Origin of the sequence: Mesobacterium pallidum (genome assembly GCF_019966535.1) — a bacterium.
GTDB lineage: Bacteria > Pseudomonadota > Alphaproteobacteria > Rhodobacterales > Rhodobacteraceae > Mesobacterium > Mesobacterium pallidum.
The window spans coordinates 112253-278175 of record NZ_JAIMID010000006.1 but is presented as its reverse complement, the minus strand read 5'-3'; the positions used below and the strand labels follow the sequence as shown (position 1 = coordinate 278175).

Sequence of the window (165923 nt, the reverse complement as noted above, 5' to 3'; positions counted from 1 at the left end):
TCGTTTGCGACGTCGCTATGCACGTGTCTTAGGGCCTCACAGCGAAATCCGGCAGGCGGTAGCAACCGGGTGGTTACCCTTGACGCTGCAAGACAGTCGCATTGCCGCGCGCGGCGCCGGTTCGCCCTGGATGGGCTTTGACCCTATCGCGACGCGCCCATCAGCGAGGAAGGGCCTTCTTTCGTAGTCGCTTTCGCCCGATCTTGGCGGTGGCCGGAACCCGACGTTGCCGGCCACGGATGCCTTTGCTGCCAAAGCCTTCGCAGAAGCCGCTGCAGCCGCCTGGTCGAAACTCAATTGGGCGGAGCTGGAAAAAGGAGGACGCTGCGGTCCGGCGCATCCTGTATGCACTCAATGCGCTCAAGGTGCCGGATGCATAGCCCGCCGCATGCCATTTAGCGCCGTTGGCGCGCGATGCTGCCGACCTGAAGATCCGTATGCTGTCCAAGCTGAACGCCGAGGCCGTTGTCAGAGGTGATGGCCCGCATGTCGCCTCTGCTTCTGCTCGGCCCACCGGGGCGCAAAAAGAGGCGCCGGGCTGGTCTGCTCGGCGTGCACCTGGGAGTTCCGACCGCGATCATCGACGCGACCAGAAAGCCGGCCTCATTCGCGGTGAGCGGTTCCCGGCGCGGTTGGTCGAGCGCCGCGCCCGGTCTGGAGATTCAATCTGCCATGGCGTCCCGGGTCGCCAACCGGGTCAGCGCGATGGACGTGATCAAGAAGGCTGGGCCACGATAGTCTATCAGTGGGCGATCCTTCGAACCGGCCAAAGACCTTTTGCCCCTGCCGAAGAGGTCCATGGCGCAAAACCGGGCGTGCCCCTCCCTCTGAGTGAACCTCAACATGTCCCGGATCATCCGGGATCTGACGGCCAACCGCCTGCACAGGCTTTCGCAGCCGCTCCCAAGCCGCTGCCCGCCATCGGCGCTGTCCGCAATGTCGCCAGAGCACCTGACGAGGCTTTGCTGTCGCCCCGGCTGCATCATGGGTAATGACAGGGGACACGGGGTCGAACCGGGCCGACGGATTCTCGGGGTCGCGCCGAACCTGCCGGATCCAGCGGTGCAGCGTCGAAAAGCCGATCCCGACATCTGTGGCCACCGGCTTGCGCGGCAGCGCGCCGGGCAAAGACACGCGCACCGCATTTGCGCGAAGTTCCCCGGATGGAAGTGATGCCATCCGCGTCTCCCGTGCGGCAGGATACGGGGTCAAAGGCACGGCACGAAACCGGGACAGGTCCACTATCAAATCGCATGGAAAACGCGAAAAAACAGGGGAACCTGTTCTGCATGTCTCCTGTGGGTCTGACATGTTTTCGCCTGCTTTCCGGTTTGGCATCCTTGCCTTGTTGAGCCGATGAACCTCTTCTCCCTCGAAAACCGCGAGCGCAACGCGGACACCCGGCGCGTCTATGCCCTGTTCGAACTCGCCCACACCGCCGTCGATTTCGCCGCCGGGCTGATGTTCACACTGGGCTCCGTCCTTTTCTTCTGGCCGCAGACCGAAACCGCCGCCATCTGGCTCTTCACCCTCGGGTCGGTCTGCTTCATGGCCAAGCCCACGATCCGGCTCGCCCGAGAGGTGAAACTCTGGCGCATGGGCCAGATCGAGACCTTGGCGGACCGCGAAGAGGCGTGACCCTTTCCCCCGCCAAGGCTTTGCGGTAAGGCACCCTTCGATTGACACGACAATTGGCGGACGGGCGATGAAATTCACGCTGAGCTGGCTGAAAGAGCATCTCGACACCACGGCTTCGGTCGATGAGATCACCGAAGCGCTGACCGATCTCGGTCTCGAAGTGGAGGGGGTCGAGGACCCCGCCGCCCGCCTCAAGGGCTTTACGCTGGCAAAGGTTGTCCATGCCGAACAGCACCCCGATGCTGACCGGCTGCGGGTCTGCCGGGTGCAGACGGACGAGGGCGAAAAGCAGATCGTCTGCGGCGCGCCCAACGCGCGCGAAGGCATCACCGTCGTGCTCTGCAAGCCCGGCGATTACGTGCCCGGCATCGACGTCACGCTGAGCGTCGGCAACATCCGCGGCGTGGAATCGCACGGCATGATGGCCTCAGAGCGCGAGCTGGAGCTGAGCGACGAGCACAACGGCATCATCGAGCTGCCCTCGGGCGAGGTCGGGGACCTGTTCGTGGACTGGCTGGCCGCCAATGACCCGGCCAAGGTCGACCCGGTGATCGAGATCGCGATCACCCCGAACCGCCCCGATGCGCTGGGCGTGCGCGGCATTGCGCTGGACCTCGCGGCGCGGGGCCTTGGCACGATGAAACCGGCGAAAACAGCCGAGATCCAAGGCAGCTATCCCTGCCCGCAGAACGTGGTGATCGACGAGAGCGCGGCAAAGGACGGCTGCGAGGTCTTCGCCGGCCGGCTGATCAAGGGCGTGAAAAACGGCCCCAGCCCCGAGTGGCTTCAGACCAAGCTGCGCGCGATCGGCCTGCGACCGATTTCGGCGCTGGTCGATGTGACCAATTTCTTCACCTATGACCGCAACCGCCCGCTGCACGTCTTTGACGCCGACAAGGTCAAGGGCGATCTGCGGGTGCACCGGGCCGAGGGGGGCGAAAGCTTCACCGGGCTCGATGAAAAGGTCTACACCCTCGCCCCCGGCATGGTCGTCATCTCGGACGACAACGGCGTGGAATCGGTCGGCGGGATCATGGGCGGGCTCGACACCGGCTGCACCAACGAGACGGTGAACGTCTTCCTCGAGGCGGCCGTCTGGGACAACGTGCAGATCGCCACGACCGGGCGCGGGCTCAAGATCAACTCGGACGCGCGGTATCGCAACGAGCGCGGGATCGACCCGGCCTACAACATGCAAGCGCTGGACGATGCCACGCAGATGATCCTCGATCTCTGCGGCGGGGAGCCGTCGGAGGTGGTCGTCGCGGGCACCGTGCCGGATGTCAGCCGCGCCTACCGGCTCGACACCGACCGGGTGCAAAGCCTTGTCGGCATGGACATTCCTGCCGAGACGCAGCGCGCCACGCTCACGGTGCTGGGCTTCGTGATGGAGGGCGACATGGCCCATGTCCCGTCTTGGCGCCCCGACGTTCTGGGCGAGGCGGACCTGGTCGAGGAGGTCGCCCGCATCGCCTCGCTGACGAAACTCGAGGGCAAGCCGATGGCGCGCGCGCAGGCCGGCGTGCCGCAGCCGATCCTGTCGCCGATGCAAAAGCGCGAGCAGATCGCGCGGCGCACGGCGGCGGCGCTGGGCTACAACGAATGCGTGACCTACAGCTTCGTCGATGCCAAGTCGGCCGCGCTGTTCTCGGGCGGCACGGATGCGACCATGCTCGCCAACCCGATCTCGTCGGAGATGAGCCATATGCGCCCTGACCTGCTGGCGGGTCTCTTGCAGGCCGCCGCCCGCAACCAGGCGCGCGGCTTCAATGACATGGCGCTGTTCGAGCATGGCCCGGTCTGGGCGGGCGGTGAGCCCGAGGACCAGGGGCTGCAGATCGCCGGCCTGCTGGTCGGCCGCACCGGCCCCAAGGACGTGCATGGCGCGGCCCGCGCGGTCGATGTCTTCGACGCCAAGGCGGATGCCGAGGCGGTGCTGTCGGCCATCGGCGCGCCGGCCAAGGTGCAGATCCTGCGGGATGGTGCGGACTGGTGGCACCCGGGCCGTCACGGCCGCATCTGCCTTGGCCCCAAGAAGATGCTGGCCGTCTTCGGTGAACTGCACCCCAAGGTGCTGCGCGAGATGGACGTGAAGGGGCCGGCGGTCGCCTTCACCATCTGGCCGGCCGAGATCCCGCTGCCGCGCAGCGCCTCGCCCACGCGCCCCGCGCTGGCGATCAGCGATCTGCAGGCGGTCGAGCGGGATTTCGCGTTTGTGGTCGATGCCAGGGTCGAGGCGCTGACGCTGGTCAATGCGGCGGCCGGGGCCGACAAGGGGCTGATCGAAAGCGTGCGCGTCTTCGACGAGTTCGTCGGCGGATCGCTGGGCGAGGGCCGCAAGTCGATCGCCATCACCGTCCGCCTGCAGCCGCAGGACGCGACGCTGAAGGAAAAGGACATCGAGGCCGTTGCGGCGAAGATCGTCGAAAAGGTCTCCAAGGCCACCGGCGGCGAGCTGCGCGGCTGAGTGCGGTCCAATGGGGCGCGTCCGTGCGCTCCTGTTCAGACATCGGAAAGGCGGCGCCCCACCCGGGCGTCGCCTTTTGCGTCAGGGCTGGTCCAGCACCTCGTGCAGCGCGTGGATGCCGGGCATGGTGATGAACCCCGGCAGGCTGCGGATGGCGAAGATCCAGTCGCGGATCGCGGGATAGGGGTCGAGCGCGATCCCGCCATCGGGGGCCAGCGCGGCATAGGGAAAGCAGGCGATATCCGCGATGGTCGGATGCGGCGCGGCGAGGAAACTTTGCCCGGCGATCTGCCGCTCGGCCAGAGCCGTCTCGAGCTGGCGCAGCACCTGTTTCGCCCCCGCCCGCGCGGCGTCGATGTCGAGCGGTTTGCGCAGCATGTCGTGCAGGCGCGCCTCGCCCACCGTTGCGGTCAGCCGGTCGGCAAAGGCGAGCCAGCCGAGCACGCGGGCGAGCGTCTCGGGCTCGTCTGTGGGCAGCCAGCGGCCCGTGGGATCCTGCGTTGCCGCCAGCCAGCCGAGGATGGCCGAGGATTGGGTCAGCACGCTTTCCCCGGTCTCAAGAACAGGCAACGTGCCCGCCGGGTTCAGCGCGAGGAACGCGGGCGCCAGATGCGCCCGGCCGGGGTAGAAATCGACTGCCTGAACGTCCAGCGGGACCTCCAGCAGCGCCGCCAGCAGCCGCACCTTGTAGCAATTGCCCGACAGCGCGTAATCGTAGAGCGTCGCCATCAGAGCGCCTCCAATGTCGCGCCATAGGTCGCGCCGCGCGCCTTCAGCCAGCGCCGGTAGGCGACCGAGGTGAGGTCGGCGCGGGTCGGCACCTCCATCCGCGGGTCGAGTGGCAAGAGGCGCGGCACCTGGTTCTCGAGGATCGACCGGTCCTGCAGGAAGATCGTCTGCTGAAACTGGATCAGCGCTTCCTGCGGGGTCTCGTCGTCGAAGAGCGACATCCAGGGCCAGACATCGCAGAGCTCAGGCCCCAGGGGTTGGACGAAGATCGCGATCACGTCCCATTCGCCGGGCCGCGGCGGGCAGGTCTTGTACAGGACCGACACCATGGGGGCGGGGACGCGGTACATGTAGTCGGTCTCGATCCCGCCGGCGGCGGATTTGGCGGCTTGCGGCTGGTAGAAGCGGACCTTGGTGGCCCAGACCTCGGCGTCGCCCTCGGTGATCTCCACCTCGTAGCGGTAGACTTCGGTATGCGGCTCGGACCCCAGGATGCCGGTGTGGACAAAGGGAAAATGCGCGATGTCGAGAAAGTTCTCGACCGCCCGCAGGGGCGAGCAGGCGACGCGCACCGCGCCGCAGGGCACGGGGCGACGGCCGCTCTGATCGGCCTCGGGGAGGGCGAAGAGGTCGCGATCGGGTGTGCCGGGGCAAAGCCAGATGTGGTCGTAGCGGGTCTGGCATCGGCAGGGCGTGCCGTCCGGGCGGGTGGCCTGCCAGCCATCCGCCGTGCGGGTGACGTAGAAGGTCGCGCCCAGCAGCGTGGTGTCGAAGGCGTCCGGCGCGGTCACCTCCATCGCGACGCAGTACCAGTCGTTCAGCGTGACGGCGGGCAGGGCGGTGAGGTCGGTCATGCGGTCTGCCATTCCTCGACCTCGCGGCGCAGCGCTTCGGCGGCGCGGGACAGGGCGATGCGGTCGGTCGTGGACGTCTTAGGCGGCGTGGCGAGGTGCAGGACGGTCGTCCTGTCGTCCCAGGCCTGAAGCGCGGCGGCGGCGATGCCGAAGGGCACCAGGCCGTCCGCATCGGGCGTGCCGCCGAGATGCGCGCGCAGGGTGGCGAGGGGCACCTCGACATGCAGGCTGCGCAGGCCAAGGCGCGGGATCTCGGCGGGTGGATGCGCCGGGTCCCCGCCGACCCAGACGAAGCCGCCGGCCTCGATGCAGGGCGACGTGGGCACGCAGATCGACGCGGGGGGCACCAGGTCCGGATGGGCGGGGATGGCGGTGCAGGCACCGTCCGCCCCGTAGTGCCAGCCGTGGTAGAGGCAGGCCAGCTGTTCGCCCCGGACAAAGCCGTGCGACAGCCGCATGCCGCGGTGCGGGCAGCGGTTGTCCCAGGCGTGCACGGCGCCGCCGGCGCTGTGCCAGATCGCCAGCTCCTGCCCGCATACAAAACTGCGCATGACGCCGCCGCGGCGCAGGCCGGTGGCGGTCGAGACGGGGATCCAGTCGGTCATCGTCAGAACCTCCGCCCGAGGGCCGACATGGCCGCGGCGAAACCGGCGGGGGAGAGGGCGACCCGCTCGATCCCCTCCACCTGCACCTGGGCAGGGCCCAGCAGGCAGGCGACATGCAGCGCGTCGAGCAGGGGCGCCGGGCCCTTAACGGTCAGCGTGACGCGGCTCTCCGTCACCTCGGTCAGCCGCCCGGACAGCGACAGGCGCCGGGCGCGGTGCAGGATCCAGCCCGCAACATCCGCGCCGTCCAGGCGGCCGGTCAGGATCATCCGTTCTTGGCGGATCCCGGTGCCCGCAAGGGTGTCACATGCAAGGTCGATCGTCTTACCCTCCGGTCGGTTTCCGGCACATGCTGCGGCAGACGCGCGGGGAATGCACGCATCTGTCGCATGGGTCATCCTGCGGACGCGACGTGATGCCCGGAAAATGGCCGCCCTGGACTGTTTTCAAACTGCCTGATTTCACGGCGCGACGCCCAATTTCCGGGAGGTCGGCCCGTCCGGCCCCAGCCCCGCCCCCTGCGCGCCGGACGCCACGATTGCCGGAGACCCGACGCCCGGGCTTTCCATGGTCCGCCGCGCCTTCGCGGCCCACAAAGACCGCGCAGGACCAGACATGACCCGACACACCCCGACCGAAAGCCGCGCCCATGGGTTTTGACACCGTCATCCGCGGCGCGCGCGTCGTCACCTCGGGCGTCGTGTCGACCTGCGATATCGGCATCACCGCAGGCAGGATCGCTGCGCTGGGCACAGGCCTTGACGCGCCCGAGATCATCGACGCCACCGGTCTCATCGCCATGCCGGGCGGGATCGACAGCCACGTGCATGTCTCCCAGCCCTCCGGCCCCGGCGTCGAGATGGCGGACGATTTCGCCAGTGCCACCCGGGCTGCTGCCTGCGGCGGCAACACCTGCGTCATGCCCTTCTGCCTGCCCGAAGACGGCCAGACCCTGCGCGAGGCGGTCGCGGCCTACCTCGCCAAAGCCGAGGGGCAGTGCCTCACCGACGTCTCCTTCCACCTGATCGTGAAATCCGTGGACCCGGTGACACTGGGCCAGGACCTGCCGGCGCTGATCGCGCAGGGTATGACCAGTTTCAAGGTGTTCATGACCTACCAGGGGATGCGGCTGACCGATGCCGAGATCCTGCAGGTCATGGCCGTGGCGCGCGAGCAGGGCGCGCTGACGCTGGTTCATGCGGAGAACGAGGACGCCATCGAGTTCCTGCGCGACAAGGCGGAACGCGACGGGCGCATCCAGCCCGTCCACCACGCCCGCACCCGCCCCATCCCGGTCGAGCGCGAGGCGACCCACCGCGCCACGACGCTGGCCGAGGTCGCGGATGTGCCGGTCATGATCGTCCATGTCTCGAACGGCGCCGCGCTGGAAGAGATCGAGCGCGCCCAGGCCCGCGGCGTGCGCGTCTTTGCCGAGACCTGCCCGCAATACATCACGCTGACCGCCGATGACCTCGACCGTGCGGGGTTCGAGGGGGCGAAATGGGTCTGCTCGCCTCCGCCCCGCGACACGGGCGAGCAGGCGGCCATCTGGGCGGGGCTGGAACGCGGCGCCTTCGACGTCTTCTCGTCCGATCATTGCCCGTTCCGCTTTGCCGATCCGGCGGGCAAGGATGCGCCCGGGGCGCGGGCGTCCTTCCGTAACATTCCGAACGGCATTCCGGGGGTCGAGACGCGGCTGCCGATCCTGTTTTCCGAAGGGGTCAGCAAGGGCCGCATCAGCCTCGAGACCTTTGCCGCGCTGACCGCGACCAACCATGCGCGGATCTACGGCCTTGAAAGCAAGGGGTCGATCGCGGTCGGCAAGGATGCGGACATCGTGTTGTGGGACCCGACGCTGACCCGCCCGATCACCCAGGACGCCCTGCACCACGGGTCGGACTACACGCCCTGGGAGGGGTTCGAGGTCACCGGCTGGCCTGTCCGCACCATCCTGCGCGGCCAGACCGTCATGCTCGATGGCGACCCGGTCGGCACGGCCACCGGCCAGCACATCGCCCGCGCCAAGCCGGGGGTCACGCCATGAGATATGCGCCAGTGGACGGGCGCCGCATCGGCATGCTGACGCCCTCGTCGAACACCGTGCTCGAGCCCTATACCTCGGCCATGTTCGCGCCTTTCGGGCAGGAGGCCAGCGCGCATTTCGGCCGCTTCCGCGTGGTCGAGATCTCCATGTCCGAGGCCTCGCAATCGCAATTCACGCTCGAGCCGATCCTCGAGGCGGCCGAACGGCTGGCCGAGGCGCAGCCGCATCTGATCGCCTGGAACGGCACATCGGCCAGCTGGTTGGGGCTGGAAAAGGACCGCGCCCTCTGCGCCGCGATCACCGAGCGGACGGGGGTGCCCGCGACCTCGACGATCCTGGCCTATGACGCGCTGCTGCGGAAGATGGGGGTCAAGCGGCTGGGGGTCGTCACGCCCTATATCGAAGACATCGAAGCCCGCATGATCGCCAATTACGCCACCCAGGGCATCGAGGTGGTCAGCGCCGCGCGCCTTGATGACAAGGGCAATTACAGCTTTGCCACCTACCCGCCGGACCAGGTCGGCGCGATGGTCCGAGAGGTGGCAAAGGCCAAGCCCGACGCCATCGCCATCGTCTGCACCAACTTCCGCGGCGCGCCCGTCGCCGCGCAGATCGAGGCGGACACCGGCATCCCCGTGCTTGATTCCGTGTCGATCACGGCGGCGCATTGCCTGGCCGAGGTCGGGCTGGACCCGGCCCGCGTCACCGGCTGGGGCAGCGTCTTTGCCCGCGTCGCGGGCTGATGGGCTAACCCCCCGTCGCCTCGGCCACACAGGCCGAGATTTCCTGTATCAGCACCTTGGACACGGTGGTGCAGATCCGCGGCAGGCTGCGTTTGACGCTTACGGCCAGGCCGATGGACTGGCTGCGCACCTGCGCGTCCGAGATCGGGATCGCGACCAGCGTGCCCGCCTTCAGCTCGGCCGACGCATCGAGCTGCGAGGTCAGGGCCAGGTGCGTGCCCGCCCCGACCATCTGCTTGAGCAGTTGCAGCGAGTTCGTGACCACCGGCGGGCGGGCATCGGCGAACAGCCAGGTGTGCCGCGCCTCGAGCATCCGGCGGATCGCCAGCGCGCGGCTTTGCACGACCAGCGGGTAGGCGCGTACCTCCTTGATCTGGATGGAGTCTTTCTGCGCCACCGGGTGATCCGGCGCGCAGACGCAGACCAGCGGCAGATCGGCCGACCACAGCATGTGCAGGTCGCGCCCGGGCCGCAGGTTGAACCCCAGCGCGAGGTCGGCCATGCCGTCGTTCACCGCTGCGACCGCGTCGTCGGGGGTCATGATCTCGACCTCCATCTGCACGCGGGGATAGTCGCGGGCGATCGCGTCCAGCGCGCGGGGCAGGGGGCCGTTGGCAAGGCTGTCCATCGTCGCCAGCCGCACGAGGCCAAGGTCGACCCCCGCCATCTGCTTGACGTCCGACAGGATCGCGTTCTCGTCCGCGCGCCAGCGCCGCGACAGCACGATGAACATCTCGCCCGCCGCCGTCACCTCCATCCCCGTGCTCTGCCGGTCGAACAGCTGCACGTCCAGCCGGTCTTCGAGCAGCTTGATCTGACGGTCGATGGCCGAGGCCGAGATGCCGGTCGCGCGCGACGCGGCCTGGATCGACCCGTTCTCGGCCACCGCCTCGAGATACAGAAGAACGCGGGGAACAAGGTGCAGGGACATTGTCGGGCCCATCCTAATTTTTCGAATGGAGTGTGGAGTTTTATGTGATGGATTACAATGGGCCGAATCTCCTAACGTCGGTGTCAGCAACTAACGGACATCGACATGACACCCGCGATCAACACGCTGAACTCGGTTCGGCGCGAACAGGCTCTTGCGGCCCTGGCGCCCCTCGTCGAACGCTCCCCCTGGGTGGCGGAGGCGGCGGTGGACCAACGCCCCTTCGCCTCGGACGAGGCGGTCGCCGAGGCGCTGGTCGAGGTGATCCTGGCCGCCACGCCCGAACAGCGCCTGGCCATGTTCAACGTTCACCCCGAATTGTCGGGCAGCGAGGCGGCCGAGGGCCGGATGACCGCCGAAAGCACCTCGGAACAGGGCCGGCTGGGCCTGATCGGCCTGCCCCAGGCCGAGGCGCAGCGGCTGAAAGAGCTGAACGCCGCCTACCGCGCCCGCTTTGGCCATCCGTTCATCATCGCCCTGCACCGGGTGCCCGACCGCGCGGCCCTGTTCGAGACCTTCGAACGCCGCCTGGCCGCCACCCAGCTCGAAGAGCACACCTCAACGCTGGCCGAGATCGCATCGGTGATCCGGTCGCGCTGCCGCAACGCCTTTGGCGCGGCATCCGAAACCACCCTCTAAGCCACTCATATCAAACACGATCCCAGGAGAGACCAACATGAAACGCCAGATCTTCGCCCTTGCCACCTCTGTCCTCGCGCTGACGGCTGCCGCGCAGGCCGATACCATCCGCGTCGCGGGCAACTTTGCCACCGACCATTCCTCGTCCGTCGCGATGGAGATCTTCGCCGACAAGCTGACCGAGGTGTCGGGCGGCGAGTTCGAGGTCAACCTCTTCCCCGCCCGACAGCTGGGCGGCGCGGCCGAGAACGTGCAGGCCGTCAAGCTGGGCGCGGTCGAGATCATCTGGGTCGGCACCGCCTACCTGACCCGCACCGTCCCCGAGCTGGAAATCGTCGGCCTGCCGTTCCAGTTCGAGACCCGCGAAGCCGCGTTCAAGGTCGTCGACGGCCCGGTCGGTGACGCGCTGGACGAAAAGCTCGCCGCGCAGGACATCATGTCGCTGGGCTACATGGAGCTGGGCTTCCGCCAGATGACCAACTCGGTCCGTCCCATCGAGACACTCGAGGACATCGCCGGCCTCAAGATCCGCCTGCAGCCGAACGAGGCGCACCTTGCCACCTTCCGCGCGCTGGGCGCCAACCCGCTGGCGATGGACGTGAACGAGCTCTACTCCGCGCTCGAGCAGAAAGTGATCGACGGGCAGGAAAACCCCTTCTCGATCATCCAGGTCGCGGGCTACCCCGAGGTGCAGGAATACGTTTCGAATACCGGGCATTTCTTTGACTTCATCTCGGTCGTGGCGAACAAGAAATGGTTCGATGGCCTGAGCGAAGAGCAGCAGGGCTGGGTGACCGAGGCGATGGACACCGCCGTGGCCGAGCAGCGCAAGCTGGCCGCCGAACAGGATGGCGCCGCGCTGGCCAAGATCATCGAGATGGGCATGACCTACACCGAAGTTTCGCCGGAGCTGGCCGCCGACCTGCGCGAAACCGTGGCCGGTGTCGCCGCCGAGACCAAGGCGCGGCTCGACCCGGCGCTGGTGGAACTGCTCGACGCCGAAGTGGCGGCGATGTCGAACTGATCCGTCCATGAAGACGATCGTTCCCGCGATCCTCGCGCGCGCCGACACAGGCGCGCGCGTTGTCGCGATCATCGCCGCCGCGATCATGGTCTGCGTGGTGACCGCCCAGGTGGTCATGCGCTACGGCTTCAACGCCTCCTTCGACTGGGCCGACGAGGTCTCGCGCCTGGCGTTCGTGACCACGATCTTCGTCGCCATCCCTCTGGGCATCCGCGACGGCACCCATGTGGGCATCGACCTGCTTGTCGACCGCCTGCCGGTGCTGCCGCGCCGCTTGGTCAAGCGCTTCACCAGCGCGCTGGCCGGGGTGATGCTGCTGATCGTCACCTGGGCCACCTTCCAGGTCGCCGGCGCCACCTGGTCCGAGCGGATGGGCGCGATCAACGTCACCTCTGCCGTCTTCTTCTTTCCCGTCATCGCCGGGGTGCTGCATTCGGCGCTGCACCTTCTGCACATGGCGGCCGATCCGGACACGCAATTGCCATGAGCCTCGCCGTCATCGTCTGTTTCTTCGTCCTGGCGGCCCTTGGCATGCCGCTGGCCTTTTCCCTGGGCAGCGCGGCCATGTTCGGGCTGTGGCTGGCGGATTTCGACCCGTCCATCATGCCGAGCCGCATGATGAACGCGGTCAATTCCTTCCCGCTGATGTCCATTCCGCTGTTCATGATCGCCGGAGAGCTGATGCTGAAGGGCGGGATCATGGATCGGCTCGTGGACTTCGCCAACGCCTTCATCGGGCGGATGCGCGGCGGGCTGGCGCAGGTGTCGATCATCGCGGGCGCCGGGCTTGCCTCGGTCTCGGGCGCCGCTGTCGCCGATGCCTCGGCGCTCAGCTCCACCCTCGTGCCTTCGCTGAAAAAGCAGTACGGGCTGGGCTTTTCCTCGGGCGTCGTCGCGGCGGCCGCCAACCTTGGCCCGATCATCCCGCCCTCCGGGGCGATGATCGTCTATGCCTTCATGGCCGGGTCCACCGTGTCGGTCGGCGGGCTGTTCATGGCCGGCGTGGTGCCGGGGCTGATCCTGTTCCTCGCGCTGATGGCGATCTGCTGGTTCATCTCTTGGAAGCGCGACTACCCGCTGGCCGGGGACGGCTTCAGCCTGGCGAACGCCCTGCGCGAGACGCGGCGGTCGGTCATCGTCTTCATGATGCCGGTCGTGGTCATCGGCGGCATCGTCATCGGCGCCTTCACCCCGACCGAGGGCGCGGCCATCGGCGTGGTCTACGCGCTGGTCATCGGGTTCTTCATCACCCGCAAGCTGAGGCTCTCGGACCTGCCCGAGGTGCTGCTGACCGCCGCCAAGACCACCGCCATGGTCGGCGCGATGATCGCCTTTGCCTCGACGGTCACATTCCTCTTCACCATCGACCTCTTGCCGATGAAACTGGCCGGCACGATCAAGGGGATCACCGACAGCCCGCTGATCTTTCTCTGCCTCGTGGCGGTGATGATGCTGGTGGTGGGCATGTTCCTGGAATCGAACGCCGCCAACATCATGCTGGTGCCGCTGTTCCACCCGATCGCACTGCAATTCGGGATCGACCCGCTGCATTTCGGGTTCCTCTTCGTGCTGAACCTGGTGATCGGGATGCTGACGCCGCCGGTGGGGGTGATCCTCTTCGTGGTCTGCGGGATCACGGGGGTGAAGATGACCGAGCTGGTGCGCGAAAGCTGGCCCTTCATCGCGGCGATGTACGCGGTGTTGCTGCTGTGCATGCTGTTTCCGGGCGTGGTGACGGCGCTGCCGCGTGCGATGGGCTATTGATGCGGATCCTGCTGATCAATCCGAACACCTCGCAGGTCTTGACCGACAAGCTGGACCGCGCCGCCCGCGCGGTCCTGCCGCCGGATGTGGAGCTGGTCTCGGTCACGGCCGAGGAGGGCTTTCCCTACATCTCCTCCCGCGCCGAGGCGGCCTGTGCCGGGGTCGGCGTGCTGGACGTGCTGGCGCGGCGGGGCGCGGAGGTCGATGCCGCCGTGATCGCCGCCTTCGGAGACCCGGGGCTTCTGCCCGCGCGCGAGGCGTTCGACCTGCCGGTCACGGGCATGACCGAGGCGTCGATGCTCTCGGCCTGCATGCTGGGGCAACGGTTTGCCTTCGTGACCTTCACGCCCCGGATGGCGCCCTGGTACAACGAGCAGGTGCGGCAGGCGGAGCTGTCGGCCCGCTTTGCCGGGACCTTCACGCCCGATGTGCCGCTGGGCAATATCGGCGAGATCGACAGCGACTTGCGCGGGCCATTGGTGGCGGAATGCCACCGGGCGGTGGCGGCGGGGGCCGACGTGCTGATCCTGTCCGGCGCGCCCCTGGCCGGGATGGCGCCGAGCCTGCGCACAGAGGTCGATGCCGTGCTGATCGACCCCGTTCAGGCGGCAGTGTTGCAGGCTGCTGCGCTGGTCCGATTGGCTCCGCTGGGGGCGTCGGGGGGCAGCTACCGGCGACCGCCGGGTAAGCCCTCGACCGGGTTGCCGGCGGCATTGGCCAAGCATATTGCACGAGACGAATAGCTCGTTAGCGATTTCGGAGCGGAGCCGTGCAACGTCGGGCCGCGGTGCGGCGATCCAACCGATGTGGGGGGCACTTTATCCCGGCCAAATCCGAAAGACCTGCGAAGGAAGCGCTCAGCCTCACGAAATCGCCGGACCGTCCCGCCATAGGCGGGCCAAAATAACTCGGCGCACCTTTGGTGCGACGGGCGGCCCGTCATGTCGGAGACATGCCTCCGGCATGATGCGCGGCGGCCTGCGGCCTTGATTCCGCGCGGGTGCGCATTGGAAGTGATGCGCCTCTCGGACGAAAGCGCGGCTAATCTCCCCGCATCAACCGCATCAACACCGGGTCCACCCCCGTCATCTCCACGCCCGACGCCCGCGCATAGCTCCCGGCCGTCGCCTTCGGCAGCCCCAACCGCACCAGCATCTCGGCCATGCAGACCGCCGCCCCGACCGGAGAGATCACCGGCACCGGCACCTGGGGCTGAATACGCCGCGCCATGCCCTCCATCGACCCCGCGCCCAACACGATGGCATCGGCCCGGTCCTCGGTCACTGCCGCCTGCGCCAGCGCCACGGCCGTGGCATCGGCGCGGGGCTGGTCCTCGGTCAGCTCGGTTCCCGTCAGGCCGATGTCGCGGATCGACACGACGCGCGCCGCAAGGCCCGTCGCGGCCACCGTCTCTTCGGTCATGCGGCGGGCCGGATCGCCGATGGACAGGATCGCCATGCTCTGCCCGACCAGCGACGCGGCGGCGAGCCCCGCCTCTCCGGTCGCGATCAGCGGCACAGGGCAGAGCTCCTTGGCCGCCGCCGTGACCGCAGGCACGATGAAGGCGCCGACGATCACCGCGTCATGGCCGTCGTAATTCTGTGCGAGCGCTGTCAGCAGCGCGTGCCCGGCCACCGCCGCTTCGCCCCGGGTCGAGATATAGGCCGACCCGAAGGGTGCCGAGCAGACGTCGATCACCGTTCCCGCCGCGGCGATGCGGCGGGCCTCGGTGGCCATCACCTCGGCCATCGCCTGGGAGGTGTTCGGGTTGATGAAGAGGATCCGCATGGCTCAGCCCGCCGCCAGCGCCGGGTTCGCCTGAACGGCGGCAAAGATCTCGGCCGGGGTGGCGCACCAGACGCCGTCCATCGCGGCGATCTGGGCCAGCGCCTCGGCCACCGGGCGCAGGCGCCAAGGCTGGCCGGTGATGAAGCTGTGCAGCACCACGCTCATGACGACCGGGTGCCTGGACAGGCTGAGCTCCGCCGCCTCGTCCCGCAGCATGGCGGCAAAGCTGCGCGCATCGGCCTGGCGGCCCACCATGGTCGTGCTGTCGTTCAATTCGGCGGCGTAGGGTATGGCGAGCATCCGGCCCGCGCCCGTGTCCAGCCACACCGGCTGGTCGTCGAGCCGCAGGTCGAGCAGGTAGCGATAGCCCGCCCCCGCAAGGCTGGCCAGCGAGGTCGGCGTATGCACCAGCCAGGGCGAAGACCAACCGCCGGGCGCCGCGCCTTCCTCTGCCGTGATCCGTCCGGCGACCTTGGCGACGTAAGCGGCCTCCGTGCCTGCGGGCAGGTCCGTCAGGCTGTCGGAGTTCGACAGCCCATGCCCCACGATCTCGGCCCCCACGGCGCGGGCGGCAACCAGCACCTCGGGCGCCTCGTCGTAGAGGTTGGTGTTCAGCAGAACGGCAGGCCGGATGCCGATGCCCGCCAGCCGGTCGAACAGGCGAAACGCGCCCGCCCGGTTGCCGTAGTCGCGCCAGGCCGCGTTGACGAGGTCGGGCGCGGCGCCGCGCGGCAGGATGTCTTCGGTCATGCCCTCATCGGGCCGGTAGCTCTCGACCCCCACCGCGACCCAGAGTGCTATGCGCGCGCCGTTCGGCCATGTGCCTTCGGGCCGGGTCGGCAGGGCCGAATAGCTCCACGGTAACGTCATGCGAGCCCCTTTCGCAGCTTGCGGGTCATGCCGACGTCGCGCGCCACGGCGCGGTCGTGCATGGCGCGGTAGACCGGCAGCAGGTCCGCGACCTCGTCGGCGGCGCGGCGCAGCACGGGGGCGAGGCCGGTGAAGACCTCGCGCGCCTCGGCCAACAGCGCTGTCTCGTCCACCGAGGTCACCTGGCCGCCCTCGGCTACCACGCGGCCCGCGACCATGGTCAGGCGGACCGAGCTGCCGGTTTCGACATGCACCAGTTGGCGCACCACGTCGTTCATCGGCAGAAAGGCGAGTGTCGACAGGTCGACCAGCACGAGGTCCGCCGGCGCGCCGGGCGCCAGCGTGCCCAGCCCCGGCCGCCGCATCGCGTGACCGCCGCCAACCGTTGCAGCGCGCAGCACCTCGCGGGCCGAGGGCCAGAGGTCCGGGTCGTCGCCCGACAGCGTGTGGATCATGCCGGCCGTCTTCATCACTGACCACATGTTGATGGCGTCATCGGCAATCGCCTCGTCCACCCCCAGGGCGACCGGGATACCTCGGTCCAGCATCTCGCGCAGGGGCATCACGCCAGAACCGAGCCGCAGGTTGCTGATCGGGTTGTGGGCCACGTTGGCGCCGGTTTCAGCGATGAGGTCGAGGTCGACCTCGTCCACCCAGATCGCGTGGATGACCTGCATCCGTTCGCTGAGGAGCCCGAGGTCATGGGTGTAGCGCACCAGCGACCGGCCGCCGAATTTCTCGTATCCCAGCACCCGTTGCAGGCGGGTTTCCAGCATATGGGCAAAGACCGGCAGGTCATGGGCGCGGCTGATCCGGTCGAGCGCGGCGAAGTAATCCATGCTGACCCGCTGCGGGGCGGAACAAGAGACGGCGGCGCCGATCCGGCCACCCGCGGCGCCGTGCCAGCGCGTGACGAGGTGGTCGTAAAGCGCCAGCAGGTCGGTGGCGGTCAGCTTGGGGCGGCGGGCCAGTTTAACCTGCATCGCCTCAGGCGCGAGCCGGTCGAGAAAGGGCAGCTTCTCGAGCTCGGACAGTTCCGGCTCGTCCAGCGCCAGCGTGGCGCGGATGCCGCTGTCGGCATAGGCCTGGGCGACGGAGTCGATGATCTCGGGCGTGGGTTCGGGGACGAAGAAGCAATCGTCCATCACCGCTGTCGTGCCGAGGCGCAGCATCTCGATGCAGCCTAGCATGGTGCGCAGGTAGGCCTGCCGGGGCGTGGGGCGCAGGGTTTCCAGCGCCGGGCTTTCGTAAAGCATGAAGAGCTCGAGCGGCAGGCAGGGCAGCCGGCCCTTCATATGGTTCACGGAAGAATGGAAATGCGCGTTGACGAGGCCGGGCATCAGCAGGTCGCCCTTGCCGTCGATGACCGTGGCGCCATCGGGGACCGGGGCGCCCGGCGCCGTCATGCGACCATCGAGGACCAGCAGGTCGGTGGCCGAACTCATGCCCTCTGGCGCGTCGAGATCCAGCAGGTGGACGTTGCGGAAGAGGGTCGCGGTCATGCCGGTCCTCCGATCAGCGCGGCGAGGGCGGGGGAGAGGCCGATGCTGCCGTCGATGGGGCGGGGTTTTTGCTGTCCGGTGTCGCCCGCGGCGATGCGGCCCAGACACAGCGCCAGCGCCGCCGCGCCGTCGTGGACGGGCAGGGCGGCTAGCGGCGCGATCCGTTCGGCCATGCCGACCACCGCCGCGCCGAGGATGATCACCGATCCGGCCCCGGCGACGGCGAGCCGCGCGACGGCCTCAAGCACCGCCGCGTCGCGGGCTTTCGCATCGAGGTAATCGGCGCGGGTGGCGAAATCGACCACCTCCCACGCCGCGGGCGTGCAGCCGTAGCCGGAGAGTAGGCGGGCGTAGAGCGGTTGGCTCGATGCGCCGAAGATCACCACGCCGACGGGGTCGGTCGCGGCGGTCAATGAGGCCTCGGTCAGGCCCACGACGGGGACGGGCAGCAGCTCCGACAATGCCCGCAGGGCAGAGTCGAAGGAGATTGCGAGGATCACGCCATCCACCCCGCCCGCATGTTCGGCTGCGAGGTCCAGCGCGGCGTGGCAGGCGATGAGGTTCTCGGCCTCGGTCGTCACGATCCGCGCGCCGAACCGGCCGGTGACGCCGTCGATCTGCACCTCCGGGGCGAGGCGGCGCAGCTCGGCCACCACCGCCTCGGTCACCTCTTCGGACGTGTTGGGATTGATCGCCAGCAGGCGCATCACAGCAGCCCCGGAAAGATCGCGATCAGCGCGACCACGGCGAGGATGCAGCAGAGGAACGGCAGCACGCCCAGGATCACCGTGCCGACCTGTCCCCGCCCGCGCACGCTTTGCGTGACGTAGAGGTTCATGCCGACCGGCGGGGTGATCAGTGCCAGTTCGCACATCATGACAAGGAAGATGCCGAACCATACGCTGTCGTAGCCCAGATGCGTGACCACCGGCAGCACCACCGGGATCGTCGCGATCATCATCGCCAGCGCGTCGAGGAAGCAGCCGAGGATGAGGTAGAGCGCGACCAGCAGCATCAGCATCACCACCGGCCCCACCTCGAGCCCCGAGACGAAAGCCGAGACCTGCCCGGGCACACCCAGCACGCCGAGGATGAAGTTGAGGTAGAAGGCCGCGACCAGGATCAGCAGCGTCATGGCGGTGGTGGTGACGGTCGACAGCATGGCTTCGCGCATCATGGACCAGGTGAGCGAGCGGTAGCTGGCCGTCAGCACCAGCGCGCCGATGACGCCGACGCCCGCCGCCTCGGTCGGGGTGGCAAAGCCAAGGTAGATCGAGCCCATGACCAGCACGAAGATGGCGAGCGGCGGCAAGAGGTCGCCCAGCCGCTTGCGGCGCTCGGGCCAGGGGGCCATGCGCTCAGGTCTCCCGGCCACGGCGGGGTTCAGCAGGCTGGCGACGATGATCACGCCCATGAAGGCCAGCGCCAGCACGATACCGGGCAGGATGCCCGCCAGGAACAGCGCCCCGATCGAGGTGTTGGTGATCGCGCCGTAGATGATGAGGTTGATCGAAGGCGGGATCAGGATGCCCAACGTCGCGCCCGAGGCGACGCTGCCGGCCACCCAGGCCTCGGAATAATTCTGTCGGCGGAAGGTCGGAAAGGCCACCGTGCCGATGGTCGCCGCCGTTGCCACCGACGAGCCCGAGATGGCGGCAAAGACCGTCGAGGCGGCGATGTTGGTGTGCAGCAGGCCCCCGGGCAGGGGCCGCGTCCAGTCGGCCAGCGCGCGGTACATGCGTTCGGTCACGCCGCCACGCACCAGGATCTCTCCCATCAGGACAAACAGCGGGATGGCGACCAGCAGGAAGTTGTTCAGCGTCCCCCACATCATCGTGCCGAAGGGCCGCAGCATCGCGTCGCCAAAGAACAGCCAGGCCCCGGTCAGCGCGACGGTGAAGAGCGCGGTGGCGATGTGCTGGCCGATGAACAGCAGGAACAGCAGCAACGCAAAGCCGATGGCGGCGCCTTCAATGCCCAGCATGGCCGGCCCCTTCCGTTTGATCGACGTAATGGCCGACTTCCTCGTCGACGGTGGGCGGGCCGTAGAGCGATTCGACCGCCGCCGGGTCGCGGCGCAGCAGGATCAGCCCGTGCAGCGTGGTCAGGCAGGCAACCAGCGCAAAGATCGCGGTGCCCGCGACCCAGACCGCCTGCGGCACCCACAGCGGGGTCTGCAGCGGCGTATTGGTCACGGCGCCGAAGCGGATGGTTTCCGACAGCTCGCCCCAGGCATGCCAGGTCATGAAGATCCCCAGCGCCGCGATGCTGGCCTGCGCCAGCACGTGCAGCCCGGCCCGGACCCGCGCCGGGAAGAGCCGCAGGAAGATGTCGATCCTCGGGTGGCCGCGATTGAGCAGCGTCAGCGACAGGCCAAGCGAGCCGACGAAGGCCAGCACGTAGCCGCCCAGTTCGTCCGTGCCCTGGATTGAGGCGCCGAAGACGTCCCGCCCGACGATATCGACAAAGATCAGAACCGCGAGGATCGTGACCGCCGCGCCCGCGACAAGCGCGAGCGCGAGGGCCAGACCCCGGGCCAGCCCGAGGACCTGTGTCATGCGCCGTTACTCGAGCGTGATGGTCAGGCCGCGCGCGGCGCCGACGGTCGAGTTCCAGAGTTCGACGCAGCCCTCGTAGGACGCCTCGCAGCGCGCGCCCCATTCGGGCAGGATCTTGGTGGCCGCGATCTCGCCGACCTTGGCCTTGTCCGCGTCGGTCACGGGCACCAGCGTCATGTCATAGGACGTGTAGATCCCCTCGGGGCATTCGGCGCCGGTCGAACAGCCCTGCGCGGTGCCGTTGGTGGTGATCGCCAGTTCCCACAACGCGGTCTCGAGGTCGGCCATGACCGTCTCGAAGGCTTCGCGCGTGTCGGCGTCGAGGCCGTTCAGCCAGTCGAGGTTGACCATATGCGCCTGCACCGAGCCCGAGACCGACAGCGGGTAGAGGTGCGTCGTGACTTCCGGCCACTTGCCGGTGTTGGACGAGGTCGGCGAGGTCACGCCGCAGGAGGCGACGCCGCGTTGCAGGGCCGGGTAGACCTCGGGGAACGACAGGGTGACGGGAGTCGCGCCCAGCTCTTCCAGCAGGGTCGACATCGAGGCGGTGAAGGACCGCACCTTGAGCCCGTCGAGATCGGCGAGCGAGGTCATGTCGGCGCTGCACAGGAACACCTGCGGGCCGAAGGGCCAGATCGCCATGGCCTTGGCGCCGAACTTCTCGCCCAGCCGCGCGTTGAAGGCATCGCGGTAGGCGTCCACGGCGGCCTTGAGGTCGGTCATGTCGGTCGAGACGCCAATGAGGTCGATGCCTTCAAGGAACGGGTCGTCCTTGGCCGCGCTGCCGACCTGCACGGTGGCCAGATCGAACGCGCCCGAGCCGACGAGGCGCAGCGCATCGGCGAGGTTCACGCCCAGTACCTGGAATTCGTTGCGGGTGACCTCGAACCCGGCTTCGCCGGCGGCCTCGATCGCGGCGATCTCGGCGGGGTATTGCGCGGCGCTTTCCTGGCTTTGCGTCAGCCAGCGCAGCGATTGCGCATCGGCGGTGGTGGCCAGCATCAGGCCGACGGCGGCGGCCAGCGACAGGGCGGATAGGCGGGGCATGGGGGACACTCCTCTGGGTCTGCGTCAATGGGTCCGGGCGCCCACCCCGATGATGTCGAAGCAGGCACTTGCCCCGTCAGCGGAGGCATTAATTGTTAACAATTCAAATTTATTTTGCGCACAATTTTCGCGCTTTGTCCGGGTATTTCCGGGCAGAATCGGAAAATTTCCAAAAGATAACAGATGGTTGCTGATCTTTGGGCAGGGATCGCCGCCGGGGAAGGTGCCATTGCACGCCGCGGCGCCCATGCCTAAGATTCACGCAGCACGCACCCGGAGCCAGCCAGATGGCGCGACTGAACGCAGCAGAAACGCAAGTCTACGACCGAATCCGCAGCGCCATCGGCGACCGGCAGTTGCTGCCCGGCCAGCGCCTGCGCGAGGTCGAGCTGTGCCGGATCTTCGACACGACGCGCGGGACCATCCGCAAGGTGCTGGCGCGGCTGGCCTTCGACGGGCTGGTCGATCACCAGCCGAACCGCGGCGCCTCGGTCGCGCAGCCGACGGTCAAGGATGCCGCCGACCTGTTCGTCGCGCGCCATTGCATCGAGCGGGCCATCGCCCGCGAGGCCGCTGCCCGGATCGACGACGCCTCGGCGGCACATCTGCGCGCGCATATCGACAAGGAGCGCGCCGCGCATGACGCCGGCGACCGCCAGCGCATGATCGCCCTCTCGGGGGAATTCCACCTGCTGCTGGCGCAGATCTCGGGCAACACGGTCCTGCGCCGCTACCTCGCCGACCTGGTGGCGCGGGAATCGCTGATCATCCAGCTGTACGAAAAGCCCGACCAGGGCAGTTGCTCACACGGCGAACATGCCGGGATCGTCGAGGCCCTGCTGGCCGGGAACGAGGCTGCCCTGGATGCGGTCATCGCCGCGCATATCGACGGGATCGCGTCGAGCCTGGATCTCGAGCCGGTGCATCCCGCCCGGCCGAGCCTCGAGGAGGTCTTCGGCAGCCGGTGACGCCCCCGGGGTGACGCGGGTCCTACGCGGCGCCGGGCTGCCCGCCCAGCGTCGCCAGGTAGGCGCGCGCCTCGCCTTCGCCCTCGAGTTTGATCCTGGTGCCGTCCACTGCCCGGCCGTGCATCACGACGCGATGTCACGAGAGCGGATCAGCAGGTGCAGCGGCCCCCTGGAGCCGCGATACCGGATGTTCACGGCCAGCGTCTTCTGGCGGCAGGATAGGGTGCTGAAGTGGTGCACGGTCCAGACGGGGCCAACCTGCCGCAGGAGGCTTTCGACGACCCCGGTCGTCTGTCGGAGCACCGTGCCGAAGAGCCCGGGGTTCCGCCTGTTCAGGGCTGAATCGATCCACGGGATCAATAGCGGGACGCCCTTCACCCTTCATCGAAAGCCAGGTCTGGATGGCGGCATCGCCATAGGTCAGTTGCCGGCCACGCCTGCTTGTCGGTACGGCTTCCCAGCTTATACCGGGGTCGAACCGGATCGTCAGCGAGCCCCGACGCTTGAGCGCTTCGTCAAGGCTGGCCAGTTTCTGGTCCTGTAGGTCGGGGGTGCCGGGCTACTCATGCATCCCCGGCTACCGCACTGGATTCACGAAATGAATCCCTTGCACGATTTGTGCAATAGGGCCGCGTCTACCTACAGTGCTCTCCTTGAAAGGCCACTCAGGGCCAGACCTGCCACGCCGATCTATCCGCGGCTCATGAGGGTTCCTTCTACCGCAAACGTCATGGCGTCAAAGCCTGCTCACCGGGGTGAAAGACCCGCGCCGGATCGCAACCACCATGACCGATGCAGTGATCTGCATCGCGGCGACCCGGGGCAACCATCGTCACGCCAGATTAACCGGAAAAGTGTTCCGGAGGCGGGGCGTCCCATTATGTGGCTGCAAGTTTCTGAGAGTTTGATGCTGGCTGGGGTGGTAGGATTCGAACCTACGGTACGCGGTACCAAAAACCGTTGCCTTACCACTTGGCTACACCCCAACGTGGGCGGCTATGTAGAATCCTCCTGCGCGCTCCGCAAGACCTGAAATCACGAATCCGGGACGAATCTTGCCGAAGGTCGCGCGGCGCTCATTCCGTGGGGGCGTCGCGGGCCAGCAGGTCTTCGACGTCGTCCTTGCGTTCCTGGTCCACGATCGCCTCGAGCTCGTGCTCGGCCTGGGCCTGCACGTCCATGGCGTGATCGGGCCGGGCGGGCAGGGGGGCGACCGGCGCGGGTGCCGTGTCCTCGAGCCCCGCGCCGCCGGCGCCGATCAGGCGCAGGGTGGGCTCGGGCATGGCGATTCCGGCCTCGGTCAGCGCGGACATGCACAGCCGGATCGCCTCGCCCCGGGCTGCCACCAGAGAGGTCTGCGTCTGGTCGATCCAGCCGATCAGCCGCAGCGTGACCGTGCTGTCGCCCACCCCGTCGATCCAGGCGTCGGGCGCGGGGGTCGCGAGGGTGAAGGGCAGGGCCGTCAGCGTCTGCTGCGCCACCTGCACGGCGCGTTTCAGGTCACTGTCGGGCGCGAGGCCCAGGTCGAAGAGGAACCGCCGCTCGGCGTTGCGGGAGTAGTTGACGATGCGGCTCTTGAACACGGTCGCGTTGGGTATGCGGATGTGGTTGCCGTCATAGCTCAGCAGGATCGTCGCGCGGCTGGTCAGGCGGATCACCTTGCCCTCGTCGCCGTTGATCTCGACCGCGTCGTTGGGCCGGAAGGGCTGGCGCACCGACAGCAGCACCGAGGCGATGAAGTTCTCGACCGTGTCGCGCACGGCGAAACCGATGGCAAGGCCGACGATCCCCGCCGCGCCAAGGATGGTCGACAAGAGCGCCGTGGCGTTCAGCACGTCAAGCGCGATGACCAGCCCCGCGATGCCGAAGACCAGCCGCACCACCTGCCGGTAGATGTCGGCGATGAAGGCATTGGGGGCGAGCCGTTCCCAGGGCTGGCGCATGCGGGCCAGCAGCAGCCCGATCAGCAGCACCAGCAGGAAGACCGCCGCGGCGATGGCCAGCAGCGGCAGGGCGATGACCAGCTGCGTGGCCCGGGTCCGGAACCGCTCGAGCGCCGGGTTCAGGCGGCGCACCACGTCCGCCGTCTCGACCACCTCGTTCTCGATCGCCACGACGCCCTGCACCCGGGCCACCAGCTCGTTCAGCCGCTGGGCCGAGGCGGTGTCGAGCGTGGTGCCGCGCAGCGTCACGATGCCCGAACTGACCGAGACGGTGATGTCCTCGTAGCCGTCGAGCTCGTGCAGGATGTCGCGGATGCGCACCGCGATGGCGGCGTCCTGCTGGGCGCTGTCCGCGACCTCGATCGTGCCTTGCGGCTGGTTCTGCGCGGAAACGGCGGGGGCCAGCAGGGCGCCGGCAAGCATGAGGTAAAGGAGTAGGCGGCGCATGGGTCTGAATTCAATTGGATATTCCGGCATGTTACTGCATCCTTCCGATGCGGCAAGGAAATAGGGGATACCGATGACCGATTACGACCAGCTGATCGACGCCGAGACCTGGGCCTTCATCCGCAAGACCGACAGCTGCTACCCGCCCGATGCGGTCGGCCTCGACATCGCCGGGCAGCGGCGGGTCTACGACGCCATGTGCCGTGCCTTCTTTGCCGGCTATCCCGACGGGCTGTCGGTGCGCGACCTTGCCGTTGGCGGCGTGCCTTGCCGGCTCTACGCGCGCGGCGCGCCCGAGGCGACGGTGGTCTATTTCCATGGCGGGGGCTTCGTGGTCGGCGGGCTCGACAGCCACGACGACGTCTGCGCCGAGATCTGCGACCGCACCGGGCTGCGAGTGCTGGCGGTCGACTACCGACTGGTGCCCGAGCATCCGCACCCGGCGCCTTTCGACGATAGCCTGGCCGCGACCCGGGCGGCGGCCGCGCTTTGGCCCGGCACGCTGCTGCTGGCGGGCGACAGCGCGGGGGGCAACTTGGCTGCCGCCGTGGCCCATGCGGCACGGGCCGGGGGGCCACGGATCGACGGGGTGGTGCTGATCTACCCGGGGCTGGGTGGCGAGATGACCCGGGGCTCGTATCTCGACCATGCCGAGGCGCCGATGCTGACGACCCGCGACGTGGCCTTCTACGCGCAGGTCAAGGGGGCCACGCGCGACGATGATCCCACCCACGCGCCGCTGCGCGACACCGACTTCTCGAACCTGCCGCCGACACGGATCTGGGTCGCCGAATGCGACCCGCTGGCCGATGACGGCACAGCCTACCTTGCCCGGTTGCAGGCGGCGGGCGTCCCCGCAAGGCTGACCGTCTCGCGGGGCCTCGTGCATGGCCACCTGCGCGCGCGCCACAGCGTCACCCGCGCCCGCGCGGCCTTTGACGAGGTGATCGCGGGGCTGGTCGAACTGGCCGCCTGACACCCGCGCGGTTTCCCCACGGACGCTTTCGGACCCTGTCCGGCTTGCGCGGTTTCCCCATCCCCTGGCCGCGTCACCTGGTTTCGATGTGATCCACAGTGCGGCGTGAAATCCCGATATTGTCCGCCCCGCGCCCCAGTGCTGCCCGAATTCACCGCCATACCTGACCGCCAAGGAAATAGCAGAGGTGCTGGTATGGACCGTCTGACGGAAATGGAAGCCTTTGCCACCGTGGTGGACCAGGGCGGCTTTACGGACGCGGCAAAGAAGATGGGGATATCGAAATCCGCTGTCTCGAAACACGTGTCCTCGCTGGAAGCCCGCCTTGGCGCGCGGCTTCTGAACCGGACGACGCGCCGCGTCAGCCCGACCGAGATCGGCCTGGCCTACTACGACCGGGCCCGACGTGTGCTGAACGACGCGGGCGAAGCGGATGCGCTGGTCACCTCGATGCAATCCGCGCCCTCGGGCCTGTTGCGCATCTCGGTCGCCACCGATTTCGGCGTGAACCACCTGAGCCCGGTGCTGGGAACCTTCCTGGCCGAGTTCCCGGATATCACCGTGAACATGGTGCTCAACAACCGCTTCGTCGAGCTGATCTCGGAAGGCTTCGACATGGCCATCCGCATCGGAGAGCTCGAGGACAGCACCCTGCGCGCCCGCAAGCTGACCGAAACGACCAAGCGCATGATCGCCTCGCCGGGCTATTTGCAGAAATTCGGCCGCCCGTCCAAGATCGACGACCTCAATGACCACAAGCTGCTGCACTATTCCAGCCAGTCCTCGGGCAACGTCTGGAAAGTCACCGCGCCCTCGGGCGAAAAGCGCCAGATCCGCACGGCCGGCTGGCTTAGCGTCAACGACGGCCAGAGCCTGCTGAACGCCTGCACCGCCGGCCTTGGCATCGCCTACCTGCCCAGCTTCCTTTATTCCGAGGCGATGGAGCGGGGCGAGGTCGTGGACGTGATCCCGGACCTGCCGGTCGAGACCCAGGGCATCTACGCGGTCTACCCGCCGGGCCGGTTCACCCAGCCCAAGGTCCGCGCCTTCATCGATTTCCTCGTGCACGAATTTGGGGACAAAGGGCCCGCGGACTGGTAAGCCCGGGCATTCTTGCAAAGAGGACAGGCCCTGCGCTTTGGCGCGGGGCCCTTTTCCGTTCACATGCCGGCAACCATGTAGATGACGCCGCCCAGCACCCCGATAAAGGCATAGCCGGCCACCACGTAGACCCCGTCGCGCAGCATGAGGCCGATGGTCAGCAGCGACACGGCAAAGGCGCCGGTCGAGGTGACCATGGGCAGCAGTTCGAGGAAGGGCCAGGTGATCACGATGAGACAGATCACCAGGATCGACAGGTAACGCGACGGGCCGTGCACCAGCGCGCGCAGCCGTTTGCCCGAGTGCCGGTCGACAAAGCGGGCGGGCCGGTCGAGCCAGTCCAGCGCCTTCTGCATGTGTTTCGACGCGATCTCGCGCCGCATCAGCACATCGGGCAGCCAGAGGTGATCGCGCCCCGCCAGCCATTGCAGCGAGATCATCAGGATGATCGCTGCGCCGATGGTCGGCGTGCCCGGGATGCCCGACAGGGGCGAGACCAGCAGCAGCGCGGGCACCAGCAGCGCCGGGGCAAAGGACCGTTCGCCCACGTGCTGGATGATCTCGCGCAACCCGGTCCGCTCGCCCTCCGAAGCGCTGCGCACCCTCTCAAGCAGGTCCTTGAGGCTGGTCGGGTCGGCCGCTGCGGTCATGGGCGTGGTCCTTCGGGTCAGCTCTCTGCGGCGAGGATGGATGCCAGGCCGCTGCGGAAATCGGGATAGGTCAACTGGTATCCTAACGCCTCCTTGATGCGACTGTTCCGCACCCGCTTGCTTTCGCCGTAAAAACTTCGGGCCATGGGCGTGAGGTCTGCGGTCTCGAAATCCTCGGCGGGCGGCAGGGGCAGGCCCAGCAGGTCGGCCGCATGGGCGATGACATCCTGTGGCGGGGCCGGGTCGTCGTCGCAGACGTTGTAGATCGCACCGGGCTGCGGGGCCTGCATCGACAGGGCCAGCGCGCGGGCCAGGTCGTCCACGTGGATGCGCGAAAACACCTGGCCGGGCTTGATCAGCCGGCGCGCCGTGCCGTTCTTCAGCTTGGCAAAGGGGCCGCGGCCGGGGCCGTAGATGCCGGGCAGGCGGAAGATGTGCAGCGGCAGGCCGGGGATCACGGCCCAGGCAGCCTCGGCCTCGGCTCGGGCCGCGCCGCGCTTGCTGGCGGGGGCGAGCGGCGTGTCCTCGTCCACCCAGCCGCCGTCGTGGTCGCCATAGACCGCCGTGGTGGAAAGGTAGCCGACCCAGGCCAGCCGCGCCGCGCGGCCTGCGATCTCGTCTTGCAGTTCAGCCAGCACCGGGTCGCCCTCCGGCCCGGGCGCCGCGCCGGCCAGCACGTGCGTCGCGCGATCCAGCCAGGGCGTGATGTCGTCGCCGGGCCACAGCACCGGGGTCGCGCCCATGGCCGCGATGGCGTCCATGCGATCGGGGCTGCGGGTGGTGCCGATGACCGTCCAGCCCTGCGGGACGAGCTGGCGGGAAAGGGCGGCGGCGCTGTAGCCATGCCCGAAGATGAGAAGCGTTCCTGTCATGGCGCGAAAGTGGCGCGGCGGGCCAGGGGTTTCAAGTCTTGCCGTCGCAGGCCCGGCCCCGCAGGATCGCACCATGACCGATCCCGACCTCAAGGCCGCCTATGCGCTGGCCAGCCCCGACGACAGCCGCCGGCTCTATGCCGGCTGGGCCGAGACCTATGACCGCAGCTTCGCCGAGGCGACCGGCTACCGCCTGCCCGAGGAAGTCGCCTCCGCCTTTGCCGGGGCGGGCGGGCAGGGGCCGGTCCTTGACCTGGGCGCCGGGACGGGGCTTTGCGGCGCAGCGCTGGCGCGGCTGGGCATCGGTCCGCTGGACGCGACGGACCTCTCACCCGAGATGCTGCGCGTCGCGGCGGCCAAGGGCATCTACCGCAGCTGCTTCGCCGGCGACATGCTGGCGCGGCTGCCGGTGGCCGATGGCGCCTATGCCGGCGTCACCTGCGCGGGCACCTTCACCACCGGCCACGTCGGCCCCGAAGCGCTGGACGAGGTGATCCGAACCATGGCGCCGGGCGCGCTGGCCGTGCTGTCGATCAAGGCGACGCACTGGGACGTCGCGGGCTTCGGCGCCGGATTTTCCCGGCTCTCGGACCGGATCACGGGGCTGCACAGCCTGGAACGGCGCATTTTCGCGCCGGGGTCTGCGGGCGAGCACGCGGATGATCTCTCGCGCTTGGCGGTATTCCGCCGCGCATAGGCGCCGCCTTGCCGAGCCGACACGAGGGGGCTGGGCAGGTCCGTTGCCGCTTTCTAAACCGGGATTAACCATAGCTGTCCCCGGACCCCCGCGATGACTCGCCTGCTGCTTGCCTGCTTTCTTGCCGTTTCCCTGCCGCTCGCGGCTTGTTCTACCGCCCCGCGCACCGAAGTGGCGCCCGTGCCCGACGCGATCCCGTTCTTCCCGAACGAGACGCCCGAGCTGCGCGCGCTGATCAACCAGTACGCGGACGCATACGAGGTGCCCCGCACGCTGGTGCACCGGGTGGTGAAACGCGAAAGCACGCATAACCCGGCCGCGCGCAACGGGCCCTACTGGGGCCTGATGCAGATCCTGCCGGCCACGGCGCGCTCGATGGGCTTCCAGGGCCAGCCCTCGGACCTGCTGGATGCCGAGACGAACCTGACCTACGCGGTGAAATACCTGCGCGGCGCCTGGATGGTCTCGGACGGCGACGAGGCGACGGCGGTGCAATGGTATGCCCGCGGCTACTACTACGAGGCCAAGCGGCGCGGCCTGCTCGAGGAAACCGGCCTCCGCTGACTGCCCTGCCGTCGCGCCCCTGGCTCCGGTTCGGGACGCCTCCGGCGGGAGTATTTCAGGAAAAGTGAAAGCAGGGGCGCCGCGCCCCATCTTCATTGTTTTCCAAATACCTTGGGGGAGGCGCGGCACGCGCCGGGGGCAAGGCCCCCCTTTGGCGCCAGCTTTGCTGGTGCCTGCCGGCGGCGCAGCCGCCGGCCCCGGTCGGATCGCAATGCGATCCGAAACCACGCAGGCCCGTCAGCTCGCGTAAGTCGACCCTTCCTCGTCCAGGATCGCCTTCAACTCGCTCAGGTGCCGCTCGGTCTGACCGGGGTAGCTTTCGATCTCGTCCGCGGTTCGCGCGGCCACGGCGGGCGGCAGGAACCGCAGCGGCTGGCCGGTCTGCAGGGCGCGGATATAGGTCTCGGCCGCGCGCTCGAAGTAGTAGAGCCGGTTGAAGGTCTCGGCCACGTCGCGGCCAAAGATCATCACCCCGTGGTTGCCCATGATCAGCACGAATTTCTTCGGGTCGGTGAGCAGGGCTGCGCAGCGCTCGCCCTCTTCCTCGAAAGCCAGCCCGCCGTAATGGGTGTCGATCACCTGCCGGTCGTGGAACATGGCCGAGTTCTGGTCGATCGGCGGCAGGTGGGAATTTTCCAGGCTCGCCAGCACGGTGGCAAAGATCGAATGGACATGCATGGCGCAGCGGTGCTGCGGGCAGTGCCGGTGGATCGCGCCGTGCAGCGCCCAGGCGGTCGGATCGGGCGCGTCGGGCCGGTCCATCGCGCGGGGATCATTCGCATCGAGCAACAGCAGCGACGACGCGGTGATGCGCCGGAAATGCACCTGGTTGGGGTTCATCAGGAATTGCGTCCCCTCCGGGTTCACCGCCAGAGAGAAATGGTTCGCCACCGCCTCGTGCATCCCCAACCGCTCGGTCCAGCGGAAGGCGGCGGCCAGGTCGACCCGCTCGGGCCAATGGTCGAGGTTGCGGCGCATCTCGGTGACGGTCATCTCGGGGTCTCCTGCTGATCCTGTGTCTGCAACATGCGCGTGACGCGGCGCAAACACCACCCCCGGCCTGCGCGGCCCCTCTTGATCCCGCCCGCGGCTTGGGCATAGATGCCCCATGTTGACCGTCGACCCCCAGATGCCGATCCGCACGCCCGACACGCCGGGCCCCGAGTATTTCGACGATGCCGAAAAGGCCGTCGCCCGGCTCGAGGAGCTCTACCGCATCGGCACCACGTTCCTGCGCGACAACTTCCTGCGCGCCATGGCCGAGGGCGACCCCGAGGCACGCTATAGGGCCTTCTATCCCGAGATCCGGCTGCAGATGACGTCCTACAGCAAGGTCGACAGCCGGCTGAGTTTCGGCCACGCGGCCGCGCCCGGGATCTACACGACGAGCGTCACGCGGCCGGATCTTTTCCGCAACTACCTGCGCCAGCAGATCGGGCTGATCCTGTCGAACCACGGCACGCCCGTGCGCATCGGCCTGTCGGACACGCCGATCCCGGTGCATTTCGCGGTCGCCGCCGATGGCAGCGTCACCGTCCCGCAAGAGGGCGCGGCCAGCTTTACCCTGCGCGATGTCTTCGACGTGCCGGACCTGTCGAACACCAATGACGACATCGTCAACGGCACCTACCAGCCCGGGGCCGACGGCGCCGTGCCGCTGGCGCCCTTCACCGCGCAGCGGGTGGATTATTCGCTGGCGCGGCTGTCGCATTACACCGCGACCGACCCCGAGCATTTCCAGAACTTCGTGCTGTTCACCAACTACCAGTTCTACGTCTCGGAATTCGAGGCCTATGCCCGCGCGATGCTGGCCGATCCGACCAGCGGCTACACCAGCTTTGTCGCCACCGGCAATGCCGAGATCACGACGCCCGACGCGGTGCTGCCGCAATCGCCGCGCCAGCCGCAGATGCCGACCTATCACCTCAAGCGCGCCGATGGCGGCGGCATCACGCTGGTCAACATCGGCGTCGGCCCGTCCAACGCCAAGACCGCGACCGACCATATCGCCGTGCTGCGGCCCCATGCCTGGCTGATGGTCGGGCACTGTGCCGGCCTTCGCAATTCCCAGTCCCTGGGCGACTTCGTCCTGGCCCATGCCTACCTGCGCGAGGACAAGGTGCTGGACGACGACCTGCCGATCTGGGTGCCGATCCCGGCCCTGGCCGAGATCCAGATCGCGCTGGAAACCGCCGTCGCCGCCGAGACGCAGCTGGAAGGCTATGACCTCAAGCGGGTGATGCGGACGGGCACCGTGGCCTCGGTCGACAACCGCAACTGGGAACTGGTCGACCAGCGTGGCCATGTGCAGCGCCTGTCGCAGTCGCGGGCCGTCGCGCTTGACATGGAAAGCGCGACGATTGCCGCCAACGGCTTCCGCTTCCGCGTGCCCTATGGCACGCTGCTTTGCGTCAGCGACAAGCCCCTGCACGGAGAGCTGAAGCTGCCCGGCATGGCGTCCGACTTCTACAAGACCCAGGTGTCGCGCCACCTGATGATAGGGATTCGCGCGATGGAGGCCCTGCGCAAGACCCCGCTCGAGCGGATTCACAGCCGGAAATTGCGGTCTTTCGAGGAAACGGCCTTCCTCTGACCCTGAAATTCGCGGAAAACCCAAGAAAATAGGCCGATTCGGGCCGTTTTGGCCTTGCCTGACGCCCCTAAACGTTGTGTTGATACACAACATTCGGTAAGAATCCCGCAGATGGGGCCCAAGTCACGGGCAGTGGAAGGAGCATAAAAATGGCGAACAAACCCATGACCAAGACGCAGCTTGTGGCCGCGTTGGCAGAGACGATGGACAGCGACAAGAAAACCGCTTCGGCGGCGCTGGACGCCATCACCGACATCATCACCAAGGAAGTGTCCGGCGGCGGTGCCGTGACCCTGCCCGGCGTCGGCAAGATCTACTGCCGCGAGCGCCCGGAGCGCATGGTGCGCAACCCCGCCACCGGCGAGCAGTTCAAGAAAGAAGCCGACAAGGTCGTCAAGATGACCATCGCCAAGGCGCTGAAGGACAGCGTCAACGGCTGATCCGGCTTCGGACGGTATTCGGAAAAGGGGTCGCGCCGGCTGGCGCGGCCCCTTTTTCGTGGCGCGACGGCGGGGTGCAAAAAAGGTTAACGGCGGGCGGAACCTTATCGCGCGCGCGGTGTTGGAGATGAGAACGGGGCAACAAAGGCCCCCGGCGCGTCGCCCCGGAAGCGAAGGCGCCGACCGACATGCCCCTCCCTGTCTGTCCCCGGGGCCATGTCGCATGCGACCGCGGGCGGCATCCCTGTCCCTCCCGCCCGCGGTCGCCCTCTCACCCCGCGAGCGCCCGGATGGTCAGACGGATCCCTGCATGTCCGAGCGGATCTTGTCGACCTCGGCGCGGAACCGTTCGGCGCCTTTCGAGCTGGTCTTGTCCGTCCAGGTCGAGAACGCCTCGAGCAGCGGCAGGAAACGGTCGCGGTCCTCCTGGCTCCACCCGGTCAGGAAATCGCCCATCACCAGGAACTTGTAGCGGCGGGCGGCCTCGACAATGGCCTGTCCCCGCGGCGTCAGGCTGATGACTGAGCGGCGGGCGTCCTGCTGGCTGACCTGGCGCAGGACGAGGTCCTTGCCGATCAGCTCGGTGACCAGGCGCGAGGCGCGCGACGGGTCGATCATGAGCCGCGCCGCGATGGTGGCGACCATGGTTTCCTGCCCGTCCTCGTCGCCGTATTCATTGGCCGGGGCCCAGATCGCGATCAGCACGTCCAGCTGCGCAAGATCGATCAGGTCGCCCAGCCCAAGCTCGCGGATCGCCGCGGCCCCAAGCTCGCGCTTGGTGTAGCGCCGACGCCACCGCTGGATGACGGCGTCGATGGCCAACGCAGATTCGATCGCGTCACTGTCGATCCCGACCCGGGACAGGAATCCACGCATTTCTTGGTCACGTTGCGGCATGTCGGCTCCCTTGAAGATGAATGGGTATGACCGCAAATCGCGGCATTTGTCAAATGCATGATCTTGACATGTAATTGGTCCTGGACCATGTTGTCCAGAACACCCGACTTTCCCCGGGCAATCCGCGTAGTCTGTCCAGTTTTCGGACGCGGATCGCCATCTATTCGACCGGACCTGATATCGTGAAAGACACTGCCCCTACCGCCGTAGAGACTTCCGGCGGCGACGACCTCCATGAGACCCGCGTGCGCCTGACCTTGATGTCCGCCGCGGGTGTCCTTTTCCTGGCCTCGCTCGGTCAGACTTCGGTCTCGACCGCGCTGCCGATCATCGTCGGGCAGCTGGGCGGCCTGGACCACATCACCTGGGTGATCACCGCCTACCTGCTGGCCGCCACCGTGGGCGCGCCGGTCTTCGGCAAGCTCGGCGATCTTTTCGGCCGCCGGGTGGTGCTGCAGGGCGGGATCCTGCTGTTCCTGGCCGGCGCGCTGCTGTCGGCGCTGGCCCATGACATGTGGATTCTCGTGGCTGGCCGCTTCGTGCAGGGTCTCGGCGGGGGCGGGCTGATCGTCGTGTCCATGGCCGCCGTCGCCGACGTGCTGCCGGCGCGGCAACGGGGCAAGGCGCAGGGCGTGCTGGGCGCGGTCTTTGGCGTCTCGACCGTCATCGGCCCGCTGCTGGGCGGCTTCATCGTGCAACACGCGGCCTGGCAGTGGATCTTCTGGTTCAACTTCCCGATCGGCCTTGCCGCCTTCCTCGTCCTCAGCTGGGCGATGGAGCGGACGGCCCGCACCACGCGCCCCTCGATCGACGTGCTGGGCGCCGTCATGCTGACGACCACGCTGTCGCTGGCGGTGCTGATCGCCTCGACCGGGGGCGTCAGCCTTGCCTGGACCAGCCCGACCCTGCTGGCGATGGCGGCGGGCCTGGTGCTGAGCTTTGCGGGTTTCATCCTGGCCGAACGTCGCGCGACCGAGCCGGTGCTGCCGCTGCCGCTGTTCCGCATCAACAATTTCGTCGTGTCGAACCTGGTCGGGCTGATCGTCGGCGGGGCGATGTTCGGCACCATCACTTTCGTTCCGATGTTCATGCAGGTGGTCAAGGGCGTGGACCCGGCGACCTCTGGCTTGTTCCTGATGCCGATGATGCTGGGCCTGATCGTCACCTCGAACATGGCCGGGCGCTACATGGCGCGCACCGGGCGCTACCGCATCCTGCCGATCTTTTCGACCCTGATCCTGGGCGTCGGCATGGCGCTGATGGCCACCGTGGGCCCGCATACGCCGAACGGGCTGATCGCGCTTTATGTCTTCATGGCCGGCGTCGGCATCGGCCCGGTGATGAGCGTGTCGGTCACCGCGATCCAGAACGCCGTGCCGCGCAATACCGTGGGCGTGGGCACCGCCAGTGCCAACATGTTCCGCCTGATCGGCGGATCGGTCGGCACGGCCGTCTTCGGCGCGCTGTTCTCGGCCGGGCTGGCCGCGCGGCTGACCTCGCTGGGGATCGAGACGCTGTCGGGCGGCGGCCGGTTGACCGGAGCGGCGCTTGCGGGCCTGTCGGACGCCGAGCGCGAGCTGGTCACGCAGGCCATCGCGGGCGCGCTGCACCCGGTCTTCTGGTGGGCGGCCCTGCTGGGTCTCCTGGGCAGCGCCGCGGGCCTCATGATGCAGGAACGGCCCCTCGACGGCGGCTTTGGCGAGGCGACGCCCGCCGAGTGATCCGCGCAGGGCGCGCCGGCCATGCGGCCGCGCGCAGGCCAGGACATGCAAAGGGCCCCGGCAGAAATGCCGGGGCCCTTGTCGGTCCGGGTGCTTGGTTTTGCGCCGATTACTTCACGATGACCTCGTCCTTGACGAAGAGGTTCGCCCAGGCGCGGTCGATCAGATCGGGCGTCATCTGGTAGGGGATGCCCTCGAAATCGCAGATCGACCGGATCTGGTCGATCAGGAACACCGGCTGGTAGTTGGCGTAGATGTTCTTGATCGTCGGGTATTTCTTTTCCAGCAGGTGGATCAGCGACGGCTCGTCCAGCGGCACCTTCTTGGCGCGCGCCACCAGCGCGAAGATCTTGAGGAAGTCCGACTGGTTCGGCCCGTCCACCTTGATCTTGAAGAAGATCCGGCGCAGGGCGGCCTGGTCGAAGATCTCGTTCGGGTGGAAGTTGGTGGAAAAGATCACCAGCGTGTCGAAGGGCACCTCGAATTTCTCGCCCGATTGCAGGGCGAGGATGTCCTTGGATTCCTCGAGCGGGACGATCCAGCGGTTGATCAGCGCCTGCGGCGGCTCTTCCTGGCGGCCAAGGTCGTCGACGATGAAGATGCCGCCGGTCGATTTCAGCTGCAACGGCGCCTGGTAGGTCCGCGCATTGGCGTTGTAGACGAGGTCCAGCATGTCGAGCCGCAATTCGCCCCCGGTGATCACCGTGGGCCGGTCGCAGCGCACATAGCGGGTGTCAAAGGTGCGGCGGCGGCGCAGGGCGTTGGGGTCGTCTTCCTCGACCTCGGCGGCGGAATGCACGATCGGGTCGTAAACGGTGATGACCTGGCCGGCATATTCGATGGCGCGGGGCACGTAGACCTTGTCGCCCATCGCGTCACGGATGCCGTTGGAAATCGACGATTTCCCGTTGCCCGGCGGCCCGTACATCAGGATCGAGCGGCCCGCGCCCACGGCCGGCCCCAGCTGGTCCAGCAGCGTGTCGGGCAGGACGAGATGGCCCATCGCCTCGGTCAGCTGCTGGCGGGTGATGGTGATGTTGCGGATCGACTGGCGCTTGACCTGTTCGCGGTACTTGTTCAGCGGCACCGGCATGGCGCCGAAATATTCCGACTGCGACAGCGCATCGAGAGAGCGCGCCTTGCCGCTGTCGGTCAGCTGGTAGCCCATCTCGTTGCCGTTGTTGGCGTTCAGCGTGCCCGTCGCCTCGAGCAGCAGTTGGCCGCGGGCGATGTCCACAAGCTCCTGCACCACGGGCACCGGCAGGCACACGGCCTTGGAGATGTCGCTGACCGTGTCGACGTTCTTGCGGTACATCGTCTTGAGCAGGATGTCCCGCATCATGACGATGGGCAGCAGCATCTCTTCGATGCTCTTGGGCGGCGGCGGGGGTTGCACGCCCGACGGGGGAGGGGTGGTCTGCATGTTCATCTGTCTGGCCTGCCTTCACACTGTCGAATGGGCGTCGTGCTATTCTTGGTTGCGGCCCCGGGAACGGGGCGCATCCACGACAGGGTGGCAGTCGCATCTTGTTTTTTGATGAAACAATTGCGGCAATTTCGAGGCTTTGCCGCCGGTCCGTCTACGCCCCGAAAAAGAGCGCGAGGCAGAGGTAGATCGCCAGCGTGCCGCCCAATGGAAAGCCCATGGGGAAATCGCGCTTGCGGGTCCAGCTTTCCCAGCCTGGCGCCAGCCTGGGGCCAATGCCGGTGACCCTGGCCGCGCGGTGCGTGACAAAGGCGCCCAGCAGGCAGGCGGCGAACAGGATCATGACAAAGAACACGTCCGGCGGCGCGATGTAGGGCGCGGCGGCGGCGATGAACTTGCTGTCCCCGGCGCCCATGACCCCGGCCGCGTTCAGCACGAAGGTGACGGCCAGCGTGGCGACCATCGTCACCAGCCGCCAGCCGTAGGTGTCGAGCGGCATCAGGACCGGCCCCAGCAGCACGAAGACCCCGGCCAGGGCCAGGACCATCGTGTTGCGGATCTTCATCGCCGACAGGTCGGACCAGGCGACATGCAGGCAGATCGCCCAGACGAAGGGGGCGAACACCAGCGCGGCGGTCGCCGAGAGGGCAAGGTCCAGGTTCAAGTCCACGCGTCAGGCTCCCTGCGGACCGGGCGCCGTCACGCCTCGAGCGCGTCGAGCGCGCGCTGGGCTTCCTCGAAATACTGCGGATGGGTCTCGAGCGCCTCGCGCAGCATGCCCTTGCCCGTCTCGATGTCGCCCTGCTTGATCGCCGACAAGGCGGCGGTGTGCAGCAGTTGCGCCCGTTCGACCTGGGTCATCGGCACGACGGGAAGGGTATAGTTGCGCTGCGCCGCGCGGGCGAGAACCAGGTTGTTCTTGGCAGTGAACAGGCTTTCGTCGTTGCGGATCGCGTCCGAGAACAGCCGCTCGGCCTCGGCGTAGTCGCCGCGGGTCAGCATGGAAAAGCCCCAGTTGTTCATGACACCGGCGGGCTTGGTCGTCAGGCCCAGCGCGATCTCGTAAAAGCTGTCGGACTTGTCCCATTCCTTGTTGGCATCGGCGATCATCGCCTCGAGCCGGTAGCGTTCGAAGGTCTCATGCGTCGGCGGGATCGCGTCCAGCACCTGCTCGGCCTCGTCCCACTTGCCGGCGCGGATCAGCGCATCGGCCAGCTCGACATTGTCGCTGGGCAGCGCCTCTTCATGCTCGGACACCTTGCGCCAGGCGATCACGCCCTCGGTGTTGCGCTTGGCGCGGATCAGCGAGGTGGCAAGGCCCCGGCTCAGGTCGATCCGTTCGGGGTATTGCGCGCTGGCGCGCTGGAAATAGGCGACCGCCTCGTTGGGGTCGGCCGAGGTCAGCATGACCTCGTTCAGGTTGGTCTCGTCGATGACGTTCACGTCCTGGAGCTTGCGGTCCACGGCATTGCCGTTCGTGTCACCGCAGGCGCTGAGAACCAGTGCGCTGCCCAGGCACAGGGAAACGAAAATGGAGTGGCGCATTTGCTGCGTCCTTTTGCTGCTCTGCCTCGTTCACGGTGTTCGGCTGATCAGGTATTCGCCCGACCCACGCCTCACCAGCTTATATTCATTGTCACTCTGGTCATCGTAATCCGGATTTCCAGATTTTTCGAGGGCCAGGCGAAGATTGTCGCGGATTGCGTCACTTTCGCCATTGTCGAGCGCATAGGCCTTCTGGAAGATCTGCGCCGCCTCGGCGGTCTTGCCCCGTTCCATCAGGACCACGCCGAGGTTGTTCCAGAGCTCGGGCCAGGTCTGCTCCTGCTTGAGCGCCTCGCGGAACAGGTTCTCGGCCTGGTTCAGCCGGCCCAGGGCCAGGTCGGCCGTGCCCATGGAGCTCAGCACTTCGGGCGTCAGCCCGTGCACGGCCGCGGCGCGCTGGAACGCCTCGAGCGCCAGTTCGTGTTCGCCCGCGGCCATCAGGCGGTGGCCGACGACAAGGCCGTCGACAGCCTCGCCCCGCGGGTCGATGTCGGGCGCATAGGGCGACCCGTCGGAACGGCCGGGGCCGCCCGCGTTTCCGCAGGCGGCCAGAAAGATCAAGCTTGCAAATGCGAGAGCGCGGCGGGCGCGCATGATGCACTCCTTACGGTCCACCCATGTTCTGGATGCCGACGACCGAGGGACCCACGAGGATGATCAACAGCGGCGGCACCGTGAACATCATAGTGGTCAGCGTCATCTTTGTCGGCAGCTTGTTTGCCTTTTCTTCGGCGCGCATGACCCTTTTGTCACGCATTTCGGAGGCATAGACCCGCAGCGCTTCCGAAACCGAGGTGCCGAAGGTCTGCGACTGCACCAGCACCGTCACGAAGGACGCCACGTCCTGCACCCCGGCGCGTTCGGCCATGTCGTTCAGCACCTGCGCCTTGTCCTTGCCGGCCTTCATCTCGAGGCTCACCAGCTCGAATTCCTCGGCCAGGGCAGGGAAGGAGGCATAAAGCTCCTTGCCGACGCGGATGATCGACTGGTCCATGGACTGGCCGGCCTCGATGCAGACCAGCATCATGTCGAGCGCGTCCGGGAAGCCGTCCTGGATCTGTTCCTTGCGCTCTTCCACGCGGCGGGTGATCCAGTACTTGGGGAACATGTAGCCGGCCGCACCGGGGCCCACGACCCACATGATCATCTGCTGGGTGGTCGGGTTGGGGCCCAGGAAGAACAGGTAGTAGATCACGCCGCCGATCAGGCCCAGGATCCCCAGCATGAACTGCGCGAAGTAGTAGTAGCGCACAGCGTCCTTGGTCCGGTAGCCGGCCTGCAGGAGCTTGAGCCGCACTTCGCCCAGCTCTTCCTCGGTCTTGGGTTCGAGGAAGGTCGAGTACTTGTCGAGCGTCTTGTTCTTCTTGCCCTTGTGGCGCAGCTTGGGCCCGGCGGCATCCTGCGACGCCTTGGCATTCGCGCGCTCTTCGAGCTTGCGAAGCGGGTCGTTGTTGCGCGCCATCATGATCGGCACGAACAGCAGGATGACGAACAGTCCGATCACGCCCATCGCGATCGCCGGTCCCATGGGGCCCAGCTGTTGGACCAGCATGTCCTTGATGATGTCCAGCATGACGTGGCCCTCCTCAGACCTTGATGTTCACGAGCATGCGCATGACGAAGAGGTTGACCACCAGGAAGGCACCCACGACGAAACAGGCGGGGATGAACCAGGGGTGATCGAGCACGTCATCGTAGTAATGCGGGTCGAGCAGGTTGATGGCGATCAGCGCGAAGATGGGGAAGCCCGACAGGAACTTGCCCGACCATTGCGCCTCGGCGGTGATGGCTTTCACACGGCGGAACAGGCGGAAGCGGGCGCGGATCACGCGGGCGAGGCCCATCAGGATCTCGGCCAGGTTACCGCCCGATTGCTGCTGGATGGTCACGGCCACGGCAAGGAACCGCAAATCCTGCATGTCGAGCCGTTCGGCCATGTGCTTGAGCGCCTCGCCCACGTCGCGGCCATAGGCGGATTCGTCGGCGATCACGCCGAACTCGGTCGCCAGCGGGTCCTTGATTTCCTTGGACACGATCGAGATGGCCGAGCTGAACGGGTGACCGACGCGCAAGCTGCGCACCATGAGTTCCACCGCGTCGGGCAGCTGTTCCTCGATCAGGGCCAGGCGCTTGGCGGCCTTGTGGTTGATCCACATGTAGACCCCGCCCACGCCCATGCCCAGCGAGGCCACGGCGCGCACAGGCAGGCCGGTTTCCGTGCCCACCGTCAGCCCGATGAAGGCAAAGGCCGACACGCCCATCATGATCATGATGATCTGGTTCGGGGTAAAGGCGATGGCCGCCTTCTGTGCCTTTGTGGCCAGCAGCGAATAGATCGGGATGCCCCGCGACTTCATGTGCTGGTCCATCTCCTTGCGGAGTTTTTCCAGCACCTCGTCGCGGCGGTTGCCCTTCTCGATCATCTCGAGACGTCGGTTGACCTTGTTGTTGCCGCTGATCGACTTGCCGAAGGCGACAAGGTAGAGGCCTTCGACCAGCACCAGCACGCCGATGAAGATCAGGCCGAAGATGATCGGTTCTGCACCCAGGGACATACTCTTTACTCCGCTGCGATGGGGTCGAAGATGGCCGGCGGCAGGTCGTAACCCCACATCCGGAACCGTTCGGAAAAGTGCGACCGCACCCCCGTGGCCGTGAAATGGCCGATGATCTTGTTCTCGGGCGTGAGGCCGACGCGCTGGAAGCGGAAGATCTCCTGCATCGAGATCACGTCGCCTTCCATCCCCGTCACCTCGGTGATCGAGGTCATGCGGCGCGAGCCGTCCTGCAGGCGGCTGGCCTGCACGATCAGGTTCACGGCCGAAGAGATCTGCGACCGCACGGCTTTCAGCGGCATTTCCACCCCGGCCATGGCGATCATGTTCTCGAGACGGCTGATGCCGTCGCGCGGGTTGTTGGCGTGGATCGTGGTCATCGACCCGTCGTGGCCCGTGTTCATGGCCTGAAGCATGTCGATCACTTCCTCGCCGCGCGTCTCGCCGACGATGATCCGGTCAGGACGCATCCGCAGCGCGTTCTTGAGACAGTCGCGGGGCGAAACCTCGCCCTTGCCTTCCACGTTCGGCGGGCGGCTTTCCATCCGGCCGACATGGATCTGCTGGAGCTGGAGTTCCGCCGTATCCTCGATGGTCAGGATGCGTTCCGAGTTGTCGATGAAGGACGACAGCGCGTTGAGCGTGGTCGTCTTGCCCGAACCCGTACCGCCCGAGACGATGACGTTGAGACGCGTGGCGACGGCGGCCTGAAGGTAGGCTGCCATCTCTTCGGTAAAGGCGCCGAACCTGACCAGGTCGTCGATGCCCAGCTTGTCCTTCTTGAACTTACGAATCGACACGAGGCTGCCGTCGACGGCGATCGGCGGCACCATGGCGTTGAAACGCGAGCCGTCCTGAAGACGGGCGTCGACATAGGGGTTGGATTCATCGACCCGCCGGCCCACGGCCGACACGATCTTGTCGATGATCCGCATCAGGTGGCGTTCGTCCTTGAACGTTACGTCCGACAGCGACAGCTTGCCCGCCTTTTCCACAAAGATCTGGTGCGGGCCGTTGACCAGGATATCCGAGATGCTCTCGTCCTTCAGCAGCGGCTCGAGCGGGCCAAGGCCCTTGACCTCGTCGTAGAGTTCCTGGTTCAGCTGCTGCCGGTCCTCGCGGTTCAGCACGATGCCGCGTTCCTGCAGGCTTTCGCTGGCGATCGCGTTGATCTCGGACTTCAGGTCCTGCTCGGTCGCATGTTCCAGCGCGCCAAGGTTGAGGTTGTCCAGCAGGGCGCGGTGCAGCTCGAGCTTGATCTCGCCCATCCGCTCCTTGCGCTTCTTTTCCTTGTCCGAGGCCGCGACATTGGCCGCCACCTGCGGCGCGTCGGCGCGCCGGATGCGCTTTGGCTCGGCCGCCTCGACCGACACGGTCTTGGTCGCCGGGGCAGGGGCCGCGTCGACCGGTTTCAGCTTGGGGCCGGCGGCCTTGACCGGAGCGCCCGGCTTGTCGCCCTTTTTGTACTTGGAAAACATCGCACCTACCTATGTGTTCAGGCGGCTTCCGCTTCGTCCTGACCGATGGCGATCAGCGAAGCTGCCAGTTTCATGATTTCCTTGCGGAGCGGATTCTTGGCGGCCGTGTTGGCCAGCGGGACACCGTGGTCGCAGGATTGCGGGACCGGCTTGCCGCCGTCGGGCAGCATCACGTCCAGCGAGATGCCCAGGCTCTCGGCCATCCGCTTGACCCGGCTTTTGCCGTTCAGGTCGGTGAATTTCGGCGAATGGTTCAGCAGGAAACGCATCTTCTCGAAGGGCAGGCCCTCGCCCTGCAGCGCCTGCTTGAGGCGCAGCGTGTTCTGCGCCGAGCGCATGTCGAGCTGGATCATCGCGAAATAGACATGCGAGGCGGTCAGCACGGATTCGGACCAGTGCACCATCGTCTTGGGCATGTCGACCACGACGAAATCGTAATGGCGCGAGGCGACGGCAAGGATCTTTTCCACGTCCTCGGGGCCGATCAGGTCCAGCGGCACCAGGTCGCTGGGCGAGGTCAGCACCTGCATCTTGTCCTCGAAGGGCAGCAGCGCCTGGCCGAAGGCCTCGTCGTCCATCGACTCGGTGTCGTTCAGCAGCTCGAGAACCGCGTCGCGGCGCGGCAGGTCGAGATAGGTGCCGACCGAGCCCTGCTGCAGGTCGAGATCCAGCAGGCAGACCCGCGGGGTGTTCTTCTTGTCGGCATTCGCCAGCTCCCACGCGAGGTTGACCGCGAAGGTGGTCGCGCCGACGCCGCCCGCAAGGCCCTGCACGGCGATGATGACGCCCTGGCGCTCGGCCCCGGTGCTGAGCGCGTTGGCATTGCGCGGCCCGGAGGCGGCGGCCATGACGGCGGGCTGCACGGGCTCTTCGGCACGCAGGCGCTCGATGGTCTGGCGCACCTCGTTCTCGGGCAGCGGGTAGGGGATGAACTCGTCGGCGCCGCTGCGCAGCATGGTGTGCAGGCCGGCTGGCGACACGCCCTCGGCGATCAGGATGACCTTGATCCCGCGCGCCTTGGCGCTGCGGATCACGCTCATCACCATGTCGATCTCGTCCTCGTCCTCGCGGTCGACCGCGATGGCGACGACCTCGAGGGTTTCGGCCTCGGGCTGGCCGAAGAAGGCCAGGCTTTCGTTGAACCCCAGATCGCCCCAGGCCTCGCCCAGCGCGTCTTCCATGTCCTCGATGAGCAGGTCGAAGTTCTGGACATCCCGCGAAATCGTGCAGGCGACGATCGGGCTGGGTTCGGAATGCATCACGGGCGTACTCGACATGGTCTCGGGTCCTGTATCTGGTCGTTCCGGGACGTGCGGCCGAGGAATGAACGATGTGCCACCCATGACCCCGCGCCCCGCGGGAAACACGCACCGATTCCGGACTGCGTGCCTAGTCCGATGAAACAATCTTTGCTGGGAAAATCGGGCAGGATTTGGGCCGGAATACTGTAATTGTGCGGTATCCGCAGACGTTCCGGCCCGATCGGCGGGATTGGACACGGTGCGGGGGGCCTCTCACGGTTACGTGTTGCGCCACCGGAAACGAAAAGGGCCGGCACCCTTGCAGGCGCCGGCCCCGGGAAACAATTCCCGCTGGACTTGTGTCAGTTGTCGCCGCCGCCAACCACCGAGGTCGGCGCCACGGCGCTGGCCACGTAATCGCGGTAGACGATCTGGGCGTACTTGCCGTCCAGCACCGTGGGATGGTTCTGGATGAACCCCGAGACCTCGGTCACGGTGCGCCGGTTGCGGCGCTCGCGGCCCTGCGTCACGATCAGCGGCTGCGTTTCGCCGTAGGAAACCACCGCCTCGAGCCGGCCGCGGTCGATGCCCTGGTGGACCAGGTAGTTGACCACGGTCTGCGCCCGCTTGAGGCCCAGCGACTTGTTGTAGGCGTTCGAGCCCACAAGGTCGGTGTGGCCGTAGACCCGGAACGTCACCTCGGGGAACTGGCGGATCCAGGCCGCCTGCCGCTGCAGCACCAGCTGCGCGGTCCCGTCCAGCGCCGCGCTGTCGAAGGCGAAGGTCACGGTCGTGTCCGTTTCGCTGGCAAAGCGGTTGGCCAGGTCGATGCGGTAGCCCTGGGCCCCCGTCATCACCAGGGTGTTGTTCATGGTGGCGTTGCCGAAATCGCCGGTGTCGATCAGGCTGCCCGCCTCACGGTTGAAGGCCGTGTAGATCGGGTCGCCGCTGGTGCAGGCCGAGAGGGCCAGAGCAGCGGCTGCCGTTGCCGTCAAGGTTTTCATATGTGCCCTCATCGGTATGTCCTCGCTCGCTCTCTGTCTCAGTCCATCACGTAGCCGTAGGAACCGTTGAAGTCCTGACGGGCCACTTCACCCGCAGCGCCCGTGGTGGGGCGGCGCGACTTGGTCGAGCCTTCGACCTTGCCACGCAGGAACAGCTCGTTTTCCGTCGGCGGCTTGACGCGGTCGGTCGGCAGGGCCAGCGCCTCGCCCCGGGTCGGGGTGACGAGATGCGGCGTGATGATGATCACCAGCTCGGACTGGTCGCGCTGGTACTCGGCGCTGCGGAAGAGCGCGCCCAGCACGGGGATGTCGCCCAGCCACGGCACCTGGCCGTTCACGTCGCGGAAGTCGTCCTGCAGCAGGCCGGCGATCGCAAAGCTCTCGCCGTCGCGCATTTCCACGGTCGTGGAGGTTTCGCGCCGGGTGAAGGCGTCGATGCGGAAGGTGCCGTTGTCGAAGCCGTTGGCCGAGTCGAGCGCCGAGACCGAGGCCTGGAGTTCGAGGTTGATGACGTCGCCGTCCACGACCCGCGGGATGAAGTTCATCTCGATCCCGAAGGGCTTGTAGACCACCGTGACCGCGCCGCCGTCCTGACTGACCGGGACGGGGTATTCGCCGCCGGCGAGGAACTTGGCCTCCTGCCCCGACAGGGCGGTGAGGTTGGGTTCGGCCAGGGTGCGGACCATGCCCTTGCTTTCCAGCGCCTCGAGCATCACGGCCACCTGCACGGCGCCCGCGTTGAAGCCCAGTGCCAGCGCGCCCTGCGAGGTCGCGTCGCCGGCCAGGCCGCCGCCGAGAACCCCGGCGTTCGAGCTGGCCGCGGTGCCGGTGCCGGCCTGGACGCCCAGGTCGCCGTTCAGCACGCTGCCACCCAGCGCAAGCGAGGTGCCCAGCGACTTGGACACGGTGCGCCGCATCTCGGCAAAGCGGACCTTCAGCATCACCTGCTGCGTGCCGCCGACCACCATCAGGTTCGACACCCGCTCGGGCGCATAGCGCTCGGCCAGGTCCAGCGCGCGTTGCAGGCGCTGCGAGGACGACACGACGCCCGATAGCACGATGCCGTCGTTCGCGGTGCGCACCTCGATCTTCTCGCCCGGGAGGATCTGCTGCAGGCGTTCCTTGAACTCGGTCACGTCGGCCGCCACGCGGACGGTCACGTTGGTGATCAGGTTGCCCGTGTCATCCAGGATGGTCAGCGTCGTCAGGCCCGGCGACTTGCCCAGCACGTAGATCGTACGGCTCGACAGCGACGAGATGTCGGCGATCGAGGGGTTGGCGATGCTGAGTTCAGCGAACGGCGTGTCGCTTTCCACGACAACGGCCCGGTTCATCGGAACGCTGAGGGTTGAGTTGGTGCCCTTGCGCAATTCGCGCACCGACTGAGCGGTCGCCGTGGTCGCCACGGCAGATGCACCAAGCGTCAGGCCGACAAGCGCGGCCTTTATAACATGCTTCATTTTCATTGTGACCTGCCCTTTCGATCACGCCTCGGTTGCGGATCTTTTGTCCGCATGTGCCGCGACTGTGCGGCACCTTTGCTTTTATTGCAAGAATCAATGGCTTCCCGATCAATCCTTATGTGGACATGTGGCAACAGGTGCCCGCGGCCGGGAAAGCCACGGGCGCGCGGATCTCTCCGCACGCCCGCAATATCTTGTGTTCGCCTGTCGGCTGTACGCCTCAGTTCGTGCAGGGGATCGGCAGCTCGACCACTTCGGCGCCGCGGCGCGTGCGGATCGTGCAGACCTTTTCGATCGGCGCCTCTTCCTGCGGGGCCGCGATCTGGATGCCCAGGAGGTTGTTCTGGTCGATGGTGATCGTCTCGGCCGAGGTCGTTTCGTCGGTGGCGCCGCGCAGCGACAGCGACAGCCGTCCCGAGCCCTGGGCCTGTTGCAGGCGGGCGACCTGTTCGCGGGTGCCGGCCACGGTCACCGTGCGCGGGATCTGGGTCTGGGTGATGTCCTGGTCGACGGTCTGGTCGATGGCGATCACGCGGATGCCCTGTTCGATCAGCATGGTCAGGTCACTGGCCCGGCGGCCCTCGGGGCGGCCCGTCCAGTAGACGTCGACCCGGTCACCGGGGCGCAGGAAGCCCGACACGCCGGTCTGGACGTTCACGTTGATGGCAAAGGCGTATTCGCCGGCCTGCAGGCGCGACACGATGCCGGCGTCACGGCCCGGCTCGGTCACCTTGACCTGCATGATCGGCTCACCCTTTTCCATCGCGCGGATCACGGTGCGCAGCTCGTCGCCGGCAAAGAGCTCCTCGGCATCCTGGAAGGTGCCCTCGGGTATGGCCGAGGCCGGCCACTTGATGCGCGCGACGTCCGCCTTTTCAAGCGGTTCGCCGTAGCGCATCGGGCGCTTGGTGACGAAGACGTCGACGGTTTCGATCTGCGTGCCGCTGTTCTTGCGCGCCTCGTCCAGCTGCGACTTGATCGATTGGCTGTACTCGATGAACATGTAGGTCCCGAAGCCGGCAATACCGAGGCCGAGGATCAGGACGAGTCCGAAAATGAGCCGCATGTCGGTTCCTTTCACTCACTGGGCCGGTCCGAATCGCGAGGGTCCGGGCGGCGCTGGTTTCTCATTGCGCAACAATCTGCTCTTTGATTGTGGCAATATGGTGGAGTTCGGTGGGAGCTTTTCTGGCGCCGTGGTGAACGACGAAAGGCCGGTCCATTCTGGACCGGCCTTTCGTCTGTGTGGCAGCAGGGACCCCCGGGGCGGGGATCAGTCGAAGTCGTCTTGTCCGTCGACAGCCACGGCCGCAGAGTCGATCAGGTCTTGTGCCGAGCTTTCGAGGCCGGCGAAACCGATCGCGCTGAGGCCGACAACGGCCGCTGTGATCACCACCCAGTCCACGGTAACGGCGCCGTCTTCTTCGTCTCGATGCCGTTTGAGCAAGTGCAACATGGGCAAACTCCTGGTCTGGAGAGAGTTGGGCTATGTCTGGTACCAGTCCGACCGGACACCGTTCAGCACTGCCAAATCGGGTCCGGTCGGCTACTTGGGATCGTCAGGTTGTCAGACGACCAGACGCTCAGAAGTCGTCTTCACCGTCGACGGCCACGGCGGCTGCGTCGATCAGGTCTTGCGCCGAGCTCTCGATGGTCGAGTAGGCTGCGATGGCCAGGCCCACGACGGCTGCGGTCAGAACGACCCAGTCAACCGTGACGGCGCCGTCTTCTTCGTTGCGGAATTTTGCGATGATTTGCTTCAGCATGATGAACCTCGTTGTGCTGGTAGATTGGGGAGCGGCTTAGTCCGGTGCGGCGGGCCGGCTCCCCCGAAAGTCAGGAGAACCTGACGGGTGTCTTAGAAGTCGTCTTCGCCGTCGACGGCCACTGCGGCCGCGTCGATCAGGTCGTTGGCCGAGCTCTCGATGGTCGAGTAGGCTGCGATGGCCAGGCCCACCACGGCTGCGGTCAGAACGACCCAGTCAACCGTGACAGCGCCGTCTTCGTCGTTGCGGAAGTTCTTGAAGAATTTGATCATGGTTTCAGTCTCCGTAGGATCTCAGTCTTGGTCAGTGTCTCAACCGGTTGGGTCTCTCCAGAACTGCCTCTCAACTCAGTCCCGGCCCTCATCGGCATGTGAAGTAATTAGCCAGCGGATTGGGGCACAACTTTGACCGGATTGGCGCCATTTTCGCGTGCTTTGCGGGCGCTGGTGTGCCATGAGTCAAAGCATTGAAAATAAAAGAATAAAAATTCAAGTCCGGGATCCTATCAGCTGGTTTCGGCGTGGTGCGGCCGCCACGGAGGGCAATATCTGCACGCCAGGCGGGCTGTTCCGGGCGCATTTTCGTGTAGACTCGGGCCAATCGAGCAGAAAATCGAACCGGGACACCCGGCAAGGCAGGTCAGACATGAGACTCAAGGCAAGCGGCGCGCCGGGTCTGCGCGCGATTCTGGCGGGGATGGCGGTGGCGCTGGTGGCTTCGGGAAGCCCGTTGGCGGCCGAGTCGCCCGCCCCCTTTCCCGAGTTCGAGGCCAAGCGGGTCAAGCCGCCCAAGGCCGGCACGCGCAAGCGCATCACCGTGCAGATCGAACCGCAGGCGCCGGCGCCCATTCCCGCGGCGGCGGCGGCCCTGGCGCCGAATGCGCCGGTGGCCACACCGACCGGGCGCTATGCCTGGTTCTGGGACGAGGTCTCGCCCGCGCTCGCGGCGAAAAGCCCGGGACGTCTGGAAAGCGCGCTGCAGTTCCTTGGCAAGCCGCCGGCGGGCAAGGGCGTCGCAGCGCCGCGGCTCGACGACATGCGCCGCATCGTCGAGGCCCAGGGGATCGAGATCCTGAAGGCCACGGTGGGGACAGAGGTGTCGCCTGCGCTGGTTCTGGCCGTGATGGCGGTGGAAAGCGGCGGCCGCGTGGATGCGGTCAGCGGGGCCGGGGCACAGGGGCTGATGCAGCTGATGCCGGCCACGGCCGAGCGCTTCGGCGTCAGCGACAGCCTGGACGGGCCGCAGAACATTCGCGGCGGGGTGGCGTTTCTCGAGCTGCTGTTGCAGAAATTCGACCGGGATCCGATCCTTGTGCTCGCCGGCTACAATGCGGGCGAGAACGCGGTGGGCAATCACGACGGCGTGCCGCCCTACGCGGAAACCCGCGATTACGTCCCCAAGGTGCTGGCGGCCTACGGCGTCGCCCGGGCCCTCTGCGTGACCCCGCCCGAGATCCTGAGCGACGGCTGCGTCTTCCAGTTCCGCTAGGCGGAGCGCCCGCCAAAGAAGATTATTCTGACGAATAATCTTCGTCCGCCCGCGATCCGTTCGGGGCGGGCGAAGGCGCAAGATCCTTCGTCAGAAGGATCTTGCGCAGGTCTCAGACGATGGTCGCCTCGGTCGCGGCGCGCATCTCCTCTTCGCTGACGCCATCGGCCAGCTCGACGATCTTCAGGCCCCCCTCGACCACGTCCAGCACGCCGAGGTTGCTGATGATGCGATTCACGACACCCGTGCCGGTCAGCGGCAGGGTGCAGGCTTTCAGCACCTTGGACTCGCCGTGCTTGTTCTGGTGGTCCATCACCACGATGACCTTGCCGACACCGGCCACCAGGTCCATCGCGCCGCCCATGCCCTTGACCAGCTTGCCGGGGATCATCCAGTTCGCGAGGTCGCCGTTCTCGGCCACTTCCATTGCGCCCAGGATCGCCGCGGCGATCTTGCCGCCCCGGATCATGCCAAAGCTCATGGAACTATCGAAATAGGACGTGCGCGACAGCTCGGTGATCGTCTGCTTGCCCGCGTTGATCAGGTCCGGGTCTTCCTCGCCCTCGAAGGGGAAGGGGCCCATGCCCAGCATGCCGTTTTCGGACTGCAACGTGATGTCCTTGTCGCCCACGTAGTTGGCGACCAGCGTCGGGATGCCGATCCCGAGGTTCACGTACATGCCGTCTTCAAGCTCTTCCGCCGCGCGTGCGGCCATCTGGTTGCGATCCCAGGGCATCAGGCTTCCTCCCGTTTCATCTGGTCGCCGCGCGGGCATGAATACCGGTTTCCACTTTTCATTGCGCGGCCTCCCGCTTGCGCACGGTGCGCTGTTCGATCCGTTTCTCGTGCTCGCCCTGGATGATCCGGTGCACGTAGATGCCCGGCAGGTGGATGTGGTCGGGGTCGAGCGAGCCGCGGGGCACGATTTCCTCGACCTCGACGATGCAGACCTTGCCGCACATTGCCGCCGGCGGGTTGAAGTTGCGCGCGGTCTTGCGGAACACGAGGTTGCCGGTGTCGTCGGCCTTCCAGGCCTTGACGATGCTGAGGTCGGCAAAGATCCCTTCCTCGAGGATGTAATCCTCGCCGCGGAACTGCTTGACCTCCTTGCCCTCGGCGATCTGCGTGCCGACGCCGGTCTTGGTATAGAAACCCGGGATGCCCGCGCCGCCGGCGCGCATGCGCTCGGCCAGCGTGCCCTGCGGGTTGAACTCGAGCTCCAGCTCGCCCGACAGGTACTGGCGCATGAACTCGGCATTCTCGCCCACGTAGGACGACATCATCTTCCTGATCTGCCGGGTTTCGAGCAGTTTTCCCAGGCCGAACCCGTCGACGCCGGCATTGTTCGATGCAACCGTGAGGTCCTTGACGCCGCTTTCGACCAGCGCGTCGATCAAGAGCTCGGGGATGCCGCAAAGGCCGAACCCCCCGGCCGCGATCAGCATCCCGTCGAAGACCACGCCCTCCAAGGCTTCGGCAGCGCTGCCGTAGACTTTCTTCATGAATCATTCTCCCAGTGTTCGACCGGGATAAGACGCCGCAGCGCAGCACATGTCAACGTGGGCAAAACCCGTAGGCGGCAAATTCTGCGAACCGATTCGCGATTGTCGTATCTGCCGCCCCCGGGGGCCTGTCAGATGATGCGGACCTGCGCGCCGATCGGCGTGATGTCGAAGAGCTGCGCGATCATCTCGTTGTAAAGACCGATGCAGCCGTCCGAGGACCGGCGGCCGATCTTGCGGGTGTCATGGGTGCCGTGGATGATGTAGGCGGGCCAGCCAAGGTACATCGCATGGGTGCCCAGCGGGTTCTCTGGGCCGGGGCCGATGGGCTTCCAGTCGGGGTAGCGTTCCAGCTGGCTGGCGGTCGGCGTCCACGAGGGGCCGACCTTCTTGCGCACCACCTCGGTGTAGCCGCGCTTTGTCAGCTCGTCCGTGCGCGGGACCGAGGTCGGGAAGACCCGGTAGTCACGGCCGCCTTCGCCCCAGAAATGCAGCGCGCGCGACGTGGTGTCGGCCAGGATCGACACCTGCTCGACCGAGTCGAAATGGTCGCGCCAGTCCTGGTTGGAAAAGCTCGAGATGTTGTGTCGGTTGAACTCTTCTTCCTGGAACACCTCCTGCGCATGCAGCAGGGCAGGAGAGGCGACAAAGGCGCTCGTGGCGGCCAGCAGGCCGCGACGCGTGAGGCGGGACATGAGGGGATATCCTGTTCGATGGCGGTTTCCCGGGCACACAATCAGGACGCCCGATGAATTGGAAATCACGTATGCTTGAAACGCGATGCATGTGCCATGCGGGCCGCAGACCTGCGCGGAATGGCGCCATGCGCCGCCCGGCCGGGCGACGCATTTGCCGGTTATTTCCTGCCCGCGGACTTCTTTGCCGGCGTCTTCTTGGCGGCGGCCTTCTTGGGCGCGGCTTTCTTCTTGCCGCCCTTGGCGCCGGCCTTTTCCTTGATCAGCGCAAGCGCCTGTTCCATCGTGATCTTGTCCGCCTCCACGTCCTTGGGCAGGGTCGCATTGACCTTCTCCCATTTCACGTAGGGGCCGTAGCGGCCTTCCATCACGGCGATGGCGCCGCCATCGGGGTGATCGCCCAGCTCGCGCAGCGGCTTGGCGGCCGACCCGCGGCCCCGGCCGGGGTTGGCGCGCTTCTGTGCCAAGAGCTCGACCGCGTGGTTCATCCCGATCTCGAAGACTTCCTGGAACTCCTTGAGGTTGACGTAAGTAGGTTTGGCCTCGTCATCTTTCTGGTGCATGATGTAGGGCCCGAACCGGCCGAGGTTGGCGGTGATCATCCCGCCCTCGGGATGCTCGCCCACCTCGCGCGGCATGGTCAGCAGGGTCAGCGCCTTGTCGAGGTCGATATCCTTGGGGTCCCAGCCCGGCAGGAACTGCCCGCCCTTCTTGGGCAGCGAGGCGCGCGGCGGCTTCTTGTTCTCGGGCGTCGGCTCTCCGCGCTGGACGTAGGGGCCGAAGCGGCCGGCCTTGAGCCAGATCTCGTCGCCCTCATCCTCGCCCAGCAGCTTTTCCTCGCCATCCGCGCCCTCGCCGGCGATGGGCCGGGTATAGGTGCATTCGGGGTAATTGCCACAGCCGACAAAGCCGCCGGTGCGCGAGGTCTTGAGGTGCAGCTGGCCCTGGCCGCACTTGGGGCAGATCCGCGGGTCGCTGCCATCCTCGCGCGGCGGGTAAAGCTGCGGCGCCAGCGCGTCGTCAAGCACGTCCAGCACCTCGGTGATGCGCAGCTCGGAGGTCTCGGAGATGGCGGCGTGGAAGTCGCGCCAGAACTTGGCCAGCAACTCCTTGTAGTCCATCTCGCCCGCGCTCACCTCGTCCAGTTCGTTCTCGAGCTCGGCGGTGAAATCGTATTCCACGTAGCGCTTGAAGAAGTTCAGCAGGAAGATCGTGACGATGCGGCCCTTGTCCTCGGGGAACAGGCGGTTCTGTTCCTTGCGGACATATTCGCGGTCCTGGATCGTGCCGATCACGCTGGCATAGGTCGAGGGGCGGCCGATGCCCAGCTCTTCCATCTTCTTGACCAGCGTCGCCTCGGTGTAGCGCGGGGGCGGCTGGGTGTGGCTTTGCAGCGCCAGCACGGCGCCGTTGTCCGACAGCACCGCGACACCGTTCTTCTGCATGCCGCCGGGGGCGTCGTCCTCGATCACCTCGACGGACTTCTCGCCGGCCTTGGAATAGGCGCTTTCCAGCGCGCCGGATGCAAACTTGGCCGGCTCGCCCTCCATGATCTGGGGCAGGCGGTTGTCGTCGCCGTCCTCGACCGGCTCGTCGCGCCCCTCTTCGTAGACCTTGAGAAAGCCGTCGAAGACCACGACCTGACCCGTGGCCCGCAGGCCGACCTGGCCATCGTCGCTGCCGATCTCGACCGTGGTGCGTTCAAGCCGCGCGCCGGACATCTGGCAGGCTAGCGTGCGCTTCCAGATCAGGTCATAAAGCCGGCGCTGGTCCTCGTCCTTGAGCTTGAGCGCGGGCGCGTCCTTGGTCATGTCCGTCGGCCGGATGCATTCATGCGCTTCCTGCGCATTCTTGGCCTTGTTCTTGTAGATGCGCGGCTCTTTCGGGACATAGCTCGCGCCATAGCGGTCGGTGATCGCCTCGCGGCAGGCGGTGACCGCTTCGGGCGCCATGTCGATGCCGTCGGTCCGCATGTAGGTGATGTGGCCGGCCTCGTAGAGGCGCTGGGCCGCGTTCATGCATTGCCGCGCGCCCATGCCGAACTTGCGGCTGGCCTCCTGCTGCAGGGTCGAGGTCATGAAGGGCGCCGAGGGGTTGCGGCTGGCCGGCTTCGCCTCGACCGAGGTGATCTTGAGATTGCGCTTGGAGACGGCGCTGACGGCCATCTCGGCGTCGGTCTCGTTGGCAAGGTCGAACCGGTCGAGTTTCTTTCCGGCCAGCGTGGTGAGCCGCGCCTCGTAGGTCTGGCCGCGGGGGGTGGTCAGCTGCGCCTTGACCGACCAGTATTCGCGCGCCCTGAACGCCTCGATCTCCATCTCGCGCTCGACGATGAGGCGCAGGCAGACCGATTGCACCCTGCCGGCCGACCGCGCGCCGGGCAGCTTGCGCCACAGGACCGGGCTGAGGTTGAAGCCCACGAGGTAATCGAGCGCGCGGCGGGCCAGGTACGCTTCGACCAGCGGGGCGTCGATGTCGCGCGGGTTCGCCATCGCCTCGGTCACGGCGGCCTTGGTGATCGCGTTGAAGGTCACGCGGCTGACCGGCGTGTCCTTCTTGATGGATTTGCGCTTGGTCAGCGCCTCCTTCAGGTGCCAGCTGATCGCCTCGCCCTCGCGATCGGGGTCGGTCGCGAGGATCAGGGCGTTGTCGTCCTTGAGCGCGTCGGCGATGGCTTTCACATGCTTGCGGGAATCGTTGCCGACCTCCCAGGTCATGTCGAAATCGTGCTCCGTGTCGACCGATCCGTCCTTGGCCGGCAGGTCGCGCACGTGCCCGTAAGAGGCCAGAACCGTGTAGTCGGATCCCAGATACTTGTTGATCGTCTTGGCCTTGGCCGGGGATTCGACGACGACGACTGGCATGCACATTCCTTTCGGTTCGCGGGGCGAGTCAGGGGTGCCCCGTTGGCGGCGGAACATGTGGGGCGGAGCGGCGGATTGTCAATGCGGTGCCGGGGCGCTCTCATTATATATGGCGCGTGTTCGGCCTTGACGCGGCCATCTGGCGCGGGACCGGGCTGCGCGTCAGGGCAGGCGCGAGATGAGGCTGCCGGGGTGGCGCTGGACCTTGCCCGCGATCTCGAGCTCGACCACGGCGGGGCAGGTCAGCCGGGCGCTGGCGCCGACGGCCCGGATCAGCTCGTCCTCGGTGATGGGCGCGGTGCTGAGCCGGTCAAGGATCAGGCTGTGCAGCGCGGCGGTGTCCTGCAGGCTGCGGCGTTCGGGCGCGGCGCGTGGAATCTCGGGCAGCGCGTCCGGGGCGTCGGGTTCGGGCAGGGGCAGGGCAGGCTGGTCGAGCTGGGGGGCAAGTTCGGGCAGGGCCTCGATCACGTCCTGCGGGCCGCGCACCAGCCGGGCGCCGTCGCGCAGCAGCATGTTGCAGCCGGCGGCACGGTTATCGAAGGGATGGCCCGGCACCGCCATCACCTCGCGCCCAAGGTCGAGCGCATTGCGGGCGGTGATCAGGCTGCCCGATTTCGCCGCCGCCTCGACCACGATGACCGCGCGGGCCAGGCCCGACACGATGCGGTTGCGCGCGGGGAAATGCCGCGCCATGGGCTGCATGCCCATGGGCTGCTCGGAGAGGCGCAGGCCATGTTTGGGGATTTCTTCGGCCATGGCGGCGTTCTCGGCCGGGTAAAGCACGTCGACCCCGCCCGCCAGAACGCCGATGGTCCCGGTCTCGAGGCTGGCGTGATGGGCTGCGGCGTCGATGCCCCGGGCCAGGCCCGACACGACGATCCAGCCCTCGCGCGCCAGCCCCTTGGCCAGCGACCGGGCCATGCGCGTGCCAAGCGCCGAGGCATTGCGCGACCCGACCAGCGCCACGGCAGGGCGTTGCAGGACCGACAGGTCCCCCACCGCCCAAAGCATCGGCGGCGGGTCCGGCAGTTCCGTGAGAGGGGCCGGGTAGGTCGGATCGCCCCGGAAGATCAGTTGTGCCCCTGCCTCGCGGCCGCGCCGCAACTCGGCCAGCACGACGCCCTCGGGGCAGGTCTCGTAATTCTCGACCCCGGCCTCGGCCGCGATGGCGGGCAGAGCCTCCAGCGCCGCCTGAGCGGAGCCATGTTCGCCCATCAATCTGTAGAAGGTCGCGATCCCGACGCGGCGGGAGCGCAAGAGGCGAAGCCACGATACCCGGTCATCTTCCGTGGTGGGTGGGAGTAGGGGGTGAGTGGAAGAAACTGTATCCCCGGTCATCGTGCCCTCGTCCTCTTGCACCTCAAGAGTTACGCGTCATTGGTTAACAAGGTGTGAATGATTCCCGGAAAGCGAGAGAAAATCGAATTCGGGTCAATTTGGCTGGGAGGCAGCCCCGCCCGGGCGTGCGCGCCGCCGCAGAAGGCTCATGTGGAGCAGTGCATGGAGTGCGCCCGAAACCGTGCCGTACACTGCCGGCAGCGGATGGGTCAGATTATCGGCCCGCAATACCTCCGGGTTCGGGGGGTGCAGGCCGGCGCGGACAAGTCCGATCGCCAGCCCGACACAAAAGCCGATGGCGGCACCGGCGACGAGGCTCGAAGCCCAACCGGCCCACCCGCGGGCACAGGCCCGGGCAGCAACCGGCACGAGAAAGATCATGCCGATCCAGCTGAACAGAGCGCCGAACGTCAGGATCAATCCCGGCGCCGCGAAGATCGAGACAGCCCTGTCCGAGGCAGTCGTGTAGAGCGCGACAATTCCCAGGACGCTGATCGCAAGGCCGATCAACGGCATGAGCAGGAACGTCCCGATGCCCGCCAACAGGTGCTGCTGCGGCGCGAACAAGACCGGCTCGGTCCGGATCGCCGGCCAGCTCATCCGCCGGCGCCGCCCACGGTCAGCCCGCCGATCAGCGTGGTCGGCTGGCCGACGCCAACCGGCACCCATTGGCCGGCCTTGCCGCAGTTCCCCATGCCGGGGTCCAGTGCCATGTCGTTGCCCAGCGCGCGGATGCGTTTCAGCGCCTCGGGGCCGTCGCCGATCAGCGTGGCGCCCTTGACCGGGGCGCCGACCTTGCCGTCCTTGACCCGGTACGCCTCGGTGCAGGAGAACACGAACTTGCCGTTGGTGATGTCGACCTGCCCGCCGCCGAAGCCGACGGCCCAGATGCCGTCCTTGAGGTCGGCCACGATGTCGGCCGGGTCGGCATCGCCGCCCGTCATGTATGTGTTGGTCATCCGCGGCATCGGCGCATGGGCATAGCTTTCGCGGCGTCCGTTGCCGGTGGGCTCCACGCCCATGAGGCGCGCGTTCTGCCGGTCCTGCATGTAGCCCACCAGGATGCCGTCTTCGATCAGCACGTTCCGGCCCGATGGGGTGCCCTCGTCATCCACGGTGATCGAGCCGCGCCGGTCGGGGATCGTGCCGTCATCCAGAACGGTCACGCCCTTGGCCGCCACCTGCTGACCCATCAGCCCGGCGAAAGCCGAACTGCCCTTGCGGTTGAAGTCGCCTTCCAGCCCGTGCCCGATCGCCTCGTGCAGCAGGATACCGGGCCAGCCGGGGCCAAGCACGATGTCCATGACGCCGGCGGGGGCGGGGACGGCCCGCAGGTTCACCAGCGCGATGCGCAATGCCTCGCGCGCCTTGGCCTGCCAGTCGGCCGGGTCCAGCAGCCCGTCCAGCGCGATGCGGCCGCCGCCGCCGGCCGTGCCGGATTCGCGCCGCCCGTCCTGTTCGACGATGACCGACACGTTCACGCGGGTCATGGGCCGTACGTCAATCACATGCACGCCGTCGGGGCGCAGGATCTCGACCTCCTGGCAGGACGCCGCGATGGTCGCGCTGACTTGCACCACGCGCGGGTCCATGTCGCGGGCAAAGGCGTCGATCTCGCGCAGCGTCTCGACCTTGACCGGGAAGGCGGCGTCGGCGATCGGGTCGCGGTCGGTATAGAGCCGCGTGTTGGTCGGGCGGGGGCCGGCGGCGAAGGTGCCGCCTCCCGCGCCGACCGCGAGCCGAGCTGTGTCGACTGCACGGCGCAGGGCCGATTCGGAAATCTCGCTGGAATGGGCGTAACCGGCCACTTCGCCGTTCACGGCGCGCAGGCCCATGCCCTCGGTCGCGTCGTAACTGGCGGTTTTGAGACGCCCGTCATCGAAGACCAGCGCCTCGGAGCGGCGGCGTTCCAGAAAAAGCTCGCCGTCCTCCGCGCCGGCCGTCGCCTCGCGCAGCAGGGCCAGCGCCTGGTCCTTGTCCAGAGCGTTTTCAAAGGGTTGGAAGCGGGTGTCGGTCATGGGCTCTCCGATATGCGGCTCTTGATCCAAATCAAAAAAGCGTCCGTTTGCCGCAAGCTAGGTTCTTTATCTGGTGACCAGAATATGGTTCATAGCGACAGCAAAACAACGGGATTCCCTCGCGCCCGCGGCTGCCCGCCGCAAACAGGGAGCGGAGGAGCCTATGAAAACCACTGACGCAATCAGGGTGACACATGCGTATTAAATCGATTCTCGCAGGCATCACTGCCGCATTCGCAGCCGCTCCGGCCCTGGCTCAGGATGGTCTGGAAATCATCGGCCAGCCGCTGGCCGGCAAGACCGGCTGGCAGCCGGCCGCGACCGAACTGGCGCGCGACATCCACTGGCTCGAGGGGATGATCAACGTGATCATCATCGCCATCGTGCTGTTCGTGACGGTTCTGCTGGCCTGGGTCATCCTGCGCCACAACAGCAAGGCCAATCCCAAGCCGGCGACCTTCACCCACAACACCCCGATCGAGGTGGCCTGGACCATCGTGCCGATCGTCATCCTGTTCTTCATCGGCGCCTTCTCGCTGCCGGTGCTGTTCAAGCAGCAGGAGATCCCCGAGGGTGACATCCACATCAAGGTGACTGGCTACCAGTGGTACTGGGGTTATGAATACACCGACCACGAGTTCGGGTTCGAAAGTTTCATGCTGCAGCGTGACGAGCTGGAAGAGGCCGGCTACGAGCAGGCGCAGTACCTGCTGGCCACCGACACCGCCGTGGTCGTGCCCGTGAATACCGTCGTGGTGATGGACATCACCGGCGCCGACGTGATCCATTCGTGGACCATCCCGGCCTTCGGCGTGAAGCAGGACGCCGTGCCGGGCCGGATCGCCCAGCTGTGGTTCTCGGCCGAGCAGGAAGGCATCTACTTCGGCCAGTGCTCGGAGCTGTGCGGCAAGGACCACGCCTATATGCCGATCACGGTCAAGGTCGTCTCGCAAGAGGCCTACGACGCCTGGCTTGACGGTGCGATCGAGGAATATGCCGGCAAGCCGCGCAGCTACAACGTGGCTGCGGCCGAGTGATCCCGGCGGCGGGCCCCGGGCCTGCCTTCCGACCCCCTGAAATGGGCGGCCTCCGCCCATTTCGCGCAACTTGAGACCATGACCCTTGCGAGCATGACCGGACGACCATGAGCGACGCTTCGATCAATACCCAGACCTCAATCACCGCCCAGGCGGGGGAGGCAGGCTTTGGCGATTTCTTCGCGCTGCTCAAGCCGCGCGTCATGTCGCTGGTCGTGTTCACGGCCCTGGTCGGTCTGCTGGCCGCGCCCGTGCCGGTTCACCCCTTCGTGGGCTTCGTCGCGATCCTGTTCATCGCCATCGGTGGCGGCGCCTCGGGCGCGCTGAACATGTGGTGGGATGCGGATATCGATGCCGTGATGCGGCGCACCAAGGGCCGCCCGATCCCGGCCGGCAAGGTGACGCCCGGCGAGGCGAAAGCCTTCGGCATCGCGCTGTCGGTGATCTCGGTGGTCATGCTGTTCCTGGCGACCAACCTGCTGGCGGCGGCGCTGCTGGCCTTCACCATCTTCTTCTACGTGGTGATCTACACCATGTGGCTCAAGCGCTCGACGCCGCAGAACATCGTAATCGGCGGCGCCGCGGGCGCTTTCCCCCCGATGATCGGCTGGGCCGCCGCGACCGGCAGCATCAGCGTCGAAGCCGTCCTCATGTTCTGCCTGACGTTCATGTGGACCCCGCCGCATTTCTGGGCCCTCGCGCTGTTCATGCGTTCGGATTACGACGATGCCGGCGTGCCGATGCTGACTGTGACCCACGGCCGTCCGGCGACCCGCCTGCACATCCTTGTCTACACTGTCCTTCTGGCCGTCATGACTATCGCCGCCGCCTTCACCGGCATCGGCGGGCCGGTCTACCTGGCCGTCGCGCTGGTCCTGAACGCGCTGTTCCTCAAGGGCGCCGTCGATATCTGGCGCCGCGACGAGGTGGCGAGCGAAGCGGACAATTTCGCGGTCGAGCGCCGCTTCTTCAAGCTCTCGCTGCTCTATCTCTTCCTGCACTTCGGCGCGATCCTGGCCGAGGCCGTGCTGACCCGTTTCGGCATGGGAGGCTGGTAACATGGCCCTGCAACCGACCCACGACCTGCACAAGCGCCGGATGGGGCGCAACATCGGCACGGCACTCGTGCTGGTGGCGTTCATCGGCATCGTGTTCGGCCTGACCCTGGTCAAGACCAACCGCGAAGGCGCGGCGCGTCAGGCCCCGGCAACGGAGGCATCGCAATGAAACGTCTCGAAGGTCCCAACCGCACCGTCGCCTACCTGGTCGGCGTCGTCGTCTTCATGGGCGCCATGGCCTGGGCGGCCGTGCCCTTCTACGACTGGTTCTGCCGGGTGACCGGGTTTGGCGGCACCACCGGCGTCGCCTCGGATGCCGCCTATGAGCACGAAGTGCTGGACCAGACCATCAAGGTCCGGTTCGACGCCTCGGTCGAACGTGATTTCCCCTGGGTCTTCAAGCCGATGACCCGCGAGATGGAAATCAACATCGGCCAGGACGCGCTGGTCTTCTACGAGGCCTACAACCCGACCGACCGGCCCATCGCGGGCGCGGCCAGCTACAACGTCGTGCCCTACCAGGCCGGCGGATTCTTCATCAAGGTGGAATGCTTCTGCTTTACCGAGCAGGTGCTTCAACCGGGCGAGCGGGTGGAAATGCCCGTGAGCTTCTACGTGGACCCTGAGATCGTGGAGGACCGGGAAGGTCAGTACATCCACAACATCACGCTGGGCTACACGTTCCACGAGATCGACCTGCCCGAAGACCAGGCCGCCAGCCTGGAAACGGAGCAGGACGCAAGCTTTAACTAGGCCAAGAACGAGGGAACACCCATGGCACATGTTAAGAACCACGACTATCACATCCTGCCGCCCTCGATCTATCCGTTCCTGGGCGCGGTCTTCGGCTTTACCATGCTGTTCGGGGCCGTGTTGTGGATGCAGAGCATCACGCCCTACGTGTTCTTCGCCGGGCTGATCGGCGTGCTCTACGTCATGTTCGGCTGGTGGTCGGATGTCGTCCACGAAGGCCAGACCGGCGATCACACCCCGGTGGTCCGCATCGGCCTGCGCTACGGCTTCATCCTGTTCATCATGTCCGAGGTGATGTTCTTCTTCGCGTGGTTCTGGAGCTTCTTCAAGCATGCCATGTACCCGATGGGCCCCGAAAGCCCGGCGGTCGACGGCGTCTGGCCGCCTGCGGGTATCGAGACCTTCGACCCCTGGCACCTGCCGCTGATCAACACGCTGATCCTGCTCTGCTCGGGCGCGGCCGCCACATGGGCGCACCATGCGCTGGTGCACGAGAACAACCGCAAGGACATGGTCTGGGGCCTGACGCTCGCCATCGCCCTCGGCGCGATCTTCACCGTGTTCCAGGTTTATGAATACAGCCACGCCGCCTTCGGCTTCTCGGGCAACATCTACGGCGCCAACTTCTTCATGGCGACGGGCTTCCACGGCTTCCACGTGGTGATCGGGACCATCTTCCTGTTCATCTGCCTGATGCGGACCTTGCGCGGCCACTTCACGCCGGAACAGCACGTCGGCTTCGAGGCCGCCGCCTGGTACTGGCACTTCGTCGACGTCGTGTGGCTGTTCCTCTTCGCAGCCGTCTACATCTGGGGCGGCTGAGCGGGCGGTGGGGTAGAACCCCACCCTACATCTCCATTCGAACGGAATTCGAAACGCGCGGGGGACCCCGCGCGTTTCTGCCATCCAAAGACCACCGGACCACCCATGCGCCGCGCCCTGATCCTGCCCCTGTTCTTCGGCCTGCTCGGCCTCGCGGTCTTCCTCTCGCTGGGCATCTGGCAGGTGCAGCGGTTGCAATGGAAAGAGGGCATCCTGGCGGATATCGAGGCGCGGATCGCCGGCGCGCCTGTCGCCATCCCCGCAAATCCCGACCCCGAGGCAGACCGCTACTTGCCGGTCCGGGCCACGGGGCAGATCCTGCCCGGCGCGATCCGCGTGCTGGTCAGCACCCGGCAGATGGGCGCAGGCTACCGGCTGATCGACGTCTTCGAGACCGAGGGCCGCCGTCTGCTGATCGACCGCGGCTTCCTGCGGCTCGACCTCGACCAGCCCGCGCCGCCCGCGGGGCCGGTGACCGTCACCGGCAACCTGCACTGGCCGGACGAGGTCACCTCCTCCACCCCCGCGCCCGACCGCGCCGCGAACATCTGGTTCGCCCGCGACATCCCCGCGCTGGCCGCCGAATTGGGGACCGAGCCGGTGCTGGTCATCGCCCGCGAAATCTCGCCGCCCGAGGCGAACATGATGCCGCTTCCGGTTGACACGGCCGGCATCCCGAACGACCACCTGCAATACGCGGGGACCTGGTTCCTGATGGCCCTCGCATGGGCGGTCATGACAGGCTATTACATCGCGGGACTCCGGGCCCGACAGAAGGCAGATCGATGAACTACATCTCGACCCGCGGCGCCGCTCCGGCGCTGAGCTTTACCGACACGATGCTGACGGGCCTTGCGCGCGACGGCGGGCTTTACGTGCCCGAGACCGTCCCGACGATGAGCGCCGCCGACATCGCGGCCCTCGCCGGGCAAAGCTACGAAGAGATCGCGTTCCGCGTCATGCGTCCCTTTCTCGGCGGCACGATCCCCGATGACGACTTCCGCGGCATCATCGACCGCGCCTATGCGGGCTTCGACCATCCGGCCCGGGCGCCGCTGGTGCAACTGGCGCCGAACCACTTCCTGCTCGAGCTGTTCCATGGGCCGACCCTGGCCTTCAAGGACTTTGCCATGCAGCTCATCGGCCAGCTCTTCCAGTACGAGCTTAAGCGCCGAGATGCCCGCGTGACCATCGTCGGCGCCACCTCGGGCGACACCGGATCCGCCGCGATCGAGGCGTTCAAGGGGCTCGACAACGTGGATGTCTTCATCCTCTTCCCCCATGGCCGGGTGTCGGAAGTTCAGCGCCGCCAGATGACCACGCCGTCTGAATCGAACGTCCATGCACTCGCGCTCGACGGGCATTTCGACGATTGCCAGGCGCGGCTCAAGGACATGTTCAACGATTTCGACTTCCGCGACGAGGTTGGCCTCGCCGGCGTCAACTCCATCAACTGGGCGCGGGTGCTGGCGCAGGTCGTCTATTACTTCTCATCCGCCGTGTCGCTGGGCGCGCCGCACCGTGCGGTCAGCTTCACCGTGCCGACGGGCAATTTCGGTGACATCTTCGCCGGCTACATCGCCAAGAAAATGGGCCTGCCGATCGACAAGCTGGTGATCGCGACCAACCAGAACGACATCCTGCACCGCTGCCTGACGACGGGCGGCTACAAGATGTCCGACGTGCACCCGTCGATCTCGCCCTCGATGGATATCCAGGTCAGCTCGAACTTCGAACGGGCACTGTTCGACGCCTACGACCGTGACGGCAAGGCCGTGGCGCAGCTGATGGACGAGCTCAAGGCAGGCGGGTTCACCGTTTCGCAAGGGGCGCTGGATATGCTGCAGGCCACCTTTGCCTCGGGCCGCGTCAGCGAAGAGGAAACGCTGCAGACCATCACCCAGCAGCGCAAGACCAGCGGCGAGCTGCTGTGCCCCCACAGCGCCGTCGGCGTCCACGTGGCCGAGGCGCACCTTGGCGCCACGCCGATGATCACACTGGCCACGGCGCACCCGGCGAAATTCCCCGACGCGGTGGAAAAGGCCAGCGGCGAACGCCCCGGGCTTCCCCCGCGCATGGCGGACCTGTATGAGCGACCGGAACGGGTGACCCGAGTCGCCAACGACCTCACCACGCTCGAAGCCCTGATCCGGGAACGGAGAACCAATTGACCGTCAGAATCCACACGCTCTCGAACGGGCTGCGCGTCGTCACCGAGCATATGCCCAGCTTGCAATCCGCTGCCATCGGCATCTGGGTCATGGCCGGCGGACGACACGAGCGCGCGGAACAGAACGGCATCGCGCATTTCCTCGAACACATGGCGTTCAAGGGCACCGAGCGGCGCAGCGCGCTGCAGATCGCCGAGGCGATCGAGGACGTGGGCGGCTATATCAACGCCTATACCTCGCGCGAGGTCACGGCCTATTACGCCCGCGTGCTCAAGGACGATGTGCCGCTGGCGCTGGACGTGGTGGCCGACATCGTGATGAACCCCGTCTTCGACAAGCGCGAGATCGAGGTCGAACGCGGGGTGATCCTGCAGGAAATCGGCCAGGCCCATGACACGCCCGACGACGTGATCTTCGACTGGTTGCAAGAGGTGTCCTACCCCGGCCAGGCCCTTGGCCGCACGATCCTCGGCCCGGCCGAGCGGGTGCGCGCCTTCGGCGAGGATGACCTGCGGACCTTCGTGGCCGAACATTACGGGCCGGGCCAGCTGATCCTGTCGGCCGCCGGCGCCATCGACCACGAAGAGATCGTGGCCCAGGCCGAGGCGCTGTTCGGCCATCTCAAGCCGCGCAACGCGTTGGCGCCCGACCGGGCGTCCTTCCTTGGCGGGCAGGTGCGCCGCGACAAGCCGCTCGAGCAGGCGCATTTCGCGCTGTGCTTCGAAAGCCCCGATTACACCGACCCGATGATCCACACGGCGCAGGTCTACTCGGTCGCGCTGGGGGGCGGCATGTCCTCGCGCCTGTTCCAGGAGGTGCGCGAGCGGCGCGGGCTCTGCTACACGATCTTCAGCCAGGCCGGCGCCTATTCCGACACAGGGCAGTTCACGCTCTATGCCGGGACCAGCGACGACAAGCTGACCGAGCTGGCCGAAATCACCATCGACGAGATGAAGCGCGCCGCCGACGACATGTCCGACGAGGAAATCGCCCGCGCCCGCGCCCAGATGAAGGCCGGGCTGCTGATGGGCCTCGAAAGCCCGTCCTCGCGCGCCGAACGCCTCGCGCGGATGATGGAGATCTGGGGGCGCGTGCCCGATCTCGAGGAAGTCGTCGGCAAGATCGACGCGGTGACGCGCGAGGACGTGCGCGCCTTCGCAAGCCAGCTGGTGCGCAAGGCGCCGGCGGCGCTGGCCCTCTACGGTCCGCTGGGTCATGCCCCCGACCTGGAGGCGCTCCAGCTCAGACGGGCGGCCTGATGCTGCGCGGCAAACGCAAGGTCCGGCTGGAAACTGACCGGCTGACCCTGCGTGCGCCCGAGCATCACGATTTTTCCTCCTGGACGGCCCTGCGCGCGGAAAGCCGCGCTTTTCTCACTCCGTGGGAGCCGACCTGGGCCGCCGATCACCTCACCCGAAAGAGCTTTACCAACCGCGTCTACTGGGCGCGTCGGTCGGTGCAGGCGGGCACGGCCTATCCGCTGTTCCTGGTGCAGCGCGACGGGCAGCGGCTGGTGGGGGCAATCACGCTCGACAACATCCGCCGGGGTCCCGCGCAATCGGCCACGGTCGGCTACTGGACGGGCGAACGCTACGCCCGCAACGGTTTCATGCGCGAGGCGATCGAGGCGTTGGTGCACTACGCCTTCCACACGCTCGACCTCAGCCGGATCGAGGCGGGCTGCCTGCCGGAGAACACCCCCTCGCGGGCCCTCCTGGAAAAGACCGGCTTCAAGTACGAGGGGGTCGCGCAAAGCTACCTGCAGATCAACGGCCGCTGGCGCACCCATGTGCTTTATGCCGCCCTGCGCAATGACCGCCGCGGCCGGACCGAGGTCGGCTGACACACCCTGAACTTTCCGTCCTTGGCAAAGGTCGGAACGCCTCCGACGGGAGTATTTGGGGAAAAGTGAAATGAGGGGCGGACCGCTCCCGTCAGACCATCGCGAATCCTACTGACGCCGGACTTGCGCAACACCTTCGCCCCGCACCCGCCCGGTCCTTCATCGTTTTCCAAATACCTCGGGGGTGAGGCGCCCTGGCGCCGAGGGGGCAGCGCCCCCTCAACCCGCCCGCCGCAGGCGCTTCGCCTCGAGATCGCCCAACCCTGCACCCACGCAAACGTGAAGCGCGCCAATCGGCCCGAACCGCGCGGTTCCATGCTAGGCTCCGGCAAACCCGGAGGTATCCCATGCTGCGTGTCCTTGCCCCCCTGTTGATCCTGCTGTCCCTCGCGCTGCCCGCCGCTGCTCAGGACCGGCGACCGAGCCATTGCATCGCCATCGCCGATGCCGCGCCGGGGATCGAATACCTGCACAAGGCCAGCTACCGCGCGCCGCTGCCCGACGATTACACCGTGCGCATCCACTACGTCTCGCATGCCTCCTTCCTGATCGAGACACCGGGCGGGCTGACCATCGTCACCGATTACACCGGCTTCGTCGGCGCGACAAAGGTGATCCCCGACGTGGTCACCATGAACCACGCCCATTCCACGCACTGGACCGCCGCGCCCGACCCGGCGATCCCCCATGTGCTGCCCGGCTGGGGCGAGGCATACGGGACGGGGATCGATCACCATCTCGACCTCGGCGAAGTGCTGATCCGCAATGTCTCGACCGACATCCGCTCGGGCGGGGGGCGCGAGGACCAGGGCAACTCGATCTTCATCTTCGAGGTCGGCGGGCTCTGCATCGGCCATCTCGGCCACCTGCACCACGAACCCAATGCCGAGCAATACGCCGCCATCGGCCGGCTCGACGTGGTCATGGCGCCGGTCGATGGCGGCATGACCCTGCCGCTGCCGGTCATGATCGACACGCTCAAGCGCATGAAGGCGCGGATCGTGCTGCCGATGCACTGGTTCTCGGGCTATGCGCTGGATGCCTTCGCGCAAGGGATGCAGGACGAATTCGCAATCGAGCGCGGGGCACAAAGCTTCATCGAGGTCTCCCTGCGCAGCCTGCCGGACCGGCCGACCGTGGTGATGATGCAGCCGCGCCTCCTGCGCGATCCCGAGTAGCCGCCGCCGGCCCGGCCTGCTAACCATGCCGGGCACTTGGAGGGCGCGCCATGTTGAACCCGGCGGATAGCGATTTTCTGGACGGCCTCGCCGCGCAACTGCCGGCGGGCACGTTGCGCAGCGTGGAGCCGAGGTACCTCGAAGAGCCGCGGGGGACCTGGAAGGGACAGGGGGCCGTCGTGGCCGCGCCCGCCAGTACCGAGGAAGTCGCCACCATCATCCGCGCCTGCGCCGCGGCCCGTGTCGGCGTGCTGCCCTATGGCGGAGGCACCGGCCTTGTCGGCGGGCAGGTCTGCCCCGACGGCCAGCCCGCCCCGCTGATCCTGTCGCTCGAGCGGATGACCGCAATCCGCGCAATCCACCCGCAGGAGAACGTGATGCTGGTCGAGGCCGGCGCGATCCTGGCCGACGTCCAGGCGCGGGCCGAGGCCGAAGGCCGGCTCTTCCCGCTGTCACTGGCCAGCGAGGGCTCGGCCCGGATCGGCGGGCTCTTGTCGACCAACGCGGGCGGGGTGAACGTGCTGCGCTACGGCAATGCCCGCGACCAGGTGCTGGGGCTTGAGGCGGTGCTGCCGGACGGGTCCACCTGGCACGGGCTCAAGCGGCTGCGCAAGGACAACACCGGCTATGACCTGCGCCACCTCCTGATGGGCGCCGAGGGCACGCTGGGCGTGATCACCGCCGCCGCCCTCAAGCTTGCCCCGCGCCCCGCCGCCCTTGGCACCGCGCTCATGGTGGTGCCGGACCCGGCCGCCGCCGTCGCGCTCTTGAACCTGACCCGCGACCGCGCCGGCGAGGGCGTCAGCGCCTTCGAACTGATCTCGGGGCAGGGGCTGCATTTCCTGGCCGAAACCATGCCGCAGGTGCGCCTGCCCTTCGCTGACACGCCGGATTGGATGGTCCTGGTGGAACTGGGTCTGCCGCGCGGCATCGACCCGGCCGAAGAGCTGATGGCGCTGTTCGAGGCGGCGCTCGACCAGGATCTCGCCACCGACGGGATCATCGCCCAGTCCGAGGCGCAGCGGCACGACCTCTGGACCCTCCGCGAAACGATCCCCGAGGCGAACCGCCTGATCGGATCGATCTCGAGCCATGACGTGTCGATCCCGATCTCGGACATCCCCGACTTCCTGCGCCGTGGCAACGCGATGCTGGCCGGCATGGGCGATTTCCGCATCAATGCCTTCGGCCACCTCGGCGATGGCAACCTGCATTACAACGTCTTCCCCGCGAAGGGGCGCAGCCGGTCCGACTATGGCAATGCCAAGACCGAGGTGCAGCAGGCGGTCCATGACCTCGTGCACGCGATGGACGGATCGGTCAGCGCCGAGCACGGGATCGGGCGGCTCAAGGTCGCGGACCTCGAACGCTACGGCGATCCGGCCAAGCTGGCGGCAATGCGGGCGATCAAGGCCGCGCTCGACCCCCTGGGCATCATGAATCCCGGCGCAGTGCTGCGCGCGGGCGCCTGAACGCAGCCCACTCTTTCACTTTTCCCGAAATACTCCGGGAGAGTCCGCCCGAAGGGAGACGGGGGCAGCGCCCCCTTTTACAGCCCCTCGAAGGCGCAGAGCGCATGCACGTCCATCCCCAGCCCTTCGAGCTTGGCCCGACCGCCCAGCTCGGGCAGGTCGATGATGAAGGCACAGCCCATGATCTCTCCGCCCAGCCGTTCGACAAGCTTGATCCCGGCCTCGGCGGTGCCGCCGGTGGCCAGCAGGTCGTCGACCAGCAGGATCTTTTCGGACCCGGTGATCGCGTCGTCGTGGATCTCGACCACCGCCTCTCCGTATTCCAGCGTGTATTCCTCCGAGATCACGGCCCCGGGCAGCTTGCCCTTCTTGCGGATCGGCACGAAGCCGGTGCCGAGCTGGTGCGCGATGGCGCCACCCAGGATGAAGCCGCGCGCCTCGAGCCCCACGACCTTGTCGATCCGCTGCCCGGCATAGGGGTGCAGCATCTGGTCCACCGCCATGCGAAATCCGCGCGGATCCGCAAACAGAGTGGTCACGTCGCGGAACATGATCCCCTCGTGCGGGAAATCGACGATGGTGCGGATGTAATCCTTGACGGTCTTCATATGCGGCACGCCCCCCTGCATCTGCGCTCACGATGGCTGGACCGGGGCGGTCTGTCCAGCCGGTCGCGGGCTTACAGGATGAAATCGACCGCCGACAGCGAGGCCGTCTCCTCGACCACCAGCCGCAGATCGACGGCCCGGTCTCCGTCGAGGTCGATCATCACATGGGCATGGCCGAAATCGGTGTAGTAGCGGGCGAAATTGGCCGAGCCGTCGAAGCTGGCGGTCCCGTTCCACGAGACACCAAGCGCCGACAGGTCGATCCGGTCCAGGCCCTGCTCGAAATCGGCGATCCGGTCCGAAGCCGCGCCCAATCCGCTGTGCGCCGCATTCGACAGGACGAACACATCCGCCCCGGCGCCACCGGTCATGGTGTCGGCCCCGAGGCCGCCGTTCAACGTGTCGGCGCCATCGCCGCCGTAGAGCACATCGGCCCAGCTGCCGGCGTCGATCCGGTCGTTGCCCGCGCCACCCGCGATGGTGTCACGGCCCGCACCGCCACCCAGGGTGTCGGCCCCGCCGCCGCCCTGTAGGCTGTCATGGCCATTGCCGCCGTAAACGAGGTCGTCGCCGTCCCCGCCCAGGGCCGTGTCCGCGCCGTTTCCGGCATAGATCGCATCCTGGCCGAGTCCGCCAAACAGCTCATCGCCGCCGTCATCGCCCCGGAGCGTATCGCCGCCGTTCCCGCCAAAGACCAGGTCGTCGCCCCTGCCACCTGATGCCTCATCCGCACCGTCCCCGGAATAGATCCAGTCACGCCCGAGCCCGCCCAGCAGTGTGTCGCCGCCGCCCTCTCCCCGAAGGGAATCGGCGCCGTCGCGACCTTCGATCAGGTCGCCCCAGGCGCCGCCCCAGGCGGAATCCGCCCCGTCGCCGGCATAGATGCTGTCGGCATTGTCGCCGCCATACAGAAGGTCGTCGCCTCCGAAACCGCGCAGCACGTCGGTTCCCGCTCTGCCGCGCAGCACATCGGCTGCATTCCCGCCGGTGAGTTCGTCCTGTCCGTCGCCGCCGTCAACCTCACCCTCCACCATGCCTTCGCCCACTGCGGTATAGGTGTCGTTCCCCCCGCGCATCAGCACGTCACCGAAGATCAGGCCGCTGTTCAGAAAGCTCGCGCCGACCGTGTCCGAGAGCTTGACCCCGCCCTCGATCGTTCCGCTGTTCCGGAAGTCCTCTGACATCCAGGCGTCCGAATAGACCGCGAGGCGCGGTGATGTGATCCGTCCTTCGTTGTGGAAGGTCACCGATGCGGTCGAGACAATGAAGGCAACGGTCGCATCGGTATCGGTCCCGCCGGTGCCGTTGCCCTGAATGGTGCTCAGGTTAGTGAAATTCGCCGTACTGACGGCGTAGAATGCTACGGTCGCTGCATAGGTCTTGGGTCCGGTCGAGGAATCGGTGATCAGGCCGCTGTTGACCAGGGTCGAGGTGCTCGAGGTCTGAATGAGCGTCGGGTAGGCGCTGGCGGCCGACCCCACCATCTGGCCCGCGTTGGTGACGGTCGATGACGCGCCACTAATATGTGCTGCATAGAGGCGGCCGCCATCGTTCTCGATCCGTCCGGTGTTGCCGTTTGTCAGCGTGAAGATGCCACCGGGGCCGTCCAGATAGATTGATTGCGACGTGCCCGAGATCAGCCCGTCGTTCACGATGTCCAACTCTGGCACATCAGAGACATGGATCGCCGACGACCCGGTCGAGATGACGGCGCCATTCACCCCGACAACCACTATGTCACCCGAGGCGATGGCCGGCGTAGACCACGTGGACAGGACATAACGGGCCTGCACCAGTTCTTCGTTGATGGTAAGGGTTGCCATTGAAATCGACCTTTTCAGAATGGAACGCTGGCCCGGCTCAACACGGGGTCCGCTTGATGGCCGATTATGCGAGCATCTCCGGCCCCAAACTCAAGAGGTTTTGTCGCGCTACGGTCGAAAACTGTCTGCCGCGTGCGTTTCTGACGAGGTCGCGCGGCTACAGCACCCGCCCCGCCACGGCATCCAGCCGTGCCAGCACCTCGGGGTCGCGCGCCTCGGGCGCGGTCAGGATCGCGAAGTCGAGCGCATGGTCGCAGCCATGGGGGCAGCTGTCGCGCGACGGGCCCATCAGGGCCGGCAAGCGGCTGACAAGGTCCCGGGCCTTGGCGGCATTGCCCGTCAGCGTCTCGATGATCTTCGTCACGTCGACCTCACCGTGGTCCGGGTGCCAGCTGTCGTAATCGGTGACCATGGCGACCGAGGTGTAGCAAAGCTCGGCCTCGCGGGCGAGTTTCGCCTCGGGCATGTTGGTCATGCCGATCACGTCGGCGCCCCAGCTTTCGCGGTACATCCGCGATTCCGCGAGGGTCGAGAATTGCGGCCCCTCCATCGCAAGGTAGGTCCCGCCGTCATGCACGGTGATGCCCGCGTCCCGCGCGGCTGTCAGGCAGGCCCGGCCGAGGCGGGTGCAGGTCGGATGCGCCACGCTCACATGCGCCACGCAGCCGGGGCCGAAGAAGGATTTCTCCCGCGCGAAGGTCCGGTCGATGAACTGGTCCAGGATGACGAAATCCCCCGGCGCCATCTCTTCGCGGAACGACCCCACGGCCGAGACCGAGACGACATCCGTCACCCCCAGCCGTTTCAGCGCGTCGATATTGGCGCGGTATGGGACGGACGAAGGCGAATGCACATGCCCGCGCCCGTGCCGGGGCAGGAAGGCCATCTTCACCCCGTCCAGCATGCCGGTCAGGATCGCGTCCGAAGGCGCGCCCCAGGGCGTGTCCACCGTGACCCATTCCTTGCCCTCGAGCGCCTCGAGATCGTAGATCCCCGACCCGCCGATCACGCCGATCATCGTCTCGCCCATGTCTGCCTCTCCGTGTTTGACTTTGGGGCCATGCTGCACCGCCCGCGCGGCAATGAAAAGCCGCCCCGCGCGGCAAATCCGCCCCGGGGCCGGGGCCAATCGCAGCCATTTGGCCACAATGGGTGGCCATTCTTGCTGCATTGCAGTATCGCCGGGGCGCGCACCCGAAAGACAGAACAGGAAGACCCGATGGCCAAGGCCCTGCTGGCACGCTATGCCAATCGCATCTCGATGCCCGATCTCAGCCTCGCGCCGACGACGCGGCTGACCCCCATGCAATTCAAGACCGAGCTGCTGTCGGGCCTGACCGTCGCGCTGGCGCTGGTGCCCGAGGCGGTGGCCTTTGCCTTCGTCGCCGGGGTCGCGCCGCTGGTGGGCCTTTACGCCGCCTTCATCGTCGGGCTGATCACCGCGATCTTCGGCGGCCGGCCCGGCATGATCTCGGGCGCGACGGGCGCGCTGGCGGTGGTCATGGTGGCGCTGGTGGCCGAGCACGGGGTGGAATACCTGTTCGCCACCGTGGTGCTGATGGGCCTCTTGCAGATCTTCGCCGGGGTCATGCGCTGGGGCAAGTTCATCCGCATGGTGCCGCATCCGGTGATGCTGGGCTTCGTCAATGGCCTCGCCATCGTGATCTTCCTGGCGCAACTCGGGCAGTTCAAGGTGCCGGGCAGCATGCAGAACACCGGCCACGGCATGTCGGGGGGCGAATGGCTCTCGGGCGGGCCGCTCGTGCTCATGCTGGCGCTGGTGGCGCTGACCATGGTGGTGATCTGGGCCCTGCCCAAGGTGACCAAGATCGTGCCCGCGCCGCTGGCCGGCATCGCCATCACCGGCGGGCTGGTCATCGCCTTCGGCCTCGATGTGCCGCGCGTCGGTGACCTCGCCTCGGTCGAGGGCACGCTGCCGCCCTTCCACATCCCCATGGTCCCGCTGACCTGGGAGACGCTGGAAATCATCCTGCCCTACGCCGTGATCCTTGCCGCCATCGGCCTGATCGAATCCCTGCTGACCCTCAACCTGGTCGGCGAGATGACCGGCCAGCGCGGCGGCGCCAGCCAGGAATGCATCGCCCAGGGCATGGCCAACACGGTCACCGGCTTCTTTGGCGGCATGGGCGGCTGCGCCATGATCGGCCAGTCAATGATCAACGTGAAATCGGGCGGGCGCACCCGTGTCGCCGGCATCGTGGCGGCCCTGTTCCTGTTGTCCTTCATCCTCGTCGGGTCGTCTGTGATCGAGCAGATCCCGCTCGCCGCCCTGGTCGGCGTGATGTTCATGGTCGTCATCGGCACCTTCGCCTGGAACTCCCTGCGCATCCTCTTCCGCGTGCCGCTGACCGATGCCTTCGTGATCGTTCTGGTGACCGTGGTGACGGTCTATTCCGACCTCGCCGTCGCGGTGGTCGTGGGCGTGATCGTCTCGGCGCTGGCCTATGCCTGGAACAACGCGATCCGCATCCATGCCGACATCCGCGACGAGGGCGCGAAAAAGATCTACCGCATCCGCGGCCCGCTCTTCTTCGGTTCGACCGACGGCTTTGCCGAACTCTTCGACCCCGAGGCCGACCCCGACACGGTGGTGGTCGATTTCGCCGAAAGCCGCGTGGTCGACCAATCGGCCCTGCAGGCGATCGAGGCGCTGGCCAGCAAGTACGAGGAGCAGGGCAAGGCGATCCAGCTGCGCCACCTCAGCCGTGACTGCCACCGGCTGCTGAAAAAGGCCGGCCACCTGGTGATCGACAGCGACGACGACCCCGATTACGCGGTGGCCGCGAACTATTCGGTCCGCACCGGCATCCTCGGCAGCCACTGACCGCCCGTCTTGATCGCGAAGGGGGCAGGATCACCGCGATCCCGCCCCCTTTCATTATTCCACAAATACTCATTACCCCGCCCGGGGCACGCCTTCAGGCCGCCTGCACCGCGCTGGCGCCGGCCTTCACACGTGGATCGTTCATCGCGACCGGCAGCACCTTGGCCATGGCCTCGGGATTGTAATATCCCATGATCCAGTCGCGCAGGATGCCGCGCTGTTCGTCCCAGGTCGGCCAGGCGCCGGCCGGGCGACCATCGTCCAGCTCGGTGCCGAACTTGCCGTTGATCCAACGCAGCTCTTCGCGGGCACGCCAGCGCACGACGTTGCGCAATGCGTCATCCGGGAAGGCCAGCCGCGGCATGTCCTGCAAGGTCGGCGCGCCCCGCAGCCGGTCGATCAGGGCCATGCGTTCCTTGACCGTGCCGCCATCGCCGGTGTCCCAGCGATCGAACCCGTAGTTGATCGTCAGCAGGTAGGCCGTCGCCGCCCCGCACAGCGAGGCGTTCAACTGCCCCTGCGGCGACTTGATCGGCGGCACCTCGACGCCCGCCTCGCGCACACGGTTGAAGAAATCCTGCACCACGTCGCCTTCGTCCAGCGTGGCCCGGTCCAGCATGCGCACGGTGACCCGCTCGGGCCCGAATTCCTGCAGGTAGATCTTGTAGCGATTGGTCTTGGGATAGGTGAATTCCCAGGGCGACTCGAGATCCTTCATCCGCGCGCCGCTGCGGATCGCCTGGTCCAGAGACGAAATGTAAAGCGAGGCGGCATCGCGCGCATAGCCGATCCAGTGAATGTCCGGCGACAAGGCGCGCAGCCGCGCGATGAAGGGCTCCTTGTCCTTGAGCGACGCGAAATGCTCGGACGAGATCAGCAGCGTGTGCGGCCGCTGCTCGGCCACGGTCCTTTCCAGCCGCTGCCAGGAATTCTCGGACCAGCGCATCGCCGCCTCGGGCGTGTGGAAATGGGTGCGCAGGGCCGGCACCAGCGGTCGGTCGGGATGGTGATACAGCGTCGCCAGCGCGCGCACCGGGTCGTGGCCCCAGAGCGGCAGCAGGATGCCAGCCTCCTCGAGCGTCTTGCGGTTCTGCCAGATGGCGGCCTGGATGGCGGTCGAGCCCGTCTTGGGCGGCCCGAAATGGACGATGATCTTCATGCCGAATCCCTCTCGCGTCGCAGATTGCCCCGATCACGTTTCCACGATCTTACCGGTCCTGCACGTGTTTCGAAACCCGCCGAGAGGCGGCGCAAGGGCAGTACTTCGCGCAAGACGTGTGGCGTGGCCCGTATGACGCTTCAAGTGTGGTCCGGCCCGGGTGCCCGAGCCGGGTGTGCGCGTCAGGCGGCCAGCTTGCCGGCCAGCCCGTCATCGAGCAGCGCGATGGTCTCGTCCCGGCCGTAAAGCGCGATGAAGCTGCCGAACCGCGGGCCCTGGCTGGCGCCCAGCAGCACCTCGTAGATCGCCTTGAACCAGTCGCGCAGCGGCTCGAATCCATGCACCTTCCCGACGGCAAAGACGATGCTCTGCAGGAAATCCTCGTCGGTATAGTCCACGGCCGGCGCGGGTTCGTCCTTGCCGTCCAGCGCGTTCTTCTGCGCGATCAGCTCCAGCGCCTTGCCCGCGTCCGCCAGCGCCGCGCGCAGGTCGGTCAGTGCCGCGCGCTCCTGCTCGGTCGGGGCGCGGTAGACTTTCTCGGGCTTCACGAAGTCGTTGTAGTAGCGCACCGCATAGCCGGCGGCCGCATCGAGGCCCGGATGCGTCTCGGGCGTGGCATCGGGCGCGTATTTCGCGATGAAGCCCCACAGGGCCGACTTGTCCTCGGCCGAGGCGGCAGAGGCGAGGTTCAGCAGCATCGAGAAGGTCACCACCATGTCCGAGCGCGGCACATCGCCGTTGTGGATGTGGTAGACCGGGTTCGCCAGCTGCTTGTCGATGTCCTGATCGTGGTAGGCCCGCAGCTGCTGGTGATATTCGTCCATCGCCTTGGGGATCACGTCGAAATACAGACGCTTGGCCGTCTTGGGCTTGAGGAACATGAAATACGACAGGCTCTCGGTCGAGGCATAGGTCAGCCATTCGTCGATCGAGATGCCGTTGCCCGACGACTTGGAGATCTTCTGCCCCTTGTCGTCAAGGAACAGCTCATAAGTGAAATGCTCGGGCGCCGGGGTGCCGAGGATCTCGCAGATCGCGTCGTAGATCGGCGTGTTGGTGCTGTGGTCCTTGCCGTACATCTCGAAATCGACGTCCAGCGCGGCCCAGCGGGCGCCGAAGTCGGGCTTCCACTGCAGCTTCACATTGCCGCCGGTGACGGGCAGGGTCCATTCGCGGCCGGTCTCGTCGTCGAAGGTGATCGTGTAGTCCTGCGCGTTCACCTCCTTCATCGGCACGTAAAGCACGCGGCCGGTTTCGGGGTGGATCGGCAGGAAGATCGAATAGGTCGCCGCCCGCTCATCGCGCAGCGACTTGAGCATCACCTTCATGATGTCGTCGTATTTCTCGACCGCGCGCTTCAGCACCTCGTCGAACTGGCCGGACTTGTAGAACTCGGTGGCCGAGAAGAATTCGTATTCGAACCCGAAGGTATCAAGGAACCGGCGCAGCATGGCGTTGTTGTGGTGACCAAAGCTTTCATGCGTCTCGAACGGGTCGTAGACCGAGGTCAGCGGGCGTTGCAGGTCCTCGCGCAGGCGGTCCTGGTTCGGCACGTTGCCCGGCACCTTGCGCATGCCGTCCATGTCGTCCGAGAAACAGATGAGCCGCGTGGGGATGTCGCTGATCACCTCGAAGGCGCGGCGGATCATCGTCGTGCGCAGCACCTCGCCAAAGGTGCCGATATGCGGCAAGCCCGAGGGGCCATAGCCGGTCTCGAACAGGACATGGCCCTTTTCCGGCGGCGCTTTCTCGTAGCGTTTCAGCACCCGGCGCGCTTCTTCGAAGGGCCAGGCTTTCGAACGCATCGCGGCGTCGCGCAGATCGGACATGTCTCTCTCCATTCTCGCGGGGCGGCGGGGGCCGCCCGGGAACAACAGCGCGCGTCCTACGCCCGTGGTCGTCTCAGGTCAATATGGCGCAGGGCTGTTGCGGGGCGGCCCCGGGGGCCATATCCTCTGCATCGACAACGATTTGGAAAGATGTCCCATGCCCGCCGATATGTCCCACCCGCTCAGCCCGCAGGATTGCCTTGTCGCGCTGATGATCGCCGTGTCCGTGTCGGACGAGAACATCCGCACCGCCGAACTGGTCAAGATCGAGAGCGACGTGGGCAACCTGCCGATCTTCGGCAATTACGACGCCGACCGGATCAAGGACATGGCCAAGATCGTGTTCGACCTGTTCGAGCAGGAAGACGGGCTGGACGCGCTGTTCGGCCTCGTGCGCGCCAACCTGCCCGAGCGCCTGTTCGAGACCGGCTATGCGCTCGCCTGCGATGTGGCGGCCGCCGACGGCAAGACCGCCGAGACCGAGCTGCGCCTGCTGGAAGAGATCCGCTACGAGCTGAACATCGACCGCCTGCACGCCGCCGCCATCGAGCGCGGCTCGCGCGTGCGGCATATGGTGGAGTGAGGGGCGGCGGACTTTGTGACGTCTGCTAGTCGGACAAAGCGGGCTTTTGGCATCCTTCGCGTAGACTGGCTCTATGCCTCTTGGCGTCCGAGTTACCCGTGGAACCCGCCTGCAAACTTGGCGCATCGAAATTATGCCTGTAGCCGGGCGAAAGCTGCTATGGTCTCTGTTCGCGATGAGAGAAGGCAATGCGCCTACTACATCTGCGACTGAAAGACTCCCAAAATGTCTAATCCGACAAAAGGAACGTGCTTCTGCGGCGCGGTGGAAATCGAAGTTTCAGGACCCCCGGAAGCGATGGGATACTGTCATTGTGCGTCTTGCCGTTCGTGGTCTGCCGGGCCTGTCAATGCGTTCACCTTATTCAAGGACGAAAACGTGGTGGTCATTCGAGGTGCAGACCAAATCGGCCATTTCAAGAAGACTGATCGCTCGGACCGCCAGTTCTGCTCGCGATGCGGCGGACATGTGATGACCTATCATCCACAGTGGGGGTTGATGGATGTATATGCCGCCACGATCCCAGACCAGATTTTCGAACCCGGCATCCATGTCAACTATGGCGAGACTGTCCTCCGGATGGTTGATGGCCTACCAAAGATGAAGGACTTCCCGTCTGAAATGGGGGGCAGTGGAGTGACCCTCCCGGAATAGGCACCAGGGAGCCGCGCCCGCTTTTCGACGAGAGGTGAACCAGAGACCGCATCGGGCTCGGAGCGGCCATTGGCGATCAGGCTGAGACGGGCGCCGAGACCTGCGGTGTGCGAGGACACGGGTGATCGTCGGACGCAGGCTTGCCTCAAGTCGCGTACAAGAACGACCACCGCTGGATCAGCGCCTGTTGCAGCCGCTTGGACCGGGCGTTCCAGTAGCTCGACCCGGCGGGGCGCTCGCGGTCCTCGGGGGGGATGCCGGCGCGTTCGTCCATGTTGGCGGTGAAGATGGCAAAGGCCATCTGCGTGCCATCCGGCCCCGTCGCATAGCCCGCCAGGCAGCTGACGAAGTTCAGCGTGCCCGTCTTTGCCACCACCTGGATCGGGTGGTTCGGCTGCGGGCGGCCCTGGTCGTCGCGGATCGCGATGTCCTTCAGCAGCGGCGGCAGGTCCGATTGCGCGACCCGCGCCAGCAACGTGGCCAGCGACGCCGTCGACACGCGGCTGTCGGCACCAAGCCCCGAATGATCGACCAGTTCCGTGCCCTGCATGCCGTGGACCTCGCGGGCCCAGCTGTTCATCGCCGCGGCGCTGGCGCGCAGCGTGGCGGGCACGCGGCCGGTGCGCCGGGTCGTGGCGGCGACGCCCAGCACCTCGGCCGTGAGGTTGGTGGAATAAAGCAGCATGTCCCGCGCGATCTCGCGCAATGGCGCGCTTTGCTGCCGCGCCAGCACGGGGCCGGAGGGGCGCGCGCCAGCGCTTTCGGGCGCTTTCAGCACGATGCCCTGCGACCGGGCAAAGGTCTGGAAGACCTCGCCGGCGTAGATCTCGGGCTTGCGCATCGGCAGCCAGCGCGATCCGCCGGTGCCGAGCGCGCCGCGCGCCACGGTCCATTCGTCGCGCCCGCCGCGGTCGTCGTAGGTGTAGACCGGCGAGCCGCGGGTCGAGACCTGCATCCGCGCCACCGAGACCTCGGGCCGGTACTTGGCGCTGCGGGCATCCATCGCGACCGTGTAATTGCTGCCCGCCTTGGTCCACTGGAAATGCACGCGGTTGAAGTTCAGGTTCAGCCCCGACACGGCCGGGTTGTAACCGACCTGGTCGGGTTGGTCCGGGTCGATCTCGGGCACCTGGGTCAGCGCGCCGCCCCAGACCAGGAACCGCCCACGCACCTCGCGCAGCCCGCTGTCCTTGAGCTTTTGCGCCAGCGCGGCCAGCGAGTCGGTGTCGAGGGTCGGATCGCCTCCGCCGGCCAGCACCAGGTCGCCGTCCAGCACGCCGTCTTTCGGCGTCGCGGTTGCCAGCACCTGTGTTTCGAACCGGTGCTCGGGGCCCAGCGTTTCCAGCGCGTAAAGCGCGGTCAGCGCCTTGGCGACCGAGGCCGGGGGCATGGTCGTGCCGGTGTCATGTTCCTCGAGCACGAGGCCCGTCTTCACGTCGACCACGGAATAGCTGACATGACCGCCCAGGCGCGCCTCGGCGATCAGCTCTTCGGCCGGCGGGGCGAGGCGCAGGATCAGGTCCTCGTCGCGCGCCTTGGGGCGCAGACCGTCGAAGTCGGGGATCGGCGCCGCCGCACCATCCGGCCGCGCATGGGGACGCAGCGAGCGTGCCAGCGGGTTGGCCGTGGCGGCGCCCGCGGCACTGGCCAGCAGTCCCGACAGGACCGCGCGTCTGCTGAGCTGTTTTTCCATCGCGGTCAGCCTAATCATGGTGGGGCAAGGGGGACAAGCGGCGCGGTTTCACTTTTTCGCAGCCTCGGCGCCGGTCGGCAGCCACCCGCCCGAGGCGCGGATCGCCGAGGAGGAGACCGGCGTCATCGGCATATTCAGGAACACCCAGGCAGGGGCCTTGCGGCGCGGCAGAAGGGCCGCCTGCTCTGCCCGCAGCCGGCCGCGGTGGAACACGGTCGCCGCCTTGGCGGTGCGCGCCGCGATGCGGATGCCGGGCCGGGCGAAGATCGCCATGGGGGTCGTCATCACGATCTCTTTCCAGTCGCGCCAGCGCGAGAGCTGCACCATGTTGTCCGCCCCCATCAGCCAGACGAAGGTCACGCCCGGGTAGCGACGGCGCAGCATGCGCAGGGTCTCGGCGGTGAAACGGGTGCCAAGGCGCGCCTCGATGTCCGTGATTTCGACGCGGGGGTGATCCATCAGGCGGCGCGCATGGCCGATCCGCGCCGCCATCCCGGCGGGGCCTTGCGCCTTCAGCGGGTTGCCCGGGCTCACGACCCACCACACCCGGTCGAGCGGCAGCCGCCGCAACGCGGTTTCGGTCAGCTGGACGTGGCCGTCATGGGCCGGGTCGAAAGACCCGCCCAACAGGCCGATCACCTGGCCCCGGCGCGCATATGGAAAGCCGTTTCGCATCGCCTTGGTTTTGACGCGCCCCGGGGCGAAGTCAATCTTTCCCATCGATTGGCCCTTGCGACGGGATTTGGTTGACGGTAGTCAACGATCATGCTGGACCCCGTCGCACGCCTTCGCCGTTTCAACCGCGCCGTCGCCCTCGAGATCGGGGCGCTGGACCAATCCTACCTTGGCCGGGGCCGCCCCCTGGGCGTCGCGCGGATGCTGACCGGCATCGGGCCGGAGGGGGCCGAGGTCGGGCAATTGCTGGGGGCGCTGGGCATCGACAAGGCGCAGCTGTCGCGCGGGCTGCAATCGCTGGAAGCCGAGGGGCTGATCATGCTTGCGGCCGACCCCGGGGACGGCCGGCGCCGCATCGCCCGACTGACCGAGGCCGGCAAGGCCGAGGTCGCGGAATACGAACGCCTGTCGCAGGATTTCGCCGCCGAGATCCTGTCGCGCCATCCCCGCATGTCGCGGCTGCTTGATGCGATGGACCTGATCGCCTCGACCCTCGGGCAGGAGCGGATCGCGCTGGCCGAGACCGACCCGACCGACCCCGCCTCGGTCCATTGCCTTGGACGCTACTACGCCGAACTGGCCGAGCGGTTCGCGCAGGGCTTTGATGTGAACCTCAGCCGCGACCCCGATGCCGCCGACATGCGTGCCCCGCGCGGCGGCTTCCTGGTCGCCTGGTCGGACGGGATACCGTTGGGCTGTGTCGGGCTGAAAGGGCAGGGCGGCGCGGTGGCCGAGGTCAAGCGGCTGTGGATCGCCCCCGCCGCGCGCGGGCTTGGCCTGTCGCACCGGCTGATGGACCGGATCGAAGACATGGCGCGGGGGCTGGAGATCGCCACGCTGAGGCTCGACACCAACTCGGCCCTGCACGAGGCGGTCGCGCTGTACCGCGGGCGCGGCTGGGCCGAGATCGACCGGTTCAACGACGACCCGTACCCCGATCATTTCTTCGAGAAACATCTCTGAGCGCCGGATTGCACGGGAAGCGCCCCTCCTCTATCAGGGGCCGAACCCGAAATGCGAGGCGAGGATATTCGAATGGCCTATCAGTATGTCTACCACATGGATGGCGTCTCAAAGACCTATCCGGGTGGCAAGAAATGTTTCGAGAACATCCGCCTGTCCTTCCTGCCGGGGGTCAAGATCGGTGTCGTCGGCGTCAACGGCGCGGGTAAATCGACCCTGCTGCGCATCATGGCCGGCTGGGACAAGGATTTCAGCGGCGAGGCCTGGGCGGCCGAAGGCGCCAAGGTCGGCTACCTGCCGCAGGAGCCGCAGCTGGACGAAAGCCTGAGCGTGCGCGAGAACGTCATGCTGGGCGTGGCGGAAAAGAAGGGCAAGCTGGACCGGTTCAACGAGCTGGCGATGAACTACAGCGACGAGACCGCCGACGAGATGGCCACGCTGCAGGACGAGATCGACAGCGACAACCTGTGGGATCTCGACAGCCAGATCGACGTCGCGATGGAGGCGCTGCGCTGCCCCCCCGACGACGCCGACGTCGCGACCCTGTCGGGCGGGGAAAAGCGCCGCGTCGCGCTGTGCAAGCTGCTGCTGGAAGCGCCCGACATGCTGCTGCTGGACGAACCGACCAACCACCTTGACGCCGAAACCATCGCCTGGCTGCAACAGCACCTGATCGACTACAAGGGCACGATCCTCTGCGTCACGCACGACCGTTATTTCCTCGATGACATCACCGGCTGGATCCTCGAACTGGATCGCGGGCGGGGCATCCCCTACGAGGGCAATTACTCGGCCTGGCTGGAACAGAAGGCCAAGCGCCTGTCGCAGGAAGCGCGCGAGGACAAGGCCAAGCAGAAGACGCTGGAGCGCGAGCTTGAATGGATGCGGCAGGGCGCCAAGGCGCGCCAGGCCAAGTCCAAGGCCCGGATCCAGGCCTACGAGGAAATGGCGAACCAGTCCGAGCGCGAGAAGGTCGGCAAGGCGCAGATCGTCATCCCGAACGGCCAGCGCCTGGGCGGACGGGTGATCGAGGTCGAGAACCTCAAGAAGCATATGGGCGACAAGCTGCTGATCGAGAACCTGTCTTTCAGCCTGCCGCCGGGCGGCATCGTCGGCGTGATCGGCCCGAACGGCGCCGGCAAGTCGACCCTGTTCAAGATGCTGACCGGGCAGGAACAGCCCGACGAAGGCACCATCGAACTGGGCGATACGGTGCAGCTGAGCTATGTCGACCAGTCGCGCGACGACCTGAACCCGGGCGACACCGTGTGGGAGGCGATCTCCGGCGGGGCCGAGGTGATCCAGCTGGGCGACGCCCAGATGAACAGCCGCGCCTATTGCGGCGCCTTCAACTTCAAGGGCGGCGACCAGCAGAAGAAGGTCGGCCTGCTGTCGGGCGGGGAACGCAACCGCGTCCACATGGCGCGCCTGCTGAAAGAGGGCGGCAACGTCCTGCTGCTTGACGAACCGACGAACGACCTGGACGTCGAAACCCTGCGGGCGCTCGAGGATGCGCTGGTCGATTTCGCCGGCTGCGCGGTGGTGATCTCGCACGACCGCTTTTTCCTCGACCGGATCTGCACGCATATCCTGGCCTTCGAGGGCGAGGCGCATGTGGAATGGTTCCAGGGCAACTTCGAGGATTACGAGGAAGACAAGAAGCGTCGCCTCGGGGCCGATGCGCTGGAACCCAAGCGCATGAAGCACAAGAAGTTCAGCCGCTGAGACGCGGCGTCCCGGCCCGGCCTATGCGTCGGGCCGGGGCGGGCGGCGTTGCAGGCTGCGCCGGGCAATGGCCAGCGCCTCCTCGCGCCTCATGATGTCGTCGGTGTCGCTGCAATCGGCCACATGGGCGTCGAAGGCGGGCGCAGTGCGCGCCATCTCTTGCCGGACCCTGGCAGTCCAGTCGTCGCCGGCGTCCTGAGTGGGCCTGAGGCGCGCCAGCAGCCGGCCGAGATGGACCGACAGACGCTGTGGCCCGCCGTCTGTCGTTGGTACCGAGAGGTCGATCAGATCCGGAGGCGAATCGGGGGAGGCGGAGGCATGTGTCATGGCTCCATCACGCCGCAGCAGGCTTAACAACGGGTTAATCGGGCCGCGGCTGGGGCGGTGGTGCCTCACGCGCCCGTCATTTCCGGCATGGACATATTTGACAATCTGCACTTGAACAGCACAATTATCGACCGAAGCCACAGTCGGAGCCTGCCATGATCCCCCGCCGCCATTTCCTTGCCACCGGGCTTGCCGCCGCCGCAACCACCACGCTTGCCGCGCCGGCCATCGCGCAGACCGCGTTCCAGCTGGCGCCCGAGCTGATGCCGCAGCTTGTCAGCCTCAAGAAACCCTACGCGGCCGGGCAGATCTTCATTATCCCGCAAAGCCATTTCCTGTACCTCACGATGGAGGACGGCACGGCCATGCGCTATGGCGTGGGCGTCGGCAAGGCGGGGCTGAGTTTCCAGGGTACGGCCACCATCTCGGTCAAGAAGGAATGGCCGACCTGGCGCCCGACCGACGAGATGATCGAACGTGACCCCGGCGCCTACGGCAAGTTCAAGGACAACGACTATGTCCAGCCGGGTGGCCCGGGCAACCCGCTGGGCGCGCGGGCGCTGTACCTGTTCCAGAACGGGCGCGACACCTATTACCGCATCCACGGCACGACCGCGCCGAATTCCATCGGGCAATCGGTGTCGAACGGCTGCATCCGGATGCTGAACGAGCACGTCATGGACCTGTACCAGCGCGTGCCCGTGGGGACCGTCGTCACCGTCTTCTGATCGGGCCTTGTCCGACGCGACACGCCCTGTCATGTGAGCGCCATGGACAGCTATGACCTGATCGTGATCGGCTCGGGCCCCGCCGGGGGCGCGGCAGCGTTCGTGGCTGCCCTCGCAGGGCTGCGCGTGGCCTTGGTCGACCGTCATGTCTTTCCGCGCGACAAGTTGTGCGGCGGCGGCTTCACCGGGCGGTCGATGGCGCTGTACCGCGAGATCTTCGGCACCGACCCCGTCGAAACCGACCGCCGCGACCGCTACGAGTTCCACGCCCATGGCCAGGCGCTGGGCGTGATAACGGACGTCCCGCCCATGTACCTGACCACGCGGCTGGCGCTGGACAACGCCATCCATGAGCATGCCGTTGCGGCGGGGGCCGAGGCGATCACCGGGCTGGTGAAGGACATCGAGGGCACGGTGGTCACGCTCGAGGGTGGCCGGGCGCTGTCGGGCCGGCTGCTGATCGGTGCGGACGGTGTGAAAAGCCGTGTCGCCCGGGCGCTGTTCGGCGAGAGCTTTGACGCCCGGCACATCGGGTTCGGCTTCGAGATCGAGGCGCCGCCGCAGACGGGTGATCCGGCGATCCGCATCGACTTCGGTGCGGCGGAGTGGGGCTATGGCTGGTCCTTCCCCAAGTCGGGCAGCACCACCATCGGCGTCGGCGGCGTGCTGAGCCGCAATCCGGACATGAAAGCGTCGATGGCCGCCTACATGGCCGAACTTGGGGTGACGGACCCGCCGAAGATCAAGGGGCACCACCTGCCGTTCGGCGCCTTCCGCAAGGTGCCGGGGCAGGGCGACGTCCTGCTGTGCGGAGATGCCGCCGGCCTCGTCGACCCCATCACCGGCGAGGGCATCGCCTATGCCATGCAAAGCGGTGCCCTGGCCGGACATGCCGCGGTTGAGGCCCTGGCCGAGGGCGCGCCGGGCACGGCACTGCCCTGCTACACCGAGAGCCTGAAACCGATCCACACGGCGCTGCGACAGGCGCGCGCGATCCGTCTGCTGATCTTTGCCCGGCCCATGCGACGGGCCTTTCTCAAGGCGTTTTCAGGCCAGGGCGGGCTGAAACGTGACTACCTGCGCATGATGGCCGGGGAGCTTGAATACCCCGACCTGACTCGCGCTGTGCTGCGGCGTTTGCCCGCGCATCTTGCCCGGGCCGCCCGGCTGCGCTGAGCGCCGGTGAATGGAGCGAGTTCGGGAATCTTTTTAAGACACTGAAAACTATTCGGAAATTTCAGACATCGACCGGGTTGTGTGAGGCGCCCTGGCGATGCATGACCCGAAATGGGTCCATCCGTGCCACATTCGTGCCCGATTCCGACAGTTATCTGACCCTACAGCGCGAGACAGGCGCCCAAGGGAAAAGGACGGCGACAATGGCAATCATGGCTTTCGTTATCGGCGGGATCGCAGGTCTGGTGTCGGCCATCGCGGCAAGCGTTTTCCTTGGCTTCGGTCTCCTGGCCGCATTTGGCATCTACATGCTGGTCTCGACCACCCTGCCGCTGGCGGTGCTGATGCGCGAAGCCGGCAAGGACCCGATGGGCGGAGAACTGGCGGCCGTCGCGGCCTGACGCGAAATCTTTCGGCAGACACGAAAACGGCGACCCCTGGGTCGCCGTTTCGCGTTTCGGGGGGGCGTGGTCCGCCCGGTGTCAGCTCATATGCGCCTTGATCCAGCTTTCGATCTGCGCGGCAGGCATGGCGCCTGACTGTCGGCCTTTCTCACGCCCGGCGGCAAAGGCGGCCATCGTGGGAATTCCGCGGATGCCATAGGCTTGGCCGGCCTCGGGGTGATCCTGCGTGTTCAGCTTGACCAGCCGCACCTGGCCGTCAAGCGCCTGAGCCGCCTTGGAATATTCCGGCGCCATCATCCGGCACGGGCCGCACCAGGGCGCCCAGAAATCCACGACCAGCGGCACCTGGTCGGTTTGGGCGGCCTTTCGCAGCGTGGCCATGTCGACCTCGCGCACCTTGGCGCCCATCAGCGGGCTGCCGCAGGTGCCGCATTTCGGTCCGGCCGCGAGCTTGCCCTCGGGCACCCGGTTGACCTGGCCGCAGTCGAGGCAGGTGATCTTTTTTCCTTCGGCCATTGCTCGGCCCTCGCACTACATGTTCAGCTTCGTGAATATATAGGGAGGGGATCGGCGCTAGGGAAGGGGTCAGCCGTTCTTTTGCATCGCGCGCAGCTGGTCAAAGACATGCCGGTTCTCGCAGCCCTCGGGGGGCGGGGCGGGCTCTTGGTCCAGCGCGCGCTGGTCCATCCAGCGCTGGCAGCCCTGCGACCAGTCGCACTGCTGGCACTGGTGGACCATGCCGGCCCAATCCTCGGCCTCGATGGCGGCCTTGTCCCAGGCCTCGGCCAGGTCGACGCCGACGGCCTTGGCCATGCGCTGGACCAGCCAGTAATGGTCGCGGATGTCGCCGATGCGGTCGCTCATGCCCCCGTCTCCTGTTGCAGGCGGTCCAGGAGGGAGCGGTTGCGGCAATAGCCGGGGGCGGCGAGGGGCTGTCCCTCTCCCTTCGCCGCCGCACCCAGGACATCGTCGCAGGCCCGAACGCAGGCGCAGTCTGTGCAGGCGAGTACCGCATCGGCAATCTGTCCGAACGGCAGCGCGCCGCTCAGCGCGGCCTCTTGCAGGTCAATCCCCAGCGTGCTGGCCATGTCGTCGAAAAGAGCCGCGTGGCGGCGCAGCTTGTTTGTGCGGTCGGTCTGCATGGGGCGGGTCCTGTCCGTTCATGTCGCAACGTAAACTGGCAGGACGCGGGACGGGCCGCCTTGACTCAGATCAACCCGTGCTGAACCGGGTGACCGGGCCGGTCACGTCGTCCCAGGCGCCGGGCAGCAGCTCGAGCCCGAGGATGCGGTCCGGATTGGTGGGGGGCGGCATCTCGACCCCCGTCAGCTTGTCGAACCCGAAGCGGTTGTAATAGGGCGCGTCCCCGACCAGCAGCACCCGCGCCCAGCCCCGGCGCGCGGCCATCGACAGGCTGTCGCGGATCAGCACGGCCGCCAGCCCTTCGCCCTGGTGGGTGGGGTGGACGGCCACGGGGCCCAGCAGCAGCGTGCCCGACGTGTCGCCCACCATCACCGGCCAGTAGCGGATCGCCCCGCTGAGTGTGCCGTCGGCATCCCGCGCGACCAGCGACAGGTCGGCCACGGGGGGCACGTCGTCGCGCAGCCGGTACGAGGACAGGGCCGTCCGGCCCGGGGCAAAACAAAGGTCGTAAAGCGCTTCGACCTCCCACCAATCGTCTGGCGTTTCCTGTGCGTAGCTAAACACTGGGCCTGCGGTCCCCCGATTACACTGGATGCAGGGCTAGCATGACGCTAGATGGGTTTCAAACCAAGGAGTTGCCCATGTTCTATCGTCCGGCCGACGGCCATGGCCTGCCGCACAACCCGTTCAACGCCATCGTGACCCCGCGCCCGATCGGCTGGATCTCGACCCGCGATGCGCAGGGGCGGGACAACCTTGCGCCCTATTCCTTCTTCAACGCGGTCGCCTATGTGCCGCCGCAGGTGATGTTCGCCTCGACCGGGTCCAAGGCAGACCGGGGGGACACCAAGGACAACGTGTCGAACATCCGCGAAACAGGTGTGTTTTGCGTGAACATCGTCGGGCACGAGTTGCTGGACGCGATGAACGCGAGCAGCAAGACGTTGCCGGCGGGGGAGGATGAATTCCTCCATGCCGGGCTGGAAAAGGTCGATTGCGAGACGATCCCCTGTGCGCGGGTCGCGGCCGCCCCGGCAAGCCTGGAATGCCGGATGACGCAGATCATCCCCTTGGCGGGAAAGAGCAATTTCCTGGTGCTGGGAGAAGTCACTGGCGTGCATATGCGCGACGATTGCCTGGTGGACGGGCGCTATGACCTGACCGTGGCGCAGCCCGCCTCTCGCCTGGGCTACCGCGACTACACGATCGTCAAGGACCTTTTCGAGCTGGCCCGCCCCGACGACCAAGTTTAGTGGTTAGCCAAAGGTTAATCACTTTATTTCGGTAAGGACACAAGATCCGGGGGCGCTTGCCGGCCCCGTTTTGCGGCCTACCTCAACGCGAGGAGGATCGCCCATGATGTTTCTCAGAACCCTTGTGCTGGCATTGGCGCTGCCGATGATGGCGATGGCACAGACCGGCCCTTCGGCCGAGATCCAGTTGACCATCCGCCAGCAACTCGATGCCTTTCTCGAAGGCGACGTCGCGCGCGCCTTCAGCTTTGCCAGCCCCGGCATCCAGCAGATCTTTCGCACCCCCGAGGTGTTCGGCGGCATGGTCGAGAACGGCTACCCGATGGTGTGGCGCCCGGGCGAGGTGCGCATGCTCGACCTGCGAGAGGAGGGCGGATCGCTGTGGCAGCGGGTCGTCATCCGCGACGCGGACGGGCGCGACAACATGCTGGATTACCAGATGCTGCCGGGCGAAGACGGCTGGCGCATCGGCGCCGTCCACCTGCTGACCGACCGCGGGCTGTCAGCCTGAGACGCAACGGCCACCGTCACGGGCGTCTCAGCGCCGCTTAAACCCTTGTTGATACCCCTGTCGCATCCGGTGCCATGCCACGGCGCCACGAGCGATCGACACATCCCGCTGGGCGCGAGGCCCGAGGGACAGGCGAAGGGGATATTGATGAACAAGGCAATTACCGATGGCGTGGTCTTCATGCCCCCGGCCTTCTCGGTGGGGCTGGATCAATGGTCGAGCGAAGACGGCACGCCCGGTTCGGCGACCTATGACGGGGCGGTCAACGCGGCCTTCGTGCCCGCGGACCAGGACTTTGGCGGCTGCCTTGAGCTGGTCAAGACTGCCTCGACCCAGAAGCTGCGCTACATGGGGCAGACGCCCATGATCCCGGGCTGCTACCTGCGCATCACCGCGCGGGTGAAAGCGATCTCGGGCAACCTGCCGAGTGTGCGGATCGCGGGCTGGGCCGGCGACGCCAGCGAAAACCACGTGACCGGACTGACGGAAACCGGCCCCTCGGTCACGCTGACGCAATATGGCGAGATTGTCGAAGTGAGCGCCATAGTCGGCAGCGGCACCCGCGGCGGCGTGGACATGCCCTGGGGCGTGACGCCGATCTACGGCCACTTCGGGCTGGACCTCACGGGCCTGACCGGCGGCGTCGTCCGGATCGACGACATCGTGATCGAGGACGTCACCAATTTCTTCCTGCTCGACATGCTGGGCCGCGTCGACGTGCGCGACTACGGCGCCAAGGGCGACGGGGTCACGAACGACAGCGCCGCCTTTGCCGCGGCCGACCAAGCGGCCGGCGGGCGCACCGTCTACGTCTCGGCCGGGGTTTACCACCTGGCGGATTCGGTCACCTTCTCGAGCGAGGTGGAGTTCGAGGGCACGCTGGTCATGCCCGACACCGCCGTGCTGTCGCTGACCAAGAACTTCGACCTGCCGGTCTATATCGATGCCTTTGGTGACGAGGAGCAGGGATTCCGGAAAGCCTTCCAGTCGCTTCTGAACGACAGCGACCACGCGACGCTGGACCTCGGGGGACGCCGGATCACCATCAACGGCCCGATCGACATGCAGCAGGCGGTGAACAACCGCACCTATTTCGCGCAGCGCCGGGTGATCCAGAACGGCCAGCTTTATGCCTCTGGCACCACGGTCTGGGACACGGATGAATACACGAGCCAGGCGACTTATTCGACGGGCAACGCGCTCGAGCTGACCAACGTGACCAACGTGGCCAACATCCCCGTGGGGTCGCTGGTCGAGGGCAATGGCGTCGGCCGCGAGGTCTACGTGCGCGCCAAGAACGTCGGCGCCCAGACCCTGACGCTGAGCGCGGCATTGTACGACGCGGCCGGCACGCAGAATTTCACCTTCAAGCGCTTCAAGTACATGATCGACCTGTCGGGCTTTTCCCAACTGTCGAAAGTGCAGTTCAAGAACGTCGAATTCCAGTGCAACAACCTGGCAAGCGGCATCATGCTGGCGATCACCGGATCGCTGTTTCACGTCAAGGATTGCTGGTTCACCCGGCCCCGGATGCGCGGCATCACCTCGATCGGGAACGGCTGCCAGGGCATGCTGATCGACCGCTGCAAGTTCGAATCGGGCGAGAACAACGAGATCACGCAGGACCGCGTGGCCGTGGCGATCAACACCAACGGCAACGATGTCAAGTTGCGCGACAACTGGGCGTCGCAGTTCCGCCACTGGGCGGTGATCGGCGGCGGGTCGAACGTGATCTCGAACAACCACTTCTTCCAAGGCGACAGCGTTTCGGGCGGCATCCGCACGGCCGGTATCGTGCTGACGCAGAACGACAATGCCAGCACGATCATCGGCAACTACATCGACAACTGCTTTGTCGAGTGGACGAACGAGCACGATGCGAGCCCGGATTTCAGCTCGGGCTTTGGCTTCTCGGGGCTGACGATCCAGAACAACGTGTTCCTCTGCGGCAACGTCGCGCCCTGGTTCAGTTTCGTCGTGGTCAAGCCCTATGGGTCGGGTTGGCCGATCAAGGGGCTGAACGTGTCGGGCAACATGTTCCGCGTCGTCGGCACGGTGATCGACCGGGTCGAGCGAGTGGACACCAGTTTCGCCAATGTGGACAGCTACGGGTTCCGGGACATCGTGTTCACCGCCAACGCCTTCCTCAACGTGGACGTCCAGACGCACAACCCGCTGACCAAGGTGTTCGACCAGAACACCGAGGCGACGACCTGGGTGGTGCCGATGGCGCCCGAGTTGCCCTTTGGCGGGCGGGTGCGGCAGGTGCTCTCGGCCCAGCTGACGGATGATCTGCGCAACTCGGCCAACGTCAAGCAGTACCTGGCCTGTTATGCGCATCCCTATTCGGGCGGCAGCGAAAACCAGGTCCACGTGGAATGGCCGCAGGCCGTCCGGGGCCAGGTGACGGTGACTGCGCGCTGCGACGTCGGGCCGTAAGGTGTGTTGATACCGAATTGGAAGCGCCCCCTTCGCGGGGGCGTTTTCATTTGGCGAGGTCGTCCGGCGTCAGCTCGAACGCCTTGCCGAACCCGCCGTTCAGCAGCGCCCGGGTCGGGGTGAACAGCACGTAGCGGAAGTCGCCGAAATCGGCGTAGAGGCGGGCCTTGGGATGGTCTGCCAGGTAGCGGTCTGCCAAGGGCGCATGGCGCGGGTCGTCTCGGGCGACGATCTCGGCCCGCGCCTGGATCGACAGGCGTGGATGGGTGAGCGGGTCGCCCTTGTCGCCGGGCTCTCCGACCAGGAGCGCGCAGTTCGGGTCTTTGGCGAGCGCGGTCGTGTGCTGCGACAGGGTCGAGACGAGGCTGAGGGGCGTGCCACGCGCGTCGGTGCCCAGGGCGATCCGCGTGACCATCGGGGTGCCGGTGGTGGCATCGGTCACGGCGAGCGCGGCAAAACGCGCGCCTTCCAGCAGGGAGCGGGCGAGGGCCCGCGCCTCGTCATCCGTGGGGCGGATCGGGTTGATCTTGTCGGCGCACATGAGGCCATTGGTGCGCAGGATGCGACGGGATGCAAGGGGCGGGGTGCTTTCCCCCGCCGCGGTGCCGGGCTATATGATCCGCGACACCGGACAAGGGCAGGGCATGGCGGATCTCAAGGCACTCGAGGCGCTGGTACGCGAAGGGCGCGGCGCGCCGATCTCGCGGCTGGGCTATTTCTGCGCGCCGTTCCGGGCCGGGCCGGGGCCGTTTGCCGGCAAGGTCATCAAGATCTACCGTGGCTCGCGCGACCTGGCGCAGATGGAGCGGCTGGCGACGGCGCATTCCGATTACCTCGAGGTGTTGCAAGCCTGCGGCGTGACCATGCCCGAGACCGCCTTCCACCTGCTCGAGATGGATGGCGGCTGGGTGCCGGTCGTGGTGCAGGAAGGGTTGCCGGATGCGTCCATGATGCGGCCGCAGATGCTGGAAGCGGACCTGCCCGGCGCGCTGGCGCTGATGGAGGAGGCAGGCCAATGCATCGCCACCTTCTGGACCCGGGTGCAGGGCGATCCGCGGCGCATCGGCTTTCATCCTTCGATCCGCAATTTCGCGATCATCGACGGGCGCGCGGTGTTCTTCGACAGTTTCCCGCCGCTGATCGACTATTCGCGCGACGAGATGGGGCGCATGCTGCTGCTGTTTTCGGAAAAGCGGCTGATGCGCGTCGTCGGGCCGCTGCTGATGCGCAGGGTCACGGGCATTCAGGACGAATGGTATTCGCCGCCCGAAACGCTGGTCGGGCTGGTCGGCAGCGCCTGCCGGCTGCGACCGGACGACCGCGCGGCCTTCCTCGACTGGGGGCGCGACTTTGTCGTGCGCGAAATGGCGCCCTGGGCCGACGCGGCGCTCGAGGGGCTGGCGCGGCCGCCGCAGCTGCCCGGATATTGGACCACGTTCCGCAAGCTGCTGGGATTGCAGGGAGAACCCAATGTCGGATGATCAAGAAGACCTGGCGCTCGACCTGCGGGCGGGCCTGCCTGATCCGCTGCGCGCCCTGGTCAAGGAATTCCCCCGTGACGGTTGGGAACAGCATCCGGAGTTCCAGGGGCTCATCAGCTTCTGGCTGGATCGCCACCTGATGTTCCGGCGGCTGTGCGAAGCAATGATCCAGGACGCCCAGACCACGCTTGATGGTGGGATGGAACCGCGGCAGATGGCCGGGCGACTGTCGCGCTATGGGTCGGCGCTGGTGAACGACCTTCATGGGCATCACCAGATCGAGGATGGGCATTACTTCCCGCGACTGACCACGCTTGACGCGCGCATGGCGCACGGCTTTGACCTGCTCGAGCGGGATCACGCGCAGATGGATGGCCTGATCGCCGGTTTCGTCGACGCGGCAAACACCGTGCTTGCCGGGGCCGATGCAGCCGGGGGCGCGACGGATCGCGTGGGCGCCTTCCACGCTCATCTTGGTGATTTCTCGGGACTGCTTGAGCGGCATCTCTTCGACGAGGAAGAGATCGTGGTGCCCGTGATCCTGAAATACGGCGCGAACGGGCTTTAGGGCAGACGCAATGGCGCGGTTGGTTCTGTTCAACAAGCCCTACGATGTGCTGTCGCAGTTCACCGACCGTGCAACGGCAGGTGGTCCCCGACGCACCCTTTCGGATTTCATCGATGTGCCAGGCGTTTATCCCGCCGGTCGCCTGGATCGCGACAGCGAAGGGCTCTTGCTGCTGACAGACGACGGCGCCCTGCAGGCGCGAATTTCGTCACCGCGGGACAAGTGGCCGAAAACCTACCGGGTGCAGGTCGAAGGCATTCCCGACGCGGCCGCCCTGGCTGCGCTGGGCAAGGGTGTGACTTTGAAGGACGGGCCGACCCGCCCGGCCAAGGTCCGCGCGATCCCGGAGCCCGAGGGGCTCTGGGCACGCAATCCGCCGATCCGGGTGCGGCCAACAGTGCCCGACAGCTGGATCGAACTTGTCCTGACCGAGGGACGCAACAGGCAGGTGCGCCGGATGACCGCAGCGGTCGGCCATCCGACCCTGCGCCTGATCCGAGCCTCGATCGGTCCCTACGATCTGACCGGACTGGCGCCCGGCGAGTGGCGGATGATCGAACTGAGCGATACACGCGACGCCGGACCCAGGAGCGAGCCGGTCAGAAAAAGTCAACGTGGCCCGAAACGTCGGCCGACAGGTCGACATTCTTGACCACCAGTTGATCCAGGATGCGATCCTTCAGGCTGTCCAGCCGCACCTTCGCGATGGTGTCATGGGTCAGGATCGTCGTTGCCAAGGTCGGTTCCTCGGCGAGACGCCCCATCAACCCCTTGAGATCGGCGATGATCTGGATCTGCTGATCGAGACGCTGGATGTTCCGCATCGGGTTGCCCCCGGTTGATTTCCCCTCGATCAGGTCCTGGATGGAATGCTCGATCTCCAATGCAGCGGTTTCCATCATGCCCAGTTCCTCGGACAATCGGTTCAGCAGCGCCGGTAGTCCGACGATCTTGGTCATTGCGCGACCTCCTTCAAAGCTTTCCGACGACCCGTTCGATGCAGGCTTTCATCGCCTCCTGCGTGAAGGGCTTCTTGATGTAGTTGTTCATGGCGAGCTGGCGGCCCTGTTCAATGATTTCCGGCTCGGGCCGCCCTGTGACGAGGATGAAGCCAATCCGTTGCGTCGCGCGGTTCATCCGCAACCCGCGCAGCAGCTGCAACCCGTTCATGTTGGGCATGTTGAAATCCGAAATCACCAGGTGCACCGGCTGGGCCGACAGTGCCTGCAGCGCGGCCTGGCCATCGGCGGTGGTCGTGTAATGCTTGATCCCGATCCAATCCAGCGCCTGGGTGATCAATTCGCGGCTGACCGACATGTCGTCGACCACCATGACGCGAAGCGTTTCTCTCAGGGACATTTTTGTCTTTCCTTTCCTCAGGCCGGCCCTTTGGGCTGGCTCAGGCGATCTTGGTGTAGGTTGTGACGTCGGTGTTCTTGAAGTGCGCGGCAGCTGGTCCGCTCACCCGTTCCGAATGGCCGATGTAGAGCGTTCCACCCGGCGCAAGGATCGCATGAAAGCGTTGCCAGAGTTTTTCCTGCACTGGCCGATCGAAGTAGATGGCCACGTTGCGACACATGATGACATCGAACTGGCCGCGCATCGGCCAGGCATCAGAGATCAGGTTGAGCTCGCGGTACGAGATCAGCTTGCGCAGGTCCGGGCCGGCACCGACGGTTTCGCGATCGACCTTGGGGATGTACTTCTGGACCGGGGCCGGGATGTCCTGCAGTACCGTCGCCGGGTAATGGCCGGTCTCGGCCCGGGCCAAGACCACGGGGTCGATATCGCTGGCGAGGATGCGCAGGTCGGCCGAGGGGGCGGTCGGCATCACCTCGAGCGCGGTGAGGCCGAGGCTGTAGGCCTCTTCGCCGGTCGAACAGGCCGCAGACCAGATGCGCACCCGCCCGCCTTCGCGGGCCCGTTGCGCGAGATCCGGCATGATCTGCGTTCGGAAGTGGTCGAAGTGGTGCGATTCCCGGAAAAACCGCGTCACGTTGGTCGTCAGCGCCGACAGCGCATGGCCGAATTCCTCTTTCCCGTCCGGGGCGAGGATCAGCTCGCAATAGGCGTCGAAACTGGGCAGACCCAGCTTGCGGATGCGCTTGACCAGCCGTGCGTAGACCAGCGACTTCTTGCTTTCCGGCAGGTTGATCCCGGCGGTCTGCCGCACCACGTCCGCCACCTGGCGGAAGTGCGCCGGCGTGAACTTGAACTCGCCGTTGTGATCGAGGCTCGCGTTCATGCGGCGGATTTCTCCTGCTGGGGCAGCAGCTTGTCGAGATCGATGAGACGCACCATGCGCTCGCCCTCGGTGAAGATGCCGTCGATCAACGACCGCGCCTTTTCCTTGCCGACATCCGGCGTTTCCTGGATGGCGCTTTCGGGCACCGACAGGATGTCGAAAACCGCCTCGACCAGGATGCCGATCACCTGGGTGTCGATGATCGAAATGATGATCACGTTGCGTTCCGATTGCTGCAGCGGCCCCTTGCCCAGCCGGACCGAGAGGTCGACGATGGGCACGACCGAGCCACGCAGGTTGATCACTCCGCAGACGAAATCCGGGGCATGAGGCAGGGAGGTCGCCGGGCTCCAGCCCCGGATCTCGCGCACGGCCATGATGTCGATGCAGAAATCCTGCCCCGCCGCGCGAAAGGCGACCAATTCGCGATGACGACCGCCGGCGCTCTCTTGCTCAAGCTGTTGCTGCATGTCTTTCCTCCATTGCAATGCGGGTCCCGTTCGACGGGTCGCCCACGCGAGAAATCTGTTCAACAAGGCTGGACGGATCGAGGATCAGCGCCACCCGCCCGTCGCCAAAGACCGTGGCCGCGGCGACGCCGTCGATATGGCCGTAGTTTTCTTCCAGCGACTTGATGACCACCTGGCGCTGGTCCTGGATCCCGTCCACAAGAAGCGCCGTGCGGCTGGATTCCTCGTCTTCGATGATGATGACGACCGAGTTGGTCGGATCGTCCTTGGCCGTCCGGAACCCCAGCGCGGCGCCGACATCGACCACGGGGACGTAGGTGCCCCGCACCGAGAGCACCCAGTCGCTGCTGTCCAGCCCGTGGAAATCCTGCTTCGGGGGTTTCAGCGTCTCGACGATGGCGGTGATCGGGATGACCATGGGGTGACCCGCGACCTCGACCACCATTCCGTCCAGCACGGCCAGGGTCAGCGGCAGGCTGACGAGGAAGGACGTGCCCTCATTGGGGCGGGACGAGATGGTGACCCGGCCGCCCAGCGACTGGATGGCGTTCTTCACCACGTCCATGCCGACGCCGCGCCCGGACAGGGCGGACACCTCGGAGGCGGTGGAAAAACCGGGCAGGAAAAGCAGGTTGTCGATCTCGGCGTCGGTCAGGTCGGCATCGGCGGGAATCAACCCCTTTTCGATCGCGATGCTCTTGACCTTGGGCCGGTTGATGCCGGCCCCGTCGTCGGCGATCGTGATCGCCACCCGGCCCGACCGATGCGCGGCCGAGAGGCGGATCGTGCCGGTTTCGGCCTTGCCGATCTGGACGCGCTTGTCCGGCGCCTCGAGCCCGTGGTCGACCGCGTTGCGGATCATGTGGGTCAGCGGGTCGGCCAGCTTTTCGATCACCGCGGTATCGACCTCGGTCATCTCGCCGGCGGTTTCCAGCACGGCCTTCTTGCCGGTCGCGGCCCCGGCTTCGCGGACGATCCGGAACATGCGCTGGAACAGCGGCTTGATCTGCTGGGCCCGGATCGCCATGACGCTTTCTTGGATCTCGCGCGACAGCTGGCTCAACTCGTCGAGGCCAGTGGCCAGTTCGGAGCCCGAAGACAGGCGCATGTTCTCGAGCGCCTGGAACAGCATCGCCTGGTGAATCACCAGCTCGCCGACCACGTTGACCAGCTTGTCGACCCGTTCCAGATCGACGCGGATCGAGGCGTTGCTGCCCTTGGCCTTTTGTTTGCCCTGCTTGTCCCTGGCATCGGCAGCCTGCGCTGCCTCGGCTGCCGCGGGTGGCGGTGCAGGCTCCGACCCTGTGGGCTCGGACACCACGGGCGCTTCGGGCGCAGCCGCGACCTCGACCGGGGCCGGGACCGGCTCTACCGTAGTTGCCGCGGAGACGCCGGAACCCGCGGCCAGGTCAAAAGGGGTGGTATCCAGCGCAGCGCCCTCTGCCGCGTCCCCCTCGGGTCGGATCTCGAGGGTGCAGAGGCCATCGACGAATTCGAACACCTCCTGGATCGCCTGGTCGCTGCTTTCCGTCTCCAGCAAGATCGACCATGACAGGTAGTTTTCCTCGGGGTCGAGATCGTCGAGCGTGGGCACCTCGCTCGCATCCAGCGTGACCTCGAGCGTGCCAAGCTCGGCCAATTCGCGAAGGATACGGAATGGCTCGTGCCCCAGCTGATAGACGTCGCGCGTCGGCCGGAAGGTGATCGCGTGGCGCCCGGCGCCGCCCGTCGCCAGGCCCAGGTCGAAATCGAAACTGACAGGTTCGAATTCGATCTCCACCTCCTCGTCCGAGCTTTTCTCGGGGCCGAGGAACTTGTTGATCAACCCGAGGTTCCGCTCCGTCGCCTCGGTGTCGCTTTCCTCACCGTTGCGGGCCGCGGTCACCAGGTCGCCAAGGTGGTCGCCGCTGAACTGCAGCACCTCGATCAGGTCTTCCTCGGCGGTCATGCGACCGGCGCGCAGCTCGTCCAGCAGGGTTTCGAACCGGTGCGAGAAGCGGACCAGCTCGGTCAGGTCGAAGGCGCCGGCACCGCCCTTGATCGAATGCACCGCGCGGAAGATCGCGTTGATCGTTTCCGGGTCCGATTCGCCCTCGGACAACTCGCGCAGGCCCTCGTCCATCGCGACGAGAAGGTCCTCGCATTCCTGGTAGAATGTATCGAGAAGGTCGTTGCCGTTCGCCATGTTCAGGTCCTCACGATGCGACGCGACGGATCGCCGCCACGAGTTTCTCTTCGTCGAAGGGCTTCACGATCCAGCCGGTCGCGCCCATCTTGCGCGCCTTGGCCTTCAGCTCCTCCGCGCTTTCGGTGGTGAGGATCAGGATCGGCAGGCCCAGCCAGTGGGACTGGCCGCGCACGTTCTCGATGAACCCGAACCCGTCCATTACCGGCATGTTCAGGTCGGTGATCACAACGTCCGGATCGCAATTGCCGAGCTTTTCCAGCCCGTCCTGCCCGTCCTCTGCCAGGGTCACTTCGAACCCGGCGCCGGCCAGGGCGTAGTTCAGCATGTTGCGCATGGTGCGCGAATCGTCGATTGCCAGGACCTTGATCGTCATGCTGCGCCCCTTGCGGTCAGTGCGTCGATGTCGAGCCCGGTCAGTGCCAACGCCCCTTGCATGTGATCCGAGACCTCGCCGATGCCGAAAGCATGGCCGTCCTCGTCCCAGGTGCGGCGCGCCGAAAGCAGAACCTGAAGCGCAAGCGTGCCCAGCGTCTCGACACGCGAGGCGTCGATCGTGACATCCGCCCCGCGCGCCGCACGGATTTCTTCAAGCAGCTTCAACGCCCCCCGCGTATTCAATTTGGTTTCAGCTGTGATGGTCGCAGTCATCTGCACCCCTTCCTCGTCAAGACAGCGGGCCGGCAAGGGCCTTCGGATCAGGCTTCGGACCGGACATTAGGCGGGCGGGGGTTAAGAAATATTTGAGCGCCGTCCACCGATTTGCACCGCGTCGGATTTTTCTTTTCAGAGCAGGGGGAAAGCCCGGATTCGGGCGCTTCGGGGTCGCGATTAACGTCACCTTGAGACTTTTGCCCGAGTGTCTGCCGAGCGATGCCCAGGCGCTGCCGGTCGTCGATGTCACGGAACTGCGGGAAGACGCGATGAAACTGAACAGCATTTCAGTCAAGCTGACGGCGACCATGGCCGTCTTTTGCATACTGGCATCGGGGATCTCGGCCCTGATCGGATACAACGGCGCCCGCAAGGCCCTGATCGAATCGACCGGCTTGAGATTCGAGACGATCCTGGGCGAACGGAGCACCGCGATCGAAACCTGGCTCGAGGGGCTCCAACATGATGCCGAATCCCTGGCGCAATCGGCCTCGGTCCTCAACGCGGTCAAGTTCTTCGGCAGCGCCTGGGATGCGATCGGCGAAGACCAGGCGCGGCTGCTGCGGCAATCCCTGAACGGGCCCGATGCGATCGAGGTGCCACCGACCGTGACCGGCGACGTGGAAAAGGGCCTGTCCGCGTATGCCTCGAGCCACGACCGGTTCCACGCGCATTTCAAGGACCTTCTGCATTGGTACGGGCTTTACGACATCTTTCTCTTCGATACCGAGGGGAACCTGCTTTATACCGTCGTCAAAGAACCCGACTTTGCCGCCAATTTCGCCGAAGGGCAGTATGCCGACAGCGGCCTGGGCCGGGCCTACAGAGCCGCCCTGGCGTCGCAACTCGGCGAGGTCCGGTTCGAGAGTTTCGCGCCCTACGTGCCCTCGGCCAATTCGCCGGCGGCGTTCATGGCGACCCCGATTGTCGACAGGACAGGGCAGACGATCGGCGTCTTTGCCTTCCAGGTGCCGGACAATGTCCTCAGCGACGTCGCGAACACTGCCCAGGGGCTTGGCGAGACAGGGGAAGTGATCCTGTTCGACAAGGATGGTCACCGCCTGACCGCTGGCCGGCACGAAGCCGATGCCACGTTCTGGGCCCCGGTTGTCGAAACGCCGATCATCGCGGCGGCGCGGCTCGGCGAACCCGGTGTCATGATCGGCGAGACCGGCCAGGAAGGACAGCCTGTGATGGCAACCTTCATGTCCCTCAGGGCGTTCGAGAACACCTGGTACGCGGTGATCGAGGCAGACAGTGCCGAGGTCATGCAACCGGTCGCCCAGCTTCGGAACGCGCTCATCTGGAAACTGGCGGTCACGGCGGTCATCGTCGCTGCGCTCAGCTACCTGTTGTCGCTCAGCGTCTCCAGGCCACTGGTGGGCCTGTCGCGGGTCATGAACGCCATGGCCGGCAAGGATTACAGCCACGAGGTTCCGGCCAAGGGGCGCGGGGACGAGATCGGGGCCATCGCCCAGTCGCTCGAGGCGTTCCGCGGCATGCTGGTCAGGGGCGAGGAAACCGCCCGCGAGGTCAGCTTCAAGAGCGCGGCCTTCTCGAATACCGAAACGCCGATGATGATCATCGATCGTGACCTGGTGATCCAGTATCACAACGATGCCGTGTCCAGGTACTTCAGCGAGAATGTCGCGGAAATGCGCGCGGCTTACCCGGATTTCGACCCGGACAGGCTGATTGGCACCTGTATCGACACCTTCCACAAGCACCCGGCACATCAGCGGCAGCTGCTGTCGGACCCGGCGAACCTGCCGCACACGGCGGAAATCCGTCTGAGCGCGTTGATGATCAAGCTGCGGATCTACCCGGTGCGCGACGCCAAGGGTGCTTACGTCGGCAACGTGCTGGAATGGCTCGACGTGGGCGAGGCCCAGATAAACGCCGGCACGCTGGACTCGCTGCGCCAGAACCAGATTCTTGTCGAATACGACATGGAGGGCCGGGTCGCCAAGGGCAACACCCGCTTTTGCCGCAGCTTCGGCTTCTCGGAAGACGAGGCGGTCGGCAAGCGCTTTGCCGATCTCTTCGAGGAACCCGCCCATGCCAAGGCAATCTGGGACGAGGTGCGCAGCGGCGGCTTCCGGACCGAAAAGACCCGGCGCAGGAACAAGAATGGCGACTATGTCTGCATCGAATCCAGCATCAGCCTGGTCAAGGACAACACCGGCAAGCCGTATCGCATCATCGAGATCGGGGCCGACGTGACCGAGATCGAGGCTGCCGCGATGGAGGCGCGCCGCCGGCGCGAAGAGATGGAGCAGAGCCAGAAACACGTGGTGGCCGAGTTGCGTCGCGGCCTGGCGGCCCTGTCCCATGGTGACCTGTCGGTCACGCTCGACCAGCGCTTCGCCTCGGAATACGAAGAGCTCCGGTCCGATTTCAACGCGACCGTGACCACGCTGATGACCACGCTGCAACAGCTTATGGACGTGGCCCGCAACATCCGCAACGGCACGGTCGAGATCAGCCAGGCCGCGGATGACCTGTCGCGCCGGACCGAGAACCAGGCCGCCACGCTGGAAGAAACCGCCGCCGCGCTGGAGGAGATGACCGAAAGCGTCCGCTCGGCCGCCGAGGGCGCGTCGAAAGCCGATACCATCGTCAAGGATGCCCGCGAGAACGCGATTGCCAGCGGCAACGTGGTGCTGGAGGCGGTGGACGCCATGAACCAGATCGAAAGCTCGTCCAAGCAGATTTCGCAGATCATCGGCGTGATCGACGATATCGCCTTCCAGACCAACCTGCTGGCCCTGAACGCCGGGGTCGAGGCGGCGCGCGCCGGCGATGCGGGACGCGGCTTTGCCGTCGTCGCCTCGGAAGTGCGGGCGCTGGCGCAGCGCTCCTCGGACGCGGCGAAGGAGATCAAGACGCTGATCAGCCAGTCCTCGCAACATGTCGAGACCGGGGTGACCCTGGTCGGCGATGCCGGCGGCGCGCTGCAGCAGATCGTCGAGAACGTGAGCAACATCTCGAGCCTCGTGTCCGAGATCGCCACATCTTCCCGCGAACAGTCGACGGGTCTGGGTGAGATCAACACCGGGGTCAACCACCTCGACCAGGTGACCCAGCAGAACGCCGCCATGGTCGAGGAATCGACTGCCGCCAGCCACTCGATGAAGCAGGAGGCCGAGAACCTCGCGTCACTCATCGCGGTCTTCAACCTGGGCGATGGCCATCATCAGGTGGTCGCCCCCAAGAAGGCCGATCCCAAGCCTCCCGTCAAAGCGGCAGCCAAGCCCGCTGCGTCCAGCGACTGGGGCACCAGGAAGGCCGTGGGCAGCGACGTGGCCCCTCAAACGGACTGGATCGAGTTCTGATCCGCCAAGTCTCCGGCGCGCCCGGCAAGCGGCGCGTCGGGCCCCCCACTGAAAGCGTGTGATTGACGAAGATGTCCCCAATTCGCGTCGTCCTGGTCGATGGGCGCCCCGTGCGCCGGATGCGGCTGGAGGCCACCCTCAGCAAGAATGCCCGGACGATGCTGCTGGGCGCCTTCGACGCGATGGCCTCGTCCTATGCCTCGATCGACGCGGTGAAGCCGGACGCGGTCCTTCTGGGGGGCGAGCTGTCCTCGCAGACCGGGTTCGACCGGTTCCAGGCCTTCCTCAAGGAACGGGGAATTCCGATCGTGCCGGTCTGGTTCTTCCCGTTCCACCACATGGAACTGATGAACGCCGACATCAGCGAAGCGGAACGCGCCCGCTTTTCCACGGTGCCCGAAGGGGATACCGCCTTCCTGATCGACACGATCGAAACGGCGATCAAGCGCAGCACCATGCGCGGCGCCCCGTACGCCGAGGTTATCCCCGGGGCGGCGCGGTCCGCGGGCATGATGGCGGCCGAGCGGACCTCGGCCTTCAGCAGCGCCACGCCGCCCGATCCCGGCGCGGCCACTGCCCGCGTGCGGGCGGTCGGGCGGACCAACTGCCTGATCGTCATCGGTTCCTCAACCGGCGGGATCGAGGCGCTGCATACCGTGCTGTCGGAATTTGCCGAGGATTGCCCGCCCACCCTGGTGGTCCAGCACATCCGCGAGAATTTCACCGCGGCCTTTGTGCAGCGCGCCAACAAGCTGGTGCGCCCCCAGGTGGTCGAGGCAGAGAACAACATGATCCTCGAGAAAGGCACGGTCTACGTCGCCCCCGGGGCCGCGCAGCATCTCGAGATCGACCGCGCCCCGGGGCTGGTCTGCCGCCTGCGCGAGGGGCCGCCGATCTCGGGGCACCGCCCCTCGGTCGATGCGCTTTTTGACTCAGCGGCACGCCAGGTTGGCACCCGGTTGCGGGTGATCGGCGTGCTTCTGACCGGAATGGGGGCCGATGGCGCCCGCGGCTTGCTGGGCATCCGCGAGGCGGGGGGCCACACGGTCGCCCAGGACGAGGAGACGAGCGTCGTCTACGGCATGCCGCGCGCCGCCGCGGAACTGGGGGCCGCCGTCGAGGTTCTCCCGCTTAACCGTATTGCCCGAGCCATCGCAAAGGACCTTGCATCGCAATGACTTCGGAAACAAAAGATGGCGGCCGGTTCATCGTCCAGGGGACCTTCGGGATCTCGGACAAGCCGGGCGAATACCTGATGACCATTCTCGGGTCCTGCGTGGCCGTCTGCCTGCATGACCCCGATCGGCGGATCGGGGGCCTCAACCATTTCCTGCTGCCGGGCACCGACAACACCGACATGACCAACATGAAATACGGTGTCAACGCGATGGAACTGCTGATCAACAGCCTGATGAAGAAGGGCGCGTCGCGCTCCGGTCTCGTCGCCAAGGTCTTTGGCGGCGCCCGGATGACGCCCGGCCTGACCGACATCGGCCAGACCAACGCCGAATTCGCCCGGGGCTTTCTCGAAGACGAGAACATCCCGATCCTTGGTGGCTCGACCGGAGGGGTGGCCGCGCGCAAGATCCGGTTCTTCCCCGAGGACGGGCGCGTGCAACAGCGCCTCGTCAACCCCGAGGGCGCCGGGATGGCGCACTAGGGCGCACGGCGTCCTATGCTCTATACTGCAGAAATCCGGCGTGGTTTCGGGAAACCGACCGGATAAGATGTTGCGCCGATAGGGGCGTCCATGCACTAAATGTCTCCCAAGGGGCGGGCCGATGGCACCGGCCCGATAAGGGAGGACATCATGAAACGACTGACCGCGCTCGCGCTGAGCGCTTCGCTATTGGCCATGCCGGCCCTCGCCGACACCGCCAAGATCGGGTTTGTCACGACCCTGACCACCGGCGCCGCCGTCTTCGGCAAGGACATGGAGAACGCCGTCAACCTCGCGCTCGAGCACCTGGGCGGGAAGGCCGGTGATACCGAGCTCGAGGTGATTTTCGGCGACGACCAGTTCGCGCCCGAGGCCGGCAAGCAGGTGACCGACAAGCTGGTCAAGCAGGATGACGTGGATTTCGTCGCCGGCTACATCTGGTCCCACGTGCTGCTGGCCAGCCGCAAATCGGTGCTGGACGCCGGCAAGATCCTGATCTCGGCGAACGCCGGCCCCAGCCAGATGGCGGGCAAGCTCTGTGATCCCAACTTCTTTTCCACCTCGTGGCAGAACGACCAGACCCCCATGGCCATGGGCGAGGTGCTGAACCGCCAGGGCGTCAAGTCGCTGTATATCATGGCGCCGAATTACGCCGCCGGGAAGGACATGGTCGCGGGGGTCGAACGCACCTTTGCCGGTGAGATCAAGGGCAAGGACCTGACCAAGTGGGGCGCCGACGCGCAGCTGGATTTCTCGGCCGAGCTGGCCAAGGCCAAGGCGAGCGGGGCCGATGGGATATTTGTCTTCTACCCCGGCGCGGCGGCGGGTGCCTTCATCAAGCAATATGACCAGGCGGGGTTGAAGGACGAGCTGCCGCTGTATTCCGTGTTCACCGTCGACGGGATCAGCCTGCCGAAGCTGCAGGCGGCCGATTTCCAGGGCGTGCTCGGGTCGAAGATCACGCAGGAATGGGACCCGTCGCTGGACAACCCGGCGAACCAGAAATTCGTCAGTGATTTCAAGGCCAAGTACGGCACCTACCCGAGCTTTTACGCTGCGCAATCCTACGACGCGATCATGCTGATCGCCAGCGCGGTCGAAAAGGTCGGCGGCAATCTCGACGACAAGGACGCGTTGCGCGCGGCGCTGAAAGAGGCCGACTTCGCCTCGGTCCGCGGCGAGTTCAAGTTCGGGTCGAACAACATGCCGGTGCAGGATTTCTACCTGCGCGAGGTGGTGGCCGACGCCGACGGAAACTGGACGACCAAGGTGGTCGAGACGGTCTACGAGGATCACATCGACAGCTTTGCCGCCGAGTGCCAGATGTAAGACCGCGGCCCGGCCGGCGCAGATCGGCCGGGCCGCAAAAGGGGACAGGGCATGGACACGACGCTTCTGGTCATCCAGGCGCTTAACGGGGTGCAACTGGGGCTCTTGCTGTTTCTCGTCGCCTCGGGGCTGACGCTGGTTTTCGGCATCCTTGATTTCGTCAACCTGGCGCATGGTTCGCTCTACATGCTGGGCGCGTTCATTTGCGCAACGCTGACCTTCGCGCTGGGCAATTTCCTGTGGGCCGTGCTGGTGGCGCTGCCGATCACGGCGGGGCTGGGATTCCTGGTGGAACGGTTCATCGCCCGGCCGCTCTACACGCGCGATCACCTCGACCACGTTCTGGGGACCTTCGGGCTGATCCTCGTTCTGGATACGGCGGCGCATCTCATCTGGGGGCCCGAGGGGATCGCCGTGCCGCTGCCCGAATGGCTCGACGGTCAGACCAACCTCACGGCCGAGATCGTGGTGCCCACCTACCGGCTGCTGATCATCGGCGCGGGGCTGGCGGCGGCGGGGGGCCTGTTCTGGCTGGTCAACCACACGCGGCTGGGCATGCTGATCCGTGCGGGCGCGTCGAACCGCACCATGGTCAGCGCGCTGGGCATCAATATCGAGCTGCTCTTCGGCCTCGTCTTCGCCCTGGGTGCCGCGCTGGCGGGGCTTGCCGGCATGCTGATCGCGCCGATCACCGAGGCGAATATCGGCATGGGCAATAACATCATCATCACCGCCTTCGTCGTGATCATCGTGGGCGGGATCGGGTCGATCAAGGGCGCCTTCATCGCCGCGCTGCTGATCGGGCTGATCGACACGATGGGGCGGGCCTTTCTCGACGATATCTTCAAGATCTTCATGTCGAACGAGGCGGCCGAGACGTCCGCCCCCGCGATCTCGGCAATGCTGATCTACATCATCATGGCGACGGTGCTGGCGGTAAAGCCGCAGGGCCTGTTCCCGCCCAAGGTGCGCTGATGGTTGAATATTTCTCTACGCCTGGGCCTCGGCTGCCCGGCGGCACGCCGGGCCGCGCCCGACCCTCCCCCCGGGAGGGCGCATCGGTACCGTTTGCGCGCCATTCAGAGGGCAGGAGATCGGCCATGTATCGCCTCCCTGCACCGGAAGAGGCGCCCACCCAGGGTCGGGCGCGGCCCTTCACGCCCGGAGCGGAGGTCAGCCCATGACCCGCAAGACCCTCCTGTCGGTCGGCTTCATCCTGGCCTTGGGCATCCTGCCGCCGATCTTCTACTGGACTGGCAATGCCTTCTGGCTCGACCTGGCCACGCGGCTGGTGATCCTGGCCATCGCGGCGACCAGCCTGAACCTGATCCTCGGCTATGGCGGTATGGTCAGTTTCGGCCACGCCGCCTACATGGGCCTGGGCGCCTACGCGGTGGGTATCCCCGCGCATCACTGGCTCTACGGCGGGCTCGAGGCGTGGGGGCTGGCGACCACATCGGGCCTGGTGCAGATCCCGCTGGCGGTGGCGGTCACGGCCATCTTTGCCCTGCTGACCGGCGCGATCTGCCTGCGCACAAGGGGCGTCTACTTTATCATGATCACCATGGCCTTTGCGCAGATGGTCTATTACCTCATTGTTTCGATTGAGGAATACGGCGGAGACGACGGCCTTGTCATCGACACGCGCAGCGAGCTGCCCGGCCTCGACCTCGACAATCCGCTGCAACTGTTCGGTCTTGCCTGGGTGTCGCTGGTAGCGGCCATTCTCATCGTGCGCATGGTGATCAATTCGCGCTTCGGCATGGTGATCCAAGGGGCCAAGGGCAATGACGAGCGGATGCGGACCCTGGGCTTCAACACCTATGTCTACCGCCTTGTCGCCTACGTGATCTCGGGCGCGATGGCCGGCTATGCGGGCGCGCTCTTGGGCAATTTCACCACCTTCATCAGCCCCGAGATGATGGACTGGTCCCGCTCGGGAGAGCTGATGTTCATGGTGATCCTCGGCGGCGTGGCGACGACGCTGGGGCCGGTCGTGGGCGCCACAGTCTTCATCGTGCTGGAGGAAGTGCTTTCGGACCTCACGCTTTACTGGCACCTGCCGTTCGGCCTGCTGCTGATCGCGGTCGTGCTGTTCGGCCGGGGCGGGCTGATCGGCCTGCTGAATGGGCGGGACCAATGAGCGCGCTGCTGAAAATCGATGGCCTGAACAAGAGCTTCGGCGGGATCAAGGCGACGGATGACCTGTCGCTCGAGGTCGCGCCCGGAGAGATCCACGCCATCATCGGCCCCAACGGCGCGGGCAAGACCACGCTGATCTCGCAGCTTTCCGGCATGGCGAAACCCGACACGGGCCGCATCCTCTTCAAGGGGCGCGACATCACCGGGCAGCCGGCGCACAAACGGGCGGGGCTGGGGATCACGCGGTCGTTTCAGATCACCTCGCTGGTGATGGAACTGAGCGTACTCGACAACATCGCGCTGAGCCTGCAGGCGCGCGAGGGGCATTCCTTCCGCTTCCTGAAGCCCGCGCGCAAGGTGACGCACCTGCGCGAGGCGGGGCGCGCGCTGCTGGCCCGCGTGGGGCTCGAGGGCAAGGCGGACATGCCGACCAAGGCACTATCCCACGGCGAACACCGGCGGATGGAGGTCGCCATCGCCCTCGGTGCCGGGGCCGAGCTGATGCTGCTGGACGAGCCCATGGCCGGCCTCGGCTTCGAGGAAAGCCGCGACATGGTCGCGCTGCTGACCGGCATCAAGGGCCAGCACACGATCCTGCTGATCGAACATGACATGGACGCGGTCTTTGCGCTGGCCGACCGGATCAGCGTTCTGGTCTACGGCCATATCATCGCCACCGGCACGCCCGAAGAGATCCGGGCCAACGCGGCGGTGCAGCACGCCTACCTGGGCGAGGAATGACCATGCTGGAAATTCGCGGCCTCACAACGCATTACGGCAGTTCGCAGGCCCTCTTTGGCGTCGACATGGACCTTGACGCGGGGCAGGTGGTGACGCTGCTGGGCCGCAACGGGATGGGCAAGACGACCACGATCAACTCGATCATGGGGATCGTGAAGGCGTCGGGCGGGTCGATCCGGTTCATGGGTGAGGAACTGGTGGGGCGGGCGTCGTTCCGCACCGCCAACCTCGGCATCGGGCTGGTGCCCGAGGGGCGGCAGATCTTTCCGAACCTCAGTCTGCGCGAGAACCTTGTGGCGACCGCGTCGAACCACCTTGGGCAGGCGGACCCCTGGACCATCGACAAGGTCTTCGACTTCTTCCCCGAGCTGGCCACGCGGACCAATTCCATGGGCAACCTGCTGTCGGGGGGCGAGCAGCAGATGCTTGCCATCGGCCGCGCGCTGATGACCAACCCGCGCCTGCTGATCCTCGACGAGGCGACCGAGGGGCTGGCCCCGCTGGTCCGCGCCAAGATATGGGACGCGCTGGAACGCATCGCGGGCGAGGGCATGTCGATCCTCGTGGTGGACAAGAACCTGGCCGACCTGATGCGCATCGCCAGCCGGCATTTCATCATCCAGCGCGGGCAGGTGGTCTGGTCGGGCTCGACCGCCGATCTGCAGGCGGACGAGACGGCAAGACAAACGTACTTGGGGTTCTAACGCGCCTCCGGGTTACAGATTGCCGGCGCGCCTCCGGGTTACATGTTGCTGGCGCGCCTCCGGCGCGACGGTTCTGAGCATCCCCGCACGCCCCTCCCGCACGGCCGCCCATTGAACCCGGCGCGCCCATGGGCCAAGTATAGCACCAACCAGGGAATGCAGGGGACACACCCGTGAAGATCGCCTTTCAGATGGACCCGATCGGTCCGATCAACATCAATGCCGACAGCACCTTCCGCATCGCCGAGGAGGCGCAGGCGCGGGGGCACGAGCTGTTCTACTACACGCCCGACCGCCTGGCCTGGCAGGAGGGCACGTTGACCGCCCGTGGCTGGCCGCTGACCGTGCGGCGCGAGAAGGGCAACCACTTCACGCTTGGCGAAGAGCAGGAGGTCGATCTTTCGACCTACGACGTGGTCTGGCTGCGGCAGGACCCGCCCTTCGACATGTTCTACATCACCACGACGCACCTGCTGGACCGCATCCACCCGGGAACGCTGGTGGTGAACGACCCGTTCTGGGTCCGCAACTACCCCGAAAAGCTGCTGGTGCTGGAATTCCCGCAGCTCACGCCGCCGACGACCATCGCCCGCGACCTGCCGACCATCCGCAAGTTCAAGGACAAGCATGGCGACGTGATCCTGAAACCGCTCTACGGCAACGGCGGCGCCGGGGTGTTCCGCCTGACGCCGGACGACCGGAACCTCAGCTCGCTGCACGAGCTCTTCACCGGCTTCTCGCGCGAGCCGCTGATCGTGCAGAAATACCTGCCGGCGGTGACCAAGGGCGACAAGCGCGTGATCCTCGTCGATGGAGAGCCCGTGGGCGCCATCAACCGCGTCCCGGCCGAGGGCGAGACCCGGTCGAACATGCATGTCGGCGGCCGGCCGGAAAAGGTCGAGCTGACCGCGCGCGACCGCGAGATCTGCGCGACCATCGGGCCACTGCTCAAGGAAAAGGGCCAGGTCTTTGTCGGCATCGACGTGATCGGCGACTACCTGACCGAAATCAACGTGACCTCGCCCACCGGTATCCAGGAGCTGGAACGCTTTGACGGCGTCAACATCGCCGAAAAAATCTGGCAAGCGATCGAGGCCAAGCGAAAATGAGCCTGCGCATGCGTATCTTCGGGACGGCTGTCCGCCCCGGGATGCGCTGGTTCAATGCCCGTGTGCGCGATCCGCACTACCTGCGGGCCGAGTTCGAACGCGCGGCGCAGCACTGGTTTCCCGAGACGCCGCTCTCGGTCCACATCGAGACCTGCTACGCGGGGCCGACCGGCCCGATGGGCGCCTATTGGGTGCAATCGGGCGCGATCCTTCCCGACAAGGTGATCCTGCACCTGCATGGCGGCGGCTACGTGGTCGGCTCGCCCGAGACGCACCGCCGTGTCGCGGCACGTCTCAGCCGGATGGCAAAGCGGCGGGTGTTCCTGCCCAGCTACCGCCGCGCGCCGGAAGACCCGCTGCCGGCGGCCTTTGACGACGCGGTGGCGGCCCATGCGCACCTGCTGCGGATCGGCTACGCGCCCCGCGACATCGTGATCGGCGGCGACAGCGCGGGCGGGGGGCTGGCCCTGTCGCTGCTGTCACACCTGTGCGAGACGGGGCAGCGGCCCGCGGGCCTCTATGCCTGGTCGCCCTTCTGCGACCAGACCTTTTCCGGCGCCTCGGTGCAGGAAAACGGCGAGACCGATCATTTCTTTCCTGGTCGCCGGGTGCATGAACTGCCGAAGCTGATCCTTGGCCAGCTCAAGCAGGACGACCCGCGCGCGTCCCCGCTGAACGCCCGGTACGACGCGCCGCCGCCGGTGCTGCTGCAGGTGTCGCGCAGCGAGATCCTGCGCGACGATGCCTTCCGCATGGCCGAGAAACTGCGCGCGGCAGGCGGCGACGTCACCCTGCAAAGCTGGGAGGGCGCGCCGCATGTCTGGCAGTTCTTCCAGGGCTATTTCCCCGAGGCGCGCGAGGCGGTGCAGCTGACGGCCGATTTCGTCCGCCGCTGTCTCGATTAACTGGCGCGGCGCAGGGCCGCGATCATCTTGTCGATGTCGCCGCCGTTGCGATCCAGGAGCGCGCCGATCTCGCCCCGTTCTGTCAGCAGCAGGTTCACGCCCTCGATGAACATGTTGAAGAACAAGACCTTGCCCGAGCTGTCCGAGACGTGGAACGACACCTCGAAGGGGCTTTGCCCCTTGAGGTAGGCGATGGTCTTGACCTCGTAGAAGTTCTTGAGCGGCGCGGCCGATGTCACCTCCAGCCGGCCGCCGATGAATTCGCGGAAGCGCGAGCCGTATTTGCGCGCGACGTAACCGATCAGCGCGTCCTTGAAGGCGGTCTTCTGCGCGGCGCTGGCCCGCCGCCCGTCCACGCCGAAGCAATAGGCGGCAATGGTCGAGGTATCGGCGTATTTCTGGAAGATCCGCTCGAAATCCGGGTACATCGCGGTCTGCGACTTGCCCGAGGCGATGACGCGGTTGATCTCGCCCACGAGGTTGTTGATCAGCGACGAGGCCTGCCCGTCGGTCAGCGCGAAAGCCTGGCCCGGCAGCACGGCGGCGCCGGCCAGCAGGCCCAGCGCGGAACGGCGCGAAAAAGTCAGATCCATGGTCAGAATCCTTCCGTGTCGATGTCGAGGGGGTCGATGGCGGTCGCCTCGGCCGCGTTTTCGCCGGCCAGCTCGTAGCGGCGGTTTTGCAGGTAGATCGACCGCGCCTGGGCATAGCTGTCAGCCGAGCCTTCGAGCACCGCGTCGATCGAGCCCGAGAGGCGCGATGCCTCGACCGCGCGGCCGGTGATCTTGGCGACGCGCTTGATGTTGTTCTCGCGCGGGGTCAGCGCGTAGCCCAGCGGGTCGATGACCACGTCGACGACGCGGCCCCAGGTGTCGCGTTCTGTCGAGGGGCCGAGCACGGGCAACTCGATGTAATTGCCTTCGGGCACGCCCCAGACATGCAGCGTCTCGCCGAAGTCGGTGGCATCCTCGGGCAGGCCGAAATCGCCCGCCACGTCGAACAGCCCCGCCATGCCGACCGTCGAGTTGATGACGAACCGCAGCGTGCCGCGCCCGGCGCGTTCCAGGTTGCCCTGAAGCAAGGAGTTCACGACCGTCGACGGCTCGCCGAGGTTGTTGGCGAAATGCACGGCCGAGGACTTGATGTCCTCGGGGATGACCGCGCGCCGGGGCGCGTCGCTGTCCCGGGACAGCCCGCCCAGCAGTGCCTTGTTGAAGTCATGCGTGCGGCGGTTCTCGACCTCGTAGGGGTCGTTGATCTCGCCCGGCGCGGGGGTGGTCGACCCGGCGCAGCCGGCCAGAAGGGCGACGGTGCCCAGCACCGCGACAGCACGCGTTTTAGACGAGGAAAGGGAGCGAAACATCGGGCGGAAATCTCTTTTCAATTCTTCCGTGTCGTATGTATTGTTGCGAACTGCGGCTTGCAGCGGCAAGCGGGTCACGGGGTCACACCTGTGGCAAAACGGCGACAGCACCATCAATGGCCTTTCCGCGCGGGATGTGCCACAGGTAAGGCGATTTTAAAAAGGCCGGTAGCGGAAAAACGCTTATGGATAACTCTATTCAACGTGCCCGCGGGCGCGAGGAACTCAGGAAAGCACGCAAGGAAAGCCGGGGCCTGTACTGGTTCGTGGCGATCTTTTCGTTCCTGGTGAACCTGCTGATGCTCACGGGGCCGCTCTACATGCTCCAGGTCTATGACCGCGTGCTTGGCTCGCGGTCAGAGGCAACGCTGCTGGCCCTGACGGCCATCGTGGCCTTCCTGTACGGGATGATGGGCATTCTCGATTTCACCCGCGGCCGGATCATGGCGCGGGTCGGGGCGCGGTTCCAGGCCAAGCTGGACAAGCGGGTCTTTGACGCCGCGGTGCGCAAGTCGGCCGTGCTGCCGGACGAACGCAGCGCGACGGGCCTGCGCGACCTCGAATCGGTGCAGCGGCTGATGACCAGCCCGGTGCTGATGTCGATCTTCGACATGCCCTGGACGCCGTTCTTCCTGTTCGGGATCATGATCTTCCATCCCTGGCTTGGCTACCTGGCCATTTCGGGCGGGGTGATCCTGGTCTTTGTCGCGATCCTGAACCAGATCTCGACCCGTCGTCCCATCGCGCAGTCGAGCCATGCCTCGATGCGCTCCGAGGCGATTTCCGACCAGATCCAGTCCGAGGCCGAGATGATCCAGGCCATGGGCATGCGCCGGGCGGCCTTCGACCGCTGGCAGACCGCGCGGAACGAGTCGCTGACCAGCCAGCTCAAGACCTCGGACATGGGGGGCATGTTCAGCTCGATCACCAAGACGTTCCGGCTGTTCCTGCAATCGGCCATGCTGGGCCTCGGCGCCTACCTGGTGTTGCAGAACGAACTGACGCCGGGTGCGATGATCGCGGGGTCGATCCTGATGGGCCGGGCGCTGGCCCCGATCGAGCTGGCCATCGGCCAGTGGCCGCTGGTGCAGCGCGCCCGCAAGGGCTGGGACAACCTGGTGACCCTGCTGGGCGAGGTCCCGCCCGAGGCACAGCGCACCGCGCTGCCGGTGCCCAAGGCGCGGCTCGAGGTGCAGCAGGCAAGCGTGATCCCGCCGGGCGACCAGCAGGCGTCGCTGCGGGTGATCACGTTCGACCTCAAGCCCGGCCAGGCGCTGGGCGTGATCGGGCCGTCGGGCTCGGGCAAGTCGACGCTGGCCCGGGCCGTCACCGGCGTCTGGCGCTGCGCGGGCGGCAAGATCCGCCTCGATGGCGCGACGCTGGACCAGTACGATCCCGAGCGGCTGGGCGAATACATCGGCTACCTGCCGCAACGCGTGCAACTGTTCGAGGGGACGATCGCCGACAACATCGCGCGGCTCTCGGGCCAGCCCGACGCCGAAAAGATCGTCGCTGCGGCCAAGAAGGCCGCCGCGCACGAGATGATTCTCAAACTGCCGGACGGCTATGACACCAAGATCAGCGCCACCGGCGGGCGCCTGTCGGGCGGGCAGATCCAGCGGATCGGCCTGGCGCGGGCGATGTATTCCGACCCGATCATCCTGGTGCTGGACGAGCCGAACTCGAACCTCGACAACGAGGGGTCCGAGGCGCTGAACCAGGCCATCCGCGTCATGAAATCCGAAGGCAAGTCGGTCATGATCATGGCCCACCGCCCCTCGGCGATCCAGGAATGCGAGATGCTGCTGGTGCTCGAGGGCGGCACCCGCGCCGCCTTTGGGCCCAAGGACGAGGTGCTGCGCAAGATGGTGCAGAACCATGAACAGATCCGCCAGGCCAGCGGCGGAGGAGGCGTGCGATGAACGACCAGGAGATCAAGACCAAGTTCCCCGTCCGGTCGCCTCTGACGGTCGGCATCCTCTCGGTGGCGCTGCTGGTCGGCGGCTTTGGCGGCTGGGCCTCGATGACCGAGATTTCCGGCGCGATCATCGCCTCGGGCCAGATCCAGGTCGACCAGAACCGCCAGGTGGTGCAGCACCCCGATGGCGGGGTCGTGGCCGAGATCCTGGTGAACGAGGGCGACACGGTCGAGGAGGGCGATACGCTCATCCGGCTCGACCCGACGCTCTTGCGCACCGACCTGGCCGTGCTCGAGGGGCAATTGTTCGAGCTGATGGCCCGCCGCGGCCGGCTCGAGGCGGAACGCGACGGGTCGGACACGCTCGAGTTCGACCCGGTCCTGGTGCAGCGCGCCAGCGAGAACGAAGAGGTCGCCGAGCTGATGGAAGGGCAGGAGCGCCTGTTCGTGGCGCGGCAGCTATCCATCGAGAAGGAGACCGAGCAGCTGTCAAAGCGCCGCGACCAGATCTCGAGCCAGGTGACCGGGATCGAGGCGCAGCAGACCGCCCTGGAGCAGCAGCTTGGCCTGATCGCCGAAGAGCTGGTCAGCCAGCAAAGCCTGCTGGACCGGGGCCTTGCGCAGGCCGCCCGGGTGCTGGGCCTGCAGCGCGAACAGGCGCGGCTTTCGGGCCAGATGGGTGAGCTGACGGCGCGCAAGGGCCAGGCCGAACAGGCGATCACCGAGACCGAGATCCAGATCCTCAAGCTGGGCACCACCCGCCGCGAAGAGGCGATCACCCGCCTGCGCGACCAGCAGTTCCAGGAACTCGAGCTGGCCGAGCGGCGCCGCGCGATCCTGGAACAGCTCAGCCGCATGGACATCCGCGCGCCGGTGTCCGGCGTGATCTACGGCATGACGGTCTTTGCCCCGCGCTCGGTCATCCGGCCGGCCGATCCGCTGCTGTTTATCGTGCCGCAGGACCGTCCGCTGGTGATCGCCGCGCAGGTGCCGCCGATCCACATCGACCAGCTGCACGTGGGGCAAGAAGTGCACCTGCGCTTCTCCGCGCTCGACCAGCGCCAGACGCCCGAGCTGTTCGGCCACGTGACGCAGATCTCGGCCGATGCCTTCACCGACGAGGGCACGCGCGCGACCTATTACCGGGCCGAGATCCAGCTGAGCGAGGGCGAGCGCGAGCGCCTGCCCGAGGGCACCACGCTGATCCCCGGCATGCCGGTCGAGGCGTTCATCCGCACCGCGGACCGCACGCCCATCGCCTACCTGGTCAAGCCGCTGGCCGATTACTTTGCCAAGGCCTTCCGCGAAAGCTGACGGCCCTGCAAAACGGAAAACGGCGCGTCCCGCGGGGCGCGCCGTTTGCATGTCCGGAGGGGGCGGTCACTCGCCCGGGATCGGCGCGGCGCGGCGGGCGCGTTGCCGCTTTTGCCAGGCGTCCCAGGCAAAGGGCGCGGCCAGGAACAGGCAGAGGCAGATGGCCGCCAGCACCAGGTCCTGGGTGCTGGACAGGTGCGGCAGGCTTTGCATGACCACCGCCATCAGCACCACGTGGAAGACGAACATCTGGATCGAGTACTTGCCCGTCAGCCGCAGCAGGCGCAGATTGAACCACCAATCCATGACGGCGCGCGGCCAGCGGGTCAGCGCATGGGGCCGCATCAGGATCAGGCCGAAAAGGGCCACCACCACCATGATCCGCGTCAGGTGGAACGGGTGCAGCTGCATCCGCGCCCAGTTGATCGGCAGGCTGCCCGGATCAGCCAGCAGCAGCGGGTAGTAGCTGAACGTGCGTTGCAGCGCCGTCAGCATCAGCGCCAGCGCCAGCAGGCCCAGGAAGGCACCGTCCGGCAGCCGGTCGAGCGCGCCCGTGATCTGGCGGTGCAGCGCACCCAGCACGAAGGCGATGAAGAACAGGAACTGCCAGGCGCCCACGTCGAAGGCCATGAACAGGCCCGACAGGCCGAAAAATCCGGTGGCATAGCTGGCCTGGCTGGCGACATAGACCAGTCCCGACGGCAACAGCAGCGCCACCGGCCCGAAGCGATGCAGCAGCGGCGTCGCTGCCAGCAGCAGCACGAAGCAGTAGACGTAGATCGGCAGGATGTCCGAGTAGCTGCCGCCGTTCTGCATCAGCGCCACCTGGGCGATCGGCATCAGCTCGTCCGGCAATCCGCTGCGCATCGCCACCAGGGTGATGATCAGGAACGGCACCGCCGAGATCAGGTAGTAGCGGTAGATCTTGACCGTGCGTTGCCCCAGGAACCGGGGCAGCCCGCCCGAGGTGCCAAGGCGCGTCTCGTAGAGAAAGCCCACCAGCATGCCCGACAGGAAGATCAGGAACTCCGCGTCGTAAAGCCCGATCAGCCGGACGTGATGGACCTCTCCGAAGACCGAGAGCCCGGGCTGGAAAGCCAGGTGCGCCAGCATCATCATAATGAGCAGATGCCCGCGAATGCCGTCCAGTATGCCTAGCCGCATGGTGCCCTCGTCGTGAGTGAATTTCACAAGAAAATTAACCTTAACACGATCGCACGGGTTGAAAGCGCGGCCAACACATTCCGTCCCGCGGGGGCAAATTGGCCGCGCAGGACGGAATATCGTGGAGCGGGCGTCCGCAATGCGGTGCGGCTGGCGTGATTGTTTCCGCCAGCCGAATCGATCTTCAGACCAGTGCCATGAAGGCCGGCCAGGCCTCGGGGTCGTTCACTGTCTTGTCGCGGCAGAAGGCGTTGCAGAAGCCAAAGGTGCGGCCCTCCATTTCCATCAGATGCGTGACCGGGTCGCCGGAATAGGGGCAGGTCGCGTTTTCCGCCGTGCCGCTGTCGATCGCCGTCGCTGCGCGCGGCGCGGGGCCGGGCCAGGGGCGGCGGGGCAGGTCGATGGCATAGGGCTCGGGGTCATAGGACTTGGTCAGCCCCATGGCGCGCCAGCGGCGGACGGCCGGATCGGCCAGCGTGCGCGTCACGTAGTCCTGCGCCGCCGCGCCAACCTCGAGGCCGTAGCCGGCGATCCGGGCGCAGACCGGGGCGTAGAACGCATCGGCGAGGCTGTAGTCTCCGAACAGCCAGGGCCCGTCGGTCTTGCGCGTGGCGCGGGCGTGGTCCCACAGCGTCTCGATCCGGGCCAGGTCCGTGCGAACGGCCTCGGACACCTCGAACCCCGCGTATTGACGCAAAAGTTGCATCGGGCAGGCGCTGCGCAGCGCGCCGAAGCCGGCATGCATCTCGGCCGCGAGCCAGCGCGCGGTGGCCCGGTCGGCCGCGTCGGCGGGCCAGAGACCGGCCTCCGGGTGCCGTTCGGCCAGGGTTTCGGCCATGGCCATCGTCTCGCCCACCACGGTGCCGTCGGGCAGCCGCAGCGTCGGCACCAGCCGCGCCGGGGCCAGCGGGGCGAGGTCCGCGGCCATGGTGCCGGTATAAAGCCCGACGAAACGCGTCCGCACCGGGATGCCGAATTTCTCGAACATCAGCCAGCCGCGCAGGGACCAGCTGGAAAAGCTGCGGTCGCCAAGAAAAAGGTCGTATGTCATGGGCTTGTCCATCCAGAGGCAATGCGCCGACCGTTGCAGAGCCGGTCCCATCAGGAAAGCGAATTGTCTTGATGGCGGCCATCAGCTTTCGTGAAACGCAGCGCCCGGCAGAAGTTTTTTGCCCCCGGAATGGAACCAATCGGCGGGTTGCCGCGTACATCATATAAAAGCCGCGTTCAGCGCGGCGTGATGCTTACGCTGGGGGTTACGATGGCTTTGGACATGCAACAGGACTTCTCTCTCTCGCGGATCGCGATGAAGGCAGAGATGCTGGACGCCGAGACCGAACGCACCCTTGCCTATGCCTGGCGCGACAACCGCGACGAGAAGGCGCTGCATCGCCTCATCACCGCCTACATGCGGCTCGCGATCTCGATGGCCAGCAAGTTCCGCCGCTACGGGGCCCCGATGAACGACCTGATCCAGGAGGCGGGGCTGGGCCTGATGAAGGCCGCGGACAAGTTCGACCCCGACCGCGGCGTGCGGTTTTCGACTTATGCGGTGTGGTGGATCAAGGCCAGCGTGCAGGATTACGTGATGCGCAACTGGTCGATGGTGCGCACCGGCTCGACCTCGTCGCAAAAGGCGCTGTTCTTCAACATGCGCCGCGTGCAGGCGCAGCTGGAACGCGAGGCGCTGCAGCGCGGAGAGAACCTTGACCGGCACCAGATGCATCAGCTCATCTCGATGGAGATCGGCGTGCCCTTGCATGACGTCGAGATGATGGAGGGGCGGCTCTCGGGCTCGGATTTCTCGCTGAACGCCATGCAGTCCTCGGACGAGGACGGCCGCGAGTGGATCGAGACCATCGAGGACGAATCCGAGCAGGCGTCGAGCCTGGTCGAGGAGGACCACGACCGCGCCCACCTGCGCAGCTGGCTGGTCGACGCGATGGGCGCGTTGACCGAACGCGAGCGCTATATCCTGCGTGAACGCAAGCTGCGCGACGACGCGCGGACGCTGGAAAGCCTCGGCGACGAGATGGGGCTGAGCAAGGAACGCATCCGCCAGCTCGAGGCGGCGGCGCTGGGCAAGATGCGCAAGCACCTGGAATCGCATTCCGGTGAGGCGCTGGCGCTGCTGGCATGACCCGCTGGCTGATCCCGGCCCTTGCGCTGGTGATCGCCCTGGCGGCGCGCGCGGTCCTGGCGCAGGCGGCGCCGCAGGCCGCGATCTACTTTCTTGGCGAAACCCACGACAACCCGACTCATCACGCGACCCAGGCCACCACCGTGACCGCGTTGGCGCCGCGCGCGCTGGTCTTCGAGATGCTGACCGAGGCGCAGGCCGCCGAGGTCACGGCCGAGAACCGGGTCGATGCGCACCTGCTCGAGACCGCGTTGGGCTGGGCTGACGGCGGCTGGCCGGATTTCGCCATGTACTACCCCATCTTCGAGGCCGCGCCCGAGGCCGCGATCCATGGCGCCGGCCTGCCGCGCGGCGCGGCCCGGAAGGCGCTGGAGCAAGGCGTTGCGGACTATTTCGGTGACGCCGCCCCGGTCTACGGGCTGACGGTGCCGCTGGACGAAGAGGAACAGGCCGCTCGCGAGGCGATGCAGGCCGAGGCGCATTGCAATGCCCTGCCGCCCGAGATGCTGCCCGCCATGGTCGAGCTGCAGCGCCTGCGCGACGCCATGCTGGCGCGCGAGGCGCTGCGCGCGCTCGACGCGACCGGGGGGCCGGTCGTGGTCATCACCGGCAACGGCCATGCGCGCCGGGACTGGGGCGCGCCAATCTACGTGGCCGCCGCGCGCCCCGACGTGCCGATCTTCAGCCTGGGCCAGGGCGAGGCGGGCGCGACGCCCGGCGGCGCGTTCGACCAGGTGACCGACGCGCCGGCGGTGCAGCGGGACGATCCCTGCGCCGCCTTCAATTGACTTGGGGGGGGCGCCCCCCTATCCCTGCGATGGTCCCTGAACCCGGAGAGGCCCATGCTGGCAGGCAAGCGCATCCTTCTGATCGTCGGCGGCGGCATCGCGGCCTACAAGACGCCCGAGCTGGTGCGCCAGCTGCGCGCCGCCGGGGCCGGTGTCTCGGTCGTGCTGACCCGCGCGGGGGCGGAGTTCGCCACGCCGCTCAGCCTGTCGGTCGTGGCCGGCGAGGCGGTGCACGAGGATCTCTTTGACGTCTCCAAGGAAGCCGAAATCGGGCATATCCAGCTGTCGCGCTCTGCCGACCTTGTGCTGGTGGCGCCCGCGACCGCCGACCTGATGGCCAAGATGGCGCAGGGGCTGGCCAATGACCTGGCCTCGACGCTGTTGCTGGCGACCGACACGCCGGTGCTGATCGCGCCGGCGATGAACGTGCGCATGTGGGACCACCCGGCGACCCAGCGCAACCTCGCGCTGCTGAAGGGCGACGGCGTGCGGCTGGTCGGCCCCGACGTGGGCGACATGGCCTGCGGAGAGCACGGCCCCGGCCGCATGACCCAACCCGAGGGGATCGTCGCGGCCTGTGCCGATCTGCTGGCCGACGGGCCGCTCAGGGGCAAGCGGGTGCTGGTGACCTCGGGCCCCACGCATGAACCCATCGACCCGGTGCGCTACATCGCCAACCGCTCGTCCGGCGCACAGGGCACGGCGATCGCCCGCGCGCTGGCCGGGCTCGGGGCCGAGGTGGTGTTCGTCACCGGTCCCGCCGACGTGCCCCCGCCTGATGGCGTGCAGGTCGTGCGCGTCGAGACCGCGCGCGAGATGCTCGAGGCCGTGCAGGCCGCGCTGCCGGTCGACGCAGGCGTCTTTGCCGCCGCCGTGGCCGACTGGCGCGTCGCGCGCGCGGCGACGTCGAAGATGAAGAAGGAGGCCGGCGGTCTGCCCAGCCTCGAGTTCGCCGAGAACCCGGACATCCTGAAGACCGTCAGCCGGATGGAGTCCGGGCGGCCCGGCCTTGTCGTGGGCTTCGCCGCCGAGACCGACGACGTGATCGCCCATGCCACCGCCAAGCGCGACCGCAAGGGCTGCGACTGGATCGTCGCCAATGACGTGAGCCCGGCGACAGGGATCATGGGCGGGTCCGAGAACGCGGTGCACCTGATCACCGGCGCGGGGGTCGAGGATTGGCCGCGCATGGGCAAGGATCTCGTGGCGCGGCGGCTCGCGGACCGCATCGCGACGGCGCTCGGGGCGGGTTAGGGAGCCTCCGGCGGGAGTATTTGGGGAATAATGAAAGGGATTTGCGCGTGGTCGTGATCGAGTTTCTTTGGGACGAGGGGGCGGATCGGTCGCTGGGGCTGCCAGCCTATGCCACGGCCGGTGCGGCGGGGGCGGATCTGCGGGCAAATTTCCCGGACCGGGGCGAGGTCGTTCTGGACCCCGGCGCGCGGGCGCTGGTGCCGACCGGGCTGCGGCTGGCGATCCCCGAGGGCTACGAGGTGCAGCTGCGGCCGCGCTCGGGGCTGGCGTTGAAGCACGGGATTACGCTGCCGAACAGCCCCGGCACCATCGACAGCGATTATCGCGGGCCGCTGGGCGTGATCGTGATGAACGCGGGGACGGAGCCGTTTACCGTCAAGCATGGAGAGCGGATTGCCCAGATGGTCGTGGCGCCGGTGGTGCAGGCCGGGTTCGAATTGGTCTCGGTTCTCAGCGGCACCGCCCGGGGGACGGGCGGCTTTGGCTCGACGGGGCGCGGCTGATGATCGTGCTGGTTCTCGCCGCACTGATCCTGGCGCTGGGCTGGGCCTTTGATGTGCCATGGCGGGTGCGGGGCGCGGCGCTGGGTGCGCTTTGGGGCTTTGTCGTGCTGGCGCAGCTGGTGCTGCCCCAGGGCAATGGGCTGCGCGACGCCATGGGCGGGTCGGTCGCGCCCTGGCTCTTGCTGGCCGGGGCCGTGGCGCTGGTGCTGGCCTACCGCGTCGTGCTGCTCAAGCTGCGCGAACGGGCGCAGCCCGAGGCCGAGCCCGAGGCGAAGAAGCCCCTGTTTTCCGAGACAGAGCTCGACCGTTACGCCCGCCACATCGTGCTGCGCGAGGTCGGCGGGCCGGGGCAGAAGCGGCTCAAGCAGGCCAAGGTGCTGGTGCTGGGCGCCGGTGGCCTGGGTGCGCCGGCGCTGCAATATCTCGCCGCCGCCGGGGTCGGGACCATCGGGGTGATCGACGACGACGTGGTCGAGAATTCCAACCTGCAGCGCCAGGTGATCCATACCGAGGACCGGATCGGCATGCCCAAGGTCTTTTCGGCCGAGGTGGCGATGCTGGCACAGAACCCGCATGTCGCCGTGAAGCCTTACCACCGCAAGTTCGACGCCGCGATCGCGCAGGACCTGGTGGCCGAGTACGACATCGTGCTGGACGGCACGGACAATTTCGCCACCCGCTACCTGGCGAACGAAGCCTGCGCGGCCGTCGGCAAGCCGCTCGTCTCGGGCGCGCTGAGCCAGTGGGAGGGGCAGCTGTCGGTCTTTGACCCGGCGCACGGGGCGCCCTGCTATCGTTGCGTCTTTCCCGAAGAGCCGGCCGAGGGGCTGGCGCCCTCCTGCGCCGTGGCCGGGGTGATCGGCACATTGCCGGGCGTCGTCGGCGCGATGATGGCGAACGAAGCGATCAAGATCATCACCGGCGCCGGGGCCGCGCTGCGCGGCGAGATGCTGATTTATGACGGGCTCTGGGCCGAGACGCGCAAGATGCGAGTCAAGCGGCGAGACGATTGCCCGGTCTGCGGGACGCGCGGATAGGGCGGGTGCCTCCGGCGGGAGTTTAATGGCAAGATGAAGGGTGGATCGGCGCCGCTGCTGGAGCCTCCGGCGGGGATATTTGCGGCAAGTTGACGGGGATCGTGATTGTTCTTTGAACGGGGCGACCCTAGGTTTCGGGCAAAGGAGTTCACGCCATGACCAACCCGCTGCTGTCCAAATGGGACACGCCCTTCGAGATCGCGCCCTTCGAGCGGATTACCGACGATGATTTCGCCCCCGCCTTCGAACAGGCGCTGGCCGCGCATCGCGCCGAGGTCGAGGCGATCGCGGACAACCCCGAGGCGCCGACCTTCACCAACACGATCGAGGCGATGGAGGCTGCCGGCAAGGCGCTGGACAAGGTCCTGTCGGTGTTCTTCACCGTGGCGGGCGCCGACAGCAACCCTGCGCGGCAGGAGCTGCAGCGGGAGTTTTCCCCGAAGCTCGCTGCGCATTCGTCCGAGATTTCCGGCAACAAGGCGCTGTTTGGCCGGATCGACGCGCTGTGGGACCAGCGCGACGCGCTGGGGCTGAGCGAGGAGCAGGCGCGGGTTCTGATGCTGACCCGGCGCGGCTTCGTCCGCTCGGGCGCGGCGCTGGAGGGGGCCGAGGATGCGCGGATGCGCGAGATCAAGGGGCGGCTGGCTGTCCTTGGGACGCAGTTCACGCAGAACCTGTTGGCGGAAGAGTCCGGCTGGAAGATGGAGCTGGAAGAGGCCGATCTGGAGGGGCTGCCGCAGTTCCTGGTCGATGCCGCGCGCTCGGCCGGGGAGGGCGGCAAGCCCGTCATCACCACCTCGCGGTCGCTGGTCACGCCCTTCCTGCAATACTCGCCCCGGCGCGAGCTGCGCGAGAAAGCCTGGCGCGCCTGGACCGCGCGGGGCGCCAATGGCGGCGAGACCGACAACCGGGCGATTGCCGCCGAGATCCTGGCGCTGCGCGAGGAACGCGCCAAGCTGCTCGGCTACCCGTCCTTTGCGGCCTACAAGCTCGAGACCGAGATGGCGGGCGACCCGTCCCGCGTCCGCGCGCTGCTCATGGATGTCTGGGGCCCGGCCAAGGCGCAGGCCGAGGCGGATGCCGCCAAGCTCGAAGAGATGATGCACGCGGATGGCATCAACGGCCGGCTCGAGCCCTGGGACTGGCATTACTATTCGGAAAAGCGGCGCAAGGCCGAGCATGACCTCGACGCGGCCGAGCTGAAGCCCTACCTGCAGCTTGACCGGATGATCGAGGCGGCGTTCGACTGCGCGAACCGGTTGTTCGGGCTGGAGTTCAAGCCGCTGCGCGTGCCGCTCTACCACCCCGATTGCCGGGCCTGGGAGGTGACGAAGCGCGGCGAACACGTGGCGGTCTTCATCGGCGATTACTTCGCCCGCGGCTCCAAGCGGTCGGGCGCCTGGTGTTCGGCCATGCGCGGGCAGGCGAAGTTCCCGAAAGTGCAGGCGCCGGTGGTCATCAACGTGTGTAACTTTGCCAAGCCGCCGGCGGGGCAGCGGGCGTTGCTCAGCTACGACGACGCGCGGACGCTGTTCCACGAGTTCGGTCATGCGCTGCACCAGATGCTGTCCGACGTGACCTATGAATCGATCTCGGGCACCAGCGTGGCGCGCGATTTCGTCGAGCTGCCGAGCCAGCTGTACGAACATTGGCTCGAGGTGCCGCAGGTTCTGGAGCGCTTCGCGACCCATGCCGAGACGGGCGATCCGATGCCGCGCGAGATGCTTGAAAAGGTGCTGGGCGCGGCAACCTACGACCAGGGCTTTGCCACGGTGGAATATGTCGCCTCGGCCATGGTCGATCTCGATTTCCACGACGGTGCCGCGCCGGCCGATCCGATGGCGGCGCAGGCCGAGACGCTGGCGCGGCTGGGCATGCCCCATGCCATCGCCATGCGCCATGCCACGCCGCATTTCGCGCATGTCTTCTCGGGCGATGGCTATTCGTCGGGCTATTACAGCTACATGTGGTCCGAGGTGATGGATGCCGACGCCTTCGCCGCCTTCGAGGAAAAGGGCGATGCCTTCGACCCCCACCTGGCGGAAAAGCTGCGGGTGAACATCCTGTCCACCGGCGGCTCGCGCGAGGCCGAAGAGCTCTATACCGCCTTCCGTGGCCGGATGCCGGGGGTCGAGGCGCTGCTCAAGGGCCGTGGCCTCGCCGCGTGATCGCGCGTCGGGCGGGCCTCGGCTCACCCGTTCGAACACGGATGTGGGGGTGGGGTTTCACCCCACCGCGGAGGTCGGCAGGGCCCCTCGGTTCGGCGGTCGACCGGGGGTCACGCGAATTCGGATGTGTGGGGCACCCCACCTTGGTGGTCGCGACTGGCGCGCCTCCTCCAGGTGTACGGTGGGGTTTCACCCCACCTTGCGCCTCAAAACCCCTGCCGCTCGAGGCTGAACCCCTCGGCCTCGAGCAGCGCGAGCAGCCCGTCCGCTCCGCCCAGGTGCGCCGCGCCGACCGGGCCGCCTTCGCTGGCCGCAAGGATGCGCGGCAGCCAGGCCGCGTTGCGGCGGGTGAGCAGCAGGTCGCGCGTCTCGGCCATCTGGTCGTCCAGGTCCGCCTCGGTCAGGTCGGGGTTGTTCTGGCCCGCCTGCCAGCGCGAGAGGGCCCAGACCGCGCCATGCGCCTCTTCGAAATAGAGCGCCATGAGCGTGGCGAACTCGTCCTCGGCCCGGGCCGCATCGGGCAGGGCGCTTTCCAGCATCTCGAGTTGCTCGTCCATCGGCATGTCGGCAAAGAGCGAGAACAGCGTGTCATAGGGTTCCAGCGCCTGCATCGGGATGTTCTCGGCCTCGGCCAGAGCGATGATCCGGTGATCCAGCCCGTTCGGCCCCGCCGTCAACTGCGCCGCGGCGCAGGGGGGCACGGCCAGCAGCGTCGCCAGGTACCAGGGCCGGAACTTGGCCGCCATGAAGCCCGGCACGCCGCGCGCGCTGGCAGCCTGCGACAGGCGCTGCCATTGGTCCTCGGGCAGCAGGTCGGGCAGAGTATCGGCCGTCAGCGAGATCAGCGACGGGTCGCGCGCGAGGGCCGCCTGCAGCTCCATCTGCTCGGCCGGGGTCATTTCCAGCAACACGCGGTCGGCCCCCGCGACCAGGGGCGCCAGGCGCGCCATCACCCCGTCCAGCCGCGGATCGCCCACGTGGACCGTGCCGACCAGCGTGACGACAGCGTCGCCGCGGCGGGCCGTCCAGTGGTTGCCCGCCGGAAAGGGCATCGCCGCCACTTCGGCCGCGATGCTCTCCGTCACCGCTTCGGGCAGGCTTGGCCGCAGGTCGCGCCCGTTGCAGGTGGCGCCGGCCACGGAAGGCAGCAGGAAGGCAGCAAGGATCAGCAGGCGGCGCATGGGCAGTCATCCGGTTGGGGCAGGTCACTGCCCAAAGTGCACCCTGCGCCGGGGGATGCAAGCCGGAAGGGGCGGGGCAGGGGCGGGCGGCCGCGCCAGCGGCCGCCCGCCCCCCGGGCGACGCCGTCAGGCGGCGCGACCCATCATGGTGTCGAAGCCGCCTGGCGGTGCGACCCGTTGCGATCCGCTCACGCGATCACAGCGTGATGCGGAACAGCGCGAAGCCATCCGCGCCATCCCCGGCCTCTTCGATCGTCACGCCCTTGACGTCGCCCATCAGCTCGCGCGCCTTGGGGCCGGTCTCGAACAGCACGGTGGTGCCGTCCAGCGGGGCAAAGGACCAGTTGGCATCCGCCGAGGGGTTGATCGTGCCCTGTTCGACAATGTAGCGCACGATCACGTCGCGGTTGGTGTCCGGCCCCTCGAAGATGATCGTGTCCCCGGTGCCGGGGAAATTGCCGCCGCCGGAGGCGCGGTAATTGTTCGTCGCGATGACGAACTCCATGTCGTCCGTGACCGGCGCGCCTTCGAACGCGAGGTTCACGATGCGCTGGGCCTCCGCGTTCTCGACCTCGCCCTTGGGCCCGAACTTCGACGGCTGGCTCAGGTCGATCTGGTAGGTCACCCCGTCGATCACGTCGAAATTGTAGCTGGGGAAGTCTGGGTTCAGCAGCACCGCGTCCGAGGCGCCGGCTTCGACCTGGTTGAACATGCCGGCCGAGCGTTCCAGCCAGTCGCGCAGCTGCGCGCCGGTGACCTTCACCGCCCGCACGGTGTTGGGATAAAGGTACAGGTCCGCCACGTTCTTGATCGCCACCGGCCCCACGGGCACGTCGGTGTAATAGTCCGGGCCGCCCCGGCCCCCGGCCTTGAAGGGCGCGGCGGCCGACAGGATCGGCAGCCCTTCGTATTCCGTCCCGGCCAGCATCTGGCCGATGTACCATTGCTGCGCCTTCGAGACGATCTGCACCGACGGGTCGTCGGCCACCAGCGCGAAATAGGAATGCAGCGGCGCGGCGGTCTCGCCCACGGCGCGGCGCACATAGGCCAGCGTCGCTTCGTGATCGGCGCGGGCGGCCTCGAGCACGGCCGCGTTGTCCTCGACCAGCGCGGTGATCGACCGGTCCTCGTTCCGCTTCGAGATCGGCCGCGCCTCGGTGGTGGACGAGACCACGCGCCACTCGCCGCCCTCGCGCTCCAGCAGCAGGTCGATGAGGCCAAGGTGCGAGCCCCAGAAGCCGCCCATCACGGCCGGCTTGCCGTGGATCAGGCCGGCCTCGGCGTCCACCGCCGCGTAATCGGCATAGGTCGGCGAGGGGAAGACAAGGTGCGAATGGCCCGTGACCAGCGCGTCGATCCCGTCGACCCCGGCCAGCGGCACGCTCGCATTCTCCATCCCGTCCTCGCGGTCGGCGCTGCCGATGCCGGAATGCGACAGGGCGATCACGATGTCGGCGCCCTGTTCGCGGATCTCGGGAACATAGGCCTCGGCCGTCTCGACGATGTCGCGGGCCTGCACGTTGCCCTCGAGGTGCTTGCGGTCCCAGTTCATCACCTGCGGCGGGGTGAAGCCGATGATGCCGATGCGGATCGGATGGGTCTCGCCCGCGCCATCGGTCACCTCGCGGTCAAGGATCACGTAGGGCTTGAACAGCGTGGTGTCATCGCGCGGCCCCGCGCCGGTCTCGGTCGCGATATTCGCCAGCACGATGGGGAAGTCCGCCCCGGCGGCGGCCTTGGACAGGAAATCGAGCCCGTAGTTGAACTCGTGATTGCCGATGGTGGCGACGTCGAACCCCACGGTGTTCATCGCGGCGATGACGGGGTGCATGTCGCCCTCCTTCATCCCCCGCTCATAGGCGATGTAATCGCCCATCGGGTTGCCTTGGAGGAAATCGCCATTGTCCACCAGCAGCGTATTGGTGGCCTCGGCGCGGATCTGCTCGATGATCGAGGCGGTGCGCGACAGGCCCACGGTGTCGATGGGGCGGTCGGCGTAGTAGTCATAGGGGTAGACGTGGACGTGCAGGTCCGTCGTTTCCATGATCCGCAGGTGGGCCTGGTTGGCGGCCGCGCGGGCGGAATAGGGGTGCAGAACGATAAGCGCCGCGCCGGCAGAGGTTCCTGCAAGGAACGCGCGGCGGGACATGCTGGGGGTGAACTTGCCGGTCATTTTGACCTCCCTGGTCTATCTATGCGGGCAGTCTAGCAGGATTCGGCGTCGCCTCGGTGACAAACCGGGGCGGTGCAGAGTGACGTCGCGGCCGGTTGCCGCGCCAAGCGGCAGATTGCCATGCCCGCGCGCCCATGGCATTGATCCCGCAACGGAATGCGGGGAGGCGCGCGATGAAACTGGCGGAAACGGTGACCTTCGGCGGATCGGCTCTTGACCGCGCGGCCGAGCTGCGCGGCGATTCGGAGGCGCTGGCCGAGGCGCGGCTTGATCGCGGCGCGCGGACAATCGTCCACTGGCGCGGCAAGCCGCTGATGTGCGGCGACCGCCAGGGGGAACTGGCACGCCTGCCGCTCGACCACCCGATCCTGCGCGAGGCGTCCGAGCCGCCGCTGCTGCTGGGACGCGAGGACGGCGCGGTGATCTTCGCCCATGACATCTCGCCCTGGCAGCCCGAGGGACAGGACACCGAGAGCGTCGGCGCCTTCCGCGATGCCTCGTCCCAGCACTACCCGGGCACGCCGGGCGATCACCTCTTCTACGACCTCAAGCAGAAGATGTGGCACATGTCGCCCCGCGACGCCGAGCTCTCGGCCACCGCGCGCGCGGTCATGGGCTGGCACCGCAGCCACCGCTTCTGCTCTGCCTGCGGCAGCGAAAGCGCGATGGCGCAATCGGGCTGGCAACGCAATTGCCCCGCCTGTGGCGCCAGCCATTTCCCGCGCACGGACCCGGTGGTCATCATGCTGATCCTGCACGGCAATTCGGTGCTGATGGGGCGCAGCCCGGGCTGGCCCGAGGGGATGTATTCCCTGCTGGCCGGTTTTGTCGAGCCGGGCGAGACGATCGAGGCGGCCGTGCGCCGAGAGGTCTGGGAAGAGGCGGGCGTTTCGGTCGGCCAGGTCGACTACCTGTCGTCCCAGCCCTGGCCCTTCCCGTCGTCGCTGATGTTCGGTTGCAAGGGCACGGCCACCAGCGAGGCCATCGAGATCGACCCGAACGAGATCGAGGATGCCCGGTGGATCACCCGCGAAGAGATGATGCAGGTCTTCGCGGGCGAGCACCCGGTGCTGGGCCCCCCGCGCAAGGGCGCCATCGCCGAATTCCTCTTGCGCATGTGGCTTGCGGACAAGCTCGATTGAGGCGAAAATGACGCGCATCACCCTCCAGCAAGCAAGAGAGGCCGGGCAGACATGAAATTCTCGACCAAGGAAGACATCGAGGCGCCGATCGACCAGGTGTTCCAGATGGTGGCCGATTTCGAAGGGCTGGAACGGTCCGCCTTGCGTCGCGGGGCCGAGGTGCGCCGGGTCGACAAGATGACGGAAAAGGCGCCGGGGCTCGAATGGAAGGCCAAGTTCCATTTTCGTGGCAAGGACCGCGACGTGGACATCAAGCTGGTCGAGTACAACCCGGACACCGACCTGTGTGCCCAGGGCACGACCGACGGGCTGGATTGCATCGTCAAGGTCGAGTTGGTGGCCCTGTCACGCAAGCGCACGCGGATGAGCCTCGACGTGGATCTCGAGGCCAAGACCCTGGCGGCGCGGCTCTTGCTGCAATCGCTGAAACTGGCGCGTAATACGATCAACAAGAAGTTCAAGGACCGGATCGCCGGCTACGCCAAGGACATCGAAGACCGGTTCCAGCGCAAGGTCTGACCCGCGCGGCCGTTCTTATCGGTCGTGCATCCCCTTGCCCGCGAGGATCCGCGCCGCGTGCTTGTCGATCCGCGCCGCGCGGGTTTCGGGCCTTTTCGCCCCCGCAAAATGCAGCACGTAGCCCCGCTGGCGCCCCGGTGTCAGCGCGGCAAAGGCGGCGGCCAGTTCGGGGTCCGCGTCCAGCCGCTCGGTCAGCTCATCGGGCCAGTCCGGGCCCGCCTCGCTGAAGGTGACCCTTAGGCCCTGCGCCTCGTTCTCCACCGCCCGCAGGATCAGCGCCCGCAGGCTCTCGGCCCGCTCCGCGACCTCCTCGGCGCCCGACAGCCGCACCACCCGGGCCGAGCGTGAATTCGGCCCCGGCGGCTCGAGCAGCCCCTCGGGGTCAGCGACCAGCACACCCTTGAAAAGCGACAGCACCGGCCCGTCCCTGAGCCCCCACAGCGTTGCGACATTGCCGCCATGGGCGACATAACAGGGCGCGCGCCATTTCCAGACCTCCTCGACCGGGCAGGACAGCAGGATCTCGCGAAGCGCCCACAGGGCCGGCTGCCAGTCGCCATCGCGCGCAAAGAACGCGGCAATCTTCGGATCTTCACTCATCGCGTCCTCCGCGTTGACTGGACCGGCGCATCAATGCATCCCGACCCCACTTCATCTTGCCAATAAACTCCGGGGAGCGCGAGGGGCTGGCCCCTCGCTCCGACACTGGCCAGGGACGCCTCCGGCGGGAGTATTTGGAGAATAATGAAAGGAGGGGTGTTCCGTCTTGCTGCATCGATGCCTCCGGCGGGCATATTTTGTGAAAGATGAATGCAGGCGTGCTCCGATCCCTTTCATCTTGCCGGACATATCCCGGAGAGCCCGAGGGGCAGAGCCCCTCGGTTTGCCAGGTCCGCGCCTTCGGTGCGCGGGGTTGGCCCCTCACGCCCGTCCCGGCCGCCTAGAGCGACTTTGCCTTGGTGCGCAGCTCGAACTTCTGGATCTTCCCGGTCGAGGTCTTGGGCAGCTCTTCGAACACCACCTTCTTGGGCGACTTGAACCCCGCGAGGTGCTCGCGGCAGAAGGCGATCAACTCGGCCTCGTCCGCGGTCCGGCCCTCGATCAATTCGACGAAGGCGCAGGGCACCTCGCCCCATTTCTCGTCCGGCTTGGCGACCACGGCGCAAAGCGAGACGGCGGGGTGCGACATCAGCACGCCCTCGACTTCGACCGACGAGATGTTCTCTCCGCCCGAGATGATCACGTCCTTGGCCCGGTCGGTGATCTGCACGTAGCCATCGGCATGCTGCACGGCCACGTCGCCGGAATGGAAGTAGCCGCCCGCAAAGGCTTCTTCGGTCGCCTCGGGGTTCTTGTAATAGCCCTTCATCACGCCGTTGCCGCGGAACATGATCTCGCCCGGGTGTTCGCCGTCGCGCTCGACCGGTTCGAGCGTGTCCGACATCGGCGTGATCTCCTCGAGGCAAGGCATGGGCACGCCCTGCCGGGCCTTCATCGCCGCGCGGGCCTCGCCCTGCAGGTCGTCCCAATCCCCGGGTTTCCACACGCATTCGGACCCGGGCCCGTAGGTCTCGGTCAGCCCGTAGACCTGGGTGATGTTGAAGCCCATGGGCTCGATCTTGGCCAGCGTCGCCGGGGCGGGCGGAGCGCCGGCGGTGAAGACCTCGACCACGTGGTCGAAGTCGCGGCGGTCCTCGGGTTGGGCGTTCACCAGCATGTTCAACACGATGGGCGCGCCGCCGAAATGGGTCGCGCCCTCGTCGGCAAAGGCGTCGTACATCGCCTTGGCCGTGATGTCGCGGCAGCAGATGATCGTGCCGGCGACGAGCGGCATCATCCAGCTGTGGCACCAGCCGTTGCAGTGAAACAGCGGCACGATGGTCAGGTAGCGCGGATAGAGCGTCATCCGCCACGAGACCGGCTGCGCCTGGGCGTTCAGATGCGCCCCCCGGTGGTGGTAGACCACACCCTTGGGCCGCCCCGTGGTGCCCGAGGTGTAGTTGAGCGCGATGCTCTCCCATTCATCCTCGGGCATGATCCAGTCGAACTGCGGGTCGCCCTCTGCCAGCAGCTCTTCGTATTCGGTGTAGCGGCCCGCAGCGGGGTGGCCGGCCTGGGGGTCGGCGACCTCGATGATCTCGGGGCCCTTGCCCTCCATCCGCGCCACGGCCTGCTCGGCGAGGCCCAGGAAAGCGGTGTCGACCAGGACCATCTTGGCCGCGCCATGGCCGAAGATATAGGCGACCGTGTCGACATCGAGCCGGATGTTGATCGCGTTCAGCACGGCGCCGCAGGCGGGCACGCCGAAATGCGCCTCCACATGGGGGGGCAGGTTGGGCAGCAGGGTCGCGACCACGTCGCCCGGCCTGATCCCGCGCGCGGCCAGCGCCGAGGCCAGCCGCGAGACGCGGGCATGGTACTCGGCATAGGTCTTGCGGAAACTGCCGTAGACCACGGCCTCGCGGTTCGGGAACACGTGCAGGGCGCGCTGGAGGAAGCTCAGCGGGGTCAGCGGCACGTAGTTCGCGCGGCACTTGTTCAATCCGGTCTCGTCGGCCAGCCAGCCCATGGTCACCCTCCCGTGGTTTGTCGTGCCGAGATTAACCACAGGTCTTGCGCTGGGGAAGGGCGCTTCCCTCGCCGTGGCGCGCGCGGTAGACCATGTCGCAGGACAAGGCAGGCGGACCGATGATCATCTCGCCCGGGCGCGGCTACATCTTCGTGCATATCCCCAAGACCGGCGGGACGGCGATGGCGCTGGCGCTCGAGGCGCGGGCGATGAAGGACGACCTGATGCTGGGGGACACGCCCAAGGCGCTGAGACGCCGGCGGCGGCTGGCGGAGGCTTCCGCGCGGGGGCGGCTCTGGAAGCATTCGACACTCGCGGATATCGAGGGGCTGCTGAGCCGTGAGCAGATCGCGGGAATGTTCTGCTTCACGCTGGTGCGCAACCCCTGGGACCGGGTGGTCAGCTATTACCACTGGCTTCGGGAACAGGGGTTCGACCATCCGGCGGTGACCCTGGCGAAGCAGGTGGATTTCCCGGTATTTCTTGCCGATCCCGCCACGCAGGCGACCCTGCGGTCAAATCCGGCCGCGCGCTACATGCAGAACTCGGACGGGGCGGCCTATCCGGCCCACTATCTCCGGCTCGAGCACCTGCCCGAGGACATGGCGCCGCTGGCACGGCACCTCGGTTTTTCTCCCTCCCTCGACCGCGTCAACGCCTCGCCCCGCGAGACGGATTATCGCCGTTACTACGACGACGAGGCGGCCGGCTTGATCGAGACGCTCTGCGCCGAGGACATCGCCCGGTTCGGCTACCGGTTCGACCCAACCTGAGCCCGTGTGATCCAATTGCGTGCCAGAGGCACAAGATGATCAGCACCTGCGGTGCCGGTCAGGGGGCGCTGCCCCCTCGGCCCTTAAGGGCCTCACCCCCGAGGTATTTGAGAAACAATGAAGCAGCAGGGTCTTCGTCTCTTCATCGTTTTTCAAATACCTCGGGGGGAAGCGCCGCAGGCGCTGGGGGGCAGGCCCCCCGCCCGTGCGCCCGCAGGGCGCACGGGCCCCCGGCGACGGGCTTGCCCGGCGCAAAACCTGGCCTGCCGACGGGCTTGCCCGGCGCAAAACCTGGCCTGCCGACGGGCTTGCCCGGCGCAAAACCTGGCCTGCCGACGGGCTAGCCCGGCGCAACCTCGTCGGGGTCGCGCCGGGGCCATTTTCACGCGGCGGCGGCCTTCTGGCCGAAGCGGCCGTAGAAGCTTTGACCCTTCTCGGCCATCTCGCGCAGCAGGGGCGGGCAGGCGAAGCGGTCGCCGTAGGCGGCCTGCAGCTCGTCGCAGCGGTCTGCCGCGCATTCCGCGCCGATCATGTCCAGCCAGCTGAGCGGGCCACCCGACCACGGGGCAAAGCCCCAGCCGAGGATGGCGCCCACGTCGCCTTCGCGGATGTCTTCCAGCACGCCTTCTTCCAGCGCGCGGACCGCTTCCAGCACCTGGGAGAACATCAGCCGGTGCTGCACGTCGATCAGCGAAGGCTGCTCGGTTCCCGCGGTGTCGAACTTGTCGCGCAGGCCCTGGTAGATGCCCAGCCGCTTGCCGCTTTCGTCGTAATCGTAATAGCCGGACTTGGTCTTGCGCCCCAGGCGCCCCTGGTCGAAGAGCCAGAACAGCACCTCGTCTGCGCCGCTGTCATAGGCGTTCCCCAGCGCCGTCTTGGTCGCCTTGGCGATCTTGACGCCGAGGTCGATGGACGTCTCGTCGTTCAGCTGCAGTGGCCCCACGGGAAAGCCCAGCATCTGCGCGGCATGTTCGATCAGCGCCGGTTCGATCCCTTCGCCGACCATGCGGACCCCTTCGTTGATGTAAGGGATGATGCAGCGGTTGGCGTAGAAGAAGCGCGCGTCGTTGACCACGATCGGCGTCTTGCGGATCTGCCGCACGTAGTCGAGCGACTTGGCCACGGCGCGGTCGCCGGTCTCGGCGCCCTTGATGATCTCGACCAGCATCATGCGTTCGACGGGCGAGAAGAAGTGGATGCCGATGAACTGGTCGGGCCGCTTGGACGCCTTGGCCAGGTCGGAGATCGGCAGGGTCGAGGTGTTGGTGGCAAAGATGCAGTCGTCGGGGATCACCGCCTCGACCTTCTGGGTCATCTCGGCCTTGACGGCGGGGTCCTCGAACACCGCTTCGATGATCAGGTCGCAGCCGGCGAGTGCCGAGAGGTCGGTGGTGGCGGTGATGCGCGACAGCATCGCCTCTTTCTTTTCCGGCGTCGCCTTGCCGCGCTTGATGCTCTTGTCCATGTAGGTCTCGGAATAGGCCTTGCCGCGGTCGGCGTTTTCCTGGGTCTGGTCGATCAGCACGACCTCCATCCCGGCCTGGGCCGAGACCAGCGCGATGCCCGCGCCCATCATGCCCGCGCCCAGGACGCCGACCTTTTTCACGCTCTGGTCCGGCACGCCCTCGGGACGCACGGCGCCCTTGTCCAGCGCTTCCTTGTTGACAAAGAGCGACCGGATCATCGCCGTCGAGGTCGGGTTCATCAGGATGTTGGTGAACCAGCGCGCCTCGATCCTGAGGGCCGTGTCGAAATCGACCTGCGCGCCCTCGTAGACCGCGCTCAGCAACGCGCGGGCGGCCGGGAAGGCGCCCTTGGTCTTGCCGTTCACCATGGCATTGGCGCCGACAAAGGTCATGTAGCCGGCCGGGTGGTACGGGTCGCCGCCGGGCATTTTGTAGCCCTTGGTGTCCCAGGGCTTGACGATATCCGCATCCTTGGCAGTCAGCACCCAGTCGCGCGCCGCGGCGACCGGGTCGTCGACCACCTCGTCGATGATGCCCGCGCCCTTGGCCTTCTTGGGATCGACCAGCTTGCCTTCCAGCAGGAAGGGAGAGGCCGCCATGGCCCCCAGCTTGCGCGTCATCCGCGTGGTGCCGCCGGCGCCGGGGAAGATGCCGATGAGGATCTCGGGCAGGCCGATCTTGGCCTTGGGGTTGGTCGCGGCAAAGATCCGGTGCGTGGCCAGCGGCAGTTCCAGCCCGATGCCCACGGCGGTGCCGGGCAGGGCCGAGGCGATGGGCTTGCCGCCCTTGTTGGTCTTGGGGTCCATGCCGGCGCGTTCGATCTTGCGCAAGAGGGCATGCATCTGCATCACCCCCTCGAAGAGCCCGCGCGCCGGGTCGTCGCCCGCGCTGCCCTTCATGGTCGCCAGGATGTTCAGGTCCATGCCGCCGGCGAAATCCGGCTTGCCGCTGGTGATGACGATGCCCTTGACGGCGTCATCCGCCAGCGCATCGTCCACCGCGTCGGAAAGTTCCTGCAGCGCCTCGAGGTTCATGACGTTCATGGACTTGCCGGGGCAGTCCCAGGTGATCGTCGCGATGCCGTCCTGGTCTTTCGAAAGCGTGAAATCGGTCATGTCGTGCCTTCCGTCTTTGGGTCGCGCCCGGTCCAGCTGTGGTGTCCGCGGGCGTTGAGGATGGAGGAGAGCTTGTAGCCCTCCGAGGTGTGGTGGATCAGCCCCGAGGACACGTAGGGCGCGGTCGCCCTGTGCCCGCGGCTGAGCAATTCGGTCTCGTAGGTGCCGATCACGGTGCCGTCGCCGCAATCTTCCAGCCGGATCGGCTTGCGCAGGATCTGGTCAAGCTTGAGGGCCGTGCAGGCCAGCAGGTAATTGTCGAAGTTGCGCCGCATCGCCTCTTCGGTGCCAAGGGCGACGGGGCCGTCCTTGGTGACCATCGAGAAGGGGATCAGCGTCACCCGCCGCCAGGCCGCGTAGTCGCGGTTGATGAACGGGGTCGAAATCGCCTCGAGAAAGGCCACGAAGTCGTCATGCGTCACGATCCGCCCCCCGCGTTCGCACCGGCTTGCGTGGCCCCGGTCATTTCTTTGCCCGCCAGACTGGCGTCGCGTCGAGCCCGGCCGCCACGAAGGGCACCTGGCGGTTCGACACCTCGGTCTCGATCCCCACGGCCCGCCAGCGCCCGCCCTCGAAGACAAGCGGCATGGTCGAGACATAGGGCGGAACCAGCGGCCTGCCGTGTTGCAGGATGAAGGTCCGATGCGAACCGACGATGCGCGTGCGCCGGTCGTCCGCCCAGTCGGCCGCGCGGCAGATCCGGTGGTAGGCATTCGCCCCGAGCCGCAGCAGGCTGGTGCGCAGGGTGCGGGACATGGCGACGAAATCCGCGTCGCTGGCCAGCCGAACCTCGTAATCGGCCATGCGAAAGACCGCCGGAGTCGCCAGGTGGAGGGACAGCTCGTCCCAGCGCTCCTGCCAGAGAACCAGGTCGACGGCGTCGAGGTTGGCCTGGTAGATCTCTTTCGGATCGGCCTGGCCGGGCGCAGGTGGGGCCTGTGTGGCATCTCGCTTTTCATGCCGTTCGATCATTCCTGCCTGGCCTCCCCTGACCCTCGCGTCAGCCCGAGCCTACAGTGATGCAGCCGGATCGCGCTAGGGTAATCAATCCCGGAGGCGTTGCACGTTTCGCGAATGCGCCTCAGACCCGCTCGATGATGGTGGCCGCGCCCATGCCGCTGGCGATGCACAGCGTGGCAAGGCCGGTGCCCTTGCCCGTGCGCTCGAGCTCATCGAGCAGGGTACCGATGATGATCGCCCCGGTCGCGCCCAGCGGGTGCCCCATGGCGATCGACCCGCCGTTGACGTTGATGCGGTCCATGTCGACGTCGAAGGCCTGGGAAAAGCGCAGCACGACCGAGGCAAAGGCCTCGTTCACCTCGAAGAGGTCGATGTCGGAAATCGCCATGCCGCTGTCGGCCAGGATCTTCTGCGTCGCCGGAACGGGGCCGGTCAGCATGATCGTCGGGTCGGTGCCGATCTTGGCCGTGGCCTTGATGCGGGCGCGGGGCTTGAGCCCCCATTTCTTGCCGAACTCGGCATTGCCGATCAGGATGCCAGCCGAGCCGTCCACGATGCCGGAGCTGTTGCCGGCGTGGTGGATGTGGTTGATGCGCTCGAGATGCGGGTATTTCATCAGCGCCACGGCGTCGAAGCCGGGCATCACCTCGCCCATGTCCTTGAACGACGCCTTCAGCGCGCCAAGGCCCTGCATGTCGGTGCCGGGGCGCATGTATTCGTCGGTTTCCAGCACCGGCAACCCGTTCTGGTCGCGCACGGTGAGGATGGACTTGGCGAACCGCTTCTCGGCCCAGGCCTCGGCCGCGCGGCGCTGGGATTCCACGGCCAGCGCATCGGCGTCGTCACGGCTGAAGCCGTATTCGGTGGCGATGATGTCGGCGCTGATGCCCTGCGGGACAAAGTATTTTTCCATCGCCACGGTCGGGTCCACGGCCACGGCGGCGCCGTCGCTGCCCATGGGCACGCGGCCCATCATCTCGACCCCGCCGGCGATATAGGCATCGCCCGCGCCGCCCTTGACCTGGTTGGCGGCGAGGTTCACCGCCTCCATGCCGCTGGCACAGAACCGGTTGATGGCAAGGCCGGGGATCGATTCATCGAGCTCCGAGGCCAGAACGGCCGTCCGCGCGAGGCACCCGCCCTGTTCCTTGACCTGGGTGACATTGCCCCAGATCACGTCCTCGACCGCGTGGCCGTCGAGGCCGTTGCGTTCCTTGAGGCCGTTGAGGATCAGCGCCGAGAGGCGGACAGAGGTGATCTCGTGCAGCGCGCCGTCCTTGCGGCCCTTTCCGCGCGGGGTGCGGATCGCGTCGTAGATAAAGGCTTCGGTCATCATGTGGTCCTTTGTCGGATCAACTGGTGTTGAGTGACAGGTGGGGCCTTCGGGGGCCGTGTTGCAAGGGTGACGTGGCGGCGGGTCACGTAAACTCCGTTGCGTCACATGGGGCCCGCCGCGCCGCCCCGGTCAGGCCCGGTCGGACGGATGGCCCGGCATCAGGTCATAGGGGTGCTTCCAGCCGTCGAGTGCCTCGATCCCGCCGAGCCAGCGGTCGATATTGGCCCATTCGGCCCGGTCGAACCCGAAGGGCTCGGGGTAGAAGAGGTAGCCGCAGCACGAGAAATCCGCATTGGTCGGCCCGTCGCCGACGATCCAGTCGCGCCCCGCCAGATGCGCGTCAAGCGTGGCGTAGGCCGCTTTGAGCCGCCCCTGGGAAAAGGCGATCACGTCCGCGTTGCGGTGTTGTTCCGGCAGGAAGTTCATCAGGAATCGCGTCATGCCAGCCTGGGAAGAGAGCTTGTGATTGTCCCAGAACATCCAGCGCATGACCTCGCGCGCCTCTTCCGGCGTCGCGCCGCCGAACTTGCCGGATTTTTCGGTAATGTACATCTGGATCACGCCCGACTGGCTGATCCGCGTATCGCCATCGACAAGCACCGGCGCCTCGCCCATCGCGTTGACGTCGGCGCGGTATTCGGGCGTACGCGTCTCGCCGTTGAAGAAGTCGACCTTCACCGGTTCCCAGTCGAGGCCCGAGAGCGCCAGCGGCAGCGCCGCCTTGTAGGAATTGCCGGATTCGCCGAAGCAGTAGAGTTTCATGGTCATGGGTCTGTCCCTGTTGTGAGCGTCGGACCGGGGGTTTCACACCCCCGGACCCCCGTGGAGTTTATTGGCAAGATGAAGCGGATCTTTTCATCTTTGATTAACCTTGGCTTGCTTTCATCGTCCTGCGTCGACAGCTGGAGAGCGACCCGGCGTGCAAGGTGAAGCCCCGTGACCGATATATCTGGTAGCCAATCCGGTGAGGCGGCACGGGGTGGATCTTTCCCAGATCCTCTTCATCTTGCCAATTAAACTCCCGCCGGAGGCTCCCTCCCTCTCCGCCCGCGCAGGTTTCACCGTTTCGGGCGGGCCGAGAAGCTGCGGGAAATGAGCTCCTTCATGATCTCGTTGGTGCCGCCGTAGATGCGCTGCACGCGGGCGTCGGCCCACATCTCGCCGATGGCATAGTCTGCCATGTAACCGTAGCCGCCGTGCAGTTGCAGGCACTCGTCCAGTACCTCGCCCTGCGTGTCCGAGAGCCAGTATTTCGCCATCGAGGCTTTCTCGGTCGTCAGCTGGCCGGCCATGTGTTCGGTGATGCATTCGTCGAGGAAGGCGCGGGCGACGGTGGTCTTGGTCAGGCATTCGGCCAGCTTGAACCGGGTGTTCTGAAACTGGGTCAGGGGGCCGCCGAAGGCTTCGCGTTCGTTGCAATAGGCGATGGTCTGGCGGACGGCGCCCTCCATCGCGCCCACGGCGCCACAGGCGAGCAGCAGGCGTTCCTGGGGCAGTTGCTGCATCATCTGGTAGAAGCCCTGGCCCTCTTCGCCGCCCAGGATGTTTTCGGGCGGGATCGCGACGTTGTCGAAGAAGAGCTCGGAGGTGTCGGCCGCGTGGCTGCCAACCTTTTCCAGGTTGCGGCCGCGCGAGAAGCCCGTGGCGCCCTCGGTTTCCAGCACGACCAGCGAGACACCCTTGGCCCCGGCATTGGGGTCGGTCTTGGCGGCGACGATCACCAGGTCGGCGTGCTGGCCGTTGGAGATGAAGGTCTTCTGCCCCGAGAGCCGGTAGGCATTGCCGTCGCGGATCGCGCGGGTGCGGATGCGTTGCAGGTCGGACCCGGTCGATGGCTCGGTCATGGCGATGGCGGCGACCATCTCTCCCGACGCCAGCCTGGGCAGCCAGCGCTTTTTCTGCTCTTCCGAGCCATAGGCGAGGAGGTAATGGGCGACGATGCCGGAATGTACGTTCAGCCCCTGGATCCAGCTGGCGAAGTTATGCGCGGCGCCGACCAGCCCCAGCACCGCCTCGAAGCCGAAATCGCCGCCGGCGCCGCCGTACTCTTCCGGGATCGAGGGGCAAAGGAACCCGAGCTCTCCCGCCCGGGTCCAGACCGAGCGGTCGATCTGCCCCGCCCTGCGCCACTCGCCGAAATGGGGCGTCCATTCGTCGTCGATGACGCGGGCGAGCGTTTCGGCGAAGAGCCGATGTTCGTCGCTTTCCCAGGTCGATATGCGGTCCAGTGCCATGCTCCCCCTCCCAAGGTCGTTGCGTCAGCGCTTGCGGGCGTCGAGCTCTGAGTTGAAGAGCCGCAGCCGGTGGCTGAACGTGTCCTGATCGATGATGCTGTCGAAATGTTCGAAGAGGAAGGACAGTGCCTCGCCCTCGTCCAGCCCGGCCTCTTGCGAAAAGCGTTTGAGGCGGCGGTAGCCGTCCTCGGTCATGGCGACCGGAAAGCGGCGGGTCAGGCGAAAGCGTTTCGGCATGTCTCCTCCTCGGATCGGCCCGGTTGCCCGGGCCATCGGGCGGGCGCCGAGGTGCCCACCCGTCCCGGGCTCAGAAATTGGCCGCGTCGAGGGCCATCACCGGGTCCGCCCCGCTTTCGATGCGCTTCAGGTGCAGCGCGGTGGCGGGCAGGCGGCGGGCCATGTAGTAGCGGCCGGTGATCAGCTTGGTCTCGTAGAACGCGGTGTCGGATGCACCTTCGGCCAAGGCCGCCTTGGCTGCAAGCGCCATTTGCGACCACATCAGCCCCAGGCAGACATGGCCGAAAAGGTGCATGAAGTCGGTCGATCCGGCCAGCGCCGCGTTCGGGTTCTTCATGCCGTTCTGCATGAAGAACATGCCGGCGGCCTGAAGGTCCTTGGACGCCGCCTTGAGCGGCTCGAGGTAATCGCGGGCAAAGTCTTCGTCCGCGTCCTTGTTGTCCTTGATGAAGGTTTTCACCAGCTCGAAGAAGGCCATGACGTGCTTGCCGCCATCGGCCGCCAGCTTGCGGCCCACGAGGTCCAGCGCCTGCACGCCGTTCGCGCCCTCGTAGATCATTGCGATGCGGGCGTCGCGGGTGTATTGCGACATGCCCCATTCCTCGATGTAGCCATGGCCGCCGTAGACCTGCTGGGCCTGCACGGTCATGTCATAGCCCTGGTCGGTGCAGAACCCCTTGATGACCGGGGTCAGCAGGCTCACCAGCCCTTCGGCGGCGGCATCATCTGCGCGGTGCGAGCGGTCGATCATCGACGCGCCCCAGAGCATGAAGGCGCGGGCGCCCTCGGTAAAGCTTTTCTGATCCATCAGCATGCGGCGGATGTCCGGGTGCACGATCAGCGGATCGGCCGGGCCGTCCAGGTTCTTGATGCCGGTCACGTCGCGGCCCTGCAGCCGGTCCTTGGCGTAGATGACGGCGTTCTGGTAGGCGATCTCGGCCTGGGCCAGACCTTGCATGCCGACGCCGATGCGCGCCTCGTTCATCATGGTGAACATCGCGCGCATGCCCTTGTGCTCGGTCCCCAGCAGGTAGCCGGTCGCCTCGTCGTAGTTCATGACGCAGGTGGCATTGCCGTGAATGCCCATTTTCTCTTCGAGCTTGCCGCAGCTGACGCCGTTGCGGGCGCCCAGGCTGCCGTCCTCGTTCACCAGGAACTTGGGCACGATGAAGAGCGACACGCCCTTGATGCCCTCGGGGCCGCCGGGGATCTTGGCCAGCACCAGGTGGATGATGTTGGACGACATGTCGTGTTCGCCGGCCGAGATGAAGATCTTCTGGCCGGAAATCTTGTACGTGCCGTCCTCCTGCGGCTCAGCCTTGGTGCGCATCAGGCCGAGGTCCGTTCCGCAGTGTGGTTCGGTCAGGTTCATAGTCCCTGTCCATTCGCAGGATACCATGTTGGGCAGGTAGGTGGCTTTCTGTGCCTCGGTCCCGTGTGCGAGAATTGCCGAGGCTGCCCCGTGAGTGAGGCCCTGGTACATGGTGAAAGCCTGGTTGGCGGAAGAAAACAGCTCGCCCACCGCGGTTCCGAGGACATAGGGCATGCCCTGTCCGCCGAATTCCTCGGGCATGTCGAGACCGGGCCAGCCGCCCTCGCGCATCTGGTCGAACGCTTCCTTGAAACCCTCCGGCGTGCGCACGACGCCGTTTTCCAGCCGACAGCCCTGCTGGTCGCCGACCAGGTTGAGGGGCGTCAGGACCTCGGATGCAAGCTTGCCCGCTTCTTCAAGCACGGCATTGGTGAAATCGGGTTCCAGCTCTTCATAGCCGGGGACGTCCGATTTGCTTGCTTTCAGGACCTCGTGCAGGATGAACTGCAGATCCTTGACCGGTGCGGTGTAACTGGGCATCGGGTTTCCTCCGTTTCAGGCTCGGGCGGCTCCTACTCGGCCGCGCGTTTCTTCTGGCCCATCGACGCGATCATCTTGTCGCCCCAGGCCAGCTGTTCCTTCAGTTCGTCGATCGCCTCGTTCAGCTCGTCGCGCTGCTGCTCCATCTGGGCCAGCCGCTCGCGGGCGATCCTGTAGGTTTCCGTCAGCTGGGTCTGCTGCTGGTCCCCCATGTGGTACATGTCGAGCAGTTGCCTGATCTCTTCCAGGCTGAAGCCGAAGCGCTTGCCGCGCAGGATCAGTTTCAGCCGGGCCCGGTCGCGGCGATGATACAGGCGCTTCTGGCCCTGGCGCTCCGGAAAGATCAGCTCCTTGCTCTCGTAAAAGCGAAGTGTGCGGGGCGTCACGTCGAACGCATCGCACATCTCGCGGATCGTCATTGTCGATTCAGTCGTCATCTCGGACCTCGGTGATTTCGGTGACCGGGACGTGCGTCTTTCATTGAGTCGTTACAACGGGAATTGACGTAAACGTAATCGGTACGTGGCGTCATTTTTTGGCTTACGTAACTTCCGCCAAGGTAACTCGGCGTCAGCAGAAATATTCTTTCATGATAAATTACAACCAAAGCGCTTTTTATGGGGACCAAAGGGCTTTGGTTCCCCCTGCATAATCTGCGCTGGTTGCATTGCCGCGACGGCAGGAGCGTCGGACGCCACCGTGCTGGCGGAAATGACGCGGCGTCGCGGGGCAGGCGTGTCGGTGGTCGGTGGGGGCGGGGTCAGGCCCTGTCCGGCTTGGCTTCGGCCAGCTCGCGCGCGACGTCTTCGCGCAGGCCGCGCAGCTCGGTCATGGCATCCTCGATCTGCGCCTTCTGGCGGGCCAGCTCTTCGAGCTGGCCGTCGGCGGCGGTGATCCAGGTTTCCATCTGGGCGCGAGTCCCTTCGTGTTCGTAGATCATCAGCCACTGGCGGATGTCCTCGAGCGGGAAGCCGAACTTGCGGCCGCGCAGGATCAGTTTCATGCGCGCGATCTCGCGCTTGCCGTAGAACCGGGACCGGCCCTCGCGGTCGGGCGACAGCAGCTCGATGTATTCGTAATAGCGCAGCGTGCGCGGGGTCACGTCGAACCGCGCGCACATTTCCTTGAAGCTCAGCCGTGTGCTGTCGTCTGGCATTTTCTGTCTCGATCCCGGTCCGGGGCGGAGGTCTCCTCCCGCCTCGCGCGGCAGGTTAGGCGCAGATTTCGGCAAGGGCAACCCGGCGGAACGGCGCGCCTTGTCTCGGCGCGGGAAATGGCCATAGTGCGGGTCGGAGGGCCCTGAATGGCGCAGATACCCGACAAGACGACGATCGCCGAGACGTTCCAGAACGCCATCCCCTACGCGCGGGAAGTCGGCATGACCATCGAGTTGCTCGAGGACGGGCTGGCCGAGATGCGGATGCCCTATGACGCGCGGCTGGTGGGCGATCCCGAGACCGGGGTGATGCATGGCGGGGCGGTGCTGGCGCTGATGGACAGCTGCTGCGGGCTTGCGGTGATCGCCCATCCCGACGTGCCGGGGTTGACCGCGACGCTGGGGCTGCGGACCGATCACCTGCGCAAGGCAGTGCCGGGGCAGGCCATCGTGGTGCGGGCCGAATGCTACCTTGTCACCCGATCGGTCGCCTTCGTGCGGGCCACGGCCTGGGACGACGACCGCACGCGCCCGGTGGCGCTGTCGACGGGCACCTTTACCGTGGGGGGGCAGGCATGAAGCGGCCCGAACCCGTGCAGGTGGTCAAGCAGCGGCGCGACGCGGCGCTGGCGGCGCTGGTGCGCGGCGTACCCTATATCGAGTTCCTCGGGATCAGCTTCGATAGGCGCGGGGACGAGCTGACCGCGGTGCTGAGCTATGATGACAAGATCATCGGCAACCCGATGCTGCCCGCGATCCACGGCGGTGTGACGGGCTCGTTCCTCGAGATCGCGGCGATCATCCAGCTTTCCTGGGGCGGGCTCTGGGACGAGCTGGAAAGCGGGCGGATGACGGTCGAGACGCTGGAGGGCGGGCAGCGGCCCAAGCTGCCCAAGACCATCGACTTCACCGTGGATTACCTGCGCACCGGTTTGCCGCGCGACGCCTATGCGCGGGCGCGGGTCAGCCGGTCGGGGCGGCGCTATGCCAGCGTCCATGTCGAGGCCTGGCAGGACAACGTGCAGCGCCCCTTTGCTGAAGCCGTGGGTCATTTCCTGATGCCGGCGCGCGAGGATGGCTGAGGCCGAGAGGCCGATCACCCACGGCCGCGTCCTCAAGATCGCCCTGCCGATCGTGCTGTCGAATGCCACGGTGCCGATCCTGGGCGCCGTGGACACCGGCGTGATCGGACAGCTGGGGCAGGCCGCGCCCATCGGTGCGGTCGGCGTCGGGGCGGTGATCCTGTCGACGCTCTACTGGGTCTTCGGATTCCTGCGCATGGGCACGACGGGGCTGACCGGTCAGGCGGCGGGCGCGGGCCGGGACGGAGAGGTCACGGCCTTGCTGGTGCGCGCCCTGATGATCGGGGTCGCGGCGGGGGCCGGCATCATCGCGTTGCAGGCGCTGCTGTTCCTTGGCGCCTTCGCGATCACGCCCGCCTCGGACGAGGTCGAGGCGCTGGCGCGCGATTACATGGCGATCCGCGTCTGGTCGGCTCCCGCGGCCATCGCGCTCTACGGCATCAACGGCTGGCTCATCGCGCTGGAGCGGACGCGCTCGGTGCTGCTGATCCAGCTGTGGATGAACGGGTTCAACATCGTGCTTGACCTGTGGTTCGTGCTGGGGCTTGGCGCCGGGGTCACGGGCGTGGCCTGGGCGACCTTCATCGCGGAATGGTCGGGGCTGGGGTTCGCGCTGTGGCTTTGCCGGGGAGCGTTCGCCAACCCGGCCTGGCGCGACTGGGCGCGGGTGTTCGACGCGAAGGCGGTGCGGCACATGATGGGCGTCAACACCGACATCCTGCTGCGCTCGCTGGCGTTGATGACGATCATGACCAGCTTTACCCTGCTGGGCGCGCGGTTCGGAGACGTGGTGCTGGCCGCAAACCACGTGCTGATGCAATTCATCTCGATCATCGCCTTCGCGCTCGACGGTTTCGCCTTCGCGGTCGAGGCGCTGGTCGCCGGCGCCTTCGGCGCGCGCTCGGTGCCGCGCATCCGGCGGGCGATCTGGCTGAGCTCGATCTGGGCGGGGATCGGCGCGGTGCTGCTGGCGGCGGTGTTCTGGATCTTTGGCGGGGCGATCATCGACCTGATGGCCACCGCGCCCGGCGTCCGGCTCGAGGCGCGCGACTACCTCGCCTACATGGTGCTGGCGCCGCTGGTGGGCCTGCCGGCCTGGATGCTGGACGGGATCTTCATCGGCGCGACGCGCGGGCGCGACATGCGCAACATGATGGCGATCTCGGCGCTGGTCTACGCCGGCTGCGTGATGGCCTTCCTGCCGGTCTTCGGCAACGACGGGCTGTGGCTGGCGCTGCTGCTGTCGTTTGTCGTGCGGGGTGTGACGCTGGGCTCGCGCTATCCGGGGCTGGAGCGAGCGGCGGCCGGGTAGGGGGCGCTGCCCCCCGGCACCTTTGGTGCCGCCCCCCGGAGTTTAGGGGCAAGATGAAGGGCGGATCAGCGCGGTCTTGGGCTTGCAGTCCAGGCGCGAACTGGTTTCCTGGGCGCATGGTGAAACTCGTTCTCATGCACAAGCCCGACTCCGTATACGAGGACGAGCTGGACACGGTCTACGACTTCCCGCGCCGATACCTGAAAGCGGTAACAGAGGCCGTGGGCGATTGGGTGGTCTATTTCGAACCGGTCAAGGCCGGGACCCTGGGCTATTTCGCCGTGGCCAAAATCGCAGAAGTGGTGCCGAAGCCGGGCGCGGAGGGGCGTTTCCTGGCGCTGGTCGAGCCCGGGACGTTCTTGAATTTCGATCAGCCTGTCCCGCGCCAGGTTGATGGGCGGATGATGGAGACGTCGCTGGTCGGGGAGGATGGCAGACCACTCAGGGGCGGGTTGACCCAAAGCGCGGTGCGGCGGTTGCCCGATGCAGATTTTGCCAGGATCGTGAACAGGGGTCTGCCGCAGGATCTGGAGGCCCGCGAGGCGCGGCGCTATGCCATTGAATCGCGCGAATTGGCCGAGGATATTGCACCGTTCGAGCGCCCTGTGCTGGAGAGGCTGACACGCCGCCCCTTCAGGGAAGTCGCTTTCCGGCGGCGCGTTCGGGAGGCTTACGATTACTGCTGCGCCCTGTCCGGCCTGCAATTGCGCAACGGCGGCGGGCGTCCCGAGGTACAGGCCGCGCATATCCGGCCGGTGGAGCGGCAGGGGAGCGATTCCGTCCGCAAAGGCCTCGCCCTGTCATCGACGCTGCACTGGATGTTCGACCGGGGGCTCATTTCGGTGGCCGAAGACTGCCGCACGATCCTGCTGTCCGAAAACAAGGTCCCGCGCGACGTGGCGGACCGTCTGATCGTTCCGGACCGCAAGTTGCGCTTGCCCTCGGATCGTCGAGACTGGCCGCATCCTGCGAACCTGCGATGGCATCGGGAGAACGTTTTTGGGCAGCACCTGCCGGACGATCCGCCCCTTTGGGGCTAGAGGATCGCCAGCACCGCTTCGGGCGGGCGGCCGAGGGCGGCCTTGCCGTTGGCGAAGACGACCGGGCGTTCGATCAGTTTCGGATCGGCGGCCATGGCGGCGAAGAGGGCGTCGTCGTCGCTGTCCTTGGTCAGGCCAGCGGTTTTGAACCCGTCTTCCCTGGGGCGCATCATCGCCAGAACGGGCCCGCCCAGCATGGCGTGGGCCGCGCGCAGTTCGGCCTCGGACGGCGGGTCCTGAAGGTAGAGGCGTTCGGTGACGTCCAGCCCGCGGTCCTGCAGCAGTTGCAGGGCCTGGCGCGACTTGGAGCAGCGCGGATTGTGCCAGATCGTGATCATGTCCAGTCCTTTCGTCCGGTGCCCACGGCGTCTGCGACATTGGCAAAGCCGTCCCGCGCGAGGCAGGCGTCGAGGTCGCGGGCGATGCGTTCCACGAGGCTGAGCCCGCCGTAGACCAGCGCGGTGTAAAGCTGAACGGCCGAGGCGCCGGCGCGGATCTTCTGGTACGCCTGTTCCCCCGACGAGATGCCGCCGACGCCGATCAGCGGCAGGCGGCCTTCGGTGAGGGCCGAGATGCGGGCCAGCACGCGGGTGGACTTGTCGAAGAGCGGCGCGCCCGAAAGCCCACCCGTCTCACCCGCTTGCGGGCTGCGCAGGCCGGTGCGGTCGAGCGTGGTGTTGGTGCAGATCAGCGCGTCGATGCCTGAACTCATCGCGACCTCGGACACGTCGGCCAGTTCGGCCTCGCTGAGATCCGGCGCGATCTTGAGGAAGACGGGAATGCGACGGCTGAGCCTGTCGCGCGTCTCGACGACCCCGGCCAGCAGCGCCGACAACGCCGCCTTGCCTTGCAGGTCGCGCAGTTTTTCCGTGTTGGGCGACGAGACGTTCACCGTCGCGAAATCCACGTTGGCGCCGCAATGGGCCAGCACGCGGGCGAAATCCGCCGCGCGGTCGTCGCTGTCCTTGTTCGCGCCCAGGTTCAGCCCCGTCACCATATCGCGCGGGCGCTGGGCGAGGCGGGCGCCGATCGCCTCCATCCCCTCGTTGTTGAAGCCGAAGCGGTTGATGGCCGCGCGGTCTTCGGCCAGGCGGAAGAGGCGCGGGCGCGGGTTGCCGGGCTGGGGGCGCGGGGTGGCGGCGCCGACTTCGACGAACCCGAAGCCCGCGCGGGCGAGGCCGCGCAGGGCGGTGGCGTTCTTGTCGAACCCGGCGGCGAGGCCGACGGGGTTGGGCAGCTTGAGGCCGGCGAGGTCGCAGCGCAACCGGTCCGAGGTGACGGTGCCGGGTGCTGCGGCAAGGCCAAGGCGCAGGGCCGACAGCGCCAGCCCATGGGCCGTCTCGGGGTCGATCCGGCGCAGCAGCGGCAGGCCGATCTGCTCGGCCAGGGTCATGCGAAGCCCTCTCCGCCGGCGATGGGCGCGTTGCGGATCAGGCGCGAGCTGCGCACGGCCGCCTGGCGGTGGACCACGGCGGATTTGTAGACCGGGTCGGTCACCATCTCGAAAAATGCGCCAGCGGTCGGATAGCGGGCGATGAAGGCGAGGTCCCAGCGTTCCGACGCTGGCCCCATCAGCACGGCTTCGGGCCAGCCGCGCCAGGTGATGCTGCCGCCGACGCGGGCAAAGACGGGCCCGCTGTCGCGGCCGTAATTGCGGTAGGCGTCGAGGCCCGACAGGTCCGTGCCGTGCAGCTCATGCCCCTCGGGGTAGGCGGCATGGGTGCGCAGGCGGACGAGGTTCAGCATCTCGATGGGCGTGTTCCGGGGCAGGGCCTTGAAGGCGTCGAACTGCGCGCGCTCGGGGTCGACATGGCCGCTGACTTCCTCGGGGAAGACATGCACGCCGTCCAGCAACGGCAGCGGTTTCACCCAGAGGATGTCCCCGAGGTCCAGCACCCGGTAGAGATGCGGGAACAGCGCCTCGCCGCGCGAGACCTCCCATTTCAGTGCCTCGCCAAGCGCCGCGCTGTCCAGCGCGCAGAGCACCAGCCCCTCGGCCCCGGCGAAATGCTTGGCCGCCGTCTCGGGCGCCTGGTCGGCGGTCGAGAAATGGATGAAGCCATCGGCCAGGTCCACGGGCGCGCCCTGCGTCGTGCCGGTGTCCCGCAGCGCCGCCCATTCGTCGGCGCGGAATATCTTGTAGATCAGCATGGGCAGGACATGCCGCGCGCGCGGCCTTTGGTCAAGCGCGACGTCACCCGGCCTGCCCGGCCATTCAGCAGGCCGGCGCCGACGCGCGCGGTTGCCTTGGCGTCTCCCTTTGACAGGGCCGACGTCGCGTTGCACGATCAGCCGATAAACAACCGACAGTGAGGATTCCCCCATGTCTCTCCGCCTTTATGCTGGCGCCGCCGCGCTTGCCCTGACCGCCGGGGCCGCCAGCGCCGACTATTCCCTGACCATTCTGCACACCAACGATTTCCACGCTCGGTTCGAGCCGATCAGCAAGTACGATTCCGGCTGCTCGGCCGAGGACAACACCGCCGGCGAATGCTTTGGCGGCTCGGCCCGCCTGGTCACGGCCATCGAGGAGGCGCGCGCGCGCTCCAACAACTCGGTCCTCTTCGACGGCGGCGACCAGTTCCAGGGCACGCTGTTCTACACCTTTTACAAGGGCAAGCTGGCCGCCGAGATGATGAACAAGATGGGCTACGACGCGATGACCGTGGGCAACCACGAATTCGACGACGGCCCCGAGGTGCTGCGCGGCTTCATGGATGCGGTGAACTTCCCCGTGCTGATGTCGAACGCCGATGTCAGTGGCGAAGAGCTGCTGGCCGGCGTGCTCGAGAAATCGACGATCATCGAGCGGGGTGGCGAAAAGCTGGGCCTGATCGGGTTGACGCCCCACGACACGGACGAGCTGGCCAGCCCCGGCCCGAACATCATCTTCACCGACCCGGTCGATGCCGTGCAGGCCGAGGTCGACAAGCTGACCGCCGAGGGCGTGAACAAGATCATCGTGCTGTCGCACTCGGGCTACAACGTCGACAAGCGCGTCGCGGCCGAGACGACGGGCGTCGACGTGATCGTGGGCGGGCATTCCAACACCTACCTCAGCAACACGGCCGACAATGCCGAGGGCCCGTACCCGACCATGGTCGGCAGCACCGCCATCGTGTCGGCTTATGCCTACGGCAAGTTCCTGGGCGAGCTGAACGTGACCTTCGACGACGAGGGCAACGTGACCGAGGCGATGGGCGAGCCGATCATCATGGACGCCGCCGTGACCGAGGATGAGTCCACCGTCGCGCGCATCGCCGAGGCCGCCGCGCCGCTGGAGGAGATCCGCAACAAGGTGGTCGCCTACACGGATGTCGAGATCGGCGGCGACCGGTCGGTCTGCCGGGCCATGGAATGCACCATGGGCAACCTGATCGCCGATGCCATGCTCGAGCGGGTCAAGGACCAGGGCATCGAGATCGCCATCGCCAACAGCGGCGGCATCCGCGCCAGCATCGACGCCGGCGACGTGACCATGGGCGAAGTGCTGACGGTGCTGCCGTTCCAGAACACGCTGTCGACCTTCCAGGTGTCGGGCGCGACCATGCTCGAGGCGCTGGAAAACGGCGCCAGCCAGATGGAGGACGGCGCGGGCCGTTTCCCGCAGGTGGCGGGCATGACCTTTACCGTCGATGTCACCGCTGAGCCTGGTAGCCGCATCTCCGAGGTCATGGTGGGCGGTGCGCCGATCGAGGCCGACAAGATGTATGGCGTGGTGTCGAACAACTACGTGCGCAACGGCGGCGACGGCTACGCGATGTTCCGCGACGCCGAGAACGCCTATGACTTCGGCCCCGACCTGGCCGACGTGACGGCGGAATACCTGGCGGCGAACGCGCCCTACCAGCCCTATACCGACGGCCGCATCAAGATCATGGGTGAGCTGAAGAAGGCCGAGTGATCGCCTGGCACTCTTGCAGGCAAACGCGGCGCGCCCCGGGACCCCGGGGCGCGCCGTTTCTTTCCGCGTGGCGGCCTGTCACCGCGCCGGGGCGCTCCGGCGCCGCTGCGCCATGCGCGTGAGGCGCCGGTAGCCCATGGCGATCCCGGTCCAGACCAGCAGCGCGGCGGCCAGCGAGGCGAGCCCGGCGATGGTCTGGCCGATCACGCCGTAGACCTCGCCCGTATGGGCAAAGCGCATCCAGCCGCGCAGGCGCGATCCCAGCGTGCCGGCGTCGCCGCTGTCTTCCGACAGGATCTCTCCGCTCTCGCGGTCCAGCACCAGCCGGGTCTGCTGCGCCGCCTGCCGGCCATTGCCGCGATCCATCGTGATCGCCACGGTGGCGGCAGTCGCCTCGGGCAGGGTGATGCGGGCGGTGTTCGAGCCCGGCACCTCCATGGCCGCGATGCCGACCAGTGTGGCCAGAGGCAGGGCAGGGCCGCTCAGCGTGCCGCCGTCGATGCCGGTGGACGGGCCTGCGCCGGTGGGCGGGCCGCGGCGCACCGGGGCCTCTTCGCCGACCACGGCGAACAGCGCCTGGTTGGCCCAGCTGTAGGACATGACCACGCCCGACAGCACGATCACGAACAGCGGGATCATCGCCCAGAAGCCCAGGACGTGATGCCAGTTGAAATCCCGCGCCTGGGTCGTCTTGCAGTCGCGCTGGAACATCAGCCGCAGGCGGAACTGGCTGCGGCGGTAGATCCTGGGCAGCCACAAGTAGGCGCCCGAGAGCAGCAGGAAACCGAACAGCAGGTTAGCCGCGCCGATGATCCCTCCGCCGATTTCGGAGCTGCCCGAGAGCGTCAGCCAGCGATGCAGCGAGGTCACGGCGCCAAAGAACGCCTGCGTCCCGGCGCCCGCGTCGGTCATCGCCTCCCCCGTGTAGGGATCAAGCGGGACCGACCGGCGCCCCTGCGCGAGCCCGGCGGGCTCGGTCGGGTCGGCGGACAGGAGAAGCGCCTGGCCGGGCTGCGCGCCGCTGGCCCGGGCCAGCGCGTCGGCGTCCAGTGGCTCGGCCCCGGCCGGGGCATCGACCGCGCTGGCGACGACCGCGTCGACGATCTGCGATTCATAGGTCAGGATGACGCCGGTCACGGCCATCAGCAAGACGAAGACTCCGGCGACGAAGCCGGCAACGAGGTGGGACCAGAACAAGATCGGCCGGAACATGGAGCACTCCTTTGGCGCGCGAATGCAGCTCAAACGGCGGTGCGCGGAAAACCCGTCGCCCGCTGCGGCATGGCGGCCATGCGTCCCGTGCAGGTCAGTCCCCTGATCAGCCGATGAAATCCGCCCGCCGTTCCAGCAGCGCGTCGCAAAGGTAATCGACGAAAAGCCGCACCCGCCGGACCCGCCGCAGGTCGTCGTGCAGCAGCACCCAGGTGCTGCGCGTCTGGTCGAGCGTGGTGCCCGGCAGGCGCTGCACCTCGGGGAAGACCGCCGTGACCCAGGCGGCCAGCAGGCTCATCCCCGCGCCCGCGCGCACCATTTGCAGATGCATCTCGGGGTCGGGCATGGCGTGGCGCACCCGCGCCTCGGGAAAGGGCGAGGCGGCGATGCGGGCGCTCAGCTCGGGCACATCGCCGTAGCCGATCCAGGTCAGCCCGCGCCCCCGCGCGCCGGCCTGCGGCAGCGCCCGGTCGATATAGCCGCGCGACGCGAAGATCCCCAGCGACAGCGGGAACAGCTTGCGGGCCACCGCGTCCTCGGTGATCTCGGAGGCATGGCGGATCGACACGTCCGCCTCGAGCCGCGAGATGGATTCGAGGCCGTAGGTCAGCGTCAGCTCGATCTCGATCTCGGGGTAGAGCATGCTGAACTCGGCCAGCACCGGGGCCAGCAGGAAATGCCCGGTCATCGGGTCGGCCGAGACGCGGATGCGCCCCGATGCCTCGCGGTCGAGCCCCTTAACCGCGTTCATGCCCTTGAGCAGGGCGGCCTCCGCCTCGAGCGCCTGGGGCAGCAGGGTGCGGCCGGCCGGGGTCAGGTGGAACCCGTCGGCGCCGCGCCGAAAGAGCTGCACGTTCAACTGCGCCTCGAGCGCCTCGACCTGCCGGCGCAGGGTGGCATGGGTGGTGTCCGTCCGCTCGGCCGCGGCGCGCAGGGACCCCTCGCGCGCGACGGCAAGGAAGGCGGGCAGGGATTTCCAGTCGAGCATCTCGGCCTCATGCGGAGCCAGGGGTGGAACGAAAACGTTCCAGCGTGGAGAGGTTGCGTCAATTACCGGAACGGGATCGATCCTGTAGGTCCATGGGCAAGACGTCAACCCAAGCCTGAAAGGACACGCCATGAAAGATACCTTCGCCCTCCCGCAGACCACCGAGCTCAACGCTGCCTGGCAGGTCACCCGCTACGGCAGCCCCGATGTGCTGGCCCCGGTCACGCGCCCGATCCCGCAGCCCGTGGGCCGCGAGGTGCTGGTGCGCATCCGCGCCTCGGCCGTCACCCGCGCCGACATGATGATGCGCAGCGGCACGCCGCGCTGGACGCGGCCCTTCCTTGGGTGGAGCAAGCCCAGGAACGACCTGTCGGGCTTTGGTTTTTCCGGCGAGGTGATCGCCACCGGCCCCTTCGCCACGCGCTTTCGCCCCGGCGACCAGGTCTTCGGCGAAACCGGCCTGACCTCGGGCGCCAATGCCACCCATATCGTGCTGGACGAGACCGGCACGCTGATGCCCAAACCCGAGGCGCTGGGCCATGACGAGGCCGCCGTGATGGCCGACGGGCCGCTGACCTCGCTCAACTTCCTGCGCAATCTCGCCGGGCTCAAGCGGGGCGAGCGGGTGCTGATCCTTGGCGGGGCCGGCAGCCTGGGCAGCGCGGCGATCCAGATTGCGGCCGCCATGGGGGCCGAGGTGACGGCCTCTGCCTCGGCCCGGAACCGTGGCCTGCTGGCCAGCCTCGGGGCGACGCGGGTGATCGACTACACCGCCGAGGAACCGCTGGCCCATGGCCGCTATGATGTGATCTACGACACGATCGGGGTCGAGACCTTCGCCCGTGCGCGCCGCGTGCTGGCCCCGGGCGGGCGCTACGTCTCGCCGGTGCTGACGCTGGGCTTGCTGGGCGCGATGCTGCGCAGCCGTTTCGGCACGCGCCGGGCCTATTTCGACGCCACCGGCCTGCGCAAGCCCGAAGAGCACCGGCGCATGCTGGCGGACCTGCTGGACATGGTTGCCGAGGGCACGCTGGCCCCGGTCATGGACCGCAGCTACCCGCTGGCCGACCTGCCCATCGCGCAGGCCTACGTCGAAACGGGCCACAAGCGCGGCAACGTGGTCGTGATGTCGTGATGGCGGGCGGCTTTTGCCGCCGGGCGGTCTGCGGTATCCTTCCGACGAAACCAGGAGGGCAGCATGGACCATCCCCTGATCGACCTGATCTCGGCCAAGATCCGCGAAGCCGAGGCGCGCGGCGCGTTCGACAACCTGCCCGGGGCGGGCAAGCCCTTGCCGCGGGTCGACAATCCGCAGAACGCGGTTTTTGACCGGATCCTGAAGGAAAATGGCGCGGTTCCGGAACCCGTCGCGTTGTCGCGCGAGCTGACGCGCCTGCGCGAAGAGCTGCGCGAGACCGGCGACCGGACGCGCCGCAGCGAGATCGTGAAAGAGATGTCGCTGCTCGAGGCCAGGATGGAAATGGCCCGGCGCCGCTAGGGCGCCGGGCCATTTTCCTGGTCAGGTCGCGGTCTTGTCAGGCGCGGACGGCGGCGCCGCGCGGACCTGCCACCAGCCAGGCGATGAAGCCGAGCACGGGCAGGAAGAAGATCACGAGGGTCCAGATGACCTTGGCGGCGGTCGAGGCCGACGAGGTGAGAACCTGGTAGATCGCGTAGATGTCGGCGATCAGGATGAGCAGTCCGAACAGACCATATTCCATGGCGAAAACCTCCTTGTTCACATCTGGTTGACCAACGTCATCCGCCGCGATCCGGTTCCCGCACCGCCGAAATTTCTGCCAGGCCAGAGCGTGGCCAAAACCCGCCCGGCCCGAATCTTTCGCGAGTTAATCGTCGGTTAACCACCCTTGGCGCACCGTTCCCGGACGGGTCACAGGAGGGACAGATGCATCCGGTCGACGAATACGCGAAGCTCAAGGAAGAGATCGGCCGCCTGACGGATCGGGCGCAGCGGCTGCGCGACAAGATCCTTGGCGGACAGGTGCCGCTGCGCAGCAACAGCCACGAGGCGGTGGTGTCACATCACCCGCAGCGGGTCTTCGTCAAGGAGCTGCTGCCACATGACGTGCTGTCGGATCCGCGCTATTGGCGCGACAGCCAGACGGCGGTGGTGCGGGTGCGGACGATGGGCCGGGTGGTGCCGCTGTCGGCCTGCGCCGAGGAGGGGCGCCCCTTTGCGCCCCGCGGGCCGGATTAACCTTCGGCGGCGTCGAAATCGACGTGGATGTGGTTGCCGTCCGGGTCGCGGAAGTTGACCTGCAGGACGGGAAAGCCGGGCACGGTATCGACGCTGTGCGCCACGCCTTCCGCCTCCAGCAGGTCGCGGAACTCGGCCAGGCCCGTGGCACGCAGCGCGAAATGCTCGAGCGTGATGGTGCCGCCGCCCCGCAAGTCCTGGTCGATGCCGACAAGGTGCACCAAGGCCTGGTCGCCCAGGTACAGCCACGCACCCGGGAAATCGAAGTCCGGCCGGCGGCCGGGGTGCATGCCCAGAACCCGCCCGTAAAAGGCGATCATCGCCTCGAGGTTGGGCGTGCGGACATTGACGTGATCAAAGGCGAGTACAGGCATGACGCCTTGGTAGCACCGGCCGCTGCGTCGGTCCATCGCCTTGTCAGGGCTGGCGCTTCATGTATCACTTTTGGAATATTATCTGGAGAAGCCCCATGCCCCGCATCCTGATCCCCGCCCTCCTGGCCCTGCTGCCCGGCCTCGCGCCCGCGCAGGAGGTCGCCATCACCCCCGGCATGACCGAGGTCATCGTGCCCACCGCGCAGGGCGAGGCGACGATCACACGCATCCAGGACACCGACGCGGTGATCGAGGGCGACTTTGCCCGGATCGCCCGCCCCTGTCCGAACTTCTGCATCCAGCCCATGACGCCCGCCCCCGGCGTGACCACGATCGGAGAGCTCGAACTTCTCGCCGCCCTGCAGGACCCGGAAATCACCGTGATCGACAGCCGGGTGCGCCCGGACTGGGAAACCGGCACGATCCCCGGTGCCATCTCGATGCCCTACACCGAAATGGCCGACCGGCTGGGAGAGCTGGGCTGCGAGCCCGATTTCGACGGCTTCATCTGCGAGGATGTCGGTCAGATCGTGTTGTTCTGCAACGGGCCCTGGTGTGGCCAATCGCCCGCGGCCATCCGCCGGATCATCGACGCGGGCTACCCGGCGGACCGCATTTCGTACTACCGCTGGGGCATGCAGGGCTGGCGCATGCTGGGCCTCACCGTCGCCGGAGGGGAATGATGCGCTGGATCCTGATTGCCGCCTGCCTGGGCCTCGCCGCCTGCGGAGTGCCCCTGGTGCCGTTGATCTGACCGTCAGAAGTCGAGCCAGAGGCCCATCTTGACCCCGGTCTCGGCCTGGCCCGTCAGGCCCTGGGTGATGCCCAGGTTCAGCCGCACGCCCTCGCGCAGCGCGACAATGGCGCTGGGTACCAGGCTTGCGCTCAGCGCGTCGCCGTCGTGGCTGGCGTGCAGCTGCACCATCGCGTCGAGCCCGGGGCGCAGTGCCTGGCCCCAGGTGACGTCGAGCTTGGCCTCGACCGCGCGGCCGTCCGGGCTGGCGAGGGCCCGTGTGTCGACCGCCAGCCAGCCCCCGGGCAGGCTGCGCCCCCAACTGAGCCCGAGACCGGCCATCAGGCCGGGCGAGGCGCCGCTGGCGCGCTTGAGCACCAGGCTGTAGCTGGCCACCGACCGCTCGGACGGCAGCGGCAGGGCGCGGATCACCGACAAGTCCGCCGCCCCGTCCCCTGGCTTGGCGAATCCCGACAGCGCGATGGTCGTGCCCGTGCCAAGGCCCCAGTCGGCATATCCCATGGCGGTTGTCTCTCCCCCCGTTATCTCGGCCGAAAACGACAGGAAGCCCGCGCCGTCCTCGCGCAGCCAGGGGCCCGCCATGGCCGGCATGGCAAGGGCGATCATCAGGCAGGCGAGGGCAGGGCGCATGGGCCCAGCCTGCGCCGCCGAGGTTAACAGCGCGTTAACAAATGCCCGGGCGGCGAGGCTGGGAAAGTGCCCCGGCTGTGGTATCGTCAGGGCAGGAGGACCCGCCATGTTCGAAACCAGCCAGGACCACCCGCACCAGGTGGTCATCACCACGTTCGAATGCTCGCCCGGCACCTGCCAGGACCTGCTCGATCACCTGACCGACGCCTACTCGGCCTTCATCTCGAAACAGCCCGGGTTCATCGCCGCCGGCCTGCATGTGAACGATGCCCAGACCCGGATCGCCAACTACTCGCGCTGGGCCCGGCGCGAGGACTTCCAGGCCATGCTCAGAACCGAGGAAATGCGCGGCCGCAACCGCGTCATCTCGGCGCTCTGCACCCGGTTCGAACCGGTCATGTACGAGGTCGCGGCGGCCTACTGAACGGCTGCGCTGCGGTGGCCGTCCGACTCGGGGCGCGCGCTGCGAACCGGTCATGCGGCGGGCGGTGCCCGCGCGGTGCAGGTCACCGTCCCGGAACTTTTCCGTCGCGCAAGCCGTTGTTCTCCCATCAAGACACACAGCCCCACGCAACAGTCACGGGAGACAGTACAATGAAAACCGGAGCCACCATCGCCCTTGCCGCAGCCGCCGCCGTCGTCATCGCCGCCGGCGTCTACATGGTCGATATCGACATGACCGACGAGGGCGCCCTGCCGGACGTCGACGTCTCGGTCGAAGGCGGCGAACTGCCCGAATTCGATGCTGACGTCGGCTCGATCGAGACCGGCACCACCACCGAGACGGTGACCGTGCCCGAGGTCGAGGTCGACACCCGCGAAGCCCAGATCGAAGTGCCGACGATCTCGGTCAACCCGCCCGAAGACGACAGCTGATACGTCCCGCACGGCGATTCGAAACGACAGCCCCCGCGCCATCCGGCCGCGGGGGTTTTTCTTGCCTGCCGGTCTGACGGTGGCCGCGCGCCTAGCGCTTGCGCCGCTTGACGTTGCCGCCGCGTTGGCCGGGGCGCCCGGCCGTGGACCGGCCGCTCGACTTGACCGCTGCATCCGCCGCCGCCGCGACCGCCTGCTGGCGCGCCATCGGGTCGTCGGCCACGGCAAGATCCACCGCCTCGAGCCGCTTGACCTCGTCGCGCAGCCGCGCGGCCTCCTCGAACTCGAGGTTCTCGGCCGCCTTGCGCATGTCGGCGCGCAGCCCGTTCAGCACCGCCTCGAGGTTGGCGCCATGCAGCGGCTTGTCGACCTTGGCGGTCACCCGGTTCATGTCCACGTCGCCTTTGTACAGCCCGGCCAGGATATCCTCGACGTTCTTCTTGACGGTCGCCGGCGTGATCCCGTGCTCTTCGTTATAAGCGACCTGCTTGGCGCGACGGCGGTCGGTTTCGGCCAGCGCCCGCTCCATCGAGCCGGTGATGCGGTCGGCGTACATGATGACCCGGCCATCGGCGTTCCGCGCCGCCCGGCCGATGGTCTGGATCAGCGAGGTTTCCGAGCGCAGGAAGCCTTCCTTGTCCGCGTCGAGGATCGCCACCAGCCCGCATTCGGGAATGTCGAGCCCCTCGCGCAGCAGGTTGATGCCGATCAGCACGTCGAAGGCGCCCAGCCGCAGGTCGCGCAGGATCTCGATCCGCTCGATCGTGTCGATGTCGGAATGCATGTAGCGCACCTTGATGCCCTGTTCGTGCAGGTATTCCGTCAGGTCCTCGGCCATGCGTTTGGTCAGCGTGGTGACCAGCGTGCGGTAACCGTCGGCCGTGACCTTGCGGATCTCGTCCAGCAGGTCGTCGACCTGCATGTCCACCGGGCGGATTTCCACCTGCGGGTCCAGAAGGCCGGTGGGGCGGATCACCTGTTCGGTGAAGACGCCGCCGGTCTGCTCCATCTCCCAGCTCCCTGGCGTGGCCGAGACGTAGATGGATTGCGGCCGCATGGCATCCCATTCCTCGAACTTCAGGGGGCGGTTGTCCATGCAGGAGGGCAGGCGGAATCCGTGTTCGGCCAGGGTCATCTTGCGCCGGAAGTCGCCCTTGTACATGCCGCCGATCTGCGGAACCGAGACGTGGCTTTCGTCGGCAAAGACGATGGCGTGGTCGGGGATGAATTCGAACAGGGTCGGCGGCGGCTCACCCGGAGCGCGGCCGGTGAGATAGCGCGAATAGTTCTCGATCCCGTTGCAGACGCCCGTCGCCTCGAGCATCTCGAGGTCGAAATTGGTGCGCTGTTCCAGCCGCTGCGCTTCCAGCAGCTTGCCCTCGCCCACCAGTTGGTCGAGCCGCTGGCGCAGCTCTTTCTTGATGCCGATGATGGCCTGGTTCATCGTCGGTTTCGGCGTCACGTAGTGGCTGTTGGCATAGACACGGATGTGGTCGAAGCTGTCGGTCTTCTGCCCGGTCAGCGGGTCGAACTCGGTGATGCTTTCCAGCTCTTCGCCGAAGAACGACAGCTTCCAGGCGCGGTCTTCCAGGTGGGCCGGCCAGATTTCCAGGCTGTCGCCCCGCACCCGGAAGGCGCCGCGCGAAAAGCCCTGGTCGTTGCGCTTGTATTGCTGCGCCACAAGGTCCGCGATCACCGCGCGCTGGTCGTATTCGCTGCCCACCTTGAGGTCCTGCGTCATGGCCCCGTAGGTCTCGACCGAGCCAATGCCGTAGATGCAGCTGACCGAGGCGACGATGATCACGTCGTCACGCTCCAGCAGCGCCCGGGTGGCCGAGTGGCGCATCCGGTCGATCTGCTCGTTGATCTGCGATTCCTTCTCGATATAGGTGTCGCTGCGCGGCACGTAGGCCTCGGGCTGGTAGTAGTCGTAGTACGAGACGAAGTACTCGACCGCGTTGTCCGGAAAGAAGCCCTTGAACTCGCCGTACAGCTGCGCCGCCAGCGTCTTGTTGGGGGCGAGGATGATGGCGGGGCGCTGCGTTTCCTCGATCACCTTGGCCATGGTAAAGGTCTTGCCCGTCCCCGTCGCGCCCAGCAGCACCTGGTCCCGCTCTCCGCTGTCGATACCGCCGCTGAGTTCCACGATGGCGGTGGGCTGGTCGCCGGCCGCCGTGAACTCGGTCTGCATGACAAAGCGCTTGCCGCCCTCGAGCTTGTCCCGCGTCTTCACGTCGGGGGCCGGGGCGTGCATCACGGGCATGGACTTGTCGGAATGGGCGTAGGGCATCGGCGGGCGGCTTTCGGATGGCGGGGGTCCGACCACACTTGGCCGCTTTCGCCAAAGGTTCAAGGGGGGCTGCTGACAGTTGGTGTCAGCAGCCTTTGTCAGCAGGGCCGTCCGAAGAGGCAGAAGCCCGCGGCCCCGAGAGCCGGCGCGCCGACGAGGCGAACGATGGTCTCGTCCGCCGCCGCGCCGGTGCCGTCCGTGTCGTACCAGAGCATCGCGCCATCGTAGAGCGGCTGGGCATGGGCCGCTGTCGCCGCCCCGTAGGGTGTGTCATTGCCCGGCTTGCCGGACATCCGGGGTGAATGAATGGCAGGCAGCGGCGCGGGGCCTGTTTGCCGTCCCCCGGAAGCACACCTTATCTTGCGTCCCGAATGCCGCGATTTCAGTGCATTCCGGCGGGGGCAATGGGCGCCTTGCGGCCTTTCGCCCCTTGCCCGGCGGGCCGGAATTGCCGATAACGACCCCCGATCCCGGCCTTGCAGAGGTATCCATGCCCGCACGAATCTACCGCCCCGCCCGCAATGCCATGCAGTCCGGCATGGCCAAGTCCCGCACCTGGGTTCTGGAATTCGCCGCCGACAGCGCGCGCGAGGTCGATCCGCTGATGGGCTGGACCTCTTCGTCGGACACGCAAAGCCAGGTGCGCCTGCGGTTCGAATCGAAAGAGGCCGCGCTGGATTACGCCAAGGACCACGGCATCGACGCCACGGTGACCGAGCCCAAGACGCGCGCTCACAACGTGCGCCCCGGCGGCTATGGCGAGAATTTCGCCACCAACCGGCGCGAGCCCTGGTCGCACTGACCGCCCGCGCGGGGTTTTCTTCGCGCACCAATGCTGTAGCCTGAAAGGCCCGCGCCCGGTGCGCGGGCTTTGTGCATGTCAAAGGCCCCTTTCATGAAACACGTCCTGTCTCTGTCCGCTGCCTTCCTGCTCTCTGCCGTCCCGCTTTTGGCCGAGCCCGCGACGGGGGCCGGCGCGGACCGGATCGCCACCGCGCTCACCCGCTACATGGGCCCGGGCGACGGCGTCGTGACCGTGGTGCCCGAGGGCGAGACCTACCGCCTCACGCTCGACTTCTCCGCTTATGCCAAGCTGCTGGAGCGGCTGACCGCGACGACCCCCGACATGCCGGAGGAGCTGGACCTCTCTCTTTCTCCACTGGTCTACACGCTGACCGACAACGGTGACGGCACCTGGGGCGTCAGCGACGATCAGGGTCTGACATTCACCGGGACGCTCGGCGGCACGGAGAACCTGACCACGTCCTTTTCCTACGGCCAGATCAAGAGCCTTGGCACGTTCGACGAAAGCCTGCGGGCCTTCACCGAATACCGGATCGACTTCACCGATTTCACTTCGTCCAGCCAGTCCGATTACGGCGGCGCGCCGTCATCGCTGACGGACACCCAGTCCATCGCGGCGGGGCAGGTCACGGCAACGGCCCGCGCGGGCGAACGCGGCGGGATAGACGGCACGCAAAGCTTTGCCTTCCGGGACATGCAACAGGTTCAACGCGTGCCCTTCATGCCCGGCCAGCCGCCGGTCGAGATCCGCGTGACCTCGGCGCATTATGGCGGCGACGCCACCTACACCGGGCTGCGCAATGGCGCGCTGCTGGACATTCTCGCCTTCTTCGTCGCCCGCCCCTCGGTCGAGGCGATCCTGGCCGACCAGGAGGTGCTGCGCGAGGCGCTCAAGGCGGCTCTGCCGGTGGCTGAGACGCTGTCGGCCAAGGTCGCCGCGACCCGGACCGCCGTTGGCACGCCGTTCGGGACCTTTGGCATCGACACGCTTGGCTTTGACATCGACATGACCGGCCTCGTGGCCGATGCGCGCCTGCGCGAAAGGATCGAGCTGCTGGGCGTCACCGTGCCCGAATCGATCGTGCCGCCCTGGGCCACGCCGCTGATCCCGACCGACGTGGTGCTGGATGTCGAAGGGGCCGGGCTCGACCTGGCCGCTACCTCGGCGCTGTTCCTCGACGAGATGGACATGACGACCGAAAACCTGGTCTCGCCCGAGGTGCAGGTCGAGCTCTTGTCGCGGCTCTTCCCCGAGGGGCGCCCGGCCGACCTGTTCCTGCACCCCAGCCGCATCACCGGCGCGGGTTACGAGCTGGCGGCCGAGATCGCTGCCCAGGCCGGCCCGGCCGGCCCGCCGGTGCTGACCGCCACGCTGCGCCTCACGGGGGTCGAGACGATCCAGGCCGCGATCAATTCCGCGCCGCAGCAGGTGGTCGCCCAGGCCGGGCCGATGCTGGCCATGGCGACCGGCATGGCGCGCCGCGACGGCGACGCGCTGGTCTGGGACATCGCCCTGAGCGAAGACGGCATGGCGTCGATCAACGGCATGGCCATGCCGCTGCCGCGCTGACCAATTGCCCCAATCCGGGGCTTGATCGCCGCGCCCCGCTGGCGCAAAAGGGCGCCAGCGGTCCCTTAGCTCAACTGGATAGAGCAGCTGACTTCTAATCAGCAGGTTTGGGGTTCGAGTCCTCAAGGGATCGCCATGCACACCAAAAACGTGACAGGCATCGGCCGGCCGATCCCGAGATCTGGGCGCGCCCTGGCCTTGCACGCTGCGGTCCCCGCCGTCGCGGGCCCGATGTCAGGCGGAACCTCTCAGGCGGAGCGTCGCACCCAGCCGGCGGACTTCGCTCTGGAATTCCGGCACGTCCATCCGCGCAGTCGCCATGCTGACCGCCGCCGCCGCCATGTCGCGCACGGGCTGATGTAGCGTCGTCAGCTCGAAGCTGGGCCAGGATGCCTGGGGCACGTCGTCGTAGCCGACGATCGCGACATCTTCCGGCACGCGCAAACCGAGATCGCGGCGACAGGCCTCGATCGCGCCTAGCGCCATGGCGTCGTTGGCGGCCAGCAGGATGCGGGGGACGACGCCGCTGCCGCCGAGCTCGGTCATCGCCTTCCGTCCGAAGTCGAAGGAGTAGTCCCCCTGGAGAACCGTCGCGATGGCAAAGCCGGCTGCCGCAGCCGCCTCTCTCACCCCGGTCAGGCGGGAGGCGCTGACGAATGACTTGGCCGGGCCTGCCAGGTAGGTGATCTCGGGTGTCCCGTAAGCGGCCAGCCGGGCGAAAAGCGCGTGCAGCCCCGCCCCGTGGTCGCAGCTGATCGAGGCGACGGGCATCGCCGGGCTTTCCCGGTTGAACAGCACGACCGGAACCCGGGCGGCGTGGCAGGCCTCGATCGCGTCGTCATCCAGCACGGCGCAGGAGATCAGGCCGTCCACGTTGTAACTGAGGATGTCATGCACGGTGGCCACGTCGACGCGGTCTTCGGGCAGGACAAAGACAAGCTGGCGATGGCCGGCGGCCTGGATTTCCTCGCCCAGGTCATACAGCACCTCGGGATGGGCCCGGTGGCTGGGCTTGGTTGCGATCACCGCGATCATGCCGGACCGGTTGGAGGTCAGCGCGCGCGCGGCGCGGCTGGGACGGTAGTTCACTTGTCGCGCCGCGGCCTCGACCCTGTCCCGGGTGGCCTGGGTGACGGAGGCGCCGTCGCGAAAGACCCGCGACACGGTCGACTGCGATACCCCCGCCAGCCGAGCCACGTCGTGGGAGGTTGCCCGCTGGGCGCCCGGGGGCAGTGCTTTTGTGGATGTTTTTGGCGGCGTAGTCATGAGGTCCTGCCGTCTCTCACTCATTTTCCGACAGTATATCAACGGATTTTCGCGAGGCACCAGGAAATCGATCCATGAGACGGAATTAGTCTTTGACTACGAAGTCATTTCCTGAGACCTTGGCCGCGCTCCCGGCACGGCGCCAGCGGCCGGGCCCGATGCGGCGCGCCGCACGCCCTTCGGAAGACTTGAAGCCATAAAGACATGAAGGAACGAACATGATCACGATCGGGTTTGCCGGTCTCGGCCGTATGGGACTGCCGATGGCGCAGAACCTTCTGAAGGCAGGGTTTGCCGTGGCGGGCTACGATGTCTCGGCGTCGCGCGTGGCGCAATTGGAGAGGGACGGGGGCCGCCGCGCCGAGACGCTCGCGGAACTCGCGGCCGGCAGCGACATCGTCATCTCGATGATCATGAACGACGCGATCCTGCACCAAGTGGCGCTTGGGCCCGAAGGCATCCTGTCGAACCTTGCGTCCGGGGCCGTCTATGTCGATCTTTCGACGGTCACACCGGCCGCGTCGGAGGCCGTGGCGCAGCAGGCCGAGGCGCTGAATGCGACCTACCTTTGCGGGGCCGTTGCAGGCAGCGTCGGTCCGGCCACCGACGGGACCCTGACGCTGTTTGCATCCGGGCCGGCGGAGGGGTTCAAGGCCTGCGAACCCGCGTTCCGGGCGATGGCCTCGACAGTTCTTCATGTCGGCGCGGCCAGCGAGGCGGCCTATCTCAAGCTGGTGCACAGCCTCATCGTCGGGACCTATTCCGCCATGATCGGCGAGGCCCTTGCCTTCGGCGAGCGCGGTGGTCTTGACCTCGGGATGCTGGTCGACGTGCTCGAGGCGGGTCCGCTCGGGTCCCGGCAGCTGAGCCTGAAGGCGCCCGTGCTCAAGTCCCGCGACTTCGACACGCCGCCGTCGGACATCGACACGGCCGCCAAGGACATCGACATGATCCTGCAGACGGCGCGCGCGGACGCCATGCCGCTTCCGCTGCTGTCGACCGCGCGGCAACTCATGGCCTTTGCCCAGGCGACGGGGGGCGGAAAACGTGACATCTACGCGATCCTCGAAGTGTCCGAGCGCATGGGCGGGCTGGGAGGCGCCAGATGACGGATCGCATCCAGGTCGCCGGGACCGGACTGGCGCTGTCCCCGCTGTGCCTGGGCGGCAATCGCCTGGGCGGGGATCTCGACCGGGACGCCTCCTTCGCGCTGCTCGACGCATTCGCGGCGGCCGGCGGCAATTTCATCGATACCGCCCATGTCTATGCCGACTGGCTGCCCGGGGTGGAGCGGAGTTGCAGCGAAAGGATGATCGGGCGCTGGCTGGCCGACCGCAGGCCCGAGGGCATGGTGGTCGCGACAAAGATCGGGCATCCGCCACTGGGAACGCCCGGTGTGACCCGCCTCGATCCGCGCAGCCTGCGCCAGGACGTTGAAGAGGCGCTGGAGAACCTGGGCCTGGCCTGCCTGCCGCTGGTGTACCTGCACCGTGACGACGACGCCCGGCCGGTCGAGGACATCCTTGGCGCGCTCGAGGAGCTGGTGGCCGGGTCGATGGTGGCCCGGTACGCTGCGTCGAACTGGTCGGCCAAGCGGCTGGCTACGTCAAGCGAGACCGCGCGCGCCAATGGCTGGCAGGGCTTTGTCGCGAACCAGGCGGAATGGAGCCTGGCCCGACGCACACCGGGCAGCGCGGCCGCGGACCTGCACGCGATGGACCCTGCCATGATCGACTGGCACCGAAGGTCCGGCGCGCTTGCAACGCCCTACTCGGCCCAGGCCAAGGGGTATTTCGACAAGCTGCGGGCCGGCACCATGGATGCCGCGACGGCGAACGCCTACGACAACCAGGCGAACCGGGAGCGCGGGGCCCGGCTGATAGAATTGTCCCGGCGCTACGACGCCGCCCCGACCGAGATCATGCTGGCGCTGTTCCGCGACATGCCCTTCCCGGTGATCCCGGTGGTCGGCTGCCGCACGCCTGCGCAGGTGGCCTCCAGCTTCCGCGGACAGGCGCTTGACCTGGCACCAGAGGACCGGGCCGCGTTTGCGGCAGACCTCGGGCTGGATCTGCTTTCTCCATAGGCCCCGCGCGTGGCACCGGGCGTGCCGCGCCGGTCAACCTGCGACCTGGCCGCTTTGACGGGGGGAAATCACCCGGCACAGAGCCCAGGTTGTACCGTTCTGCGCGAAATCGCCAAAACGCAATTGGCAGACAAAAATATTGATGGTATTGTCGATGAAATTTCAGCCAATTGAAGGGGAGATATGCATGGATGCTCAGACACTTTCAGGTCGCATTCAAGAAGACATTGTCTTCGGCGTGTATCCCGCTGGGACAAAACTGACCGAAGAGCGGCTGATCGAACGGTACAAGGCATCCAGGTACGTTTTGCGGGCGGCGATGAACGAGCTTGCCTCTCAGGGCCTGCTGGTCTGGATCAAGAACAAGGGGGTCCAGGTCGCCGAGCTGACACCGGACGCGGTCGATGATCTTTACCAGGTGCGCGAGATTCTCGAAACGAGCGCCGCGCGGCTGACCAGGCTGCCCGCCGATCCGGCCCTGGTGCGTCAGCTTGAAGACATCCAGGACGAGCACGAGCAGGCGATCAAGGACCGGGATTTCCGAAAGGTATTTCAGCTCAATCTCAGGCTTCACGCGCGGCAATACGAAGCCTGCCCGAATGTCGCCCTGCAGCAGGCCATCGCCGATCATGCGCGCAAGGTGCACCAGGTTCGTGGCATTTTGTACAACGACATGAACTACTTCGACAAGGTGACCCGCGAGCACCGCGAGATCATCTCGGCCCTGAAGGGAGAGGACACGGAGGCCTATGTCGCCGCCGTGAAGGCGCACCTGCCCGAGTCCAGCCGCGCCTATCGCCAGATGTATGAAATGCGCCACGGCGTGAGCTGAGCGGCCGTCTTCCAGGCGTATGACGCCAACTCGCAAGGGGCGCCGAAGGGCGCCCTTTGGCATTCCGGGCCGGGCGTCATTTTGTATCGACGAAATTGTTGACAAAATTTTCGATGTTAGTAGGCTGGTGAAAAATGTGACCTGCCGCGCCTTCGTTTCCAGGCCTGCACGTCGGTCAATGCACGTCAAGGAGAGACCCAGCACATGCAACAACAGAGACTTTCCCAGGAGGCGGCGGCAGGGCGCCACGTTCAGCGCGAGGACTACGTGTCCTGCACCGTGGCCTTCATCGACTGCAAGAAGCCCGGGTCCCACCTCAAGGAAAACTACTCGATCATCGGCCCGGGTGTGACCAGCAGCAGCGAACAGGTCATCAACCTGCCCGAACCGCACGGCTTCAACATCGGTGCAGCGGCCATGCCGCATGGTATCACCAACAACCTGCACATCCATTTCACCGCCGAAGTCTTC

167 protein-coding genes, 2 tRNA genes and 2 pseudogenes (1 of these 171 cut by a window edge) are annotated in these 165923 nt (G+C 66.8%); 82 read left to right on the top strand and 89 right to left on the bottom strand.

Annotation, left to right across the window (positions count from 1 at the left end):
- Positions 1 to 1356: 1356 nt before the first annotated feature.
- Together MF270_RS11555 and pheT are read left to right on the top strand one after the other, a co-directional pair.
- Positions 1357 to 1638 (top strand): YrhK family protein, encoded by a 282-nt coding sequence (locus MF270_RS11555; protein WP_238366034.1) that lies wholly within the window; start codon positions 1357 to 1359, stop codon positions 1636 to 1638.
- 67 nt (positions 1639 to 1705) lie between these two features.
- Positions 1706 to 4105 (top strand): phenylalanine--tRNA ligase subunit beta, encoded by a 2400-nt coding sequence (gene pheT, locus MF270_RS11550; protein ID WP_238366033.1) that lies wholly within the window; start codon positions 1706 to 1708, stop codon positions 4103 to 4105.
- Positions 4106 to 4186: 81 nt separating this feature from the next.
- Here the strand turns inward: pheT and MF270_RS11545 are convergent, their stop codons facing one another.
- From MF270_RS11545 to MF270_RS11530, 4 genes are read right to left on the bottom strand one after another with little or no spacing between them, the layout of a single operon-like run.
- Complete coding sequence (locus MF270_RS11545; RefSeq protein WP_238366032.1) at positions 4187 to 4834, bottom strand: glutathione S-transferase family protein; 648 nt, start codon at positions 4832 to 4834, stop codon at positions 4187 to 4189.
- The gene (locus MF270_RS11540) at positions 4834 to 5688 is read right to left on the bottom strand and encodes an aromatic ring-hydroxylating oxygenase subunit alpha (RefSeq protein ID WP_238366031.1); all 855 of its coding nucleotides are present in this window, start codon (positions 5686 to 5688) and stop codon (positions 4834 to 4836) included. Before MF270_RS11540 ends, MF270_RS11545 begins: the two co-directional genes overlap by 1 nt.
- Positions 5685 to 6293, bottom strand: a complete 609-nt coding sequence (locus MF270_RS11535; protein WP_238366030.1) for a Rieske (2Fe-2S) protein — start codon at positions 6291 to 6293, stop codon at positions 5685 to 5687. Before MF270_RS11535 ends, MF270_RS11540 begins: the two co-directional genes overlap by 4 nt.
- 2 nt (positions 6294 to 6295) lie before the next feature.
- Positions 6296 to 6562: an acylphosphatase gene (locus tag MF270_RS11530; protein WP_238366029.1), complete on the bottom strand. Its 267-nt coding sequence runs from the start codon at positions 6560 to 6562 to the stop codon at positions 6296 to 6298.
- Between the two features lie 380 nt (positions 6563 to 6942).
- Between MF270_RS11530 and hydA the strand changes: the two genes are divergently transcribed.
- Both hydA and MF270_RS11520 read left to right on the top strand, forming a co-directional pair.
- Positions 6943 to 8337 (top strand): dihydropyrimidinase, encoded by a 1395-nt coding sequence (hydA, locus tag MF270_RS11525; RefSeq protein ID WP_238366028.1) that lies wholly within the window; start codon positions 6943 to 6945, stop codon positions 8335 to 8337.
- Positions 8334 to 9080 carry a maleate cis-trans isomerase family protein gene (locus MF270_RS11520; RefSeq protein ID WP_238366027.1) on the top strand — a complete coding sequence of 249 codons (747 nt, stop codon included), beginning with the start codon at positions 8334 to 8336 and terminating at the stop codon, positions 9078 to 9080. Before hydA ends, MF270_RS11520 begins: the two co-directional genes overlap by 4 nt.
- A 4-nt stretch (positions 9081 to 9084) precedes the next feature.
- Here the strand turns inward: MF270_RS11520 and MF270_RS11515 are convergent, their stop codons facing one another.
- Positions 9085 to 10011 carry a LysR family transcriptional regulator gene (locus tag MF270_RS11515; RefSeq protein ID WP_238366026.1) on the bottom strand — a complete coding sequence of 309 codons (927 nt, stop codon included), beginning with the start codon at positions 10009 to 10011 and terminating at the stop codon, positions 9085 to 9087.
- Between the two features lie 105 nt (positions 10012 to 10116).
- Between MF270_RS11515 and uraD the strand changes: the two genes are divergently transcribed.
- From uraD to MF270_RS11490, 5 genes are read left to right on the top strand one after another with little or no spacing between them, the layout of a single operon-like run.
- The gene (gene uraD / locus MF270_RS11510) at positions 10117 to 10650 is read left to right on the top strand and encodes a 2-oxo-4-hydroxy-4-carboxy-5-ureidoimidazoline decarboxylase (RefSeq protein WP_238366025.1); all 534 of its coding nucleotides are present in this window, start codon (positions 10117 to 10119) and stop codon (positions 10648 to 10650) included.
- Between the two features lie 37 nt (positions 10651 to 10687).
- Positions 10688 to 11674 carry a TRAP transporter substrate-binding protein gene (locus MF270_RS11505; protein ID WP_238366024.1) on the top strand — a complete coding sequence of 329 codons (987 nt, stop codon included), beginning with the start codon at positions 10688 to 10690 and terminating at the stop codon, positions 11672 to 11674.
- A 7-nt stretch (positions 11675 to 11681) separates the two neighbouring features.
- Complete coding sequence (locus tag MF270_RS11500) at positions 11682 to 12161, top strand: TRAP transporter small permease (protein ID WP_238366023.1); 480 nt, start codon at positions 11682 to 11684, stop codon at positions 12159 to 12161.
- Positions 12158 to 13438, top strand: a complete 1281-nt coding sequence (locus MF270_RS11495) for a TRAP transporter large permease (RefSeq protein WP_238366022.1) — start codon at positions 12158 to 12160, stop codon at positions 13436 to 13438. The genes MF270_RS11500 and MF270_RS11495 overlap by 4 nt, the downstream gene beginning before the upstream one ends.
- On the top strand, positions 13438 to 14181 hold the full coding sequence (locus tag MF270_RS11490; protein ID WP_238366021.1) for an aspartate/glutamate racemase family protein: 744 nt from the start codon (positions 13438 to 13440) through the stop codon (positions 14179 to 14181). Before MF270_RS11495 ends, MF270_RS11490 begins: the two co-directional genes overlap by 1 nt.
- 298 nt (positions 14182 to 14479) lie before the next feature.
- On the opposite strand, the gene MF270_RS11485 is transcribed toward MF270_RS11490, so the two are convergent.
- Genes MF270_RS11485 through MF270_RS11455 form a run of 7 tightly spaced genes read right to left on the bottom strand, consistent with a single transcriptional unit; the run spans position 14480 to position 21203 of the window.
- On the bottom strand, positions 14480 to 15226 hold the full coding sequence (locus MF270_RS11485) for an aspartate/glutamate racemase family protein (protein WP_238366020.1): 747 nt from the start codon (positions 15224 to 15226) through the stop codon (positions 14480 to 14482).
- A gap of 3 nt (positions 15227 to 15229) precedes the next feature.
- Positions 15230 to 16096 (bottom strand): polysaccharide deacetylase family protein, encoded by an 867-nt coding sequence (locus MF270_RS11480; protein WP_238366019.1) that lies wholly within the window; start codon positions 16094 to 16096, stop codon positions 15230 to 15232.
- Positions 16093 to 17598 (bottom strand): amidohydrolase family protein, encoded by a 1506-nt coding sequence (locus MF270_RS11475; RefSeq protein WP_238366018.1) that lies wholly within the window; start codon positions 17596 to 17598, stop codon positions 16093 to 16095. Before MF270_RS11475 ends, MF270_RS11480 begins: the two co-directional genes overlap by 4 nt.
- The gene (locus MF270_RS11470) at positions 17595 to 18305 is read right to left on the bottom strand and encodes an aspartate/glutamate racemase family protein (RefSeq protein WP_238366017.1); all 711 of its coding nucleotides are present in this window, start codon (positions 18303 to 18305) and stop codon (positions 17595 to 17597) included. Before MF270_RS11470 ends, MF270_RS11475 begins: the two co-directional genes overlap by 4 nt.
- Entirely contained in the window at positions 18305 to 19582 is a 1278-nt protein-coding gene (locus MF270_RS11465; RefSeq protein WP_238366016.1) for a TRAP transporter large permease, read from the bottom strand. Before MF270_RS11465 ends, MF270_RS11470 begins: the two co-directional genes overlap by 1 nt.
- Positions 19569 to 20156, bottom strand: a complete 588-nt coding sequence (locus MF270_RS11460) for a TRAP transporter small permease (protein WP_238366015.1) — start codon at positions 20154 to 20156, stop codon at positions 19569 to 19571. The genes MF270_RS11465 and MF270_RS11460 overlap by 14 nt, the downstream gene beginning before the upstream one ends.
- Positions 20157 to 20162: 6 nt before the next feature.
- Positions 20163 to 21203 carry a TRAP transporter substrate-binding protein gene (locus tag MF270_RS11455; RefSeq protein WP_238366014.1) on the bottom strand — a complete coding sequence of 347 codons (1041 nt, stop codon included), beginning with the start codon at positions 21201 to 21203 and terminating at the stop codon, positions 20163 to 20165.
- Between the two features lie 287 nt (positions 21204 to 21490).
- On the opposite strand from MF270_RS11455, the gene MF270_RS11450 reads away from it, so the two are divergent.
- A complete protein-coding gene (locus MF270_RS11450) occupies positions 21491 to 22171 on the top strand; it encodes a GntR family transcriptional regulator (RefSeq protein WP_238366013.1) in 681 nt (226 codons plus the stop codon).
- A 132-nt stretch (positions 22172 to 22303) separates the two neighbouring features.
- Here MF270_RS11450 and MF270_RS11445 read toward each other — a convergent pair.
- From MF270_RS11445 to MF270_RS11435, 3 genes and pseudogenes are all read right to left on the bottom strand, one after another.
- Positions 22304 to 22738 (bottom strand): annotated as a pseudogene (locus MF270_RS11445) (transposase); the annotation flags it as partial.
- Between the two features lie 344 nt (positions 22739 to 23082).
- Positions 23083 to 23157, bottom strand: a tRNA-Gln gene (locus MF270_RS11440).
- Between the two features lie 90 nt (positions 23158 to 23247).
- On the bottom strand, positions 23248 to 24561 hold the full coding sequence (locus tag MF270_RS11435; protein WP_238366012.1) for a mechanosensitive ion channel family protein: 1314 nt from the start codon (positions 24559 to 24561) through the stop codon (positions 23248 to 23250).
- A 73-nt stretch (positions 24562 to 24634) separates the two neighbouring features.
- Here MF270_RS11435 and MF270_RS11430 point away from each other — a divergent pair, with 73 nt between their 5' ends.
- Positions 24635 to 25537: an alpha/beta hydrolase fold domain-containing protein gene (locus MF270_RS11430; protein WP_238366011.1), complete on the top strand. Its 903-nt coding sequence runs from the start codon at positions 24635 to 24637 to the stop codon at positions 25535 to 25537.
- 195 nt (positions 25538 to 25732) lie between these two features.
- Positions 25733 to 26638: a LysR family transcriptional regulator gene (locus MF270_RS11425; protein ID WP_238366010.1), complete on the top strand. Its 906-nt coding sequence runs from the start codon at positions 25733 to 25735 to the stop codon at positions 26636 to 26638.
- Positions 26639 to 26697: 59 nt separating this feature from the next.
- On the opposite strand, the gene MF270_RS11420 is transcribed toward MF270_RS11425, so the two are convergent.
- Complete coding sequence (locus MF270_RS11420; protein WP_238366009.1) at positions 26698 to 27288, bottom strand: exopolysaccharide biosynthesis protein; 591 nt, start codon at positions 27286 to 27288, stop codon at positions 26698 to 26700.
- A gap of 17 nt (positions 27289 to 27305) precedes the next feature.
- A complete protein-coding gene (locus MF270_RS11415; protein WP_238366008.1) occupies positions 27306 to 28160 on the bottom strand; it encodes an SDR family oxidoreductase in 855 nt (284 codons plus the stop codon).
- Between the two features lie 73 nt (positions 28161 to 28233).
- Between MF270_RS11415 and MF270_RS11410 the strand changes: the two genes are divergently transcribed.
- Positions 28234 to 28857 carry a class I SAM-dependent DNA methyltransferase gene (locus MF270_RS11410; RefSeq protein WP_238366007.1) on the top strand — a complete coding sequence of 208 codons (624 nt, stop codon included), beginning with the start codon at positions 28234 to 28236 and terminating at the stop codon, positions 28855 to 28857.
- A gap of 93 nt (positions 28858 to 28950) precedes the next feature.
- Entirely contained in the window at positions 28951 to 29421 is a 471-nt protein-coding gene (locus MF270_RS11405) for a lytic transglycosylase domain-containing protein (protein ID WP_238366006.1), read from the top strand.
- Positions 29422 to 29658: 237 nt separating this feature from the next.
- Here MF270_RS11405 and MF270_RS11400 read toward each other — a convergent pair whose 3' ends face one another.
- The gene (locus MF270_RS11400; protein WP_238366005.1) at positions 29659 to 30414 is read right to left on the bottom strand and encodes a class II aldolase and adducin N-terminal domain-containing protein; all 756 of its coding nucleotides are present in this window, start codon (positions 30412 to 30414) and stop codon (positions 29659 to 29661) included.
- Between the two features lie 136 nt (positions 30415 to 30550).
- Between MF270_RS11400 and MF270_RS11395 the strand changes: the two genes are divergently transcribed.
- Positions 30551 to 32014: an AMP nucleosidase gene (locus MF270_RS11395; protein WP_418887881.1), complete on the top strand. Its 1464-nt coding sequence runs from the start codon at positions 30551 to 30553 to the stop codon at positions 32012 to 32014.
- 149 nt (positions 32015 to 32163) lie between these two features.
- A complete protein-coding gene (locus MF270_RS11390; protein ID WP_238366003.1) occupies positions 32164 to 32454 on the top strand; it encodes an HU family DNA-binding protein in 291 nt (96 codons plus the stop codon).
- 294 nt (positions 32455 to 32748) lie between these two features.
- Here the strand turns inward: MF270_RS11390 and MF270_RS11385 are convergent, their stop codons facing one another.
- Positions 32749 to 33351, bottom strand: coding sequence for a MarR family winged helix-turn-helix transcriptional regulator (locus tag MF270_RS11385; RefSeq protein ID WP_238366002.1), 603 nt, complete (start codon positions 33349 to 33351; stop codon positions 32749 to 32751).
- Between the two features lie 245 nt (positions 33352 to 33596).
- On the opposite strand from MF270_RS11385, the gene MF270_RS11380 reads away from it, so the two are divergent.
- A complete protein-coding gene (locus MF270_RS11380; protein ID WP_238366001.1) occupies positions 33597 to 35072 on the top strand; it encodes an MFS transporter in 1476 nt (491 codons plus the stop codon).
- 109 nt (positions 35073 to 35181) lie between these two features.
- Here MF270_RS11380 and MF270_RS11375 read toward each other — a convergent pair whose 3' ends face one another.
- The 14 genes from MF270_RS11375 to MF270_RS11310 all read right to left on the bottom strand — a co-directional run bounded on the left by MF270_RS11375 (position 35182) and on the right by MF270_RS11310 (position 47822).
- Positions 35182 to 36501 carry a P-loop NTPase family protein gene (locus MF270_RS11375; protein ID WP_238366000.1) on the bottom strand — a complete coding sequence of 440 codons (1320 nt, stop codon included), beginning with the start codon at positions 36499 to 36501 and terminating at the stop codon, positions 35182 to 35184.
- A 151-nt stretch (positions 36502 to 36652) separates the two neighbouring features.
- Positions 36653 to 37168 (bottom strand): prepilin peptidase, encoded by a 516-nt coding sequence (locus MF270_RS11370; protein ID WP_238365999.1) that lies wholly within the window; start codon positions 37166 to 37168, stop codon positions 36653 to 36655.
- 29 nt (positions 37169 to 37197) lie between these two features.
- A complete protein-coding gene (locus tag MF270_RS11365) occupies positions 37198 to 38043 on the bottom strand; it encodes a tetratricopeptide repeat protein (protein WP_238365998.1) in 846 nt (281 codons plus the stop codon).
- 30 nt (positions 38044 to 38073) lie between these two features.
- Positions 38074 to 38637 (bottom strand): tetratricopeptide repeat protein, encoded by a 564-nt coding sequence (locus MF270_RS11360; protein ID WP_238365997.1) that lies wholly within the window; start codon positions 38635 to 38637, stop codon positions 38074 to 38076.
- Between the two features lie 10 nt (positions 38638 to 38647).
- Positions 38648 to 39616 carry a type II secretion system F family protein gene (locus MF270_RS11355; protein ID WP_238365996.1) on the bottom strand — a complete coding sequence of 323 codons (969 nt, stop codon included), beginning with the start codon at positions 39614 to 39616 and terminating at the stop codon, positions 38648 to 38650.
- 13 nt (positions 39617 to 39629) lie between these two features.
- Positions 39630 to 40598, bottom strand: coding sequence for a type II secretion system F family protein (locus MF270_RS11350; RefSeq protein WP_238365995.1), 969 nt, complete (start codon positions 40596 to 40598; stop codon positions 39630 to 39632).
- A gap of 5 nt (positions 40599 to 40603) precedes the next feature.
- Positions 40604 to 42076, bottom strand: a complete 1473-nt coding sequence (locus MF270_RS11345) for a CpaF family protein (protein ID WP_238365994.1) — start codon at positions 42074 to 42076, stop codon at positions 40604 to 40606.
- A gap of 17 nt (positions 42077 to 42093) precedes the next feature.
- Positions 42094 to 43353 (bottom strand): CpaE/TadZ family protein, encoded by a 1260-nt coding sequence (locus tag MF270_RS11340; RefSeq protein WP_238365993.1) that lies wholly within the window; start codon positions 43351 to 43353, stop codon positions 42094 to 42096.
- A gap of 326 nt (positions 43354 to 43679) precedes the next feature.
- Positions 43680 to 44321, bottom strand: a complete 642-nt coding sequence (locus MF270_RS11335) for an OmpA family protein (protein WP_238365992.1) — start codon at positions 44319 to 44321, stop codon at positions 43680 to 43682.
- Positions 44322 to 44359: 38 nt separating this feature from the next.
- On the bottom strand, positions 44360 to 45787 hold the full coding sequence (locus MF270_RS11330) for a type II and III secretion system protein family protein (protein ID WP_238365991.1): 1428 nt from the start codon (positions 45785 to 45787) through the stop codon (positions 44360 to 44362).
- Positions 45788 to 46004: 217 nt separating this feature from the next.
- Positions 46005 to 46850, bottom strand: coding sequence for a Flp pilus assembly protein CpaB (gene cpaB / locus MF270_RS11325; RefSeq protein ID WP_238365990.1), 846 nt, complete (start codon positions 46848 to 46850; stop codon positions 46005 to 46007).
- A gap of 207 nt (positions 46851 to 47057) precedes the next feature.
- On the bottom strand, positions 47058 to 47240 hold the full coding sequence (locus MF270_RS11320; protein ID WP_238365989.1) for a hypothetical protein: 183 nt from the start codon (positions 47238 to 47240) through the stop codon (positions 47058 to 47060).
- Between the two features lie 127 nt (positions 47241 to 47367).
- Positions 47368 to 47547, bottom strand: a complete 180-nt coding sequence (locus MF270_RS11315; RefSeq protein WP_418887880.1) for a Flp family type IVb pilin — start codon at positions 47545 to 47547, stop codon at positions 47368 to 47370.
- 95 nt (positions 47548 to 47642) lie between these two features.
- A complete protein-coding gene (locus MF270_RS11310) occupies positions 47643 to 47822 on the bottom strand; it encodes a Flp family type IVb pilin (RefSeq protein WP_238365987.1) in 180 nt (59 codons plus the stop codon).
- A gap of 373 nt (positions 47823 to 48195) precedes the next feature.
- Between MF270_RS11310 and MF270_RS11305 the strand changes: the two genes are divergently transcribed.
- Entirely contained in the window at positions 48196 to 49038 is an 843-nt protein-coding gene (locus MF270_RS11305; protein ID WP_418887878.1) for a lytic transglycosylase domain-containing protein, read from the top strand.
- 112 nt (positions 49039 to 49150) lie between these two features.
- On the opposite strand, the gene MF270_RS11300 is transcribed toward MF270_RS11305, so the two are convergent.
- The 7 genes from MF270_RS11300 to tldD all read right to left on the bottom strand — a co-directional run bounded on the left by MF270_RS11300 (position 49151) and on the right by tldD (position 57452).
- Positions 49151 to 49774, bottom strand: coding sequence for a 3-oxoacid CoA-transferase subunit B (locus tag MF270_RS11300; RefSeq protein ID WP_238365986.1), 624 nt, complete (start codon positions 49772 to 49774; stop codon positions 49151 to 49153).
- 58 nt (positions 49775 to 49832) lie between these two features.
- On the bottom strand, positions 49833 to 50540 hold the full coding sequence (locus MF270_RS11295; RefSeq protein ID WP_238365985.1) for a CoA transferase subunit A: 708 nt from the start codon (positions 50538 to 50540) through the stop codon (positions 49833 to 49835).
- A gap of 131 nt (positions 50541 to 50671) precedes the next feature.
- On the bottom strand, positions 50672 to 51235 hold the full coding sequence (locus MF270_RS11290; protein WP_238365984.1) for a L,D-transpeptidase: 564 nt from the start codon (positions 51233 to 51235) through the stop codon (positions 50672 to 50674).
- Between the two features lie 161 nt (positions 51236 to 51396).
- On the bottom strand, positions 51397 to 54096 hold the full coding sequence (gene topA, locus MF270_RS11285; RefSeq protein WP_238365983.1) for a type I DNA topoisomerase: 2700 nt from the start codon (positions 54094 to 54096) through the stop codon (positions 51397 to 51399).
- Between the two features lie 162 nt (positions 54097 to 54258).
- Entirely contained in the window at positions 54259 to 55434 is a 1176-nt protein-coding gene (dprA, locus tag MF270_RS11280) for a DNA-processing protein DprA (protein WP_238365982.1), read from the bottom strand.
- A 93-nt stretch (positions 55435 to 55527) separates the two neighbouring features.
- Positions 55528 to 56034: a hypothetical protein gene (locus MF270_RS11275; protein ID WP_238365981.1), complete on the bottom strand. Its 507-nt coding sequence runs from the start codon at positions 56032 to 56034 to the stop codon at positions 55528 to 55530.
- Positions 56031 to 57452: a metalloprotease TldD gene (gene tldD, locus MF270_RS11270; RefSeq protein WP_238365980.1), complete on the bottom strand. Its 1422-nt coding sequence runs from the start codon at positions 57450 to 57452 to the stop codon at positions 56031 to 56033. Before tldD ends, MF270_RS11275 begins: the two co-directional genes overlap by 4 nt.
- Positions 57453 to 57646: 194 nt before the next feature.
- Here tldD and coxB point away from each other — a divergent pair, with 194 nt between their 5' ends.
- The 11 genes from coxB to MF270_RS11215 all read left to right on the top strand — a co-directional run bounded on the left by coxB (position 57647) and on the right by MF270_RS11215 (position 67786).
- The gene (coxB, locus tag MF270_RS11265; RefSeq protein ID WP_238365979.1) at positions 57647 to 58489 is read left to right on the top strand and encodes a cytochrome c oxidase subunit II; all 843 of its coding nucleotides are present in this window, start codon (positions 57647 to 57649) and stop codon (positions 58487 to 58489) included.
- Between the two features lie 107 nt (positions 58490 to 58596).
- Positions 58597 to 59547 carry a heme o synthase gene (gene cyoE, locus MF270_RS11260; protein ID WP_238365978.1) on the top strand — a complete coding sequence of 317 codons (951 nt, stop codon included), beginning with the start codon at positions 58597 to 58599 and terminating at the stop codon, positions 59545 to 59547.
- 1 nt (position 59548) lies between these two features.
- Positions 59549 to 59716: a hypothetical protein gene (locus tag MF270_RS11255; protein ID WP_238365977.1), complete on the top strand. Its 168-nt coding sequence runs from the start codon at positions 59549 to 59551 to the stop codon at positions 59714 to 59716.
- Positions 59713 to 60300: a cytochrome c oxidase assembly protein gene (locus MF270_RS11250; RefSeq protein ID WP_238365976.1), complete on the top strand. Its 588-nt coding sequence runs from the start codon at positions 59713 to 59715 to the stop codon at positions 60298 to 60300. The genes MF270_RS11255 and MF270_RS11250 overlap by 4 nt, the downstream gene beginning before the upstream one ends.
- Positions 60301 to 60321: 21 nt before the next feature.
- Positions 60322 to 61122 (top strand): cytochrome c oxidase subunit 3, encoded by an 801-nt coding sequence (locus MF270_RS11245; protein WP_238365975.1) that lies wholly within the window; start codon positions 60322 to 60324, stop codon positions 61120 to 61122.
- A 105-nt stretch (positions 61123 to 61227) separates the two neighbouring features.
- Complete coding sequence (locus MF270_RS11240; RefSeq protein ID WP_238365974.1) at positions 61228 to 61911, top strand: SURF1 family protein; 684 nt, start codon at positions 61228 to 61230, stop codon at positions 61909 to 61911.
- Entirely contained in the window at positions 61908 to 63293 is a 1386-nt protein-coding gene (gene thrC, locus MF270_RS11235; protein WP_238365973.1) for a threonine synthase, read from the top strand. The genes MF270_RS11240 and thrC overlap by 4 nt, the downstream gene beginning before the upstream one ends.
- The gene (locus MF270_RS11230) at positions 63290 to 64552 is read left to right on the top strand and encodes a M16 family metallopeptidase (RefSeq protein WP_238365972.1); all 1263 of its coding nucleotides are present in this window, start codon (positions 63290 to 63292) and stop codon (positions 64550 to 64552) included. The genes thrC and MF270_RS11230 overlap by 4 nt, the downstream gene beginning before the upstream one ends.
- Complete coding sequence (locus tag MF270_RS11225) at positions 64552 to 65136, top strand: GNAT family N-acetyltransferase (RefSeq protein ID WP_238365971.1); 585 nt, start codon at positions 64552 to 64554, stop codon at positions 65134 to 65136. Before MF270_RS11230 ends, MF270_RS11225 begins: the two co-directional genes overlap by 1 nt.
- A 347-nt stretch (positions 65137 to 65483) precedes the next feature.
- Positions 65484 to 66314 carry an MBL fold metallo-hydrolase gene (locus MF270_RS11220; RefSeq protein WP_238365970.1) on the top strand — a complete coding sequence of 277 codons (831 nt, stop codon included), beginning with the start codon at positions 65484 to 65486 and terminating at the stop codon, positions 66312 to 66314.
- A 50-nt stretch (positions 66315 to 66364) separates the two neighbouring features.
- Positions 66365 to 67786, top strand: a complete 1422-nt coding sequence (locus tag MF270_RS11215) for an FAD-binding oxidoreductase (protein WP_238365969.1) — start codon at positions 66365 to 66367, stop codon at positions 67784 to 67786.
- A gap of 77 nt (positions 67787 to 67863) precedes the next feature.
- Here MF270_RS11215 and MF270_RS11210 read toward each other — a convergent pair whose 3' ends face one another.
- The 3 genes from MF270_RS11210 to MF270_RS11200 all read right to left on the bottom strand — a co-directional run bounded on the left by MF270_RS11210 (position 67864) and on the right by MF270_RS11200 (position 71247).
- Positions 67864 to 68403 (bottom strand): adenine phosphoribosyltransferase, encoded by a 540-nt coding sequence (locus MF270_RS11210; protein WP_238365968.1) that lies wholly within the window; start codon positions 68401 to 68403, stop codon positions 67864 to 67866.
- 62 nt (positions 68404 to 68465) lie between these two features.
- Positions 68466 to 70217 carry a calcium-binding protein gene (locus MF270_RS11205; RefSeq protein ID WP_238365967.1) on the bottom strand — a complete coding sequence of 584 codons (1752 nt, stop codon included), beginning with the start codon at positions 70215 to 70217 and terminating at the stop codon, positions 68466 to 68468.
- 157 nt (positions 70218 to 70374) lie between these two features.
- Positions 70375 to 71247 carry an S-methyl-5'-thioadenosine phosphorylase gene (locus MF270_RS11200; RefSeq protein WP_238365966.1) on the bottom strand — a complete coding sequence of 291 codons (873 nt, stop codon included), beginning with the start codon at positions 71245 to 71247 and terminating at the stop codon, positions 70375 to 70377.
- A 189-nt stretch (positions 71248 to 71436) separates the two neighbouring features.
- Here MF270_RS11200 and MF270_RS11195 point away from each other — a divergent pair, with 189 nt between their 5' ends.
- Positions 71437 to 73062, top strand: a complete 1626-nt coding sequence (locus tag MF270_RS11195) for a SulP family inorganic anion transporter (RefSeq protein ID WP_238365965.1) — start codon at positions 71437 to 71439, stop codon at positions 73060 to 73062.
- 94 nt (positions 73063 to 73156) lie between these two features.
- Here the strand turns inward: MF270_RS11195 and MF270_RS11190 are convergent, their stop codons facing one another.
- Both MF270_RS11190 and MF270_RS11185 read right to left on the bottom strand, forming a co-directional pair.
- Positions 73157 to 74221 (bottom strand): hypothetical protein, encoded by a 1065-nt coding sequence (locus MF270_RS11190; RefSeq protein ID WP_238365964.1) that lies wholly within the window; start codon positions 74219 to 74221, stop codon positions 73157 to 73159.
- Positions 74222 to 74403: 182 nt separating this feature from the next.
- On the bottom strand, positions 74404 to 76050 hold the full coding sequence (locus MF270_RS11185; RefSeq protein ID WP_238365963.1) for a lysine--tRNA ligase: 1647 nt from the start codon (positions 76048 to 76050) through the stop codon (positions 74404 to 74406).
- A 157-nt stretch (positions 76051 to 76207) separates the two neighbouring features.
- On the opposite strand from MF270_RS11185, the gene MF270_RS11180 reads away from it, so the two are divergent.
- Together MF270_RS11180 and MF270_RS11175 are read left to right on the top strand one after the other, a co-directional pair.
- Positions 76208 to 76633 (top strand): tellurite resistance TerB family protein, encoded by a 426-nt coding sequence (locus MF270_RS11180; protein ID WP_238365962.1) that lies wholly within the window; start codon positions 76208 to 76210, stop codon positions 76631 to 76633.
- Positions 76634 to 76858: 225 nt separating this feature from the next.
- On the top strand, positions 76859 to 77287 hold the full coding sequence (locus MF270_RS11175) for a GFA family protein (protein WP_238365961.1): 429 nt from the start codon (positions 76859 to 76861) through the stop codon (positions 77285 to 77287).
- A gap of 145 nt (positions 77288 to 77432) precedes the next feature.
- Here MF270_RS11175 and dacB read toward each other — a convergent pair whose 3' ends face one another.
- Together dacB and MF270_RS11165 are read right to left on the bottom strand one after the other, a co-directional pair.
- Complete coding sequence (gene dacB / locus MF270_RS11170; RefSeq protein ID WP_418887879.1) at positions 77433 to 78980, bottom strand: D-alanyl-D-alanine carboxypeptidase/D-alanyl-D-alanine endopeptidase; 1548 nt, start codon at positions 78978 to 78980, stop codon at positions 77433 to 77435.
- A 48-nt stretch (positions 78981 to 79028) separates the two neighbouring features.
- A complete protein-coding gene (locus MF270_RS11165; RefSeq protein ID WP_238366045.1) occupies positions 79029 to 79655 on the bottom strand; it encodes a nicotinate-nucleotide adenylyltransferase in 627 nt (208 codons plus the stop codon).
- Positions 79656 to 79745: 90 nt separating this feature from the next.
- Here MF270_RS11165 and MF270_RS11160 point away from each other — a divergent pair, with 90 nt between their 5' ends.
- Together MF270_RS11160 and ettA are read left to right on the top strand one after the other, a co-directional pair.
- Positions 79746 to 80618 carry a bifunctional helix-turn-helix transcriptional regulator/GNAT family N-acetyltransferase gene (locus MF270_RS11160; protein ID WP_238365959.1) on the top strand — a complete coding sequence of 291 codons (873 nt, stop codon included), beginning with the start codon at positions 79746 to 79748 and terminating at the stop codon, positions 80616 to 80618.
- A gap of 72 nt (positions 80619 to 80690) precedes the next feature.
- Positions 80691 to 82343 (top strand): energy-dependent translational throttle protein EttA, encoded by a 1653-nt coding sequence (ettA, locus tag MF270_RS11155; RefSeq protein ID WP_238365958.1) that lies wholly within the window; start codon positions 80691 to 80693, stop codon positions 82341 to 82343.
- Positions 82344 to 82364: 21 nt separating this feature from the next.
- On the opposite strand, the gene MF270_RS11150 is transcribed toward ettA, so the two are convergent.
- A complete protein-coding gene (locus MF270_RS11150) occupies positions 82365 to 82670 on the bottom strand; it encodes a hypothetical protein (RefSeq protein WP_238365957.1) in 306 nt (101 codons plus the stop codon).
- A gap of 155 nt (positions 82671 to 82825) precedes the next feature.
- Between MF270_RS11150 and MF270_RS11145 the strand changes: the two genes are divergently transcribed.
- The 3 genes from MF270_RS11145 (at position 82826) to MF270_RS11135 (ending at position 84975) form a co-directional block, all read left to right on the top strand.
- Positions 82826 to 83398 (top strand): L,D-transpeptidase, encoded by a 573-nt coding sequence (locus tag MF270_RS11145; protein ID WP_238365956.1) that lies wholly within the window; start codon positions 82826 to 82828, stop codon positions 83396 to 83398.
- 42 nt (positions 83399 to 83440) lie between these two features.
- The gene (locus MF270_RS11140) at positions 83441 to 84574 is read left to right on the top strand and encodes an NAD(P)/FAD-dependent oxidoreductase (protein WP_238365955.1); all 1134 of its coding nucleotides are present in this window, start codon (positions 83441 to 83443) and stop codon (positions 84572 to 84574) included.
- A 212-nt stretch (positions 84575 to 84786) separates the two neighbouring features.
- Positions 84787 to 84975 carry a hypothetical protein gene (locus MF270_RS11135; protein WP_238365954.1) on the top strand — a complete coding sequence of 63 codons (189 nt, stop codon included), beginning with the start codon at positions 84787 to 84789 and terminating at the stop codon, positions 84973 to 84975.
- Positions 84976 to 85056: 81 nt separating this feature from the next.
- Here MF270_RS11135 and trxC read toward each other — a convergent pair whose 3' ends face one another.
- The 4 genes from trxC to MF270_RS11115 all read right to left on the bottom strand — a co-directional run bounded on the left by trxC (position 85057) and on the right by MF270_RS11115 (position 86685).
- A complete protein-coding gene (gene trxC / locus MF270_RS11130) occupies positions 85057 to 85494 on the bottom strand; it encodes a thioredoxin TrxC (protein WP_238365953.1) in 438 nt (145 codons plus the stop codon).
- A gap of 69 nt (positions 85495 to 85563) precedes the next feature.
- Positions 85564 to 85842 carry a DUF6455 family protein gene (locus MF270_RS11125; protein ID WP_238365952.1) on the bottom strand — a complete coding sequence of 93 codons (279 nt, stop codon included), beginning with the start codon at positions 85840 to 85842 and terminating at the stop codon, positions 85564 to 85566.
- Positions 85839 to 86120: a DUF6455 family protein gene (locus MF270_RS11120; protein ID WP_238365951.1), complete on the bottom strand. Its 282-nt coding sequence runs from the start codon at positions 86118 to 86120 to the stop codon at positions 85839 to 85841. The genes MF270_RS11125 and MF270_RS11120 overlap by 4 nt, the downstream gene beginning before the upstream one ends.
- A gap of 70 nt (positions 86121 to 86190) precedes the next feature.
- Positions 86191 to 86685, bottom strand: a complete 495-nt coding sequence (locus tag MF270_RS11115; RefSeq protein WP_238365950.1) for a GNAT family N-acetyltransferase — start codon at positions 86683 to 86685, stop codon at positions 86191 to 86193.
- Positions 86686 to 86762: 77 nt separating this feature from the next.
- On the opposite strand from MF270_RS11115, the gene MF270_RS11110 reads away from it, so the two are divergent.
- The 3 genes from MF270_RS11110 to MF270_RS11100 all read left to right on the top strand — a co-directional run bounded on the left by MF270_RS11110 (position 86763) and on the right by MF270_RS11100 (position 90324).
- A complete protein-coding gene (locus tag MF270_RS11110) occupies positions 86763 to 87374 on the top strand; it encodes a flavin reductase family protein (protein ID WP_238365949.1) in 612 nt (203 codons plus the stop codon).
- A 103-nt stretch (positions 87375 to 87477) separates the two neighbouring features.
- Positions 87478 to 87885 carry a DUF4864 domain-containing protein gene (locus MF270_RS11105; RefSeq protein ID WP_238365948.1) on the top strand — a complete coding sequence of 136 codons (408 nt, stop codon included), beginning with the start codon at positions 87478 to 87480 and terminating at the stop codon, positions 87883 to 87885.
- A gap of 147 nt (positions 87886 to 88032) precedes the next feature.
- Complete coding sequence (locus tag MF270_RS11100; RefSeq protein ID WP_238365947.1) at positions 88033 to 90324, top strand: glycosyl hydrolase family 28-related protein; 2292 nt, start codon at positions 88033 to 88035, stop codon at positions 90322 to 90324.
- 46 nt (positions 90325 to 90370) lie between these two features.
- Here MF270_RS11100 and MF270_RS11095 read toward each other — a convergent pair whose 3' ends face one another.
- Positions 90371 to 90865: a HugZ family pyridoxamine 5'-phosphate oxidase gene (locus MF270_RS11095; protein WP_238365946.1), complete on the bottom strand. Its 495-nt coding sequence runs from the start codon at positions 90863 to 90865 to the stop codon at positions 90371 to 90373.
- 43 nt (positions 90866 to 90908) lie between these two features.
- Between MF270_RS11095 and MF270_RS11090 the strand changes: the two genes are divergently transcribed.
- From MF270_RS11090 to MF270_RS11080, 3 genes are read left to right on the top strand one after another with little or no spacing between them, the layout of a single operon-like run.
- On the top strand, positions 90909 to 91805 hold the full coding sequence (locus MF270_RS11090) for a DUF6206 family protein (RefSeq protein ID WP_336246008.1): 897 nt from the start codon (positions 90909 to 90911) through the stop codon (positions 91803 to 91805).
- Complete coding sequence (locus MF270_RS11085) at positions 91795 to 92373, top strand: hemerythrin domain-containing protein (RefSeq protein WP_238365945.1); 579 nt, start codon at positions 91795 to 91797, stop codon at positions 92371 to 92373. The genes MF270_RS11090 and MF270_RS11085 overlap by 11 nt, the downstream gene beginning before the upstream one ends.
- 10 nt (positions 92374 to 92383) lie before the next feature.
- Positions 92384 to 93025, top strand: coding sequence for a pseudouridine synthase (locus MF270_RS11080; RefSeq protein WP_238365944.1), 642 nt, complete (start codon positions 92384 to 92386; stop codon positions 93023 to 93025).
- On the opposite strand, the gene MF270_RS11075 is transcribed toward MF270_RS11080, so the two are convergent.
- Genes MF270_RS11075 through MF270_RS11045 form a run of 7 tightly spaced genes read right to left on the bottom strand, consistent with a single transcriptional unit; the run spans position 92973 to position 97924 of the window.
- Entirely contained in the window at positions 92973 to 93332 is a 360-nt protein-coding gene (locus tag MF270_RS11075) for a hypothetical protein (protein ID WP_238365943.1), read from the bottom strand. The two genes, MF270_RS11080 and MF270_RS11075, sit on opposite strands and share 53 nt — an antisense overlap.
- 13 nt (positions 93333 to 93345) lie before the next feature.
- Positions 93346 to 93732 (bottom strand): response regulator, encoded by a 387-nt coding sequence (locus MF270_RS11070; RefSeq protein ID WP_238365942.1) that lies wholly within the window; start codon positions 93730 to 93732, stop codon positions 93346 to 93348.
- Positions 93733 to 93772: 40 nt separating this feature from the next.
- Positions 93773 to 94618, bottom strand: a complete 846-nt coding sequence (locus tag MF270_RS11065) for a CheR family methyltransferase (protein WP_238365941.1) — start codon at positions 94616 to 94618, stop codon at positions 93773 to 93775.
- Positions 94615 to 95088, bottom strand: a complete 474-nt coding sequence (locus MF270_RS11060) for a chemotaxis protein CheW (RefSeq protein ID WP_238365940.1) — start codon at positions 95086 to 95088, stop codon at positions 94615 to 94617. The genes MF270_RS11065 and MF270_RS11060 overlap by 4 nt, the downstream gene beginning before the upstream one ends.
- A complete protein-coding gene (locus MF270_RS11055; protein ID WP_238365939.1) occupies positions 95072 to 97273 on the bottom strand; it encodes a chemotaxis protein CheA in 2202 nt (733 codons plus the stop codon). The genes MF270_RS11060 and MF270_RS11055 overlap by 17 nt, the downstream gene beginning before the upstream one ends.
- Before the next feature lie 10 nt (positions 97274 to 97283).
- Complete coding sequence (locus MF270_RS11050; protein WP_238365938.1) at positions 97284 to 97649, bottom strand: response regulator; 366 nt, start codon at positions 97647 to 97649, stop codon at positions 97284 to 97286.
- Positions 97646 to 97924, bottom strand: coding sequence for an STAS domain-containing protein (locus MF270_RS11045; RefSeq protein ID WP_238365937.1), 279 nt, complete (start codon positions 97922 to 97924; stop codon positions 97646 to 97648). The genes MF270_RS11050 and MF270_RS11045 overlap by 4 nt, the downstream gene beginning before the upstream one ends.
- 191 nt (positions 97925 to 98115) lie before the next feature.
- Here MF270_RS11045 and MF270_RS28420 point away from each other — a divergent pair, with 191 nt between their 5' ends.
- From MF270_RS28420 to MF270_RS10990, 10 genes are all read left to right on the top strand, one after another.
- Positions 98116 to 101262 carry a methyl-accepting chemotaxis protein gene (locus MF270_RS28420; RefSeq protein ID WP_418887877.1) on the top strand — a complete coding sequence of 1049 codons (3147 nt, stop codon included), beginning with the start codon at positions 98116 to 98118 and terminating at the stop codon, positions 101260 to 101262.
- A gap of 71 nt (positions 101263 to 101333) precedes the next feature.
- Complete coding sequence (locus MF270_RS11030; RefSeq protein WP_238365936.1) at positions 101334 to 102440, top strand: CheB methylesterase domain-containing protein; 1107 nt, start codon at positions 101334 to 101336, stop codon at positions 102438 to 102440.
- Positions 102437 to 102922, top strand: a complete 486-nt coding sequence (locus MF270_RS11025; protein WP_238365935.1) for a chemotaxis protein CheD — start codon at positions 102437 to 102439, stop codon at positions 102920 to 102922. Before MF270_RS11030 ends, MF270_RS11025 begins: the two co-directional genes overlap by 4 nt.
- Positions 102923 to 103072: 150 nt before the next feature.
- On the top strand, positions 103073 to 104251 hold the full coding sequence (locus tag MF270_RS11020) for an ABC transporter substrate-binding protein (protein ID WP_238365934.1): 1179 nt from the start codon (positions 103073 to 103075) through the stop codon (positions 104249 to 104251).
- A gap of 51 nt (positions 104252 to 104302) precedes the next feature.
- Positions 104303 to 105226, top strand: a complete 924-nt coding sequence (locus tag MF270_RS11015) for a branched-chain amino acid ABC transporter permease (RefSeq protein ID WP_238365933.1) — start codon at positions 104303 to 104305, stop codon at positions 105224 to 105226.
- 205 nt (positions 105227 to 105431) lie between these two features.
- Entirely contained in the window at positions 105432 to 106394 is a 963-nt protein-coding gene (locus MF270_RS11010; RefSeq protein WP_238365932.1) for a branched-chain amino acid ABC transporter permease, read from the top strand.
- Positions 106391 to 107134 carry an ABC transporter ATP-binding protein gene (locus MF270_RS11005; RefSeq protein WP_238365931.1) on the top strand — a complete coding sequence of 248 codons (744 nt, stop codon included), beginning with the start codon at positions 106391 to 106393 and terminating at the stop codon, positions 107132 to 107134. Before MF270_RS11010 ends, MF270_RS11005 begins: the two co-directional genes overlap by 4 nt.
- 2 nt (positions 107135 to 107136) lie before the next feature.
- Positions 107137 to 107838 carry an ABC transporter ATP-binding protein gene (locus tag MF270_RS11000; protein WP_238365930.1) on the top strand — a complete coding sequence of 234 codons (702 nt, stop codon included), beginning with the start codon at positions 107137 to 107139 and terminating at the stop codon, positions 107836 to 107838.
- Positions 107839 to 108011: 173 nt separating this feature from the next.
- Positions 108012 to 108947, top strand: coding sequence for a glutathione synthase (gene gshB / locus MF270_RS10995; RefSeq protein WP_238365929.1), 936 nt, complete (start codon positions 108012 to 108014; stop codon positions 108945 to 108947).
- Positions 108944 to 109852 (top strand): alpha/beta hydrolase, encoded by a 909-nt coding sequence (locus tag MF270_RS10990; protein WP_238365928.1) that lies wholly within the window; start codon positions 108944 to 108946, stop codon positions 109850 to 109852. Before gshB ends, MF270_RS10990 begins: the two co-directional genes overlap by 4 nt.
- Here MF270_RS10990 and MF270_RS10985 read toward each other — a convergent pair.
- Both MF270_RS10985 and MF270_RS10980 read right to left on the bottom strand, forming a co-directional pair.
- Positions 109849 to 110445 (bottom strand): MlaC/ttg2D family ABC transporter substrate-binding protein, encoded by a 597-nt coding sequence (locus MF270_RS10985; RefSeq protein ID WP_238365927.1) that lies wholly within the window; start codon positions 110443 to 110445, stop codon positions 109849 to 109851. The genes MF270_RS10990 and MF270_RS10985 overlap by 4 nt on opposite strands.
- Positions 110446 to 110447: 2 nt before the next feature.
- Positions 110448 to 111215: an MlaA family lipoprotein gene (locus MF270_RS10980; protein ID WP_238365926.1), complete on the bottom strand. Its 768-nt coding sequence runs from the start codon at positions 111213 to 111215 to the stop codon at positions 110448 to 110450.
- A 185-nt stretch (positions 111216 to 111400) separates the two neighbouring features.
- On the opposite strand from MF270_RS10980, the gene MF270_RS10975 reads away from it, so the two are divergent.
- Both MF270_RS10975 and MF270_RS10970 read left to right on the top strand, forming a co-directional pair.
- Complete coding sequence (locus MF270_RS10975) at positions 111401 to 113137, top strand: type I secretion system permease/ATPase (protein ID WP_238365925.1); 1737 nt, start codon at positions 111401 to 111403, stop codon at positions 113135 to 113137.
- Positions 113134 to 114447, top strand: coding sequence for an HlyD family type I secretion periplasmic adaptor subunit (locus MF270_RS10970; RefSeq protein WP_238365924.1), 1314 nt, complete (start codon positions 113134 to 113136; stop codon positions 114445 to 114447). Before MF270_RS10975 ends, MF270_RS10970 begins: the two co-directional genes overlap by 4 nt.
- A gap of 66 nt (positions 114448 to 114513) precedes the next feature.
- Here MF270_RS10970 and opgC read toward each other — a convergent pair whose 3' ends face one another.
- Together opgC and MF270_RS10960 are read right to left on the bottom strand one after the other, a co-directional pair.
- On the bottom strand, positions 114514 to 115611 hold the full coding sequence (opgC, locus tag MF270_RS10965) for an OpgC domain-containing protein (protein WP_238365923.1): 1098 nt from the start codon (positions 115609 to 115611) through the stop codon (positions 114514 to 114516).
- Positions 115612 to 115795: 184 nt separating this feature from the next.
- The gene (locus tag MF270_RS10960) at positions 115796 to 116662 is read right to left on the bottom strand and encodes a glutathione S-transferase (RefSeq protein ID WP_238365922.1); all 867 of its coding nucleotides are present in this window, start codon (positions 116660 to 116662) and stop codon (positions 115796 to 115798) included.
- Positions 116663 to 116872: 210 nt separating this feature from the next.
- Here MF270_RS10960 and MF270_RS10955 point away from each other — a divergent pair, with 210 nt between their 5' ends.
- The 6 genes from MF270_RS10955 (at position 116873) to MF270_RS10930 (ending at position 123501) form a co-directional block, all read left to right on the top strand.
- The gene (locus tag MF270_RS10955; RefSeq protein WP_238365921.1) at positions 116873 to 117751 is read left to right on the top strand and encodes an RNA polymerase factor sigma-32; all 879 of its coding nucleotides are present in this window, start codon (positions 116873 to 116875) and stop codon (positions 117749 to 117751) included.
- Positions 117748 to 118539: a ChaN family lipoprotein gene (locus MF270_RS10950; RefSeq protein ID WP_238365920.1), complete on the top strand. Its 792-nt coding sequence runs from the start codon at positions 117748 to 117750 to the stop codon at positions 118537 to 118539. Before MF270_RS10955 ends, MF270_RS10950 begins: the two co-directional genes overlap by 4 nt.
- 54 nt (positions 118540 to 118593) lie before the next feature.
- Positions 118594 to 119793 (top strand): bifunctional phosphopantothenoylcysteine decarboxylase/phosphopantothenate--cysteine ligase CoaBC, encoded by a 1200-nt coding sequence (coaBC, locus tag MF270_RS10945; protein WP_238365919.1) that lies wholly within the window; start codon positions 118594 to 118596, stop codon positions 119791 to 119793.
- A 53-nt stretch (positions 119794 to 119846) separates the two neighbouring features.
- Positions 119847 to 120296 (top strand): dUTP diphosphatase, encoded by a 450-nt coding sequence (gene dut / locus MF270_RS10940; protein WP_238365918.1) that lies wholly within the window; start codon positions 119847 to 119849, stop codon positions 120294 to 120296.
- Complete coding sequence (locus tag MF270_RS10935) at positions 120293 to 121333, top strand: HesA/MoeB/ThiF family protein (RefSeq protein ID WP_238366043.1); 1041 nt, start codon at positions 120293 to 120295, stop codon at positions 121331 to 121333. The genes dut and MF270_RS10935 overlap by 4 nt, the downstream gene beginning before the upstream one ends.
- A gap of 155 nt (positions 121334 to 121488) precedes the next feature.
- The gene (locus tag MF270_RS10930) at positions 121489 to 123501 is read left to right on the top strand and encodes a M3 family metallopeptidase (protein WP_238365917.1); all 2013 of its coding nucleotides are present in this window, start codon (positions 121489 to 121491) and stop codon (positions 123499 to 123501) included.
- Between the two features lie 206 nt (positions 123502 to 123707).
- Here the strand turns inward: MF270_RS10930 and MF270_RS10925 are convergent, their stop codons facing one another.
- Together MF270_RS10925 and MF270_RS10920 are read right to left on the bottom strand one after the other, a co-directional pair.
- Complete coding sequence (locus MF270_RS10925; protein ID WP_238365916.1) at positions 123708 to 124682, bottom strand: TraB/GumN family protein; 975 nt, start codon at positions 124680 to 124682, stop codon at positions 123708 to 123710.
- A gap of 196 nt (positions 124683 to 124878) precedes the next feature.
- A complete protein-coding gene (locus MF270_RS10920) occupies positions 124879 to 126855 on the bottom strand; it encodes a bifunctional 2',3'-cyclic-nucleotide 2'-phosphodiesterase/3'-nucleotidase (RefSeq protein ID WP_238365915.1) in 1977 nt (658 codons plus the stop codon).
- 173 nt (positions 126856 to 127028) lie between these two features.
- Between MF270_RS10920 and nudC the strand changes: the two genes are divergently transcribed.
- Positions 127029 to 127997, top strand: coding sequence for an NAD(+) diphosphatase (nudC, locus tag MF270_RS10915; RefSeq protein ID WP_238365914.1), 969 nt, complete (start codon positions 127029 to 127031; stop codon positions 127995 to 127997).
- Positions 127998 to 128048: 51 nt separating this feature from the next.
- Positions 128049 to 128516 (top strand): SRPBCC family protein, encoded by a 468-nt coding sequence (locus tag MF270_RS10910; RefSeq protein ID WP_238365913.1) that lies wholly within the window; start codon positions 128049 to 128051, stop codon positions 128514 to 128516.
- Positions 128517 to 128531: 15 nt separating this feature from the next.
- Here MF270_RS10910 and MF270_RS10905 read toward each other — a convergent pair whose 3' ends face one another.
- Positions 128532 to 129116, bottom strand: a complete 585-nt coding sequence (locus tag MF270_RS10905) for a YdeI/OmpD-associated family protein (protein ID WP_238365912.1) — start codon at positions 129114 to 129116, stop codon at positions 128532 to 128534.
- A 340-nt stretch (positions 129117 to 129456) separates the two neighbouring features.
- A complete protein-coding gene (locus tag MF270_RS10900) occupies positions 129457 to 131085 on the bottom strand; it encodes an AMP-binding protein (RefSeq protein WP_238365911.1) in 1629 nt (542 codons plus the stop codon).
- A gap of 119 nt (positions 131086 to 131204) precedes the next feature.
- Between MF270_RS10900 and MF270_RS10895 the strand changes: the two genes are divergently transcribed.
- Entirely contained in the window at positions 131205 to 131858 is a 654-nt protein-coding gene (locus tag MF270_RS10895; protein WP_238365910.1) for a sulfotransferase family 2 domain-containing protein, read from the top strand.
- A 382-nt stretch (positions 131859 to 132240) separates the two neighbouring features.
- On the opposite strand, the gene MF270_RS10890 is transcribed toward MF270_RS10895, so the two are convergent.
- From MF270_RS10890 to MF270_RS10845, 10 genes are all read right to left on the bottom strand, one after another.
- Positions 132241 to 134439, bottom strand: coding sequence for a 3-hydroxyacyl-CoA dehydrogenase NAD-binding domain-containing protein (locus tag MF270_RS10890; RefSeq protein WP_238365909.1), 2199 nt, complete (start codon positions 134437 to 134439; stop codon positions 132241 to 132243).
- Complete coding sequence (locus MF270_RS10885) at positions 134436 to 134861, bottom strand: hypothetical protein (protein WP_238365908.1); 426 nt, start codon at positions 134859 to 134861, stop codon at positions 134436 to 134438. The genes MF270_RS10890 and MF270_RS10885 overlap by 4 nt, the downstream gene beginning before the upstream one ends.
- Before the next feature lie 40 nt (positions 134862 to 134901).
- On the bottom strand, positions 134902 to 135411 hold the full coding sequence (locus MF270_RS10880; protein WP_238365907.1) for a hypothetical protein: 510 nt from the start codon (positions 135409 to 135411) through the stop codon (positions 134902 to 134904).
- Positions 135412 to 135520: 109 nt separating this feature from the next.
- The gene (locus MF270_RS10875; RefSeq protein ID WP_238365906.1) at positions 135521 to 136732 is read right to left on the bottom strand and encodes an acetyl-CoA C-acetyltransferase; all 1212 of its coding nucleotides are present in this window, start codon (positions 136730 to 136732) and stop codon (positions 135521 to 135523) included.
- A gap of 132 nt (positions 136733 to 136864) precedes the next feature.
- Complete coding sequence (locus MF270_RS10870; RefSeq protein ID WP_238365905.1) at positions 136865 to 137503, bottom strand: glutathione S-transferase family protein; 639 nt, start codon at positions 137501 to 137503, stop codon at positions 136865 to 136867.
- Between the two features lie 290 nt (positions 137504 to 137793).
- Entirely contained in the window at positions 137794 to 138969 is a 1176-nt protein-coding gene (locus tag MF270_RS10865) for an acyl-CoA dehydrogenase family protein (protein WP_238365904.1), read from the bottom strand.
- Positions 138970 to 138993: 24 nt separating this feature from the next.
- A complete protein-coding gene (locus MF270_RS10860) occupies positions 138994 to 139206 on the bottom strand; it encodes a hypothetical protein (protein ID WP_238365903.1) in 213 nt (70 codons plus the stop codon).
- Between the two features lie 70 nt (positions 139207 to 139276).
- Positions 139277 to 141058, bottom strand: coding sequence for an acyl-CoA dehydrogenase C-terminal domain-containing protein (locus tag MF270_RS10855; protein WP_238365902.1), 1782 nt, complete (start codon positions 141056 to 141058; stop codon positions 139277 to 139279).
- A gap of 32 nt (positions 141059 to 141090) precedes the next feature.
- Positions 141091 to 141495, bottom strand: coding sequence for a MerR family transcriptional regulator (locus MF270_RS10850; protein ID WP_238365901.1), 405 nt, complete (start codon positions 141493 to 141495; stop codon positions 141091 to 141093).
- Positions 141496 to 141818: 323 nt separating this feature from the next.
- Positions 141819 to 142214 (bottom strand): MerR family transcriptional regulator, encoded by a 396-nt coding sequence (locus MF270_RS10845; RefSeq protein ID WP_238365900.1) that lies wholly within the window; start codon positions 142212 to 142214, stop codon positions 141819 to 141821.
- Between the two features lie 147 nt (positions 142215 to 142361).
- On the opposite strand from MF270_RS10845, the gene MF270_RS10840 reads away from it, so the two are divergent.
- The 4 genes from MF270_RS10840 (at position 142362) to MF270_RS10825 (ending at position 145648) form a co-directional block, all read left to right on the top strand.
- Positions 142362 to 142793, top strand: coding sequence for a PaaI family thioesterase (locus tag MF270_RS10840; protein WP_272490732.1), 432 nt, complete (start codon positions 142362 to 142364; stop codon positions 142791 to 142793).
- Positions 142790 to 143296 carry a PaaI family thioesterase gene (locus MF270_RS10835; RefSeq protein ID WP_238365899.1) on the top strand — a complete coding sequence of 169 codons (507 nt, stop codon included), beginning with the start codon at positions 142790 to 142792 and terminating at the stop codon, positions 143294 to 143296. The genes MF270_RS10840 and MF270_RS10835 overlap by 4 nt, the downstream gene beginning before the upstream one ends.
- Positions 143289 to 144608, top strand: a complete 1320-nt coding sequence (locus MF270_RS10830; protein ID WP_238365898.1) for an MATE family efflux transporter — start codon at positions 143289 to 143291, stop codon at positions 144606 to 144608. Before MF270_RS10835 ends, MF270_RS10830 begins: the two co-directional genes overlap by 8 nt.
- 134 nt (positions 144609 to 144742) lie before the next feature.
- A complete protein-coding gene (locus MF270_RS10825; protein ID WP_238365897.1) occupies positions 144743 to 145648 on the top strand; it encodes an HNH endonuclease in 906 nt (301 codons plus the stop codon).
- Here the strand turns inward: MF270_RS10825 and arsC are convergent.
- The 3 genes and pseudogenes from arsC to MF270_RS10805 all read right to left on the bottom strand — a co-directional run.
- Positions 145645 to 145986, bottom strand: coding sequence for an arsenate reductase (glutaredoxin) (arsC, locus tag MF270_RS10820; RefSeq protein ID WP_238365896.1), 342 nt, complete (start codon positions 145984 to 145986; stop codon positions 145645 to 145647). The two genes, MF270_RS10825 and arsC, sit on opposite strands and share 4 nt — an antisense overlap.
- The gene (locus MF270_RS10815; RefSeq protein ID WP_238365895.1) at positions 145983 to 147041 is read right to left on the bottom strand and encodes a quinone-dependent dihydroorotate dehydrogenase; all 1059 of its coding nucleotides are present in this window, start codon (positions 147039 to 147041) and stop codon (positions 145983 to 145985) included. The genes arsC and MF270_RS10815 overlap by 4 nt, the downstream gene beginning before the upstream one ends.
- Before the next feature lie 422 nt (positions 147042 to 147463).
- Positions 147464 to 147799: pseudogene (locus tag MF270_RS10805) on the bottom strand (DUF952 domain-containing protein); the annotation flags it as partial.
- 172 nt (positions 147800 to 147971) lie between these two features.
- Here MF270_RS10805 and MF270_RS10800 point away from each other — a divergent pair.
- Positions 147972 to 149552, top strand: a complete 1581-nt coding sequence (locus MF270_RS10800; protein WP_238365894.1) for a bifunctional metallophosphatase/5'-nucleotidase — start codon at positions 147972 to 147974, stop codon at positions 149550 to 149552.
- Positions 149553 to 149630: 78 nt separating this feature from the next.
- On the opposite strand, the gene MF270_RS10795 is transcribed toward MF270_RS10800, so the two are convergent.
- Positions 149631 to 150764 (bottom strand): PepSY-associated TM helix domain-containing protein, encoded by a 1134-nt coding sequence (locus MF270_RS10795; protein WP_238365893.1) that lies wholly within the window; start codon positions 150762 to 150764, stop codon positions 149631 to 149633.
- A 106-nt stretch (positions 150765 to 150870) separates the two neighbouring features.
- Positions 150871 to 151752 (bottom strand): LysR family transcriptional regulator, encoded by an 882-nt coding sequence (locus MF270_RS10790; RefSeq protein WP_238365892.1) that lies wholly within the window; start codon positions 151750 to 151752, stop codon positions 150871 to 150873.
- Positions 151753 to 151882: 130 nt separating this feature from the next.
- Between MF270_RS10790 and MF270_RS10785 the strand changes: the two genes are divergently transcribed.
- Both MF270_RS10785 and MF270_RS10780 read left to right on the top strand, forming a co-directional pair.
- The gene (locus MF270_RS10785; RefSeq protein ID WP_238365891.1) at positions 151883 to 152887 is read left to right on the top strand and encodes an NAD(P)-dependent alcohol dehydrogenase; all 1005 of its coding nucleotides are present in this window, start codon (positions 151883 to 151885) and stop codon (positions 152885 to 152887) included.
- 63 nt (positions 152888 to 152950) lie between these two features.
- Positions 152951 to 153250, top strand: coding sequence for a DnaJ family domain-containing protein (locus MF270_RS10780; RefSeq protein ID WP_238365890.1), 300 nt, complete (start codon positions 152951 to 152953; stop codon positions 153248 to 153250).
- Positions 153251 to 153287: 37 nt separating this feature from the next.
- On the opposite strand, the gene MF270_RS10775 is transcribed toward MF270_RS10780, so the two are convergent.
- On the bottom strand, positions 153288 to 153473 hold the full coding sequence (locus tag MF270_RS10775; RefSeq protein WP_238365889.1) for a PLD nuclease N-terminal domain-containing protein: 186 nt from the start codon (positions 153471 to 153473) through the stop codon (positions 153288 to 153290).
- 185 nt (positions 153474 to 153658) lie between these two features.
- On the opposite strand from MF270_RS10775, the gene MF270_RS10770 reads away from it, so the two are divergent.
- Positions 153659 to 153970, top strand: a complete 312-nt coding sequence (locus tag MF270_RS10770) for a hypothetical protein (RefSeq protein ID WP_238365888.1) — start codon at positions 153659 to 153661, stop codon at positions 153968 to 153970.
- On the opposite strand, the gene MF270_RS10765 is transcribed toward MF270_RS10770, so the two are convergent.
- A complete protein-coding gene (locus tag MF270_RS10765) occupies positions 153967 to 154344 on the bottom strand; it encodes a VOC family protein (protein ID WP_238365887.1) in 378 nt (125 codons plus the stop codon). The genes MF270_RS10770 and MF270_RS10765 overlap by 4 nt on opposite strands.
- A gap of 95 nt (positions 154345 to 154439) precedes the next feature.
- On the opposite strand from MF270_RS10765, the gene MF270_RS10760 reads away from it, so the two are divergent.
- A complete protein-coding gene (locus tag MF270_RS10760) occupies positions 154440 to 155027 on the top strand; it encodes a rhodanese-like domain-containing protein (RefSeq protein WP_238365886.1) in 588 nt (195 codons plus the stop codon).
- A gap of 74 nt (positions 155028 to 155101) precedes the next feature.
- Here the strand turns inward: MF270_RS10760 and MF270_RS10755 are convergent, their stop codons facing one another.
- Positions 155102 to 155728 (bottom strand): hypothetical protein, encoded by a 627-nt coding sequence (locus tag MF270_RS10755; RefSeq protein WP_238365885.1) that lies wholly within the window; start codon positions 155726 to 155728, stop codon positions 155102 to 155104.
- Positions 155729 to 155834: 106 nt separating this feature from the next.
- Here MF270_RS10755 and MF270_RS10750 point away from each other — a divergent pair, with 106 nt between their 5' ends.
- Complete coding sequence (locus MF270_RS10750; protein ID WP_238365884.1) at positions 155835 to 156152, top strand: antibiotic biosynthesis monooxygenase family protein; 318 nt, start codon at positions 155835 to 155837, stop codon at positions 156150 to 156152.
- 170 nt (positions 156153 to 156322) lie between these two features.
- Entirely contained in the window at positions 156323 to 156604 is a 282-nt protein-coding gene (locus tag MF270_RS10745) for a hypothetical protein (RefSeq protein ID WP_238365883.1), read from the top strand.
- Between the two features lie 91 nt (positions 156605 to 156695).
- Here MF270_RS10745 and uvrB read toward each other — a convergent pair whose 3' ends face one another.
- Entirely contained in the window at positions 156696 to 158894 is a 2199-nt protein-coding gene (uvrB, locus tag MF270_RS10740; RefSeq protein WP_272490731.1) for an excinuclease ABC subunit UvrB, read from the bottom strand.
- A 98-nt stretch (positions 158895 to 158992) separates the two neighbouring features.
- On the bottom strand, positions 158993 to 159187 hold the full coding sequence (locus MF270_RS10735) for a hypothetical protein (protein ID WP_238365882.1): 195 nt from the start codon (positions 159185 to 159187) through the stop codon (positions 158993 to 158995).
- A gap of 197 nt (positions 159188 to 159384) precedes the next feature.
- Here MF270_RS10735 and MF270_RS10730 point away from each other — a divergent pair, with 197 nt between their 5' ends.
- From MF270_RS10730 to MF270_RS10720, 3 genes are all read left to right on the top strand, one after another.
- Entirely contained in the window at positions 159385 to 159696 is a 312-nt protein-coding gene (locus MF270_RS10730) for an ETC complex I subunit (protein ID WP_238365881.1), read from the top strand.
- Between the two features lie 93 nt (positions 159697 to 159789).
- Complete coding sequence (locus MF270_RS10725; protein WP_238365880.1) at positions 159790 to 161268, top strand: hypothetical protein; 1479 nt, start codon at positions 159790 to 159792, stop codon at positions 161266 to 161268.
- Between the two features lie 59 nt (positions 161269 to 161327).
- A tRNA-Arg gene (locus MF270_RS10720) sits at positions 161328 to 161404 on the top strand.
- A 98-nt stretch (positions 161405 to 161502) separates the two neighbouring features.
- On the opposite strand, the gene MF270_RS10715 is transcribed toward MF270_RS10720, so the two are convergent.
- Entirely contained in the window at positions 161503 to 162465 is a 963-nt protein-coding gene (locus MF270_RS10715) for a LacI family DNA-binding transcriptional regulator (protein ID WP_238365879.1), read from the bottom strand.
- A gap of 287 nt (positions 162466 to 162752) precedes the next feature.
- On the opposite strand from MF270_RS10715, the gene MF270_RS10710 reads away from it, so the two are divergent.
- The 4 genes from MF270_RS10710 to MF270_RS10695 all read left to right on the top strand — a co-directional run.
- Entirely contained in the window at positions 162753 to 163643 is an 891-nt protein-coding gene (locus MF270_RS10710; RefSeq protein WP_238365878.1) for an NAD(P)-dependent oxidoreductase, read from the top strand.
- A complete protein-coding gene (locus MF270_RS10705) occupies positions 163640 to 164620 on the top strand; it encodes an aldo/keto reductase (RefSeq protein WP_238365877.1) in 981 nt (326 codons plus the stop codon). Before MF270_RS10710 ends, MF270_RS10705 begins: the two co-directional genes overlap by 4 nt.
- A 187-nt stretch (positions 164621 to 164807) precedes the next feature.
- Positions 164808 to 165452, top strand: coding sequence for a GntR family transcriptional regulator (locus MF270_RS10700; RefSeq protein ID WP_238365876.1), 645 nt, complete (start codon positions 164808 to 164810; stop codon positions 165450 to 165452).
- 204 nt (positions 165453 to 165656) lie between these two features.
- Positions 165657 to 165923: the 5' end (the start) of a cupin domain-containing protein gene (locus MF270_RS10695; RefSeq protein WP_238365875.1), read on the top strand. 873 nt of this gene lie beyond the right edge of the window; 267 of the gene's 1140 nt are visible here — the first part of the coding sequence; the start codon lies at positions 165657 to 165659; its stop codon lies beyond the right edge, outside the window.

Bases quoted from the DNA above. Each gene is read 5' to 3' on its own strand.
- MF270_RS11555 (WP_238366034.1), top strand. From the start codon at position 1,357: ATGAACCTCTTCTCCCTCGAAAACCGCGAGCGCAACGCGGACACCCGG.
- pheT (WP_238366033.1), top strand. From the start codon at position 1,706: ATGAAATTCACGCTGAGCTGGCTGAAAGAGCATCTCGACACCACGGCT.
- MF270_RS11545 (WP_238366032.1), bottom strand. From the start codon at position 4,834: ATGGCGACGCTCTACGATTACGCGCTGTCGGGCAATTGCTACAAGGTG.
- MF270_RS11540 (WP_238366031.1), bottom strand. From the start codon at position 5,688: ATGACCGACCTCACCGCCCTGCCCGCCGTCACGCTGAACGACTGGTAC.
- MF270_RS11535 (WP_238366030.1), bottom strand. From the start codon at position 6,293: ATGACCGACTGGATCCCCGTCTCGACCGCCACCGGCCTGCGCCGCGGC.
- MF270_RS11530 (WP_238366029.1), bottom strand. From the start codon at position 6,562: ATGATCCTGACCGGCCGCCTGGACGGCGCGGATGTTGCGGGCTGGATC.
- hydA (WP_238366028.1), top strand. From the start codon at position 6,943: ATGGGTTTTGACACCGTCATCCGCGGCGCGCGCGTCGTCACCTCGGGC.
- MF270_RS11520 (WP_238366027.1), top strand. From the start codon at position 8,334: ATGAGATATGCGCCAGTGGACGGGCGCCGCATCGGCATGCTGACGCCC.
- MF270_RS11515 (WP_238366026.1), bottom strand. From the start codon at position 10,011: ATGTCCCTGCACCTTGTTCCCCGCGTTCTTCTGTATCTCGAGGCGGTG.
- uraD (WP_238366025.1), top strand. From the start codon at position 10,117: ATGACACCCGCGATCAACACGCTGAACTCGGTTCGGCGCGAACAGGCT.
- MF270_RS11505 (WP_238366024.1), top strand. From the start codon at position 10,688: ATGAAACGCCAGATCTTCGCCCTTGCCACCTCTGTCCTCGCGCTGACG.
- MF270_RS11500 (WP_238366023.1), top strand. From the start codon at position 11,682: ATGAAGACGATCGTTCCCGCGATCCTCGCGCGCGCCGACACAGGCGCG.
- MF270_RS11495 (WP_238366022.1), top strand. From the start codon at position 12,158: ATGAGCCTCGCCGTCATCGTCTGTTTCTTCGTCCTGGCGGCCCTTGGC.
- MF270_RS11490 (WP_238366021.1), top strand. From the start codon at position 13,438: ATGCGGATCCTGCTGATCAATCCGAACACCTCGCAGGTCTTGACCGAC.
- MF270_RS11485 (WP_238366020.1), bottom strand. From the start codon at position 15,226: ATGCGGATCCTCTTCATCAACCCGAACACCTCCCAGGCGATGGCCGAG.
- MF270_RS11480 (WP_238366019.1), bottom strand. From the start codon at position 16,096: ATGACGTTACCGTGGAGCTATTCGGCCCTGCCGACCCGGCCCGAAGGC.
- MF270_RS11475 (WP_238366018.1), bottom strand. From the start codon at position 17,598: ATGACCGCGACCCTCTTCCGCAACGTCCACCTGCTGGATCTCGACGCG.
- MF270_RS11470 (WP_238366017.1), bottom strand. From the start codon at position 18,305: ATGCGCCTGCTGGCGATCAATCCCAACACGTCCGAAGAGGTGACCGAG.
- MF270_RS11465 (WP_238366016.1), bottom strand. From the start codon at position 19,582: ATGCTGGGCATTGAAGGCGCCGCCATCGGCTTTGCGTTGCTGCTGTTC.
- MF270_RS11460 (WP_238366015.1), bottom strand. From the start codon at position 20,156: ATGACACAGGTCCTCGGGCTGGCCCGGGGTCTGGCCCTCGCGCTCGCG.
- MF270_RS11455 (WP_238366014.1), bottom strand. From the start codon at position 21,203: ATGCCCCGCCTATCCGCCCTGTCGCTGGCCGCCGCCGTCGGCCTGATG.
- MF270_RS11450 (WP_238366013.1), top strand. From the start codon at position 21,491: ATGGCGCGACTGAACGCAGCAGAAACGCAAGTCTACGACCGAATCCGC.
- MF270_RS11435 (WP_238366012.1), bottom strand. From the start codon at position 24,561: ATGCGCCGCCTACTCCTTTACCTCATGCTTGCCGGCGCCCTGCTGGCC.
- MF270_RS11430 (WP_238366011.1), top strand. From the start codon at position 24,635: ATGACCGATTACGACCAGCTGATCGACGCCGAGACCTGGGCCTTCATC.
- MF270_RS11425 (WP_238366010.1), top strand. From the start codon at position 25,733: ATGGACCGTCTGACGGAAATGGAAGCCTTTGCCACCGTGGTGGACCAG.
- MF270_RS11420 (WP_238366009.1), bottom strand. From the start codon at position 27,288: ATGACCGCAGCGGCCGACCCGACCAGCCTCAAGGACCTGCTTGAGAGG.
- MF270_RS11415 (WP_238366008.1), bottom strand. From the start codon at position 28,160: ATGACAGGAACGCTTCTCATCTTCGGGCATGGCTACAGCGCCGCCGCC.
- MF270_RS11410 (WP_238366007.1), top strand. From the start codon at position 28,234: ATGACCGATCCCGACCTCAAGGCCGCCTATGCGCTGGCCAGCCCCGAC.
- MF270_RS11405 (WP_238366006.1), top strand. From the start codon at position 28,951: ATGACTCGCCTGCTGCTTGCCTGCTTTCTTGCCGTTTCCCTGCCGCTC.
- MF270_RS11400 (WP_238366005.1), bottom strand. From the start codon at position 30,414: ATGACCGTCACCGAGATGCGCCGCAACCTCGACCATTGGCCCGAGCGG.
- MF270_RS11395 (WP_418887881.1), top strand. From the start codon at position 30,551: ATGCCGATCCGCACGCCCGACACGCCGGGCCCCGAGTATTTCGACGAT.
- MF270_RS11390 (WP_238366003.1), top strand. From the start codon at position 32,164: ATGGCGAACAAACCCATGACCAAGACGCAGCTTGTGGCCGCGTTGGCA.
- MF270_RS11385 (WP_238366002.1), bottom strand. From the start codon at position 33,351: ATGCCGCAACGTGACCAAGAAATGCGTGGATTCCTGTCCCGGGTCGGG.
- MF270_RS11375 (WP_238366000.1), bottom strand. From the start codon at position 36,501: ATGAACATGCAGACCACCCCTCCCCCGTCGGGCGTGCAACCCCCGCCG.
- MF270_RS11365 (WP_238365998.1), bottom strand. From the start codon at position 38,043: ATGCGCCACTCCATTTTCGTTTCCCTGTGCCTGGGCAGCGCACTGGTT.
- MF270_RS11360 (WP_238365997.1), bottom strand. From the start codon at position 38,637: ATGCGCGCCCGCCGCGCTCTCGCATTTGCAAGCTTGATCTTTCTGGCC.
- MF270_RS11355 (WP_238365996.1), bottom strand. From the start codon at position 39,616: ATGCTGGACATCATCAAGGACATGCTGGTCCAACAGCTGGGCCCCATG.
- MF270_RS11350 (WP_238365995.1), bottom strand. From the start codon at position 40,598: ATGTCCCTGGGTGCAGAACCGATCATCTTCGGCCTGATCTTCATCGGC.
- MF270_RS11345 (WP_238365994.1), bottom strand. From the start codon at position 42,076: ATGTTTTCCAAGTACAAAAAGGGCGACAAGCCGGGCGCTCCGGTCAAG.
- MF270_RS11340 (WP_238365993.1), bottom strand. From the start codon at position 43,353: ATGTCGAGTACGCCCGTGATGCATTCCGAACCCAGCCCGATCGTCGCC.
- MF270_RS11335 (WP_238365992.1), bottom strand. From the start codon at position 44,321: ATGAAAACCTTGACGGCAACGGCAGCCGCTGCTCTGGCCCTCTCGGCC.
- MF270_RS11330 (WP_238365991.1), bottom strand. From the start codon at position 45,787: ATGAAAATGAAGCATGTTATAAAGGCCGCGCTTGTCGGCCTGACGCTT.
- cpaB (WP_238365990.1), bottom strand. From the start codon at position 46,850: ATGCGGCTCATTTTCGGACTCGTCCTGATCCTCGGCCTCGGTATTGCC.
- MF270_RS11320 (WP_238365989.1), bottom strand. From the start codon at position 47,240: ATGTTGCACTTGCTCAAACGGCATCGAGACGAAGAAGACGGCGCCGTT.
- MF270_RS11310 (WP_238365987.1), bottom strand. From the start codon at position 47,822: ATGATCAAATTCTTCAAGAACTTCCGCAACGACGAAGACGGCGCTGTC.
- MF270_RS11305 (WP_418887878.1), top strand. From the start codon at position 48,196: ATGAGACTCAAGGCAAGCGGCGCGCCGGGTCTGCGCGCGATTCTGGCG.
- MF270_RS11300 (WP_238365986.1), bottom strand. From the start codon at position 49,774: ATGCCCTGGGATCGCAACCAGATGGCCGCACGCGCGGCGGAAGAGCTT.
- MF270_RS11295 (WP_238365985.1), bottom strand. From the start codon at position 50,540: ATGAAGAAAGTCTACGGCAGCGCTGCCGAAGCCTTGGAGGGCGTGGTC.
- MF270_RS11290 (WP_238365984.1), bottom strand. From the start codon at position 51,235: ATGTCCCGCCTCACGCGTCGCGGCCTGCTGGCCGCCACGAGCGCCTTT.
- topA (WP_238365983.1), bottom strand. From the start codon at position 54,096: ATGCCAGTCGTCGTCGTCGAATCCCCGGCCAAGGCCAAGACGATCAAC.
- dprA (WP_238365982.1), bottom strand. From the start codon at position 55,434: ATGACCGGGGATACAGTTTCTTCCACTCACCCCCTACTCCCACCCACC.
- MF270_RS11275 (WP_238365981.1), bottom strand. From the start codon at position 56,034: ATGAGCTGGCCGGCGATCCGGACCGAGCCGGTCTTGTTCGCGCCGCAG.
- tldD (WP_238365980.1), bottom strand. From the start codon at position 57,452: ATGACCGACACCCGCTTCCAACCCTTTGAAAACGCTCTGGACAAGGAC.
- coxB (WP_238365979.1), top strand. From the start codon at position 57,647: ATGCGTATTAAATCGATTCTCGCAGGCATCACTGCCGCATTCGCAGCC.
- cyoE (WP_238365978.1), top strand. From the start codon at position 58,597: ATGAGCGACGCTTCGATCAATACCCAGACCTCAATCACCGCCCAGGCG.
- MF270_RS11255 (WP_238365977.1), top strand. From the start codon at position 59,549: ATGGCCCTGCAACCGACCCACGACCTGCACAAGCGCCGGATGGGGCGC.
- MF270_RS11250 (WP_238365976.1), top strand. From the start codon at position 59,713: ATGAAACGTCTCGAAGGTCCCAACCGCACCGTCGCCTACCTGGTCGGC.
- MF270_RS11245 (WP_238365975.1), top strand. From the start codon at position 60,322: ATGGCACATGTTAAGAACCACGACTATCACATCCTGCCGCCCTCGATC.
- MF270_RS11240 (WP_238365974.1), top strand. From the start codon at position 61,228: ATGCGCCGCGCCCTGATCCTGCCCCTGTTCTTCGGCCTGCTCGGCCTC.
- thrC (WP_238365973.1), top strand. From the start codon at position 61,908: ATGAACTACATCTCGACCCGCGGCGCCGCTCCGGCGCTGAGCTTTACC.
- MF270_RS11225 (WP_238365971.1), top strand. From the start codon at position 64,552: ATGCTGCGCGGCAAACGCAAGGTCCGGCTGGAAACTGACCGGCTGACC.
- MF270_RS11220 (WP_238365970.1), top strand. From the start codon at position 65,484: ATGCTGCGTGTCCTTGCCCCCCTGTTGATCCTGCTGTCCCTCGCGCTG.
- MF270_RS11215 (WP_238365969.1), top strand. From the start codon at position 66,365: ATGTTGAACCCGGCGGATAGCGATTTTCTGGACGGCCTCGCCGCGCAA.
- MF270_RS11205 (WP_238365967.1), bottom strand. From the start codon at position 70,217: ATGGCAACCCTTACCATCAACGAAGAACTGGTGCAGGCCCGTTATGTC.
- MF270_RS11200 (WP_238365966.1), bottom strand. From the start codon at position 71,247: ATGGGCGAGACGATGATCGGCGTGATCGGCGGGTCGGGGATCTACGAT.
- MF270_RS11195 (WP_238365965.1), top strand. From the start codon at position 71,437: ATGGCCAAGGCCCTGCTGGCACGCTATGCCAATCGCATCTCGATGCCC.
- MF270_RS11190 (WP_238365964.1), bottom strand. From the start codon at position 74,221: ATGAAGATCATCGTCCATTTCGGGCCGCCCAAGACGGGCTCGACCGCC.
- MF270_RS11185 (WP_238365963.1), bottom strand. From the start codon at position 76,050: ATGTCCGATCTGCGCGACGCCGCGATGCGTTCGAAAGCCTGGCCCTTC.
- MF270_RS11180 (WP_238365962.1), top strand. From the start codon at position 76,208: ATGCCCGCCGATATGTCCCACCCGCTCAGCCCGCAGGATTGCCTTGTC.
- MF270_RS11175 (WP_238365961.1), top strand. From the start codon at position 76,859: ATGTCTAATCCGACAAAAGGAACGTGCTTCTGCGGCGCGGTGGAAATC.
- dacB (WP_418887879.1), bottom strand. From the start codon at position 78,980: ATGGAAAAACAGCTCAGCAGACGCGCGGTCCTGTCGGGACTGCTGGCC.
- MF270_RS11165 (WP_238366045.1), bottom strand. From the start codon at position 79,655: ATGCGAAACGGCTTTCCATATGCGCGCCGGGGCCAGGTGATCGGCCTG.
- MF270_RS11160 (WP_238365959.1), top strand. From the start codon at position 79,746: ATGCTGGACCCCGTCGCACGCCTTCGCCGTTTCAACCGCGCCGTCGCC.
- ettA (WP_238365958.1), top strand. From the start codon at position 80,691: ATGGCCTATCAGTATGTCTACCACATGGATGGCGTCTCAAAGACCTAT.
- MF270_RS11150 (WP_238365957.1), bottom strand. From the start codon at position 82,670: ATGACACATGCCTCCGCCTCCCCCGATTCGCCTCCGGATCTGATCGAC.
- MF270_RS11145 (WP_238365956.1), top strand. From the start codon at position 82,826: ATGATCCCCCGCCGCCATTTCCTTGCCACCGGGCTTGCCGCCGCCGCA.
- MF270_RS11140 (WP_238365955.1), top strand. From the start codon at position 83,441: ATGGACAGCTATGACCTGATCGTGATCGGCTCGGGCCCCGCCGGGGGC.
- MF270_RS11135 (WP_238365954.1), top strand. From the start codon at position 84,787: ATGGCTTTCGTTATCGGCGGGATCGCAGGTCTGGTGTCGGCCATCGCG.
- trxC (WP_238365953.1), bottom strand. From the start codon at position 85,494: ATGGCCGAAGGAAAAAAGATCACCTGCCTCGACTGCGGCCAGGTCAAC.
- MF270_RS11125 (WP_238365952.1), bottom strand. From the start codon at position 85,842: ATGAGCGACCGCATCGGCGACATCCGCGACCATTACTGGCTGGTCCAG.
- MF270_RS11120 (WP_238365951.1), bottom strand. From the start codon at position 86,120: ATGCAGACCGACCGCACAAACAAGCTGCGCCGCCACGCGGCTCTTTTC.
- MF270_RS11110 (WP_238365949.1), top strand. From the start codon at position 86,763: ATGTTCTATCGTCCGGCCGACGGCCATGGCCTGCCGCACAACCCGTTC.
- MF270_RS11105 (WP_238365948.1), top strand. From the start codon at position 87,478: ATGATGTTTCTCAGAACCCTTGTGCTGGCATTGGCGCTGCCGATGATG.
- MF270_RS11100 (WP_238365947.1), top strand. From the start codon at position 88,033: ATGAACAAGGCAATTACCGATGGCGTGGTCTTCATGCCCCCGGCCTTC.
- MF270_RS11095 (WP_238365946.1), bottom strand. From the start codon at position 90,865: ATGTGCGCCGACAAGATCAACCCGATCCGCCCCACGGATGACGAGGCG.
- MF270_RS11085 (WP_238365945.1), top strand. From the start codon at position 91,795: ATGTCGGATGATCAAGAAGACCTGGCGCTCGACCTGCGGGCGGGCCTG.
- MF270_RS11080 (WP_238365944.1), top strand. From the start codon at position 92,384: ATGGCGCGGTTGGTTCTGTTCAACAAGCCCTACGATGTGCTGTCGCAG.
- MF270_RS11075 (WP_238365943.1), bottom strand. From the start codon at position 93,332: ATGACCAAGATCGTCGGACTACCGGCGCTGCTGAACCGATTGTCCGAG.
- MF270_RS11070 (WP_238365942.1), bottom strand. From the start codon at position 93,732: ATGTCCCTGAGAGAAACGCTTCGCGTCATGGTGGTCGACGACATGTCG.
- MF270_RS11065 (WP_238365941.1), bottom strand. From the start codon at position 94,618: ATGAACGCGAGCCTCGATCACAACGGCGAGTTCAAGTTCACGCCGGCG.
- MF270_RS11060 (WP_238365940.1), bottom strand. From the start codon at position 95,088: ATGCAGCAACAGCTTGAGCAAGAGAGCGCCGGCGGTCGTCATCGCGAA.
- MF270_RS11055 (WP_238365939.1), bottom strand. From the start codon at position 97,273: ATGGCGAACGGCAACGACCTTCTCGATACATTCTACCAGGAATGCGAG.
- MF270_RS11050 (WP_238365938.1), bottom strand. From the start codon at position 97,649: ATGACGATCAAGGTCCTGGCAATCGACGATTCGCGCACCATGCGCAAC.
- MF270_RS11045 (WP_238365937.1), bottom strand. From the start codon at position 97,924: ATGACTGCGACCATCACAGCTGAAACCAAATTGAATACGCGGGGGGCG.
- MF270_RS11030 (WP_238365936.1), top strand. From the start codon at position 101,334: ATGTCCCCAATTCGCGTCGTCCTGGTCGATGGGCGCCCCGTGCGCCGG.
- MF270_RS11025 (WP_238365935.1), top strand. From the start codon at position 102,437: ATGACTTCGGAAACAAAAGATGGCGGCCGGTTCATCGTCCAGGGGACC.
- MF270_RS11020 (WP_238365934.1), top strand. From the start codon at position 103,073: ATGAAACGACTGACCGCGCTCGCGCTGAGCGCTTCGCTATTGGCCATG.
- MF270_RS11015 (WP_238365933.1), top strand. From the start codon at position 104,303: ATGGACACGACGCTTCTGGTCATCCAGGCGCTTAACGGGGTGCAACTG.
- MF270_RS11010 (WP_238365932.1), top strand. From the start codon at position 105,432: ATGACCCGCAAGACCCTCCTGTCGGTCGGCTTCATCCTGGCCTTGGGC.
- MF270_RS11005 (WP_238365931.1), top strand. From the start codon at position 106,391: ATGAGCGCGCTGCTGAAAATCGATGGCCTGAACAAGAGCTTCGGCGGG.
- MF270_RS11000 (WP_238365930.1), top strand. From the start codon at position 107,137: ATGCTGGAAATTCGCGGCCTCACAACGCATTACGGCAGTTCGCAGGCC.
- MF270_RS10990 (WP_238365928.1), top strand. From the start codon at position 108,944: ATGAGCCTGCGCATGCGTATCTTCGGGACGGCTGTCCGCCCCGGGATG.
- MF270_RS10985 (WP_238365927.1), bottom strand. From the start codon at position 110,445: ATGGATCTGACTTTTTCGCGCCGTTCCGCGCTGGGCCTGCTGGCCGGC.
- MF270_RS10980 (WP_238365926.1), bottom strand. From the start codon at position 111,215: ATGTTTCGCTCCCTTTCCTCGTCTAAAACGCGTGCTGTCGCGGTGCTG.
- MF270_RS10975 (WP_238365925.1), top strand. From the start codon at position 111,401: ATGGATAACTCTATTCAACGTGCCCGCGGGCGCGAGGAACTCAGGAAA.
- MF270_RS10970 (WP_238365924.1), top strand. From the start codon at position 113,134: ATGAACGACCAGGAGATCAAGACCAAGTTCCCCGTCCGGTCGCCTCTG.
- opgC (WP_238365923.1), bottom strand. From the start codon at position 115,611: ATGCGGCTAGGCATACTGGACGGCATTCGCGGGCATCTGCTCATTATG.
- MF270_RS10960 (WP_238365922.1), bottom strand. From the start codon at position 116,662: ATGACATACGACCTTTTTCTTGGCGACCGCAGCTTTTCCAGCTGGTCC.
- MF270_RS10955 (WP_238365921.1), top strand. From the start codon at position 116,873: ATGGCTTTGGACATGCAACAGGACTTCTCTCTCTCGCGGATCGCGATG.
- MF270_RS10950 (WP_238365920.1), top strand. From the start codon at position 117,748: ATGACCCGCTGGCTGATCCCGGCCCTTGCGCTGGTGATCGCCCTGGCG.
- coaBC (WP_238365919.1), top strand. From the start codon at position 118,594: ATGCTGGCAGGCAAGCGCATCCTTCTGATCGTCGGCGGCGGCATCGCG.
- MF270_RS10930 (WP_238365917.1), top strand. From the start codon at position 121,489: ATGACCAACCCGCTGCTGTCCAAATGGGACACGCCCTTCGAGATCGCG.
- MF270_RS10925 (WP_238365916.1), bottom strand. From the start codon at position 124,682: ATGCGCCGCCTGCTGATCCTTGCTGCCTTCCTGCTGCCTTCCGTGGCC.
- MF270_RS10920 (WP_238365915.1), bottom strand. From the start codon at position 126,855: ATGACCGGCAAGTTCACCCCCAGCATGTCCCGCCGCGCGTTCCTTGCA.
- nudC (WP_238365914.1), top strand. From the start codon at position 127,029: ATGAAACTGGCGGAAACGGTGACCTTCGGCGGATCGGCTCTTGACCGC.
- MF270_RS10910 (WP_238365913.1), top strand. From the start codon at position 128,049: ATGAAATTCTCGACCAAGGAAGACATCGAGGCGCCGATCGACCAGGTG.
- MF270_RS10905 (WP_238365912.1), bottom strand. From the start codon at position 129,116: ATGAGTGAAGATCCGAAGATTGCCGCGTTCTTTGCGCGCGATGGCGAC.
- MF270_RS10900 (WP_238365911.1), bottom strand. From the start codon at position 131,085: ATGGGCTGGCTGGCCGACGAGACCGGATTGAACAAGTGCCGCGCGAAC.
- MF270_RS10895 (WP_238365910.1), top strand. From the start codon at position 131,205: ATGATCATCTCGCCCGGGCGCGGCTACATCTTCGTGCATATCCCCAAG.
- MF270_RS10890 (WP_238365909.1), bottom strand. From the start codon at position 134,439: ATGACCGATTTCACGCTTTCGAAAGACCAGGACGGCATCGCGACGATC.
- MF270_RS10880 (WP_238365907.1), bottom strand. From the start codon at position 135,411: ATGATCGAACGGCATGAAAAGCGAGATGCCACACAGGCCCCACCTGCG.
- MF270_RS10875 (WP_238365906.1), bottom strand. From the start codon at position 136,732: ATGACCGAAGCCTTTATCTACGACGCGATCCGCACCCCGCGCGGAAAG.
- MF270_RS10870 (WP_238365905.1), bottom strand. From the start codon at position 137,503: ATGACCATGAAACTCTACTGCTTCGGCGAATCCGGCAATTCCTACAAG.
- MF270_RS10865 (WP_238365904.1), bottom strand. From the start codon at position 138,969: ATGGCACTGGACCGCATATCGACCTGGGAAAGCGACGAACATCGGCTC.
- MF270_RS10860 (WP_238365903.1), bottom strand. From the start codon at position 139,206: ATGCCGAAACGCTTTCGCCTGACCCGCCGCTTTCCGGTCGCCATGACC.
- MF270_RS10855 (WP_238365902.1), bottom strand. From the start codon at position 141,058: ATGCCCAGTTACACCGCACCGGTCAAGGATCTGCAGTTCATCCTGCAC.
- MF270_RS10850 (WP_238365901.1), bottom strand. From the start codon at position 141,495: ATGACGACTGAATCGACAATGACGATCCGCGAGATGTGCGATGCGTTC.
- MF270_RS10845 (WP_238365900.1), bottom strand. From the start codon at position 142,214: ATGCCAGACGACAGCACACGGCTGAGCTTCAAGGAAATGTGCGCGCGG.
- MF270_RS10840 (WP_272490732.1), top strand. From the start codon at position 142,362: ATGGCGCAGATACCCGACAAGACGACGATCGCCGAGACGTTCCAGAAC.
- MF270_RS10835 (WP_238365899.1), top strand. From the start codon at position 142,790: ATGAAGCGGCCCGAACCCGTGCAGGTGGTCAAGCAGCGGCGCGACGCG.
- MF270_RS10830 (WP_238365898.1), top strand. From the start codon at position 143,289: ATGGCTGAGGCCGAGAGGCCGATCACCCACGGCCGCGTCCTCAAGATC.
- MF270_RS10825 (WP_238365897.1), top strand. From the start codon at position 144,743: ATGCACAAGCCCGACTCCGTATACGAGGACGAGCTGGACACGGTCTAC.
- arsC (WP_238365896.1), bottom strand. From the start codon at position 145,986: ATGATCACGATCTGGCACAATCCGCGCTGCTCCAAGTCGCGCCAGGCC.
- MF270_RS10815 (WP_238365895.1), bottom strand. From the start codon at position 147,041: ATGACCCTGGCCGAGCAGATCGGCCTGCCGCTGCTGCGCCGGATCGAC.
- MF270_RS10800 (WP_238365894.1), top strand. From the start codon at position 147,972: ATGTCTCTCCGCCTTTATGCTGGCGCCGCCGCGCTTGCCCTGACCGCC.
- MF270_RS10795 (WP_238365893.1), bottom strand. From the start codon at position 150,764: ATGTTCCGGCCGATCTTGTTCTGGTCCCACCTCGTTGCCGGCTTCGTC.
- MF270_RS10790 (WP_238365892.1), bottom strand. From the start codon at position 151,752: ATGCTCGACTGGAAATCCCTGCCCGCCTTCCTTGCCGTCGCGCGCGAG.
- MF270_RS10785 (WP_238365891.1), top strand. From the start codon at position 151,883: ATGAAAGATACCTTCGCCCTCCCGCAGACCACCGAGCTCAACGCTGCC.
- MF270_RS10780 (WP_238365890.1), top strand. From the start codon at position 152,951: ATGGACCATCCCCTGATCGACCTGATCTCGGCCAAGATCCGCGAAGCC.
- MF270_RS10775 (WP_238365889.1), bottom strand. From the start codon at position 153,473: ATGGAATATGGTCTGTTCGGACTGCTCATCCTGATCGCCGACATCTAC.
- MF270_RS10770 (WP_238365888.1), top strand. From the start codon at position 153,659: ATGCATCCGGTCGACGAATACGCGAAGCTCAAGGAAGAGATCGGCCGC.
- MF270_RS10765 (WP_238365887.1), bottom strand. From the start codon at position 154,344: ATGCCTGTACTCGCCTTTGATCACGTCAATGTCCGCACGCCCAACCTC.
- MF270_RS10760 (WP_238365886.1), top strand. From the start codon at position 154,440: ATGCCCCGCATCCTGATCCCCGCCCTCCTGGCCCTGCTGCCCGGCCTC.
- MF270_RS10755 (WP_238365885.1), bottom strand. From the start codon at position 155,728: ATGCGCCCTGCCCTCGCCTGCCTGATGATCGCCCTTGCCATGCCGGCC.
- MF270_RS10750 (WP_238365884.1), top strand. From the start codon at position 155,835: ATGTTCGAAACCAGCCAGGACCACCCGCACCAGGTGGTCATCACCACG.
- MF270_RS10745 (WP_238365883.1), top strand. From the start codon at position 156,323: ATGAAAACCGGAGCCACCATCGCCCTTGCCGCAGCCGCCGCCGTCGTC.
- uvrB (WP_272490731.1), bottom strand. From the start codon at position 158,894: ATGCCCTACGCCCATTCCGACAAGTCCATGCCCGTGATGCACGCCCCG.
- MF270_RS10735 (WP_238365882.1), bottom strand. From the start codon at position 159,187: ATGTCCGGCAAGCCGGGCAATGACACACCCTACGGGGCGGCGACAGCG.
- MF270_RS10730 (WP_238365881.1), top strand. From the start codon at position 159,385: ATGCCCGCACGAATCTACCGCCCCGCCCGCAATGCCATGCAGTCCGGC.
- MF270_RS10725 (WP_238365880.1), top strand. From the start codon at position 159,790: ATGAAACACGTCCTGTCTCTGTCCGCTGCCTTCCTGCTCTCTGCCGTC.
- MF270_RS10710 (WP_238365878.1), top strand. From the start codon at position 162,753: ATGATCACGATCGGGTTTGCCGGTCTCGGCCGTATGGGACTGCCGATG.
- MF270_RS10705 (WP_238365877.1), top strand. From the start codon at position 163,640: ATGACGGATCGCATCCAGGTCGCCGGGACCGGACTGGCGCTGTCCCCG.
- MF270_RS10700 (WP_238365876.1), top strand. From the start codon at position 164,808: ATGGATGCTCAGACACTTTCAGGTCGCATTCAAGAAGACATTGTCTTC.